At 63.1% G+C, this 230,149-nt stretch carries 207 protein-coding genes and 1 pseudogene (2 of these 208 cut by a window edge); 102 read left to right on the forward strand and 106 right to left on the reverse strand.

Going from position 1 to position 230,149, the window contains the following annotated elements:
- From O0882_RS02595 to O0882_RS02630, 9 genes and pseudogenes are all read right to left on the reverse strand, one after another.
- Window positions 1-332 carry the start of a ligase-associated DNA damage response exonuclease gene (locus O0882_RS02595; RefSeq protein WP_289945111.1) on the reverse strand. It extends 700 nt beyond the left edge of the window, so only the first 332 of its 1,032 coding nucleotides appear in the window; it begins with the start codon at window positions 330-332; the stop codon falls past the left edge of the window.
- A gap of 86 nt (window positions 333-418) precedes the next feature.
- Window positions 419-742, reverse strand: a complete 324-nt coding sequence (locus O0882_RS29060) for a RecQ family zinc-binding domain-containing protein (RefSeq protein WP_354670249.1) — start codon at window positions 740-742, stop codon at window positions 419-421.
- A 339-nt stretch (window positions 743-1,081) separates the two neighbouring features.
- A pseudogene (locus tag O0882_RS29065) lies at window positions 1,082-2,103 on the reverse strand (ATP-dependent DNA helicase RecQ); the annotation flags it as partial.
- A 106-nt stretch (window positions 2,104-2,209) separates the two neighbouring features.
- The gene (locus O0882_RS02605) at window positions 2,210-2,608 is read right to left on the reverse strand and encodes an MAPEG family protein (protein WP_128142308.1); all 399 of its coding nucleotides are present in this window, start codon (window positions 2,606-2,608) and stop codon (window positions 2,210-2,212) included.
- A 48-nt stretch (window positions 2,609-2,656) separates the two neighbouring features.
- Window positions 2,657-6,055, reverse strand: coding sequence for a PAS domain S-box protein (locus tag O0882_RS02610; protein ID WP_289945116.1), 3,399 nt, complete (start codon window positions 6,053-6,055; stop codon window positions 2,657-2,659).
- On the reverse strand, window positions 6,052-7,176 hold the full coding sequence (locus tag O0882_RS02615) for a hybrid sensor histidine kinase/response regulator (protein WP_289945117.1): 1,125 nt from the start codon (window positions 7,174-7,176) through the stop codon (window positions 6,052-6,054). Before O0882_RS02615 ends, O0882_RS02610 begins: the two co-directional genes overlap by 4 nt.
- Window positions 7,177-7,282: 106 nt before the next feature.
- On the reverse strand, window positions 7,283-7,891 hold the full coding sequence (locus O0882_RS02620; protein WP_289945118.1) for a chemotaxis protein CheB: 609 nt from the start codon (window positions 7,889-7,891) through the stop codon (window positions 7,283-7,285).
- 1 nt (window position 7,892) lies between these two features.
- Window positions 7,893-8,738 (reverse strand): CheR family methyltransferase, encoded by an 846-nt coding sequence (locus O0882_RS02625; RefSeq protein ID WP_289945120.1) that lies wholly within the window; start codon window positions 8,736-8,738, stop codon window positions 7,893-7,895.
- Between the two features lie 129 nt (window positions 8,739-8,867).
- Window positions 8,868-9,860, reverse strand: a complete 993-nt coding sequence (locus tag O0882_RS02630; RefSeq protein ID WP_289945122.1) for an aldo/keto reductase — start codon at window positions 9,858-9,860, stop codon at window positions 8,868-8,870.
- An 83-nt stretch (window positions 9,861-9,943) separates the two neighbouring features.
- On the opposite strand from O0882_RS02630, the gene O0882_RS02635 reads away from it, so the two are divergent.
- Both O0882_RS02635 and O0882_RS02640 read left to right on the forward strand, forming a co-directional pair.
- The gene (locus O0882_RS02635) at window positions 9,944-10,834 is read left to right on the forward strand and encodes a LysR family transcriptional regulator (protein WP_289945124.1); all 891 of its coding nucleotides are present in this window, start codon (window positions 9,944-9,946) and stop codon (window positions 10,832-10,834) included.
- Window positions 10,835-10,901: 67 nt separating this feature from the next.
- Window positions 10,902-11,411, forward strand: coding sequence for a GAF domain-containing protein (locus O0882_RS02640; RefSeq protein ID WP_289945125.1), 510 nt, complete (start codon window positions 10,902-10,904; stop codon window positions 11,409-11,411).
- 4 nt (window positions 11,412-11,415) lie between these two features.
- On the opposite strand, the gene O0882_RS02645 is transcribed toward O0882_RS02640, so the two are convergent.
- Window positions 11,416-12,012 carry a class I SAM-dependent methyltransferase gene (locus O0882_RS02645; RefSeq protein WP_289945127.1) on the reverse strand — a complete coding sequence of 199 codons (597 nt, stop codon included), beginning with the start codon at window positions 12,010-12,012 and terminating at the stop codon, window positions 11,416-11,418.
- 37 nt (window positions 12,013-12,049) lie between these two features.
- Window positions 12,050-12,940, reverse strand: a complete 891-nt coding sequence (locus O0882_RS02650) for a DMT family transporter (RefSeq protein WP_116745215.1) — start codon at window positions 12,938-12,940, stop codon at window positions 12,050-12,052.
- 102 nt (window positions 12,941-13,042) lie between these two features.
- Between O0882_RS02650 and O0882_RS02655 the strand changes: the two genes are divergently transcribed.
- Complete coding sequence (locus O0882_RS02655) at window positions 13,043-13,822, forward strand: helix-turn-helix transcriptional regulator (protein WP_289945130.1); 780 nt, start codon at window positions 13,043-13,045, stop codon at window positions 13,820-13,822.
- Window positions 13,823-13,905: 83 nt separating this feature from the next.
- Window positions 13,906-16,368, forward strand: coding sequence for a hypothetical protein (locus tag O0882_RS02660; RefSeq protein WP_289945132.1), 2,463 nt, complete (start codon window positions 13,906-13,908; stop codon window positions 16,366-16,368).
- Between the two features lie 137 nt (window positions 16,369-16,505).
- On the opposite strand, the gene O0882_RS02665 is transcribed toward O0882_RS02660, so the two are convergent.
- Genes O0882_RS02665 through O0882_RS02680 form a run of 4 tightly spaced genes read right to left on the reverse strand, consistent with a single transcriptional unit; the run spans window position 16,506 to window position 19,025 of the window.
- On the reverse strand, window positions 16,506-17,150 hold the full coding sequence (locus O0882_RS02665; RefSeq protein ID WP_289945134.1) for a heme-binding beta-barrel domain-containing protein: 645 nt from the start codon (window positions 17,148-17,150) through the stop codon (window positions 16,506-16,508).
- 56 nt (window positions 17,151-17,206) lie between these two features.
- A complete protein-coding gene (locus O0882_RS02670) occupies window positions 17,207-17,605 on the reverse strand; it encodes a hypothetical protein (RefSeq protein WP_289945136.1) in 399 nt (132 codons plus the stop codon).
- Between the two features lie 2 nt (window positions 17,606-17,607).
- Window positions 17,608-18,411, reverse strand: coding sequence for a type I methionyl aminopeptidase (map, locus tag O0882_RS02675; protein WP_289945138.1), 804 nt, complete (start codon window positions 18,409-18,411; stop codon window positions 17,608-17,610).
- Window positions 18,412-18,425: 14 nt separating this feature from the next.
- On the reverse strand, window positions 18,426-19,025 hold the full coding sequence (locus tag O0882_RS02680; RefSeq protein WP_289945139.1) for a TetR/AcrR family transcriptional regulator: 600 nt from the start codon (window positions 19,023-19,025) through the stop codon (window positions 18,426-18,428).
- A 123-nt stretch (window positions 19,026-19,148) separates the two neighbouring features.
- Between O0882_RS02680 and O0882_RS02685 the strand changes: the two genes are divergently transcribed.
- Window positions 19,149-20,663 (forward strand): AMP nucleosidase, encoded by a 1,515-nt coding sequence (locus O0882_RS02685; protein ID WP_289945141.1) that lies wholly within the window; start codon window positions 19,149-19,151, stop codon window positions 20,661-20,663.
- A gap of 7 nt (window positions 20,664-20,670) precedes the next feature.
- On the opposite strand, the gene O0882_RS02690 is transcribed toward O0882_RS02685, so the two are convergent.
- The 4 genes from O0882_RS02690 to O0882_RS02705 all read right to left on the reverse strand — a co-directional run bounded on the left by O0882_RS02690 (window position 20,671) and on the right by O0882_RS02705 (window position 24,504).
- A complete protein-coding gene (locus O0882_RS02690; RefSeq protein ID WP_289945144.1) occupies window positions 20,671-21,141 on the reverse strand; it encodes an RES family NAD+ phosphorylase in 471 nt (156 codons plus the stop codon).
- On the reverse strand, window positions 21,138-21,614 hold the full coding sequence (locus tag O0882_RS02695; RefSeq protein ID WP_289945145.1) for an antitoxin Xre-like helix-turn-helix domain-containing protein: 477 nt from the start codon (window positions 21,612-21,614) through the stop codon (window positions 21,138-21,140). The genes O0882_RS02690 and O0882_RS02695 overlap by 4 nt, the downstream gene beginning before the upstream one ends.
- Before the next feature lie 134 nt (window positions 21,615-21,748).
- A complete protein-coding gene (locus O0882_RS02700) occupies window positions 21,749-22,219 on the reverse strand; it encodes a DUF1854 domain-containing protein (RefSeq protein ID WP_289945148.1) in 471 nt (156 codons plus the stop codon).
- A gap of 2 nt (window positions 22,220-22,221) precedes the next feature.
- A complete protein-coding gene (locus tag O0882_RS02705; RefSeq protein ID WP_289945150.1) occupies window positions 22,222-24,504 on the reverse strand; it encodes an ABC transporter ATP-binding protein in 2,283 nt (760 codons plus the stop codon).
- A 467-nt stretch (window positions 24,505-24,971) separates the two neighbouring features.
- On the opposite strand from O0882_RS02705, the gene cphA (O0882_RS02710) reads away from it, so the two are divergent.
- From cphA (O0882_RS02710) to O0882_RS02740, 7 genes are all read left to right on the forward strand, one after another.
- The gene (gene cphA, locus O0882_RS02710; RefSeq protein ID WP_289945152.1) at window positions 24,972-27,149 is read left to right on the forward strand and encodes a cyanophycin synthetase; all 2,178 of its coding nucleotides are present in this window, start codon (window positions 24,972-24,974) and stop codon (window positions 27,147-27,149) included.
- A 79-nt stretch (window positions 27,150-27,228) separates the two neighbouring features.
- A complete protein-coding gene (gene cphA / locus O0882_RS02715; RefSeq protein ID WP_289945153.1) occupies window positions 27,229-29,799 on the forward strand; it encodes a cyanophycin synthetase in 2,571 nt (856 codons plus the stop codon).
- A 185-nt stretch (window positions 29,800-29,984) separates the two neighbouring features.
- Window positions 29,985-33,149 carry an EAL domain-containing protein gene (locus tag O0882_RS02720; RefSeq protein WP_289945155.1) on the forward strand — a complete coding sequence of 1,055 codons (3,165 nt, stop codon included), beginning with the start codon at window positions 29,985-29,987 and terminating at the stop codon, window positions 33,147-33,149.
- A gap of 224 nt (window positions 33,150-33,373) precedes the next feature.
- Window positions 33,374-36,043, forward strand: coding sequence for a TonB-dependent receptor (locus O0882_RS02725; RefSeq protein WP_289945157.1), 2,670 nt, complete (start codon window positions 33,374-33,376; stop codon window positions 36,041-36,043).
- 172 nt (window positions 36,044-36,215) lie between these two features.
- Window positions 36,216-36,500 (forward strand): hypothetical protein, encoded by a 285-nt coding sequence (locus O0882_RS02730; protein ID WP_289945159.1) that lies wholly within the window; start codon window positions 36,216-36,218, stop codon window positions 36,498-36,500.
- A 44-nt stretch (window positions 36,501-36,544) separates the two neighbouring features.
- Window positions 36,545-37,438, forward strand: a complete 894-nt coding sequence (locus tag O0882_RS02735) for a MurR/RpiR family transcriptional regulator (RefSeq protein ID WP_289945160.1) — start codon at window positions 36,545-36,547, stop codon at window positions 37,436-37,438.
- Window positions 37,439-37,514: 76 nt separating this feature from the next.
- Window positions 37,515-38,837 carry an aspartate aminotransferase family protein gene (locus O0882_RS02740; protein WP_289945163.1) on the forward strand — a complete coding sequence of 441 codons (1,323 nt, stop codon included), beginning with the start codon at window positions 37,515-37,517 and terminating at the stop codon, window positions 38,835-38,837.
- 157 nt (window positions 38,838-38,994) lie between these two features.
- Here O0882_RS02740 and O0882_RS02745 read toward each other — a convergent pair whose 3' ends face one another.
- The 6 genes from O0882_RS02745 to tssF all read right to left on the reverse strand — a co-directional run bounded on the left by O0882_RS02745 (window position 38,995) and on the right by tssF (window position 48,601).
- Window positions 38,995-39,258 (reverse strand): PAAR domain-containing protein, encoded by a 264-nt coding sequence (locus O0882_RS02745; protein ID WP_099379104.1) that lies wholly within the window; start codon window positions 39,256-39,258, stop codon window positions 38,995-38,997.
- Window positions 39,259-39,286: 28 nt separating this feature from the next.
- On the reverse strand, window positions 39,287-40,489 hold the full coding sequence (locus O0882_RS02750; protein WP_289945166.1) for a hypothetical protein: 1,203 nt from the start codon (window positions 40,487-40,489) through the stop codon (window positions 39,287-39,289).
- 216 nt (window positions 40,490-40,705) lie between these two features.
- Window positions 40,706-42,955 carry a DUF3274 domain-containing protein gene (locus O0882_RS02755; protein ID WP_289945168.1) on the reverse strand — a complete coding sequence of 750 codons (2,250 nt, stop codon included), beginning with the start codon at window positions 42,953-42,955 and terminating at the stop codon, window positions 40,706-40,708.
- Window positions 42,956-42,978: 23 nt separating this feature from the next.
- A complete protein-coding gene (locus O0882_RS02760) occupies window positions 42,979-45,723 on the reverse strand; it encodes a type VI secretion system Vgr family protein (RefSeq protein ID WP_289945170.1) in 2,745 nt (914 codons plus the stop codon).
- 47 nt (window positions 45,724-45,770) lie between these two features.
- Window positions 45,771-46,799 (reverse strand): type VI secretion system baseplate subunit TssG, encoded by a 1,029-nt coding sequence (gene tssG / locus O0882_RS02765; RefSeq protein WP_289945172.1) that lies wholly within the window; start codon window positions 46,797-46,799, stop codon window positions 45,771-45,773.
- A complete protein-coding gene (tssF, locus tag O0882_RS02770) occupies window positions 46,760-48,601 on the reverse strand; it encodes a type VI secretion system baseplate subunit TssF (RefSeq protein ID WP_289945175.1) in 1,842 nt (613 codons plus the stop codon). The genes tssG and tssF overlap by 40 nt, the downstream gene beginning before the upstream one ends.
- A gap of 292 nt (window positions 48,602-48,893) precedes the next feature.
- Here tssF and O0882_RS02775 point away from each other — a divergent pair, with 292 nt between their 5' ends.
- The 4 genes from O0882_RS02775 to O0882_RS02790 all read left to right on the forward strand — a co-directional run bounded on the left by O0882_RS02775 (window position 48,894) and on the right by O0882_RS02790 (window position 55,642).
- Window positions 48,894-51,134 carry a serine/threonine-protein kinase gene (locus tag O0882_RS02775; protein WP_289945176.1) on the forward strand — a complete coding sequence of 747 codons (2,241 nt, stop codon included), beginning with the start codon at window positions 48,894-48,896 and terminating at the stop codon, window positions 51,132-51,134.
- Window positions 51,131-51,691, forward strand: a complete 561-nt coding sequence (locus O0882_RS02780; protein WP_289945177.1) for a hypothetical protein — start codon at window positions 51,131-51,133, stop codon at window positions 51,689-51,691. The genes O0882_RS02775 and O0882_RS02780 overlap by 4 nt, the downstream gene beginning before the upstream one ends.
- A gap of 217 nt (window positions 51,692-51,908) precedes the next feature.
- Window positions 51,909-54,602, forward strand: coding sequence for a DNA mismatch repair protein MutS (gene mutS, locus O0882_RS02785; RefSeq protein ID WP_289945179.1), 2,694 nt, complete (start codon window positions 51,909-51,911; stop codon window positions 54,600-54,602).
- Complete coding sequence (locus O0882_RS02790) at window positions 54,599-55,642, forward strand: hypothetical protein (protein WP_289945181.1); 1,044 nt, start codon at window positions 54,599-54,601, stop codon at window positions 55,640-55,642. The genes mutS and O0882_RS02790 overlap by 4 nt, the downstream gene beginning before the upstream one ends.
- 54 nt (window positions 55,643-55,696) lie before the next feature.
- On the opposite strand, the gene O0882_RS02795 is transcribed toward O0882_RS02790, so the two are convergent.
- On the reverse strand, window positions 55,697-56,248 hold the full coding sequence (locus O0882_RS02795) for a peptidylprolyl isomerase (RefSeq protein ID WP_102123671.1): 552 nt from the start codon (window positions 56,246-56,248) through the stop codon (window positions 55,697-55,699).
- 93 nt (window positions 56,249-56,341) lie between these two features.
- On the opposite strand from O0882_RS02795, the gene O0882_RS02800 reads away from it, so the two are divergent.
- Both O0882_RS02800 and O0882_RS02805 read left to right on the forward strand, forming a co-directional pair.
- Complete coding sequence (locus O0882_RS02800; protein ID WP_289945185.1) at window positions 56,342-57,463, forward strand: cupin domain-containing protein; 1,122 nt, start codon at window positions 56,342-56,344, stop codon at window positions 57,461-57,463.
- 353 nt (window positions 57,464-57,816) lie between these two features.
- Window positions 57,817-58,071, forward strand: coding sequence for a hypothetical protein (locus O0882_RS02805; RefSeq protein WP_100874029.1), 255 nt, complete (start codon window positions 57,817-57,819; stop codon window positions 58,069-58,071).
- A gap of 170 nt (window positions 58,072-58,241) precedes the next feature.
- Here the strand turns inward: O0882_RS02805 and bamC are convergent, their stop codons facing one another.
- The 8 genes from bamC to O0882_RS02845 form a co-directional block, all read right to left on the reverse strand.
- Window positions 58,242-59,435 (reverse strand): outer membrane protein assembly factor BamC, encoded by a 1,194-nt coding sequence (gene bamC, locus O0882_RS02810; protein WP_289945192.1) that lies wholly within the window; start codon window positions 59,433-59,435, stop codon window positions 58,242-58,244.
- 80 nt (window positions 59,436-59,515) lie between these two features.
- Window positions 59,516-60,394 carry a 4-hydroxy-tetrahydrodipicolinate synthase gene (gene dapA / locus O0882_RS02815; RefSeq protein ID WP_289945193.1) on the reverse strand — a complete coding sequence of 293 codons (879 nt, stop codon included), beginning with the start codon at window positions 60,392-60,394 and terminating at the stop codon, window positions 59,516-59,518.
- Between the two features lie 84 nt (window positions 60,395-60,478).
- A complete protein-coding gene (locus O0882_RS02820; RefSeq protein WP_289945195.1) occupies window positions 60,479-61,051 on the reverse strand; it encodes a class I SAM-dependent methyltransferase in 573 nt (190 codons plus the stop codon).
- 51 nt (window positions 61,052-61,102) lie between these two features.
- Complete coding sequence (locus tag O0882_RS02825) at window positions 61,103-61,783, reverse strand: site-2 protease family protein (RefSeq protein WP_289945196.1); 681 nt, start codon at window positions 61,781-61,783, stop codon at window positions 61,103-61,105.
- 94 nt (window positions 61,784-61,877) lie between these two features.
- Entirely contained in the window at window positions 61,878-62,501 is a 624-nt protein-coding gene (locus tag O0882_RS02830) for an L-threonylcarbamoyladenylate synthase (protein WP_096237305.1), read from the reverse strand.
- 36 nt (window positions 62,502-62,537) lie between these two features.
- Window positions 62,538-63,422: a protease HtpX gene (gene htpX, locus O0882_RS02835; RefSeq protein WP_070303511.1), complete on the reverse strand. Its 885-nt coding sequence runs from the start codon at window positions 63,420-63,422 to the stop codon at window positions 62,538-62,540.
- A gap of 92 nt (window positions 63,423-63,514) precedes the next feature.
- A complete protein-coding gene (locus O0882_RS02840) occupies window positions 63,515-64,348 on the reverse strand; it encodes a 3',5'-nucleoside bisphosphate phosphatase (RefSeq protein WP_289945200.1) in 834 nt (277 codons plus the stop codon).
- Window positions 64,349-64,450: 102 nt separating this feature from the next.
- Window positions 64,451-65,329: an alpha/beta hydrolase gene (locus O0882_RS02845; protein WP_289945202.1), complete on the reverse strand. Its 879-nt coding sequence runs from the start codon at window positions 65,327-65,329 to the stop codon at window positions 64,451-64,453.
- A gap of 219 nt (window positions 65,330-65,548) precedes the next feature.
- On the opposite strand from O0882_RS02845, the gene O0882_RS02850 reads away from it, so the two are divergent.
- From O0882_RS02850 to O0882_RS02870, 5 genes are all read left to right on the forward strand, one after another.
- Complete coding sequence (locus O0882_RS02850) at window positions 65,549-66,073, forward strand: gamma carbonic anhydrase family protein (protein ID WP_289945203.1); 525 nt, start codon at window positions 65,549-65,551, stop codon at window positions 66,071-66,073.
- Window positions 66,074-66,077: 4 nt separating this feature from the next.
- Entirely contained in the window at window positions 66,078-67,058 is a 981-nt protein-coding gene (gene hslO, locus O0882_RS02855; protein ID WP_141170363.1) for an Hsp33 family molecular chaperone HslO, read from the forward strand.
- 140 nt (window positions 67,059-67,198) lie between these two features.
- Window positions 67,199-69,601 carry a TonB-dependent receptor gene (locus tag O0882_RS02860; protein ID WP_289945205.1) on the forward strand — a complete coding sequence of 801 codons (2,403 nt, stop codon included), beginning with the start codon at window positions 67,199-67,201 and terminating at the stop codon, window positions 69,599-69,601.
- Window positions 69,601-70,731: a glycerophosphodiester phosphodiesterase gene (locus tag O0882_RS02865; RefSeq protein WP_289945206.1), complete on the forward strand. Its 1,131-nt coding sequence runs from the start codon at window positions 69,601-69,603 to the stop codon at window positions 70,729-70,731. The genes O0882_RS02860 and O0882_RS02865 overlap by 1 nt, the downstream gene beginning before the upstream one ends.
- Window positions 70,732-70,883: 152 nt before the next feature.
- Complete coding sequence (locus tag O0882_RS02870) at window positions 70,884-71,171, forward strand: hypothetical protein (protein WP_289945207.1); 288 nt, start codon at window positions 70,884-70,886, stop codon at window positions 71,169-71,171.
- 290 nt (window positions 71,172-71,461) lie between these two features.
- Here the strand turns inward: O0882_RS02870 and ftsB are convergent, their stop codons facing one another.
- The 3 genes from ftsB to O0882_RS02885 all read right to left on the reverse strand — a co-directional run bounded on the left by ftsB (window position 71,462) and on the right by O0882_RS02885 (window position 74,924).
- Window positions 71,462-71,785, reverse strand: a complete 324-nt coding sequence (gene ftsB / locus O0882_RS02875; protein ID WP_141170366.1) for a cell division protein FtsB — start codon at window positions 71,783-71,785, stop codon at window positions 71,462-71,464.
- Between the two features lie 61 nt (window positions 71,786-71,846).
- A complete protein-coding gene (gene eno, locus O0882_RS02880; RefSeq protein WP_096237317.1) occupies window positions 71,847-73,130 on the reverse strand; it encodes a phosphopyruvate hydratase in 1,284 nt (427 codons plus the stop codon).
- A gap of 141 nt (window positions 73,131-73,271) precedes the next feature.
- Entirely contained in the window at window positions 73,272-74,924 is a 1,653-nt protein-coding gene (locus O0882_RS02885) for a CTP synthase (RefSeq protein WP_071075940.1), read from the reverse strand.
- 246 nt (window positions 74,925-75,170) lie between these two features.
- On the opposite strand from O0882_RS02885, the gene O0882_RS02890 reads away from it, so the two are divergent.
- A complete protein-coding gene (locus O0882_RS02890; protein ID WP_282406852.1) occupies window positions 75,171-75,578 on the forward strand; it encodes a PRC-barrel domain-containing protein in 408 nt (135 codons plus the stop codon).
- Window positions 75,579-75,608: 30 nt separating this feature from the next.
- Here O0882_RS02890 and O0882_RS02895 read toward each other — a convergent pair whose 3' ends face one another.
- The 5 genes from O0882_RS02895 to O0882_RS02915 all read right to left on the reverse strand — a co-directional run bounded on the left by O0882_RS02895 (window position 75,609) and on the right by O0882_RS02915 (window position 80,882).
- On the reverse strand, window positions 75,609-77,864 hold the full coding sequence (locus tag O0882_RS02895; protein ID WP_289945209.1) for a TonB-dependent receptor: 2,256 nt from the start codon (window positions 77,862-77,864) through the stop codon (window positions 75,609-75,611).
- Window positions 77,865-77,904: 40 nt separating this feature from the next.
- A complete protein-coding gene (locus O0882_RS02900; protein WP_289945210.1) occupies window positions 77,905-78,684 on the reverse strand; it encodes a TonB family protein in 780 nt (259 codons plus the stop codon).
- Window positions 78,681-79,109, reverse strand: a complete 429-nt coding sequence (gene exbD / locus O0882_RS02905; protein WP_289945212.1) for a TonB system transport protein ExbD — start codon at window positions 79,107-79,109, stop codon at window positions 78,681-78,683. Before exbD ends, O0882_RS02900 begins: the two co-directional genes overlap by 4 nt.
- Window positions 79,110-79,112: 3 nt before the next feature.
- Window positions 79,113-79,859, reverse strand: a complete 747-nt coding sequence (gene exbB / locus O0882_RS02910; RefSeq protein WP_289945213.1) for a tonB-system energizer ExbB — start codon at window positions 79,857-79,859, stop codon at window positions 79,113-79,115.
- 105 nt (window positions 79,860-79,964) lie between these two features.
- Window positions 79,965-80,882 (reverse strand): ChaN family lipoprotein, encoded by a 918-nt coding sequence (locus tag O0882_RS02915; protein WP_289945215.1) that lies wholly within the window; start codon window positions 80,880-80,882, stop codon window positions 79,965-79,967.
- 282 nt (window positions 80,883-81,164) lie between these two features.
- On the opposite strand from O0882_RS02915, the gene O0882_RS02920 reads away from it, so the two are divergent.
- Window positions 81,165-82,481: an FAD-linked oxidase C-terminal domain-containing protein gene (locus tag O0882_RS02920; protein ID WP_289946793.1), complete on the forward strand. Its 1,317-nt coding sequence runs from the start codon at window positions 81,165-81,167 to the stop codon at window positions 82,479-82,481.
- On the opposite strand, the gene O0882_RS02925 is transcribed toward O0882_RS02920, so the two are convergent.
- Window positions 82,482-82,961 (reverse strand): GNAT family N-acetyltransferase, encoded by a 480-nt coding sequence (locus O0882_RS02925; RefSeq protein WP_289945218.1) that lies wholly within the window; start codon window positions 82,959-82,961, stop codon window positions 82,482-82,484.
- Between the two features lie 39 nt (window positions 82,962-83,000).
- Entirely contained in the window at window positions 83,001-86,132 is a 3,132-nt protein-coding gene (locus tag O0882_RS02930) for an error-prone DNA polymerase (RefSeq protein ID WP_289945221.1), read from the reverse strand.
- A gap of 97 nt (window positions 86,133-86,229) precedes the next feature.
- Between O0882_RS02930 and O0882_RS02935 the strand changes: the two genes are divergently transcribed.
- Both O0882_RS02935 and O0882_RS02940 read left to right on the forward strand, forming a co-directional pair.
- Entirely contained in the window at window positions 86,230-87,015 is a 786-nt protein-coding gene (locus O0882_RS02935; protein WP_289945223.1) for a PhzF family phenazine biosynthesis protein, read from the forward strand.
- A gap of 177 nt (window positions 87,016-87,192) precedes the next feature.
- Entirely contained in the window at window positions 87,193-89,604 is a 2,412-nt protein-coding gene (locus O0882_RS02940) for a TonB-dependent receptor (protein ID WP_289945225.1), read from the forward strand.
- A gap of 78 nt (window positions 89,605-89,682) precedes the next feature.
- Here O0882_RS02940 and O0882_RS02945 read toward each other — a convergent pair whose 3' ends face one another.
- Window positions 89,683-90,072, reverse strand: coding sequence for a GNAT family N-acetyltransferase (locus O0882_RS02945; protein ID WP_289945227.1), 390 nt, complete (start codon window positions 90,070-90,072; stop codon window positions 89,683-89,685).
- A 141-nt stretch (window positions 90,073-90,213) separates the two neighbouring features.
- Window positions 90,214-90,699, reverse strand: coding sequence for a hypothetical protein (locus O0882_RS02950; protein ID WP_354670239.1), 486 nt, complete (start codon window positions 90,697-90,699; stop codon window positions 90,214-90,216).
- 209 nt (window positions 90,700-90,908) lie between these two features.
- On the opposite strand from O0882_RS02950, the gene O0882_RS02955 reads away from it, so the two are divergent.
- Entirely contained in the window at window positions 90,909-93,110 is a 2,202-nt protein-coding gene (locus O0882_RS02955) for an OsmC domain/YcaO domain-containing protein (protein ID WP_289945229.1), read from the forward strand.
- 402 nt (window positions 93,111-93,512) lie between these two features.
- Window positions 93,513-94,496: a DUF4157 domain-containing protein gene (locus O0882_RS02960; protein ID WP_289945233.1), complete on the forward strand. Its 984-nt coding sequence runs from the start codon at window positions 93,513-93,515 to the stop codon at window positions 94,494-94,496.
- A gap of 51 nt (window positions 94,497-94,547) precedes the next feature.
- Here O0882_RS02960 and coaD read toward each other — a convergent pair whose 3' ends face one another.
- From coaD to O0882_RS02990, 6 genes are all read right to left on the reverse strand, one after another.
- Window positions 94,548-95,693 (reverse strand): pantetheine-phosphate adenylyltransferase, encoded by a 1,146-nt coding sequence (gene coaD / locus O0882_RS02965; protein ID WP_289945235.1) that lies wholly within the window; start codon window positions 95,691-95,693, stop codon window positions 94,548-94,550.
- A gap of 95 nt (window positions 95,694-95,788) precedes the next feature.
- The gene (locus tag O0882_RS02970) at window positions 95,789-97,123 is read right to left on the reverse strand and encodes an ATP-binding protein (protein ID WP_099379071.1); all 1,335 of its coding nucleotides are present in this window, start codon (window positions 97,121-97,123) and stop codon (window positions 95,789-95,791) included.
- Between the two features lie 2 nt (window positions 97,124-97,125).
- On the reverse strand, window positions 97,126-97,785 hold the full coding sequence (locus O0882_RS02975) for a response regulator transcription factor (RefSeq protein ID WP_010400558.1): 660 nt from the start codon (window positions 97,783-97,785) through the stop codon (window positions 97,126-97,128).
- Window positions 97,786-97,894: 109 nt separating this feature from the next.
- The gene (locus O0882_RS02980) at window positions 97,895-99,406 is read right to left on the reverse strand and encodes a Do family serine endopeptidase (RefSeq protein WP_289945238.1); all 1,512 of its coding nucleotides are present in this window, start codon (window positions 99,404-99,406) and stop codon (window positions 97,895-97,897) included.
- Between the two features lie 266 nt (window positions 99,407-99,672).
- A complete protein-coding gene (locus O0882_RS02985; protein WP_289945239.1) occupies window positions 99,673-100,131 on the reverse strand; it encodes an Hsp20 family protein in 459 nt (152 codons plus the stop codon).
- A 159-nt stretch (window positions 100,132-100,290) separates the two neighbouring features.
- The gene (locus tag O0882_RS02990; protein ID WP_165829521.1) at window positions 100,291-100,512 is read right to left on the reverse strand and encodes a helix-turn-helix transcriptional regulator; all 222 of its coding nucleotides are present in this window, start codon (window positions 100,510-100,512) and stop codon (window positions 100,291-100,293) included.
- A 287-nt stretch (window positions 100,513-100,799) separates the two neighbouring features.
- Here O0882_RS02990 and O0882_RS02995 point away from each other — a divergent pair, with 287 nt between their 5' ends.
- From O0882_RS02995 to O0882_RS03020, 6 genes are all read left to right on the forward strand, one after another.
- Window positions 100,800-101,417 (forward strand): RNA polymerase sigma factor, encoded by a 618-nt coding sequence (locus O0882_RS02995; protein ID WP_289945245.1) that lies wholly within the window; start codon window positions 100,800-100,802, stop codon window positions 101,415-101,417.
- Window positions 101,410-102,024: a hypothetical protein gene (locus O0882_RS03000; protein WP_289945247.1), complete on the forward strand. Its 615-nt coding sequence runs from the start codon at window positions 101,410-101,412 to the stop codon at window positions 102,022-102,024. The genes O0882_RS02995 and O0882_RS03000 overlap by 8 nt, the downstream gene beginning before the upstream one ends.
- Window positions 102,021-103,700 carry a caspase family protein gene (locus O0882_RS03005; protein ID WP_289945249.1) on the forward strand — a complete coding sequence of 560 codons (1,680 nt, stop codon included), beginning with the start codon at window positions 102,021-102,023 and terminating at the stop codon, window positions 103,698-103,700. Before O0882_RS03000 ends, O0882_RS03005 begins: the two co-directional genes overlap by 4 nt.
- Complete coding sequence (locus tag O0882_RS03010) at window positions 103,697-106,900, forward strand: CHAT domain-containing tetratricopeptide repeat protein (RefSeq protein WP_289945251.1); 3,204 nt, start codon at window positions 103,697-103,699, stop codon at window positions 106,898-106,900. Before O0882_RS03005 ends, O0882_RS03010 begins: the two co-directional genes overlap by 4 nt.
- A gap of 42 nt (window positions 106,901-106,942) precedes the next feature.
- Window positions 106,943-107,293, forward strand: a complete 351-nt coding sequence (locus tag O0882_RS03015) for a hypothetical protein (RefSeq protein ID WP_289945253.1) — start codon at window positions 106,943-106,945, stop codon at window positions 107,291-107,293.
- A gap of 84 nt (window positions 107,294-107,377) precedes the next feature.
- Window positions 107,378-108,172, forward strand: coding sequence for a hypothetical protein (locus O0882_RS03020; protein WP_289945255.1), 795 nt, complete (start codon window positions 107,378-107,380; stop codon window positions 108,170-108,172).
- On the opposite strand, the gene O0882_RS03025 is transcribed toward O0882_RS03020, so the two are convergent.
- From O0882_RS03025 to imuA, 4 genes are all read right to left on the reverse strand, one after another.
- Window positions 108,162-108,935, reverse strand: coding sequence for an alpha/beta fold hydrolase (locus O0882_RS03025; protein ID WP_289945256.1), 774 nt, complete (start codon window positions 108,933-108,935; stop codon window positions 108,162-108,164). The genes O0882_RS03020 and O0882_RS03025 overlap by 11 nt on opposite strands.
- Before the next feature lie 69 nt (window positions 108,936-109,004).
- Window positions 109,005-109,709: a glutathione binding-like protein gene (locus O0882_RS03030; protein ID WP_289945258.1), complete on the reverse strand. Its 705-nt coding sequence runs from the start codon at window positions 109,707-109,709 to the stop codon at window positions 109,005-109,007.
- Window positions 109,710-109,789: 80 nt separating this feature from the next.
- Window positions 109,790-111,277, reverse strand: coding sequence for a DNA polymerase Y family protein (locus tag O0882_RS03035; protein WP_289945259.1), 1,488 nt, complete (start codon window positions 111,275-111,277; stop codon window positions 109,790-109,792).
- A complete protein-coding gene (gene imuA, locus O0882_RS03040; RefSeq protein WP_289945265.1) occupies window positions 111,207-111,917 on the reverse strand; it encodes a translesion DNA synthesis-associated protein ImuA in 711 nt (236 codons plus the stop codon). Before imuA ends, O0882_RS03035 begins: the two co-directional genes overlap by 71 nt.
- Window positions 111,918-112,123: 206 nt before the next feature.
- On the opposite strand from imuA, the gene O0882_RS03045 reads away from it, so the two are divergent.
- Window positions 112,124-113,389 carry a putative Na+/H+ antiporter gene (locus O0882_RS03045; RefSeq protein WP_289945267.1) on the forward strand — a complete coding sequence of 422 codons (1,266 nt, stop codon included), beginning with the start codon at window positions 112,124-112,126 and terminating at the stop codon, window positions 113,387-113,389.
- 34 nt (window positions 113,390-113,423) lie between these two features.
- Here the strand turns inward: O0882_RS03045 and O0882_RS03050 are convergent, their stop codons facing one another.
- The 3 genes from O0882_RS03050 to O0882_RS03060 form a co-directional block, all read right to left on the reverse strand.
- Window positions 113,424-115,457 (reverse strand): GNAT family N-acetyltransferase, encoded by a 2,034-nt coding sequence (locus O0882_RS03050; protein WP_289945268.1) that lies wholly within the window; start codon window positions 115,455-115,457, stop codon window positions 113,424-113,426.
- Window positions 115,458-115,540: 83 nt separating this feature from the next.
- Complete coding sequence (locus O0882_RS03055; RefSeq protein ID WP_289945269.1) at window positions 115,541-116,755, reverse strand: MFS transporter; 1,215 nt, start codon at window positions 116,753-116,755, stop codon at window positions 115,541-115,543.
- A gap of 282 nt (window positions 116,756-117,037) precedes the next feature.
- On the reverse strand, window positions 117,038-118,315 hold the full coding sequence (locus tag O0882_RS03060) for a PHB depolymerase family esterase (protein ID WP_289945271.1): 1,278 nt from the start codon (window positions 118,313-118,315) through the stop codon (window positions 117,038-117,040).
- A 345-nt stretch (window positions 118,316-118,660) separates the two neighbouring features.
- On the opposite strand from O0882_RS03060, the gene O0882_RS03065 reads away from it, so the two are divergent.
- Window positions 118,661-119,251 (forward strand): PRC-barrel domain-containing protein, encoded by a 591-nt coding sequence (locus O0882_RS03065; protein WP_289945273.1) that lies wholly within the window; start codon window positions 118,661-118,663, stop codon window positions 119,249-119,251.
- Window positions 119,252-119,333: 82 nt separating this feature from the next.
- On the opposite strand, the gene hrpA is transcribed toward O0882_RS03065, so the two are convergent.
- Window positions 119,334-123,530, reverse strand: a complete 4,197-nt coding sequence (gene hrpA, locus O0882_RS03070) for an ATP-dependent RNA helicase HrpA (RefSeq protein ID WP_289945274.1) — start codon at window positions 123,528-123,530, stop codon at window positions 119,334-119,336.
- Between the two features lie 57 nt (window positions 123,531-123,587).
- Between hrpA and argA the strand changes: the two genes are divergently transcribed.
- The gene (argA, locus tag O0882_RS03075; RefSeq protein ID WP_046685875.1) at window positions 123,588-124,898 is read left to right on the forward strand and encodes an amino-acid N-acetyltransferase; all 1,311 of its coding nucleotides are present in this window, start codon (window positions 123,588-123,590) and stop codon (window positions 124,896-124,898) included.
- A 47-nt stretch (window positions 124,899-124,945) separates the two neighbouring features.
- On the opposite strand, the gene kdsA is transcribed toward argA, so the two are convergent.
- Entirely contained in the window at window positions 124,946-125,791 is an 846-nt protein-coding gene (kdsA, locus tag O0882_RS03080) for a 3-deoxy-8-phosphooctulonate synthase (protein ID WP_289945275.1), read from the reverse strand.
- 219 nt (window positions 125,792-126,010) lie between these two features.
- On the opposite strand from kdsA, the gene O0882_RS03085 reads away from it, so the two are divergent.
- Window positions 126,011-126,283 carry an oxidative damage protection protein gene (locus O0882_RS03085; RefSeq protein WP_034750797.1) on the forward strand — a complete coding sequence of 91 codons (273 nt, stop codon included), beginning with the start codon at window positions 126,011-126,013 and terminating at the stop codon, window positions 126,281-126,283.
- Window positions 126,284-126,411: 128 nt separating this feature from the next.
- A complete protein-coding gene (locus tag O0882_RS03090) occupies window positions 126,412-126,981 on the forward strand; it encodes a DUF6622 family protein (protein WP_354670250.1) in 570 nt (189 codons plus the stop codon).
- A 36-nt stretch (window positions 126,982-127,017) separates the two neighbouring features.
- Here O0882_RS03090 and rpiA read toward each other — a convergent pair whose 3' ends face one another.
- Window positions 127,018-127,695 (reverse strand): ribose-5-phosphate isomerase RpiA, encoded by a 678-nt coding sequence (rpiA, locus tag O0882_RS03095; protein WP_289945277.1) that lies wholly within the window; start codon window positions 127,693-127,695, stop codon window positions 127,018-127,020.
- A 206-nt stretch (window positions 127,696-127,901) separates the two neighbouring features.
- Here rpiA and O0882_RS03100 point away from each other — a divergent pair, with 206 nt between their 5' ends.
- The 20 genes from O0882_RS03100 (at window position 127,902) to O0882_RS03195 (ending at window position 144,608) form a co-directional block, all read left to right on the forward strand.
- Window positions 127,902-128,270: a response regulator gene (locus tag O0882_RS03100; protein ID WP_219136057.1), complete on the forward strand. Its 369-nt coding sequence runs from the start codon at window positions 127,902-127,904 to the stop codon at window positions 128,268-128,270.
- 2 nt (window positions 128,271-128,272) lie between these two features.
- The gene (locus tag O0882_RS03105; protein WP_289945279.1) at window positions 128,273-128,899 is read left to right on the forward strand and encodes a chemotaxis protein CheC; all 627 of its coding nucleotides are present in this window, start codon (window positions 128,273-128,275) and stop codon (window positions 128,897-128,899) included.
- A 5-nt stretch (window positions 128,900-128,904) separates the two neighbouring features.
- On the forward strand, window positions 128,905-129,876 hold the full coding sequence (locus O0882_RS03110; RefSeq protein ID WP_289945280.1) for a diguanylate cyclase: 972 nt from the start codon (window positions 128,905-128,907) through the stop codon (window positions 129,874-129,876).
- Between the two features lie 67 nt (window positions 129,877-129,943).
- A complete protein-coding gene (locus O0882_RS03115; protein ID WP_289945282.1) occupies window positions 129,944-130,090 on the forward strand; it encodes a hypothetical protein in 147 nt (48 codons plus the stop codon).
- Window positions 130,087-131,754 (forward strand): histidine kinase, encoded by a 1,668-nt coding sequence (locus tag O0882_RS03120; protein ID WP_289945285.1) that lies wholly within the window; start codon window positions 130,087-130,089, stop codon window positions 131,752-131,754. The genes O0882_RS03115 and O0882_RS03120 overlap by 4 nt, the downstream gene beginning before the upstream one ends.
- On the forward strand, window positions 131,751-132,467 hold the full coding sequence (locus O0882_RS03125; RefSeq protein ID WP_354670240.1) for a response regulator transcription factor: 717 nt from the start codon (window positions 131,751-131,753) through the stop codon (window positions 132,465-132,467). Before O0882_RS03120 ends, O0882_RS03125 begins: the two co-directional genes overlap by 4 nt.
- A 243-nt stretch (window positions 132,468-132,710) precedes the next feature.
- Complete coding sequence (locus tag O0882_RS03130; protein ID WP_157751248.1) at window positions 132,711-132,857, forward strand: hypothetical protein; 147 nt, start codon at window positions 132,711-132,713, stop codon at window positions 132,855-132,857.
- Window positions 132,858-132,937: 80 nt separating this feature from the next.
- Window positions 132,938-133,108, forward strand: a complete 171-nt coding sequence (locus O0882_RS03135) for a Flp family type IVb pilin (RefSeq protein ID WP_096237373.1) — start codon at window positions 132,938-132,940, stop codon at window positions 133,106-133,108.
- Between the two features lie 68 nt (window positions 133,109-133,176).
- Window positions 133,177-133,350, forward strand: a complete 174-nt coding sequence (locus tag O0882_RS03140) for a Flp family type IVb pilin (protein ID WP_219136053.1) — start codon at window positions 133,177-133,179, stop codon at window positions 133,348-133,350.
- Window positions 133,347-134,405, forward strand: a complete 1,059-nt coding sequence (locus O0882_RS03145) for a phosphatase PAP2 family protein (RefSeq protein ID WP_289945294.1) — start codon at window positions 133,347-133,349, stop codon at window positions 134,403-134,405. Before O0882_RS03140 ends, O0882_RS03145 begins: the two co-directional genes overlap by 4 nt.
- A complete protein-coding gene (locus O0882_RS03150) occupies window positions 134,402-134,989 on the forward strand; it encodes an A24 family peptidase (protein WP_289945297.1) in 588 nt (195 codons plus the stop codon). Before O0882_RS03145 ends, O0882_RS03150 begins: the two co-directional genes overlap by 4 nt.
- A 41-nt stretch (window positions 134,990-135,030) precedes the next feature.
- Window positions 135,031-135,651, forward strand: a complete 621-nt coding sequence (locus O0882_RS03155) for a methyltransferase (RefSeq protein ID WP_289945298.1) — start codon at window positions 135,031-135,033, stop codon at window positions 135,649-135,651.
- Window positions 135,652-135,687: 36 nt separating this feature from the next.
- On the forward strand, window positions 135,688-137,034 hold the full coding sequence (locus O0882_RS03160; RefSeq protein ID WP_289945299.1) for an ATP-binding protein: 1,347 nt from the start codon (window positions 135,688-135,690) through the stop codon (window positions 137,032-137,034).
- A complete protein-coding gene (gene cpaB / locus O0882_RS03165) occupies window positions 137,031-137,864 on the forward strand; it encodes a Flp pilus assembly protein CpaB (RefSeq protein ID WP_289945300.1) in 834 nt (277 codons plus the stop codon). Before O0882_RS03160 ends, cpaB begins: the two co-directional genes overlap by 4 nt.
- Before the next feature lie 43 nt (window positions 137,865-137,907).
- A complete protein-coding gene (locus tag O0882_RS03170) occupies window positions 137,908-139,749 on the forward strand; it encodes a type II and III secretion system protein family protein (protein ID WP_289945301.1) in 1,842 nt (613 codons plus the stop codon).
- Window positions 139,750-139,758: 9 nt separating this feature from the next.
- A complete protein-coding gene (locus O0882_RS03175; protein WP_289945303.1) occupies window positions 139,759-140,049 on the forward strand; it encodes a hypothetical protein in 291 nt (96 codons plus the stop codon).
- 45 nt (window positions 140,050-140,094) lie between these two features.
- The gene (locus O0882_RS03180) at window positions 140,095-141,285 is read left to right on the forward strand and encodes an AAA family ATPase (protein ID WP_289945304.1); all 1,191 of its coding nucleotides are present in this window, start codon (window positions 140,095-140,097) and stop codon (window positions 141,283-141,285) included.
- Window positions 141,282-142,667, forward strand: a complete 1,386-nt coding sequence (locus O0882_RS03185; RefSeq protein WP_289945306.1) for a CpaF family protein — start codon at window positions 141,282-141,284, stop codon at window positions 142,665-142,667. The genes O0882_RS03180 and O0882_RS03185 overlap by 4 nt, the downstream gene beginning before the upstream one ends.
- 11 nt (window positions 142,668-142,678) lie before the next feature.
- Window positions 142,679-143,656 (forward strand): type II secretion system F family protein, encoded by a 978-nt coding sequence (locus tag O0882_RS03190; RefSeq protein WP_289945308.1) that lies wholly within the window; start codon window positions 142,679-142,681, stop codon window positions 143,654-143,656.
- A 19-nt stretch (window positions 143,657-143,675) separates the two neighbouring features.
- On the forward strand, window positions 143,676-144,608 hold the full coding sequence (locus tag O0882_RS03195; RefSeq protein ID WP_289945310.1) for a type II secretion system F family protein: 933 nt from the start codon (window positions 143,676-143,678) through the stop codon (window positions 144,606-144,608).
- Window positions 144,609-144,923: 315 nt separating this feature from the next.
- On the opposite strand, the gene O0882_RS03200 is transcribed toward O0882_RS03195, so the two are convergent.
- The 6 genes from O0882_RS03200 to edd form a co-directional block, all read right to left on the reverse strand.
- Window positions 144,924-146,324 carry a vWA domain-containing protein gene (locus O0882_RS03200; RefSeq protein WP_289945312.1) on the reverse strand — a complete coding sequence of 467 codons (1,401 nt, stop codon included), beginning with the start codon at window positions 146,322-146,324 and terminating at the stop codon, window positions 144,924-144,926.
- Between the two features lie 36 nt (window positions 146,325-146,360).
- A complete protein-coding gene (locus O0882_RS03205; protein WP_289945313.1) occupies window positions 146,361-146,942 on the reverse strand; it encodes a TadE family protein in 582 nt (193 codons plus the stop codon).
- On the reverse strand, window positions 146,942-147,466 hold the full coding sequence (locus tag O0882_RS03210) for a TadE family protein (RefSeq protein WP_289945315.1): 525 nt from the start codon (window positions 147,464-147,466) through the stop codon (window positions 146,942-146,944). Before O0882_RS03210 ends, O0882_RS03205 begins: the two co-directional genes overlap by 1 nt.
- Window positions 147,467-147,629: 163 nt before the next feature.
- Entirely contained in the window at window positions 147,630-148,142 is a 513-nt protein-coding gene (locus tag O0882_RS03215; RefSeq protein WP_289945316.1) for a Rhs element Vgr protein, read from the reverse strand.
- Between the two features lie 63 nt (window positions 148,143-148,205).
- The gene (eda, locus tag O0882_RS03220; protein ID WP_289945317.1) at window positions 148,206-148,835 is read right to left on the reverse strand and encodes a bifunctional 4-hydroxy-2-oxoglutarate aldolase/2-dehydro-3-deoxy-phosphogluconate aldolase; all 630 of its coding nucleotides are present in this window, start codon (window positions 148,833-148,835) and stop codon (window positions 148,206-148,208) included.
- Window positions 148,836-148,838: 3 nt separating this feature from the next.
- Window positions 148,839-150,752, reverse strand: coding sequence for a phosphogluconate dehydratase (gene edd, locus O0882_RS03225; protein WP_289945318.1), 1,914 nt, complete (start codon window positions 150,750-150,752; stop codon window positions 148,839-148,841).
- A gap of 336 nt (window positions 150,753-151,088) precedes the next feature.
- Between edd and pgi the strand changes: the two genes are divergently transcribed.
- Entirely contained in the window at window positions 151,089-152,753 is a 1,665-nt protein-coding gene (gene pgi / locus O0882_RS03230; protein ID WP_289945320.1) for a glucose-6-phosphate isomerase, read from the forward strand.
- Between the two features lie 10 nt (window positions 152,754-152,763).
- Window positions 152,764-153,660, forward strand: coding sequence for an SMP-30/gluconolactonase/LRE family protein (locus tag O0882_RS03235; RefSeq protein WP_289945322.1), 897 nt, complete (start codon window positions 152,764-152,766; stop codon window positions 153,658-153,660).
- Window positions 153,661-153,754: 94 nt separating this feature from the next.
- Here O0882_RS03235 and O0882_RS03240 read toward each other — a convergent pair whose 3' ends face one another.
- Window positions 153,755-154,708 carry a chemotaxis protein gene (locus O0882_RS03240; protein ID WP_289945323.1) on the reverse strand — a complete coding sequence of 318 codons (954 nt, stop codon included), beginning with the start codon at window positions 154,706-154,708 and terminating at the stop codon, window positions 153,755-153,757.
- A 563-nt stretch (window positions 154,709-155,271) separates the two neighbouring features.
- Here O0882_RS03240 and zwf point away from each other — a divergent pair.
- Window positions 155,272-156,744, forward strand: a complete 1,473-nt coding sequence (zwf, locus tag O0882_RS03245) for a glucose-6-phosphate dehydrogenase (protein ID WP_096237414.1) — start codon at window positions 155,272-155,274, stop codon at window positions 156,742-156,744.
- A gap of 211 nt (window positions 156,745-156,955) precedes the next feature.
- Complete coding sequence (locus O0882_RS03250) at window positions 156,956-157,810, forward strand: SIS domain-containing protein (RefSeq protein ID WP_071075885.1); 855 nt, start codon at window positions 156,956-156,958, stop codon at window positions 157,808-157,810.
- Between the two features lie 51 nt (window positions 157,811-157,861).
- Here the strand turns inward: O0882_RS03250 and O0882_RS03255 are convergent, their stop codons facing one another.
- On the reverse strand, window positions 157,862-158,524 hold the full coding sequence (locus tag O0882_RS03255; protein WP_289945326.1) for a hypothetical protein: 663 nt from the start codon (window positions 158,522-158,524) through the stop codon (window positions 157,862-157,864).
- A 169-nt stretch (window positions 158,525-158,693) separates the two neighbouring features.
- Between O0882_RS03255 and tal the strand changes: the two genes are divergently transcribed.
- The 3 genes from tal to O0882_RS03270 all read left to right on the forward strand — a co-directional run bounded on the left by tal (window position 158,694) and on the right by O0882_RS03270 (window position 162,917).
- Entirely contained in the window at window positions 158,694-159,629 is a 936-nt protein-coding gene (tal, locus tag O0882_RS03260) for a transaldolase (protein WP_289945327.1), read from the forward strand.
- A gap of 232 nt (window positions 159,630-159,861) precedes the next feature.
- Window positions 159,862-161,601, forward strand: a complete 1,740-nt coding sequence (locus O0882_RS03265) for a methyl-accepting chemotaxis protein (protein WP_289945329.1) — start codon at window positions 159,862-159,864, stop codon at window positions 161,599-161,601.
- A gap of 140 nt (window positions 161,602-161,741) precedes the next feature.
- Window positions 161,742-162,917: a tetratricopeptide repeat protein gene (locus O0882_RS03270; RefSeq protein ID WP_289945330.1), complete on the forward strand. Its 1,176-nt coding sequence runs from the start codon at window positions 161,742-161,744 to the stop codon at window positions 162,915-162,917.
- Here O0882_RS03270 and hemW read toward each other — a convergent pair.
- From hemW to rph, 3 genes are all read right to left on the reverse strand, one after another.
- The gene (gene hemW / locus O0882_RS03275; RefSeq protein WP_289945331.1) at window positions 162,914-164,188 is read right to left on the reverse strand and encodes a radical SAM family heme chaperone HemW; all 1,275 of its coding nucleotides are present in this window, start codon (window positions 164,186-164,188) and stop codon (window positions 162,914-162,916) included. The genes O0882_RS03270 and hemW overlap by 4 nt on opposite strands.
- Window positions 164,185-164,778 carry an RdgB/HAM1 family non-canonical purine NTP pyrophosphatase gene (gene rdgB, locus O0882_RS03280; RefSeq protein ID WP_289945332.1) on the reverse strand — a complete coding sequence of 198 codons (594 nt, stop codon included), beginning with the start codon at window positions 164,776-164,778 and terminating at the stop codon, window positions 164,185-164,187. The genes hemW and rdgB overlap by 4 nt, the downstream gene beginning before the upstream one ends.
- A gap of 137 nt (window positions 164,779-164,915) precedes the next feature.
- Complete coding sequence (gene rph / locus O0882_RS03285) at window positions 164,916-165,644, reverse strand: ribonuclease PH (RefSeq protein ID WP_289945333.1); 729 nt, start codon at window positions 165,642-165,644, stop codon at window positions 164,916-164,918.
- 277 nt (window positions 165,645-165,921) lie between these two features.
- Between rph and O0882_RS03290 the strand changes: the two genes are divergently transcribed.
- Complete coding sequence (locus O0882_RS03290) at window positions 165,922-166,812, forward strand: YicC/YloC family endoribonuclease (protein WP_034787070.1); 891 nt, start codon at window positions 165,922-165,924, stop codon at window positions 166,810-166,812.
- Window positions 166,813-166,816: 4 nt separating this feature from the next.
- Here the strand turns inward: O0882_RS03290 and O0882_RS03295 are convergent, their stop codons facing one another.
- Window positions 166,817-167,227, reverse strand: a complete 411-nt coding sequence (locus O0882_RS03295; protein ID WP_289945335.1) for a DoxX family protein — start codon at window positions 167,225-167,227, stop codon at window positions 166,817-166,819.
- A 211-nt stretch (window positions 167,228-167,438) separates the two neighbouring features.
- Between O0882_RS03295 and gmk the strand changes: the two genes are divergently transcribed.
- The 3 genes from gmk (at window position 167,439) to O0882_RS03310 (ending at window position 170,699) form a co-directional block, all read left to right on the forward strand.
- Complete coding sequence (gene gmk / locus O0882_RS03300; RefSeq protein WP_077407781.1) at window positions 167,439-168,077, forward strand: guanylate kinase; 639 nt, start codon at window positions 167,439-167,441, stop codon at window positions 168,075-168,077.
- Window positions 168,078-168,130: 53 nt separating this feature from the next.
- A complete protein-coding gene (rpoZ, locus tag O0882_RS03305) occupies window positions 168,131-168,334 on the forward strand; it encodes a DNA-directed RNA polymerase subunit omega (RefSeq protein ID WP_010400723.1) in 204 nt (67 codons plus the stop codon).
- Window positions 168,335-168,416: 82 nt separating this feature from the next.
- On the forward strand, window positions 168,417-170,699 hold the full coding sequence (locus O0882_RS03310) for a bifunctional (p)ppGpp synthetase/guanosine-3',5'-bis(diphosphate) 3'-pyrophosphohydrolase (protein ID WP_289945337.1): 2,283 nt from the start codon (window positions 168,417-168,419) through the stop codon (window positions 170,697-170,699).
- Window positions 170,700-170,754: 55 nt separating this feature from the next.
- Here O0882_RS03310 and O0882_RS03315 read toward each other — a convergent pair whose 3' ends face one another.
- Together O0882_RS03315 and greB are read right to left on the reverse strand one after the other, a co-directional pair.
- Window positions 170,755-171,396 carry a transposase gene (locus O0882_RS03315; RefSeq protein WP_289945339.1) on the reverse strand — a complete coding sequence of 214 codons (642 nt, stop codon included), beginning with the start codon at window positions 171,394-171,396 and terminating at the stop codon, window positions 170,755-170,757.
- 69 nt (window positions 171,397-171,465) lie between these two features.
- A complete protein-coding gene (gene greB / locus O0882_RS03320) occupies window positions 171,466-172,032 on the reverse strand; it encodes a transcription elongation factor GreB (RefSeq protein ID WP_289945341.1) in 567 nt (188 codons plus the stop codon).
- Between the two features lie 115 nt (window positions 172,033-172,147).
- Between greB and O0882_RS03325 the strand changes: the two genes are divergently transcribed.
- The 12 genes from O0882_RS03325 to O0882_RS03380 all read left to right on the forward strand — a co-directional run bounded on the left by O0882_RS03325 (window position 172,148) and on the right by O0882_RS03380 (window position 185,009).
- Window positions 172,148-172,735: a hypothetical protein gene (locus tag O0882_RS03325; protein WP_141170410.1), complete on the forward strand. Its 588-nt coding sequence runs from the start codon at window positions 172,148-172,150 to the stop codon at window positions 172,733-172,735.
- A 17-nt stretch (window positions 172,736-172,752) separates the two neighbouring features.
- Complete coding sequence (locus tag O0882_RS03330; protein WP_289945344.1) at window positions 172,753-174,255, forward strand: sensor histidine kinase; 1,503 nt, start codon at window positions 172,753-172,755, stop codon at window positions 174,253-174,255.
- 30 nt (window positions 174,256-174,285) lie between these two features.
- The gene (locus O0882_RS03335) at window positions 174,286-174,933 is read left to right on the forward strand and encodes a response regulator transcription factor (protein WP_034753998.1); all 648 of its coding nucleotides are present in this window, start codon (window positions 174,286-174,288) and stop codon (window positions 174,931-174,933) included.
- A gap of 201 nt (window positions 174,934-175,134) precedes the next feature.
- Entirely contained in the window at window positions 175,135-176,706 is a 1,572-nt protein-coding gene (locus tag O0882_RS03340; RefSeq protein WP_289946802.1) for a diguanylate cyclase, read from the forward strand.
- A 340-nt stretch (window positions 176,707-177,046) separates the two neighbouring features.
- Window positions 177,047-178,537 carry a flagellin gene (locus O0882_RS03345; RefSeq protein ID WP_289945346.1) on the forward strand — a complete coding sequence of 497 codons (1,491 nt, stop codon included), beginning with the start codon at window positions 177,047-177,049 and terminating at the stop codon, window positions 178,535-178,537.
- Window positions 178,538-178,621: 84 nt separating this feature from the next.
- Window positions 178,622-178,993, forward strand: coding sequence for a flagellar protein FlaG (locus O0882_RS03350; protein ID WP_289945347.1), 372 nt, complete (start codon window positions 178,622-178,624; stop codon window positions 178,991-178,993).
- 231 nt (window positions 178,994-179,224) lie between these two features.
- Complete coding sequence (gene fliD, locus O0882_RS03355; protein ID WP_289945348.1) at window positions 179,225-181,906, forward strand: flagellar filament capping protein FliD; 2,682 nt, start codon at window positions 179,225-179,227, stop codon at window positions 181,904-181,906.
- A gap of 21 nt (window positions 181,907-181,927) precedes the next feature.
- On the forward strand, window positions 181,928-182,374 hold the full coding sequence (gene fliS / locus O0882_RS03360; RefSeq protein ID WP_289945349.1) for a flagellar export chaperone FliS: 447 nt from the start codon (window positions 181,928-181,930) through the stop codon (window positions 182,372-182,374).
- 3 nt (window positions 182,375-182,377) lie between these two features.
- Window positions 182,378-182,704: a flagellar protein FliT gene (locus tag O0882_RS03365; RefSeq protein WP_289945352.1), complete on the forward strand. Its 327-nt coding sequence runs from the start codon at window positions 182,378-182,380 to the stop codon at window positions 182,702-182,704.
- A 26-nt stretch (window positions 182,705-182,730) separates the two neighbouring features.
- Complete coding sequence (locus O0882_RS03370; RefSeq protein WP_289945353.1) at window positions 182,731-183,918, forward strand: flagellar hook-length control protein FliK; 1,188 nt, start codon at window positions 182,731-182,733, stop codon at window positions 183,916-183,918.
- Window positions 183,911-184,237 carry an EscU/YscU/HrcU family type III secretion system export apparatus switch protein gene (locus O0882_RS03375; protein WP_289946804.1) on the forward strand — a complete coding sequence of 109 codons (327 nt, stop codon included), beginning with the start codon at window positions 183,911-183,913 and terminating at the stop codon, window positions 184,235-184,237. Before O0882_RS03370 ends, O0882_RS03375 begins: the two co-directional genes overlap by 8 nt.
- Window positions 184,238-184,262: 25 nt before the next feature.
- A complete protein-coding gene (locus O0882_RS03380) occupies window positions 184,263-185,009 on the forward strand; it encodes a flagellar brake protein (RefSeq protein WP_289945354.1) in 747 nt (248 codons plus the stop codon).
- Window positions 185,010-185,088: 79 nt separating this feature from the next.
- Here O0882_RS03380 and fliE read toward each other — a convergent pair whose 3' ends face one another.
- A complete protein-coding gene (fliE, locus tag O0882_RS03385) occupies window positions 185,089-185,391 on the reverse strand; it encodes a flagellar hook-basal body complex protein FliE (RefSeq protein WP_243136536.1) in 303 nt (100 codons plus the stop codon).
- Here fliE and O0882_RS03390 point away from each other — a divergent pair.
- From O0882_RS03390 to fliR, 14 genes are all read left to right on the forward strand, one after another.
- The gene (locus O0882_RS03390) at window positions 185,288-185,644 is read left to right on the forward strand and encodes a hypothetical protein (RefSeq protein WP_289946893.1); all 357 of its coding nucleotides are present in this window, start codon (window positions 185,288-185,290) and stop codon (window positions 185,642-185,644) included. The two genes, fliE and O0882_RS03390, sit on opposite strands and share 104 nt — an antisense overlap.
- 85 nt (window positions 185,645-185,729) lie before the next feature.
- The gene (fliF, locus tag O0882_RS03395) at window positions 185,730-187,445 is read left to right on the forward strand and encodes a flagellar basal-body MS-ring/collar protein FliF (protein WP_289945355.1); all 1,716 of its coding nucleotides are present in this window, start codon (window positions 185,730-185,732) and stop codon (window positions 187,443-187,445) included.
- Complete coding sequence (gene fliG / locus O0882_RS03400) at window positions 187,438-188,436, forward strand: flagellar motor switch protein FliG (RefSeq protein WP_071075865.1); 999 nt, start codon at window positions 187,438-187,440, stop codon at window positions 188,434-188,436. The genes fliF and fliG overlap by 8 nt, the downstream gene beginning before the upstream one ends.
- Before the next feature lie 43 nt (window positions 188,437-188,479).
- A complete protein-coding gene (locus O0882_RS03405; RefSeq protein WP_289946808.1) occupies window positions 188,480-189,193 on the forward strand; it encodes a flagellar assembly protein FliH in 714 nt (237 codons plus the stop codon).
- An 89-nt stretch (window positions 189,194-189,282) separates the two neighbouring features.
- Complete coding sequence (gene fliI / locus O0882_RS03410) at window positions 189,283-190,599, forward strand: flagellar protein export ATPase FliI (RefSeq protein WP_243136568.1); 1,317 nt, start codon at window positions 189,283-189,285, stop codon at window positions 190,597-190,599.
- A 32-nt stretch (window positions 190,600-190,631) separates the two neighbouring features.
- Window positions 190,632-191,072: a flagellar export protein FliJ gene (gene fliJ, locus O0882_RS03415; protein ID WP_289945360.1), complete on the forward strand. Its 441-nt coding sequence runs from the start codon at window positions 190,632-190,634 to the stop codon at window positions 191,070-191,072.
- A gap of 19 nt (window positions 191,073-191,091) precedes the next feature.
- A complete protein-coding gene (locus tag O0882_RS03420) occupies window positions 191,092-192,366 on the forward strand; it encodes a flagellar hook-length control protein FliK (protein WP_289945362.1) in 1,275 nt (424 codons plus the stop codon).
- Window positions 192,367-192,552: 186 nt separating this feature from the next.
- On the forward strand, window positions 192,553-193,065 hold the full coding sequence (gene fliL, locus O0882_RS03425) for a flagellar basal body-associated protein FliL (protein ID WP_289945363.1): 513 nt from the start codon (window positions 192,553-192,555) through the stop codon (window positions 193,063-193,065).
- 6 nt (window positions 193,066-193,071) lie between these two features.
- The gene (gene fliM, locus O0882_RS03430) at window positions 193,072-194,058 is read left to right on the forward strand and encodes a flagellar motor switch protein FliM (protein WP_071075860.1); all 987 of its coding nucleotides are present in this window, start codon (window positions 193,072-193,074) and stop codon (window positions 194,056-194,058) included.
- Window positions 194,059-194,109: 51 nt separating this feature from the next.
- Complete coding sequence (fliN, locus tag O0882_RS03435; protein ID WP_034754038.1) at window positions 194,110-194,544, forward strand: flagellar motor switch protein FliN; 435 nt, start codon at window positions 194,110-194,112, stop codon at window positions 194,542-194,544.
- Window positions 194,541-195,128, forward strand: coding sequence for a flagellar biosynthetic protein FliO (gene fliO / locus O0882_RS03440; protein ID WP_289945366.1), 588 nt, complete (start codon window positions 194,541-194,543; stop codon window positions 195,126-195,128). The genes fliN and fliO overlap by 4 nt, the downstream gene beginning before the upstream one ends.
- 82 nt (window positions 195,129-195,210) lie before the next feature.
- Window positions 195,211-195,894, forward strand: coding sequence for a flagellar type III secretion system pore protein FliP (fliP, locus tag O0882_RS03445; protein WP_253192912.1), 684 nt, complete (start codon window positions 195,211-195,213; stop codon window positions 195,892-195,894).
- Window positions 195,895-195,904: 10 nt separating this feature from the next.
- Window positions 195,905-196,174, forward strand: coding sequence for a flagellar biosynthesis protein FliQ (gene fliQ / locus O0882_RS03450; RefSeq protein WP_035821365.1), 270 nt, complete (start codon window positions 195,905-195,907; stop codon window positions 196,172-196,174).
- Window positions 196,175-196,196: 22 nt separating this feature from the next.
- Window positions 196,197-197,051, forward strand: a complete 855-nt coding sequence (gene fliR / locus O0882_RS03455) for a flagellar biosynthetic protein FliR (protein WP_289945368.1) — start codon at window positions 196,197-196,199, stop codon at window positions 197,049-197,051.
- A 9-nt stretch (window positions 197,052-197,060) separates the two neighbouring features.
- Here fliR and O0882_RS03460 read toward each other — a convergent pair whose 3' ends face one another.
- From O0882_RS03460 to flgB, 13 genes are all read right to left on the reverse strand, one after another.
- The gene (locus O0882_RS03460) at window positions 197,061-198,320 is read right to left on the reverse strand and encodes an MFS transporter (RefSeq protein ID WP_289945370.1); all 1,260 of its coding nucleotides are present in this window, start codon (window positions 198,318-198,320) and stop codon (window positions 197,061-197,063) included.
- A gap of 48 nt (window positions 198,321-198,368) precedes the next feature.
- A complete protein-coding gene (locus O0882_RS03465; protein WP_289945371.1) occupies window positions 198,369-198,821 on the reverse strand; it encodes a MarR family transcriptional regulator in 453 nt (150 codons plus the stop codon).
- Between the two features lie 159 nt (window positions 198,822-198,980).
- The gene (gene flgL / locus O0882_RS03470) at window positions 198,981-200,222 is read right to left on the reverse strand and encodes a flagellar hook-associated protein FlgL (protein ID WP_289945372.1); all 1,242 of its coding nucleotides are present in this window, start codon (window positions 200,220-200,222) and stop codon (window positions 198,981-198,983) included.
- Between the two features lie 51 nt (window positions 200,223-200,273).
- Window positions 200,274-202,241 (reverse strand): flagellar hook-associated protein FlgK, encoded by a 1,968-nt coding sequence (gene flgK, locus O0882_RS03475; protein ID WP_289945373.1) that lies wholly within the window; start codon window positions 202,239-202,241, stop codon window positions 200,274-200,276.
- 88 nt (window positions 202,242-202,329) lie between these two features.
- On the reverse strand, window positions 202,330-203,256 hold the full coding sequence (flgJ, locus tag O0882_RS03480; RefSeq protein ID WP_289945374.1) for a flagellar assembly peptidoglycan hydrolase FlgJ: 927 nt from the start codon (window positions 203,254-203,256) through the stop codon (window positions 202,330-202,332).
- Window positions 203,257-203,266: 10 nt separating this feature from the next.
- Window positions 203,267-204,316 (reverse strand): flagellar basal body P-ring protein FlgI, encoded by a 1,050-nt coding sequence (locus O0882_RS03485; RefSeq protein ID WP_289946812.1) that lies wholly within the window; start codon window positions 204,314-204,316, stop codon window positions 203,267-203,269.
- Between the two features lie 68 nt (window positions 204,317-204,384).
- Window positions 204,385-205,035, reverse strand: a complete 651-nt coding sequence (locus O0882_RS03490; protein WP_289945375.1) for a flagellar basal body L-ring protein FlgH — start codon at window positions 205,033-205,035, stop codon at window positions 204,385-204,387.
- A gap of 50 nt (window positions 205,036-205,085) precedes the next feature.
- The gene (flgG, locus tag O0882_RS03495) at window positions 205,086-205,868 is read right to left on the reverse strand and encodes a flagellar basal-body rod protein FlgG (RefSeq protein WP_289945377.1); all 783 of its coding nucleotides are present in this window, start codon (window positions 205,866-205,868) and stop codon (window positions 205,086-205,088) included.
- A 72-nt stretch (window positions 205,869-205,940) separates the two neighbouring features.
- The gene (locus O0882_RS03500) at window positions 205,941-206,684 is read right to left on the reverse strand and encodes a flagellar basal body rod protein FlgF (RefSeq protein ID WP_289945378.1); all 744 of its coding nucleotides are present in this window, start codon (window positions 206,682-206,684) and stop codon (window positions 205,941-205,943) included.
- Between the two features lie 99 nt (window positions 206,685-206,783).
- Entirely contained in the window at window positions 206,784-208,331 is a 1,548-nt protein-coding gene (locus O0882_RS03505) for a flagellar hook protein FlgE (RefSeq protein ID WP_289945379.1), read from the reverse strand.
- A gap of 54 nt (window positions 208,332-208,385) precedes the next feature.
- Window positions 208,386-209,084 carry a flagellar hook assembly protein FlgD gene (locus O0882_RS03510; RefSeq protein ID WP_289945382.1) on the reverse strand — a complete coding sequence of 233 codons (699 nt, stop codon included), beginning with the start codon at window positions 209,082-209,084 and terminating at the stop codon, window positions 208,386-208,388.
- A 15-nt stretch (window positions 209,085-209,099) separates the two neighbouring features.
- On the reverse strand, window positions 209,100-209,501 hold the full coding sequence (flgC, locus tag O0882_RS03515; protein ID WP_289945384.1) for a flagellar basal body rod protein FlgC: 402 nt from the start codon (window positions 209,499-209,501) through the stop codon (window positions 209,100-209,102).
- A gap of 2 nt (window positions 209,502-209,503) precedes the next feature.
- A complete protein-coding gene (gene flgB / locus O0882_RS03520; protein ID WP_289945386.1) occupies window positions 209,504-209,953 on the reverse strand; it encodes a flagellar basal body rod protein FlgB in 450 nt (149 codons plus the stop codon).
- A gap of 191 nt (window positions 209,954-210,144) precedes the next feature.
- On the opposite strand from flgB, the gene flgA reads away from it, so the two are divergent.
- The 3 genes from flgA to O0882_RS03535 all read left to right on the forward strand — a co-directional run bounded on the left by flgA (window position 210,145) and on the right by O0882_RS03535 (window position 211,735).
- Window positions 210,145-210,840: a flagellar basal body P-ring formation chaperone FlgA gene (flgA, locus tag O0882_RS03525; protein ID WP_289945387.1), complete on the forward strand. Its 696-nt coding sequence runs from the start codon at window positions 210,145-210,147 to the stop codon at window positions 210,838-210,840.
- Window positions 210,841-210,950: 110 nt separating this feature from the next.
- A complete protein-coding gene (flgM, locus tag O0882_RS03530; protein WP_034754089.1) occupies window positions 210,951-211,259 on the forward strand; it encodes a flagellar biosynthesis anti-sigma factor FlgM in 309 nt (102 codons plus the stop codon).
- Window positions 211,260-211,267: 8 nt separating this feature from the next.
- Window positions 211,268-211,735, forward strand: coding sequence for a flagellar protein FlgN (locus tag O0882_RS03535; protein WP_289945389.1), 468 nt, complete (start codon window positions 211,268-211,270; stop codon window positions 211,733-211,735).
- 13 nt (window positions 211,736-211,748) lie between these two features.
- On the opposite strand, the gene O0882_RS03540 is transcribed toward O0882_RS03535, so the two are convergent.
- From O0882_RS03540 to O0882_RS03595, 12 genes are all read right to left on the reverse strand, one after another.
- Window positions 211,749-212,240 (reverse strand): CPBP family glutamic-type intramembrane protease, encoded by a 492-nt coding sequence (locus tag O0882_RS03540; protein WP_289945390.1) that lies wholly within the window; start codon window positions 212,238-212,240, stop codon window positions 211,749-211,751.
- A 181-nt stretch (window positions 212,241-212,421) separates the two neighbouring features.
- On the reverse strand, window positions 212,422-213,279 hold the full coding sequence (locus O0882_RS03545; protein WP_289945393.1) for a hypothetical protein: 858 nt from the start codon (window positions 213,277-213,279) through the stop codon (window positions 212,422-212,424).
- Window positions 213,280-213,351: 72 nt separating this feature from the next.
- The gene (locus tag O0882_RS03550; RefSeq protein ID WP_289945395.1) at window positions 213,352-213,714 is read right to left on the reverse strand and encodes a translation initiation factor Sui1; all 363 of its coding nucleotides are present in this window, start codon (window positions 213,712-213,714) and stop codon (window positions 213,352-213,354) included.
- Window positions 213,715-213,764: 50 nt separating this feature from the next.
- Entirely contained in the window at window positions 213,765-214,559 is a 795-nt protein-coding gene (motD, locus tag O0882_RS03555) for a flagellar motor protein MotD (protein ID WP_289946814.1), read from the reverse strand.
- 5 nt (window positions 214,560-214,564) lie between these two features.
- Window positions 214,565-215,311, reverse strand: a complete 747-nt coding sequence (locus tag O0882_RS03560) for a flagellar motor protein (protein ID WP_133989775.1) — start codon at window positions 215,309-215,311, stop codon at window positions 214,565-214,567.
- Window positions 215,293-216,024, reverse strand: a complete 732-nt coding sequence (locus O0882_RS03565; RefSeq protein WP_071075839.1) for an RNA polymerase sigma factor FliA — start codon at window positions 216,022-216,024, stop codon at window positions 215,293-215,295. The genes O0882_RS03560 and O0882_RS03565 overlap by 19 nt, the downstream gene beginning before the upstream one ends.
- Before the next feature lie 44 nt (window positions 216,025-216,068).
- Window positions 216,069-216,932, reverse strand: coding sequence for an antiactivator of flagellar biosynthesis FleN protein (locus O0882_RS03570; RefSeq protein WP_116746093.1), 864 nt, complete (start codon window positions 216,930-216,932; stop codon window positions 216,069-216,071).
- On the reverse strand, window positions 216,925-218,253 hold the full coding sequence (gene flhF / locus O0882_RS03575; protein WP_099762516.1) for a flagellar biosynthesis protein FlhF: 1,329 nt from the start codon (window positions 218,251-218,253) through the stop codon (window positions 216,925-216,927). Before flhF ends, O0882_RS03570 begins: the two co-directional genes overlap by 8 nt.
- A gap of 276 nt (window positions 218,254-218,529) precedes the next feature.
- Window positions 218,530-220,626 (reverse strand): flagellar biosynthesis protein FlhA, encoded by a 2,097-nt coding sequence (gene flhA, locus O0882_RS03580; protein WP_289945402.1) that lies wholly within the window; start codon window positions 220,624-220,626, stop codon window positions 218,530-218,532.
- Window positions 220,623-221,816, reverse strand: coding sequence for a flagellar biosynthesis protein FlhB (gene flhB / locus O0882_RS03585; RefSeq protein ID WP_289945404.1), 1,194 nt, complete (start codon window positions 221,814-221,816; stop codon window positions 220,623-220,625). The genes flhA and flhB overlap by 4 nt, the downstream gene beginning before the upstream one ends.
- A 139-nt stretch (window positions 221,817-221,955) precedes the next feature.
- The gene (locus O0882_RS03590) at window positions 221,956-222,954 is read right to left on the reverse strand and encodes a fumarylacetoacetate hydrolase family protein (RefSeq protein WP_289945407.1); all 999 of its coding nucleotides are present in this window, start codon (window positions 222,952-222,954) and stop codon (window positions 221,956-221,958) included.
- Between the two features lie 87 nt (window positions 222,955-223,041).
- Window positions 223,042-223,752 (reverse strand): 16S rRNA pseudouridine(516) synthase, encoded by a 711-nt coding sequence (locus O0882_RS03595; RefSeq protein WP_289945408.1) that lies wholly within the window; start codon window positions 223,750-223,752, stop codon window positions 223,042-223,044.
- A gap of 257 nt (window positions 223,753-224,009) precedes the next feature.
- On the opposite strand from O0882_RS03595, the gene O0882_RS03600 reads away from it, so the two are divergent.
- Window positions 224,010-224,381, forward strand: a complete 372-nt coding sequence (locus tag O0882_RS03600) for a hypothetical protein (RefSeq protein WP_289945410.1) — start codon at window positions 224,010-224,012, stop codon at window positions 224,379-224,381.
- A gap of 378 nt (window positions 224,382-224,759) precedes the next feature.
- Here O0882_RS03600 and O0882_RS03605 read toward each other — a convergent pair whose 3' ends face one another.
- The 4 genes from O0882_RS03605 to O0882_RS03620 form a co-directional block, all read right to left on the reverse strand.
- Window positions 224,760-225,761: a S49 family peptidase gene (locus O0882_RS03605; RefSeq protein ID WP_289945412.1), complete on the reverse strand. Its 1,002-nt coding sequence runs from the start codon at window positions 225,759-225,761 to the stop codon at window positions 224,760-224,762.
- 41 nt (window positions 225,762-225,802) lie between these two features.
- Window positions 225,803-226,180: a Rieske 2Fe-2S domain-containing protein gene (locus tag O0882_RS03610; RefSeq protein ID WP_289945413.1), complete on the reverse strand. Its 378-nt coding sequence runs from the start codon at window positions 226,178-226,180 to the stop codon at window positions 225,803-225,805.
- Window positions 226,177-226,836, reverse strand: a complete 660-nt coding sequence (locus O0882_RS03615; protein WP_096237515.1) for an HAD-IIIA family hydrolase — start codon at window positions 226,834-226,836, stop codon at window positions 226,177-226,179. Before O0882_RS03615 ends, O0882_RS03610 begins: the two co-directional genes overlap by 4 nt.
- Before the next feature lie 90 nt (window positions 226,837-226,926).
- Complete coding sequence (locus O0882_RS03620; RefSeq protein ID WP_289945414.1) at window positions 226,927-227,922, reverse strand: RluA family pseudouridine synthase; 996 nt, start codon at window positions 227,920-227,922, stop codon at window positions 226,927-226,929.
- A gap of 697 nt (window positions 227,923-228,619) precedes the next feature.
- On the opposite strand from O0882_RS03620, the gene O0882_RS03625 reads away from it, so the two are divergent.
- Window positions 228,620-230,149, forward strand: the start of a protein-coding gene (locus O0882_RS03625; RefSeq protein WP_289945415.1) for an Rne/Rng family ribonuclease. It continues 1,596 nt past the right edge of the window; only the first 1,530 of its 3,126 coding nucleotides appear in the window; the start codon lies at window positions 228,620-228,622; the stop codon falls past the right edge of the window.

Here is a 230,149-nt window from a genome sequence, read left to right on the forward strand (position 1 = left end):
TAGTCGCCCGATGCCACCCACACTGTACCGCCGTGCCGCATGCGCACCTGGGCCGAACCGAGCACGTGGCCGGCCGGATGCAGCGACACTTGCACGCCGTGGTGTTCGATGCTGTCGCCATACGCGAGCGCCTGGATGGAGACGGGGCCCAGGCGCGCGCGCAGCACTTGCTCGCCGGGAGCGGCGCACAGGTAATGCCGGTGTCCGACACGCGCATGGTCGGCATGCGCATGCGTGATGATGGCGCGCTCGACGGGGCGCCACGGGTCGATGTAGAACTGACCCGGCACACAGTACAAGCCTTCCTTGCGCACCACCACCATGTCTGCCATGCCCGACTCCTTACGAAAAACCGCGTTGGAATGGGCTGATTCTAGCGCGCTTGCGCCCGATCACTGTTCGACAGCGCACTATGGGTTCAAGCCGGTGCGACAAACTCGGCCATGAAGGTGCGCGTGGTGTTTTCCGGAAACGCAATCGTGACCTGGTCGCCCGCCACCGACAGCACGGTGCCGATCTGGTAGCGGGGCACGCGCACGCGGCTGCCGACGGCGATCTGCGGCGCTGGCGGCGGAGCTTGCGCGGGCGCGGGCGGCAACTCGTCCAGGGTGATGGGCGCGGCCAGCGCCGGGGGCGACAGGCAATTGTCGCAGGTGCAGCAGCGCGCGAAATCGGCGGTGTCGCCAAAGTAATCGAGCAGCAGTTTCCAGCGGCACAAGCCGCTTTGCGCATACGCCACCATCTGCTCGAGCGCCTGCTTGTCGCGCTCCTGCTTGTCGACGTAGATCTGCGCCAGCTGCGCATACGAAGGCGTGGCAGCCGAGGGCGCTTTCAGGCTGTAGCCCAGCTTGCGGTCCTGGCGCAGCAGCTTGCCGTCTTTCAACAGTTTCAGGCACACCTTCAGGTGGCCGTCGGAAAACTCGGGCAGGCTGGACGCCAGCGCAGCGAAAGTAAACGTGGCCGGCAACGCTTGCGCGACCGCCACGATGGCGGCCAGTTCTTCGGCCGTGGGATAGTGCTTGGCCAGAAAGAATTGCTGCACCCGCTTGTCTTCCTGGAAGTACAGCAAGGTGCAGTCGGCGGGCAAGCCGTCGCGTCCCGCGCGGCCCGATTCCTGGTAGTACGCTTCCAGGTTGGCCGGCACCTGCAAGTGGATGACGAAGCGCGTGTCGGGCTTGTCGATGCCCATGCCAAAGGCATTGGTGGCCACCATGATGCGGCGCTCGCCATTCATGAACAAGTCCTGGTTGTGCTTGCGCGCGCGCGCCGCCAGCTTGCCGTGATAGCAGGTGACGCTCTCGCCCAACGCTTCCAGCCGCGCCGCCAGGTCTTCGACGGCCTTGACGGTGGCCGCGTACACGATGCCCACGCCCGGCGTCTCGCGCAGCAGGCGCTGGACTTCGTCCTGTTTTTCTCCCGCATTGGTGACCTGGATCACGCGGTAGCGCAAATTGGCGCGGTAGATGCCGGTATTGATGACGTTCAGCTTGCGCGCTTCGAGTTGCGTATCGATATCGGCCATGACTTCCCCCGTGGCCGTGGCCGTCAACGCCAGCACGGGCGGGCGGCCCAGCGCGCGCAGGGCGGCCGCGATTTCCAGGTAGGCGGGACGGAAGTCGTGCCCCCACTGGGAAATGCAATGGGCTTCATCGATGACGACCAGGCTGGGCGGCGCGCCGGCCAGCAGGGACAGGAAGGCGGTATTGCTGAGGCGTTCCGGCGTGCAAAAGATGATGAGTCTGCCACCCCGGGCTATGCGGGCGATGGCGTCGTCTTCCTCGGCGCGCGACAGGCTGCTGTTGAGCTGCACGGCCGTGATGCCCAGTTCGTGCAGCTTTTCCAGCTGGTCTTTCATCAGAGAAATCAACGGGGACACCACCACGGTGGCGCACGGCAACAGGCGGCGGGCAGCTGGTAGCACAGCGACTTGCCGCTGCCTGTGGGCATGATGGCCAGGGTGTCGCGCCCGGCCAGCACGCTGTCGATGACGTCCTGCTGGCCCGCGCGCAGCCGCGCCACGCCAAACACGGAGCGCAGCAGGCGCTGGATCTTGCGCTGGCGGGCGCTGCCCGGATCTTTCACTGCAGAAATGGTAGTCGCCATCGTGGTCCGGTCCCTGACATGCCGGCGCCAATTGCCAGCTTGCCGCCACTTTACGGCCGGGTCTGGCGTACGACCATAGGACGGCTGCTACAGCCAGCGTAGGAATTCAGGAAGCAAACAGGATGGCCCAGAACAGCATCAGCAGCCCGGCAATCGACACGCACCACACGAGCGTGCGCACGACGGGCACGCCGAACGCGTACAAGGGCACATACAGTACGCGGGCGGCTAAATACAGGGCGGCGCCGTACAGGGTCAGCGCGCTTTCCTGCGCCGTCACGTGGGCGATCAGCACGGCGGCGGCGAACAGGGGCAGGGTTTCGAACAGGTTCGCCTGGGCCCGCCGCAGGCGGCCCGTGATCTTGCCCACGGGCGGCCCGTCGCCGTCGCGCGCGCTCACGTTATAGGCCGTGCCCGTTTCGCGCGTGCGAAACAGCGCGGGCAGCAGGATTTGCACCAGCGCCAGCACCAAGGTACAGGCCAGCATCGTCAGTTCAGGGGTCATGCCTTACCTCTACGAGTGAGACGGGCGGGCCGAAGCGGCGCGCGTCCGTCAAGGTTGGTCGAGTGCCGCTTGCAACTCCATCAAATCATAGGGCTTGCGCAAGACACTGGCGGAAAAACCCAGCTCATCCATCGATTCCTTGCCATAGCCCGTGGAAAAGATGATGCGCATGGCCGGTTTATCGCGCAGCACCATGCGCGCCAGCGCGATGCCGGACATGCCGGGCAGGCTGACATCCGTAAACAGGATATCGAAGTCTTGCTCGTTGAGCAATTTCCACGCCGCCTCGCCATCGGACACACCGCTGACCGTGTGGCCCAGCATGCCCACCAGCTCGCACACCATCAGCTGGGAATCGAGATTGTCTTCCACCACGAGTATCTTCATCGATGTCGGCATGTCACCCTGCGGTGTTGGCGCATGGCCCGTCAGGTCCAGCCCCGGCGTACCGCTTCCCAGCACGCTGGCCGCCGTGCTGCCGCTTGCCGGAGAGCCGGCCACCGGCGCGCCGGACCGTTCAAACTGGCGCGCGCGCATTTGCTGCTGGCGGTTGGCCAGCACATGGCGCAGCTTGCGCGCCAGCTCTTCGCGCCGGTACGGCTTGCTGAGCAATTCCACCCCCGCGTCGAGCCTGCCCTCGTGCACGATCACATCCTGCGCGTAGCCCGAGGTAAACAGCACGGCGATGTCGGGCTGCAATTCGCGCGCCTGGCGCGCCATCTCCGTGCTGCTGACGGGGCCGGGCATGATCACGTCCGTAAACAGCAAGTCGATCTGCGCGCCGCTATGCAGCACGGCCAGCGCGCTTTCGCCATCTTCGGCTTTCAGCACCGTATAGCCGAGCGCGCCGAGCATGTCGACCACGGTGGTGCGCACACCCACGTCGTCTTCCACCACCAGTACGGTTTCCGTGCCGCCCGTGACGACACCGCTCAATTCCAGTTCCTCGTCCGCTTCGGCCATCAGGGAACGGGGCAAATAGATTTTGACTCCCGTGCCCACGCCAGGTTCACTGTAGATGCGGATATGGCCGCGGCTTTGCGTGACGAAACCATACGCCATCGACAGGCCCAAGCCCGTGCCCGCGCCTTCCGGCTTGGTGGTGAAGAAGGGCTCGAACGCGCGCTGCAGCACGGGGCCGCTCATGCCGCGGCCCGTGTCCGTCACCGACAGCATCACATACTGCCCGGCCGGCACGTCGACCAGCTTGTGCACATACTGTTCGTCGAGCACGACATTGCCCAGTTCGATGGTCAGCTTGCCCGCGCCATCCATGGCGTCGCGCGCATTGATGGCCAGGTTCAGGATGACGTTCTCGATCTGGCTGCGGTCGACCAGGGTATTCCACAGCCCGCCGCCGCCCACCAGCACGATGTCGATCGCTTCGCCCAGGGCGCGCCGCAGCAGCGCATCCATGTTGCGCACCACGCGGGCCAGGTCGGCCACCACGGGTTTCAACGGTTGACGCCGCGCAAACGCCAGCAGGTGCGACGACAGCTTGGCGCCCCGCTCGACGGCGGCAATCGCCGTGTCCAGGCGCTGGCGCATGAGGCCATCCGTGCCCGCCAGATGCTGCAGCAAATGCAAATTGCCGGAGATGATTTGCAGCACGTTGTTGAAGTCGTGCGCGATGCCGCCCGTCAGTTGGCCCACGGCTTCCATCTTTTGCGCCTGGCGCAAGGCGTCTTCCGCCTTGGTGCGCTCACCCACTTCCTGTTCGACACGGTGTTCCAGCGTTTCGTTCAATTCATGCAGCGCCTTTTCCACGCGGCGCCGGTCCGTGATATCGGTCTTGACGGCGATCAGGGAACGTGTCTGGCCATGCTCGTCCAGCAGACGGCTGACATTGCTCGATACCCACACTTGCGAGCCGTCGGGTTTCAAATAGCGTTTTTCCAGCGAGAACGACTCGCCCGTTTCCACCAGGCGCTGGAACAGTACGCTGTTGCCGGGCACATCCGCCGGATGCATGATGTCGTTCATGTTCAGGCTCAGCAGCTCTTCGGCCGAGCGGCCCAGCATGCGGCACAGGGCCCCGTTGACCCTCTGGAAACGGCCATCGAGGCCCAGCTCTGACAAGCCCACGGAAGCCTGGCCGAAAATGGCCGCCATGCGCTCCTGGCTGGCATTCAGTTCATCCTCGATCTGGCGCCGCTCCGTCACGTCGAACGATACGCCCACGTAGCGGCGCTGGCCCGGCACCCGGCCGGCCACCACCTCGCCCTGGCGCGCGATCCAGCGCAGCGCGCCGTCGGCAGGACGGCGGATGCGGTATTCCACATACTCGAGGGGATTTTGCGCCAGATCAAGCTTGCTGGGTCCGATCTTCTGCAAGTCCCGTTCGTCAACCAGGCTCACCAGCAACTGCTGCGTGACCTCTTCCCCGTCGGCAATGCCCCACAGGCGACGGAACATGGGCGACACCAGCATCGCCCCCGTCTCGGGGAACCATTCGAAGGTACCGATGCCGCCCGCCTGCTGGGCCAGGCGCAGCCGCTCCTCGCCTTCCATGCGCTCGGTGACATCGATGCCCTCGACGAGGATGCCCGTCACCACGCCCTCGTCATCCTTGATGGGCTGGTACACGAAATCGATCTGGCGCAGGCCAGTCTGCCCATCCGCCGTCCGCAAATCCACCTTCATCTGGCGCCCTTCGAAGGGCTCGCCCGTGCGGTAGACCTGGTCGAGCAGTTCGATGAAGCCTTGTTCCTTGACTTCAGGCAGGGCCGATTCGACAGTCTTGCCCAGTAAATCGCGGTGGCCCACCAGGCGCAGATAATGCTCATTCGCCAGTTCGAACACATGCCGCGGCCCGCGCAGCAGGGCCATGAAGCTGGGCGCCTGCTGGAACAGGGCGCGCAGCAGCGCGCGCTCCTCGCCCAGGCGGCGGTTGGCCGCGCGCACGGCCTCGCTCTCGGCCTGCAAGGTGGTGTTGAGTTGGCCCAGCTCGGCCGTGGCCAACTTCAGCTGGCGCCCCTCTTCCATGCGCGCCGTCAATTCCAGCGCCGTGCACAGCACGCCGTCCACCTGGCCGTCGGCGCCATGCACGGGCGTGTAAAACAGGTCGAAACAGACATCCGCGCGCTGTCCGCCGCGCAACAGCGGCAGGCTGCATTCGCGGTGCACCTGCATCTCGCCGCGCAGTCCCGCTGCGAGGATGCGCGCGTTCCAGTCCCAGATTTCGGGCCAGACCACGGGCACCGTGCCGCCCAGCGCCGCCGGATGGCGCGCGCCGGCGATCTGAATGTAATCATCGTTGTAAATCATGACGTGCTGCGGGCCCCACATCAGCACCATCGCCATCGGCGAATTGAGCATGATGTCGACGCTGGTGCGCAAATTGGCGGGCCAGCCTTCAAGCGCGCCCAGGCTGGTGGCGGACCAGTCATGCTGGCGCACCAGTTCGCCCATGCCGCCGCCGCCGAGCGGCCAGGCTGGAGCGCTCATGTGGCCAGTCCCGCTTGCACGCGCACCTGGCACTGGCGCGGGATGCGCACCGTCGCCAGCGTGCCCTGCGTGGCCGTCGAACTGATCTCGACCGTGCCGCCGTGGGCCTTGACGAACATGTTCACCGTGTACAGGCCCAGTCCCAGGCCCTGCCCAGTCCGGCGCTTCTCGCCCGCCTGCTGGAACGGCTCGAACAGGGTCGGCAGCAAAGCGGCGGGAATCACACCACGATTGGCGATGCGCAACTCAATGCAGTCGGCGGCGCGCCCGTCGAGGGCCAGTTGCACCGGCGCGCCCGCCTCGCCATGCGTGAGGGCATTGCACAAGAGATTCGAGATGACTTGCGACAGCAAGCCCGCATCGCATTGGCCGTGCAGCTCGCCAACACTGCTGACTTCGACCAGCGGGGCCTGGCCGGCCGTCTCGCATTCCTCGACGATGGCGCGCGCCAGCGCCAGGTAGTCGTGCGTGCTGCTGCGCAACTCCATCGTGCCGGAACGGATGCGCGCCAGGTCCAGCAACTGGTCGACCATGCGCGCCATGCGCTTGGCGCTGCTTTCGATGCGCTGCGCCGTGACGATCACCTTCGGATGATCGCTCATCATCGGCAACAGCATGGCGCCGTTCATCACCACCGACAAGGGCGTGCGCAAGTCGTGGCCCAGCACGGCCGTGAACAGTTCGTTGAGGTGCAGCGCATGCTTGAGTTCATCGAGCTGCGCCGACAGTTCACGCTTTTGCTGGAACAGCTGCACCAGCACCGCCACCTTGCTTTGCAAGGCTTTCACGTCGATGGGCTTGTACAGGAAATCGACGGCGCCCGCCTCGTAGCCACGGAAGCTGTAGCTCGGCTCGCGCGACGCGGCCGTGAGAAAAATCAAGGGGATGCCGCGCGTGCGTTCGCTGCCGCGCATCAGTTCGGCCAATTCGAAACCGTCCATCTGCGGCATTTGCACGTCAATCAGGGCGAGTGCCACTTCATGCGTCAACAGCAATTCCAGCGCTTGCGCGCCCGAACTTGCTTTCAGGATGACAATACCGGGCCGTGCCAGCACGGCTTCGGCGGCGACCAGGTTTTGCGCGATGTCGTCAACGACGAGGATATGGATAGGAGCGGTCACGGAATCATCTTCAGGCATCGCAACGGCAAGATGCCATCGTGTTTCGATATGAACATCAACATTGTTTCAATTTTCACATATATTACACGCACTGTCCCACTCCCACTCACTTGTGTCCGACAGCGCCCAGCAAGGCCAGGCTGGCAGCCATCTGCGGCAAATCGAGCACCCGGTCGGCGCCGGCCCGCTTGAGCGCGGCGGCCGGCATGATGCCACAACTGGCCCGTTGCGGGTCTTGCACCCAGGCACTGCCGCCCAGTTGCCGCACGCGCGCCAGTCCCGCCGCGCCGTCGGCCGAAGCGCCCGTCAGAATGATGGCCAGCATGGCGCGCCGGTAGGCGTAGGCTGCCGTTTCCAGCAGGACATCGATGGACGGGCGCGAAAAATACACGGGCTCTTCCTGCGACAGGGAAAAACAGCCATCGGGTTCAACTTGCAGGTGGTAATCGGGCGGGGCGAAGTAGACGGTGCCGCCTTGCAGCGGTTCCTTGTCCTGCGCTTCGCGCAAGGGCAGCGCGCAGCGCGCCGCATACAGCTGCGGCAACTGGCTGGAACGGCCCGGCGCCAAATGCAGCACCACCACCACGGTGGCGCGGCAGCTGGCGGGCAAGGCGCGCAGCACGGTACCCAGCGCTTCCACGCCGCCGGCCGAGGCGCCGATGGCGATCAGGCGCAGGCCGGCGGGCGGTGGTGCCACGTCGCTGGTCGGCAGCATGTCAGGCACGCTGGAAGATGCGTACAGCCGGGCTCAGCTCGTTGAAGCTGGCAGCGTGGCGGCTGAAATGCAGGCTTTCCTTCATGCCCAGGCCCAGGAAGCCCCGGTTCACCAGCGCTTCGTGGAACAGGCCCAGGCTGCGGTCTTGCAAGTCTTTATTGAAGTAAATCATGACGTTACGGCAGGAAACCATGTGCACCTCCGAAAACACGCTATCCGTCGCCAGGCTATGGTCGGCGAAGACGAACTGACGCCGCAGGCGCCGGTCAAAGATGGCGCCCTTGTAGGCGGCCGTGTAATAGTCGGACAGCGAACGCTTGCCGCCCGCCAGCTGGTAGTTTTCGCTGAACTGGGCGATGCGCTCGACCGAATAGATGCCCGCTTCGGCGGCGGCCAGCGCCTCGACATTGATGTCGGTCGCATAAATCATGCTGCGTTCCAGCAAGCCTTCCTCTTCCAGCAAGATGGCCAGCGACCACACCTCTTCGCCGCTGCTGCAACCGGCCACCCAGATCTTGATGGAAGGATAGGTGTGCAGCATGGGCACGACTTTTTCGCGCAAGGCGCGGAAATATGCGGGATCGCGGAACATCTCGCTCACCTGCACCGTAAAAAATTGCAGCATCTGCGCGAACATGGCCGGTTCGTGCAAGATGCGGTCCTGCAATTGCGACAGGCTGGCGCAGCCAAAGCGCTCCATGGCCTGGCGCATGCGCCGGCGCAGGGACGCCACGGAATAATCGCGGAAATCGTGCTGATAGCGCAGCAGTATTCCCTCAAGTAATAACTTCAGTTCGATATCGAAAATATCATCATCTAGCAATTTGACATCCACCCTTCTATCCATGCGGCATTCCCCGGCCCCGCACCACTTCGCGGGTGCATGGGGCCAGCCGAAATGCTAGCAGATCGCCGGGGATTATCGCGCAGGAAAAACGTCAGTTAGGTACGCTGGCGTACACTAAGCCCAGTTTTTTCAGGCATCCACGCCCTTCATGCCCTCCTCCGTATAACGCGCGCCCGCCGCCATGCCCAGGGGAAAGGCCGCGTTCATCGCCGCCAGTTCCACCCCGTCCAGCTGCACGCCCAGCGCGCCGAGGTTGTCGTGCAAATACGCGATGCGCTTGGTGCCGGGAATGGGGATGATGTCGTCGCCTTGCGCCAGCAGCCAGGCCAGCGCCAGCTGGGCCGGCGTGCAGCCCTTCGCGCGCGCGATGTCCCTGACCTGCGCCACGATGGCCTGGTTGCGCGCCAGGTTGTCGGCGGCGAAACGGGGATTGAACTGGCGAAAATCCCCCGCGTCGAGACTGGCCGCATCGGCAATGGCGCCCGTCAGGAAACCGCGCCCCAGCGGGCTGTAGGCAAAGAAACTGGCACCCACGTCGCGGCAGGCGGCCAGCACGCCCTGCTCCGGCTCGCGCGTCCACAGCGAATATTCGCTCTGCACGGCCGCCACGGGGCAGAGCGCCGCCGCGCGCCGCAAGGTGGCGGCGCTCACTTCGCACAGTCCCACGGCGCGGATCTTGCCCTCCTGCATCAGCTGCGCCAGCGACCCCATCGAGTCTTCCAGCGGGGTATCGAGGTTCAGGCGGTGAAGGTAGAACAGGTCGATGGCGTCCACGCCCAGGCGCGTTAGCGACGCTACACACGCCTGGCGGATATAGGCGGGGGAGTTGTCGACGCGGCGCGCATAACTGCCCGCCTCGCGCGCCAGGCCGCACTTGGTGGCGACCAGGGCCTGGCCGCGATGGCTGGCCAGGAAACGGCCCAGCAATTGCTCGTTGTGGCCGAAGCCGTAGGCGTCGGCCGTGTCGAACAGGGTCACGCCCGCCGCCAGGGCCGCTTCCAGCGTGGCCATCGATTGCGCCTCGTCCGTGGCACCATAAAATTCCGACATGCCCATGCAGCCCAGGCCCAGTGCCGAGCTGCTCAAGCCGCTATGGCCGATGCGTCGTTGTTGCAGTTGCATGTTGATCTCCCTCACGTCAATACGGCCAGTCTAGGCCGCGTCGGCTGGCGGGGGAATGTGCAATTTCGTGATACCTTTCTGGTATGAGAGCCCTCGATACCCATGCCCTAAGCCTGTTTTGCGCCGTCGCCCGCTGCCTGAACTTTCGCCAGGCGGCGGAGCAATTGCACATGACCCAGCCGCCCCTGTCGCGCGCCATCCGGCTGCTGGAAGAACGGCTGGGCACGCGATTGTTCGAGCGCGACACGCGGGGCGTGGCCTTGACGCAGGCGGGCCGCACCCTGCTGCCGCAGGCGCTGCACGTCCTCGATTTGCTGGATCGGGCGCAAACGTCGCTGCGGCAAGACAGCGCGCCCGCGCGCCTGCGCCTGGGCCTGACCAGTTCAGTGGAAGCGGGCCTGTTCCACCCCCTGCTTGCGGCATTGGACAAGCAATTGGGCACCATGCGCCTGGAACTGACGGCGGCCCCCTCGCCGCGCCTGGTGGCTAGCGTGCGCAAGGGCCAGCTCGATGCGGCCCTGCTCGCTTTACCCAGCGCCACGTTCGAACTGGCCGTGCAGCCGCTGGCGCGCCAGCCCATGATGCTGGCCCTGCCCGCAGTGCACCGGCTGGCGAAAAAGCGCAAGCTCAGTCTGAGCGACATCGCGGCAGAACCGATTTACTGGTTCGAACGGGCGCGCCAGCCCGCCTTCTTCGACCATTGCCAGCAAGTGTTTCGCCGGCATGGCTTCGCGCCAACTTTCCTGCGCGAAGCCGTGGATCACCATGTGCTGCTCGGCGACGTGGCGGCCGGCAAGGGCATGGCCCTGCTGGCCGACTCGTTCCGCGCCCTGCGCCTCGCTGGCGTGACCTACCGGCCATTGCTGGAGGGCGAGGAACTGGCGGCTGGCATCGGCCTGGCCTGGCAGGCTGAGCACGGCCATGCGGCCCTGCCCCTGCTGCGCCAGCTGGCGCAAGAACATCTGACAAAGTGAACGCCGCGCGCGGAGGCGCCAGACGCGCTACCATGACGCCTTCCCCATTTCAACCACCACCTCGACCATGACGTTTACCCTCAGCGACGCCGCCTACGGCACCGACACCCCCGCCGCCAAGCAAGCCATGTATGCGGACCTGCGTTCGCAGCTGCAAGGCTTGCTGTCGGGCGAAACTGATTTCATCGCCAATACAGCCAACTTCAGCTCGCTGGTGTTCAATACCATGCCGGGCCTGAACTGGGCCGGTTTTTATTTCCTGAAAGGCGAGGAACTGGTGCTGGGACCGTTCCAGGGCAAGCCGGCCTGCATCCGCATCAAGAAAGGCCGCGGCGTGTGCGGCACCACGGTGGTCGAAGGCAAGTCCATCGTCGTGCAGGATGTGCATGCGTTTCCTGGCCACATCGCCTGCGACGTCAATTCCCGCTCGGAACTGGTGGTGCCCGTGTTTGCGAACGGCCAGATCATCGGCGTGTTCGACCTCGACAGTCCCCTGGTCGGCCGCTTCGACGAGGTCGACGCGCACGGCGTCGAATCGCTGGTGCGCGTGCTGGAAGCGGCCATCGTCGCAGAGTAATGAATCAGTTGCCGGACTTGACGGCGATGAATTCGCCCTTGCCGACAGTCGCCAGGCACGTCGTGTAGCGGCTGTCGGCGCGGATGGCGTCGATAAAGCCTGCCATGTCCGCGTAGTGCGAGCTGGCGTTGTCGACCACCAGCACGCCGCCGGCCGCCAGCGCGCGGTCCAGCTGCGGCCACCATAGGGCATATTGCTGGCGCGCGGAATCGAGGAAGATGAAATCGTAGGCGCCGTCCGCCGCATCGCGCAGCACGTCACCCGCGTCGGCCAGCAGCTGGCCGATCACGCCTTGCAATTGCGCGCGCGCAAAGTTGGCGTGCGCCATGTCGAACTTGTCCTGCGCCTTTTCCACCGTCACCACGCTGCCGCCCAGCGAGCGCGCCGCGCGCGCCAGCCACAGGGTGGAATAGCCGTTCGAGGTGCCGATTTCCAGCACCCGGCGCGCGCCGCGCGCATGCACCAGTACGGCCAGCAATTCGCCCGTATCGCGCGTAATGTTGAGCATGCGGCTGGCGCGCTCGGCGTGTTCAGCATCATTGGCCAGACCGAACGCTTCCAGTTCGTCCAGCAGGGTATCGATGGTATCGGCGCTTGCCATGATGGCTCCTTTGCAAAATGCCAGCATAGCAAAAATACTACGCTTGTGCGCGCCTCAACGGACGTTTCAGGGTTTGCACCATCAGCACGCCCAGCAGGGTCACGCCGCCACCGATCACATCGTAGCTGTGCAAGGTTTCACCGAGGAACAGCATGGCGATAATCACCGTGAACACGGGCAGCAAATTCATCAAGGTCGTCGCGCGGCTGGGGCCCAGCTTGGCCAGGCCGTGCATCCACAAAAATGGCGCGATGATGGAAGCGGGGATGCCGGCAAACAGCACCAGCGGCAAGCCGGCACTGGTGACGGGTGGCGCCGACTGGCTCAGGTAATACACGAACAGCACGGGCACGGCGCACCAGACCTGGATCAGCAAGGAATGCCAGTTATTCATGGGAATCTTCCAACGCTTGAGCAGCACGCCGTAAGCCGCATACGACAGACAAGCGAGCAGCATCAGGGCGTCGCCCACGGCCGCGCCATGGGCGAGCAGCGCGGCCGGGTCGCCATGGCTGAGCAGATAGCCGAGTCCCAGCAACGACACCAGGCCGCCGAACACGCCGCCCACGGTGGGCGCCTCTTTCAACACCAGTACGGACAGGCCCACGGCCAGCAGCGGCATCATCGACGCCAGGATACCCATGTTGGTGGCCGTCGTGGTCTGCGCGGCGATGTAGGCGAGGCACTGGTACATGACCATGCCCAGCATGCCCAACACAAACAGTTTCCCCAGATACGGTTTCACGACGGACCGCTGCTTCCACACGGGGCGGGCAAACACGAGCGCCAGCAGCACGCCGGCCAGCAGCCAGCGGTAGAACGAGATGGCGGCCGGGTCGATCACGCCGACCGCCATCTTGCTGACGATGGTATTGATGGCCCAGATCAGCACGGCAATCACGGGAAACAGATAATGCTTGGCTTTCATGCAAGTAACTCCACTATTCAATGACTGCCATTTTCGCATGGTCTGATTCCATGGATATAATGCATACCGGACAAACGATGCGAAGAACAGGACAAAGACTCCATGGCCAGCAACCAGCATTTCCCCGCCGTTTCCGACGCCCTGCCCTACCCCGTGTACTTTCGCCTCGACGATTACCACGCGCACCAGCAGTTCGATTACCAGAGCCATCCCTGGGGCCAGCTCACGTATTGTTCCACGGGGGTGATGGAAATCATGGTGGCGGGCCAGCGCTATCTGTCACCGCCCCAGTACGCCGTGTGGATACCGCCAGAAACCTTGCATGACGGCTATATCCGCCAGGATGTGGTGTTTCACTCGGCCTATATCGATGCCAGCCTGTGTGCTCAACTGCCGGCGCAGCCGTGCGCGCTGGTGCTGAGTCCCTTACTCAAAGCCATACTCGGCGACTTCGCCGGTCGGGGCGTCACCACGCCCGCCACCGAGGCCGACCAGCGCCTGGCGCAAGTGCTGGTCGACCAGTTGCAGCTGGCGCCGTGCAGCCGCAACTACCTGCCGGGCAGCGACGAGCCCGTCATCGCGGCGCTGCTGTCCGCGCTGCAGGCGGAGCCGGGGAGTAACCGCTCACTGGCCGACTGGGCCGCGCAATTGCATGTCACCGAACGCACGCTGGCGCGCCGCTGCCAGCGCGAACTGGGCATGCCGTTCGGCGAATGGCGCCAGCGCCAGCGCTTCCTGGCCGCCCTGCCGCTGCTGGAACAAGGCGACACCGTGCAGGCCATCGCGCTGGAACTGGGCTATAGCACAGCCTCGGCCTTCATCGCCATGTTTCGCCGCCAGAGCGGCGGCACGCCGGACCAGTTCCGCCGCGGCCTGCGCTGAAAAAGGGGGTCCGCCTTGTCATGGTTTGTCATATTGGGATGCTAAAATCCAAACATCTTTCCAGAGAGCAAAAGGACGCGCGCATGAATTCCAGCACTGAAACGGCCCATGACACCCCAGGCAGCGAGGATGCGCCTCAGGTGACAGAGACGACCGTGACGGCGCCTGTGCCCATCCGCCTGGACAAGGAAGACATACCCACCGTGCTGGGCAAGCTGCGCACGCTGGTGCAGGACAAGACGCGTTTCGAGCCGCAGGACATCACGCCGCTGGGCGAGGAAGATGTGCTGCAGGATTTTTCCCTGCAAGCCAATTACGCGCTCGAAGCGCGCTTCGAACAGCGCGTCATCAATGGCTACTTCACGCCATCGGGCAATGACTGCCGCTGTGGCTCCCATGAGGTGGGAGCGCTCGCTCACGCGCAGGAGAAGGAACGCCTGCGCCGCGCGGCGGCCAAGCTCGACCATGCCTTGCGCCAGGCGGGCCAGGCCTACAATGGCGTCGAGGCGGGCCTCTACCTGCCGCATGCCGTCAAGCACTGGCACCTCGATACCTGCAGCGCCTGTTCCGGCAAAGGCCGCATCGGCTGCCACACCTGCCACGGCTTGACCACGGAAACGTGCTGGAGCTGCCACGGCGGGCGCACCGTCAGCTGTGACGCGTATGGCTGCTACGGCAGCGGCAAGGTGTCGTGCTCGTATTGCAGCGGCAGCGGCTCGGTCGCCGAGCAAGTCACCGATTACGTCACGGTGCAAGTGCCCACGACCACCTACAGCAACGGCAGCTCGCACACCAGCTACCACAGCGAAACGCGCACGCAATACCGCACCGAGCATCGCAATTGCTACCATTGCAGCTACGGCAAGGTCACGTGCAACAGCTGCCACGGCTCCGGCAACATCAATTGCGGCACTTGCCGCGCCAGCGGCAGTGTCACCTGCCGTACCTGCAGCGGCGTGGGTGACTTGCGCTGCAACCCCTGCGACGGTTCCGGCAAGGTGGGCAAGGCGGCCTGGGTCGACGTGCACGTGGCACCCGGCTACAGCGTCAGCCTGCCCAAGCAGGCGCCCGACGACGCGCGCCGCATCCGCGACAAGGAGAGCGTGCACTCACTGGCGGCCATTGCCAGCAGCCTGGCCCTGGCGAAAGTGAGCATTTACAATGAAGACCAGCCACAGGAAGTCGACGCCCTGTACGGGGGCAGGCTGCGCATCGTGCGCCTGGATGCATCGTGCAACGCCGAAAAACACCACCTGGTGGCGTACGGCACCGACTTGCGCTGGCTGACCCTGGACGACATCGTGGAAAAGCTGCTGCGCGGCGACCTCAAGGCGCTCAGCGATGCGCTGGCCGGCAGTGCCGACGACGGCCTGTTCTCTGCCCACGTGCAAGGCTTGTTGACGCCGCTGCGCGACGTGGCCGCCTCGGAACTGAATGCGGACGTGATCGAATCTGTCCTCAGCGGCGACGCCGACCACGCGCACGTCGATGTCGTCTCCGCCGAGTATGCGCAGAATGTGCGCACCTGCGTGCTCGGTGCCTTGCGCCAGATCTACACGCGGCTGGCCAAGCAATTCTGGTGGAAAAGCGCGCTGGCCGCGCTGGCCGCCGCCATCGCCACCTGGTTCTTCGCCGGACGCGGGGCTGCCGCCGTCGCCGGCCTGCTCGTCACGGGCGTCGGCTACTGGCTGTTCAACCGCAAGGTCAAAGCCGTGCTGAGCGAAGCGCTGGGCGGCGCGCAGCAGGCCGAACGCGCCATGCACATCGCCGGCAAGGGCCGCCGCAACCAGCTGGCGCAAGTGCTGGTCCTCGCCCCCGCCAGCCTGGCCGTGCTGGCCGCCAGCTATGGCTTGCCCGTGCGCGTGCGCCCGGTTTCTGCGCCGCCGCAAACGGCCATGGCCTCGGCGCCCGTCGCGCCTCATGCGCCGGCCGTCGTGCCGCAGGATGCGAGCAGCGCCAGGGCCGTCAAGCTGTACGAAAATGGCGACAAGGTGCAGGCGCTGGCCATGCTGGAAAGCCTGGTCGGCAAGGGCGACGCGGGCGCGTATGGCTTATATGGCTGGATGCTGCTGATGGGCGAAGGCAAGCCCGGCCCCGTCACGGCGCCAACGGCGCAGCAGCGCGAAGCGCGCCAGGTGGCCGCCAAGCCCCTGGTCGGCAAGGGCTTGCTGAAAAACGACAGCTATGCACTGACGGCGAAGGGCGTGATGCTGGCCGAAGGCTGGCAAGAGCCGCGCAACATGGCGCGCGGGCTCGACCTGCTGAAACAGGCCGCCAACAAGGGCAATGCCCAAGCCATGCACTTGCTGGGCCTGTACCACGTGCGCGGCTACCAGATCCCCGTCAACCACAAGGAAGCGCGCAAATGGTTCACCCTGGCCGCCGACAAGGGCAGCGCGGGCGATATCTACAACCTGGGCCTGATGGACTGGGAAGGCGCGGGCTTGAAACGCCCGGACCGCGCCAGCGCCATGCAGCGCTGGAAGATCGCCGCCGCCATGGGCGAAGAGCGTGCGATCAAGGCCGTCGCACAGGGACAGCCTTAAGGAGCACCTGAGAAAAAGCCCATGGCGTTGTTGCATTGCCTGGCCGTACGTTCGTACTGCCTGCGGCAACGCGCCTAGCCCTGAGCATTTTTCAGGCGCTCCAACAGAATGGCGGCAAGAACCGCCGCTTCCGATTTTTATGCTGCCGCCAGCGCCTGCAAGGCCATCGGGTTCGGCGTCGGCTCGGCGACTTTTGTCAGCAGGTTGCGGTCCGTGTGGTGGAACGGTTCGTCCTTGCCGCGAATCAGCATGACCGTGTCTTCATCGTAGCCCCAGGTGCCGTCGGCGTGGATATCGACCTTGATGCGGTATTCGACGGTGGTGAACGCGTGTTCGAGGAAAGGGTTCGAGCAGATGCCGTACGCCGTCGAATCACGCCTGGCCACCAGTTCGAAACTGGTGGCGTCCGCCGTCGTCGTGCCCGACGCCATGGCGATCTGGCCGCGCGGGATGGCCAGGGTCTGGATCACGGCGCCCGTGGCCGGCTCCCACAGCCAGTAACCGACCTGCTCATGATACGTTTTGACTTGATCCGGCTTGGTGATGTGGATGTAGTAGCGCAAGCCGTAGAACAGTTGCGGGCCGTTGGTGACGGGGTCGATCGGCTGCAGTTCGATGCGCTCGACAAACGCCTGCTTGCGCGGACCATCGGCCTTGGGCTTGACGTCCAGGCCGCGCGTGCCGGTCCAGATGCCGGCCATGCCCGTCAAAGGGCCCAGGTTGTTCAGTGTGTGCACGTCGGCGGACGGCTCGGTGTAAATATCTTCGGGAAAATCGCTCATGCGGAAGTCTTCAAAATGGGGCAACAGTGCTTGCCGCCATTGTAAGACCCACGCCGCTATCTGGGAAAGAGCGCGATGTGGCGTTCGATGAACAGCAAGGCTGCTGCCGCCAGCGCGGAGCGCTGCGCCTCGAACACGGTCGCGTCGCGCGCCTGCAGCAAGTTGGCCGCCGCCTCGGGCAGCAGCAAGTCATCGGCGATGAACGCCGCCACCGCGTCGATACTGACGTACAAGGCGCTGTCGAAGCCTTCCCAGTCCACATAGGCCAGCCACTCGGCCAGCGTCACCACGCCAGCGACGGGCGGCGCCAGGGCCCCGATGCGCTCCAGGCGCAGCACGCTGTCGCTGCGGATGCCTTCCTGCTGCAAGACCGCCAGCGCCACCTGCTGCAGCGCGTCCTCGGCGTCGTGCCGGTGCTGGTTCAGCAAGCGCTGCGTCAGGCTGGCGCTGTGCATCGTCAGACCAGGGGATCGGTCGAACCGGTCAGGGTGAAGATTTCAAAGCCCGTTTCCGTCACGGCCAGCGAGTGCTCGAACTGTGCCGACAGCGAACGGTCTTTCGTCACCGTCGTCCATTTGTCCGGCAAGACCTTGACCTGGTAGCTGCCCACGTTGAGCATCGGTTCGATCGTGAAAATCATGCCCGGTTCGAGCACGATGCCCGTGCCGGCGCGGCCATAGTGCAGCACTTGCGGCGTGTCGTGGAAGACCTGGCCCACGCCATGGCCGCAGAAATCGCGCACGGAAGAAAAGCCCTGCGCCTTGGCCACCGCCTCGATGGCGGCGCCCACGTCGCCCAGGGTCGCGCCCGGGCGCACCGTATGGATGCCTGCCATCATGGCGTCATACGCCGTGTTGACGAGGCGGTTGGCCAGGATGGAGACGGCGCCCACCTTGAAGGTGCGGCTGGTGTCGCCGAACCAGCCCTGGAACTTCGGCGTCACGTCGATGTTGAGGATGTCGCCCACTTTCAGGATTTTCGTTTCCGACGGGATGCCGTGCGTGACCACGTGATTGACGGAGATACAGCTGGCGTGCTTGTAGCCGTGGTAGTCGATGGTGCCGGGGATGGCGCCGGCGGCGCGCATGAATTCTTCGCACAGGGCGTCGAGCTTGGCCGTCGAAACGCCAGGCTTGACGAAGGGCGTGATGTAATCGAGCGTGTCGGCGGCGATGCGGCCCGCCGCGCGCATGCCGATGAAACCCTCTTCGTCGTGCAGGGGGATTTTCTTGCCGTGTTCAAGCTGGGTGGAATAGCGCATGGATGTCTTCTTGGTTAGTGTGATGTGGTGTGTAAGGCCCAGCCGCGCACGGCGTCGTGCGAGGCGCGCAGCATGGCGTCGACACTGGCCGGTATCGGCCGCTCCTGGGTCAGGTAGGGCTTGACGACGGCCACGGGCGCGTCGATCAGCACGAATTTGAGCAGCATGTGATCGAGGTCCAGCTCCGTGGTGGCGGGCATGGCTTCGGCGCAGCGGACAAAACAGGCATCGAGCGCCGCCTGCTCCTCTTCCACGGCGGCCAGCAATTGCTCGCTGAGGCCACTGCTGAAATCGGGGCTGTCCGCGCATTGCAGGAGAAAGCGCGCATACACGGGCTTGCGCCGGCACCAGTCCAGCAAGCCGTGCACGCCGGCCCAGGTATCGCCGCCGAGCCAGCGGCTGGCCACTTCCTCGCGGAAGTCGCTCTTCACGCGCAGCCAGGCGCGCGCCAGGATGGCGTTGCGCGAATCGAAGCGGTGATACACGGAGCCGATGGGCGCACCGGCCTTGACGGCGATGGCGGCCATCGACACGGCGCCCACGCCGCACTGGGCGGCGACGGCGATCGCGCTGTCGATGAAGTTGTTTTCGTTGAATTTGGCGAGTCTGACCATTCAAATAGAATACAGATTCTATTTGAATCCGTCAAGCGGCCCGGCCAGGCAAGAAACGCGTCCAACGCGAGTTGCCCCGCTGCCTTACAATGGTATGCACGAACCGCTACAAGGAGAATCCGCTTGCTTACGCCCCCCTTCATCGCCTCCTCCCGCTTCGACGATCCACGCCTGGCGTTGGAACAAGTGCAAGCCATTTACCGCAGCAGCATCGAACACTTGCGCGATGCGCTGCAGCGCTTTGTCGCCGGCGAAGACATGCACGAGCGCGTGCGCGCCTGCTACCCCTTCGTGCGCATCCAGACCGACACCGTGGCGCGCGCCGACTCGCCGCTGGCCTACGGCTTTGTCGCCGGCCCCGGCGTATTTGAAACCACGCTGACCCGCCCCGACCTGTTCGGCGACTACTATCTCGACCAGTTCACCCTGCTGCTGAAAAACCATAACGGCGGCCAGAATGTCCACCTGGAAGTGGGCGTGAGCGCCCAGCCCATCCCCGTGCATTTTTCGTTCGCCGAGCATGACCATATCGAAGGCAATATGGATGCGGGCCGCCGCCTGGCCATGCGCGACCTGTTCGACCTGCCCGACCTGTCGGCCATGGACGATGGCATCGCCAACGGCACGCACGAACCGGCGCATGGCGAAGCGCAGCCGCTGGCCCTGTTCACGGGCCCGCGCGTCGATTACTCGCTGCAGCGCCTGCGCCACTACAGCGGCACCTCGCCGCAGCATTTCCAGAACTTCGTCCTGTTTACCAATTACCAGTTCTACATCGACGAATTCATCCGCCTGGGCCACGCCATGATGGACCGCGCGCCCGACGCGCAAGCGCCGTCGGACGACGACGGCTACATCGCCTTTGTCGAACCGGGCAACGTGGTCACGCGCCGCGTGGGACAGACGGTAGAAAGCGACGATGCGCTGGGCGCCGCGCCGCCGCGCCTGCCGCAGATGCCCGCCTACCACCTGCTGCGCGCAGATGGCAGCGGCATCACCATGGTCAATATCGGCGTGGGACCGGCGAACGCCAAGACCATCACCGACCATATCGCCGTGCTGCGCCCGCACGCCTGGCTGATGCTCGGTCATTGCGCGGGCCTGCGCACCACGCAAAGCCTGGGCGACTACGTGCTGGCGCATGCGTATGTGCGCGAAGACCATGTGCTCGACGAAGACTTGCCGCTGTGGGTGCCGATCCCGCCGCTGGCGGAAATCCAGCAGGCGCTGCAAACGGCGGTGGCGGAAATCACCCAACTGACGGGGCATGATTTAAAACACATCATGCGCACGGGAACCGTGGCCAGCACGGACAACCGCAACTGGGAACTGCTGCCGCAGCGCACGCCGGAACGCCGTTTCAGCCAGAGCCGCGCCATCGCGCTGGACATGGAAAGTGCGACGATTGCCGCCAACGGCTTCCGCTTCCGCGTCCCGTACGGCACCCTGCTGTGCGTCAGCGACAAGCCGCTGCACGGCGAAATCAAGCTGCCCGGCATGGCCAACCACTTCTACCGCGAGCGGGTCGACCAGCACCTGCGCATCGGCATCCGCGCCGTGGAACTGCTGCGCCGCCAGGGCGTGGACCGGCTGCACAGCCGCAAATTGCGCAGCTTTGCGGAAGTGGCGTTTCAGTAAGCCTGCATCAAGGGAAAAAGCGGGAATCGTAGCTCCACCGCCGGACGGTGCTGGCGGTGATTGCCGCGGCATCGGCATGCCGGGGGTTGAGCAAGACATTGCATTCGTCGGGCACGATCACGGAAGGCACCAGCAGCAAGGCGGATTTCCCCGCTGCAATCCAGCCATCGCCAGCCCGCTTGCCCGACAAGCCGGCCGGTATGGCGTCCCAGCCACCGGGAAATGGATCGAGGACCTGGCGCGCATTCCACACGCCATCGGGAATGGCGATACGCACCAGGTAACGGTTGAACGGCAAGCCGCCGCCGCGCAGGTAATGCACGGTTTCCAGGGTGGCCAGGGCGATACTCGTCGAGCAATACACGACGGGCGCGCCCTTGCTGTTCCAGCGGCCACCCGTGATCCTCGCGCCGGTGCCGCTCAGGTCACTGGCGGCATACGCTGGCGTCTCGACGGCAATACGCCAGAGCACGTTCATGCATAGGCTCCGCTCTGCGTCATGGACAGCAATTCCGCCACCAGTTTTTGCCCCTCGAAGGTGTCCATGTAGCTGGCTGGCGTGGCCCCCGCCAGCGCAGGCAGTGGCTTGCTCAGCCAATCGGAGACCCAGCGCGCAGCGTCAAAGCCGGCGGGATCGCCCGATTGTTCGACCATCGCCTGCGCCATGCCGATCAGGGTTTCAACACCCAGTACGCGCTCCGATTCATCCTTCGACAGCAAGCTGGCGTCTTTCTCCTTGCGGCTGATGGTGGCGCGCGACAACCCCAGGCTGGACAACAGGAATTCCTTGCTCATGCCCATGCGCGCGGACAAGCGGCTGATCGCCGAAGCTGGAATGCCCCGCCGTATCAGCGCAATGCGCGCATCAGTATCAAAGCCGTACAGCGCCATGCCTTCGTACAGGGCCCTCGCTTGCTGAGCCGGAACGGGAGCATCAATGTGTCGTTGCATAACCATCTCCTTTAAGACGATAGTATAGATCAAATGAGGCAGCCCACAAGGAAAGCACAAGGTCAAAAAAAATGCCGCCCAGCGCAAGCTGAACGGCATGAGCGGCGGCACTGCGCCGTATTCCAGGGCGCTCCTTACAGGAAGCGGTCGAGTATCTTCCGCGTCGTCTTGTCGATATTAAACATGTCGCGGATCAAAAAGTGGATGCCGTGGTTGTCGGCGATCAGCAGCGACGCGGCGCCGATGCGGCGGATGTCTTCCTCGCCCTTCAGCACGAACTGCGTCTCACCCCGGTCCGTATCGACGTGCCAGGTGCACGGCGTGGCGAAGCTGGAAACGCTTTTCACGCGCGCGATTTCCGGCATGAATTCGCGCCCTTCCAGTTCTTCCTGCAGCAGGCTGCGCGCCGGCTCCGGCAAGGTGTCGAGGCGCTCGATCCACGCCACTTCCTTGCCATTGCCCAGCACCAGCGAAATGCCTTCGTCGGGCGACTGGATGGGGAAGGCGCGCACGGGCGCCACGCCTTCAAAGACCTGGCCGTCTTCGGCCGTCATCACCAGCTTGCCGAAGGTGTCGCGGCTTAATGTAAAAGTTGTACTGGCCATGCTTATTCCTTGTCATCCAGGGCGAGTTCGTTGTTGCGCGCCTGTGCTTCGTAGAGGCGGAAATAGGCGCCCTCTTTCGCCATCAGTTCATCGTGACTGCCCACTTCGACGACCTGGCCGCGGTCCAGCACCACCAGGCGGTCGGCCCGGTGCAGGGTCGACAGCCTGTGCGCGATGGCGATCGTCGTGCGGCCCTGCACCAGGTTGTCCAGCGCCTTCTGGATTTCTTTTTCCGTTTCCGAGTCGACCGACGATGTCGCTTCATCCATGATCAGGATGCGCGGGTCGATCAGCAGGGCGCGGGCGATCGAGATACGCTGGCGTTCGCCGCCGGACAAGCCCTGGCCACGCTCACCCACCATCGAATCGTAGCCTTGTGGCAGGCGCAGGATGAATTCGTGGGCATGCGCGGCGCGCGCGGCGGCGATGATCTCCTGGCGCGTCGCGTGCGGCTTGCCGTAGGCGATATTTTCCGCGATGGTGCCGAAGAACAGGAACGGCTCCTGCAGCACCAGACCGATGTTGCGGCGGTAGTCGGACACGGCGAACGAGCGGATGTCGACGCCGTCGAGCAAAATCGCCCCTTCCGACACGTCATAGAAGCGGCAGATCAGGTTGACCAGCGTGCTCTTGCCCGAACCGCTGTGACCCACCAGGCCGATCATCTCGCCGGCCTTGATGTTCAGGGTGATGCCGCGGTTGACGGCCCGGTTGCCGTAGCGGAAACCGACTTCGCGCAAATCGATGCGGCCTTCGATCTTCTCCAGTTTCACGGGGTGCGCCGGTTCCGGCACGCTCGACACGTGGTCGAGGATGTCGAAGATGCGCTTGGCGGCGGACGCCGATTTCTGCGTCACGGAAACGATGCGGCTCATGGAATCGAGGCGGCCGTAGAAGCGCGTGCTGTAGGCGATGAACGCGGTCAGCACGCCGACGGTGATTTCGCCGCGCGACAATTGCCAGATACCGAAGCACCAGATGACCAGCAAACCCATCTCCGTCAGGAACGATACGGTGGGCGAGAACAGCGACCAGACCTTGTTCAACTTGTCGTTGACGGCCAGGTTGTGCGCGTTGGCGTCGCGGAAGCGGGCCGCTTCGCGTTTTTCCTGCGCAAACGCCTTCACCACGCGGATGCCGGGTATCGTATCGGCCAGCACGTTGGTCACTTCGCTCCACACGCGGTCGATCTTTTCAAAGCCCGTGCGCAAGCGGTCGCGCACCAGGTGGATCATCCAGGCGATGAAGGGCAAAGGCGCCAGGGTCATGATGGCCAGCCAGGGGTTCATCGACCACAGAATGACGCCCGTCATGATGATCATCAGCACGTCGGAAGCGAAATCGAGCAAATGCAGCGAGAGGAAGACGCAGATGCGGTCGCTGCCGCTGCCGATGCGCGACATCAGGTCGCCCGTACGCTTGCCGCCAAAGAATTCCAGCGACAGTTTCATCAGGTGTTCATACGTGGCCGAGCGCAAGTCGGCGCCCATGCGTTCGGACACCAGGGCCAGCACATACGTCTTGCCCCAGCCCAGCAGCCAGGCCAGCAGGGCCGAACCGAGCAAGCCGCTCATGTAGTACACCACCAGCCATGGATCGATGTGCTTGCCGTTCTGATACGGGATCAGCACATTGTCCATCAGCGGCGCCGTCAGGTAAGGCGGAATCATGTGCGCGGCAGTGCTCAGCAGCATCAGCATGAAGCCCAGGGCCAGCTGGCCACGGTAGGGATGGGCAAAGCGCCACAGGCGGAACAGGGTCCAGGTGGATGGCGGCGTGTACAGCACCTTGGCGCAGATCGGGCATTCTTCCTGCTCGGGTTCCAGCGGTGCCTTGCAGCTGGGGCACACTTCCTGCTCCGCTGCCAGCACGGGCTGGCCCGTCAGGTGGCTGTCGAGGCGCTCGACGAACTGTTCCAGCACGCGGATGGCGTGCAGGTTCTGTCCCAGGGTGAAGCGCCACGAGGCCAGGCGGCCGTGGTCGTCGAACAGTTCCAGGTGGCCGACACCGGCGTGGTCATGGTGCGTCAGGCGCAGTCCGGGGCGGAAAGACCAGCTTTTCCAGTCGGTATCGCCCGGTGAACGGGCCAGCAAACGCTTCTCGGTGACAACAATTATGCCTTTTGTGAAACGTAATCGCGCATCGAGGTCAACCTCAACGCTACTTAAAACGTTCTCCCCTGGAGAAAGGTTGCTCTCCACCTCCGCCAGCCAGGCTTCTGCGACAGGCGCAGGCAGCGAGTTGAGGGGAATAGTTGTTGCAGGAACACTCAGTTCAGTTGTCATCGTAAAGCATACTCCGGCTCGAGGCCAAGCCCTTCAGGGCGGGATTTGGGGGATGGGGCAGACGCCCGATCAATGTTTGTGTACTGCGCGATGGCGAGGTGGATGCACCAGTGGCAATTTCCTGTATTGTATCGAATGGATGCCTGCCGGTAAGGAATGATGGCAAAACGGCGCAAAAAAATGAGCGGCCATCGACCCGCGACAAGTATACAACAGCCCGCTGTTGCGCAAATGCTCCAGCTTAGTCCGGAGTCGGTATCTTTATAACAAGTAAGGCAACATTTAGTAACAATTAGAATGACAACAGCAGCAGAATACGAGAAGCAAACGCGACAAGAGACCGCTAAAAGTGGCACACTGCGCATACCCGGGATAAAGAACCAAGCACGAGCCTGAAAAGACTCTGTAGAGCCACCATAAAGTATCTGGCGCCCAGACGCCTGGCTTGTTATCAAGAAACCACTTACATGATCAAGAAGAAGAACATCGAATTCGTCCGCGTCACCCACTTGCGCGGCCCCAACATCTGGACGTATCGCCCGGTGATTGAAGCCTGGGTCGACATCGGCGAACTGGAAGACTATCCATCCAATACCCTGCCCGGCCTGTACGAGCGTCTGGTGGCATGGCTGCCCGGCATGATCGAACACCGCTGCGGCGTGGGCGAACGGGGCGGCTTTTTCGAGCGCCTGCGCGAAGGCACGTGGTCGGCCCACATCCTCGAACACGTGGTGCTGGAACTGCAAAACCTGGCGGGCATGCGCACGGGCTTCGGCCAGACGCGCTCGACCAGCCAGCGCGGCGTCTACAAGATGGCTTTCCGCACGCGTGAAGAGCACGTGGGCCGCGCCGCCCTGGCCGCCGCGCGCGAACTGCTGATGGCCGCCATCAACGATGAAGCCTACGACCTGGAAGCGGCCCTGGCGCCCCTGCGCGACATGGTCGATGCGCGCTGCCTGGGCCCGAGCACGGCCAGCATCGTCGATGCGGCCACCGAGCGCGGCATCCCTTCGCTGCGCCTGAACGACGGCAACCTGGTGCAGCTGGGCCACGGCGCCGCGCAGCGCCGCATCTGGACGGCCGAAACGGACCGCACCAGCGCGATTGCCGAAGGCATCGCCAGCGACAAGGACCTGACCAAATTCCTGCTCAAATCGTGCGGCGTGCGCGTCCCTGAAGGCAGCCTGGTGCGCAGCGCCGAAGCGGCCTGGGAAGAAGCGCAAGACATCGGCGTGCCCGTCGTGGTGAAACCGTATGACGGCAACCATGGCCGCGGCGTGTCGCTGAACCTGATGACCGAAAGCGACGTCAAGGCCGCCTATGAGCTGGCCGCACGCAAGGGCGACAGCTCGGCCGTGCTGGTGGAAAGCTTCATCACGGGCGACGAACACCGTCTGCTCGTCGTCGGCAACAAGCTGATCGCGGCCGCCAAGGGCGAATCCTTGTGGGTCGACGGCGACGGCGTCTCGAGCGTGCTGGAACTGGTGAACACGCAGATCAATATCGATCCGCGCCGCGGCGAAGGCGAAGATTTTCCATTGGGCACCGTCAAGCCGCACGAATCGGGCGAAATCGTGCTGGAACTGCAGCGCCAGGGCATGACCGCCCTGTCCGTGCCGCAGGCCGGCCAGAAAGTGCTGATCCAGCCGAACGGCAACGTGGCCATCGACGTCACGGACGACGTGCATCCGTCCGTCGTGCATGCGGCCCTGCTCGCCGCGCGCGTGGTGGGCCTGGATATCGCCGGCATCGACCTGGTCACCACCGACATCACGCGTCCGCTGGAAGAGCAGCGCGGCGCCATCATCGAAGTCAATGCCAGCCCCGGCCTGCTGGCGCACATCAAGCCGGGCGTGGGCCAGAGCCGCCCTGTCGGCGCGGCCATCGTCGACCACCTGTTCGCCGCCGAGGAAACGGGCCGCATTCCGCTGATCGGCGTGACGGGCACGCGCGGCGCCAGCCTGATCGTGCGCATGCTGTGCAAACTGCTCAATCTGTCGGGCCTGCACACGGGCGCCGTCTGCAGCGAAGGCATGTACCTGGACCAGCGCAGAGTCGTCAGCAGCGATTGCGTGAACTGGGACGCGGGCCAGCGCCTGCTGCTCAACCGCACCGTGCAGACGGCCCTGTTCGAGAGCAATCCGCGCATGATCCTGGCCGAAGGCCTGGCCTATGACAAGTGCCAGGTTGGCATCGTCACCGACATGGGCAGTTTGGAGAGCGTCAAGGATTTCGACGTGCTCGACGATGCTGGCCTGTACAAGGCCGTGCGCAGCCAGGTCGACGTGGTGGTGCCGACGGGCGTGGCCGTGCTGAACGCCGCCAACGCGCACGTGCTGGAACTGGCCGAACTGTGCGACGGCACGGTGACCCTGTACGCGCAGGATGGCAGCTTGCCGGCCATCGCGGCGCAACTGGCCGCCGGCCAGCGCGCCGTGTTCGTACGCGGCAACCACATCGTGCTGGCCGAAGGCGGCATCGAAACGGTCTTGCTGTGCCTGGACCTGCTGAAACCGGCCACGGCCGGCAATGTCGACAGCGTGCTGGCCGTCGCGGCCGCCGCCTGGGCCATGAACCTGCCCGTCGATCTGATCTGCGCGGGACTGCGCACCTTCGACGCGGCCCCTGGCTGCATCGGCAACTAATCGGCAACAGGCAAAGCAGCACTCAAGCCCGGCCAGGATGGCCGGGCCCACAAGAACACAACAGGATTACGGTTTAATTATGGAAGTATCTCGCGTACGAGCCTTGCGGGGCCCTAACCTCTGGAGCCACGACACCGCCGTGGAAGCCATTGTTTCCTGCACCACGCAGGAACTCGACATCGCCCAGTTGCCCGGCTTCGAAGCCCGCCTGCGCGCGCGCTTTCCGCAACTGAGCCCGCTGCAACCGCTGGGCAATTACAACGCCGCGCCGATGGCGCAGGTGCTGGAACTGGCGGCGCTGGGCCTGCAGGCGCAAGCCGGCTGCCCCGTCACCTTCAGCCGCACCACGCCGACCCTGGAAACGGGCATCTTCCAGGTCGTCGTCGAATACTCGGAAGAAGCCGTCGGCCGACTGGCCCTGGAACTGGCGCAGCAGCTGTGCCGCGCCGCGCTCGACGATGCGCCATTCGACCTGGCCGGCGCCCTGCACCAGTTGCAGGAACTCGATGAAGACGTGCGCCTGGGGCCTTCGACGGGCGCCATCGTCAACGCCGCCGTGGCGCGCAACATCCCGTTCCGCCGCCTGACCGAAGGCAGCCTGGTGACGTTCGGCTGGGGCAGCAAGCAACGCAAGATCCAGGCCGCCGAAATGGACGGCACCAGCGCGATTGCCGAAGCCATCGCGCAAGACAAGGAACTGACCAAGAAGCTGCTCGATTCGGCCGGCGTGCCGGTGCCGCACGGCCGTGTCGCCATCGACGCGGACGACGCCTGGGCCGCCGCCTGCGAGATCGGCCTGCCCGTCGTCGTGAAACCGAAGGATGGCAACCAGGGCAAGGGCGTCACCGTCAACGTCACCACGCGCGAACAGCTGACGGCCGCCTTCCTCGCGGCGCAGGAATTCCGCGACGACATCCTCGTCGAGCGCTACCTGCCGGGCCACGATTTCCGCTTGCTCGTCATCGGCAACAAGATGGTGGCAGCGGCCCGCCGCGACCCGCCGCAAGTGGTGGGCGACGGCCAGCACACGGTGCGCGAACTGGTCGACCAGGTCAACCTGGACCCGCGCCGCGGCAGCGGCCACGCCACCTCGCTGACGAAAATCCGCTTCGACGACATCGCCCTGGCCAGCCTGGCCAAGCAGGGTTATGTGGCCGAATCCGTACCGCCCGTGGGCCAGCGCGTGATCTTGCGCAATAACGCCAACCTGTCGACGGGCGGCTCGGCCACCGACGTCACCGTCGACGTGCATCCGGAAGTGGCGGCGCGCGCCGTCGCCGCCGCGCACATGGTGGGCCTGGACATCTGCGGCGTGGACGTGGTCTCCGAAAGCATCTTAAAACCGCTGGAAGAGCAGAACGCCGGCATCGTCGAAGTGAACGCCGCGCCGGGTCTGCGCATGCACCTGGCGCCGTCGTTCGGCAAGCCGCGTCCCGTCGGCGAAGCCATCATCGCCGCCATGTTCGCCGAGGGCGACGATGGCCGCATCCCCGTCGTTGCCGTCACCGGCACCAACGGCAAGACCACCACCGTGCGCCTGATCGCCCACCTGCTCACCACCTCCGGCCTGCGCACCGGCATGACCAACACCGATGGCGTGTACATCGAAGGACGCCAGATCGACAGCGGCGACTGCAGCGGTCCGCGCAGCGCGCGCAACGTGCTGCTGCACCCTGACGTGGATGCCGCCGTGTTCGAGACGGCGCGCGGCGGCATGCTGCGCGAAGGCCTGGCTTTTGATCGCTGCCAGGTCGCCGTGGTGACGAATATCGGCGCCGGGGATCACCTGGGCCTGAACTACATCACCACCGTGGAAGACCTGGCGGTGTTGAAGCGCGTGATCGTGCAGAACGTGGCCGACAGCGGCGTGGCCGTGTTGAACGCCACCGACCCTGCCGTGGCGCGCATGGCCAAGAATTGCAGCGGCACCGTGACCTTCTTCGCCGCCGACAAGACGCATCCCGTGATGGCCACGCACCGCGCTCAGGGCAACCGCGTGGTGTACGTGGAAGACGGCAAACTGGTCGCCGCGCAGGGCAAGGAGCGCCACGAAATCGCCCTGTCGCAAGTGCCGATCACGCGCAATGGCGCCATCGGCTTCCAGGTCGACAACGTCATGGCGTCGCTGGCCGCCGCCTGGGCCGTGGGCCTGGACTGGAAAACCATCGCGCTGGGCCTGAAAACCTTTGCCAATGAAGCCGACAATGCGCCGGGCCGCTTCAACGTATTCGACTACAAGGGTGCCACCTTGATCGCCGACTACGGCCACAATCCGGACGCCATCCTGGCGCTGGTGCAGGCCGTGGAAAGCATGCCGGCCAAGCGCCGGTCGGTGGTCATCAGCGGTGCCGGTGACCGCCGCGACGAAGACATCCGCCAGCAGACGGAAATCCTCGGCGCCGCCTTCGACGACGTGCTGCTGTACCAGGACCAGTGCCAGCGCGGCCGCGCCGACGGCGAAGTGGTGGCGCTGCTGCGCCAGGGCTTGAACGGTGCCAAGCGCACCAGCCATATCGATGAAATCAACGGCGAATTCGTCGCCATCGACAAGGCCCTGGCACGCTTGAACGAAGGCGACCTGTGCCTGATCCTGATCGACCAGGTGGAAGAAGCGCTGGCGCACATCGCCAAGCGCGTCGCCGAAGCGTAAGCACCGCATCACTGCGCACGAGGGCGGCCTGCGGGCCGCCCTTTTTCATTGCCACCGCTTTTCCGCACCAGCATGGGGCGCGCACAGCCCAAAACGCCCCGCATCGACCTTATCAGCCTGTAAATTCAGGCATGAAAATTGCTCATAAGAAAACATAAATGAGCTGACGAGAAGGTGGGGCACGCATGGTGGGCAGAATCTCGCGCATGATCGGTAAATTGACGGTGGGGCGCAAACTGGCGCTGATCTATTTGCTCGACCTGTCCGCCGTGATCTTCATTTCCGGCATCCTCATCAACGAAAAATACATCGCCATCGATTTCTCGCGCAAGGAGATGGCGGGCAACGACTACATCGCCGCCATCCGCGATGCCCTGCTGCCACTGACGCGCGGCACGGCGCAAGCGGATGCGCAAGCCGCCGCCATTGAGCAGGCCGAGCGCCAGTTCGGCGCGGGCATGCGCAGCACGCAATTGAGCGGGGAATTCGCCACCCTGCTGCGCCGGGCCGGCGGCATGCCAGCGGCACATGACGGCATGGCACCCGCGCCCGCCTTTGTGGCCGGACGCGAACTGCTCACGCGCGTGGGCAATCAGTCGAACCTGATCCTCGACCCGGACCTGGACAGCTACTACACCATGTCGCTGGTGATCCTGCGCTTTCCCGAACTGCTGGAAGTGATCAACAGCACGCGTGACCTGGCCCTGCAACTGGCGACAGCCGAGGGCGCGCAGCGCCAGCGCCTGCAGACCCAGTTCCTGATCCTCGAAGGCCGCATGGATGCCACCATGGGCGGCATCGGCAGCGACTACACGGAGGCGTTCGCGGCCAGCACGCCGCTGCTGCGCCGGCACCTGGACGGCTCGCGCGCGGCCCTGCAGCAAGCCGTGGCGCAGTTTCGCGCCAGCACCCAGGCGCTGGCCGGCGCCCAAGCCAACCCCGCAGGCAGGCAGAAACTGCTGCGCCGCGATGCGGCGGCGGCCGCAGCCCTGCAGCGGGCCTGGCGCGCGACGGAACACGAATTGCACCGCCTGATCCAACTGCGTGTGGACGGCTTTTTCACGCGCATGTGGCTGCACCTGGGCACGGCCGTGCTGCTGCTGGCGGCGATACTGGGCCTGGTGTTTTTCGTCGCGCGGCAGATCGCCCTGCCCATCCGCCGCCTGGCGCGCGTGGCGCAGGAAGTGCGCGAAACGGGCGACCATAGCCTGCGTGCCATCTGGGACAGCGAGGACGAAACGGGGCGCCTGGTCAGCGCCTTCAATACCATGCTGCAGCAGCTCGACTTCCAGCGCATGGCGCAGCAGGACCTGGTGGCGCGCGCCAGCGCCGCCGATGCGCAGCGCCAGCTGGTCGACGCCATTCCCATCCCGCTGATGGTCACCTCGATCCCGCATCACCAGGTGCTGCACGCGAACCAGGCCGCGCACGCGTGGCAGGGCGGCCTGGAACTGGACCCGTGGGTGAGCGGCATGCATCCGCAAGCCCGTTCGCGCTTCTTCCAGCGCTTGAGCGACCTGGGCGCCGTCGATGAGTTCGAGGTGTGCTGGAGCGGCGGCGGCACGCCCACCTGGGCCTTGATTTCCGCGCGCCTGATCGACTACCAGGGCCAGCGCGCCGTGCTGTCGACCTTCACGCCGATCAACAAGATGAAGCTGATGGAGTCGCGCCTGGAATTGTGGGCCAAGGTCTTCGAGGCATCGGCTGAAAGCCTGATCGTGATGGATGCCGACATGCGCATCATTACCGTCAACCAGGCCTTCCGCCGCCATTCGCTGTACGACATGGTGGAGCTGATCGGCAAGCGCCCGGCCTTCCTGCTCGCGCCCAACAACAATCCCGAGCAGCTCGACAGCCTGCGCCGGACCCTGGCGCGGCGCGGCTACTGGCAGGGAGAAATCTCGGTACAGCGCAAGTCGCTGGAAAGCTATCCCGCCTGGCTGGTGATGAACGCCGTGCGCGACCTCGATGGCGTCACCACGCATTTCATCGCCAGCTCGCTCGATATCAGCGAACGCAAGGCCAGCGAGCGGCAGATCGAGCACATGGCCCACCACGATGCGCTGACGGGCCTGGCGAACCGCCACGTGTCGAAACTGCGCCTGGCGGCCGCCATCGCGCAGGCGCGCCGCAGCGGTGAAAAAGTGGGCGTGCTGTTCGTCGACCTGGACCGCTTCAAGCACGTCAACGACGCGCTGGGCCACCATGTGGGCGACGCGCTGCTGCAATCGGTATCGGCCCGCCTGCTGCAACTGGTACGCGAAGGCGACACCGTCAGCCGCCTGGGCGGCGATGAATTCGTCGTCATCCTCAACGGCATCGGCGACGCGGAGGCCATCGGCGTGCTGCTCGACACGCGATTGATACCGGCCATGCGCCAGCCACACCAGGTGGAAGGCAGCACGCTGTATGTCTCGTGCAGCGTGGGCGTGGCCATCTATCCGGACCACGGCGACGACATGGATACCCTGATGCGCCACGCCGATGCGGCCATGTACCAGGCCAAGAGCGGGGGGCGCGACCATGCGCGCATGTTCACGCCGCAGATGCAGGAGCAGCAATTGCAGCAGCTGCACCTGGAAAGCGACCTGCGCCACGCCATCGAGCGGCAGGAACTGGTGCTGTACTACCAGCCGCGCGTCGATGCGCAGAGCAGCCGCCTGAATGGCGTGGAAAGCCTGATCCGCTGGCAGCACCCGCAGCGCGGCCTGATCGCGCCCGACAGCTTCATTCCCGCCGCCGAGGAATCGGGCCTGATCGTCTCCATCGGCGCATGGGTCATCCGCGAAGCCTGCCGCCAGCAGCTGGCCTGGCGCGAGGCGGGCGCGGGCGACATCGCCGTGTCGATCAACCTGTCGGCCATCCAGCTAAAAAGCGGCACCCTGGTGGCCACCTTGCGCGAGGTGCTGCGCGAGTTTCCCGTCACGCCAGGGCAGATCGAATTCGAACTGACCGAATCGATCCTGATGGACAATGTGGACGACACCATCGCCACCCTGCACGCCATCAAGGCGCTGGGGTTTGCGCTGTCGATCGACGATTTCGGCACCGGCTATTCGAGCCTGAACTACCTGTGCCGCTTCCCGCTCGACAAGCTGAAAATCGACATGAGCTTCGTGCAGGACATCCACGGTTCGCCGCAAAACCTGGCCGTGACGAAAACCATCATCGGCCTGGGCCATACCCTGGGCCTGACGGTCACCGCCGAAGGCGTGGAAAGCGCGGCCGATGCCGACGTGCTGCGCCACGCCGGCTGCGATGAATTGCAGGGCTTTTATTTTGCCCGTCCCATGCCGCAGGCGCACTTCATGGCATGGCTGGCGCACAGCGACGCGCGCTGCGCCGCCTGACACCTCCTGTAGAGCGTCCGCAACGCGCACGCGGATTCGACAACGCGCAGTGCGCCGCCAGGGCGCATGAATGCTGCAGGGATACCGGAATTGGTATTGACATCGCAAAAGAAGTCATTTGTGGGGCAAAGTCATTCCCCCTACCATGTTTCCTGAGCAAGTTTCAGCTCTGGCGGCGACTGCCGCAGCGTTCTCAACATAACTAAAATACAGGTGGAGACAAGATGAAGCAATGGATGGCAACGGGCACCCGCACGCCCAAGCAAAACACACGGTTGATCTTGAAGGCCACGGTGGCCGCGCTGGCCGGCGCAGGCCTGCTGAGCAGCGCTTCCGTCTGGGCCCAACAGGCGCCCGCCGTGGAAACACCGGCGGCAGAAGTGGCAGAAACAGCGCCGGCGGTGGCGCCAGCCGACAATGCCGGCATCGCCGTGGTGGCCGTCACCGGCGTACGCCGCGCCGCACAAAGCGCGCAGACGATCAAGAAGAACAACGACCAGGTGGTCGACTCCATCGTTGCCGATGAAATCGGCAAGTTCCCCGACAAGAACGTGGCCGAAATCCTCGGCCGCGTGACGGGCGTGCAGGTGCGCCGCGAAGGCGGCGAGGCCAGTTCCGTCATCATCCGTGGCTTGCCCGGCGTGGTGACCCTGCTCAACGGCCGCGAAATGTTCACGTCCGTGGGCCGCAGCCTGTACCTGGCCGACATTCCGACGGCCATGCTGCAGCGCGTGGACGTGTATAAATCCCAGGGCGCCGACATGGTCGAAGGCGGCACGGCCGGCGTGGTCGACGTGCGCACCAATCGTCCGTTCGATTTCAAGGGTTTTACCGCATCGGGCAATGTACGCGCCGAGCACCGCGACAAGTCCGGCTCGACGGACCCGAACGTCAGCGGCATGGTCTCGAACCGCTGGAAGACCCAATACGGCGAATTCGGCGCCCTGCTCGGCCTGTCCTACCAGCGCAGCAAATACTATGACGAGACGATCTGGAACGCCGAACCGGTGAAGCGCCCCGAAGCGGGCAATATCACCGGGCCCGATTCCGTCGGCATGATCCCGACCGTGGGCGACCGCAAGCGCTACGCGGCCAATGCCGCCTTCCAGTGGCGCCCGAACTCCCAGGTGGAAGTGTATGCGGAAGGCATGTCGACCCTGATCAAGCACGCCTTCGACAGCCAGTTCTTCGTCGGTTCGCTACCCTGGGGCCAGAATCCGGACATCACCCTGATCCCCGGCACCACCCAGGCGGCCACGGTGGGCAAGATCGATGGCCCATGGTCGCCGTTCACGCTGGGTTCGACCCAGGCGCGGCGCGACCGCTCGATCGGTTCGCAAGGCGCCATCGGCGCGCGCTGGGACATCACGCCGCAGCTGCGCGCCACCACGGAACTGGCGCGCACGGTGAGCAACTTCGAGCGTGAATTTCCCATCCTCGACTTCCTCGCGCATCCGACCAGCATCATCGGCAGCACGAACGTCAACGGCGGCGCGCAGATCAGCTACCCCGGCTACAACATGCTGGACCCGAAGAACTATACGCTGCTCGGCTTCTACGATAACCACAGCCACGACGAAGGCAGCTCGACCGACTGGCGCGCCGACCTCACCTACGACATGGACAGCACGGGCTTCTTCCGCGAATTTTCCGGCGGCGTGCGCATGGCCAAGCGCAAGGCCGAATCGATCCGCGAAAAAAATGGCCAGGGTGGCCTGACGTCGACCATGTACGCGGACGCGATTCCAGGCCTGGCCTGCGCCTCGCACCAGAACACGGGCAATTTCGGCCTGCAAAGCTGGCTCACTCCGTGCCGCGACTTCATGCTCAACAACACGGCCGCGCTGCGCCAGTTATTTACGGGCAGCAGCGAGCGCAGCCCGGACGATCCGATGAGCCACTACAGGGATGTGGAAAAAACCAATGCCGTCTACGGCAAGGCGCGCATCGGCTTTAACCTGGCGCAAGTACCGGTCGATGGCACCCTGGGCGTGCGCGTGGTGCAGACCAAGCAGGACCTGCAAGGCAATTCCTCGCAAAACGCCATCATCACGCCGGTGCGCGTGAAAACGTCGGACACGGACGTGCTGCCCAGCCTGACCCTGAAAGCCATGCTGCGCCAGGACCTGATCGCCCGCCTGACGGCCGGCAAAGCCGTACAGCGCCCGAACTTCGCCGACTTCAATCCCGGCGTGACCCTGGGCCAGAGCCTGGAGATGGTGCGCCCCACGGGCAGCGGCGGCAATCCCGACCTGAAACCCGTGGAAGGCAAGAACCTCGATGCGGCGCTGGAATGGTATTTCGCGCAGACGGGCTCCGTCACGGCCACCGTATTCCGCCACAACTTCAAGAATTACATCCTGTCCGGCTCGGCCAAGGAAACGTATGGCGGCATCGTGTACGACATCACGCGTCCGCGCAACACGTCGAAGGGCCATCTGCAAGGCCTGGAAATGGCTTACCAGCAGTTCTACGACAAGCTGCCCGGCTGGATGAGCGGCCTGGGCCTGCAAGCCAACACCACCTACATGACGGGCGAACTGGCAGAACTCGATGGCAGCGTACATCCATTCACGGGCATGTCGAAGTGGTCGGCCAATCTCGTCGGTCTGTACGAACAGGGAGCGTGGTCGGCGCGCCTGGCGTATAGCTGGCGCGACAAGTACGTCGACGACTACAACTATCGCGGCAAGGGCATCCACCTGACCGTGGCGCCGACGAAAACCCTGGACGCGTCGGTGTCGTACAAGCTCAACCCGCACACCACGGTGACGCTGGACGCCAACAACCTGCTCGACTCGACCTACCGCGACTACCACGACACGCCGGACTACGTGCGCGATGTGCGGCGCTATGACAAGGTCGTCGGTTTATCTGTACGCTGGAGCTACTAGCCAGTCCCCCCACCCTTTCTTCCTTGCGAGGGTTTTCAGCGCCAGCCGGCAACGGTTGGCGCTTTTTTTGCATTGCGGAATCTATCCGACATTGGAGTGATCTGGCGCAAGGTACCGCCGCCGGGGCGCTTTTATGCTGGCAGCTTGACTAGCGAACCCGGCGGGGAACAGCATGCGCAATGCACGGCCCATCGACACACAGTTATTCCAACCCGACATCCCGGTGCGGCTCGACATGCGCACGGCGGCGCTGGTCGAACATGCGCTGGCCTTGCAGGAAATGGCCGGCACGGGCGCCGCCGCACTGTTCCTGCATTGCCACGACGTGCCGCTGCCCACCGCCTTGCGCGTGCTGACGACGGGGCCGCGCCGCAAACCGGCCGGGCCGCACCTGTTTGCCCGCCTGCGTCCGCGCACGGCCGCCCTGGCGCAAGGCTTGCCGCTACCGGCGCGCTGACGAATCCTGTACCATCGCCGCAACCTATCCAATGAGGCACGGCGATGCAGGCAACGACACCCCACGACTCCTATGCGGCACTGATGGACCTGATCAAGGCGCGCCATGCGGAACTGAGCCCGCAATTCCAGGCCGGCGCCCGCTACCTGGCCGATCATCCGGACGAAGTGGCCGTGTCGTCGATGCGCAGCATCGCCGCGCGCGCGCAAGTGCAGTCGGCTGCCCTGGTGCGCCTGGCGCAGCAACTGGGCTTTGCCGGCTGGCCGGAACTCAAAGCCATCTTCGTCGAACGCCTGCGCGCGGGGCCGGCCGGGTATGCTGAAAAAGCCAACGCGCTGGCTGGCAAGGAAGGGAATCTGGTCACCGAAATGTTCGCGGTGCAGCAGCGCAACCTGGCTGCCACGGAGAGCGCCAACCACGCCGCCCTGGATGCGGCCGCCAGCCTGCTGCAGGCGGCACCCCGCGTGCACGTGGCGGGCTTTCGCGCCGCCCACCCCATCGCCTATACCCTGCACTACCTGTACCGGCTGCTGCGCCCCAGCGTGCAGCTGCTGAGCGGCCAGGGCGGCACGCTGGAAATGGATTTGCGCGCCCTGCAGGCCGGGGAGGCCGTCGTCGTCGTCAGCTTCGCGCCGTATTCCAGCGAAGCGCTGCTGGTGGCGCAGGCGGCGCGCCAGGCCGGCTGCCTGGTGGTCGCCATCAGCGACAGCGCCATGTCGCCGCTGGCCCTGCAGGCCGACGCCAGCATCGTCATCGCCGTCGACAGTCCCTCCTTCTTCCCCTCCATCGTGGCCGGCGTGGCGGCAGTGGAAAGCCTGGTGGAATTGCTGGTGGCGCGTGCGGGGCCGGATGCCGTACACGCCATCGGCGCGGCGGAAAAACAATTACGGAGGCTGGGCGCGTACGCAAAAACATCGAATGATGCAAAACAACAATAAATACATCAATCGTTGCATTGCGGCGCAACGCATCCTATACTCGGCCATCTCCTTTGCCGACAAGAAAGCGATGCCCATGAGCCATGTCTTCCACCGCAGCCTGACCGCCAATTACCCTGTCGCCACGGGTGGCGATGGCCCTTACCTGATCGATGCAAACGGGAAACGCTACCTGGACGCCTGCGGCGGCGCGGCCGTCTCGTGCCTGGGCCATGCGGATACGGCCGTCATCGCCGCCGTGCAGCAGCAGATTGCCACGATGGCGTATGCGCACAGCTCCTTCTTTACCAGTGAGCCGATGGAGCAACTGGCCGATTTTCTCGTCGCCCGGGCGCCTGCCGGCATCGACAGCGTGTATTTCGTCTCGGGTGGCTCGGAAGCGGTGGAAAGCGCGTTGAAAATGGCGCGCCAATATTTCGTCGAGCGGGGCCAGCCGCAGCGCCGCCACGTCATCGCGCGCCGCCAGAGCTACCACGGCAATACCCTGGGCGCTCTGGCCACGGGCGGCAATGCCTGGCGCCGCCAGCAGTTCGAGCCCTTGCTGATTGGCGTCACCCATGTGTCTCCCTGCTACGCCTGGCGCGACCAGCCGGCCTATGAAACGGATGGCGACTACGTGGCGCGCCTGGGCCAGGAGCTGGAAGACCATATCGCCGAGCTGGGCGCGGACAACGTCATGGCCTTCATCGCCGAACCCGTCGTCGGCGCCACGGCCGGCGCCCTGCCCGCCGTGGCCGGCTATTTTGCGCGCATGCGCGCCATCTGCCAGCGCCACGGCATCCTGTTGATCCTCGACGAAGTCATGTGCGGCATGGGCCGCACGGGCAGCCTGTTCGCCTGCGAGCAGGAAGCCATCACCGCCGACCTGATCTGCATCGCCAAGGGCTTGGGCGCCGGCTACCAGCCCATCGGCGCCGTGATGGTGTCCAAAAACATCCGCGACACCATCCGCGCCGGCACCGGCTTCTTCCAGCATGGCCACACGTATATCGGCCACGCCACGGCCTGCGCCGCCGCCCTGGCAGTGCAGCGGCAGATCGAGGAACGCGATTTATTGGCCAACGTGCGCGCCATGGGCGGCTTGCTGAAAGAGCGGCTGCAGGCGCGTTTCGGCGAGCACCCGCACGTGGGCGACATCCGTGGCCGCGGCCTGTTCCTGGGGCTGGAACTGGTGCAGGAGCGCTCCAGCAAGCGGCCGTTCGACCCGGCCCGCCGCCTGCACGCGCGCATCAAGGCGCACGCCATGCAGGGCGGGCTGATGTGCTACCCCATGGGCGGCACCATCGACGGCCTGCACGGCGACCACGTCCTGCTGGCGCCGCCCTACATCATCGACACCAGCCACGTCGATGAGCTCGTCGACAAGCTGGGCACGGCCATCGACGCCTGCGTGGGCTAAGAGCCTATCCCAGCAGATGAATGCATCCCCTGCTGGCGCCCCTCAGAAGCGGGGACTGCGTTGATCGTCGTCGCGTGGCTCGCCACGCGTCCTCCTCACGCCTTGTCCGCGCTCCTGATGCGCTGCCAGCAGAAGACGCTCCCTACTGGCATAGGCTCTAACCGCGCCCGCTGTTGCCCACGGTAGACATCAGGCTGGCGCCGCAGCTGGTCTTGTGCCCGTCAAAGGCCACGGGCACGCCGTCGATCAGCACCTGCGGATCGCCCTCGGCGATCACGCAGCGCACGTGCCCCTTGATCGGACACACGCAAGGGTCGCCCTTGCGCGCCACGGCCACGCCCAGCACCGTACTGTTCGGCGCCGCCCCCACCACCTTGCCACCATGGCTGGTGGGGTCGTTCAAGCGGATCACGCCACGCATGTTCTTCTCCCTGGATATATCGAGCGCTTCATTGCGAAAACCCCTGGTAATACTCGCGCGCATCGTGGCGCAAGCCCCACCAGGGCAGATAAGCATGGTTGCCGCTGCGCGCGCGGAACCATGGCTTGCCGGGCTGGATCGGCCGCACGACGGCCGGCGGCGCCACCACCAGCGCCACGGGCGCGGACAGGTCGCTGGTGCCAGCCACCAGCACGGGTTTCCCGAAATGGTGCGCGTAAGCGATGCCCAGCGCCACGTTCGTCAGGGCCGTACCCGCGCCCGTCTCGCCCAGCACGGCGGTCAAATTAAAACTTTGCTTGAGGAAATCGAATTCCGGCAATTGCAGAGTGAGCGTCTGCGCCAGCGCACCGAGCCGTGCGGACGAATCCTGGTGCGTATTGCCGGCGTCGTGGATCAGATAGCCGATCTCAGTATCGCGCCGGTTGGCCTTCGCGGCGGCCTCTTCGATCGCCGCCGTCCACGCCTGCACCAGGCGCGGCGGTTCGCCCTTTTTGGCTTCAAAATCCGCAGCCTGTTTCGTGCTTGGATAGCCGAGCCACGCCAGCGGCGCCCGCTCCGTCTTGTAGTCGGGGCCGGCCAGCACCAGCAGCACCAGGTTCTCGTTGATCTGCCGATCCAGAGGCCGGCTGGGCGCATCCCAGTTCATGGCCCAGACAGTTTCCTTGGGATGGCTTTGCAGGTAGTCGAGCGCGGCGGCCAAGGAGGTAAAGCCGGCGTTGGGGCCGCCCGTGGTGACGCGAACGTCGGGCGGGGTGGAGCGGGTCCAGAGGGTGGGAGAGTGGACGTTGCCGATGCTAAAAGTTCTTGCTACGCGCTGACGAACAAATTCCGTCGTCTCGACTAAATCCAGTTTCCCTTCTGGCAATGCATATTCGATATGGATGCCAGCCAACTCTCGCCAGCGTGACTTGTCCTCGACTAAATGAACATTGTAGAAATATTCTGGATCAGAGTAATACATATCATGGTACAAGTTCATTAATTCATTAATGTATTTTTCATGGTATCCATCGAAAGTTTCGGTGCCTTCATTGCCTATGGCAATGGAGGCAATACTTTGCAACTTAGAGTATTTTTCAGGTTTTTCTTTTACCATGTCATCGTTCGGATTCGGTCGTGCCAGGCCGAGGGTCCAAAGTAGCTGCCACTCAGTTGGATAGTCTCTACGCTGCAAAGGATTTAGCCATTGCAAACCAACGACTTGGGCCATGAATGGCCGCGCTACTGGCATAGGAGTATTTGGGGTTACAGATACCACCTTTGTGCTTGTAGGCGTACGCAAGCGTACACAGGCTGACAGAATCAAGACAATCAGAAACGTACCGAGCGCATAAAAAAGTATAGATCTAACCACGGTATAGCCTCCAAAAAATTGGAACAACTCTGCAATACACTATAAAGTCAATATCCAGCTACGAAATGGGCTTTAGTTAAATGCTCGCTCACCGGAATTGGGATGCGAATCAGGCGCAGGGTTTTCTCTCACGTCAACTATGGATACAGGAAGACTCCATTCCCCACCAGTCTGCTGAGACCATTGAGTGATGGTCAAACCATGCAATTTCCCATCATTAAAATATTCTTCGAACAATTTAGCGGATTCAGTATTATTTAGCGCTCTCAACAACCTCCAATCCGCCGCCACCCTCAACTTGCGCAGCTGGTCAGACTTGATGCGGCACACACCCACCGCCACGTCGTACGCGAGCGCCCGCTCTGAGTGCATGGGGTTGGTCAGGATGGTGGAATGGTCGGTGGCATAGGCGCCCGCCTGGCTGGACATCATTTCCTCTATCCGCGTGCTGCGCCATGCTTGGTATTCGGCGTCGGGCGTGGCGTTGGGCATTTCCTGCTGGACTTTTTGACCTGCGGGACTCTTCCCTTCCCGTACGGCCTGCGCGCGTATCACCGCGCGCTGCTCGAATCGCAGGCGCGCCTCGTCATCGGCCGTGCCCCTGGCGCTGTCCATGCGTTTGGCTTCGTTTTTCCTCGCCTGCGCCTGCAGGCCGCCGGGAGGAATTTCATGATTGGCAAGGAGATCGTCGCCGGGCGCGCGCTGCTTGCCGGTCTGGCGCGATTCGCCGGGGGGCTCGTAGCCTTCGTCGAATTCCTCGCTGGTCTGGCCAAAGCGCAAGGACTGCGGCTTGAAGGGCGGCAGCAAGTCGGGTGCGTTCAGTTCGATTTTCCAGTCTTTGTGGGGCGAGGCATTGCAAGGGCTTTGAGCCAGGCCCGTTGCAACGATAAACACAGGCGCAAACCCGACCGTCAGGATGGTGGAAAAGGCGTCCTCGCTGGCCTCGACGCCCTGCTTGACGGAATACGATGCATATTTCTGCGCCGGAAACCAGAAGTCCTTGCCGCCCGGCGCAGGCTTGCGCCAGTGATCGCTCCAGTAGTGATAGCTGCCCTGCTTGCCCACCTCAAAACCCTGGGCAAACACGCGCTGCACGCACACGCCTGCGGCCCCGGTGGCCGCCAGTTCGCCGCCGTCCTTGCTATCCTTGTCCAGCGAACCCGACAGGCCGCGCCAGCCGATGCCCTCGATGGCCACGGACGACACCACCACGTCGTGCGGATTGCAATAGATAGTCACCCTGCCATACGATGATTTCTTGCCGCCCCGGGCGGCGCCGGCAATCCCGTATTGTTCACGATCTTTGGCGGCGGAAAAACCGTGCTGCACGTTGGCCATGCAGCGGTCAATTTCCTCGTCCGTCTGCGCCTCGCCCAGGCTGGCGCGCTGGCCGATGATGGCAAAGAAGTTTTTCAAGGTGGCGATGCGCGCCTGCACCGTCACCCTGCCCGTGCTGCCGTCCGCCGCACGCAGATTGCTGGCCACCCAGTTCTCGGCGCTATTGCTTTTCGCCAGGCTGTACGGTGAATTGCAAATCACATAGTTGTCGGCCACGCAGGGGAAATTGTCCTTCACCTTGGGCAGCTTTGCGCCCAGAAAGGCGGCCGCCATCGCCACCATCGTGCCCTGGCTGTGGCACACGATGGTGACAGGCACGTCGGCCTGCTGCTGGCGGATGGCTTCGACCAGCCTGGCCAGACGATAGGCGGCCAGCACGAAATACGGGCGCGGCGGGCAGCTGTACACTTGCCGTTCCGGGAAGGGATTCATGTGCTGGATGGTGTTCCACAAGAATAAACCCTCGCTCAGCCCGTCCTTCCACAAGTCGGCCAGCGCACTGCAGCCATTGGCAAACGGCCCGCCGCCCCAGTAATCCTGTTCGTTCAGGTAGATGCCCTTGCCGTATTGCTGCAGTTCCTCGCCCGAAGCCTTGTAGCCCCAGCGAAAGCGGATCACGGGAGAAAAAGTGCCGGCATCACGGATCAAGGTATCGGCCGACATCTCCGGATGGAGAAAGCCTTCGGCCGTGATCTCGGCGCCATAATTGACCGCCTTCAGTTCGCCGCCGTCCACGCCACGGTGCTGCATATGATGGCAGGAACGCTTGAGGCGCTCGTTGAGGCCATTGCACAGTCCCTCTTCCGCTGCCGCGTACCACTCGCCATCGGAATTGACGCCGTGCACGAAGATCACGATGCCGGGCAGCGGCAGTTGCTGCAGCGTGTCCCGGTCGCTGCTCTGGAAATTGGCGCTGCAGGAGAACTGACCGAGGATATCGATTGTGGGGTCGTCGCACAGCGGCGGATGGGGGTCGAACAGCATGGTGTGGTCTCCGATGTCGGGTTTCAGGAACGGCGGCGGAAGAAAAATCCCTTCAGCCGCTGCAGGTGATCGGTTTCCACCTTCGGCCCGCGCCCGTCGGCGCCGCTGACGCCCGTCAAGGGACTGTCGCCTTCGCGCTCGATGTGCACTTCCACGCCTTCGACGGGCAAGCCATCGGTGGGACGCAGCAAGCGCGGCACGCGGCCCAGCTCGCCCTCGCCGAAGGTGGGCAGCTCGCCTTTCATGCTGGCCGGGCCGTTCCAGTGGTGGCCATCGGTCTTCACCGTCAGCGCGCCGGGTCCGCCCAGTTCCACCGCACCGCCGGACAGTTTCAGGTAGGCGCCGCCCGCCGTCACGAAGGTGATCTCGTCCTGCGCCACGCCGACCAGCCGCGTGCCAGCTGTCAGGCGGATCTCCTTGGCGGCGTCCGCCTGCAGAAGATCGTGCTGGCTTTGCAGCAAGAACTTGCCGAAATGGGCCACTTGCACGATGCCATCCTGGTGCGCGAACAGGGAAATACCCTTGCCCGCGTTGACGTTGCAGCGCTGGGCCGCGCTCAGTTGCAAATGCTGCTGGGCCACCAGGTCGATATTCGCGCCCGCGTTGCCGCTGATGGTTTTGGGGGTACTCAGCGCCACGCCCTCGGGCGCCGTGATGCTGACGGCGGGCTGGTCGGCGGCAATCGCCGCTCCCAGCGCCTTGCTGCCGGCCGCGTCCAGCGCCAGCGCCTGGTGCTGGGCGGCAAACTCGCCCAGGGAAGTAAACAATTCAAGACACTCCTGCATCACGGCGGCATGCTCGCTGCCATCGAGCTGCTTGCCGCTGGCGCCCAGCTGTTTCCAGGCCGAAATCAGCAGCGAACGGGCCGTGCGCACGCTGCCGCTGGCGTCGCTGCGCAACTCGAAGCCGTCGCCGCGCTGCCGCCCTGCGCCGTCGCTGCGCGGCTCGGTCAGATAGCCGAGGTTCAATTGCGTGGCCGCCTGGTCGCTGGCCAGTTGCGCGCTGATCTGCGACGGCGTGTCGTCAAAGCACAGCTGGTTGCCGCGCCCGCCCCGTACTTCGCGGCTGCGCATGCCGGACAGGTAACGGTTGCCGGGCAAGGCGCCGCGCGCGCTCAAGCCCGGCGGCACGCCCACGGCGTTGTACAGCTGGCCGACGATGATGGGCCGGTCCGGGTCGCCGCCAAGAAAATCGATCAGCACTTCCGCGCCGATGCGTGGCAAGCTCAAGGTGCCGCATTGCTTGCCGCTGCCCGGGCCATTGCCGGTCCAGCTCGATGCCACGCGCACCCAGGCCGAATCGCGCTCCGTATCGGAAGCGCCAGAACCGTTGGCATGCGCGTGATCTTGCGCGCGCGTCGCAACAAAACGCACATTGACGCGCCCCAGCGCATCGCAATGCACCTCTTCGCCGGCAGGGCCGACGACCAGCGCGCTTTGCAGGCGCACCACCGGCAAGTCGCTGCGCGGGTCGAAGCCGGGCACGATGTCAACGCCGCGCCGCACGCAGGTAAAACGATTGCGATAGCGCAAGATCGACGCGGGCTCGGCAGCGGCAACCTGCGCCAGGCCCGCGTCCGCCTGCCAGCCGCTGTGCGCGAACAAACGCTCTATGCGCGCATCCAGACCTTTCGGCAAGTTGTTGCTGGCCAACACGCTCACGGCCGTGAGCACGAACTGGCGCTCGGCCGCCGGGTGCGTGTCGATCTCCGCATGTCCTTGCAGACTGAACCATTGACCCACACAGAAATCGCGCACGCAGCTTTCGCCCTGAAAACACTTGGTCTCCAGGTCGTGGCGCGCCATCGCCAACTGCCCCAGCTGGCGATGGTCGTCGTTGCTGGCGCCGGCAAGCGGCATTTCCACGATGTAGTCGTCCAGGCTGGCCGCCAGGCGATTGCCATTACCGCCCTGGTCCACGCCGCCGTGCGACTGCGTGGCCATGAATTGCGGGCTGTGCGGGTGGCCATCATCCCAGCTGTAGCGCTCCGATTTTCCGGGCTGCAAGCGACGCACGGCATTCCAGGCCGTGACCGTGTCGCGCTCTTCGGTGGCGTCATCGCGGTGATAGCGCACCGTGCCGGCCGCGTTTTCCGGCAGGCGGCTGGGGTCGTCGAACAGCAGCAGAGTATGCACGGGCACGTGCGGGACGTGCGCGCTGGCGGGCGCTCCCGCCTGGAAACACCAGGCGATGCCGCGGCGCCTGAGCAAGCGGCGGATAAAGGCGGCATCGGATTCATTGTGCTGCATCGTGAATTCGCGCACGGGCAGGCTGCGCGCCGCCAGCGCCGCATCGATGGCGAGATCCAGGCTGGCGGCGAGCACGCTATTGCCCTGCCGCCACTCCTCAAACAGGAGCTGCACGATCTGCAATGCGTGCTTGTTGCGAAACACGCGCGTATTGATGCGTTTTTCCATCAAGGCCAGACCATCGCGCAGCACCAGTTGATAGGTCGCCAGGCCACCATCGCTTTGCCCCGCGCTCGCTTCGGCGACGATGCCGCAGACCCTGCGCAGCTGCCCCTGGTCGGTCACGATCTGCAATTCGGCTGGCACGGCGATGAACTGTTTCAGCGGCAGCTGCGCCTCGGTGGCCACGCACAGGATGCGGTACTCAATCCCGCCGCAGATGGCCTCGCTGCCGCTGATGCGCTGCGGCAGCAAGACATCCTCATTGATGCCCTCCGGGTAAGCGAGGCGCAGCCTCAGAGCGCGGTTGTCGGCGGTCAAGGCCTTGTCCACGGCCAGCCATTGCGCGAAGTCTTCCATGGTTTTCTTCCTTCCAACAGTCAGCGGGGTCCATCAATAAGGCGGTCTCAGGCGGAACCATCGAATCGAATGTCGTAATGCATGTCGTCACGCTCACGGGCCGGCAACTTGTCGGCCAAAAAGGCATCCTCCGCCAGGCAGGCGCCCATGCCCAGCACGCAGGTGCGCACGTCTTCCCGGCGCAGCACCAGGCGTATTTCAAAACTCATGCCAGGCAAGCCAAACAGGCCCAGCATCTGACGCAGGGCCAGCGCACCGGGGCGTCCGGGCAAGAAATCCTCATAGACATGGCGCGCCAGCGGTCCCAGCACGAGGCGCACGCGCAAGTCGGCGCGTCGGCAGCGCTCGCCCAGCATGGCGCCTTGTCCCAGCCGCGCGTTGGCGCTGGCCAGCAAGGTGCGCTCTTGCGGCGCGCGCTGGAACCAGGCGCCCACAAAACGCTGTATGCGCACGGGTACGCCGAAATACTCGGCCAGCAGCGCCTGCATCACGTCGGCCGCCACGGGCCGGTGCCGCAACAAGGCCGCATAATGGGCCAGCACATGCGCTGGCAAGCCATCTTCCTGCCTTGCCACCTCGGCAGGCAAGGCGCCCGCCAGCGCCAGTTGCATGGGCAGGAAATCGCCACCGTCGGCGTCCTGCTGGCATTCGATGCGGTAGCGGGCCCAGGCTTGGTAAAACAAGGCCAGCCCGCGTTGCGAGAGCGTATCGAGCCAGGCACGGGGACCGCCATCGCCCGTTTGCCGCTCGTGGCGGGCGAGCGTTTCCGTGTAATGCAGCGGCAAGCTGCCATGCACGCCTAAAAAACCCAGCATGGCCGCCTGCACATGCACCTGCGTCTCGCCATCTGCTCCCTGCTCCAGCCACAGCTGTTCGATTTCGCCCGGCGCAAACGACAGCGATGCGCTGCCATGCAGGCGCAGGTAATCCTCAAACACCTGCTCCTGCGAAATGCCCTGCTGCATCAGCCAGGCAGACAGCAGGCGCACCGCCTGAAAGAAGTCCGTGCCGGACGGATCGGCCAGCAGGCGCGCGACTACACCAGCGTCTGGTTTCCATTGCGTGGCAGGCAGCACAGCAACTCCTTTCCAGTCTTCTGCGACAAGACGATCAGGCGGGTAAACGAGGCCAGGTGCACATACAGCCCGAGAAAGCGTTCGATCACCTGGGCAAAGGCATGCAAGCCGCTGCCGACAAAGGCTTCTTCATCGACGGACAGCAGGACGTCGATGCCGAAGACCAGGCTGCCGCCCGCCTCGTCCTGCAGCCAGGTACTCGCGGCGCGCTGGCGCAGTCCCGTCACGCCCGCGATCTGGCGCGCGGCGCTGGCCGAACCGGGCAGGTTGTACAGCTCGAGTATTTGCTTAAAGAGCGGCAAGCCCTGTTCAGTCAGCGACTGATGGTTCAGGGACAATTGCGCGATCAGCCGCCAATGCGACGCCGCGCCCGCAGGGAAGCGGCACGGCGCGCCGGGTTTGCGCAGCAGGCGCACCGGCAAGGCGCTGGCCACGCCGTCATGGTGCAAATCACCTGCGGCATTGCCGAACACCAGGCGGCTTGGCAAATCGCGGTTGCTGCAGGTCAGCATGATGGACACCGTTTGCGTCGCGTCGTGCAGCGGCTGCATGGTGCCATCGACAAAGGCGATGCGCATGTCGTAGCCGGGATTGCTCAACGCCATGTCTTCGTCGCGCCGCGTCACCCAGTAGCACCCCTGGCGCCCGCCCGCTTCGCCATGGCGCATCGAATAGAACGGGTGAAACACATCGAGTGCGCCACCGCTCTGCGTTTCACTGAGCACCTGCACGCTATCGACGCTGTAAATATCGTAGCAATGCGCCTGCCGCACCGATGGCAGCAGCACATGCTCGGCGCTCGCGTGCGTCAGGCGAATGGGATTGGCCGCCTGGCGGAACAGGTTGACGACGGGCGTGCATCCCGTCAGCAGATGCCTGGCGGACAGGGGTCGCAAGATGCGCGCGATATCCGCATCGGCCTGCACGTCGGCCAGCAGCAGGTGCACGGTGCAGCGCCGGCAGCCCGGAGGCAACTGCGGGCATAGCGCGGCCAGGTCCAGATCGACGAAATTGAATTTATCCGGAAAGGCAAACCATTCGCCCAGCAAGCGGTAAGCGGGATGCGAGGCGGCCATGGCCGGCATCAAGGCATCCTCGGCGGCAAAGCCGACCGGATGCAAGGGCACTGCGTCCAGCCCATGCCATACGCCATCGACTTCCACATAGGCACAACGCGCACGCAGGAACAGGCTGTCGCGCAAGGTGGCGCAAAAGGAAGGCTCGCCGTCGAGGAACAGGCGTAGCGCCGGCAGCGGCAGCCCGTCCAGCGTGGACATGGCGCCCGTCGCTTCGAGCGTGATGCTGATCGCCGCCCCCAGATCCGGTGGCAGGCGCACTGCGGGCGGCGCCGCCACGATGGACTGGAAACGCACCTCGGACAGGCGCAGCGGCGCCACGGCGACATCGTAGGCGGTGGTGAACTTGCAGGCAACGCCCTGATGCTCCGCTGCATGCATGAGCGTGCCGCGCGGGATCACGGCCAGCTCGCTCACCGCCGCAAGGTCGCTATCGATGCGGGCAATGGCGCAGGCAGGAAACGGGCGCAAATAATGGGGGAAATTGACTTCCAGCAAGGTTTCACTGAAGGTGCCGAAGCCATCGGCCAGCCGCTTGGCCGTGCGCGCATTGAACATGGCAAACGCCTGCAGCATGCGCGCCAGGTGCGGATCGTCGGTGGTGCCCAGGTCACCGCCCACGATGCCCAGCGCGCCAGCGATGGCCGGATAGCGCCGGGCAAACGCCTGATTGTGCGCATGCAAGGTGCCCAGTTCGCGCTCGTAATATTGCAGCAGCTCATCCATGCCCGCTCCCGTCGCCTGATCGGCACATGCCGGTATCACCCCAACTGCATTATTGAGGAAGCGGGAACGAGGAAAGTTGAGTTTGGACAAGATTGCATGCATCAGCAAGGAATGCCACTCCGGCGCTGGCACAGCACTTTTGTTCACTCTTTGCCAATATTAATTGACTTATTCGAAACAATCGTTTTAAATCAGGAAGTTACTCAAAATCAATCATCTTGGGCACTCAAGCATCGCATTGACCCTTTTCGATGTTTGCCGTCCACGCTGATGCACTCTGAAGCCAAGGTATATGGAACTGCTCGACTCCCTGCGTCAGACCCCGTCGCACGACGACACGATCAGCGGGCACTATGAAGTGCGCCGCTTGCTGGGCGAAGGCGGTTTCGGCCATGTATTCGAAGCCTGGGATGCCAAGCTGTGCCGCAGCGTGGCGCTGAAGCGGCTGAAACCGCAAGCCGACGTGCTGCATCCCGAAAAACTCATCAATGAAGCGCGCCTGGCCGCCTCGCTCAAGCATGCGGCCTTCGTGCGCATCTTCGCCATCGAGGGCCAGGGCACGAGCCAGTCCATCGTCATGGAACTGGTCGAAGGCCAGACGCTGGGCCAGTTCATGCACAGCGGCAAGGCTGACCTGCAGGCCGCACTCGACATCGCCTACCAGATCGCCGACGCCATGGACGAGGCGCACGCCATGGACCTCGTGCACGGCGACCTGAAACCGTCGAACCTGATGCTGGAGGCGGATGGCAAGGTGCGCATCCTCGATTTCGGCCTGGCGCGCCACATCGACCCGCAAGCGACGCAAACGACCACCCTGTGCGACTTGCAGGGCACGATCGCCTACATGGCGCCCGAACGCCTGATGGGCCGCCTGCCCGACACACGCGGCGACGTGTATGCCTTGGGCGCCATGCTGTACGAAATGCTGGCCGGCCAGCGCCACTTCGCCCACCTGAACGGCCTGGCCCTGGCCGCCGCCCACATGCAGGCGACGGAACCGTGGCCCGACCTGCCCGACTCGGTGCCGCCCACCATCAACGCCCTCGTGCGCGCGATGACGGCGCACGACCCTGCCGAACGGCCACGCACCATGCGCGACGTGCGCGAGGCGATTGGGGCGCAGCGAGGCGAACCGCTCACCTTGGCCACGCCCCTTGCTGACGAGACGCCTGCAAAGGAAGAACCGCCCGCCAGCGTCTCCATCCGCCTGCCCCTGCCCCGCAAGCGCACGCTGAAATGGGGCGTGGGCGTGGCGCTGCTGGCGGTACTGGCGGGATGGCAGCTGCCCAATATCGTTCCTGCCGTCAAATCGTTCGTCACGGGAGAAAAAGCGCCCGCGCCGTATTCGGAAATGGCCAGCATGGCGGCGGGGATGGAAGCGTTGCGAGTGTTTGATCGCGATACCAGTCAGGCACAAGCCATCGAGCAATTCACCACCGTGTTGACGCATAATCCCGCCAGTGCGGCGGCAGCTGCCGGCCTGTCCCTTGCCTACAGCCTGCGCTATATCGGCGACGGCCGCGACGATACTTGGTTACAACGCGCCGATGCCAGCGCACAGCAGGCGTTGGCATCGGATAATCAATTGGCTCTGGCGCATGTGGCGCAAAGTTGGGTACAGGATCTAAAAGGCAAGCCAGATGCTGCCCTGTTTGCCAGTGCTTCGGCGCTCAACCTAGATCCACAAAATCTACTGGCGCTCGTAGGTAAGATACGGGTACTGATAAACGCGAAGAAATATGAACTGGCGCAGGCAGTCATCGATAGTGCGCAGCGCATGCATCCAGGCGAACGGCTGTTCCCCTTGATGCAGGGCGTTTTGTATTACCGTCAATCCGCCTATCCGCAGGCGGAGCAAGCATTCCGCAAGACAATTGAACTCGACCCCCAGTCGTCCAATGCTTACGCTTACCTGAATGCGGCACTCCTTCGCCTGGACCGTGGTGATGAGGCCTTACGCGTCTTGCAGCAAGGCTTGCAAATCCAGCCTCACTGGGAACTGTATAACAATCTGGGCACGTCGCTGTTTGCCAAAGCCGATTATCTTGGCGCCGTGGAGGCATTCAAGAATGCCGTGTCATCGAGCAAGGGGAGTCCTGGCACCTACCTGTTATGGGCCAACCTGGCCGATGCGCAACGCTGGCTTCCTGCACAAGCGGCCGCATCAAGGGACTCCTACCATCATGCTATTACGCTGCTGACACCGATTTTGCAAAACAGACCAGACAATGCGACCTTCCATTCTCGTATGGCGCTCTACCGCGCATATACGGGCAACAAGCCTGAAGCACTGGCCCGGCTCAAACAGGCACTGGATATCTCAAGCGAAGTAGCGGACGTTCAGTTCCGCGCAGCCCTCACCCACGAACTACTGGGCAACCACGCCGAAGCACTGACGGCACTGCAGCAAGCCGCCAGGCTCGGCTACCCCCTCAACCTGATCGAATCGGCGCCCGATCTGTTGAACCTCAGGCGAGATGCTCGCTATCAGCAATTTATTATCAACCTGAAAAGAGATCGTAAAACATGACGCATGTAAGCCCCTGGATGAAGTTATCCGTACATTTTGATGCAGACCAGACCAGCACCCAGTTGGACTACAAATTTACTTCCTGCGATGGCACGGCGGATCCCCGCCATGGCGAATACATGGGTGGTGTACATTTTCAACAAGGACAGCATGTCTACCTGGATGTCAATTGCTGTGGCTCCAAGAAAAGCGGCTTCACTTCCTTCCAGATCGTCGATTGCTGCATTATCAGCGTCCCCCAGCTGACGCAGATCGGCCCGAATGTGCCTACCGTCTATTCGGCACCCTCGCCATTCCTGCAAGCCATCGGTGCGACCTATCCCCTGCAGCTGGATTTCGAATCACAATTGCTGCCGCCAGACCCTGAACTGCCGGACCTGCGCCGCATTCGGCAAGAATGGAAACATACACTGGACGTGGGCCACACGAAGGGCCGCTGGGAACTGTCCTTCGTCCTCACCGTGCGCATTCTACGTGGCGAAGGCGTGCAGCCGGAACTGCGCGTATTCGCCTTCGATCCGGAAAGCTCGGTCGGCGGTACCGTAGACGTAGGCTAATATCGTCCGATCACCGAGATGCATCCAGGCCGCGCCGACCTCCACCGGCGCGGCTTTTTCACATCCGCACGCAATACGCCGCCCCGCCTGCCGAAAGCGGTAAAATGACGGCCTTGGACTCAAGCAGCGCCTGACAGCGCGGCCTTGAACGCACACAGCACCACCCACAGCCCGGCAGGCACGCCTTTCCTGCCGCCGGACCAACGACAAAGAACACATGACCACCGTCCCAAAAGAAATCAACGCCGCCGCGGCAAAGAAAAATTCGGCTGAAAAGCTCACGCCCATGATGCAGCAATATTTAGGCATCAAGGAAAATCACCCGACGATGCTGGTGTTTTACCGCATGGGCGATTTCTACGAGCTGTTTTTCGAGGATGCGGAGAAAGCCTCGCGCCTGCTGGGCATTACCTTGACGGCGCGCGGCGTGGCCAGTGGCAACCCGATTAAAATGTGCGGCGTGCCGTTTCATTCGCTGGACGGCTATCTGGCCAAGCTGGTCAAGCTGGGCGAGTCGGTGGCCATTTGCGAGCAGATCGGCGACCCGGCCACCAGCAAGGGTCCCGTCGAGCGCAAGGTCATGCGCGTGGTCACGCCCGGCACCCTGACGGATGCGGACTTGCTGCCCGAAAAGGCCGAGCGCCCGCTGCTGGCCATGTGCAGCATCACGCAGCGCAAGACGGTCACCACGGGCCTGGCCTGGCTGTCGCTGGCCAGCGGTGCACTGAAACTGATGGAGTTTTCCGGCGACAGCGGCACCGTGGCGGCGCGATTGCAACAGGAACTGGAGCGCATCGTGCCGGCCGAAATATTGAGCGGCGACAATGGCAACCTGTTCGACGACTACGCGGGCACGCACATCAACCGCGTGCCGGACTGGCATTTCGACGTGGTCGGCGGCCACAAGGCGCTGCTCGACCAGCTGGGCGTGGCGACCCTGACGGGCTTTGGCGCCGATGGCCTCGGCGCCGCGTTCGGCGCGGCCGGCGCGCTGCTGCGCTATGCACAGTCGACGCAGGGTCGCGGCTTGCAGCACGTGCGCTCCCTGACGACGGAAACGGAAAGCGAATTCATCGGCCTGGACGCGGCCACGCGGCGCAACCTGGAGCTGACGGAAACCATCCGCGGCCAGGAGTCGCCTACGCTGTTCTCCCTGCTGGATCATTGCCGCACCGCCATGGGTTCGCGCATGCTGCGCCACTGGCTGCACCATGCGCGGCGCGACCAGCACGTGGCGCGCGCGCGCCATGAAGCCATCGCCGCGCTGGCGCAAAGCGAAGCGGCGGAGCCATTGGCCGCCACCCTGGCGCAAGTGCCCGATATCGAACGCATCACCACGCGCATCGCCCTGCTGTCGGCGCGTCCGCGCGACCTGGCCGCCCTGCGCGACGGTTTATTGCAACTGCCGGCCCTGCGCAGCGACGTCGTGCGCTGCTATGGCCCTGGCCAGGGCGGAGAAACAGGCTTGCTGGCCGCCATCCACGCGGCACTGGCGACGCCAACGGCCTGCCTGGACTTGCTGGTGCGCGCCGTGGCGCAGGAACCGGCTGCCATGGTGCGTGACGGCGGCGTCTTCGCCACGGGTTTTGACGCCGAACTCGATGAACTGCGCGCGCTGTCGGAAAACGCGGGCCAATTCCTGCTCGACCTGGAAACGCGCGAACGCGCACGCACGGGCATCGCCAATCTGCGCGTCGAATACAACAAAGTGCACGGCTTCTATATTGAAGTCACGCACGGCCAGACGGACAAGGTGCCGGACGACTACCGCCGCCGCCAGACCCTGAAAAACGCCGAACGCTACATCACGCCGGAACTGAAAGTGTTCGAAGACAAGGCCCTGTCGGCGCAAGACAAGGCCCTGGTGCGCGAAAAGCTGCTGTACGACCTGCTGCTGGCCGAGCTGGCGCCACACATCGGCACCTTGCAGACGATTTCGCAGGGCCTGGCCCAGCTCGACACCCTGAATGCGCTGACGGAACACGCGCAGCAGCACAACTGGGCCGCGCCGCAACTGGTCGACGAACCGTGCATCAACATCGTCGAAGGGCGCCACCCAGTGGTGGAAAAGCAGATCGAACGCTTCATCGCCAACGATTGCCGCCTCGTCAACGAGCGCCGGCTGCTGCTGATTACCGGCCCGAACATGGGCGGTAAATCGACCTTCATGCGCCAGGTGGCCCTGATTACACTGCTGGCCTACGTCGGCAGCTACGTGCCGGCCGCGTCCGCCACCATCGGCCCCATCGACCGCATCTTTACGCGCATCGGCGCCACCGATGACCTGGCGGGCGGACGCTCGACCTTCATGGTGGAAATGACGGAATCGGCGGCGATTCTGAACGGCGCCACCGAACACTCGCTGGTGCTGATGGATGAAGTGGGTCGCGGCACCTCGACGTTCGACGGCCTGGCTTTGGCATGGGCCATCGCGCGCCATCTGATCGACAGCAGCCGCAGCTTTACCCTGTTTGCCACGCATTATTTTGAGCTGACGCAACTGCCGGACAGCCACCCGAGCGCCGCCAACGTGCATCTGTCCGCCGTCGAGCACAAGGACAGCATCGTCTTCCTGCACGCCGTGCAAGCCGGTCCCGCCTCGCAAAGCTATGGCTTGCAGGTGGCGCAGCTGGCCGGCGTGCCGCAACCCGTGATCAAGGCCGCGCGCAAGCACCTGGCGCGCCTGGAAGCGCAGGCGCTCGATGCCACGCCGCAGCGCGACCTGTTCGCCGCGCCGGCAGCCGATCCGTATGCGCAAGAGGAGGAAGAGGAAGCGGCGGCGCCGCTGGCCGCGCTGAACGCGGCGCAGCAAGCCTTGCTCGACGCCATCGCCGACCTCGATCCCGATGCACTCACGCCGCGCGATGCGCTGGAGCAGTTGTATCAGTTGAAACGGCTGGCCGCCGCATGACCATACGGCGCAGCATCGCCAGCCTGCGCCTGCTGGCTGCCGGCCTGCTGGTCGCCAGCCTGCCATGGCATGCGGCGCTGGCCGCCCCGGGCGACCAGGCCGGCTTCGAGTTTGCCGTGCTGGGCCATTCCTTCAACGCCGGACCGGACGATGGCCCGTTAAAAAAGGCCATCGCCGAAACGAGCGCCTTCAATGCGTCGTTCGTGGTGGCCACCGGCATCAAGGCCGCCAGCGAGTCCTGCAGCGACAAGCTGTACAGCCAGCGCAAGGACGTGCTCGACGCCAGCGGGCCGCCGCTGATCGTCTCGCTGTCGGCCAGCGACTGGGCCAACTGCCGCAATTCGCGCGGCAGGGTCAACGCCATCGAACGCCTGAACCGCTTGCGCGACGTGTATTTTGCCGACGACCAGAGCCTGGGCCAGCGCAAGCTGACCCTGTCGCGGCTGTCATCGACGGCGAAGTTCCGCAGCTATGCGGAAAACGCCCACTGGGAATACGGTGGCGTGCTGTTTGCGACCGTCAACCTGCCTGCGAATAACAACCATTTCCTGCCAGAAGCGGGACGCAACAGCGAATTCGAAGACCGCCTGGTCGCCAACCGCTCCTGGCTGCAGCGCCTGTTCGCCATGGCACAGCGCAAGAAACTCGACGGCATCGTGCTGTTTTCCGATGGCGACGTGGGCATACTGGACGAAGACGACAATTCGCTGCTGCCCAGCTTCAGTTCGAAACAGGATGGCTTTGCCGGACCGCGCAAGCAGATCCGTACCCTGGCGAAGAAATTCAGCGGCAAGGTCTTGTTGGTCGATACGCAGCGCATTGGCGATGCGGACGGCAAGGAGGGGAAAAGTAAAAAGGCCGCGGCCAGGGCTGGCGGGCCGAAAATCAGCTGGAAAGGCAACCTGGGCCACGTCAGCATCGACAACGACTGGTCCGCCATCGCCGTACGGCCAGGCAAGACGCCATTCTTTGAGGTACGTCAACGGGCCACGCGGCCATCGGCGCAAGCGAGGGCCAAGGCGTCGACTGTGCGCCGTTAATAACCGAGGCACAAACAAACAGGCCGGCATAGCGCCGGCCTGGAACAAGCAGTATTAATGAATCGGATGCGTACGGAAGTGGTCGCCCTCTTCGCCGTCGCCTTCATCATCTTCATCGCCATGGTCATGGCCGTGTGCGCCATGCACGTGGCCATGGGCGATTTCTTCGTCGGTGGCTTCGCGCACGTCAGCGACGGTCAGCGAGAAGCGCAGCGCGATGCCGGCCAGTGGATGGTTGCCGTCCAGCACGACTTTGTCGTCGGCGATATCGGTCACCGTGAAGATCATCGCTTCTTCGTCCGGCGAATCGCTTTCCGGCATGCCTTCGAACTGCATGCCCACTTCCAGCGGTTCAGGCAGGCGATTGCGCGGCTCGACCTTCACCAGGGCTGGATCGTATTCACCGAAAGCATCATCCGGTTCGATCTGGATCGTGTTGGAATAGCCAACTTCCTTGCCGTCGAGCTCTTCTTCGATCTTCGGCAGGGTGTTTTCATAATCACCGTGCAGGTAGACCATCGGCTGACGGCCGTCTTCGATCAGATTGTCTTGCGCGTCTGACAGTTTGTAGTTGACAGTCACGACCGTATTTTTGGCAATCTTCATTATGCTTCCTTTCATTGTATAAGCTGGCAAATTATACCTTCACGCCGCCAACGGCAGGCGCATTCCTGCATTTCCGGTTGTTATAATGGGCGCATGAAAAAATTAACTCTCCTCGGCGATATCACGCCGGCGCAATTCCTGCGCGACTACTGGCATAAAAAGCCCTTGTTGATCCGTCAAGCCGTGCCTGGCTTCAAGGCCCTGTTCGATATCAAGGCCCTGGCCGAGCTGGCCACCCTCGACCACGTCGAATCGCGCCTGGTCAGCCATGCGGATGGTCACTGGAACATGCAGCAAGGCCCGCTGACCAGCCTGCCCTCGCTGAAACAGAAGGAATGGACCTTGCTGGTGCAGGGCGCCAACCTGCACAGCGCCAAGGCCGACGCCCTGCTGCGCCAGTTCCGTTTCCTGCCGGACGCGCGCCTGGACGACCTGATGGTCAGCTTCGCCACCGATGGCGGCGGCGTGGGCCCGCATTTCGATTCCTACGACGTGTTCCTGCTGCAAGGCCAGGGCAAGCGCCACTGGCGCATCGGCGCGCAGAAGGATCTGAGCCTGATCGACGGCTTGCCGCTGAAAATCCTCAGCAACTTCACGCCCAACGAAGAATTCACGCTGGAACCGGGCGACATGCTGTACCTGCCGCCCCACTACGCGCACGACGGCGTGGCCATCGGCGACTGCCAGACGTATTCGATCGGCTTCCGCTCGCCCACGTTCCAGGAACTGGGCGAAGCTTTCCTGCAATTCATGGCCGACTCGATCGACTTGCCGGGCATCTACAGCGATCCCGACTTGAAAGCGTCGGGCAAGCCGGCGGAAATCCCCCGTGAAATGCTCAGCACCATCACGGAAGAAATCAACAAGGTACGCTTCACGGAAGAAGACGTGACCATTTTCCTGGGCGAACACCTGTCGGAACCGAAGCACAATGTGTTTTTCACGCCGCTGTCCAAGCCGCTGACGGTGGGCCGTTTCGCGGATGCCGCACAGAAAAAGGGTGTCGTGTTGTCGCGCAAGACGCTGATGCTGTATCGTGGCAAGAATGTCTTCATCAATGGCGAATCGTTTGCCATTGGCAAGGCCGATAAAACGGCCCTGGAAACCCTGGCCAACGAACGCGCGCTCGATGGCGCCGCCGTGGCCCAGGCTTCCGATGACGTGATGGATGCGTTATATACCTGGTATCAGGATGGCTGGATCGAACTGGCCTGAATGATCGTGGCGTAGCAAAGTGGTATTACAACAGGTAAAAAGACAACATCTGCGCTAGCACAATGAAACATATTATTTTTATATCGTTTTGTCGTGCTTTCGCAAAACACTTACACTTGCTTGCAATTTGCTTCGGCAAATATTGCGATATCACAAAATAGTTGCGAATTTGCCTCTTGCTCCTATTGCGACGCACCAAAAATCGCTATAATATTCGGTTAGGAAGTTTCCGTTGTCTGGCAGGCACCACCTGGTACGAAAAGCCTTCGAAGACGACCTAACGAGCGATAATTACCGGTAATTATTCATCGCAACAATATTGATTTATTTTTTGAAATAATTAAGGAAAACAAATGAAAAAATCCCTGCTGATCGCCTCCCTGATGGTTGTTGCTCTGGCTGCTTGCAGCAAAAAAGAAGAAGCTCCTGCACCAGCACCAGTAGTTGAAACCCCAGCAGCTGCACCAGCAGTTGAAGCTGCTCCAGCTGCTGCTGCTGACGCTGCTGCTTCGGCCGCTACCGACGCTGCTGCTGCTGCTTCGGCTGCCGCTTCGGCCGCTACCGACGCTGCTTCGGCTGCTTCGGCTGCTGCATCGGCTGCTAAGTAATTTAGCACCCTGCACTAGGAAAAGCCGGCCCTCGGGTCGGCTTTTTTGCGTCCGCAGTTTTATCCGCAGGATAAAACGCTGACTATCGGCAATAAAAAAGGCTGGCCCGGTTTCCCGGGCCAGCCTTTTTAATGCACGGCAGGTGCTGACACCCGCCGCAAATGTGGCGTTTATTTCAACTGATCGTTCAGCAGACCCAGGATCTTCTCGGCCACTGGCGAGGTATCGGGCTTGCCTTCGTTGCTGAGGACGCTGACCAGGCTGGTCGAGCCATTGCCGGCCTTGACCAGGACGCGGTAACGCTGCGCTTCCTTGTCCTTGTCGGACGACGAGCCCCAGCTGAACAGTTTCGAGAAGAAGCCATCTTTCTTGACCATATCCGGATCGACGTAACGCACGAAATACGTGCCTTGCGTGCGGTCGCGGTCTTCCACGGTAAAGCCGACACGGTCCAAGGCCAGGCCGACACGGCGCCAGGCGCGGTCGAAGCCTTCATCGACTTCGATGGCGCGCGCCGGCGTGGCGGCATCACCCACCAGCTTGGCGTGCAGCGGCTGCACGATGGCGGCGTCGACGGCCGTCTTCGCTTGCGCATCGTCGCTGGCCGCGCCCAGACGCGTCATCAGCTTGGCCAGGAATTGCGCTTCCAGGCCCGGATCGTTCGGACGCGCGGTCCAGGTAGTGGTTTCCTTGTCGCGGCCCGTGACGACCTCTTCCACGCCACGGTGGCTGATGTAGATCTCGGTCGAACCGTCGGCCAGGCGTTCCACGCGGGTGCGGAACTTGTCTTTCTCGCCCGTCGAATACATCGAATCGAAGGCCTTGCCGATGGTGTTGCGAATAAAGTCCTGCGGCAGCTTGGCGCGGTTTTCGTTCCACTCGGTTTCCATGATGCCAGCCGTCGGCTGGTCGATGGCGACGGTAAAGCCCGAATCTTCCCAGAATTGCTTGAGCTGCGGCCACAGCACTTCAGGCGACTGCTTGACGACCAGCCAGCGCTGGTTGCCCGCGCGCTCGACCTTCACGCCACCGGCCGTGACAGGCACGACGCCCACCACGCCGTCGGCGCCCACGATGACAGGCGCACCTGCCGTGGCGTTGCGCTGCGCGTTGTAGCCGGAAGCCGTGGCCACGCCGTTTTTCGCATCCGGCAGGGAGTAGCGGTTGTCCTGCTGCAATTGCGTCAGGTCAGGCGGCACGTCCAGGGTGCCGGCTTTCTTGACCGACTTGTAGTCGACCTTGTCGCCGCCGACTACCGAACTGATCATGCCACAGCCCGCGAGGCTGGCTGCGACGGCGCCGATGACGATGCCGCGGACGGCGATGGTGGCAGGCGCCGGTTTGGTTTTCTTGCAATTAGTCATGTCGTAACTGGATAAGAAGCTAAGTAGCAGCTGGAATCAGGGAAGGTCCGGACTGGTCAAGCCCGGGCTTGAAGTTCGGCTTAAGACAGGATGCCAGCATCGCGCAAGGCCTCGCGCACGGTGGCATGGCAATTTTCAGCCAGCGGCACCAGTGGCAAGCGTATGCCGGCTGGCATCATGCCCATTTCGGCCAGTGCCCATTTGACGGGCACCGGGTTGGGCTCGACAAACAATTTCTGGTGCAGGGGGAAAACTTTGTTATTGATGGCGATCGCCGTGGCGCGCTCGCCCGCCATGGCTGCGTCGCACAGTTCGTGCATGGCGCGCGGCGCCACGTTGGCCGTCACGGAGATGTTGCCGTGGCCGCCGCAGAACATCAGCGCCATGGCGCTCGGATCATCGCCCGAGTACACGGCGAAGTCGTCTGGCACGAGGCGCAGCAGGTCGATACCGCGGCCGATGTTACCGGTCGCATCTTTCACACCGACAATATTCGGGATGGCGGACAGGCGCACGATGGTTTCGTTGCTCATGTCGGCAACGGTGCGGCCAGGCACGTTGTACAGGATGACGGGGATGTCGACGGCTTCGGCGATGGCCTTGAAGTGCTGGTACATGCCTTCCTGGGTAGGACGGTTGTAGTACGGCACCACTTGCAAGACAGCATCGGCGCCCGCTTCTTTCGCATAGCGCGTCAGTTTGATGGCCTCGGCCGTGGAGTTGCCTCCGGCACCGGCGATGATAGGAATGCGTCCCTTGGCATGTTCGACGGTCAACTTGATCAGTTCGCAGTGTTCTTCCACGCTGACTGTTGCCGATTCGCCCGTCGTGCCAACGATGACGATGCTGTCCGTACCCTCGGCGATATGCCAGTCGATCAGCTTGCGCAGACCTGGAAAGTCCAGACTGCCGTCAGCGTGCATCGGGGTGACGATTGCTACAATGCTGCCCTTGATCATAGTAAGTTTATAGCGCCGATAAATAAAACAACGATTGTAGCGGATAGCCCGCGCCTGTGGTGCATTCTGACATAGTATGGCCGCTCAAAACGTCGGCAGCAAGGCCGCCAACCGTGGAAAATCCGGCCGGACGGCACAAATTCGTTGCACCAGAGCAGCTTTTGGCTGCTCCACGCGCCCATCCTCGTACGCTACCACACGCAAGCCGTGCTGCACCGCCCAGGTCAGCATTTCGCCTTCCTTCAGCAGGAATTTCGGATTCGACGGCTTGCCGAACTGCTCGTTACCCTCGGCAAACGTTTCATACAGCAGCACGCCATCGGGCGCCAGGCTGGCCACCATTGCTTCGAGCAAAGGCCGGTGCAGGTAATTGGTGACGACGATGCCGGCAAAGCGGCCGGGGGCGAAGGGCCATACGGCGCCCGGCGCCTCCAGGTCCACCAGCGAGGTGGTGATGCCCGTGCCGGCCGCCTTTTCCAGCATTTCCGGATCATGGTCGAGCGCGATCACGGGGTGGCCAAGGCTGACCAGGTGGCGCGCATGGCGGCCGGTGCCACAGGCCAGGTCCAGCACTTCGCCGCCCGGGATCAGGGGCGCCCAGCGGCGCAGCCAGCCCGAAATCGCTTCAGTTTCTATTGTTGGTTCAGTTACTTGCATCGATACTTCCATCAGTTAATTTTGCATTGCCAATGCCGTACAGCGGCGGCATCAACCCAGCAGCATTCGCAACGGCAGGGTCATCGCATACAGGATCGACGTCGCCTGCTGGAGTACCCCGCTCAATGCCAGACCCAGGTAGCCCTTATAGCTCAGAAAGATCAGCAAGGCGAATACGAAAGGCGTGTAACGGTCGATGCTGGCGTACTTCCGGGATAACGCATCGGGTAGCATGCCGGTGACGATACGTCCGCCATCGAGCGGCGGCACGGGAATCAGGTTAAAGACAAACATCACCACGTTGACGGAGACCCCGGCCAGGCTCACTGCGATCAGGTATTTGCTCATGGTAAACGCCGGCGCCATTGTGCTGAGCAGGATATAGGCCACCATCCAGCCGAAGGCCATGGCGAAGTTGGCGGCGGGGCCGGCAAACGCCACCCACGCCATCTGCTTCTTCGGATTGCGCAGGCGGCCAAAGTCGACGGGCACCGGTTTCGCATAGCCAAAAGGCACGCCGATGCTCCAATACAGGAACAGCGGCAACAGGACGGTCCCGAAAGGATCGATATGCCGGATGGGATTGAGACTCAGCCTGCCCTCGTTCGAGGCCGTGGGATCGCCGAAATAGCGGGCGGCGTAGCCGTGCGCCGCCTCATGCAGGGAAATGGCAAACAGCACCGGCACCAGGTACACCGCAACGGTCTGGACTATCGTATTGAAATCGCTCATGACCGCGATTCTACCAGAGCCGATCCAGGCCCTTTCTTACGTTGTCATTAAGAACAGATGAAGAGCGGCGCCGCAACAGCTGCGCGATACCTCTCTACAAGCCCAGCACGGCCGGGTCGCCGCGTCCCACGCGCACCACTTCCGGCTCCGCTCCCGTCAGGTCGATCACGGTGCTGGGGCCATGCGCGCACACGCCACCATCAATGATCAGGTCGACCAGCTTTTCCAGCCGTTCGCGGATGGTGTCGGCATCCGTCAGGCTGTCTTCGTCGCCAGGCAGGGTCAGGGTCGCACCCAGCAAAGGCTGGCCCAGTTCTTCCAGCAGGCTTTGCACGATGCGATGCTGCGGCACGCGCAGGCCGATAGTCTTGCGCGAAGGATGGCTGAGGCGGCGCGGCACTTCCTTGGTCGCCTCCAGGATGAAGGTATAGGCGCCCGGCGTGCCCGCCTTGAGCAGCCGGAACTGGCGGTTGTCCACGCGGGCATACAAGCCCAGTTCGCTCAAGTCGCGGCACAGCAGGGTCAGATGATGCTTTTCATCCACGCCACGGATGCGGCGCAGGCGCTCGACGGCGCCCTTGTCGTCGAGCTGGCACACCAGCGCGTAGCAGGAATCCGTGGGCAAGGCCACCACGCCGCCGGACTGGATGATCTGCGCCGCCTGTTTGATCAGGCGCAATTGCGGATTCTCGGGGTGAATCTGGAAAAATTGACTCATGGTCTACGTATTCTTAGTTATTGGCATTAGTTATCATTATTGCACGCCGCGCAGGGCGGCGATGCGTTGCTCGATCGGTGGATGGGTGGCGAACAGCGCGCCCCAGCCGCCATTGCCGCCGCTGATGCCCAGCGCCTGCATCGATTGGGGCAGTTCGCCCGGCGGCACGCCGCCCAGGCGGGCCAGCGCATGCATCATCGGTGTGGGGCTGCCCAGCAGCTTGGCCGAACCGGCATCGGCGCGAAATTCGCGCTGGCGCGAGAACCAGGCCACGATGATGGAAGCGAGCAAGCCGAAGATGACTTCGCACACCATCACGGTAACAAAGTAACCGATGCCCCGTCCGCCGCCTTCGCGGTTGTTATTTTTCAACAATACATTATCGACAAAGAAACCCACCACTCTGGCCATGAAGACGACAAAGGTATTCACCACGCCCTGGATCAGGGTGAGCGTCACCATGTCGCCATTGGCGACGTGGGCGATTTCATGGCCCAGCACGGCTTCGACTTCATCGCGGTTCATGCTTTGCAGCAAGCCCGTGGAGACGGCCACCAGCGCCGAATTCTTGAAGGCGCCCGTGGCAAACGCATTCGCGTCGCCTTCGTACACGGCCACCTCCGGCATGCCGATGCCGGCCCGCTCGGACAGTGCGCGCACGGTATTGACCAGCCACAATTCGGTCGACGAGGTGGGGTTATCGATGACGCGCGCGCCCGTGCTCCACTTGGCCATCGGTTTGCTGATCAGCAGCGAAAAGATCGACCCTGTAAAACCCACCACCAGCGAAAACACCAGCAGGCTGCCCAGGTTGAGGGTGCTGCCGCGCGCCGGATTGCCCACGCCCAACAAGCTGAGGACGAGCGACAGCACCAGCATCACGGCCAGGTTGGTTGCAATAAAAAGGACGATACGTTTCATGGGCGATGGCTCCGGAAAACAATAATAACTAAAAGATAAGTATGCGGTCGCGACTTTTCAAGCCCGCGCGGCAGGCGCAGGCCGGCCGTGCCCTAGAACCAGTCGTGCCAGATGGGCGTGACGTTGGTGGGCAGCGGCGGCAGCATGGCAAAATCCACGCGCGACTCGCCCGGCGCATGGAAATCCGTGCCGCGCGAGGCGAGGAAGCCGTAGGCATTGGCCAGCTGCGCGTATTCCGGATACTGGTCCGGACTGTGGCTGCCCGTGACGACTTCGATGGCCACGCCACCGAGTTGCTTGAACTCATCGAACAACACGCCTTGCGCCATGTCGCTGAAGCGGTAGCGGCCCGGATGGGCGATGACGGCCACGCCGCCCGCGCCGCGTATCCAGCCCACGGCCTCGGCCAGGGTGGCCCAGCGGTGCTCGACGTAGCCCGGCTTGCCTTCCGACAGGTATTTCTTGAACACGTCGGGGATGTTCGCGCATTTCCCCGTTTCCACGATGTAGCGGGCAAAGTGCGTGCGCGACATCAGATCCGGGTTGCCGACGAATTTCAAGGCCCCTTCATAAGCGTCGGGGATGCCGGCCAGGTCCAGCTGGCGGGCGATTTCGCGGCCGCGCGCATCGCGTCCCGAGCGCGTCTGGTGCAGGCCCTGTACCAGACCCGGATTGTTTTCATCGACTTGCAAGCCCACGATGTGCACGGTCTGGCCGGCCCAGGTGATGGAAATTTCCACGCCGGCCACGAAGCGCATGCCCAGGTCCAGCGCGGCCGCGCGCGCGGCGGCGACGCCGGACACTTCATCGTGGTCCGTCAGCGCCCATACATCGACGCCCGCCTTGCGTGCGTGCGCGGCCACGGCGGCGGGAGACAGCACGCCGTCGGAGATATTCGAATGACAATGCAGGTCGACTTTAAGCATGTGAAAACAATACCCTGCACGGGCTCAGCATGGAAGAAGTTTTCATTGTACGCTGCTTGCCCGATAAGGAAGTCGCGTTAGCGACACAGTGGTGCCAGCGCATTATTGCGCCAGGAAAGTTTCCACCAGGCGCGCCAGCTCCGCCGGCTGGTCATGGTGCAGCATGTGGCCCGCGTCCGCCAACATCTCGCAGCGCACATCCTTGATGCAGGCCAAACGCCGGTCGATTTCAATGCGCGCCTCTTCCTTTGGCCCCATCCATTGCCACATATTCGTCTCAATAGCTTCCACCCACAGCACGGGCGCCGTGATGCGACGCCAGCACGCCATCACTTCTTCCACCTGGTACAGGATGGGATTGACCCGCTTGTGCTGCGGGTCGCCCAGGATGTCCCACTCGCCCGCCTCGTTCTGCGCCGACCAGTGCTCGGCCAGGAAGGCGGCGCGCGCGTCCGGCAGGCGCGGATTGGTCTTTTGCAGGCGCTCGGCCACGGCCTGTTGGCTCGGATAGCTGCGCATGGCGGGCGGTTCGCGCAACTCGTCCAGCCACTTGACGTAGCGGCCCGGCGCCTGCTCCGGCTTGGTTGCCATCATGCCGAAGCCTTCCAGGTTGATGAAGCGGCTGATGCGCTCGGGCCGTACGCCCGCGTACAGGCCGGCCACGTTGGCGCCCATGCTGTGACCGAGCAGGTTGACGGGCGCATCCGGCGAATAGTGCAGCAGCATGGCGTCCAGGTCGGCCAGGTAGTCGGGGAACCAGTAAGTGTCCGATTGCGTGTAATCGCTCAGGCCAAAGCCGCGCCAGTCGGGCGCGATCACATGCCAGTCGCCCTGCAACTCGTCGACGACGAACTGGAACGAGGCGGCCACGTCCATCCAGCCGTGCACCATGAACAGGATGGGCGCGCCTTCGCGGCCCCAGTGGCGCACATGCGTGCGGGCGCCGCGGATGTTGATGAATTCGGAACGGGAAAGTTTCATGGGTTTCATCTGATTGCCTGCCTTGAAAGTGGCGCGGATGGCGCCACATGCTGTGTCTGTAGATAGGGCGCACATAAAAGTACGACCGTTCGATTATTATACCGGATTAGCGCCGGGCGCCAGGACTTGTCCTGCAACAGCGTAAAATAGCGTACACAACACAGTAAAACTTCAGCGTCCGGCCCAGCCCGGCGCTTCCACCACCGCCACAGGCTAACGATGACACTCTACCAATTGGGCGCCGATGCGCCGCAGATTGACGCTTCCGCTTTTGTTGCCGACACGGCCAATGTGATCGGCAAGGTGACGCTGGAAGCGAACACGTCCGTATGGTTCGGCGCCACGCTTCGCGGCGACAATGAACGCATCACCGTGGGCGCCAACAGCAATGTGCAGGAAGGCGCCGTACTGCACACGGACCCGGGCTACCCGCTGGACATCGGCCAGAACGTGACCATTGGCCACCAGGCGATGTTGCATGGATGCACGATTGGCGATGGCGCCCTGATCGGCATCCAGGCCGTGATCCTGAACGGCGCGAAGATCGGCAAAGGGTGCCTGGTCGGCGCGGGCGCCCTGGTCACGGAAGGCAAGGAATTTCCCGACAATATGCTGATCATCGGCTCGCCGGCAAAAGCCGTGCGGCCCCTGACGGCAGACGATATCACCAGGCTACAAGGCAACGCCGTGAACTATGTGCAACGCGGCCAGCTATTTAATACGCAACTCAAGAAGATTGGATAAGAGAATGACGACTGAAACCACAGGCGCGGTCAGCGCAGCCGTTAGCGGCCAGGATACCCTGCAAAAATTTATTTTCGACAACGCCGCCGTGCGCGGCCAGTTCATCGACGTTTCCCACACCTGGCAAGAAGTGGTATCGCGCCACGCCTATCCGACGGCCGTGAAAAAAGTACTGGGCGAAATGGTGGCCGCCGCCGCCCTGCTGTCGGCCAACCTGAAATTCAACGGCTCCATCATCATGCAAATCCACGGTGACGGTCCCGTGCGCCTGATGGTCGTCGAGTGCGATTCCGACCTGCGCCTGCGCGCCACGGCCAAGCTGGACCCGGACGCCACCATTCCCGACGTGGCCACCGTACCGCAATTGCTCAACGCCACGGGCAAGGGCCGCTTCATCATCACCCTGGACCCGGCCGACAAGGTGCCGGGCCAGCAACCGTACCAGGGCATCGTGCCGCTGGACGGCGACGACATGGCGACCGTGATCGAAAACTACATGTTGCGCTCGGAACAGCTCGATACGCGTCTGTGGCTGGCCACGGACGACAGCGTCTCGCGCGGCCTGCTGCTGCAAAAGCTGCCCCACCATGGCGGCAAGGCCGAAGCGACGCCTGTCTCGGAAGAAGTTGCGCTGGACACATGGCACCGCGCCGTGATGCTGGCGTCGACCCTGAAAGAGGAAGAAATCCTCGCCACCGACATCGAGACCCTGATGCAGCGCTTGTTCTGGGAAGAAACCATCCGCGTCTTCGAGCCGCTGCACCCAAGCTTCCATTGCAGCTGCACGCGTGAAAAAGTCGGCAATATGCTCAAGATGCTGGGCGAGGAAGAAGTCAACGGCACCCTCGACGAAGTGGGGCAAGTGGGCGTGAATTGCGATTTCTGCGGCCAGCACTATACCTTCGACAAGGTCGATTGCGCGCAGCTGTTCATCACGGATGCGCCCGCCGAAGTACTGATTCCGCCAGCCGCCAGCATTAACTAATTGTAATATTCCCCGCGCCGCCCCTCAGGCGGCGCAATTGTTTCCACTGTCATCGTTCCGTCATCAGTCCGTCATCAGCCCGTCACGCGCCGCCGTTACGCTGCGCAGCTTGTATTACCCACACTACTTTCCACAGGCTGATGATGACCACCCACTTGACGCTGGCCCTGCGCCGCCATTCCTTCCATGTTTTGCTGGGCGCTTGCGCCGCAGGCCTCTCCCTGCCGGCCCTGGCGCAAACAGCCGTCGCCATCGCCGTGGCGTCCGCCACCACCGAGATGGCAGCGCCCGTTGATGACAACGCACCGATGGCCACCGTGGAGATTTCCTCGCGCAAGACGCGTTCTTCGGTCGCCCTGAGCAAGAATGAAATCCAGAAAATCCTGCCCGGCACGAATCCCCTGAAAGCCTTGCAAACCTTGCCTGGCGTCAGCTTCCAGACGGCCGATCCATGGGGCAACAACGAACAAAACCTGTCGCTGTTCGTGCATGGCTTTTCCGGCCAGCAACTCGGCTACACCATGGATGGCGTGCCGCTCGGTGACCAGCAGTACGGCAACTACAACGGCCTGTCGCCGCAGCGCGCCGTGATCAGCGAAAACGTGCGCAGCGTCGTGCTGTCCTCGGGCGCGGGCGACCTGGCGACGGCCTCGACCAGCAACCTGGGCGGCACCATCGAAACCTATTCCAGCGACCCGCTGGCCACGCAAGGCGCCAGCGTGCAGCAGACCGTGGGCAGCCACCGCACCTCGCGCACGTTCGCCCGCTACGACACGGGCGCCTTCGGCGACGGCAGCAGCGCCTACTTTTCCATCCTGCATCACGAAGCGCGCGCCTGGGACTTCGATGCGCGCCAGGGCGGCGACCAGTTCAACGCCAAATACGTCAACCGCAGCGAGGCGGGCAAGCTGACCCTGTTCTTCAATTACTCGGACAAGATCGAACCGAACGAAGACAGCACCGTGCACGTGGCCGGGGAGACGAGCGCGCCGTACACGCGCCCCTTCCTGTACCCGGACTTCAAGGCGGCCCTCAATTACCTGTCGCCGACGGGCGCCACGCCAGCCGCCGACGGCAACAATTACCGCAATTACTACAGCGATGCGCAGCGCACCGATTACCTGGCCTACGCCAAGTTCGACGCCAACTTGTCCGAAGGCATGACGTGGGCTAACCAGGTGTATTACCACAAGGATGACGGCGCGGGCGTGGTAGCCGGCCCCATCGGCGTGGCCGGCTTGCCTGGCCTGTTCAGCGTGTACTACCCGAAACAGAACCTGAAACAGGTGTTCGGCAACTCGGGCTACGCCGTGCGCACGACGGAATACGACATCAAGCGCGGTGGATTCCTTTCCACGCTGCGCAAGGAAATCGGCAATCACCAGCTGGAAGCGGGCCTGTGGCTGGAACAGAACCGCTCGTCCGCCTACCGCCGCTGGTATGCGCTGGACGTCAACAACCCGACCTCGCCGTATGATCGCCCCAGCAATCCCTTGATCACGCAGTACGGCAGCGAGATCGACAACAAGGTGGTGCAGCTGCACTTGCAGGATGAATGGCGCATCCGCCCCGATATCGCCCTGCAGGCGGGCTTCAAGTCCAGCCTGCAATTCGCCGATGGCCAATTCCCCGTGCAACCGGCCAAGGGCGCCATTTCCGGCGGCTCGACGGCCTTGCCGGTCGGCACCATCAACACGAAAAAATGGTTCCTGCCGCAAGTGGGCGCGCGCTGGGACTTCACGCCGCAAGACCAGCTGTACTTCAATATCCAGAAAAACATGCGCCAGTTCGTCACCTACGGCGGCGGCGGCGCCTCGCCATGGAGCTTGTCGAGCCAGGCCGCCTTCGACCTGTTCAAGCGCGACGCCAAGCCGGAAACGGCCCTCACCTATGAAGTGGGCGTGCGCGGCAGCCATCCATTGCGCTTGGGCGCCATCACGGCCATCGATGGCCAGGTCAATGTGTACCACGTCGATTTCAGCAACCGTTTGCTGCAGATCAGCCCGACGCCCGTGATTTCCTCCATCATCGGTGGCAATCCCGTGCTGGCCAACGTGGGCAGCGTGCGCACGGACGGCATCGACATCGCCGGCACTGTACACTTCGGCAACAATTTCTCGTTCTACAATGCCCTCTCGTACAACCGCTCGCAGTACGCGGACAATTACAACAATGGCGCCGCGCTGGTGCTGACGGCGGGCAAGAACGTGCCCGGCTCGCCGGAATGGCTGAACAAGTTCGTGGCCTCGGCTACGTTGGGCGATATCGAAGTGCAGCTGACGGGAGACTATGTGGGCAAGCGCTACGCGACGTACACCAACGATTTATCGGTCCCCAGCTATTTCCTGATGGGCCTGGGCGTGTCGGGCAAGCTGCCGGCCATGGCCAGCTGGCTGAAAAACCCGCGCTGGCGCTTGAACGTCAGCAACCTGGCCAACCGCGAAGGTTCGCTGAACGTGGTGGTGGGCGCGGCCGACAAGACGTATAACACCTTCCCGATCGCCCCGCGCCAGGGCTTTTTGACCCTGACGGCGGACTTCTGATGCGCGAGCCTATCCTCCCGCAACGGCACTTTTCACGCCGCAACTTCGTCCAGGCGGCCGTGGGCGGCCTGGCGCTGGCCGCCGCGCCCGGCTTTGCCGCCGGCCTGCTGGCCCCGCCTCCCGCCCGTCCGCTGGTGTTCGCCCACCGGGGTGCCAGCGCCCTGCGCCCCGAGCATACGCTGGCGTCGTACGCCAAGGCCATCCTCGACGGCGCCGACTACGTGGAGCCCGACCTGGTCGCCACGCGCGACGGCATCCTGGTGGCGCGCCATGAAAGCAACCTGATCGACACCACCGACGTGGCGCGGCGGCCTGAATTTGCCAGCCGGCGCGGCAAGAAACTGGTCGACGGCGAATGGCACGAAGGCTGGTTCGTCGACGACTTCACCCTGGCGGAATTGAAAACCCTGCGCGCCATCGAACGGCTGCCGAAAGTACGCACCGGCAACACCTTGTACGATGGCCAATTCCAGATCCCCACGTGGGAAGAAATCATCGATTTTGTTGCAGCGCAATCTGCCGCCAGCGGACGCATCATCGGCCTCGTGCCGGAGCTGAAAAGTTCCACCTACTTCGGCGATGCGGGCCTGGCGCTGGAAGACCGTTTCCTGTCGACCATGCTGGCGCACGAATACACGCGCCGCGCGCCGATCGAAATCCAGTCCTTCGAAGTGGCCAATTTGAAGTACCTGCGCGAGAAGCTGGGACGGCGCGCCAACGTGCGCCTGATGCAACTGGTGGTGGGCGGCGATATTCGCCCGATGGACGTGGCCAAGGCGGGCGGCAAGCTGACCTTCGGGCAGATGATCACGCCGGCGGGCTTGCGCGACATCGCCGCCTACGCGGACGTGGTGGCGCCGCCCACGCGAGGCGTCATCCCGTTAGGCGCCGACCAGCGCCTGGCCAAGCCCACCGCCATCGTCGATGATGCGCACCAGGCAGGCTTGCTGTTGCACACGTGGACCTTCCGCCCGGAAAACCGTTTCTTGGCGGCCGACTTCCGCGATGGCAATGGAGAGAACGCGCGCAACGAAGCGGGATCCGTGGCGGAAATGCGGCGTTATATCGCAACGGGACTGGACGGCTTTTTCAGCGACGATCCGGGCCTGGGACGCATCGCCGCCGGATAAACATTTCGTAACAATTTTAATTTCAGGGCGTGGCCGGCAGCTACGCCCTTATTATGCGTTTCTTGAATTTCTGAAATTGGAATTTGAAATTGGACGCATATCGCAAACTCCATTATTGTGCAATGCAACAACAGACCATTCATGGAGGGCATATGTCCACTTTTACCAACACCTACAGCAACGACAACGACAACGACAACTACTTCAGCAACCTGGGCCGCGCCACGCGCGCCTTCCTGGGCGCCCTGCTCGCTACCAAGCCGTACAGCGAACTGGCACAGAAGGAAGTCATCGCCACGAACACCAGCAGCGCCGAAGAACAGCGCTATGTGCGCCCAAGCAAGCGCGACATCGCCCTGCTGAACTCGGAAGCGGCCCGTTATGAAAACCTGATGCCGAATCTGGCCTCGGAACTGCGTTTCCTGGCGTCGCGCGGATAAAAAACGCCCAGGGCGGCGTTGCCTGCGCCTCGCCGTACGTTCGTACTGTCTTCGGCTGGTCGCCTGGCCCTGAACGTTTTTTAAGCTAACTAAATTAGAAGGATTTTTATATGATGATTCTCGAAACCGCACTGATCGCCGTCGCCGTCGTCGTTACCGGCATCCATTTCTATCTGATCTCGACCGGCAAAGCCCGTTTCTGATCAGCAAGCAGCAAGGTAGTAGCAGTCATAAAGTGATAGGTCAGCCTGGCAATCGGTCCAGGCTGGCAAGCGGGAAGTAGTTAGTACTCAGTGTGGCGCAGCAGCGTCCACCGGTGTCTCCAGCAGTGGCGGGGTCTGGCCCTTGCGCACGATCTGCACGAAAATCTCATTCTGTTTGACCATGCCCAGCTCATAGCGGGCACGCTCTTCGACGGCGCCCGTCCCATCTTTCAGGTCGCGCACTTCGGATTCGAGCTTGGCGTTGCGCGCCTTCAATTCCATATTCTTCTTGTTGGCCAGCGCCACTTGGGCTTCCATGTCGGCAACACGCAGCCAGCCGCCTTTACCCAGCCAGAGGGGAAATTGGATCAGCAGCAGCAGGGCTGCCAGGGCGAGCGTAATCAGGCGCATGGGGCATTCAGTTAACAAACCGGCCGGATATCTCCGGCCGGCCAGTGGGTTTTACATCAGCTTACTTCAGATTATAGAACGCATCACGGCCAGGGTAGCTGGCGATGTCGCCCAGGTCTTCCTCGATACGCAGCAACTGGTTGTACTTGGCCATGCGGTCCGAACGCGACATCGAGCCGGTTTTGATCTGCAGGGCGTTGGTGGCAACGGCGATATCGGCGATGGTCGAGTCTTCCGTTTCGCCCGAGCGGTGCGAAATGACGGCCGTGTAACCGGCGCGCTTGGCCATTTCGATGGCGGCGAAGGTTTCCGTCAGGGTGCCGATCTGGTTGATCTTGATCAGGATCGAATTGGCGATGCCCTTCTGGATGCCTTCTTTCAGGATCTTGGTGTTGGTGACATACAGGTCGTCGCCGACCAGTTGCACTTTCTTGCCCAGTTCTGCCGTCAGGATCGCCCAGCCGTCCCAGTCGCCTTCGTGCATCGCGTCTTCGATCGAGATGATCGGGTACTTGTCGCACCAGGTCGCCAGCAGGTTGGTGAACTCGGTAGCGGTCAGGCTCAGGCCTTCGCCTGCCATTTCGTACTTGCCGTTCTTGTAGAACTCGGACGCGGCGCAATCGAGGCCGATGGCGATCTGCGTGCCTGGCTCGTAGCCCGCTTCTTCGATGGCCTGGATGATCAGCTTGATGGCTTCTTCATGGTTGGCCAAGGATGGCGCGAAACCGCCTTCGTCGCCCACGTTGGTGTTCAGGCCCTTCTTGTGCAGGATCTTTTTCAGCGTGTGGAACACTTCCGCGCCGTAGCGGACGGCTTCCTTGAACGACGGGGCGCCCACGGGAATGATCATGAATTCCTGGATGTCCAGGTTGTTGTCGGCGTGCGCGCCGCCGTTGATGACGTTCATCATCGGCACTGGCATCTGCATGGCGCCCGAACCGCCGAAATAGCGGTACAGCGGCAAGCCCGCTTCTTCGGCGGCAGCCTTGGCGACGGCCATGGAAACGGCCAGGATGGCGTTGGCGCCCAGGCGCGATTTGTTTTCCGTGCCGTCCAGGTCGATCAGGGTACGGTCCAGGAACGCCTGTTCATTGGCGTCCAGACCCATGATGGCTTCGGAGATTTCGGTGTTGATGTTTTCGCATGCTTGCAGCACGCCCTTGCCGAAGTAGCGCTTGGCATCGCCATCGCGCAATTCCACGGCTTCGCGCGAACCGGTCGAGGCACCCGACGGTACGGCCGCACGGCCCATCACGCCCGATTCCAGCAACACATCGCATTCGACGGTCGGGTTACCGCGCGAGTCCAGGATTTCGCGACCGATAATATCAACAATAGCACTCATGTCATTCTCCAAAGTTAAGCGTAACAGGGGCTGCACACTGCGTTCTGATGCGCAATTGCACAAAGGGGGCAAAGAAACTCCCGGCGGTAACCATCTGGCCGGGAGCTGTCTTACGGGTAATACTGTCGCAATCGACCCGCGTTATTCCGCGGCGGCGTTGGCTTCTTTGTGCGCCAGCGCTGCCTTGATGAACGAGGTAAACAACGGATGGCCGGTGCGTGGCGTCGACTTGAACTCGGGATGGTATTGCACGCCCATATACCATGGGTGGGAATTCTCACCCGTGCGTGGCAATTCCATGATTTCGCACAAATCTTCGCTCGGCGTGCGGGCCGAGACGATCATGCCAGCCGCTTCGACACGGGCCAGGTAATGATTGTTGGCTTCGTAGCGGTGACGGTGACGCTCGGTCACCACGCTGCCATAGATCTCGGCAGCCAGGGTGCCCGGATTGACGGCGCAGGTCTGCGCGCCCAGGCGCATGGTACCGCCCAGGTCCGAGTTTTCATCGCGCAACTCGACTTTACCATCGTGGTTTTGCCACTCATTGATCAGTGCAACGACAGGTTGATCCGTATCAAGGTCGAACTCGGTCGAATTCGCGTTCGGCATGCCTGCCTTGTTGCGCGCGTATTCGATCAGGGCCACTTGCATGCCCAGGCAGATGCCCAGGTAAGGGATCTTGTGCTCACGGGCGAACTGGGCCGCCTTGATCTTGCCTTCCACGCCGCGCTTGCCGAAGCCGCCCGGTACCAGAATGGCATCGTACTTGGCCAGGTTCTCGCAACCGGTCGTTTCGATTTCTTCCGAATCGATGTACTCGATGTTGACGCGGCTTTCCGTGTGGATGCCGGCGTGGCGCAACGCTTCGATCAGCGACTTGTAGGACTCGGTCAGCTCGACATACTTGCCGACCATGCCGACGGTCACTTCCGCCTTCGGGTGCTCCATCGTGTAGATCAGCTTGCTCCAGATCGACAGGTCGGCCGGTGCCGGATCGAGATCCAGCGCTTCGCAGATGATCTTGTCGAGGCCCTGGTCGTGCAGCATTTGCGGCACTTTGTAGATGGTGTCGACGTCCCACACGGAAATGACGGCATGCTCTTCGATATTCGAGAACAGCGAGATTTTCGCGCGCTCGTCTTCCGGGATGGCGCGGTCGGCGCGGCACAGCAGCGCGTTCGGCATGATGCCGATTTCACGCAGTTTTTGCACCGAGTGCTGGGTCGGCTTGGTTTTCAGTTCACCGGCCGAGGCGATGTAAGGCACCAGGGTCAGGTGGACGAAGGCCGTGTTCTTGCGGCCGGCGCGCAGGCTCAGCTGACGCGCCGCTTCCAGGAAGGGCAACGATTCGATATCGCCGACGGTGCCGCCGATTTCGCACAGGGCCACGTCGTAGCCTTCGGCGCCACGGCGGATGTAATCCTGGATTTCATTGGTGATATGCGGAATCACCTGCACGGTCTTGCCCAGATATTCGCCCCGGCGTTCCTTGCGGATCACCGATTCATAGATCTGGCCAGTGGTGAAGTTATTCACCTTTTTCATGCGGGTGGAGATGAAGCGCTCGTAGTGACCGAGGTCGAGGTCGGTTTCGGCCCCGTCATCGGTGACAAATACTTCACCGTGTTGCATAGGGCTCATCGTGCCAGGATCGACGTTGATATACGGGTCGAGCTTGAGCATGGTGACTTTAAGGCCGCGCGATTCGAGGATCGCGGCGAGGGAGGCGGCGGCAATCCCTTTTCCAAGGGAAGACACAACGCCACCAGTGACGAAGACAAATTTGGTCATTGCAGATGGTGCCGAACGGCACGTGCGGGAAATTGAAATTATACACTAAAGCCCGCCTGCGGCGCTCTCCACGCGTGGAAATTTGCGCCAAATGTCGACGATCGCCCCCGCTCCTGCGGTCTACGCACAACAAAATTACTCAATAGCAATAATTGAAATATTTTCAATTCCTTAATTTGTGTGGGCGATCGAACAGACCCTGCCGCGCCCTGGCGGCAGACTGGAATTTTTCAACGGAGGTCCATCATGAGCTACGAAGAACGCGACGCCTACGGCATGTATGTCAACCGCGGCCACAAAGGTCCCGGCCCTGAACTGATGGGTGCCGACACCCTGATCGGCGACCATGTGCACAACGCCAAGGACGAACACCTGGGCGAAATCAAGGAAATCATGCTCGACATGCGCAGTGGCAAGATCGCCTACGCCGTCATGTCGCACGGCGGCGTCTTCACCATCGGCGAAAAACTGTTCGCCGTGCCGTGGGAAGCGCTGCTGCTCGACACCGTCAACAAGCGCTTCACGCTCAACGTCGACAAGGAACGCATCGAAAACGCCCCCGGCTTCGATACGGACAACTGGCCGAACATGGCCGATACCACGTGGGCCCAGTCCATCCATAGTTACTACGGAACGACACCACGCGAGTATTAATCAAGCCAAAGCGCGGGGCTGGGGTCTGCTTTAAAAGCGGTACTCCAGCCCAGCCACATACGTCCTCCCCCGCGCCGTGCTCAGCGGCGTATTCTCTTGCGACTGCGACGGCATCGAGTTCAGGCGGTTCAACGCTTCCGAGAAATCCTTGTTCATGGCGTTCTGCACCGACAGGCGCAGGAACAGGTTCTTGCTGACTTGGTAACTCGCATACAGGTCGATCACGGCCGGGATCTTCGGATTCTCGGCCTTGAGCACCTCGCCCGTCGCTTCATCGGCTTCATTGTCCGGCGACAGGCGGCGGTTCGAGCCCGTGTGCTTGAGGATGGCGCCCACTTCCAGCTTGTTGTCCAGCAGGCGCGTGCCCACGTCGAGGTTGTAGTACACGCTGGGCAGCTCGCTGATGTCGGCCGCGCCGAACCAGGCGCTGGCGATCGAGGTGGGCTGGCGCGTCGTTTCGCGCGTGTACGACAGGCGCGCATAGGCCGGCCCCAGCTGATATTGCGCTTCCAGTTCCCATCCGCGCGAGTACACGGGCGTGGCCGAGTTGATGTAGATATACATATTGGTCACGTACTCATCCACATTCTTCCAGTCATTGGCGAGCACTTCCGCGATATTGCACTTGCGGCCGCTGTCGCACACAAGGAAGGACTGGCTGGTGATATAGCCGTCGATCTTGCTCTTGAAATACAGGGCCTTGAAGTTCAGCACGTCATTCTTGCTCAGCAAGCCATGCAGACTGGAATTGAAGCCCAACTGATAAGTGCTGGCCCGCTCGCCCTTCAGGAAGGGGTTCATCGAGGCGCCGCCGTCGTTGGAAAAGAATACTTCCTGCGGATTCGGCCCGCGCATGGTGCGCTCGGCACTGGCAAACGGCTGGAACCACGGCGTGACCTGGGCTGACAGCATCAGCGAAGGATTCACGCCGTGTTCTTTCAGCGCAATGCGCGACGCCCCTTGCGGGAAGCACTGCACGCGCAGGTCGCAGGCGGGCTTGTGGCCAGTCAAATCAAAGTGCGTGGTGTTCAGGCCTGCATTGACCTGAACAATGCCGCGGTTGTACTGCAGGCCCGCATACAGGCTGTTGATCTTTTGCACGCCTTCGGGGCCGAACGTGTTGTTCTCAATCGATTGTAAGTTGGCGTCCGGGTTGTCGGGATCGTCGACCAGGCTTTCCACGTGTTTGCTGTATCTGTTACGCATCAGCTTGCCGCCCACTGTCACCAGGGCATCGCCGCCGGCCAGCCTGAAGCTGCTGGTGTTATTGATATCGAAGGCATCGGCACGGTTGGCCGCATTCGTGTTGATGAAATTGGTCAGCGCCTCGGGCATGTATTTCTGGTTGCCACGGCTGCTGCTGGCCACCACATTGAGGTCGATCAACTCCGAAAACGGTGTGTAGTGATATTTGACGTAGTAGTCATCGCTGTGGATATCGCGGCGCGTAAACGTGCTGCGGTAATCGCGCGCCGACAGTTCCAGCGCGTGGAAGTCGCTCAATTTGAGGTCCAGCTTGAGCAATTGCGACTTGGGCTTTTGCTTGTAATAGCGGTTGTAGCCGAAACCGAATTCCTCGCTGTTGACACCCTTGGCATTCTTGTAGTTGTTGCCGATCACACTCGCGCTGGTGGCCGCCATGAAGCCTACGCTGCCGCCATCGAAGGCAGGGTTTTTCATGGCCACGGCCAGCATGGCGCTGCGTCCCACGCCATTATTTCCGCTCCACATCTTCGTGCGCGCCCCCGTTTTTTCACCGGCGAAGACCACGTCATCGACGCCGATGGTGCGGAAGTTGGCGCTGCCGGCCAGCGCATTGACGCCGTCGCCACCGACGACATTGCCGCGCGACACGTCCACGCCGATGATGAAATTCGGGTCGATCAAGGCGCCGAACTGGCTGCTGGGCACACCGCCATGCGACACGGACGATGGCGCGCTGCCATAGTAATTCTGGCTCACGCCATCGACCATCATGTTGACGCGGCCCAGGCCCGACAAGCCGCGAATATTGACGCTGACGGCGCCCTGCGCCGGATCGATCTGGGTAAACGTGCCCGGCATGCTACGCACGATCTGGTCCACCGGCTGCAAGCGCGTGTCCGCGCCGCGCGCGCTGACGGCACCCGGTTTTTCCAGCGCCTGATGTTCCGCAGGGACCGCCTCGCCCGACACATTCAGCGGCGAAAACGCGACCTTGCCGTCGGTACTCTCTTGCGCCCATGCCTGCTGCGCCAGCAACGCCATGCAAACGCCCACGGCTCGCGTCATTGTCTTGATATGCATACACCCTCGATTTGTTATGTGATTGAAAAAATGCGAAAAATCAGCTGGCGCCGTGGCCGCCGTCGGCATCGAGCCGGAACGACACGGGCAAGGTCACCGTCACTGTGCCCTGGCGCAATACGCTGGCGGGCGGCGCCGGCAACGGTTGCGCGCGCTCAAGCACTTGCAAGGCCTCGCGGTCGAGCAGCACCGTGCCCGATGAAGTGATCAATTCGCTGGCCAGCAGCTTGCCATCGCGGTCCACCTGGAAGCGCACCCATGCGGCGCCGGCCCGCTTGCGCTGGCGCGCATCACCGGGATAGCGCTTGAAATGGGCCAGATGGCCGAGCACCCGGCTTTGCCAGCTGGCCGGCGCCGCGCTGGCGGGCGGCGTGTCGCTGTCGAACGGCGCCGCCTGCGGACCGCGCACGGGGCTTGGCGCCGGTGTGGCGCTGCTGCTGGCCTGCGCAGGCAAGGACGCTTCCTTGGCGGCATCCTTGCCGGGATCTGGCGACGGACCGGTTTCTGCCTTCGCCTCTTTTTCCGCCGCAACGATCTGCGGCGCGGCGGCACGCGCCAGCACGGGCAGCGCCTCGTGCCGGGTCGTGCTCTTCGGTGGCCGGGCGGCGCTGGAGGCGGCCGACTGGCGCGCCCCTGCTGCAGTCACCTGTTGTGTCTCCGGCGACATCGCTTGCGTGGCAAACACCAGCATCACGCTGGCGACCGGATTAGCGGGCGCGACGGTGAAAGGTTGCCAGGCCGCCCACAGCAGCAGGGCCAACGCGGCGGCCGCCACCAGCGACGTGGCGATGCCCCAGCTCAATATCGGACGCGGATTCACCCGCCCCCCTCGCGGCCCACCAGGCCCACTTTCAGGTAGCCGGCCTGGCGCAGGGCATCCATCACGCCCAGCACGTCTTCATACGCGGCTTGCTTGTCGGCCTGAAAAAACAGCGTGCGCTGGCGGTCGCCGCCCGTCTGCGCGTCGAGCAGGCGGCCCAGTTGCTCGCGCGCCACGGGCGATTCCCCCAGATACAGGCTGTGATCGGCTTTCAGGGAAACGAACAGGGGCTTGTCGGGACGCGGCTCGGGCTTGGCCGTGGCGGCCGGCAAGTCGATTTTCAGGTCGACGGTGGCCAGCGGCGAGACCACCATGAAGATGATCAACAGCACCAGCATCACGTCGATGAAGGGCGTGACATTGATCTCGCTCAATTCCGGCATGTCGGCCGTGTCGTCGTCCGTGGAAGGAAAGAGGCTGGCCATGGCTCAGGCCTGCTGGCGCGTGTCGAGGTCGCGGCTCAGCATCAGCAGCACTTGCGCGGAAGCGGCGCGCAGCTGCGCCTTGTACTGATTGATGCCACGGCTCAAGACGTTATAGATGACGACAGCGGGTATCGCCGCCACCAGGCCCAGCGCCGTCGCCAGCAAAGCTTCCGCGATGCCGGGCGCGACGGTGGCCAGGTTCGTGCTCTGGCTGACGGCGATGCCGATAAAACTGTTCATGATGCCCCACACGGTGCCGAACAGACCAACGAAGGGCGCCACGGCGCCGATGCTGGCGAGTAATCCTATGCCTTGCGTCATGGCGCGCACCTGGTGGGCGATTAACTGTTCCTGGCGAAAACCGGCCCGCTCTTTCAAGGCCGCCGCCGGTGCGCTGACATGCGACAGATTCAGTTCCTGCTGCACCTCGTCGAGCAGCCGCTGCGCCAGCAAGGACGCCCCGCTCTTGACTGCCGCGTCCGGCAAGGAAGCCGCCGATTTCAGCACGGCGACGGCTTGCGCCGCCGCGCGCCGGGCTTGCAGCAGACTGGCGCCCTTCACCAGCAAGACCACCCAGGTGGCCAGCGCGGCGACCAGCAAGCCGATGAGCACGCTTTTCACCACTTGGTCGGCGGCGAAAAACATGCCCAGCGGCGACATATCGTGCGGCAAGGCGGACGCTTGTGCGCCGGAATGAAAGATGAAAAGAAACACGCCGCCGGCAGCGGCTTTGATACAGGAAATACGCATGGAAGCTTCAACAGGTAAAAAAAAATCGGACGGATTACCTGGCTGCTATGGAGGAGCTTGCTGGGGGAGAGTGCCGGGCTGAACGCCCGACGGAGATGCAATGAATTATTTGGCGCTGGCAACGGCAGGCATTGCCGGCGTGAACCAGACGAAGTCCGCCTGCGGCGCCAGCACCGTGGCGCCGCGCTGGGCCAGCACCAGCACCAGCGGCGCGGGGCCGCCCGTCAAGTCCTGCACGTGCAGCGGCACGCCCAGGTCCTTGTGCGCATGGTAGGCGCCGGCGATCAGCACGGCCGGCGCGGGCGCGGCCAGCAGGCGCTCGGCCATGCGGCGGTCGCGCTGCTGCTGCACCGACAGCATGGCGGCCAGGCGCGGCGCGTCGATCTGGTTGTCGTGCATGACGCGGATGATGTCTTTCAGTTTGTCATGCACCTTGCCATCGTTGGCCAGGTTCGAATGCTTGCCCTGCACGGCCGGCTGGTCGATAAACAGTTGCTTGATTTCGCTGCGGTCCAGGTTGGCCGACCAGACAGGGTATGGCGCGCGCATCACTGTCATGACCAGGTCGCCATATTGCGCCCACTTCCAGCTCGGTTGCCAGGCCAGCAGTTCGGCCACGTGTTCGGGACGCACCACGGGGTCCGTCTGCAGCCACGGCTTGACCTTGTCCACCTTGGCTTGCTGGTCCGGATTCAGCATTTCCAGCAGCACGCTGCCTTGCGGACGCTGGCCTTGCAATTGCTGCAGCAGCCATTGCTCGATCTGGTGATGGCTGAGCTGGTCATGCTGTTCGCCGACGATCACGCGCGGGGCGGCGGCCAGCTGGGCCAGCAATTGCTCGGCAGTCACGCGCTGGCCGCTGCGCAGGTCGACGATCTCGCCCAGCTGGCGCACGTCTTGCGTAGAAGCGGGCGCGGCGGCCGTGGTGGCGGCCGTGCCAGTGGCGGGTGCGACGCTGCTGCAGGCGCTCAGCGCCAGCACGCAGGCGGGCAGGACGACGGCGAGGGACAGGGGGAATTTCATGGCAGGGCCTTTCGGGTCTGAGCACGCATTGCAAAATAACTACTGGCGGGCATTCTAATAGAAATGATTCTCATTTACAACATGTGCACGGCAAACCCTGCGAATTTTTTTACAACTGGCAAAAAATCAACAGGGTGCTTCGGTGAAATCCCCGGGCGCGGAGTAGAATAAAAAAAACGGAGGACTCGCGTGAATCAAACTGACCAGTTGGCGGTACTGAAAAAACCGCTGCCAGACTCTCTTGCTGCCGTACTTTCCCTGATCTTTGCCGACCGCTTTTCCATGACGCAAGCCATGCGCGCACACCATGGCCGCGACGAGTCGAGCTATCCGCCCATGCTACCCGATGCCGTCATCTTCGCCCATTCCACCGAGGAAGTGGCGGCCGCCGTCAAGCTGTGCAGCGCACACGACGTGCCCATCATCGCCTATGGCAGCGGCACTTCGCTCGAAGGCCATGTGCTGGCCCTGCATGGTGGCGTGACGATTGATCTGTCGCAAATGAATCAGATGGTAGCCGTGCATGCTGAAGACTTGACGGCCACCGTGCAGGCGGGCGTGACGCGCAAGCAACTCAACGAAGAAATCCGCGACACGGGCCTGTTCTTCCCCATCGACCCGGGCGCCAATGCGTCGCTGGGCGGCATGGCGGCCACGCGCGCCTCGGGCACGAATGCCGTGCGCTACGGCACCATGCGTGAAAACGTGCTGGCCCTGACGGTGGTAACGGCCGATGGCCGCATCATCAAGACGGGGACCAGGGCAAAAAAATCCTCGGCCGGCTACGACCTGACGCGTTTATTTGTCGGTAGCGAGGGCACCCTGGGCATCATCACGGAAGTGACGGTGAAACTGTATCCGCTGCCGGAAGCGATCTCGGCGGCCGTCTGTTCGTTCCCCGGCACGGGAGAAGCCGTCAGCGCCGTGATCCAGACCATCCAGATGGGTATTCCCGTGGCACGGGTCGAGTTTCTCGATGAAAACGGCGTCAAAGCCATCAATGCCTACGACAAGATGGCGCTGCCAGAGAAACCGCTGCTGCTGTTTGAATTCCACGGCACGCCGGCCAGCGTGGCCGAGCAGGCACAGCTGGTGCAAGCCATCACGGCGGAACACGGCGCCAGCGATTTCGAATGGGCCAGCCGCCCCGAAGACCGCTCGCGCCTGTGGGCCGCGCGCCACAACGCGTATTTCGCCCTGCTGCAGATGCGCCCCGGCAGCCGCGCCATTTCCACCGATTGCTGCGTGCCCATTTCGCGCCTGGCCGAATGCATCCTCGCCACCAAGGCCGATTGCGAGGCACAGGGCCTGATCTACGCCATCATCGGCCACGTCGGCGACGGCAACTTCCACGTGCAGATGCTGGTCGATCCCGATGATCCCGCCGACATCGCCCGCGCGGAAAAGGTCAACAGCGACATGGTCACGCGCGCCATCGGCATGGACGGCACCTGCACGGGGGAACATGGCGTGGGCATGCACAAGATGGCTTTCCTGGTGGAAGAACATGGTGTAGGCGCCATCGACACCATGCGCGCCGTGAAACACGCGCTGGATCCGAAGAACATCATGAATCCGGGCAAGATCGTGCGCTGGTAATCAGGCCGGCCATTCCATGCGCATCGGCACAAACGCGATGCCGCCCGTCTCCACCTTCGGTCCCGTGGCGACAAAGCCCAGGCTTTCATACAGGGGCAAAGCGTAGACCGAGGAGTTGACGGTAAATGCCGTCACGCCGCCCCTGGCCAGCGACGCATCGCGGGCAGCCTGCCACAAACGGCGCGCCATGCCGCGCCGGTGCAGGGTGCGCGGCACGAACATATGGAACAGATGCGTGTTGTCGCGCATGGCCACCACGCCGGCCAGTTCGCCGTCGATATGCGCGAGCTGGTAGGCGTAGTTGGGCAGCGACAGATAGTTTTCGATCGACGGCTGGCGGCAGTGTTCGATGAACTTTTCCGCCCCCGCGCCATCGGGGTGCAGGGTCAGAAAAGGCATGAGGTCGTCGATCAGCGCAACGATGGCGGGCGCGTCGGCGACCAGGGCGGGACGCAGTGTCGGTTCGGGCAAGGTTGTCATATTCAAATAATGCCATGCCCTCCTCCCCGCCGGCAACTCTCAACAGAAATCGCGGCTGCTGGTCCGCAACCGCCCCAGCAAATGCGACATGTCGACCAGGCGCTTGGCCACCAGATTGCGCACGACGCCCTCCCTTTGCCACACGCCATACACGCCCAGCAGCGGCGCGCTCAGCACTTCGCGCCGCTGGCTTTCCACCAGGTCCGGCCAGACGATGACGTTGACCGTGCCCGTCTCGTCTTCCAGTGTCATGAAGATCACGCCCTTGGCCGTGCCCGGCCGCTGGCGCACGGTGACGATGCCGCAGGCGCGCGCCAGCTGGCCATGCGTGTAGCTGGCCAGCGTCGCGGCGGGCAGAAAGCGTTCCTCCAGCAACTGTGCGCGCAGCAGCGCCAGCGGGTGCCGGCCCAGGGTCAGGCCTTGCGAACGATAATCGCTGACGATGCCCTCGCCTTCCGAGGGTGCGGCCAGCACGGGCAAGTCTTCCTCTTGCGTGGTGATGCGCAACAAATCCTTGTCGGGCACGGCGCCGGCCGCCTGCCATAGCGCTTCGCGCCGGTGGCCAGCCAGCGCGTGCAGCGCATTGCCGGCGGCCAGCACCTGCAAATCATGACGGTCCAGGCCGCCACGCCGCGCCAGGTCGGCCACGTCGACGAAGGAGGCGATGGCGCGCGCATCCTCGATGCGCCGGGCGGCCTCGGCGCGCATGCCGAACAGGCTGTTCAAGCCCAGGCGCACGGCCGGTGCATCGCCCTCCAGTCCCGCCTCCCAGCCGCTGACGGCCACGTCGACGGGCAACACTTGCACGCCATGCCGGCGACCATCCTGCACCAGTTGCGAGGGACTGTAAAAGCCCATGGGCTGGCTATTGAGCAAGGCGCATAGAAAGGCGGCCGGTTCATGGCATTTCAGCCAGGAACTGGCATACGTCAGCAGGGCGAAACTGGCCGCGTGCGACTCGGGAAAGCCATATTCGCCAAAGCCCTCGATCTGGCTGAAGATGGCTTCCGCAAACTCCCGCTCATACTCATTTTTGACCATCGTTTCGACGATACGTTCCTTGTAATTGTTCATGCCGCCCTTGCGTTTCCAGGCAGCCATGGCGCGCCGCAACTGATCCGCTTCGCCGGGCGTGAAATCGGCGGCGATGATGGCCACCTGCATCACTTGCTCCTGGAAAATCGGGATGCCGAGGGTGCGCCCCAGCGCCTTTTCCAGGCCCTTCGGATACTCGACTGGTTCTTTCTGCTGGCGCCGCTGCAAATACGGATGCACCATGCCGCCCTGGATGGGGCCGGGGCGCACCAGCGCCACTTCGATGACGAGGTCATAAAATTCACGCGGACGCAGGCGCGGCAGCATGCTCATCTGCGCGCGCGACTCGATCTGGAATACGCCGATGGTGTCCGCCTGGCACATCATGTCGTAGGTGGCGGGGTCTTCGGCCGGAATATCCTGCAAACGAAATTCCTCGCCGCGCCGCGCACTCACCAGTTCCAGGGCGCGGCGCAGGGCCGACAGCATGCCCAGCGCCAGCACGTCGACTTTCATCAAGCCCAGTTCCTCGAGGTCATTCTTGTCCCACTCGATGACGCTGCGCTCGGCCATGCTGGCGTTTTCAATCGGCACCAGGCGCGATAACTTTCCCTGAGCGATGACAAAGCCGCCCGGATGCTGCGACAAATGGCGGGGAAAGCCCAGCAACTGCTGCGCCAGGCCGGCCCACTGCTGCGACAATGCCGCCTCCGGGTCGAGCCCGCACTCGGCCAGGCGCTCCAGCAGATCGCGCTTGCCGTCGAACCAGCGATGCGCCTTGGCCACCTTTTCCACGATGGCCAGGTCGATCCCCAGCGCCCGGCCGCTGTCGCGCAATGCGCTTTTTGGCCGGTAGCTGATCACCACGGCGGCCAGCGCGGCCCGCTCGCGGCCATATTTGCTATAGATATATTGGATGACCTCTTCGCGCCGCTGGTGCTCAAAATCAACGTCGATGTCGGGCGGCTCGTTGCGCTCGCGCGACATGAAGCGCCCGACCAGACAATTGCCGCGCGCGGGGTCCACTTCCGTGATGTGCAGGCAATAGCAGACGGCCGAATTGGCGGCCGAGCCCCGCCCCTGGCACAGGATGTTTTGCGAGCGCGCAAAGCGCACGATATCGTAGACGGTCAAAAAATACGCTTCGTAGGAAAGATCCCGGATCAGCTCCAGCTCCTGCTCGATCTGCTGCTGCACATTGGCCGGAATACCCAATGGAAAGCGGATGCGCGCGCCCGCATAGGTTTCCTCGCGCAAATAGGTCGCCGGCGTGTGGCCGTCCGGCACCAACTCGTCGGGATAGTCATAGCACAGGCTATCGAGAGAGAACGTGCACAGGCCCGCGATGCGCACGGTTTCCGCCAGCGCTTGCGGCGGATACACATTGGCCAGGCGCAAGCGCGCGCGCAGATGCTGCTCCGCATTTTGCGCCAGCGCATAGCCGCACTCGCCCACGGGTTTACCCACGCGGATGGCGCACAGGGTGTCGAGCAAGGGCTTGCGCGAACGCACGTGCATGCACACATGGCCGACGGCCACCACGGGCAAGCCCAGCGCCTGCGCGGCGTCCTGCACACCGCTGCGGTGCGCGTCATCCTGCGCCCGCTGCAGCAAATTCAGGCCAATCCAGCTGCGCTCGCTGCCAAAGGTGGACGCCATCCACGCACCCTGCGCGCGCACGGTTTCCGGCTGGGCCGGATAGCTGGGCAGCAAGACCATCAAACAGCCGGGCAGCCCCCGCAAATGGGCAAACTCCGCCGATGGCGCGCTGAAATCATCGGGGGTCAGCAGATAACGTCCCTTGGCCGCCCGCGTGCGCGCCATGGTGATCAGTTCCGACAAGTTGCCATAGCCATCGATATCGCGCACCAGCGCCAGCAGGGACAAGGCCGCGCCGCCGTCGGCCCGCGTCAAGTGAAAATGCGCGCCGATGATCAAGGGAAAGCCGGCGCGCTTGGCCACCGCATGGGCGCGCACGACGCCGGCCAGCGAACACTCGTCGGTGATGGCCAGCGCCTTGTAACCGAGCTGGACTGCGCGCGTCACCAGCTCTTCCGCATGCGAGGCGCCATGCAGGAAGCTGAAGTTACTCAGGCAATACAACTCAGCATACTCGGGTAAGACTGCGCCCCACATGATCCACCTCAATACTGTATATAAACACAGTCTATTATACTTATCTGGAATCGGGCTTATCGTTTATGCTGGTGTTTTACCTTTCGCATCGACCGCCATGATCGTCCACTTATTAAAATGTTTCGGCGCCGCACCCGGTGGCGGCAATGCGGCGCTGGTCGTGGAAAACGACCACGGCAGCGAAACGGCGCGCCAGCAATTCGCCCGCGAACGGCAAGTGAGCGCCTGCGTCTTCATCGACCGGCAAGCGGACGGCGGCATCATGCTTGACTATTTTTATCCGCACACGCGCAGCCCCCTGTGCCTGCACGCCACCCTGGCGGCCGCGCATGTGCTGCTGACGGCGCCGGGTGCCCCGGCAACCCTGACGGTGAGTACCGCCATGCGCGGGCAAGCCTTGCAACTGGTGCGCCGCGCAGCCGATCTGTTCATCGGTCTGGCGCCGCAGCCGGCGCCGGCCGTCATGCTGGAAAAATATGTGCCGTCCGAACTCATGGGCCAGCATATGCACTTGCTGTCGCCGCCCGTGATCGCCTCCGTCGGCAGCCCGAAGCTGCTGCTGGAAGTGGCCGACCGTACCACCCTGCGCGCGTTGAGGCCGAACCTGGAGCTGATCGCCGACTGGAGCGCCTTGCATCAGGTCAATGGCTGCTATGCGTATTGCCGCACGGGCGAAAGCGAGTTTGAAGGGCGCAACTTCAACCACCTCGACCCGGCGCTGGAAGATAGCGCCACGGGCGTGGCGGCGGGCGCGCTGGCAGCGCACCGACAACAGTCGCTGAGCCTGTCGCAGGGCCACGTGACGGGGCAAGCCTGCTTGATCCAGGCACAGTACGGCGAGGGAATAATCTGGGTCGGCGGCATGGTGCAGGCAGGCACCTGAACGGGGCATCATGCACCAGCAGCATGCAAGAAAACAAGGGGGATCGCCGTAGCCAACAAGGAAACAACAGTTACCTATAATTTGTAACAATAAAGCAAATTAACACTGGTGGACGATGAAATGATGGCACTAGAATCGAGTGACGAATCTAACCCATCAGCCACTTGGAGATACTGCGTGCCGACCCTCACCACCTTGCGTAAAGCCGTCCTCATCAGCCTCTACGGCAGCGCCGCCCTGGCCGTCTTCGCCCCGGCCGCCATGGCGCAAACCACGGACACGGGCGGCAGCGCCGCCGATGCCGGCGCCGTGCAAACGGTCAGCGTGGTCGGCTCGCGCCGCGTCGCCAGTTCCGCCACCGACACCATGGTGCCGGTCGATATCATCCCGATTTCCAGGGTCGCCGAGCAAGGTGGGCAATTCGACCTGGCGCAATCGCTGCAATACATCTCGCCCTCGTTCAACTCCACGCGCCAGTCGGGCGCCGACGGGGCCGACCTGGTCGATTCAGCCGCCTTGCGCGGCCTCGGTTCCGACCAGACGCTGGTGCTGGTGAATGGCAAGCGACGCCACACGACGGCCCTGGTCAACCTGTTCGGCGCGCGCAACCGCGGCAATACGGGCACCGACATGAATGCGATTCCTTTGCTGGCGATCAAGAACGTGCAAGTGCTGCGCGATGGCGCCGCCGCCCAGTACGGCTCGGACGCCATTGCCGGCGTGATCGACATCGAACTGAAGAAAAGCCTGGGCTGCGAAGCGGTGGCCGGCTATAGCCAGTATTCGGCCGGCGACGGCAAGAATTACATGACCTCCGCCTACTGCGGCATCGCACTGGGCGACAAGGGAGTCATCGCCATCACGGGCGAATACCTGGACCGGGGGCGTTCGAACCGGGCCGACGCGGACAGCATGCGCATCATCGGTGACACCAAGGCCAAGAACAAGACCCTGTACGTGAATGGCGACTACGCCACCAGCGGCACGGGCAAGCTGTACTTCACGGCCGGCGCGCAGACGCGCGATGCATCGAGCGCCGCGTTTGGCCGCGGCGGCATCGGCAGCGTTGACGTTCCTGCGCGCAATTCGGCCGCCATGTACCCGGACGGTTTCGTACCATTTATTAATGGCAAGATCGACGACCAGTACGCCATCGTCGGCCACCGCAGCCAGATCGGCGAATGGCATGCGGACTTTTCGCAAACCTATGGCTACAACAAGATGCGCTACGACATCAGCCATACCCTGAACGCGTCGATCGCCAATCTCGACCTGATGAACGGCGGCAAGGGCATCAGCCCCAGCAGCTTTGACGCGGGCGGCTTTTCGTTCCAGCAACTGACCAGCAACGCCGATTTCAGCCGCTATTACGACACGGTGATGCGCGGTATGAACGTGGCCTTCGGCGCCGAATACCGCAGCGAGGAATACAAGATCATGGCCGGCGAACCGGGCTCCTACAGCGACGTCGACGGCGTCGGCGTGGGCGGCAATGGCCGCAGCCAGGGCTTCCCCGGCTTCCAGCCCGGCGACGTGACCAAGGCCAAACGCCACAGCATCGCCGCGTATGGCGACGTGGAACTGGACTGGACGGATCGCCTGAAAACCCAGGCGGCTTTGCGCTATGAAAAATTCAGCGACTTCGGCTCCACCGTGACGGGCAAGCTGGCCGCCAGCTACAAGGTGGCACCCGACGTGCTGCTGCGCGGGTCGGCCAGCACGGGCTTCCGCGCGCCGTCGTTGCAGCAAGTGTATTTCTCGTCCACCTTCACCGACTTCGTCAGCGGCGTCGCCACCGACGTGGTGCTGGCACCCAATGGCGGCACCGTCGCCAATGCGGCCGGCATCCCCAAGCTGAAGGAAGAAAAATCCACCAGCTTTACGTTCGGTACCACCTGGACGCCGACGCAAGCCATTTCCGTGACGGCCGACTTGTACAACATCAAGATCAAGGACCGCATCGTGCTGTCGGGCCGCTTCAATGCCGGCAACTACCCGGACCTGGCGGCGTGCCTGGCCCTTCTGGGCGTGACGGAAGCGCAATTTTTCGTCAATTCCGTCGACACGCGCACGCGGGGACTGGACCTGACGGCCTCGCACAAGGGTGAACTGGCCGGCAACCGCCTGAACACCTTCCTGGCCTTGAATTTGAGTAAAACGGAAGTGACGAAAGTCAAGACGCCCGCCTCGCTGACGGGCTTCGAAGATGTCTTGCTGTCCGAGCGCGAGCGCCTGTTCATCGAACAGGGCGGCCCGCGCGCAAAAGCCACCCTGGGCTTCGACTACATCACGGGCAAGCTGGAATCGGACTTGCGCATCATTTATTTTGGCCCGCAAACCCTGGGTACCTTCAGCGGCACGGCCAACGGCGTGCCCAACGCCCACTACGCGGCCAAGACGTCCGCCGACCTGAGCTTCACCTACAGCATCAACAAGAACACCAAGCTGACCTTTGGCGGCAACAACATCTTCAACGTCAAGCCCACCACGCAAAACGCGGACGAGACGGACAACGGCTTCAAGTATGACAGCGTGCAGTTCGGCCTGAACGGCGCATCCTACTTTGGCCGCTTGTGGGTGAAGTTCTGATCTGAACTGACTCTTCGCATAAAAAACAGCGGCGGCGCCAGCATGGGCAGCCGCTGTTTTTTATGTCGGCATCACCATTTAATGCTCATCGCCTGCATAGATCCACATGGGCTCTGTTTTCCCTGCGCGCACGAAGCCCACGGATTCGTAGAACGCGATGGCCTTGCCGTCCGCTGTCAGCATTTGTTGGTGAAACCCCGCGTATTTTTCCAGCATGGCCGCCATCATCCTCCTGCCGACGCCCTGGCCTTGCGCCATCGGATCGACGAGCATATGCGGAAAATAGACAACCAGATATCCATCGGAAATGGCATTGCCGATGCCAATCAATTTGCCATCTGCGCGGGCCGTCACCAGGCTGTGGGAATTGCGCAATGCGGCCATCAGTTCTTTGGGTTTTTCTGCGGACGACCAGTGATTGGCCTTGTAGATGGCTATCACTTCTTGCTCAGTGATCACATCATTCATGGAAATTTGCATCGGCACGGCCTTCTTTATGGATGACACTGACCTTCGCAATGGGAAGGTCCAAGCGTTTCGACAACATCAACATCTATTGTATCGATCCACGCCCCCACCCGTTTCACAGCTCAGTTTCACAGCCCATTTTCACAGCTCATACACGCCCATGCTCCAGTACCGGCTGCCTTGCCTGTTGCGGGCAAGCCAGCCCAATGCCTGCAACTCCTTGCCGATCAGGCGATTCATGATGCCATGTCCGACCAGCAGCACAGGCCCCTTGGCTGCCAGCGCCACAAGCCGCTCGGCGGCAGCCCTGGCGCGCCGCCGGCTTAGCGTCAGCGAATCGGCTCCGCGCGCATAACCGAACAACCAGAGCAGGCGAAAAATCACTGCCCAGGCGGCAGGCGGCAGCCAAGGTGCTCTCCAGAGCGCAAAAGGCAGCCCGGCCTCGGTGAAAATAGCCTCTTGCATGAACGGCAAGTCACCGAGTGCCCTGGCCGATGAGCATGCTCTCGGTGCCGTGCTGGCCACGATGGTCGACGCCGATAGCGCTGCCATGGCGCACTCTGCAGGCATGCCATTGTCCTTGATGAGCGATTGGTTGTAGAGATCAATCCACTCTCCCATTTGCATGGGCGCTATCCAGCCCCCCTTGGCGAGGCTAGGCTCGCCGTGACGCATCAGTGTTATTCGCATGTAGTCAGATCGCCTCGCACCTTTATCAGTCTGTTTCATTGCCCCAGCGGCTCCCAGCCAGCACGGCCGCAGTGAACAATCTTTGCCCTGCGGCGGAAAGCACGGATAATAGCGGCTAACTCATAAGCACAGTATTGGATTACCTCATGGAAATTAAAGTCAACTTTCTCGACAAGCTGCGTCTCGAAGCCAAGTTCGACGATTTTACCGTCATCGCCGACCAGCCCATCCGCTACAAGGGCGACGGTTCGGCGCCTGGCCCGTTCGATTACTTTTTGGCATCATCGGCACTCTGCGCGGCGTATTTCGTGAAGTTGTATTGCGATACGCGCAATATTTCCACCGAGAATATCCGCCTGTCGCAAAACAATATCGTCGATCCGGAAAACCGTTACCAGCAGATTTTCAAGATCCAGGTCGAGTTGCCGGCCGATATCTCGGCCAAGGACCGCCAGGGCATCCTGCGCTCGATCGACCGTTGCACAGTGAAAAAAGTGGTGCAAGCGGGGCCAGAATTCGTCATTGAAGAAGTCGCGAACCTGGACGCCGATGCGCAATCCTTGCTGATGCTCAATCCGACCGGCGAAGCCAGCACCTATATCGTGGGCAAGGACTTGCCGCTGGAACAGACCATCGCCAATATGTCGGGCTTGCTGGCGGGCCTGGGCATCAAGATTGAAATCGCCTCATGGCGCAACATCATTCCCAACGTGTGGTCGCTGCATATCCGCGACGCGCATTCGCCCATGTGCTTTACCAACGGCAAGGGCGCGACCAAGGAAAGCGCGCTGGCGTCGGCCTTGGGCGAGTATATCGAACGCCTCAGCAACAACCATTTCTACGCCGGATCGTTCTGGGGCGAGGACATCGCCAACGCGGATTTTGTCCATTACCCGAACGAGCGCTGGTTCAAGCCGGGCCGCAAGGATGCGCTGCCGAAGGAAATCCTCGATGCGTACAGCCTGGAGATCTACAACCCCGATGGCGAGCTGCGCGGCTCGCACCTGGTCGACACCAACTCCGGCAATGCGGAACGCGGCATCTGCTCGCTGCCGTATGTGCGCCATTCCGATGGCAAGGTCGTGTATTTCCCATCGAACCTGATCGAAAACCTGTACGTCAGCAATGGCATGAGCGCCGGCAATACCCTGGTCGAAGCGCAGGTGCAATGTCTGTCGGAAATTTTTGAGCGGGCCGTCAAGCGCGAAATCCTCGAAGGCGAAATCGCCCTGCCCGACGTGCCGCAGGACGTGCTGGCGAAATACCCGGGTATCCTGGCCGGCATCCGGGGCCTGGAAGAGCAAGGCTTTCCCGTGCTGGTCAAAGATGCGTCGCTGGGCGGCGTGTACCCGGTGATGTGCGTCACCCTGATGAACCCGCGCACGGGCGGCGTGTTTGCCTCGTTCGGCGCGCACCCGAGCCTGGAAGTGGCGCTCGAGCGCAGCCTGACGGAATTGCTGCAAGGCCGCAGCTTCGAAGGCTTGAACGACTTGCCGCAGCCGACGTTTACCAGCGAAGCCGTCACCGAGCCGAATAACTTCGTCGAACACTTCATCGATTCGAGCGGCATCGTCTCGTGGCGCTTCTTCAGCGCCAGGGCCGATTACGATTTTGTCGAATGGGATTTTTCCGGCCACGGCGAAAACTCGAATGCCGAGGAAGCGGCGACCCTGTTCGGCATCCTCGCAGAAATGGGCAAGGAAGTCTACACGGCCGAGTACGACCAGCTGGGCGCCACCGCCTGCCGCATCCTCGTACCCGGTTATTCCGAGGTGTATCCGGTCGAGGATTTAATCTGGGACAACACCAACAAGGCGCTGCTGTTCCGCGCCGACATCCTGAACCTGCATCAGCTGGACGATGCCAGCCTGGAAGACTTGCTCGATCGCCTGGAAAACAGCGAGCTCGACGAGTACGGCGACATCGCTACCCTGATCGGCATCGAATTTGACGAAAACACGGTATGGGGCCAGCTGACGACGCTGGAATTGAAGCTGCTGATTCATCTGGTACTGCAGCAATTCGAGGAAGCAAAAGAGCTGGTGGAAACCTTCCTGCAGTACAACGACAACACGCTTGAACGCAAACTGTTCTATCAAGCCTTGAACGTGGTGCTGGAAGTGGAACTCGACGACGAGCTGGAGCTGGACGATTACGTCGTCAATTTCCGCCGCATGTTTGGCGACGCCCGCATGGACGCGGTGCTGGGCTCGGTGGACGGCAGCGTGCGCTTCTTCGGCCTGACCCCGACCAGCATGCAACTGGAAGGCCTGGACAGGCACCAGCGCCTGATCGACAGCTTCAAGAAATTGCACGCGGCGCGCGCCAAGGCGGCCACAGCCAGCTAAGGCGACGGGCCAGCGCTCATGCGCAGGACTAAGGCCTGGAACGCCTGTCAAAACCTACTGCGCGTCGTTTTGGCCATGCGTTGCTGGTCCGGACACAGGTTCGTCCCGGCACGATACCTGTGCCCGGGCGCGGCAGTTGCCGGATGATCGCCTGGTACGCGCTGGATGCGCTTCAACATGCCGCGCAAATACGTATCGCTTATGTTTGCCGCATGAGCACGCTGCCCATGCGCTTCAAGCTGAACGTTCCTGAGTGAATAGTCTGAATTGATCTAGCGCAAAGCCTTCCTTGTTTCAGACGAAATAGCCTGCCGCGCACAGGAATCCGGCGTATCGTCATCGCTGTTGCCACCACCAAGACATGCCAAAAACAGAGGGGCAACCTGCATCGGGGGAGATCTCATGGCTACGCTATCGCGCACAACCGCCGGCTTGCTGGTGCTGGCAGGCATAGTATTCCATGGTACGGCCGCCACGGCCGGTTGCCCCGACTGTCAATACGAAGCATGCGCGCCACTTGTCGGATGTGTCTGTCTTCCTAAAAGTGGCTGCATTCTCCCTCCCGTCATCGATCCAGGCAAGGTGACTGAACGTGGCAAGACAGATCCCATCGGCACCATTCTGAATCCGCTTGCCCCGCTCAATCCCACCGGTATCCCGACAACAGGCGACATCACCGAATTTGTCGTAAAGAATCCCGACACGGCAATACAGTTGATACAGAATCCAGGCCAGATTCCCTACACACCGGTGGCAGCGGCGATGGTATCGGCCCGCAACGCCGTCGTCACCGGCGGCAATGCCAACAGCATGGCCCCGGAAATCAAGGCTTTCCTGCTGCGCTGGCATACCCCCGACCTGCTCGATTCGGTCCGCTGGACCAGCGAGTGGAGCGCTTTGCAAAACACGCTGCAGGCGGCGCAAATGCAATTTAACAGCAACACGCGCGCGATTACGGTCTTGAATGCCGTCATTTTTCGCAGCGATGATGATGCGCGCGATCCGGCACTATGGGCGCATGAAATGCTGCATGTCCAACAATACAAGAATTGGGGCGTAACGGGCTTTGCCAAGCAATGGGTGGATAACTCGTCCGATGGCGGTCCTGTCGAAGCACCCGCCTATGCCCGGGAAAACGAGGCCAGACTGCTGCAGTCGTCGCATGCCGGCAACCGCTCATTGGGCGTCTCTGCATTTGACCCGCCCATACCGCAGAAACTGCCTTCAGGATGGATGCTGACAACATGCCAATGTTGGGGATCGGTGAGTCCAACAGCCCAGACCGGCGCACCCGTCTGCCAATCCGGCATCGCCATTCCCCGCGCCTGCGGACCTGCTGGCATCTGCGGCGACGGTGGCGCTCCCTGGCAAACCAGTTGTTTGTGATACCCAGATCAAGGCCTCCGGCAAGCCAGCGGCGCGGCATCATGCACGCAATCAACCGGCCAGCGCCGCGATCTCCTTCTGCATGTTTTCAATCGCCCGCGCGTTGTACTGATCGGCGAAATACGCATCGCCAAACAGCTGGCCCGCCTGCGCCTTGCCGCATAAATGCTGCAGCGCCAGGCCCCGCTGCTCGTTGAAGCGCACGGGGTCCACATGCGCATATTCAAGGCCGATGGCTTGCGTGTAGGCGTGATATACCTCTTCATCCTGCCCCAGGATGGCCAGGTCGGCGCTGAGCATGGCGTCCTTCAGCGCGTGGCTGATACCGGGCCCCTGGAAATGGTCGGTGGCGCGTATCAATTGCGCCACATCGAGGTTGTCGCCCGCATCGAGGCCACTGGCCAGCCACAGCTGGGCGCTCGCCTCTTCGCTCGAATACAGGGCCTCGTCGTCGTGGCTGTAGACGGCATCGTGGAACCAGAAGGCCTTCTTGACCAGCGCGCTGTCGCGTTTGGGCGCATAGGTATTGTCGGCCCATACGCGGATTTCCGACAGCCCGTGCACCAGGTGGTCGAGGTTGTGATAGTGGCGCTCCGCGCCGCCGTACGCCTGCGGTCCCGTCAGGTAGGTGAACCAGTGATCCGCCAGCGCGATGTCGGCGTCGGACGCGGTAGGGTAGTTCCACAGCGCTTCCCACTCCTTGCGCAGGCAGTCGAGTATCCACGCCTGGTAGGCCGGGCCGGGGACGAATTTCTTCATGGTCCAGTTCCAGCCCACCGGGCCTTCCAGCGCCTTGACGAAGCTGGAGCTGACGGAGCCCAGGTCGCGCGGCGGCATGACGAAGATGGTCTTGGCGCCCTGCAGCACGTCCACATTGGTTTGCTGGATCAGGTTTTCATAGTCGAAATCGGCCGTCGTGCGGATGCCGCGGATCAGGTAGTCGCAGCCATGCTTTTTCGCCGCGCGCGCCGTGTAGTCGCCCTTGACGATGACCACCTGCACATTGTCCCAGCCGCACTCGCGCGCGCTCTGCTCGATGATGCGCTTGCGGTCTTCGGCCGGGAACTGCGGCTTCTTGGCGGGGTTTTGCGACAGGAAGACGATCACCTCGTCGGCGAGCGAACGCGCTTCGCCGATCACCCACATGTGGCCGTTGGTGATGGGGTCGAGGGTTCCTGAAAATCCGATCTTCTGCATGCTGCGCTCCGTGGTCTGGTTCTGCTTGTTTCGCAGACAATATAGGGCCACGGCGCGCGCGTCAATGCAACATGCCAAAGATCATGATCAAAACGCTATTTCTTCACGGCTTGCGGGAATTCCACGCGCACGCACAGGCCGCCCAGGCGCTCGGACTTGTCCAGCACCAGGCGCGCGCCATGGCGCTCGGCGATGGCCTTGATGATGGCCAGCCCCAGGCCGCTGCCGTTGGCGTCCGTGCCGGGCACGCGGTAGAAGCGGCTGAAGACGCGCTCGCGCTCCTCGGGCGGGATGCCGGGGCCGCTGTCTTCCACCGACAAGGTCACGCCGACGGGGCTGGCGCGCAGGTCGATGTCCACCGTGCCGCCCTGCGGCGTGTACTTGATGGCGTTGTCGACCAGGTTACGCAGCATGATGTTGAGCGCATCGGCCTGCCCCGCCACCTTGGCCGGGTCCATGTGGTGCAGGCCCAGGTCGATCTTGCGCGCCTGCGCGATGCCGGCCATGTCGCCCAGCGCGCGCTTGACGACGTCGTTCAAGTCCACCGCCTGCAGCTGGTCGCCGCTGGCGGCGCTCGCTTCCTGGCGCGCCAGCACCAGCAGCTGCTCGACCAGGCGCGTGGCCCGCTCGATGCCGGCGCTGACGCGCGAGATCGCCAGGCTGCGCTTTTCTTCCGATTCGGCCCGTTCCAGGCTCAAGACCTGCAGTTTCAGGGCCGCCAGCGGCGTGCGCAATTCATGCGCGGCGTCGGCAACGAAATGCTGCTGCGCGTCGAACGCCGTTTTGACGCGGCCGAACAAGAGATTGAGTTCATGGACCAGGGGGCGCACCTCGTCGGGCAAGCCCGCTTCCGAGACGGGAGATAAATCATCGGCCTGGCGCGCCGCCACCTGCTTGCGCACGCGCGAGACGGGCGCCAGCGAACCGCTGACGACCCACCAGACGACCAGCATCAAAATCGGCGCCATCAGCGCGATGGGGCCCACCGTGCGCAGCGCCAGGCTGCCGGCCATGCGCTTGCGCACGGCCATGTCCTGCGCGATCTGCACGGTCTGGGAACTGGTTTGCACGGAGAAGATGCGGTAAGTGGTGCCATTGGCCTTCACATTCGAAAAGCCCAGCACGGCGCGCTGCGGCAATTCCGCGCGCGTGATCGAGCGGAACACCTGCACGCCGTCCGGCGTCCACACCTGCACCACCATGTCGTTGTTGACGGGGTCGGCCGGCAAGGCTTGCGCATGGTTGGCCAGCGGCGCGCCGGAGCGCAGCGACAGGGCCATCTGCTGCATGTGATAGTCGAAGATCTGGTCGGCATCGTACAGCGCGCTGCGGTAGGCGATCGACGCCTGCGCCAGGGCCGCCATGATGATGGCCGCCAGCAAAAACCACAGCAGGCGGCCGCGCAGCGAGTGCGTCACCGTGACCTTCATCCTCATGCCTTGGGCACCATGTAGCCGAGGCCGCGCACGTTCTGGATCAAGTCGCTGCCGAGCTTCTTGCGCAAGCCGTGGATATACACTTCGACGGCATTGCTGTTGACTTCATCCTTCCAGCTGTACAGTTTTTCTTCCAGCTGCGCGCGCGACAGCACGATGCCGGGGCGCGCGATCAACGCTTCCAGCACGGCCCATTCGCGCGCCGACAGGTTGACGGGATGGCCCTCGGCGATCACTTCGCGCGTCAGCGGATTGATGGACACGCCCTGATGCTCGAAGATCGGTTCCGGACGGCCCGAGGCGCGCCGCAGCAGGGCACGTATGCGCGCCAGCAGTTCGTCGAGGTCATATGGCTTCAGGACGTAATCGTCGGCGCCCGCGTCGAGACCCGCGATGCGCTGCTCGACGGCGTCGCGCGCCGTGGCCACCAGCACGGGCGTGTCGAGCTTGCGCAAACGCATCGATCGCAGCACGTCGAGGCCATCCTTGCGCGGCAAGCCCAAGTCCAGCAGCACCAGGTCATAGGTCTGCGTCTGCAGGGCCGTGTCGGCCATGTCGCCGTCCTTGACCCAGTCCACCGCATAGTGCTCGGCGCGCAGCAAATCGAGCACCACCTCGCCGATCATCGTGTCGTCTTCTACCAGCAATAAGCGCATGGCTTGCCTCTCTATCTTGTTATGCTTGCTTTCACCCAAAAAGATGAAAAGCTGGGGTCGGACCCTCAGGGTCCGACCCCGGTATTTGCCCGTGGGTTGGGCTTGCGGCTTACCCCAAACGCACCGGAATAAAAATCTTGTCGGGGCCGCGCTGGATCAGCAAGGCCACCGACTTGGCGGATTTTTCCACCACGTCGCGCACCTGCTCGACCGTGTTGACGGGACGGCCATTCACCGACAATAGCACGTCGCCCGGCTGCACTCCGGCATTCGCGGCGGCACCGCCCGCGTCTTCCACCAGCAGGCCGGCGCTGATGCCCGCCTCGCGTTTTTCATCCGATTGTAACGGACGCAGGGCCAGGCCCAGTTGTACCTTGCCGGCCGCGCTGTCGCTTTTCGCCACTTCGGCCACCTTGTCGGCCGCATTGCCCAGCGTCGCCGTCAGGCTGACGATCTTGCCGTCACGCCAGACATCGAGGCTGATCTTGTCGCCTGGCAAGGACGTGCCCACCAGGGCTGGCAAGTCGGCCGAGGCAACGATGCGCTGGCCATTCACCTTGCGCACCACGTCGCCCGACTTCAGGCCCGCCTTGTCGGCCGGGCTGCCCCGCTCCACGTTGGCCACCAGCGCGCCTTCCGGCGTGGCCAGCTTGAACGAGTCGGCAAAGCCCTGGTTGACTTCCTGCACCGTCACGCCCAGCTTGGCGTGACTGGCCTTGCCCGTGGCGACGATCTGGTCCTTGATGCGGCCGGCCAGGTCGATCGGGATGGCGAACGACAAGCCCTGGAAGCCGCCCGTCTGGCTGTAGATCTGCGAATTGATGCCGACCACTTCGCCCCGTGTATTGAACAGCGGGCCACCCGAGTTGCCGGGGTTCACCGCCACGTCCGTCTGGATGAACGGCACATTGCTGTCGTCGGGCAGGGAGCGGCCCTTGGCGCTGACCACGCCGGCCGTCACCGTGCTGTCGAAGCCATAAGGCGAACCGATGGCCAGCACCCACTCGCCCACTTTCAAGTCGCTCGAATGGCCGAGCGGCACGATGGGCAGGTTGTTGGCGTCGATCTTCAGCACGGCAATATCCGTCTTCGGATCCGTGCCCAGCACCTTGGCGCGGAATTCGCGGCGGTCGTTCAGCTTGACGGTCACTTCGCGCGCATCACGCACCACGTGGGCGTTCGTCATGATGATGCCGTCCGGGCTGACGATGAAGCCGGAACCGAGGCCGTGCGTGGGCACGTCGCGGCCACCGCGCTGCCCGCCTTGCGGACCCTGGAAGCGGCGGAAGAATTCGAAGAACGGATCGTTGCCGAAGTCGTCGTTGCCGGCCTGGGCCGATGGGTCGTAGGCCACCTTGGTGCTGCCCGTGACGCTGATGTTGACGACGGCCGGGCTGTTGCGCGCGGCGATCTGGCTGAAGTCGGGCAAGGCCACCAGCGGCGCGCTGGCGGCAGGCGCGACGGCGGCAGCCACGGGGGCGGCGGCGGCCGCTGCGGCATTCGCGCCGGCATTGTTCTGATGCATGACCATGGCGCCACCGGCGCCCAGCACACCGATCGCGGCCAGCGCGGCTACGGTGCGTTTGATTTTCAGCGATGCGGTATTCGTTTGCTGTTCCATGAATTGCTCCTCATTCAATGAGATTTTGATGTATGCAATAGTGGGCCACGAGTCTTAGGCGGTGCTTAACATTTTTCCATTTGGAAACAGGCGTTGGCGCCTTTAAGCATCGCTTAATCTGGCGTTCCGCATGGCGGGCTATGGAGGGGCATACAGGGCCTGGACGTGACACTGGCCGGATCAACCGGCCAGTATTTTACTGCATGGGAGGGTAGCCTCCTGGCTGCCCGGGCGCCAGAGGGGCGCCGGGGTCAGCTCAGCTCAGATCAGGCTGCCTGGCGCTGTTCCAGCACGTTAACAGTGTCGCTGCCGCTGCCGATCTCGATCTTGCGCGGTTTCAGCGCTTCCGGCACTTCACGCACCAGGTCGATGGTCAGCATGCCGTTTTCAAACGTGGCGCCCGTGACCTTCACATGGTTGGCCAGCTGGAAACGCTGTTCGAAATCGCGGGCAGCGATGCCGCGGTGCAAGAACGTGCGCTCGACGCCATCTTTCTGCTTGCGGCCCGTGACATGCAGCGAGTCGCGTTCGGTGATGATGTCGATCTCTTCGCGCGAAAAGCCGGCCAATGCCATCACGATGCGGTATTTATCTTCCGATACCAGTTCGATGTTGTAGGGCGGATAGCTGGGCTGTGCATCGGCGCGCTGTTCGTTGAGCAACTGTGCCAGGCGGTCAAAGCCAATGGCGGAACGGTACAGGGGAGCAAGGTCAAAAGTACGCATGATAAATATCCTTTTCAAATGAAGCGATAAGAGGGGCGGACCTCACCGTGAGCATCCGCTTGCTACCAATCTAAGGACGATCAAGCGGCCTTCAAGGCCTTGAAAAAGACGATTTTTGCCCCAGTGCCGAAAATATTTGGAGGCTTGCCGCGCGGCGGACTAGTCGTCGGTGCGCAAGGCGCAGGACAGCGCCGTCCGGTTGCTCACGCCGAGCTTGCGGTAAATCATATGCAGCTGGTTGCGCACGGTGGCTGGCGACTTGTCGAGCGCGCGGGCGATGGATTTGTAGGGCGTGCCGCGCATGGCCATGGCCGCCACCAGCCGCTCGGCCGGCGTCAGGCGCTGCATGGCGACGTTGCCGGAGAGCATATTTTCATGCATGGGCTGGCTCCCCGCCCCTGCTGGCATCGCGCAAGGTCTTGCCGCGTTTTCTCATGATGGGACTGTCCTTTTCGGTTTGGCGGACCAGCTGCAATGCGGCCCTTCATGCTCTTGTTCGCAGCGCATCGCCATCCGGTTCAATCTTTTTGCAATGAGATTGCGCCAGTCCCTGCGCCCACGCCTTTGCTGGCCTCCCTCTTACCAATACTGCACTATTTCCCCGATGCTATAATTGCCACGACGTAAATGCCTGCCGCTCCCATTCAACCTGCCCCTGCCCCGCTACCATGAGCGCATTGCCTGTCAATCCCGCCGAACTGCTCGCTGCCATGGCGTCAGGCGACCAGCGCGCGCTGGACGCCCTGTACCGCGCCTGGTCGCCGCGCGTGCGCGTGTTTGCGCGCCTGCAGCTATCGGGCTCGGGGCTCGATGTGCACGCGGTCGCCGACGAAGTCACGGTGGACGTGTTCCACGCTATCTGGCGCGCGCCCATGCGCTACGACGGCCGGGTGGCGTTCGGTACCTGGCTGCTGACCCTGGCACGCAACAAGGCCATCGACCAGATCCGCCGCCATGGCAAGCGCCTGGCACGCGAAGTGCCGCTCGACAGCGATAGCGAGGAGCAGGCGCAGCAGGAGCAGGCGGAACACGATCCGGGACCACAGGTGGCGCGGGAAAGTCTGCAGCGGCGCCATGCCGTGCTGAAATGCCTGCTGCGTCTGCGCAACCCGATGCAGCGCGAAAGCCTGACCCTGTGGGCGATCGACGATCTGTCGGTGGCCGATATTGCCCATATTCAACAAGCGCCGGAAGGCACCGTCAAGACGCGCTTGTTTCATGGCCGCATCAACTTACGCCAGTGCATACAGCGCTGGTTTGCCCAGGAAGGCGGCCACCATGGCTGAGTCCATCGATCCTCAGGAACAGGCGCTGCGCGAGATGCTGCCCGACTACCTGAATGGCCATGCCCCCGCAGACGTGGCCAGCCGCATCGCCGCCAGGCTGGAAGACGATCCGCACTGGGCCGCCGATGCCGACTGGCTGCGCGAAATCCGCGCCGCCATCGAGGCCGAAGCGGCCAGCATGGATCCCGCCGCAGGCCTGGCGCAACTGCATCGCCGCCTCGAACGCCCCGCCTTCTGGCGCCGCTGCTGCCAGCGCCTGGCGCTACCTGCACTGGCGCCAATGGCCATCACGGCACTGGCCAGCCTGTGCATAGTCCAGGCGTGGCTGCTGTGGCAGCAACCACCCCCGACGGATCAACTGCGCTGGCGCAGCGTGCCAGGTGCAGTGGCGCCGCCGGCCAGCCTGCGCGTGCAATTCCTGCCAACCGCCAGCATGCCCCAGGTCGCGGCAGCGCTGGAGCAGGCACAGGCAGGCATCGTCGCCGGCCCCCTGCCTGACCACGGCTATCTGCTCGATGCGGCCGATCCACCCGCAGCCCTGCAAAGCCTGCGGGCCAGCGGCGTGGTGGCTGCGGCATCGCTCACCAGCACGCCAGGGGCGCCATGAAAAACAAGCGGCGCTGGGGGCGCGCACTACTGCTGAGTTACCTGCTGAGCGGCGCGGTGCTGGCCGGCGAACGCCACGCGCTGCTGATCGGCGTGGGCGCCTTGCCCGCCATGCCGCGCGGCAGCTGGCTGGCCGGTCCCACGGCCGACGTAAACGCCATGCGCGCGGCGTTGCGGCAACAGGGTTTCGCCGATGAACATATCTACCGACTGGCCGATGATGCGGGCGCCAGCCAGGCGCCCACGCGCCAGGCCATCCTGGCGCGCCTGGCGCAGCTGGAAAAGACGCTGGGCAAAGACGATGTCCTGCTGCTGTACTGGTCGGGCCACAGCGTGCTGCTGCCCGTCTATCCGGGCCAGGCAGCCGCGCCGCAAGGACGGCGCACGCGCTTGCTGACGCGCGACAGCCAGGTCAGCCACCAGGGGCGGCAGCTCGATGGCGGCGTCGGCAGCAGCGAACTGGGGCGCGCCATCGATGCGTTTGCCGCGCGGCAGACACAGGTCGTGGCCATATTCGATACCTGCCATGCGGCGGCCGGCACGCGCAGCGGCGACGGTCTCGCGTGGCGGGGGCTGGCGGCGAGCGACATCGGCTGGCGCCCGCCCCCTGGCAAGGGCACGCCACCCGACGAACCGCGGGCGCGGCCCCGTTATGTCGCCTTTTTCGCCGCCGAAGCCCAGCAGCGCACGCCGGAAGCCGCTGCGGCAGCCACGCCGGGCCAGGCTGCCGGTCTGTTTACGCAGGCCGTCATCGCCGCCTTGCAGCGCCAGCCACAAACCTATGCCATGTGGGCCGGCGCCGCCACGCAGCAGTACAGGAGCGCATTGCAGGCTTACCAGCTGCCCCGCTCCGCCTGGCCTTCGCCCGTGTATGCGGGCGCGCTCGACGCACCGCTGTGGCAGGGCGACGATGCTGCCATACCGGCGCCGCTCTGGCCCGTGCGGCGCGATGCGCAAGGCTGGCTGGTGCCGTTCGGCCTGCTCGACGGCATGCGCGAGGGCGACCTGTTCCGGCAGGCCGGCGCGCGCTGGCGCGCCAGCAAGACTGGCTGGGGAGAAACGCGGCTGACGCTGCTACCGGGCAGTGCAGGCGCCGCAGCGGGCTGGGCCAGCCGCACGCCTGCGCCGCTGCCTGCGGGATCGATACGCCAGGGCCGTCTCGCCGCCCTGCTGGCGCTGCCCGCCACGCCGGGCCCGCCCCTGCTCGACGCGCGCATCGAACTGACCCTGCCGGGCAAGGCGCCGCGCCAGCAGGCATTCGCCGATGGCGACCTCGGCGTGCTGCCGGCCGGCACGCGCATCCGCCTCAGCGTGGAAAACCGCAGCGCCGCTTCCGTCGACCTGGGCCTGGCGCACTTGCCGCTGGACGGCCCCGCCACGCGCATCTATCCGGCCCTCGACGGCGACAGCAACCGCATGCCGCCCGCCATCGGTGCCGGCATCAGCCGCTTCGAACGCAGCTTCGTCGTCAGCGGCCCCCACTATGGCGTGGAATGGCTGGCGCTGGTGGCGGCACCGGCGGCAAATGGCACCCTGCCGCGCCGCTTCGCCATCCTCGAAGCGTTGCCGGCCCTGCCAGCCACGCGCGGCGCGGCCAACGTTGCGGTCCCCGTGGCGGAAGCGGGCAACCCAGACCAGGCCCAGGTGGCCCGGCTGTCCTGGCGCTCCGTCCAATGAGGCGCCTCGTCCTGGGCCTGCTGCTGGCCGTATCGGCCTTGCCGCAAACGGCATCGGCCGGCACCTGCCAGGCCGTCATCGCGCCATGGCTGGCGCAGGCGAACGACGCCAACGAGAAGGAACAGCCGGCCGTCTCGCTGCCCCTGTTCCAGCGCAGCGTGGCCGCCTGCCGCGCGGCGGACGACCGGGCCGGCATCGCCACCGGCCTGCTGGGCGTGGGCCAGAGCCTGCACATGCTCAACCGCTACGCCGAGAGCGAACAGGCCTTGCTGGAAGGCTGGGCCATCCGCCAGGCGCTGGACGACGGCGATCCCGGACGCGAAAGCATGTACTACCCGAGTGAACTGATGTACCTGTACCGCCAGTGGAGCCGCTTCGACCTGGCCTGGCAATGGGGCGACATCGCGCTGGCGGCGAAAGCCCGCCTGATCGGCAAGGACACGGTATCGTATGGCACCAGCCTGTCCAACCTGTCCGGCGTGGCGCTGCAGACCAAGGAATATGCGCGCGGCCTGCCGTATGCGCGTCAAGCCATGGAAACGTGGGCCCGCACCTCGGGCGAGGACAGCACCGACCATGCGTGGGGCATGCGCGACGTGGGCGTGCTGCTGCTGCGCATGGGCCGCATGGAAGAAGCCTATGGCTACCTGGAGCGCGCCTACCGGATACGCCTGGCGGCCTTCGGCGAAAACCGCACCGAGACGCAAACGAGCGTGACCGACATGGCCAACTGGTACACCCTGAGCGGCAACGACCGCCAGGCGCTGGCGTTCGCCCAGCGCGCGCTGGCCATGGCGGTGCAGCGCTCGGGGGCCGACTCGATGCAGGCCAGCGTGGCCTTGAACCGCCTGAGCGGCATCCACCTGCGCCTGGGCGAAAGCGGCAAGGCATGGCAGGAGGCGGAGGACGGCCTGCGTATCCGCCGCGCCCTGTTCGGCGACCGCCATGCCAACACCGTCAGCGCCTGGCAGGACGTGGCGCTGACGGCGCTGGCGGACAATCAGCTGGGCCGCGCGGAAGTGGCCGCCGCCGCCGCGCTAGAACATTGCCGCGCCGTGTATGGCGAGGCCGCCGCCACCTGCGCCGCGCACCAGCTCGCGCATGGCAGCGCGCGCATGGCATTGGGGCAGTACCAGCAGGCGCTGGAAGCGGCGCAGGCGGCGGCGCGGCTGGCCATGTCCGGCGGCCAGACGCTGCCGGCCGACGAAGCCGATGCGCTGCTGCTGGCGGCGCAGGCACAGGCCGCGCTGGGACTCCAGGACGCGGCGGAAACGGCACTGGCTGGCCTGGAGGCGCGGCTGCAGCAAACGCATCCCGCCACGGCCGGCATGCTCGACACGGTGCGCCAGGCGCGCCTGCTGGCGCGCGCGGAGCACGCCGGCATCGGCGCGGCCGAACTGCAGGCGCTGGCGCGCGAGGCGGGCGCCATGGCGCGGCAGCTGGCCGCCACGCGCGGCGCGGCCCATCCCGCCCATGCACAGGCCTTGCTGGACGCGGCCGGACTCAATGCGCGCGCGGGCGATACCGCCACGGCGCGCTCCCAGGCGGCACGCGCACTGGCCATCGGCATGGCGCATGAACAGAGCATGCTCGAAGCGCGGGCGGCGGCGCAGCTGGGAGCGCTGGAACCCGACGCGGCTGGCATTTTCCTCGGCAAGCAGGCGGTCAATGCGCTGCAAGCCACGCGCGCCGGCACGGCTAGCCTGCCGGTGCCGCTGCGGCAGGGCTTTGTGCGGCAAAAACGCGCCGCCTACGGCCGGCTGGCGGACCGCCTGCTCGACCAGCGCCGCATCCACGAAGCGGAAACCGTGCTGGCCATGGTGCGCGAGGACGAATTCCACAGCCTGGTGCGCAGCGCGCCAGATCCGCGCGCCACGCGTCTCGGCTACACGGGCGCGGAGGGCGAATGGCAGCGCCAGTTCGAAGCACGCGCCGCCGCCCTGCGCGCGGGCGCCCAGGCGCTGGCCGCGGCGCGCGAACGCCAGGCGCAGGGCGTGGCGCAAGCCGACGATGCATGGCGGCGGGCGAACGACGCCATGGCGCTGCTGCTCGATGGCGCCACCGAGGCGCTGACGGCGCTGCCGGCCGGCAGCGTGGCCACGCCCGCGCCGGCAGGCAAGGCTGGCATGGCGCGGGCCGAACCGCTCAAGCGGGGCGTGCTGCACCTGACTTATCTGGTTACCGACACGCGCCTGCGCATCGTCTCGCAGCGCGGCGGACGGAGCGGCAGCACCATCCACGACGTGGCCATCGACGAGCGCACGCTGGCGCAGCGCATCGCCCGCCTGCGCCGCAGCGCGCAAGATCCGGCACAGGACGCGCGCGCCGATGCGCAAGCGCTGTATGCGCTGCTGCTGGCGCCCGCCAGCCGGGAACTGGACGGCGCCACCTCGCTGTCGCTGTCGCTGGGCGGCGTCTTGCGCTACCTGCCGTTCGCCATGCTGCATGACGGGCGCCGCTGGCTGGTCGAACGGCTGCCCGTCTCGCTGCATGGTGAACAGGCCGGCGCACAAGAAGCGCCGCGCCGCGCGCCATCGCTTGCCCTGTTCGGCCAGACCCGCGCCAGCGGCGAACTGCCGGCCCTGCCCTTCGTGCAGCGCGAACTGCGCGCCGTGCAGGCGATCGGACACGCGGCGCGCATCCCCAGCCAGATCTACCTCGATGGCGACTTCACCGGCGCGGCGCTGCAGCGCGCACTGCCCGCCAACAGCAGCGTGCATATCGCCAGCCATTTCGTGCTGCGCTCGGGCGTGGGCGCGGACTCCTACCTGCTGCTGGGCGATGGCGGCAAACTCAGTCTGGCGGAACTGGCGCAGGATGGCTACCGCTTCGCCGGCCTGGACTTGCTCACCCTGTCGGCCTGCGAAACGGCCGTGCCGGCCGGCACCGATGCCACGGGACGCGAACTGGAAGGCCTGGCCTGGCTGGCCCGCCAGCGCGGCGCGCGCAATGTGCTGGCCAGCCTGTGGCGCGTGTCGGACCAGTCGACGGCCACCCTGATGGGCGATTTTTATGCGGCGCTGGCGCAAGGCAAGGGCAAGCCGCAAGCCTTGCGCCAGGCGCAGTTGCGGCAGATCCGCGCCGCCCGGCACGCCGTCACGGCGACGCGGGGCCTGACGCCGCTCGACGCCGCCGGCGGCAGCGGCGAGACGCGCGGCCATCCCTTCTACTGGGCCGGTTTCATCCTGCTCGGCTCCTGAGCGCCGCACGACGGAAGGCCGTTTTTGGTGTATGCTGGCGGCATGAACAATGACACCGACATCCAGCTCAGCGGCCCCTTCAAGGCCACCGACGGCTCCGGCCGTGCCCACGACATCAGGGCCATCCGCATCTTCGACGAAGGCTACGGCATCATCGACGTCTACGTCGATTTCGCCGCTCCGCTCGAAGCGGGCGCCTGCAAGGACAAGACCCTGGTCGGCCACATCCTGGCCCGCCTGCGCAGCCTCGGCTACGTGGGCCCCGACTTCGGCCACGGCGACCTGGGCTTGCAAGACAAGAAACTGATCGTCCTGGAAGCGCCCGAGGAATTTTCCGCCTTTGCCATCAGTAAAGGCTGGAAGGATCTTTCGGCCGAGTTTGACGAAGACTGAGCCTTCGCCACCTGAACACCATCATGCGCCGCGCCTGCCCAGCAGGGGCGGCGTTTTTCATCGTCCCATTGCCGTCCTCTGCCCATGTTCCTGCTCTTTCTGCGCGCCTGCGCCTTGCCCGCCCTGTTCTGCATGCTGGCCGGATGCCAGCAATCCGACCTGATCAAGGACTTCGAACAGAAGGTGCCGCTGCAAGACCAGCAGTTGGCGCGGCATTACAGCGACCTGCTGCGTGAAAAACAGCTGGACTATGTGCGCATGGCTACCGAGCCGGGCAATAACGGCGATCAGATCCGCCAGGCGCTGTCCACCTTGAGTGCCGCCTTCCCCGCTGGCGAGCCCCGGTCCGTCAAGGTGGTGGGCTACCAGCGCATTGAGCAGCGCGATGCGCCTCAATTGCTGAGTGTCAGCTTCGAATATGCCTATCCTGAAAAATGGATCGTCAGCACCATCGTGCTGAGAAAATATGGCACTGACGCCACCATCATGGGCTTGAGCGTGGCGCCGCAGACCGCATCGCTGGAACAGCAGGCGACCTTCACGCTACGCGGCAAATCGCTGCTCCACTACGTGGTGCTCGGCGCTGCCATCCTCTCCCCCTTGCTGATCCTGTCTGCCCTGGTGTTATGCCTGCGCAGCAAACTAACCGTCAGGAAATGGCCCTGGTTGCTGTTCATCAGCATCGGTTTCGGCCAGTTGTCGCTCAACTGGGCGACGGGCCAGTACCTGTTCCTGCCCATCGCCATCCAGCTGTTTGGCGTTGCCGCCGGCACCAGCGCCTACCAGCCCTGGACATTCACCGTCTCCCTGCCGCTGGGTGCCATCGTGTTTCTGCTTGTCAGGCAAAAACTGGCTGCGCCTGCAGGCCTCATGGCGTAGGTGCACCCTGCAGGTAGCGCGCGCTCCAGGCGGCAATCACATTGGCGACATACGCGGCGTCATCGCGCCCCGTCAACAGATGGTCGGCATCGTCGAGCGAAACAAAACTTTTCGGGTGCTTCGCGGCCGTGAAAATATCCATCGCGTTCGACAGGCTCACCGTCGTGTCGTTCGGCGCGTGCATCACCAGCAGGGCGCGGCGCAGGCCGGCGATGTGAGCCTTCAGGCTGTGGCTGCCCGCGTCGTCGACGAATTGCTGGCGGATGCGGAAGGGCCGCCCTTCCAGCTGCACCAGCGCCTCGCCTTCGGCGGCGATCTGCTCCAGGTGCGCGCTGAACATGCGCGTCACGTAAGCGGGCGTGCTGGGGGCGGCCAGGGTCACCACGGCGGTCGCTTCCGGCACTTGCGCGGCAGCGGCCAGCACGGCGGCGCCGCCCAGGCTGTGGCCGATCAGCAATTGCGGCGCAGAGTGTCTGGCCCGCAGGAAATCGGCGGCGGCCAGCAGGTCGTCGACATTCGACGAGAAATTCGTGGCGGCAAACTCGCCCTCGCTGGCGCCCAGTCCCGTGAAGTCGAAGCGCAGCACGGCGATGCCGTGTTCCGTCAAGCCTTGCGCGATGCGCCGCGCGGCCAGCACATCCTTGCCGCAGGTAAAACAGTGGGCGAACAGCGCATAGGCGCGGATGGCGCCGTCGGGCGCATCGAGGCGCGCCGCCAGCACATGGCCGTGTGCGCCGGGAAAATCTTGCCGGGTGGATTTCATTGTCTCAGATCAAAGCTGCCGCGCAGCGCGGCCGATGGCGCATTGTAGCGCCGCCCGGCCACGGCTGTTTTAACCACGCGAGGGTATGTCGACGCCCTTGATGACGGCAGGCCGGGCCAGGAAAGCATCCAGCGCGCGCTGCAGGTTCGGAAAATTGTCGAAGCCGACGAGCTCGCCTGCGCCATAAAAGCCCACGAGGCAGCGCACCCACGGGAAGATGGCGATGTCGGCAATCGTGTACTGGCTACCCATGATCCAGTCGCGGCCCTGCAGGCGCTGCTCGAGTACGCCCAGCAAACGCCGGGCCTCGCCCAGATAGCGTTCCAGCGGACGCTTGTCTGCGTAGTCCTTGCCGGCGAATTTGTGGAAGAAGCCCACCTGGCCGAACATGGGGCCGACGCCGCCCATCTGGAACATCAGCCACTGGATGGCTTCATAGCGCAGGCCCGCGTCCTGCGGCAGGAACTTGCCCGTCTTTTCCGCCAGGTACAGCAGGATGGCACCCGACTCGAACAGCGCCAGCGGCTGGCCACCGGGACCGTCCGGGTCGAGGATGGCGGGAATCTTGTTGTTGGGATTGAGCGACAGGAAGGCGGGCGACAACTGGTCGTTCTGCTCGAAACTGACCAGGTGCGGCTCGTACGCCAAGCCCAGCTCTTCCAGCAGGATGGAAACCTTGATGCCGTTCGGCGTGGGCAGCGAATACAGCTGCAGGCGCTCGGGATGCCGGGCGGGCCATTTCTCGGTGATGGGAAAGTCGGAAAGTTGGGACATGGGAATCCTTATTGAAGTGGTTGACGCAGCGCAAGCAAGCAAGTATAGCCAAGCATTGCAGTTTCAGCAGGACGGCGCATTCAGCCAAACAAGCCATGCAAAAACCAGCGCGGCGCGGCGTCTTCTGCGCTGCCGGCGATGCGTTCGCGGTAGACCCAGTAATGGGCGTGATCGCGTCCTTCGGCAATAAAATAATCGCGCGCCTGCGACTGGCCCCACCAGCCCGCCTCGATGCGTTCGGCGACAGACACCATTTTCAGGGGCGAGCCATAGAAGGGCCGGTGCTCGCGCATCAACAGGGCGATGGGTTGGGCCAGCAGCCAGCCGGGACGGGGCATGCCGGGCAAACCGGGCGGCAAGTCCGGTAGCGCGCTTCTTGAAACGGGCTTGGCCGGCAGCGGCAGCCACTGGTTGGCCGCTTCGGGACGGTAATCGGCGCGCGGGGATGCCTGCAAGACATTCTCGGCGCCCAGGCGCGCCACCAGCAATTCCAGCAAACGCTGGCGCTCCTGCGGCGTGCCGCCCGGCTCGGGAAACAGGCTCTCGCTGGGCGGCGCCATCGGCTGCACCTGCAGCGCTTCCAGGGTCAGGCTAATCACGGGGGCATCCAGCACCAGCTGCGCCAGGCGCTCCTTGAGCAAACGCACCAGATGCTCGTCGCGCCAGACGGCCTCGCCCAGCGCCAGGTCGATGACGGTGGGCGGGCGCGCCAGCCTGCCCCGCTCGTGCGCCAGCAGCAGCTGTATGCGCTCGACGGCGAATTGCCGCGCGCACAGCCATCCCGTCATCTGCTGCAGCAGGCGGCGCGCGCCGAACAGCAAGGCGTCCGCGTGCTCCACGCGGTCGAACAATTCCAGGCTGGCGCGGAACGTGGGCGGTGCTTCGAGCCAGATGAACAATTCCGTGCTGTGGCCATGCGCGTCGTCGAGCATCTCCAGCACGGCGGCGCCGCAGCGGCGCTGCAAGCCGGGCCGGGGCAACTGGCGCAGCTGCCCCAGAGTGCGGCAGCCTATGCCCCCCAGCCAGTCGAGCCAGGGGCGCGCGGGTGGCAGCAGGGCGCATGGCAGGCGATCGAGGCGGCGCACCAGGCTGGCCATGCTCAAGGTCCGCCCCCGGCGCGTAGGGGCGCGCGCCAGCAGCCATGCGCCGCGCGCCGTGGGCGCGCACGACAGCTGGGCCGTGTAGCCCAGCGCGCGCAAGCTGGCCGCGATCTGCCGGCACAGAGCGCGCACGCCGCCGAACAGGCGCAGGCTGGCGCCCGCGTCGACCAGCAGGGTCGCTTCTTCGCCCTGCGCCACCAGCGGCGAGTATTGCAGCAGCGCCAGCGCCACCGCTTGCAAGGCCTGCGCTTCCAGCTCGGGCGAGCGTTCGTGCAGGCGCGCCTGCGGCGCCAGCATCAGCACGCCGCCACGGCGCATGCCCGGCCGGATGCCGGCCTCCCGCGCCAGCGGCGACAGGGCCATCACTTGCTCCTGCTCCAGCACCACGCCCAGCTGGTCAGCCGACCAGCGCGGGCAAAACACTTCGAGCGGAAGCCGGGGCAGGCACAGGCCGATCCAGAGTCGCATGGCGTCGCAATAATGAAGGAGGTTGCAGGGGCAGGAACAGGGGCGCGTCGCGCTGCGGTCCCCGGCGCTTGATGAAGCCGATCTCGATGCCGCCAGCGGCCGGGCGCACGGACAGGCGCAGCGGCGCGGGCGACGCATCCTGCGCGCCGTGCAAGGGGCGCAGCATGCAAAACAGGGTGTTGCCGCCTTGCGCGGCCAGGTGCAGGCGGCGCAGGCTGTCGGCGCGCACGTGCGACTGCCAGAACAGCAAGGCGCCGCAACTGCCGCTGCGCAAGATGTTTTCCGCCGCCCATAGGGCATCCTTGCTGCCGGCGCTTTTGAGCCACAGCAGTTGCGACGGCGCCAGCCCCTGCGCGGCCAGGGCCAGCGCCTGCGGCGGATGGGGCGGCTGCAGCAGCACGATGGGCAAGCCCGGCAGCTGCGCCAGCGCGGGTGCCAGCAGCCGCAATTCGCCGCTGCCCGGCTGCTGCACCAGCAGATCGATGAGGCTGCCGCTGGGCCAGCCACCGCCGGGCAGTTGCGCGGACAAGGCGGCAAAACCCGTGTCCAGGCAGCGCGTGGCGCCCTGCCCCAGCTGCGATGCGCGCCATAAAGACGGGTGCAAGGCTTCCGGCGAGGTCATCAATTCGGAATGTTGCATAATTAAATATGAAGATGAGTACTGTATGCATGTACAGTACTATCCAGCCCTGCTTTTGGCAAGGCTTATCTGTCAGATAGCGCGCCCGGGGCCGCTCCGCCATGTCCGAAAAACCCCGTTTCTGGCATCGATTGCTGTACCATAAGCACTCTCCTTACCGCCTGGCAAAGTACCAGTCGGCTTCCTCCGTCCATAAGGAAACGCATTTGACCACCATCCAACTCATCAGCGCCATCGTCTTCGGCCTTGCGCTCATCCACACCTTTGCCGCCAAGTCATTTGAAACCCTGGCACAGCGCCATCCCCGCCATGGGGGCCTGCTGCACTTGCTGGGCGAAGTGGAAGTCGTGTTCGGCTTCTGGGCTTTCATCCTGATCATCATCATGGCCTTTGTCTCGGGCGGCGAGGCGGCCATCGAGTACGCCGAATCGCGCCAGTACACGGAGCCGTTGTTCGTCTTTGTCGTCATGGTGGTAGCCGCCTCGCGCCCCGTGCTCGACGCCGTGCAGCGCCTGCTCAAGGGCGTGGCGCGCGTGATGCCGCTGCGCACGGAACTGGCCCTCGTCTGGCTGGGACTGGCGCTCGTGCCCCTGACGGGCTCGATGATCACGGAACCGGCCGCCATGACCCTGGCCGCGCTGATGCTGGCGCCACAAATCTTCCGTCCGGGCATCCCCGAATGGCTGAAATATGGCGCGCTGGGTGTGCTGTTCGTCAACGTGTCCATCGGCGGCACCCTCACTTCGTACGCGGCGCCGCCCGTGCTGATGGTGGCCACCACGTGGAACTGGGACAGCGCCTACATGGCCAGCCATTTCGGCTGGAAAGCCGCCATCGCCGTGCTGGTCAACGCCACGGGCGTGAGCATATTGCTGCGCAAATACCTGCACAGCAACACCTCCGATATCAAGCCGAAAGCCGGCGAGGTGGAAGCGCCGAAAGTACCGCTGGCCGTCAGCCTCGTGCACATGATCGTGCTGGGTGGCGTGGTGGCCCTGGCGCACCATCCCGTGCTGTTCTTCGGCCTGTTCCTGTTCTTCCTCGGCTTCGTGCAGGCGTATGAGCGTTATCAAAGCCCGCTGATCCTCAAGGAAGGCTTGCTGGTCGGCTTCTTCCTCGGCGGCCTGGTGGTGCTGGGCGGCATGCAGCAATGGTGGCTGCAACCCATCGTCTCCAGCCTGAAACCGCTGGCCCTGTTCTTCGGCGCCCTGGGCTTGACGGCGATTACCGACAATGCGGCCCTGACTTACCTCGGTTCGCTGATCGTCGGCATGACGGACGAAGCGAAATACATGCTGGTGGCTGGCGCCGTGGCCGGTGGCGGCCTGACCGTCATCGCCAATGCACCGAACCCGGCCGGCGTATCCCTGCTGCGCCGCGGCTTCAAGGATGAATCGATCGGCGCCGTCGGCCTGCTGGCCGGCGCCCTGCTGCCGACGGCCGTGGCGGCCCTGGCCTTCCTGGCTTTGTAATCACCGCAGTGCGGCGGCCACCCTGGCCGCCGCTTTAATCGCCTTCGTACACGAGGAAGTGCAGCCGGTCATAGAACAGGCTGTAGGCATAGTCGAACGTGCCCACGCTGCGAAACCCCTTGTGCAGATACACCTGCAGCGCTTCGCTCTTTTCCCACACCGTCAGGGTGATGCGCGCACAGCCCTTGCGGCTGGCCAGGTCGCGGATTTCATGGAACATTTGCCTGAATAAGCCCTGGCCCCGGTATTTCTCGTCGATGGCCAGGCTGCTGACGAAACAGTCGTCGGCGCGCGCATGCGCGAGCACGAATGCGTCATACGCATCGTCGAGCGCCTTCATATCGTCGCGGTAATACGAAACGGCGCCGCAAGCCTGGAATTCATCCATCGTGGCCGCCGTAAAAAAGCCGATGAAACGCCCGTCTTCGTCATGCAAGCCGTGGATGTGCGCCAGATACGGGTCGATGTTTTGCCGCCGCTGCAATTCGACGAATTGCAGATTGAGTTTATTGCCGAACGAGCAGTATTCGAGGTAGCTGGTGGCAAACAGCAGTTTCGCCATACGGTTCTTCGTCTCGTCACCCAGCAGTTCGCCCGCCACCAGTTTGAGCGGCGCATGCGACAGCAGGCCCGCCTGCGCCTCGTCACTTGGCGGGGCCGCATCGCCGATGGCCGGCATGCGGCTGCCGTGGCGGCCCACGGTGGGGCGCCAGAAGTTGCCAACGGCAATATGCTGTGAACGGTGGGCCAGCAGGTAGCGGCAAAAGACGGCATTCACGCGGTCCAGCTGCGGGTCGTCCGACAGCACCGAGTAATAGTGGAAGTGATCGATGTCGGCCCGCAGCTGGGCCGCATACGCCATGCGCGGCACTTCCTCGATATCGAACACGTCGACGATGTCGGGCAGGCGCAAAGGATCGTCGAGTTGCCAGTCGAGTTCATCGAGCCGCGCCACGCAGCGCGCATACGCGCGCCGCTCCTCGTCGCTCAAGGGGATGTGCATCTCGGTAATGATATCGTCCAGCAAGCGCATGCCGCGGATGCCGCCCGCCACCGCTTCCCGCGCGCCGTCATACAGCACGCAATAGCGCTGGTAAAACTCGGCATGGCTGAGCAGGGTCACCCCCAGGTTTTTCTTCCATTCGGCATAGAACTGGCCGAACAGCTGCGCTTCGAATTGCGGGCAGGAATGGGGAATTTCCCCATCGATGCGCGCATAAGCGAGGTTCACATTGCGCTGGATCACACGCAGCGCGGCATCGTTCTTCTTGGCGATCAGCATGCCCGTTTCATCGAGAAACAGATTCATCCAGCTGACATGCCGGCGCTCTTGGCTGTCATCAGCGTTGCGCTGGAAATAATCGGGCACTTCCGGCTTCATCAGGAAAATCGTCGCCGGATTGTGCGGGATCGTGTCGACATCCATATACATGCCGCCGTATTCGCACATGATGAGGATGCGGAAATAATCGGACAAGGTGGCGAAGTAGCGCTGCGCATGCAGGGTATCGAGGATGTCGAAGCGGGCCGGCGCAAAGTCCAGCGCCAGCGCGCGCAGCGAGTTGATGTGCAGCGTCGTGCCGCCGATGGCGTAGCGGCCTATCGTGTAGCGCCCGGCGCCGCCCGTGGGGCTGAAGCGCGCGTCATTGCGCAATTGCTCCGCATCCCATACCCACAGGATGGAGACATACGGCGCGCCGCCGTTGTGCCGCACCTCGTCCAGCGCCGCGCCCCACTGCCTGATCGCTTCACAGGCGATGGCTGGCAGCGGCCCGCCCATCCAGATGCGGTGCAGGTAGCGCTCGTCATCGCCCAGCGCGCGCGTGGGGATGCAGCTCAGCGAGGAACAGCTTGCCGCATTGAAATACGTAAAATTGCCGGCGACAAAGCTGCGCAGGGCCGCGATGCCCGCCTGGTGCTCCGCGGCCAGTTGTTCCAGATCGCTGCCGGCCGGCCGGACATCGGCCAGGGTGATGTAATCGAGTTTCAGCCGGTGGATGCGGAACTCGTATTCCAGGCTGAAAATCTTTGCTTGATCGTGTTTTGAGGCCAGGTCATCTATTTTCATGGGCGCACCATTTTCCACAGGAGAGTGTCAATCAACGTCGCAGGAAGTAAAACAAGGTCGGGAACATGCGCAGCGTGGCGCCATCAGTGCCGGGCCAGCCGCACCTCGCTTTCCCGGCGCCCCGCCATGCCCCGCGTAAACAGCAGCAGGCAGGCGGCGATGACCACGATGACGGGGATATTGAGCAGCGCATACGTTTCCAGCGCATAGCCGAAGCGCTGGCACAGCACGTTGTACAGCTGCAGCCAGGCGGACAGATAAATGCAATAAAGCAGGCTCATGGCGGCCGTCGTCAATGTCATCGATTCCTTGCTGGCCGTAATCGCGCTGCGGAGCAAGGCGCCGTTGAACAGGCCGAAGCCGATGGAATAGACAAACATGCAGGCGGCAAACACATCGACGTGGTGGCGACCCGCGCCGGCGCCCAGCATGCCGGCGGCCGCGATCAGTCCGCCCAGGCGCAGCAGATGCACGAGCGGGAAATCCTGCCGCAGGCGCTGGATGGCGATGCTGCTGAGGACAAAGCCGGACAGAATCACGCATTGCAGCGCGATATACGTGGCGTAGGACGCGCCCATCTCCCGCAGCACGAAGATGGGCGAAAAGCCGATCCAGGCAGTCAGGGGCACGGTGGCCAGCCCGGCCGTGAACATGCCGAACATGAAGCGCCCGTTGCTGAAAATGGCGACATAGCTGCGCACGATGGCGCGGCCATCCAGGCGCGGCTGTGTCGGCGCCGCGCGCGGCATGCTCTTGAACAGGCCCAGCAAGGACAGCAGCGCCAGCAGGCCGGAAAGGAAAAACACGTAGCGCCAGTCCAGCCGGCTGATGATGGCGCTGCCGAGGATGGGACCGGCCAGGGGCGCGAGGATGGTGGTGCTCGACAAAATACTGCTGAGCTTGACGGCGGCCATGTCGTCGAACAGTTCATGGATCATGGCATAGCCGATAAAGATGAAGCAGCAGCCCATGCCCTGGATGAAACGCAGGGCGAGAAATTGCTCGATGGAAGTAGCAAACGGCACCGCCAAGGTGGCCAGCAAGAACAAGGTATTACCAGTCAGCACCAGCTTGCGCTTGCCGATGGTGTCGGCCAGGGGTCCCAGGAAAATCTGCAGCGAACTGCCGCCCAGCAGATACAGGCTGAGGGACAGCGGGACAAATTTTGCCTCCGCCTGGAACTCGTCGACGATGCCCAGCATGGCCGGCATGATCATGTCGTTCGACAGATAGATATTCAACTCAAAAACGAGGAAAAACGCAAAAAACCACAGCAATTGCCTGGACTGGATGGACATGGCGCATTCCGTAACGTGGGTGGCTGCCGTCAGTGCGTATCTGCCGTCGGGGCATGGGACGGCGGATACGGATCACACTGAAAACGTGTACCAATTGTATACCAGTTAGGACTTTTATCGCCTTTTTTTGTGATTTTTAAATACCGTAGCAATACCACTTTAAAATCGAGGGCAGCACGGCAGGCGCTGCCGGGGCTGAGGAGGGCACGGCCGGCGATGGGGGAAGGCAGAAGCGATGCATACCAGTGCCTGCCGCGCCGTTGCGGCGCGCGGCAGGCTGGCTTAGCGGCGGCGGTGGCTGGCGAAGAAATCGAGCAGCATCTTGCTGGCGTCGGGTTTGGCCTTGTCGTTGAACGGCAGGCTGGCGTCGCCGCCGCTCCACGCGTGTTCAAGGTGCTCTACCTGCGCCACGCGCAGCAGCACCTCCTGGCCCACCTGATAATCGTGCAGTGCATACGCATGGGCCGGATTGCGCCCGCCCGCCGCGCCGCCCGGCAGGCGCTGCGCCGTCACCAAGGTATCGGCTGGCAGGCGGTTCACGCGCACGCTCTGGCGCACCAGCTGCGTCTGGTTGATGGGCCGCACCACCTTGTCGGCCAGCCCTTGCAGCAGGATAGTGGGCAGGCGGGGAAACGCGGGCTGGCGCGCCAGCACTTCATCGATGGCCGCGTCGGCACGGGCGGCGGCGCCATGCTGCATCACGCCCAGCGCGCCGATCAGGTTATGCCCGGCGCCAAACACGGGCCCCGAATGCAGGCCCAGTGCGGCAAACAGATGGGGATGGTTCAGGGCCACGATATGCGCCATGCCGGCGCCGGCGGAAATGCCGCAGATATAGATGCGCGCGCGGTCGATCGCGTAGCGGGCCGCCACTTGCTCGATGGCGCCGACGATCAGGCGCACATCGCCGCCCCCCTCCTGCGTCAGCTTGTCATACCACTTCCAGCAGCGGCGCGCATGCGAACGCAACGATTGCTGCGGATACAGCACGGCATAGCCCTTGCGTTCGGCCAGGCGGTTCATGCGCGTGCCTTCGGCAAACTGCGTGGCGCTCTGTTCGCAGCCGTGCAGCATCACCAGCAGCGGCCGGCCCCGGCTGCGCATGGCGACGCTCGGCGCTTTTTCGGGCAGGTACAGGAAATACGGCAGGCGCCGGCCCGGCAACTGCCCCAGCTCCGGCAACGGCGCATAGTGGGCCGCCAGCCACTTGCCCGGCGGGGGCGCCGTTCGCTTGCGCACGCGCGGGGGCGACAGGGGCGTGGCAAACGGCGCCAGTGCGGGCACGGCGTCGCTGGCGGGCCTGGCGCGCGGCGTCGGCCTGGGCTTGGACTTGGGCTTGGGCTTGGGCTTGGGCTTGGATACGGTCTTGCCGCGGGGTTTAGGTTTAGGCGTGGGCTTGGCCGGCACGGGCCCGAACAGCACCTTGGCCAGTTTGCTCGCCGTGCGCTGTTGCGCCTTGCCGGCGCGCAATAGCCCGCGCAGCCACTTGGTGGCGGGCTTCACCATGGAAAATCGCGCGCGTGTCGTGGTGGAGCGTAGCGCCAGTTCATCCCTGTGCATCGTTGCATCGTCAGCATGTGCGGCCTCCTCCGTAGAACGTATAGAGTACCGCAATTGGCTGACAACACCGTACGTTTGCGCACCGACAAAAGTGCCGCTAAGTAATCCTCAGGAAATTATTGTGAATTTATGACGAACAGAACCGGATGCTATGCAAGGCGCCCACTGCGACGCAGTGCGAGCACTGCTAGCAGCGGGCAACGCCGCAGAGCGCCGGTTATGGAAGTCAGAAATCATAATAATTTATTGGGGGTTACTTAACACCATTGAGGCAGATCAAACGCAAACAGGTCCGTATGCTTAATCTGGATGTTCGATCAGCACTTCACACGAGGAGAAAACACCATGAGCTATCTGGACCGCGACATCCTGGGCATGTACCGCAACAACGACGGCCCGGGGCCGGCCCTGATGGGGGCCGACACCCTGCTCGGCGACGATGTCTACAATCACAGCGACGAGGAACTGGGCGACATCAAGGAAATCATGCTCGACATGCGCACGGGCCAGATCGCCTATGCCGTGCTGTCCTTCGGCGGCATCCTGGGCATGGGCGACAAGCTGTTTGCCGTGCCCTGGGAACGCCTGACCCTGGACCCCGTCAACAAGCGCTTCCTGCTGAACGTGGAAAAAAACCAGCTGAAAGACGCACCCGGTTTCGACAAGAACAACTGGCCCGACATGGGCAGCGATGCCTGGAACCAGCAGATGGAAGCGTTCTATGGCAGCGGCACGCGCTACGGCAGCGGTGTCATGGCAGCAGGACGCATGCCATCGGGCAGCGACTTGCGCGGTGGCGCCAGCCTGCAATCGGGCAGCGACAGCAGCATGTCCGGCACCTCCATGAGCGGCAGCCGCGCCGGCACGGGCAGCAGCCAGGGCGACCTGGGCTCGCGTTCGGCGCTCGGCGATGATGGGCGCGACGAGCGTAGTTAAGGGACCACGCAGACAAACCCGACAGGCAAGGGCCGGGGTCGTACCCTGAGGGTACGACCCCAGTCTTTGCTTGGGGATGAACCTACCGCTGCATCGATTCCCATACTTTCTGCAAGCGCTTGGCAGAAACCGGCATCGGCGTGCGCAATTCCTGCGCAAACAGCGACACGCGCAGCTCTTCCAGCATCCAGCGGAAATCGACCAGTTTCGGGTCCGTGTTCTTGCCGGCCTGGCGGTCCTTGGCTTGGCGCAGGTAGGGTGTGGCCGCCGATTGCCATTCGGCCATCAACTTGGTGTCGCGCGCGGGGTCGGCGCGCAGTTTTTCCAGGCGCACATTGATCGCCTTCAAATAGCGGGGGAAGTGCGCCAGCTGCGTGTACTCGTTTTCCGTCAGGAAGCGTTTATGCACGAGTCCCTGCAGCTGCGACTGGATATCGGCCGCCGCCGCTGCCGGGATATTCTGCAGGCGCTTGGGCAAGCCGTGAAATTCCGTCAGCACTTGCGACAGCAGGCGGGCGATTTCATTGACCAGCAGAACCAGGCGCGACTTGCCTTCCGCCTGGCGCTTGGCGAACGAGGCGGCGTCCAGCGGCAGCGGATCTTGCAGGCAAGCGATGTCGAGCGCCTTGTTGATGATTTGCTCGCGCAACTCTTCCTGCGACCCGAGGGCCATGAACTGCATGCCCATCTGTTGCAGGCCAGGGATGCTTTTCTCGACGTACTTGATCTGCTCCTTCATTTGCAGCGCGAACAGGCGGCGCAAACCGATCTTGTGCGTGCGCGCGGCCACGGTCGGGTCGTCAAACACTTCCAGGTCGCAATGCGTGCCCTTGTCAACCAGCGCGGGGAAGCCGATCAGGGTCAGCTTGCCCTGCACAATTTCAAGCAGCTCCGGCAATTCACCAAAGGTCCAGGCCGTCAAACCCATGTGCTGCGAGACGGTGGCATTCGGCGATGCCGGTGCGGTAGCGGCGGACGCGCCCTTGCCTGCCGCGACCGTGGCGTTCTGTGCCTGCAGCCGCGACGCCACTTGCGCGCCCGCCACCTTGGCACCTGGCGTGGCCGTGCCCGACACGCCTGACACTTCGGCCAGCTTCTGGAAACTCTGGCGCGCCTGGCCGCCGAATTCCGCCTGCAGCGTGGCCAGGTTGCGGCCCATGTCCAGCTGGCGGCCATGTTCGTCGATCACCTTGAAATTCATGAAGTGATGGGCAGGCAGGGTCTCCGGCTTGAAATCCGTCGTCAGCACATTGATCGTGATCTGCGTGCGGATGTCGAGGATGATGGCGTCGATCAAATCGCCGCGGCCAAACACGCCAGCTTCATGCACACGCTCGCAGAATTTCGCCGCATAGTCAGGCAGCGGCACGCAGTGGCGGCGCAGCTTTTGCGGCAAGGATTTCAATAGCAGATGCACTTTTTCCTTCAGCATGCCCGGCACCAGCCATTCGCAGCGCTCGCGCGGCAACTGGTTCAGCGCATACAGCGGCACGGATAAGGTTACGCCATCGCGCACGCTGCCCGGCTCGAAGTGATACGTCAGGCCCATTTCCAGGCCCGTCACGGACATGGTTTTCGGGAACAGATCGGTGGTCACGCCGGCCGCCTCGTGGCGCATCAACTCTTCGCGGTTCAGATACAGCAGCTTGGGGTTCTCGCGCGTGGCTTCCTTGTGCCATTTTTCGAAACCGGCGCCATTGCACACGTCCGCCGGCAGCAGCTTGTCGTAGAAGGCGGCGATCAGTTCATCGTCGACCAGCACGTCCAGGCGGCGCGATTTGTGTTCGAGGTTTTCAATGTCCTTGATCAGCTTGTGGTTGTGCGCAAAGAATGGCGCGCGCGTGTCGAAGTCACCGCCGACGAGGGCGTCGCGAATAAAAATTTCGCGCGCTTCCGGCAAGTTGAAATTGCCGTAATTGATGCGGCGCTGGCTGTACACCACCAGCCCATACAAGGTCGCCCGTTCGGACGCCGTCACTTGCGCCGAACGTTTTTCCCAGCGCGGCTCGCCCCACGATTTCTTCAGCAAATGTTCGCCGACTTTTTCCAGCCATTCGGGCTGGATCTGCGCCACGCAGCGCGCATACAATCGCGTGGTGTCGACCAGTTCGGCCGCCATGATCCACTTGCCCGGCTTTTTCAGCAGCGAGGAACCGGGCCAGATATGGAACTTGATGCCGCGCGCGCCCAGATACCCGGCGCCCGGCTCGTCCTCGCCCTTGAAGCCGATATTGCCCAGCAAGCCAGTCAACAAGGCCATGTGCAGATTGTCATAGGTGGCCGGTGCCTCATTCAATCGCCAGCCCTGCTCCTTGACGATGGTCAGCAACTGCGAGTGCACGTCACGCCATTCGCGCAAGCGCATCTGCGACAGGAAATTCGTGCGGCAATTGTCCTGCAGCTGGCGGTTGGTTTTCTTGTGCTCGATGGCGGACTCGAACCAGCGCCAGATTTTCAGGTAGCTCAAGAATTCCGACTTTTCATCGGCGAACTTCTTGTGCGCCTCGTCGGCCGCCTGCTGATGCTCCATCGGGCGGTCGCGCGGGTCTTGCACGGACAAGGCCGAGGCGACGATCAGCACTTCCGTCAGACACGCGTTATCGAGCGCGGCCAGGATCATGCGGCCCACGCGCGGGTCCAGCGGCAGCTTGGCCAGCTTGTTGCCCAGCGGCGTGAGCTGGTTCACCTCGTCAACGGCGCCCAGCTCCTGCAGCAACTGGTAGCCGTCGGCCACCGCGCGCGCCAGCGGCGGCTCGATGAAGGGGAATGTTTCCACGTCCGTCAGGTGCAAGGATTTCATGCGCAGGATGACGGCCGCCAGCGAAGAGCGCAGGATTTCCGGCTCCGTGAATTTGGGCCGCAGCAAATAATCCTGCTCTTCGTACAAACGGATACACACGCCATCGGCCACGCGGCCGCAACGGCCGGCGCGCTGGTTGGCGGCCGACTGGGCGATCGGCTCGACCTGCAATTGTTCGACTTTATTGCGATAGCTGTAGCGTTTCACGCGCGCCAGGCCCGCGTCGACCACGTAGCGGATGCCGGGCACGGTCAGCGAGGTTTCCGCCACGTTGGTGGCCAGCACGATGCGGCGCGCATTGCTGGTCTTGAAGACCCGTTCCTGCTCTTCGGCGGACAAACGGGCGAACAGCGGCAAGATTTCCACGTGCGGCGGATGGTGCTTGCGCAGCGCTTCTGCGCAGTCGCGAATTTCGCGCTCGCCGGGCAAGAACACCAGCACATCGCCTGAGCCGATGCGGCACAGTTCTTCCACGCCATCGACGACGGCATCCATCAGGTCGCGCTTTTCGCGCGCGGCGGCGGTGCGCTGGCCCGGCTTGTCAGGGTTGGCGGCACCCGGCATGGCCACCTGCTCGCGCTCCACGGGACGGTAGCGCACTTCCACCTGGTACAGACGGCCCGACACTTCGATCACGGGCGCGGGTTTTCCCGGCGTGCCGAAATGGCGCGAAAAGCGTTCCGCATCGATGGTGGCCGAGGTGATGATGATTTTCAAATCGGGCCGGCGCGGCAGCAGCTGTTTCAGGTAGCCGAGCAGGAAATCGATGTTCAGGCTGCGTTCGTGCGCTTCATCGATGATGATGGTGTCGTAATTTTTCAACAACGGGTCGGTCTGCGTCTCAGCCAGCAGAATACCGTCCGTCATCAGCTTGACGGAAGCGCCACGACTCAGGGTGTCGGTAAAGCGCACCTTGAAACCCACGGTTTCACCCAGCGGCGTGCCCAACTCCTGCGCGATGCGCTTGGCCGTCGAGGAAGCGGCGATACGCCGCGGCTGCGTATGGCCAATCATGCCCTTCTGTCCCCGTCCCAGCTCCAGGCAAATCTTCGGCAACTGCGTCGTCTTGCCGGAACCCGTCTCGCCCGAGACGATGATGACCTGATTTTCCATCAGGGCCTTGGCGATTTCCGCGCGCCGGCCCGAGACGGGCAAGTCTTCCGGATACGTAATCGGTGGCAGCGGATTGCGGAAAGCCTTTTCCGCCTCGCGCGCGGCGCGGGCCGCGTCGCGGCTCTCGCGCTCTGCGCGGCTGGCCTGCTCATTGCGTGGCGCCTGCCCCTCGCGCGGCGGACGCGGGGCGCGCTGCTGCTGTTGCTGATTCTGCTGTTCCGTGCGCGGCGGCTGCGGCCTTTGCTGGCTCACGGGTGGGCGCTGGCGGCCCTGCGCGGGCACGGCGGCAGGCGTGGCAATATCCGCGCTGGCGGGCACATTTGCAACGGTGGAAGGAGGGGAAGACTTATTGCTGGCTGAAGACATTGTTTTTTTACAGGTATTTTAAGCGCGCACATCGCGCAGCGAATTATAATGCGCTTAATGGAAAACCCTACCCAATTCGTCCAATGGCTGCGCTCCGTCGCGCCCTACATCCACGCCTTTCGCGGCAAGACCTTCGTGGTCGCCTTCCCCGGTGAACTCGTCAGCGCCGGGGCGCTGCAGGTGCTGGCCCATGATTTGTCCCTGCTGCATGCGCTGGACATCAATGTCACCGTTGTCTACGGCTCGCGGCCGCAGGTGGCGGAACAACTGGCCTTGCGTAACGTCGAAGGCCGCTTCCACAACGGCGTGCGCATCACGGACATCGCCGCGCTGGAATGCGCAAAGGAAGCTGCCGGCGAGCTGCGCCTCGATATCGAGGCCGCGTTCAGCCAGGGCTTGCCGAACACGCCCATGTCGCATGCGGCCATCCGTATCATTTCAGGCAACTTCATCACGGCGCGCCCGCTGGGCGTGATCGATGGCGTGGACCTGGAATTGACGGGCATCACGCGCAAGGTCGACGCCGAAACCATCCATTCCATCCTCGGTTCGGACGGCCTGGTGCTGCTCTCGCCGCTGGGCTTCTCGCCGACCGGCGAAGCGTTCAATCTGACCATGGAAGACGTGGCGTGCAGCGCCGCCATCGCCCTGCACGCGGACAAGCTGATTTTTATTACCGAAACGCCGATGATGGAAGACGCCACGGGCGTGGAAATCCGCGAACTGTCGTCGCACCAGGCCGAAGCCGTGCTGATGGCCGGTTTCTTGCCGGACGCTACGGCGTTCTACCTGAAACATTGCGTCAAGGCATGCCACAACGGCGTCGAGCGCTCGCACATCGTGCCGTTCTCGATGGACGGTTCCGCCCTGCTGGAATTGTTCACCCATGACGGCGTGGGCACCATGATCAGCCATGAAAACCTGGAAAGCCTGCGCCAGGCCACCATCGAAGACGTGGGCGGCATCATCAAGCTGATCGAACCGCTGGAAGCGGACGGCACGTTGGTGAAGCGGGGCCGCGAGCTGATCGAACGCGAAATCGATTATTTCTCCGTCATCGAGCATGACGGCGTGATCTTCGGCTGCGCCGCCCTGTACCCGTTCCCCGCACAGAAGATGGCGGAAATGGCATGTTTGACGGTCAACCCGGAAGTGCAAGCCCAGGGCGATGGCGAGCGCATCCTGAAACACATGGAAAACCGCGCGCGCGCGGCCGGCCTGAACAAACTCTTCGTGCTGACCACGCGCACCTCGCACTGGTTCAAGAAACGCGGTTTCGTGCCGGCCACCGTCGACGATTTGCCGAAGGACCGCCAGCATATGTATAACTGGCAGCGCAAATCCCAAGTCCTCATCAAGACACTGTAAAACTGGAAAAGCCCGGCATGCCGGGCTTTTTCTTTACTGAAACACCATTACTTGATGTTCAGCGGGGCAAACGACTTCACCAGGTCGTCGAGCGCCTTCAATTGCGCCAGGAATGGCTCCAGTTGGTCCAGCGGCAAGGCGCTGGGGCCGTCGCAGCGGGCGTTGTCCGGATCGGGATGGGCTTCCAGGAACAGGCCGGCGATGCCGACGGCCAGGCCAGCGCGGGCCAGGTCCGCCACCTGCTGGCGGCGGCCGCCCGAAGCGGCGCCACCGGGGTCGCGCTGCTGCAGCGCGTGCGTGACGTCGAAGATGATCGGCAGGTCGTCACAGGTTTTCTTCATGACGCCAAAGCCCAGCATGTCGACCACCAGGTTGTCGTAACCCAGGCACGTGCCGCGGTCGCACAGGATCAATTGATCGTTGCCCGCTTCCTTGAATTTTTCGACGATATTGGCCATCTGGCCAGGGCTCAAAAATTGCGGCTTCTTGATGTTGATGACTTTACCCGTTTTCGCCAGGGCCACGACGAGGTCCGTCTGGCGCGCCAGGAAGGCGGGCAGTTGCAGCACGTCGACCACCTCGGCCACCTGCTGCGCCTGCCATGGCTCATGCACGTCGGTGATCACGGGCACGCCGAACGCCGCCTTCACATCCTGGAAGATGCGCATGCCTTCCTCCAGGCCCGGGCCACGGTAGGAGTGGATCGATGAACGGTTGGCCTTGTCGAAACTGGCCTTGAAGACATAGGGAATGCCCAGTTTTTGCGTCACGTGCACATATTCTTCGCAGGCGCGCATGGCGAGATCGCGCGATTCGAGCACGTTGATGCCGCCAAACAGCACGAAGCTGCCGGTATTGCTGACGTCGATGCCATGGACTTTCACTGAGGTCATACGGATTCCATATTGGTTAATTGCTACTACTTGCTTGGACGAGGCGCAGCCAGCGGCTGGCGTGATAAGGCATCTTACTAGCTAGGGCGGCACAGATCAAATTTGATCCAGCGCAAGGGTGCGGCAAACGGCGCGTGGCCGGGCCGCGACGGCCCCGCGAGGGCAGGCGCAAAGTGCCTTATAATCACGCTTTATCTCTACACTGATTCAGGAGCACAGATGGCCCGCACGATCCACTGCATCAAACTCAACAAGGAAGCCGAAGGACTGGATTTCCCACCGTACCCGGGCGAACTGGGCAAAAAGATTTACGAATCGGTATCGAAAGAAGCATGGGCCGCCTGGCTCAAGCACCAGACCATGCTGGTCAATGAAAACCGTTTGAACCTGGCCGATGCACGCGCCCGCAAATACCTGGCCACGCAAATGGAAAAGCATTTCTTCGGCGACGGCGCCGATGCGGCCATGGGTTACGTACCCCCTACCGAGTAAGTTTCAAGCATTCCCGCCCGTGGCCGCCGCGTCACGGGCAGTTTCACCTGCGTTTCACGCCCTGCCCCGCCGTTTCACGGCACCTCCTCCCCGTTTCGTCGCACACCGCTCGCCGCCCACGCCGCACGCTGGCACAGTACGTCCATCGACAACCTCACACCAAGGCGGACACCATGTTGCAGCACATCTTCAGCCACACTCCTTTGTACGTCTGGGCCATCCTGGGCTTTCTCGTGTACCGGGGCGTGCTGGCCAGCCGCGCACGCGAAGTGAGCTTGCGCAAGCTGTGCATCATTCCCCTGGTCATGCTGGCCCTGTCCCTGAGCGGCGTATACGGCAGCTTCGGCTTGGCCGGCAGCGCGCCATTCGCCTGGGGCGCCGGCGCCCTGGCCGGTGCGGCGCTGGCCTGGACGCTGGCCGATCCGCGCAAGATAGTCGCCATTCCCCAGCGGAGCAGCGTGCAGCGTCCCGGCAGCTGGGTGCCCTTGATCCTGATGATGAGTATTTTTTGCATGAAATATGCGATCGCCGTGACCCTGTCCATCGCACCGGCCTACGCCCATGCGACCGGCTTCAGCGTGCCCGTCTGCCTCGCCTACGGTGGCTTCAGCGGCATCTTCCTCGGAGGCTTGCTGCGCACCGTGGCCGTGTACCGCCAGGCGCACATGACAAGCGGCCCGCAAGGGGCCGCCGTGTAAGACAGATGACAACGCCGGCGAACGCCGGCTATCACCTTAGTAGGCCAGCGTACGCACGCCTTCCGGCATGCCCAGCAGGCAAACATTCGCGCCGCGCACGGCGAACAGGCCGACGGCGATGACGCCGACGATCTGGTTGATCTGCTGTTCCAGCGCCACCGGGTCGGCGATCTGCAAGCCCAGCACGTCGATGATTTCGCCGCCGTTGTCGGTAATAAAAGCTTCCGTGCTGCCCGCTTTCAGGCGCAAGCGGGGTGTGCCGCCCAGCGCGGCCAACTGGCGCGAGACGGCGGCACGCGCCATCGGCACCACTTCCACCGGCAGCGGGAAGGCGCCCAGCGTATCGACCAGCTTGGAGCCGTCGGCGATACAGACGAATTGTTTCGCTACGGAAGCAACAATTTTTTCACGCGTCAATGCCGCGCCGCCGCCCTTGATCATGGCGCCGCTGGCCGTGATTTCATCGGCACCGTCGATGTAGACGGCGATCGACTCGACGTCGTTGAGGTCAAAGACGGCAATGCCATGGCCTGCCAGGCGCGCGGCCGTCGCTTCGGACGACGCGACCGTGCCTTTGATACGGTGCTTGATCTTGGCCAGTTCATCGATGAAAAAATTGGCGGTAGAACCGGTGCCGACACCGATGATTTCACCGTCGACCACATAATCAATGGCGGCGATTGCTACGGCTTGCTTCAATTCGTCTTGGGTCATGACATTCAGGCTAAAGTGGGGAATGGCGCTATTTTAACGGATTGCCAGCCCGGCTAGCCGGCCATGATGACCGACCATGCCATGAGATACAACAGCTAAGCGGGAAAACATTGCCGTAGGGCAATTCCCCATTCAATTACTCTCTATGGCCTTTAAAATATGCGAAAATGGAATGATCGACCGATATGACGTTTCAGGAATAGCACATGAATCACAGTAAACAGGTACTTGTTGTCGATGACAGCCGGGTTTCACGTTTGATGTCGCATCAGTTCATCCTCAGCAAACATGCCGACTGGCAAGTGATTGAGGCGGCGACAGGTGAAGAAGCCCTGGAAAAAGTCAAGACAGTCAACCCTGTCCTGATATTACTGGATGTCAACATGCCCGGCATGGGCGGCGTGGCGGCAGCGGAACAATTGCGCGTGCTGTGTCCGCAAACGCACATCATTCTCGTCACGGCGAATGTGCAAAACGCCATCCGCAACCGTGCCAGCGAGCTCGGCGTCGGCTTCATGGAAAAACCGATCACGGAAACCCGCATCCATCAGCTGATCGAATCACTGGGACTGTGAGCATGATCAATCTCTCCGAACTCGAAAACGATGCCCTGGTAGAGATATTCAACATCGGGGTGGGCCATGCGGCCGCCGCGATGAGCGAGATCGTCAATGAAGAAGTGACCATGTCGGTGCCGTCGATCACGTTCCTGAACCGTGCCGACGCGGCTGCACTGCTGGGCAGCAAGAAGGATGGCGAACGCATCTGCGGCGTCAGCCAGCATTACGATGGCGCCTTCGCCACCGAAGCCATCCTGATGTTCCCGGAAGACAAGAGCCTGGAAATCGTGCGCCTGATGGTGGGCGATGCCATGCCGCTGCAGGAACTGACGGAAATGGAACAGGAGGCGATGAGCGAAATCGGCAACATCATCCTCAACTCCTGCGTGGGCACCCTGGCCAACCTGTTCAACAGCGAACTGCATGGTTCGCTGCCCCTGTACCACGTGGGCACCAGCGCGGAAATCCTGTCCTCGTTCGGTGGCCGCGATGACGAGGCTGTCGTGCTGATGCTGCATATCGACTTCGTGCTGTCCAAGCACCAGATCCACGGCTATGTCGCCTTCGTGCTCGACCTGTCCGCCTTGCACGACCTGAAACAGCAGGTCAGCCACTATCTGGCCAAGGTCCTGGGACAGGCGTGACGATCATGCCGGATGCCTTACACCGACTCGCCCTGCTCGAAAGCATACTTGGTGCCGTCAACCTGGGCGCCATCGTGCTCGACGAGCAGCACCGCATCGTGCTGTGGAACCACTGGATGGCGCGCCACTCGGCATATCGGGCCGACGCCGTGCTGGGGCAGGACTTCTTCGCCGTCTATCCGGAACTGCGGCACAAGCGCATTGATTCAGCCATCACCCAGGCCCTGCGCGACAATTTCCAGTCGCTATTGTCGCAAACCCTGCACAAGGCGCCGTTTGCCCTGTACACGCATGGCGCAAGCGTTGGCGCGGCAGAAGGCCGCGAGCGCATGCAGCAAGCGATCGCCGTCACGCCGATCAATCTACCCGCTTCGCCGCGCCACTGCCTGATCCAGATCAATGATGTCACCATCGCCGTGGGCCGCGAAAAGCTGCTGCGCGAACAGACCATGGTTCTGCGCTCACAAACGTTTTCCGACGGCTTGACGGGCATTGCCAACCGCCGCCACTTCGACGTGGCGATCGAGAAGGAAATGCGGCGCGCCATGCGCACGGGCAGCCCCCTGTCGCTGCTGATGATCGATATTGACCATTTCAAGGATTACAACGACCATTACGGGCACCAGCAGGGCGACGACTGCCTGATCCGCGTGGCAGCCGAACTGGCCGCCATGCTGCAGCGTCCCAGCGACCTGCTGGCACGCTATGGCGGCGAGGAATTTGCCGCCATCTTGCCCGACACGGACGCCGCGCAGGCGCTGCGCATGGCCGAGGCGATCCGCGAACGGGCGGCCGAGCTGCGCATTCCGCATGCCAAGACGGACAATGAGGTCAAGCACGTCACGGTCAGCATCGGCATCGCCACGCAGCACCCGCAGCAGCAAGTGGCCATCTCCGCCCTGATCGGCGCCGCCGACCGCGCCCTGTACCTGGCCAAGGGCGCCGGGCGCAACCGTGTGATGGTGCAGCCATTATAGGAAATGCAACGCCAGGCAAAGGATTCCAGTAGACATCTTTACCGCGTGTGCGTAGACTCGTAACTGATTGCAGCAACAACAACAACAACAACAACAACAACAACAACAACAACAACAACAACAACAACAACAACAACAACAACAAGAATTTGTCTGTGGTATCTGTCCATGCGCATGGCCTGCCCATGCGGGACACGGCCAGGAGCGCTTGTGAATCTCGATCCTCCCTTCAAATCCGGCTTGCCGGGTGCTGGCACGGATACGACCATGGTGAATGGCATGCGCCTGCTGCTGTCGAGCGCTACCTTGCTGACCCTGTTCATCGATCCCGAGAGCGCCGGCAAGCTGAGCAAGATCACCTGGCTGATCTTTTCCGCGTACACCCTGCACAGCCTGCTGCTGTATGTGCTGGCCGTCCTGGGCCTGCGTTTGCCGGAAGATATTCTGCTGTACTGGCTGGACGTGGCCTGGTATGCACTGATCGTATTCTCCAGCAGCAACCACAACAACCTGTTTTTCCTGTTTTTCTTCTTTGCCATCCTGACCGCGTCGTTCCAGCGCGGCTTCGAGGAAGGCGCGCGCATCACCCTGGCCTCGGCCGGCCTGTTCGCAGCCACAGCCCTGTTCGGCGAAACGGATGCGGAACTGTCGCGCCTGCTGCTGCGCGCCACCTTCCTGCTGGCGCTCGGCTACATGATCGCCTACTGGGGCGGCTCGGCCATCACGCAGCGCAGCCACCTGGCACTGCTGCGCGATGTCAGTCAGCTGTCCAATCCGCGCTTCGGTGTCGACCAGACCATTACCTCGGTGCTGGAAAAAACCCGCAGTTATTTTAACGGCCGCAGTTGCCTGCTGGTCATGCAGGACAAGGGCACACGCGTCTGGTCGCTGCGCAGCGTGCTGCATACGGCAACGGGCGTCGTGCACACCAACTCGCTCCTCAGCGATGACGCGGCCAGTCCCCTGCTCGCTTTCGCGCACGATAGAATCGCGCTGTACAACCAGCCCGTCGGCCCCTGGCTGCCGTGGACAGGCGGCGCGCGCATGCTCGATCCCCACAGCGGGCGCTGGCTGCGGCATGACGCCGCGGCAGGCGCCCGTCTGGCCGAACTGCTCGAAGCGCACGCCTTCATCAGCGCGCCACTGCCCTTGCGCAATGGCAAGGGCCGCATCTTTATCGTCTGCGCCACCAGCATGAGCAAGACCGACGCCCTTTTTCTCAGCCATATCGGCGCGCAGGCGTTTCCCGTCATTGAAAACATCGATCTGCTCGACCGCCTGGCATCGCAGGCGGCCTCGCGCGAGCGCGAAAAGATCGCGCGCGACCTGCATGACACGGCCGTGCAGCCATACATCGGCTTGCGCCACGGCCTGGCCGCCCTGCGCAATGAAGCCACGCCGGGCAATCCGCTGCTGCCCGAACTGGAAAAACTGATCCTCATGTCGGGCCAGGTGATCGCCGACCTGCGCAGCTATGCGCGCACCTTCAAGAACGGCCAGGTGCAAAGCGAGCCGGAACTGCTGGTCGCGCTACGCCGCCAGGCGGCACAAATTCACGAATTCTATGGCATCGACATCACCCTGCACATCGAAGGCGACCTGCACATCAACGACCGCCTGGCGGCCGAGGTGTTCCAGATCGTCAACGAGGGCATGAGCAATATTCGCAAGCATACCTCGGCGCGCCACGGCGCCATCAAGCTGACTTGCGTGCAGGGCGCGCTGCACATCAGCATCGACAATGAATGCGCGGCCGCGCACGTGCCCGATTTCCTGCCCGACTCGCTGGCCGAGCGCGCCGCTGCCCTCGGTGGCAGCGCCCGCGTCACCCACAGCCGCCTTGGCCACACTTCCGTGCAGATCGAGATCCCGATATGACCGACATGAATGAACGCCAGCACCTGCCCAACGTCCACACCCACACCAGCATCCGCGTCATGCTGGTCGACGACCACAAGACCATGCTGTGGGGCCTGGAACGGCTGATCGGCGGCGAACACTCAGGCATGCGCGTGGTCGCCACGGCGTCCGACAGCGCAGCAGCGCTGGCACAGGCGCTGGCGCTGGAACCCGATGTCATCGTGCTGGATCTGGACCTGGGCGGCATCAGTTCGCTGGCCATCCTGCCGGCGCTGGTACGGCAAGGCAACACACGCATACTGGTGCTGACGGCCAGCCACGACCAGGCCACGCTGGACCAGGCCATCCTCAAAGGCGCGCGCGGGATCATCAGCAAGGATGCGCCGGCCGAGATGGTGCTCAAGGCCATCGAAAAGGTCTATCACGGCGAACTGTGGCTGGAGCAAGCCATGCTGGGGCGCATGATGACCCAGCTGACGCAGCCGGGCGGCGCATCGGCGCACGCCATCGCCGTGGCCAGCCTGACCTTGAAGGAGAGAAAGATCATCGCCGCGCTGGTGCACGGCAGCGGCACGCCAGCCAAGCTGCTGGCGGACCAGCTGTGCATCTCGGAACACACCTTGCGCAATCACCTGACGTCGATCTACCGCAAGCTGGGCGTGTACAACCGCCTGGAACTGTACGCTTACGCCACCAAGCACCAGCTGGGCGAATTGCCGCCCACCAGCTGATTCCCGTTCCCGCAGCAGCATCCCCTCACAGGGCGCCCGCTTTGCCAGCGTAGCGCCAGGCATGCGTTCGGCCTGCACCTGCGCGTGCCAAGCCCAGCCATGACAATTGTCCCAAAAAAATCGAGCATATCCTCCCTGCCGGAAAGGGAGGTTCTTCTGATGTAGATCAAGCTGCCCACTTCTATATTGGTGTTACCGGAGTGCAAATCACACGCCACGGTCCACCACGACACGGAGCACGGCATGCGCCTAGCCAAGTTTCTTCCTGCATCACTATCCGCCTATTTGCAGGGCAAGGAAAAGGCCGCCTTCTACCGCTATGCCCTGGTCGCCGCACTGCTGGCCGTGATCTGCATCATCGGGCTGCTGGCACTGGGAGTAAGCCCGTAAGGCAGCGTTTCGCGGAAATACCCCTGCAAGACAGCAATGCCGTTTCACCCACCGTAGTTCCTCAACCACCAGGAGTTGTCATGAACCTCATCAAAAACTTTATCCGCGAAGAAGATGGCGTGACCGCCATTGAATATGGCCTGATCGCCGCCTTGATCGCTGTCGTGATCATTGTTGCCGTCAAGCTCATCGGCACAAACCTGAACATCATCTTCAACAAGGTCGCTACTGCCCTGGTTCCCGCCGCGTAACAGACCACAAGCCGGGCTGGCCCTGTGCGGCCCGGCTGTTGGTAATTGTCCAGTTTCCGAGGTACGCCATGAAACGCTTGTTCTCCTGCCTGCATGAAGATTCAGCCGTCACCGCGATCGAATACGCGCTGCTGGCCAGCCTGCTGGCAGTGGCAGTGGTGGCCAGCATCAGCCTGGTCGGCGACCAGGTGCTGCTCATGTACGGCCATATCAAGGACCAGATCATCCTGGCGCTATCATGAACTCCCTGCACAGCCATCGCCCCCTGTACCTGATCGTGCTTGGCTATGCCGCCGCGGTCACATTGCTCCTTGGCCGCCTCTCCACGCTGCGCGACTGCGTGCCGATACTTTCCGGCTTTCTCCTCATTTCGCTGCTGTGCGCCGTGTTTGCGCTATGTGGCTACAGCCTGTATGTGATGCTCATGCTGCGCCCAGATCGCCTGTGCCATTACCTCTATCACGTGCTGCGCCGCTACCTGAGCAGGGAACGCCTGCTGCAGGCGCTACCCGTGTTGCTGCTCATTCCCATCTTTGCCGCCAGCTTCACCGCCTTCAAGGCGGCCATTCCCCACTTGCATCCCTACACCTGGGACAGTCGCCTGTCCGCCTGGGATATCGCCCTGCACGGCGGTACCGCGCCATGGGCATGGCTGCAACCGCTGCTGGGCTATCCATGGATGACGGGCCTGCTGAACGTCAGCTACCACCTGTGGTTCTTCCTGTTCTATGCCACGATCTACTGGCTGGCGCAAGACACGCGCCGGCCGCTGCTGCGCATGCAGTTCCTGCTCAGTTTTGTCCTCTCCTGGATCATCCTGGGCAGCATCGCGGCCATGCTGTTTGCCTCCGTCGGCCCCTGCTACTACGGCCACTTGCACGGCAGCGACCCCTACGCCCCACTGATGGCCTATCTGCACGAAGCCAACCAGCACTTCCCCATCTGGGCCTTGTCGGTGCAAGACATGCTGTGGCAAGACTACCAGAGCAGGGGTGCTTCGAGCGAACTTGGCATCTCGGCCATGCCCAGCATGCATGTCGCCACCGCCGTGCTGATGGCCTTGCTGGGCTGGCGCGTCAACCGCACCGCCGGCCTCGCCCTCAGCGTTTTCGCCATGCTGATCATGCTCGGTTCCGTGCACCTGGGCTGGCACTACGCGCTCGACGGCTATGCCGGTGCGGCCGGCGCGGCACTGGTCTGGCATGCGGTGGGCCGCCTGCTGCGTACCGGCGGCGTCTCCGTCAGCACGGTGGGCGCTGCGGCGCCATGCATGAGCAAGGAAGGGCTGCTGTCATGAGTTCCGCCCTGACTTCGCTGCTGTGCCTCGCCTTGTTGGCCGGCCTGTTGGGTACTGCCCTGTGGCATGACCTGCGCACGCGGCGCATCCCGAATCGCTTGGTGCTGTGGGGCACGGTGGGCGGCGTGCTCCTGAACAGCATGCTGCCGGCCGGCGCCGGCCTGTTCCAGCAGCCGTTTGGCGGCCTGGGCCTGCTGCAGTCGCTGGCCGGCGCCGCAGCCGGACTGGCCCTGATGCTACCCATGTATTTGCTGCGCGCCCTGGGCGCCGGCGACGTCAAGCTGATGGCCATGTGCGGCGCCTTCCTGGGGCCGCTTGCCGTGCTCGAAGCGGTGCTGCTGACCTTGCTCGCTGGCGGCGTGCTGGCCATCGCCGCCGCCCTGCTGGGACGCCGTTTGCGCCAGGTGCTGAAAAACGCCTATCACATGCTGCTCGGCACGCTGCTGCAAAGTCTCGCGGGCGGCCCCGCTACCGTGGCCGAGCCGCCTGCCGTCACCGGCAAGCTGGCTTACGCCTTTGCCATCACCAGCGGCACGGGCCTGCAAATTTTCCTGACGTACAACCACCTGTGGAGCTTGCGCTGAACAGCGCATATCCATGACCGCAACCAGAACGGGACGCCATCATGAACGCCATCAGCACCCTGCGCCACTCTCGGCACGCCAGCCTGCTCGGCAACGCCTTCATGGCGGCCATCTGGGCCGTGTTTGCCTATGCCCACGTGCTCGCTTACCTTCACACCAGTGACTGGAGCTATTTGCTGTTCTGCATGACGGAAACCGTCTCGGCCCTGTTTTTCCTGATCCGCACGGCACCGGACAGCGTCTCGACCGACATGCGCGACTGGCTGCTGGCCATCGGCGCCACCTTCGCGCCTTTCTTCTTCAGTCCTTCCGACATGGCGCTCTGGGCCGATGCACGCTACCTGCTGCTGCCGGGCAGCGCCTTGCTGCTCACGGGCCTGCTGTCACTGAACCGCAGCTTCGGCCTGGTGGCTGCCCAGCGCACCATCAAGACCCGCGGTGTCTACCGTATGGTGCGCCACCCGCTGTACGCCAGCTACCTGATTTCCCTGAGCGGCTACGTGCTGGCCAATACCTCGACAGCGAATCTTCTCATCTACGTCGCGACGATGGTGCTGCTACTGGCGCGCCTGCTGCGCGAAGAGCGCTTCCTGGCTGCCGACGTGCGCTACCGCGCCTACATGCGCCAGGTGAAATACCGCTTGCTGCCTTTCATTTTCTGATCACCAGCCCAGATCGACCCGCAACAAGGAGCCGTCATGCCCGATACCTATCCAGAAGAACCCGCCAACGGCAGCATCACGCCGGCAGCGATGCGCGCGCCGCGCAATGTGGCCGAGACCGGCCTGCCCTTTTTGTTCCTGGTGGAACTGCTGGTGAAAGTCATGTTCCTGCGCGGCCAGATCGGCTTACCGGCCCTATCGGCGCACGTGAAGCTGGGCGCCGGCGTGCTCGAACCGCTGCTGACCTTCATGCGCGCCGAAAAACTGTGCGAGGTGCAGCGCACCGGCTACAGCGGCACCGATGCCGACCAGCAGTATCACCTGGGCGACCAGGGGCGCCTGCGCGCCACCGACTATTTGCGGCGCAATGCCTACAGCGGCCCCGCCCCGGTCACGCTGGCCGACTACAGCGCGCAGGTGCTGGCGCAAAGCGTGGCCCGCATGCAAGTCACGCGCGAAACCGTGTTGCAGCAGTTTCACACCGTGGTGGCCAGCACTGCCGTACTCGACCAGCTGGGCGCGGCCATGAACTCGGGCCGGGCGCTGCTGCTGCACGGTCCCGCCGGCAGCGGCAAGACCTACCTGGCCGAGCGCCTGCATGGCTTGCTCAGCGGCACAATCGCCCTGCCGCATGCGGTCATGGTCGATGGCGAAGTGCTGCCCTTCCTCGACCCCATGCTGCACACACTGGCCAGCGACGCCGCTCCGCCTGCCGACCCGCGCTGGGTGCGCGCCCTGCGCCCCACCGTGCTGACCGGCGGCGAACTGACGCTCGACATGCTCGACCTGCAATTCGATCCGGGCGCCCGCCTGTACCAGGCGCCGCTGCACCTGAAAGCCAACAATGGCATCTTCATCATCGACGACCTGGGCCGCCAGCGCTGCTCGCCCGTGGAACTGATGAACCGCTGGATCGTGCCGATGTCGCGTCGCGTCGATTACCTGTCGCTGCACACGGGGTACAAGTTTCCCGTTCCCTTCGACGTCATCGTGGTGTTTTCCTCGAACCTGGCGCCGCAGCAGCTGGCCGACGACTCCTTCCTGCGCCGCATCGGCTACAAGATCCATATCGGCGAATTGAGCGGCTATCACTACGAAACCGTGTTCCGCCACACCTGCGAACAATTTGGCATGGTCTTCAACCACGCCAGCTACCACTACCTGCTGCAACTGCATGGCCAGCATGCGCGCCCGCTGCTGGCCTGCTATCCACGCGACATCCTGTCCCAGCTGTGCGACGTGGCGTGCTACGAAGGCCGTCCGGCACGCCTGGAAGCCGATGCGCTGCACTGGGCCTGGAACAACTATTTCGGCGCCGCCGACGGCTCCGCCGGCATACAGAACGGATCGGCTTCGATCCTGCATAAAGGAGTATCAAAATGAGAAACGCACGCGCTCTGACGATGATGGCCTTCGCGGTCATCCTGGCGTTCGTGGCGGTCATCGTGGCCGCGCGCTGGATCAATGCCCAGGCTTCGGGCAATACCAACAAGGTAGCCGTTGCGCTACTCGACATCAGCCTGGGCGCGCGCATCTCGCCTGAAATGGTGCGCATGGTCGACTGGCCCGCCAACGCGCTGCCGCCGGGCGCCATCAACGATCCGAAACTGCTCGACGCGCGCGTCACGCGCACCAGCATCCAGCATGGCGAACCGATCATGGAGAGCAAGCTCGCGCCCCCCGGCACCCAGGGCGGCCTGTCGGCCGTGGTCGGCGAAGGCAAGCGCGCCATGACCGTGCGTGTCAATGACGTGGTGGGCGTGGCCGGCTTTGCCCTGCCCGGCAACTATGTCGACATTCTCGTCAACACCCAGGACGAGATGGCCAAGAATGCCAGCGGACGCGACCCCAGCATTTCGAAGATCGTCCTCGAACGCATCCTCGTGCTGGCGATCGCACAGGAATCGAACCGCGACGACACCAAGCCCAAGGTGGTCAATGCCGTGACCCTGGAACTGACGCCGGACCAGGCGGAAAAGCTCGACCTGGCACGCAGCGTCGGCACGCTCTCGCTGGTGCTGCGCAACCAGATCGAAGACAAGCCCGTCAACACTGAAGGCGCCACCAAGACCAGCCTGCTCGACACCAAGGTCGCCGCCCAGGTACCGGCGCCAGCACCACGCCCTGTCGTGCGCCACCGCGTGGTGCAAGGGCCGGCCGGGCCGCAAGTCGATGTCATCAAGGGGCTGGAACGCAGTTCCCAACAATTCTGAACAACGCGGATTACTACCCGATCCGCACCACGAGGAGCATGCCATGAGCACCATGAGCAAACTGAGCACAGCAAACGGGAGCCGCATCCTGCGCATGGCCCTCGCCATCGCCGCCATCGGCGCCCTGATTCCGGCCGCCTATGGCGAAGTGGCCGCCCCGGCGCCACCAGCGGCTTCGCCCGGCCTGTCGCCGACGCCGCCGGGCGCCAAGCCCCAGATGGCTGGCGCCTCTGCGACTGCCACTGCGGCGGCCATGGCGCCGCCGCCAAAAGTGGTGCACCGCGCACCACGCGCCAAGGCCATCGCGCCGCAAGCCATGCCGGACACGGCCGGCGGCCACAGCGACGTCAGCCGGAGCATGGCCCTGGCCGAAGGCAAATCGACCTTGATGCACCTGCCGTTTCCCGTCGCCCGCGTCTCGGTGGGAGATCCGCGCATCGCCGATGTGATCCTGCTCAATACCACCGATGTCTATCTGCTGGGAAAATCCGTTGGCACTACCAACCTGATCATCTGGAACCGCAGCAACGAGGCCAGCATCATCGACCTGTCCGTCAGCATCGACAGCAGCCTGCTGCAGGCGCGCCTGAGCGCATTGCTGCCGAACGAGAAAGACTTGCATGTGACGGTCGCTGGCGACACGCTGATCCTGTCAGGCATGGTCAGCGATACCGTCAAGGCCGACCAGGCGATGTCGCTGGCGAATGCCTATGCCCAGCGCGGTTCGCGTCCTGCCACCGGCACGGCCGCGGCGGCGGGCGCCGGCGCAGCGCCAGCGCCCGCCGCTGGAGGCCCCGCCGACCCCTCGGGCGGACCAGCTCCCTCGCCACGCGTGATCAACCTGATGTCCATCGCCGCGCCGCAGCAAGTGATGCTGGAAGTCAAAGTGGCGGAGGTATCGAAAACCCTGGTCGACCAGCTGGGCGCCAGCCTGGGCATCAACAAGACCATCGGCAGCTGGTCGTATTCGCTGCTGTCCAGCCTGTTGAGCAATAATCCCAGCGGCTTGAGCGGCGCCAGCAAGAACAACTTCTTCAATCTCGACGCGCAGAAACGCGATGGCCTGATCAAGGTGCTGGCCGAGCCGAACATCATGGCCATCAGCGGCCAGGAAGCCAGTTTCCTGGCCGGCGGCAAGATTTTCATTCCCGTCAGCCAGACCAATAACGGCGGCACGCCCACGATCACGCTGGAAGAAAAAGAGTTTGGCGTGGCCGTCAAATTTACCCCCACCGTGCTAGAAGGGGGGCGCATCAACCTGAAAGTGTCGCCAGAAGTATCCGACCTGAACAAGGAAGGCATCGGCATCACCGCTACGGGCATCTCGACGACCGCCATTCTGCCATCGTTTACCACACGGCGCGCCACCACCACGGTGCAACTGTTCGACGGCCAGAGCTTCGCCATCGGCGGCTTGATCAAGAACAATGTCACCAGCAATATCAAGGCCTTGCCGGGCCTGGGTGAAGTCCCCGTACTGGGCGCGCTGTTCCGCAGCACGGATTTCCAGACCGACCGCTCGGAACTGGTCTTCATCATCACGCCGCACCTGGTCAAGCCATTGCCGGCCGACTACAAACTGCCCACCGACGAGTACATACCGCCGACGCGCGGCGACGTCTTCCTGCAGGGAAAAATGGAAGGCCAGGCGCCCGCACCGCAGCCGCAGCCGCAGCCGATACAGCAGCCGGCACCGATGCCCATGCCAGCGCCGCTGCCAGCACCCGCTTCCATGCCGCCCCAGGCAGCCATGCCGGCCCCCGTGCCGCCCGCCATGCCGGTTGCCATGCCGACGCCACCCAGCGACGACCTGCCGCAATACCGCGCCGTGCCCAAGGCCGATGCGGCCACGCCATCAGCCAGCATCATCGATGATCTCAAATAGGAGCGCCCCATGAAAACCTTTACCTTCACACGCACCCTGCCCCGTTGCCTGTTGTGCGCAGCGGCATCGCTGGCTGGCTGTGCCGCCACGACCACTCCCGTGCTCGACAGCCATTTCGGCGAGGCGGTGACCCTGCTCAAGCAACAGCAGATCCTGTATCCCGATGCGGCCAGCAATACCAATCCCGTGCTGGGCCTCGATGGCAGGAGCGCCATCAGCGGCTACAAGCTGTATCAGAAGTCGTTCAGCGCGCCCGAACCGCTGCCCGACGTGCTGACGATCGGCGTCAGCAAACGCTGACACTGCCGCCCCGCCCTTTGATCGCATCCACAGCCGGAGCCCGCCGTGAAAATCTTCATTATCTCCAGTAACGAACAACAACTGGCCGGGATGGCGGCGCTGCTGCGCGAGCGCCATGCCGGCGACGATATCGACAGCGCCGTCGGCAGCCTGGAGCGGCTTGCCGGCACGGCCGAAATGGCGGCGCCCGACGTGCTGCTGCTGGCGCAACCCGTCATCGACGATGCCGACCTGGCGCGTATCGAGCGCCTGGCCAGCCGCCAGCAGGGCATGGCCATCATCCTGCAATGCGAGCACCAGGGCAGCGACTTCCTGCTGAAAGCCATGCGCGCCGGCGTGCGCGAAGTGCTGCCGCAAGCCGACAGCGGCGCGGCCCTGAATGCGGCACTGCAGCGTCTCGAGGACAAGAGCGCGCGGCACGTGCAGCGCAATGGCAAGGTGATCGCCTTTGCCTCGTGCAAGGGCGGCAGCGGCGCCACTTTCATCGCCGCCAACCTGGCCTATGCCCTGTCGCTGGACAATCAGCGCGTGGCACTGTTCGACCTGAACCTGCAGTTCGGCGATGCGGCGCTGTTTGTCTCTGACCAGAAGCCGACAGCGACCCTGTCGCACGTGGCGCAGCAAATCCACCGCCTCGACGCGTCCTTCCTGGCCGCCAGCATGGTGCAGGTGACGCCGAATTTCAGCATCCTGGCCGCGCCCGAAGATCCGGCCCATTCCAGCGACGTGAAACCGGAACACATCGACCAGCTGCTGCACCTGGCGCGCAGCGAGTACGATTTCATCGTGCTGGACCTGGGTCGCGGCCTCGATGCCATCAGCGTGCGCGCGCTGGACCATGCCGACATGATCTGTCCCGTCATGCAGGCAACGCTGCCCTATATCCGCGACGGCAAGCGCCTGCTGCAGGCGTTCCAGTCACTGGAGTATCCGGCAAGCAAGATTCACCTGATCCTGAACCGCTACGCAGGCGACGATGAAATCCGCCTGCGCGACCTGGAGGCGGCGTATGGCCAGCGCATCTTCCATACCATCGCGAATCACTACGCGGCAGCGGCCGCTTCGGTCAACCAGGGCGTGCCGGTGTTGAAGCTGGCGCCGGGCAGCCCGCTGTCCAAGTCGCTGCAGGAGTGTGCCAGCAAGCTGTCGGGCGGGCGCGCGCCCGTCCCGGCAGGCCTGTTTTCACGCCTGTTCCAGCGTAGCCGGCCCATTCACCTTCGAGGGGAAACAGCATGAGTACCGATATCCATGGCGGCCATCCCAGCCTGCGTGAACGCCTCGGCAGCGCCGCCGCGCCGAATGGCTACGCGCCGTTCGGCGCCACCCGCGCTGGCAGCGCCGACAATCCCGCCTACCACGAACTCAAGCAGCATGTGCACCAGGCCCTGCTCGACAGGATCGACCTGGAGGGCATGCAGCGCCTGTCGCAGGAGCAGATACGCGAGGACCTGAAAACCCTCGTCGGACGCCTGCTCGATGAAGACAATGTCGTCATCAACGACATCGAGCGGCGCACGCTGGTGCGCGACATCCAGGATGAAGTGCTGGGCTTCGGCCCGCTCGAACCGCTGCTGGCCGATCCGGAAATTTCCGACATACTCGTCAATACCTACCGCCAGGTGTATGTCGAGCGGCATGGCCAATTGGAACTGAGCAATATTCGCTTCACCGACGATGCCCACCTGCTGAAAATCATCGACAAGATCGTCTCGCGCGTGGGCCGGCGCATCGACGAATCGAGCCCCATGGTCGATGCGCGCCTGCCCGATGGCTCGCGCGTCAACGCCATCATCCCGCCGCTGGCCATCGATGGCCCGGTGATGTCGATACGCCGCTTCTCGGCCCAGCCGCTGCGCCTGGCCGACCTGGTGGAACGGCACAGCCTGACGACGGAAATGGCACAGATACTGCAAGGCCTGGGCAAGGCCAAGGTCAACATTCTGATCTCGGGCGGCACGGGCAGCGGCAAGACCACCATGCTCAACGCGATTTCCGGCTTCATCAGCACGAGCGAGCGCATCGTCACCATCGAAGATGCGGCCGAACTGCAGATGCAGCAACCGCACGTGGTACGCCTGGAAACGCGGCCGGCCAATATCGAGGGCAAGGGCGAGGTGACGCAGCGCGCGCTGGTGCGCAATGCGCTGCGCATGCGGCCCGACCGCATCATCCTGGGCGAGGTGCGCGGCGCCGAAGCGCTCGACATGCTGCAGGCGATGAACACGGGCCACGAAGGCTCCATGGCCACCATTCACGCCAATACCCCGCGCGACGCGCTGACGCGGCTGGAGAACATGATCAGCATGGCGGCCTCGATGTTGCCGGGCAAGGCCATGCGCCAGCAGATCAGCGCCGCCATCGGCGTGGTGGTGCAGGTGGCGCGCCTGACCGATGGCAAGCGCAAGGTGGTGTCGATCCAGGAGATCACCGGCATGGAAGGCGAAATCATCACCATGCAGGAAATTTTCACCTTTCGCCAGACCGGCATTGCCCAGGACGGCACCGTCAGCGGACACTTCCAGGCCAGCGGCGTGCGGCCGCAGTTCCTCGACCGCCTGCGCGCCTTCGGCGTCGTCGTGCCGGAAAGCCTGTTCGATCCCAGCCGCCAATACCACTAAGGAGAAGGGCCATGGACTATAGCTATTACGTCTTCGGCGCGTTGATCTTCCTCGCCGTGGTGCTGTTCATTACGGGCCTGTATCACAGCTGGAACAATGCGCGCGGCCCCGAATCGGAGCGGGTGGCGCATCGGCTGCGGGTGCTGTCGGCCGGCGCCCACGCGGGCGAGCAAAACACCACCATGATCAAGCAGCGCCTGCTCAGTGAAACGCCGGCGCTGCAGAAATTACTGCTGGAGGTGCCGCGCGTGCATGCCCTGGACCGCCTGCTGGAGCAGTCGGGTCTGAAATGGAGCGTGGCGCAGTGGGCCATGCTGGTGCTGCTGACCTTCCTCGTCGCCCTGGTGGCCATCAGCTTCATCAACCTGCCCTGGCTGCTGCGCCTGCTGGTGGCGGCCGCCTGCGCCCTGCTGCCCCTGTACTACATCGAGCGGGCCAAGGCGCGCCGCCTGCTGCGCATCGGCATGCAGCTGCCCGACGCGCTCGACCTGATGAGCCGCGCACTGCGCGCCGGCCATGCCTTTCCCACGGCACTGAAAATGGTCGGCGATGAAATGACCGCGCCGCTGGCCGAGGAATTTCGCATCGCCTTCGACGAAGTCAATTTCGGCATCGCCATGCCGGATGCCCTGATGAACCTGGCCACCCGCGTGCCCAGCACCGACATGCGTTATTTTGTCATTGCCGTACTGATACAGCGCGATACGGGCGGCAACCTGGCAGAACTGCTCGAGAGCATCAGCCACATTATCCGCGACCGCATGAAACTGCTGGGCCAGGTGCGCGTGCTGTCGGCCGAGGCGCGCCTGTCGGCCTGGATACTGTCGCTGCTGCCATTCGCCGCGGCGGCCGTGATCCACCTGAGCAATCCGACTTTCCTGGCCGTGCTGTACGACGATCCCGGTGGACAAAAAATGCTGGCCTGTGCTGCGATGCTGATGCTGATCGGCATCCTCATCATGCGCAAGATCATCCACATCCGGGTGTAGTGTCGAGGGAGAAAACATCATGACTACCGTGCAAATAGGATTTCTGGGCTTGCTCTTCATCGCCGTCTTCGCCGGCGCCATGTTCGTGCTGCTATTGGCCATACCCGACCCGCTACGCCAGCGTCTCGACAGTGTGGGTACCAGCGAACCAGGCGGTGCGCGCCAATGGCTGGCGCACTTCGTCAAGTTCAGCGGACCGCTGGCCCGCCTGTCCTTGCCGGAAGACGGCTGGGAAACGTCCAGGATACGCCTGCGCTTCATGCATGCGGGCCTGCGCCATCCGTCGGCGCCCCTGCTGTACTTCGGCGCCAAGACGGGCTTGGCCATCGGCCTGCCCGTGCTGCTGTTCCTCGGGCTGAGCTTGGCTGGGGTACATAATGACGGCATCGATTTGCTTCTGTGGTTGCTGTTGGCGGCCTGCCTCGGCTACTACCTGCCGAATCTCTGGCTGAACCGGCGCATCCGCCTGCGCCAGCGCGAGATCTTTGAAGCGTTTCCCGACGCACTCGACCTGATGACCGTCTGCGTGGAGGCGGGCCTGGCCATGGATGCGGCACTGGCGCGGGTAGCAGCCGAGATCAGCCTGAAAAGCGTGGTGCTGGCCGAGGAACTGCATTTGCTGACGCTGGAACTGCGCGCCGGCAATTCCAAGGAGCGCGCCTTGCGCAACTTGGGCCTGCGCACGGGCGTCGAGGATGTCGAAGCCCTGGTGTCCATGCTGATCCAGGCCGAACGCTTCGGCACCAGCATCGCCTCCTCGCTGCGCGTACAGTCCGATCAGCTGCGCACCAAACGGCGCCAGCTGGCCGAAGAGCAAGCCGCGAAAATCGCCCTGAAGCTGCTGTTTCCCCTGATCTTCTTCATTTTCCCCTCGCTGCTGGTGGTACTGATGGGCCCAGCGTTCCTGCAAATCTACCGCATCCTGCTGCCAGGCATGGCTGGCGGCAATTAAGACGAGCGTTCCCTACGACTCCCGGCAGCAGCCACTGCCGGGAGCAATGCCTTCCCCCACCAGCATCGCGTCCCTCCCTGCCCTTTCTCGCCGCCTGCCCCTGCCGCAGCACCGCATGCCTGACCAGTGCTCTGCTGGCGAGCCCAAACAACATGTCCGGCTTGGCAGTACGGCGCCAACTACGCGCGCTTGCGTCGCCGGCGCGTGCTTGATGCGGTGAATGCACCTGCCTGCCCCGGCAATCACCAGCGCCATGCACCGGCACAAAAAAAGGCCGGACTGCGTGTCCGGCCCTTTTGTTTGCCTGCCCAGCAACTACATGCTGATGCGCAAGATGGCCGAGGCGAGCTTCTCGAAGCACGGTTTGAGCTCGGTGGCATTGGCCGCGTGGCAATAGATGCCTACAGGCTGCGTCGGCGTGGCGCAACGCGATGGCGCATCGGTCGTGTTGGCCATGCACTTGAGGATACTCTCGCCCGTGTCGCCCGCGACGGGGCCATTGACGGTGGTCAACTGCGTTCCCAGGCCCAGAGTAAATACATACATGCCTTCCGAGCGTGCCTTGGCGGCCATCGCTTCGAGCAGGTTGCGCGAAGCATTGTTGACATTGACCCAGGTCTTGGCATTGGTACTGGTATCGTTGGTCACGGGCCGCAGCGTGGTGCCAGGATAAATGGCGAACTCCTGGTCGGCCAGATTGTGCGCGTTGTACCATTTTGGCAAGGCGGCGGCATCAAGATTTTTGACGATATCGGTTCCCTGGTAGCACTTCCCCGCAGCCGTCGAACTCTGCATGTTGATCAGCCACAAGCCAGCCGGCGTGCCGGTGGCGGCATCATTCGTGATCAGCGAGCCGGGCGTGGTGCAGTCAGAAGGTTTTTTGAAGGTAAACACGGAAGAAAGGGTATTCGGCGTGCCGTCGGAAAAAAACACGATGACGCGCAGGCTGGAACGCTGGGCCAGGGGAATGCTGTTGAGCTGGTTGCGCCCATTCCACATGCCTTCGGCGGAATTGGTCAAGCCGTCAAAAACGTAATTGCCGATGTGGGTATTCATGCCCTTGCCGTCCGCCGAGCCGGTCGGCGCATCCGTATCGTTCAGGGCGAAGCCGCGTGTGCTGGTACGTATTGTATTGTCGAGTACCGCGCCATACGAAAAATGAATCAGGGCCATGCGATCCAGGTCCTTGTTAAATTTGGTCAGGAACAATTTCGCACTGCTGATCACGGTCGGACCCACGGACGCCATCGAACCCGAGGTATCCATCACAAACGCCAGGTCCAGGTCCTTGCGGATGGTTTGCGCCGCTGCGCTGACATTGAGAAAATTGAAGCCCAACACCCGCATCAGGGTCACCGGCACCGATGCCGTGGCCGACGCGTCGACTGTGACCTTGCCCGCGTCAAACGTGATGGTCGGATCGGGAAAGCTGGGCGTGGCACCCAGATAGCCGGTGGGAAAATTGGCGGCAAAGAATTTCCGCGCGGCAGCCTGCGCGCTGGCCCGTTGCGCGGCCTCGCCCACGCCCTGTGTGACGGAACGGGCAGCGGCGATGCTGGCCGCATCGACGGCAGAGTTGAGCTTGGAGCGGACAATGAAACCCAGGCCCGAATCGATGGCCAGGCCCACGGCGCCTATCAGCACGACAAGCGACAATGCCACGACAATCAGAACCTGTCCCTTGGCCTGTTTTCCAGGCGTGTTACGTTTTTTCATGATGCCCTCCAGGTACCGGATGATGGCGTCCGGATGTCAGAAGATGGTTTTGGCGTACAGGTTGCCGCTCAGCTGCGGCGTTTTGGCGCCGAAGCCCAGGTTCATGCCTGCAAACAGAATGGTCGAGCGGTACAGCGTTTCCACGACATAAATTACTTCGCCGTCAGCGAGCTGGTTGCTCATGGCGTCATTGATGGCCGAGCCGGCGCTGGGGATGTTGCTGCACTTGCCGCTGCCATCGGTGGCCCAGCTGTTGCAAGTCCATACCCGGCTCGGCTGCTGCGCCCCCTTCGTCCAGCGGTAGTGTTCCAGTATGACGTTCGACTTGCCAGGGCCATTGCCCATGATCTTGCTGATGTACATGCTGCCATTGGTGGCCATGTCCAGCGGCGGCGTCGTCATGGCCAGCGCCGTCATGATGGTCTGAGGGTCTTGCGAGGAGCGCGATGCCAGGTTGGCGCCTTCGCGGCTCAGATTGGTCAGGATCATGTCGCCTTGCACGATGCGCGCCAGGTCGAACACGGGGACGGCCAGCATCAGCAAGAATGGCAGTACGAGAGCGAATTCCACGGCCGCCACACCCTTCTGGCGCCGGATTGGCAGTTTGCGAACGTTCATCAGAAGGCCTCGTTGCGCATGGTGGCAGCCACGCTGAAAGTGTATTGGCTGCGCGAGCCGGCACTGGTCTGGTGGCTGGGGTTGAGCAGCGCCATCAAGCGCCAGGCGGGCGTGACGACAGGCCAGGTGCAGTTCACCTGCAAGACGACGATGTCGCCGGCGGCGCCAAACATATTGTTGTTGTAAGCCGATGGCGTTTGCGACACGCCATTGACGACGATGACGGGACTGACCATGCCATACAGCCCCAGCGAACTATCCTTGATTCTTTGCAATACCGCTTCGTAACGCTGCTTGTTCGCCGTGGCGGGGTCGAGGTTGCTTTGTCCCGTGATGGAATAGCGCGCCCCTTCGCGCACCGCGTATTGCATTGTCAGGTTGACCCAGAACATGACCCCCAGTTCCATGATCATGGTGATGAGGAAAAAGAGGAGTGGGGCGATCAAGGCAAATTCCACCAAGGCCGCGCCGCGCGGCATTTTTTTCAGGCACAACCTTCCCCTACAGCTGTTTCTAGTCTGCATGATTTACTCGCTTGGACAGGTTGCTCTCGGTCTCGCGCCGAAGTTGCAATAAAGTCAAATAAATTGTTCTTTGTATAATTTAATTTAGGTAATGCTGAGACGAAAGTCAAGGTCTGAATGCGGGCAAATCAGGTGCGCTCGAAAATGAGCAGGGGAAATAAAATCAGCGCGGCAGCAGGCGCCGGTCAGCAGGGTTGATCAGGAAGCCTTGCAGGATGTCCTGCAGTTGCGGCAGCTTCGCCACGTAGGCGGGAATGCCCAGCTGGCGCGCGCCGAAGTAGTGGGCGATGATGTCGCCCTGCTGCTCCATGTTGAAGTCGGACAGGACGCCGCCTGCCTGCGCATCGTAGCGGTAGGCGCGCTGCCCGATGTAGCCGCCGCACAGCGCCAGCAGCACGCCATGCAGCAGCACGCTGTAGCCGAGCTGGTACTGCCACACGTGCACCATTTCATGGATGAAGAACAGCTTGCCGCCGTGGCCTTCGCGGGAAAAATCGTCGCGGTACTGGGCCGGCATGAAATGCAGGCTGCCGCGCGGCGTCATCGCCGTGTTCTGGTCCTGCAAGCCGAATGGTAAAAAGGAGCCGCGCACGACGCGCACGCGCGCGTAGTCGACGGCGCCCTGGAAGACGCTGCGGGCCATGGCGGTTTCGCCGATGGTGAGGGGGCGGCGCAAGACTCGCATAGGAAGAAGAGAAGAAAGCGCGGCAAGCAGGCAAGCCTGCCGCGCCGGTAACGCTTAAGCCAGGCGCAGGCCGCTGGCTGCTTTCGCGATTTCCGTGATGCGGTCCCAGTTGCCGGCCGCGATCGCGTCTTTCGGCGTCAGCCACGAACCGCCCACGCAGGCGACGTTTTTCAGCGCCAGGAACTGCGACGCCGTCTCTTGCGAGATGCCGCCCGTCGGGCAGAAGGTGATGTCCGGCAGCGGGCCGTAGAGGGCGTTGAGCATGCCGATACCGCCGGCCGGCACGGCCGGGAACAGTTTCAGCTGCTGGAAGCCGTTTTCACGCGCCGCCATCACTTCGCCTGGCGTCATCACGCCTGGCAGCAGCGGCAGGCCGCTACTTTTCGCCGCCGCCACCAGGGCCGACGTCAGGCCTGGCGAGACGCCGAAGACGGCGCCCGCATCGCGCGCCTGGGCGAATTCCTCGGGACGGGTGAGCGTACCGACGCCGACGATGGCGCCCGGCACGGCCGACATGGCGCGGATCGCTTCGAGGCCGTGCTTGGTGCGCAGGGTCACTTCCAGCACGCGGATGCCGCCCGCCACCAGCGCGCGCGCCAGCGGTACGGCATGTTCAGGATCGTCGATCGCAATCACGGGGATCACGCTCGAAGTGCGCATAATTTCCAGTAGTGTCATGGTCATCTCTTATTTCCTAGCCAAAAAGTCTTCATCGGAACCCGGTACGGTATCACCGACATTGTCGGCGTCGTGCAAGGCGACGGTGGTGGGAATCGGCGACGGCAGGCCGAAGGTGGTGGCACCCTCTTCCGCCGCGCTGACGGTGGAACGGAACATGGAAAACAGCTCGCGGCCCATGCCGACGTGGTTCGGCGACAGGTCGGCCGTAACCAGCGAACGGGCATGCCAGACGTCGGCCGGCACCAGCGCCTCCAGGACGCCGGTAAACGCGTCGAGACGGATGATGTCGCCGTCGCGCACCAGGCCCAGGGGGCCGCCGGCGAGGATTTCAGGCGAGACGTGGATGGCGGCCGGCACCTTGCCCGACGCGCCCGACATGCGGCCATCGGTGACCAGCGCCACGCGGCGGCCCGCATCCTGCAGGTTGGCCAGCGCGGGGGTCAGCGCATGCAATTCCGGCATGCCGTTGGCGCGCGGGCCCTGGAAGCGCAGCACAGCGACGAAGTCGCGGTCCAGCGTGCCAGCCTTGTAGGCGTTCATGAACTCTTCCTGCGAATTGAATACCAGGGCAGGCGCTTCGACCGTGCGGTGCTGCGGCTTGACGGCCGATACCTTCATCACGGCGCGGCCCAGATTACCTGCGACGAGGACCATGCCGCCATCCGGCGCGAACGGATTCGAGGCGGGGCGCAGCACGTTATCATCGGCGCTGGCGGCCGGTGCGTCTTTCCAGAAGACCTTGCCGTCCTCACCGAGGAAGGGCTCCATGCAGTGCGCGCGCAAGCCGTGACCCAGGATGGTGTTGACGTCCTCGTGCAGCAAGCCCGCATCGAGCAGTTCGCGGATCAGGTAACCGGTGCCGCCGGCCGCGTGGAAATGGTTCACGTCGGCGTCGCCGTTCGGGTAGATGCGCGTGAGCATAGGCACGATGGCCGACAGTTCATTGAAATCGTTCCAGTCGATGACGATGCCGGCCGCCTTGGCGATCGCCACCAGGTGCAAGGTGTGGTTGGTCGAACCGCCCGTGGCCAGCAAGCCCACGACGGCGTTGACGATACATTTCTCGTCGACGATGTGACCGACTGGCAAGTAATTGGCGCTTTGCGCCGTGATGCCGGCGGCGCGCTGGGCGGCGGCTTTGGTGAGCGCATCGCGCAGCGGGGTGTTCGGCGTGATGAAGGCGGCGCCCGGCAAGTGCAGGCCCATCACTTCCATCAGCATCTGGTTGCTGTTCGCGGTGCCGTAGAAGGTACAGGTGCCGGCGCCATGGTAGGCTTTCGATTCGCCTTCGAGCAAGTCTTCGCGCGTGGCCTTGCCTTGTGCATACAGCTGGCGCACCTTGGCTTTTTCCTGGTTCGACAGGCCCGACGTCATCGGACCGGCCGGCACGAACACGGCGGGCAAGTGGCCGAAGTGCAGCGCGCCGATCAACAGGCCCGGCACGATCTTGTCGCACACGCCCAGATACAGGGCCGCATCGAACATATTGTGCGACAGCGCCACGGCCGTCGACATGGCGATGGTGTCGCGCGAAAACAGCGACAATTCCATGCCCGGCTGGCCTTGCGTCACGCCATCACACATGGCGGGCACGCCGCCTGCGAACTGGGCTACAGCGCCCACTTCGCGCACGGCTTGCTTGATGATCTGCGGGAAGCCTTCGAACGGCTGGTGCGCCGACAGCATGTCGTTGTATGAAGAAACGATGGCCACGGACGGCTTCTTGTATTCTTTCAGCGACAATTTGTCGTTGACGGGAAAGGCGGCAAAGCCGTGCGCCAGATTGGTGCACGACAGGGCGCCGCGCTGCACGCCCTGGATGCGGGCCGCATCCAGATGCGCCAGGTAGGCGCCGCGCGATGGCCGGCTGCGCGCGATGATGCGCGCTGTTACGGATTCGACTACTGGATGCAGCGCCATATGGATTTCCTTAAAAATGAGTATTTCGTGAAATTTTACTACAAAATGCTGAAGAAGAAGCACTCTTGCATGGGCCAACAACAGAAATAAGCCACAAATTACGGCGTGCCAAAGCCAAACCAGGCAATATCGCGTATCCGCAGCTGCCGACACATCTCTTATATGTGGCTGCCGCAATCGCTAAAAAAAGCACAACAAAATCCGCTTCACGTCACAAACTGTAGTGAAATTACGTTTTTCTGATGTATTATTCTCATACCAACGCCGGATCCGCTGTTCGCCACGACGAACGCGCCGCGCTCCTTTCAACCGAGACAAGCACCCAAGCCGACCGCCATGCGCCAGCCAGCCCCTACTCCTGCCATCACCGCCACCGCCAGTTTCCAGTCCCTGCAAGCGCATGGCGCCAGCCTGCGCGACGTGCATCTGCGCCAGCTGTTCGCTCTTGACCCCGCGCGTTTCTCGACGATGACGGTCGATGCGGCCGGCCTGCTGCTCGATTACTCGAAGAACCGTGTCGACGCCACCGCCATGCGCCTGCTGATGGACCTGGCACGCGAGCGCGGCGTGGAAGCGCAGCGCGAAGCCATGTTCACTGGCGAGAAAATCAATCTTACCGAACATCGGGCCGTTCTGCATACGGCATTGCGCGCGCCACGCGGCACCAAGCTGGTGGTCGATGGCCAGGATATCGATGCCGACGTGCAAGACGTGCTGCAACGCGTCAAGGCGTTTACGGACAAGGTACGCAATGGCAGCTGGCTCGGCCACACGGGCAAGCCCATCTGCGACATCGTCAACATCGGTATCGGCGGCTCGGACCTGGGCCCGAAAATGGCTTGCCTGGCGCTGCGCTCGTATGCCAACCCGGGCCTGGAAATGCACTTTGTGTCCAACGTCGACGGGCACGACATGGAAGCGACTTTATCGAAAGTCGATCCGGAAACGACCTTGTTCATCGTGGCCTCGAAAACCTTCGTGACGGCCGAAACCATGCTCAACGCCAATACGGCGCGCGCCTGGTTTTTACTGGAAGGCGAAGAAAAGGATCTGGCGCAACACTTCGTGGCCGTCTCGACCAATACGCAAGCCATCGTCGACTTCGGCATTGCGCCGGAAAACATGTTCCCGTTCTGGGACTGGGTCGGTGGCCGCTATTCCGTCTGGTCGTCGATCGGCCTGGCCGTGGCGCTGTCCGTGGGCTTTGAATACTTCAGCGATTTCCTGGCCGGCGCGCATGCAATGGATCAACACTTCCGCCAGGCCCCCCTCGAAGACAACATGCCCGTCGTGCTGGCCATGGTGGGCTTCTGGAACCGCCAGTTCCTCGATTGCGGCTCCGTTTCCATCGCCCCCTACCACCAGGACTTGAGCCGCTTTGCCGCCTATCTGCAACAGCTGGACATGGAAAGCAATGGCAAGCGCGTCACCAAGGATGGCGTGCCCGTCGACGTGCCCACCGGCCCCGTCATCTGGGGCGATTGCGGCACGAATGCGCAGCACGCGTATTTCCAGCTGCTGCACCAGGGCACGGACATCACGCCCATCGATTTCATCGCCGCCCTGCGTGCCACGCACGACTTACCCGGCCACCACGACGCCCTGCTGGCGAACTGCTTCGCCCAGTCGGAAGCCTTCATGACGGGCAAGACGGGCGAGGAAGTACGTCTTGATTTGCAGGCGCAAGGCTTGCCGGAAAGCGAAATCGAGGCGCTGGTGCCGCACAAGACCTTCCCCGGCAACCGTCCCAGCAATACCATCTTGATGGACCAGCTGACCCCGACCACCCTGGGCGCCCTGATCGCGCTGTACGAACACAAGACCTTCGTGCAAGGCGTCTTGTGGAACGTCAACAGTTTTGATCAGTGGGGCGTAGAACTGGGCAAGGTACTGGCCAAGAAAATCCAGGCCGAACTGACGGGCGAAGCCCGTCCCGACCACCACGACAGCTCGACCAATGGCTTGATTGCCCTGGCGAAAGCCGCAAAAGCCGCATATTAAAAAGAGATAGATGAATATTTACGAAATTAAAGTAGTCAGCGACAAGCCCATGCAAGTGGGCGAATGCCCGCTATGGCATGGCAAGGAAGCGGCCCTGTACTGGGTCGATATCGATGGCCGCGCCGTGCACCGTTTGCACCCGGCCAGCGGCAAGCATGAACAGTGGAGCATGCCGACGGAACCGTCGGCGCTGGCCATCAATGCGGGCGGCGGCCTGATCGTGGCCTTGCGCAGTGGCTTTGCCCACCTCGACACGAAGACGGGCAGCCTGGCGGAAATCGCCCCGGCACCGTTCGACATGGCCACCACGCGCTTCAACGACGGCAAGGTCGACCCTGCCGGCCGCTTCTGGGTCGGCACCATTTTCGAGCCACGCAGCGCCGATGCGGCTGAAATGTTCGTGCTGGAAAAGGGACAAGTACGCAAGGTCTGGTCCGGCGGCATGACCGTGTCGAACGGCCTGGGTTTCAGCCCGGACGGGCGCACCATGTACCACGCCGATACCACCACGCACCGCATCGACCGCTTCGACTTCGACGCGGTCACGGGAGCCATTTCCGAGCCGCAACCATTCCAGCGCTTTTCCACGGATAAAAAAGCGGCGGACTACGGCGGACGCCCCGATGGCGCGGCCGTCGACAGCGAAGGCAATTACTGGTCGGCCATGTTTGAAGGCGGCAAGATTTTACGCTTCGCCCCCGATGGCCATTTGCTCGGTGAAATTACCGTGCCCGTGCGCTGCCCCACCATGCTGACGTTTGGCGGCCCCGACCTGCGCACCTTGTACATCACCAGCGCCAGCCACAACCGTTCCGCCGCCGAACTCGCCGACTACCCGTTGACGGGCCACGTGCTGTCCGTGCGCGTGGACGTGGCGGGCCAGCCGGAGACGGCTTACCAGGCGTAATAGTTCCGGGGTCAGACCCTCAATGCCGCTAACTCAGAGGCTTGTGCTGTCGCCCCCGGGGGTCTGACCCCAGCTTTTCGACCTTGGATTGAAATTATCGCGCCAGCACCTTGCGAATGGTATCGGCCAGTTCCGCCGCCACAAACTTGGCCACATAACCATCGGCGCCCACGCCCTTGACGTGGTCTTCGTTGGTCGAGCCCGTCAGAGACGAGTGGATCACCACGGGGATGTTGGAGAAGCGGCCATCGTTCTTGATGTTGCGCGTCAGGGTGAAGCCATCCATTTCCGGCATTTCCAGGTCGGTCAGCACCAGCGCGACCTTGTCTTTCGCCGTCTTGCCTTCGGTCGCCGCCTGGGCGGAGATCGCCTGCAGGCGTTCCCACGCTTCCTTGCCCGTCTTGGTCATGATGAAGGGCACGCCCATCGCTTCGAGGCCCTTCTCGATCAGCGAGCGGGCCAGCGAGGAATCGTCGGCCGCAAGGATCACGGCGCCGGCAGGCAAGCGCACTTGCGGGCCGATGCTGTTCTGGTCCACATCGGGATCGCCCGACGGCAGCACGTTGCGCAGGATTTGCTCCACGTCCAGCACTTGCGCCAGGCGCGTCTTGTCCGTGTCGCCATCGAGGCGGGCGATGCTGGTGACGAGGCCGCCACCGACGCTCGATTCGGCCGACAGCACCTGGTTCCATTCCAGACGCACGATTTCATCGACCTCTTCCACGGCAAACGCCTGTGTCGAGCGGGCGAATTCCGTCACCATCAGGATCTTCAAGCCGCTGCTCTTGCAGCCGACCGCCATCGGCAAGTCGATCACGGGCACAATCTGGCCACGAATATTGACCACACCCAGCATGTGCGGGTGCGACCCGGCCACCGCCGTAATGGCCGGCATTTCCATGATTTCACGGACTTTGAACACATTGATGCCGAACAGTTCGCGGCTAGTCGAGTGATCACTGGTGCCCAGCTTGAACAGGAACAGTTCGAATTTGTTATTGCCTGTCAGGCTGGTGCGTTCATCGACATCTTGCTGCATTGAATTCATTGTGTCCCCTTAAGCCGTCTTGTAAAGTTAAGTCGCCTGCCCCTGATGCTGCGGACAGTGCGGACTGCACGTCGCACAGACGTCGGATGGCGGGTTCGGGGCATGGCCGGCGCTAACGGTGCAGTATGTATCGTACAATTTCTTACAACCAATAGTTGCTATCGATTTCAGCTTGAATTATACGTTTTTTTACTTTCTTCAAAGCTACTTTACGCTGCTAACGGCGATCCTGACAGCATTTCTTGATTTGCTTGTTGCTACAGCGCAAATGATGACGGAGAGAACCGAAAATTTCCCTGACAACCATGGTTGCTTTGAAAAGCCCTGCGCCAAACGTGACGACATACCCGCGCCAGCGAACGGCATATAATGGCCCTGCCAGCGCCGCCTGCCAGCATACGGGGCAAAATGGCGACGCCAGTGCATGGAATGTAGTAAAATTTCTTGCAATTGCCTGTTCTACGTAGTAAATTTACACCACCGAATATAGTAACGACAGACTGGCACTTCCGGTCGGCCTCCTCCCCGCTCCGGCTCTTTTACTTTTGCGACGACACTCACTTATGGCACTTACCGATTTTGACCTGGTCCTGTTTGGCGGCAGCGGCGATTTAGCAATGCGCAAGTTGCTGCCTGCAATGTATGCGCGCGACGTCGCGAACGATTTGCCGCCGACGGCGCGCATCATCTGTGTGGGCCGCCAGGACAGCGGTCAGGATGCTTTCCTGAAGATGGTAGAGACCAACTCGCGTCCCCACATCAAGGCCAGCACCCTGAATGCCGCCACCTGGAGCAAATTCTGCGCGCGCATCGTGTATGTATCGCTCAACGCCAGCGATGCGACAACGTACGCGCCGCTGGTCGAAGCGCTGCGCGGCGATGCCGAGCTGACGCGCGTGTACTACCTGGCCACGCCGCCGCACTTGTTTGCCTTGATCTGCGACAACCTGGAAGACAACGGCCTCGTCACGCCGAATTCGCGCGTGGTGCTGGAAAAACCGCTGGGCCGCGACCTGGCCAGCGCCAAGCAGATCAACGCCGAAGTGGGCAAGGTCTTCCAGGAATCGCAGATCTATCGTATCGACCATTACCTGGGCAAGGAAACCGTGCAGAACTTGCTGGCCCTGCGCTTCGGCAATATCCTGTTCGAACCGCTGTGGCGCCGCGAATGGATTTCCGACGTACAAATCACCATCGCCGAGAAGCTGGGCGTGGGCAACCGCATGGGTTACTACGACACCTCGGGCGCGCTGCGCGACATGCTGCAGAACCACTTGCTGCAACTGCTGTGCATCGTCGCCATGGAACCGCCGACCTCGATCGCGCCGGACGCCGTGCGCGATGAAAAGCTGCAAGTGTTGCGCTCGCTGAAAAAATTCACGCCCACCACCCTGGCGCAAAACATCGTGCGCGGCCAGTACCGCGCCGGCCACGTCGATGGCGCCACCGTGCCGAGCTACCGCGACGAACCGGACGCGCCGGAACATTCGCGCACCGAAACCTTCGTCGCGCTGAAGGCGGAAATCGACACCTGGCGCTGGGCCGGCGTGCCGTTCTACCTGCGCACGGGCAAGCGCATGGCCGACAGCCTGGCCGAAATCGTCGTGCGCTTCAAGCAAATTCCGCACTCGATCTTCAACCAGCCCACGTCCAGCTTCCAGCCGAATTGCCTGGTGATCCGTTTGCAGCCGGACGAAGGCTTGCGCATGAATTTGATGGCGAAAACCCCGGGCGACGGCATGCGATTGAAACCGGCGGAACTGGAACTCGATTTCCGCGAATCGTTCAAGACGCCGCGCATGGACGCCTACGAGCGCCTGCTGCTCGACGTCCTGCGCGGCCAGCTGACCCTGTTCATGCGCGGCGACGAACTGGAAGCGGCCTGGGAATGGGTCGAGCCGATTCTCGACCACTGGGAACAGAACGACAGCGCGCCGATTCCCTACACGGCAGGCACCTGGGGCCCGGCCGCGGCCAGCGCCCTGATCGGCCGCGATGGCTTGCAGTGGCGTGAAGAAGCGCTTCCTGAAGACTAGTTTGGAAGCGCAAGGAGCCTGGCCTTGCAAGGCCAGGCCGTTACGCAGGCGCGGAGCGGTGCTCCACGAAACCCCTGCTCCACCCCTGCCCGAAGACTAGTTTGGCAAGGCAAGGAGCCTGCCCATGCATGGGCAGGCCGTTACGCAGGCGCGGAGCGGTGCTCCGCGAAACCCCTGCTTCACCGCTTCCCGAAAACAGAAGACTAATTTAATGCTGCTTGACTCCATCCGCACCCAGCTCGATTCGCTCTCCAAGTCGGAGAAGAAGGTCGCGCTGGCCGTGCTTGACCAGCCGAACCAGACGGTCAGCCAGAACATCACGGCGCTGGCGAAAAGCGCGCAGGTGTCGGAACCGACCGTGGTGCGCTTTTGCCGCACCCTGGGCTATGACGGCTGGCATGAATTCAAGCTGAAACTGGCGCAGGGCCTGGCCCTGGCCATGCCGGGCGCGAACGAGCAGCCGGCACAGGACGACCTGGCGGCCGACCTGGTCAACAAGATTTGCAGCCGCTCGATCAACACCCTGCTCGACCTGCGCAACAACCTGAACCCGGAAGCGATCCAGCGCGCGCTCGACATCCTGTCGCGCGCCAGCAAGATCGAATTCTATGGCCAGGGCACCTCCGGCATCGTCGCGGCCGACGCGCAGCACAAATTCTTCCGCTCGGGCGTGCCGACGGTGGCCTACAGCGACCCGAACATCCACAGCATCGCGGCAGCCCTGTTGCGCGGCGGCGACTGCCTGGTGGCCATCTCGCAGCGCGGCAACAGTCCCGCCCTGGTACGCTCAGTAAAACTGGCGCGCCGCGGCGGCGCCGACGTCATCGTGCTGGCCCCATCGGGCACGCCGCTGGCCGACCTGGCGACGGTGCTGATCCCGATCGACCTGGTCTTCAACACCGACCCCTACACCCCGATTTCCGCGCGCCTGGCCTACCTGGTGGTGATCGACGTGCTGGCCGTGGGCCTGGCCCTGCAACGCGGGCCTGAATTCCGCAAGAAGATGCAGAATGCACAGAAGGCCTTGCAGGAATTCGACATGCAGTTCGACTCCTTCATCGGTTGATCCCTCACCGGTGCCAGCCGCGCTGAGCGGCGCAGTCGCTTTGCCCATCCGTCATTCCAGATGCGGCTTGCGGGGAATGCCATAGAAAGGATTCTCAATTTCTTGCCGGCAGAACTGCCCCTGGGGAAGGCGCGCGGCATGCGATTTCACCTCTGAGGCAGCAAGCGGCGCATCGGTCTTGAATGTTCCCAGCCGTGCCTGCACCGTGCCATCGGAAAGAAAGTGCAAGAGCACGGTGTCCGGGCGATCTGGACCTGTCGCGGGAAGAATGTCGACCACGGCCTGGCACCAGCGGCTGCCAGGAGAACCTTGTCTGGAAGTGCGCTCATCATAAGACATACTCGATTTTCCATCGTGGTAGCTCGTATCGAATACCACGCTCCACACCACCCGCACTCTCAGCGGTTTGTCGACCGGCCGGTCCCAGCTTAAACAGCAATTGCCACTGCTGACGGCAACTTTTTCACCATTATCCAGTGTCCTCTCGCTTGCGTCGCGAAAAAAAATGGAGCCGCCACTGGGCGCGTCTTCGATATTGAAGGGCAGCGAGATTTCCTTGTACGCAATGGAATACAGATCGTACGGCGTGTAGTTATAGGAAGTGGTCGTGAAAGTTTGCTCACTTAACTCTTTTTGCAATCGATCATCCTGCTCCCTGGCATTGCAGGCGGCCAGCATGGACAGAGACAACAGGATGAGGATAAATTTTTTCATGATCAGAAAAATGTATAAAACAGACAAGTCCGGGCAATTATGCGTGCATTCCCAAAAAAGCAAGATTCAATTAGGCAAGTAGTGCCAGGGGGAAGACAATAGTGGGTCCCACATGCAATGGATTCGGTACAATAGTCCGGCAAGCCCATTCACTCTTTCCCGTGCAGCCATGAACCAACTCGAACAACTGAAGCAATTTACTACCGTGGTGGCCGACACCGGCGACTTCCAATCGATTCAGGCCTACACGCCGCGCGACGCGACGACGAATCCGTCGTTGATCCTGAAAGCCGTGCAGAAGGATGAATACAAGCCGCTGCTGGAAAAGGCCGTGCGCGACCATCCGCACGCCTCCACCGCCGAAATCATCGACCGCCTGCTGATCGCGTTTGGCGTGGAAATCCTGCAAACCATCCCCGGCCGCGTCTCCACCGAAGTCGATGCGCGCCTGTCATTCGACACGGATGGCACGGTGGCCAAGGGCCGCGACCTGATCGCCCTGTATTCGAACGCCGGCATTGCCCGCGAGCGCGTGCTGATCAAGATCGCCTCCACCTGGGAAGGCATCCGCGCCGCCGCCATCCTGGAAAAAGAAGGCATCCGCTGCAACATGACCCTGCTGTTCTCGCTGGCGCAGGCCATCGCCTGCGCCGAAGCGGGCGCGCAGCTGATTTCGCCGTTCGTCGGCCGCATCTACGACTGGTACAAGAAATCGACGGGCATCGATTACATGGGCGCGGAAGACCCGGGCGTGCAGTCGGTCCGGCGCATCTACAATTACTACCGCAAGTTCGGCTACAAGACCGAGGTGATGGGTGCTAGCTTCCGCAACACCTCGCAAATCCTCGAACTGGCCGGCTGCGACCTGCTCACCATCAGCCCCGACCTGCTGCAAAAGCTCGCCGACAGCGATGCCTCCGTGGAGCGCAAGCTGAGCGCCGAAGCGGCGCCATCGACCAACGTCGTGCACATGTCGCTCAACGAAGAAGCCTTCCGTTTCATGATGAATGAAGACGCGATGGCGACGGAGAAGCTGGCCGAAGGCATCCGCGCCTTCTGCGTCGATTCCGGCAAGCTGAAACAGATGATCGCGGCGCTGCGTTAATCGCCTATGCCCCCGCAAAAAGCGGCGTCCGTGCACTGCACGGCGCCGCTTTTTTTCCGTCTCGCCCTCGCCCGCCTTCGTGAAAGGGAGCGCCCGGCGGGCGATCTGTAGCACGGGCGTGGCAGCAACAGTGAGCAAAACAGGCCAATTTTTTGCTTACTTCTTGGTCACTTATCGGTGCATACTATGTCGCACAGGCAATTAAATCCCCTCTGCGACAGGAGTTATGACCATGCATGCCCTCTCCCACCTTCGTATCGGCACCCGCCTGGCGGCAGGCTTCGCGCTGGTACTGTTGCTGTCCGTAATTTCCACTTCGTACGCGCTGTACAGTGCCCGCGTGAATGCCGAAGCGACCCGGGAAATGATGGAAAAACCGCTGGCCAAGGAACGCCTGGTATCGGACTGGTATGTGCTGATTTACTCGGCCATCGCGCGCACCTCGATGATTGCCCGGAGCACGGATGAAACCCTGTCCAGCGTGTTTGCCGACACCATCGCCGACAGCACGAAACAGGGCAGCGAACTGCTGAAGAAAATCGAAACCCTGCTCGTCAGTGAGGAAGAAAAGGCCATCTTCAAGGCCTCCATCGCGGAACGCGTCAAATACCAGGATGCCAAGACCCAGGTGATGAACGCGCGCAGGGGCGGCAATGCGGCCCTGGCGGAAAGTACTTACCGCGACAGCTTCGCGCCCGCCGCCACCAAGTACCAGAACAACGTCAAGGCGCTGCTGGCGCAGCAGCGCCAGGCCATCGACGCGACGGCGCACGCCATCGAGGCAGCCAATGAGCGCAGCATCACCCTGTTGTTGCTGCTGTGCGCGCTGGTGGTGGCCCTGGGCAGCGTCTGTGCCTGGCTGATCACGCGTTCGATCACCGCGCCCCTGCAGGCGGCCGTGAAGGTGGCAGAAACGGTCGCCGCGGGCGACTTGCGCACGCATTTCGGTACGACGGCCAGCGATGAAATCGGCGACCTGATGCGTGCGTTGCACGGCATGAACGAGGCACTGCGCAAGGTGGTGTCGGAAGTGCAGACGGGTACCAACGCGATTGCCACGGCATCGGGCGAAATCGCCGCCGGCAACCAGGATTTGTCGGCGCGCACGGAGCAGCAAGCCAGTTCGCTGGAAGAGACGGCGTCGTCGATGGAAGAATTGACCAGCACCGTGAAGCAGAATGCGGACAATGCGCGCCAGGCCAACCAGATGGCGGTTGCCGCGTCCAGCGTGGCCGAACGGGGCGGCAGCATCGTCAGCCAGGTGGTCGATACCATGGGCGCCATCGACACGGCGTCGACGAAAATCGTCGACATCATCGGCGTCATCGACGGCATCGCCTTCCAGACGAATATCCTGGCCTTGAACGCGGCCGTCGAAGCGGCGCGTGCCGGCGAGCAGGGGCGCGGCTTTGCCGTCGTGGCCACGGAAGTGCGCAGCCTGGCGCAGCGCTCGGCGGCAGCGGCGCGCGAAATCAAGACCCTGATCGGCGACTCGGTGGAACAGGTCAACAACGGCACGCGGCTGGTGCAGCAGGCCGGCAACACCATGGGCGAAGTGGTCGACAGCGTGCGCAGGGTCACCGACATCATGGCCGAGATCACTGCCGCCAGCGCCGAACAAAGCATGGGGATCGACCAGGTCAATCAGGCCATCGCGCAGATGGACCAGGTAACGCAGCAAAATGCGGCTCTGGTGGAGGAAGCGGCGGCGGCGGCCGAGAGCATGCAGGATCAGGCGGCGCGCCTGGCGCAGGTGGCGGCCGGCTTCCAGCTCGAACACGTGACACCGGCAGTGGCGCCGGTACGCGCCGCGCGGCCGGCCAGGACCGCCACCGCCGCCACGCCGCGGCTGGCAACGCAGCGCCAGTCCCAGGCGACGGCCAGCAAGCCGGCCGCACCCAAGGCTGCCGGTGCTGCGGCGCACAAAACGCCATCGCACGTCGCCAGCGAGCAGGACTGGGAAGAGTTTTAAGCCCGCTGTCAGGCACCGTGCAGGCGGCGGCAAGGTGCTTGAAACTATTTGACAGCGGCGCCAGGCGCGCCGATACTGGCTTCAGGTGGGACTGGCGCGCCACCGCGACATGAGACAGCCGGCGCCTCCAGGGAGAGACCATGCGCCCCTATCTTGCTTCCGCCTCTTGCGTCATGCGCCTGCTTGCCGTCCTCCTCTGCGCCGCGCTGGCCGCCTGCGCCGCCGCACCGCCCGTCAGCTTGCCCCCCATCTTCAACGATAGCGATTTTGCGCCGGCCACCGCCATCGATGCCGGCCAGGTCTTTGCCATCGACGAGACCATGCGCCAGTATGTGCGCACGCAAGTGCGGCGCGAGGCGCGCAACAAGAATGACCGCGCGGCCCTGTATGACGCCCTGTACGACAAGAGCAAGCTGAAACTCGAGTACGATGCGGCCATGACGCGCAATGCGCGCGAAACGTTCTCCGCGCGCCAGGGCAACTGCCTGTCGCTGGTGATCATGACGGCGGCGCTGGCGCATGAATTGGGCTTGCAGGTGCGCTACCAGGAGGTGCTGGGCGAAGAAAGCTGGAGCCGCAGCGGCGACATGTATTTTGTCGCCGGCCACGTCAACCTGGTGCTGGGCCAGCGCCTGGGCGACAATCCGAATAACTACGACGCCAAGGGCATGATGGTGATCGACTTCCTGCCGTCCGGCGACGTGGCGGGCTACCGCACGCGCGAAATCAGCGAAGCGACCGTGCTGGCCATGTACATGAACAACCGCGCCGCCGAAACCATGAGCGAGGGCCAGCTGGACCAGGCATACTGGTGGGCCAGGGCGGCCCTCCAGCAGGATCCCTCGTTCAGCGGCGCCTACAACACGCTGGGCGTGATCCAGCTGCGCCATGGCAACCTGGCGCAAGCGCGGCGCACGCTGGCCCATGTGCTGATGCGCGCGCCGGACAACACGGTGCTGCTGTCGAACCTGGCGCAAGCGCTGGAAGCGTCCGGCCTGCCCGATGAAGCGCTGCCGCTGCGCCGGCGCCTGCTGGCGCTGCAGCCGCAGCCACCCTTCCACTACTTCAACCTGGGCAAGGCGGCCATGCAGCAAAACGATTACGTACAGGCGATCCGCCTGTTTTCACGCGAAATCGCGCGCGACCCGTACTACCATGAATTCCACTTCTGGCTGGCGCAGGCGTATGCGCGCCTGGGCCAACTCGCGCAGGCGGACCGGCAGCTGGAACTGGCGATGGACAACAGCACCACGCGCAGCGAGCACGGGCTGTATGCGGCCAAGCTGCAGCGCCTGCGCACCCTCAGCACGCATTAATCTTCCAGGAACATCTGCTGCAGGTCATTCAGGAAGCACAATCCCCGTTCAGTCGGGCGGATGACCTGATGGTCGCGGTACAGCAAGCCTTTCGCTTCGGCCGCATTGAGCGGCTTGTCGATGGCGTTGATGGCCAGGCCCGTGCGCTCGGCGAACAGGTTCGGCGAGAAACCCTGCGTCAGGCGCAGGGTATTGAGCATGAATTCAAAACCCATCTCCTCGCGTGCCAGCTCGCGCTCTTCCTGCACCGGCACGCCGGCCAGTACCGCGTCCATGTAGGCGCGCGGCTGCTTGTAGCGGGCCTGACGCAAGACGCGGTGCGGGAACGAGATTTTCGAGTGCGCGCCCGCGCCGATGCCCAGGTAGTCGCCAAATTCCCAGTAATTGCGGTTGTGCCTGGCCTGGCGGCCCGGCTGCGCATACGCCGACACTTCGTAGCGGCCGTAGCCGGCCTGCGCCGCGCGCTCAGCCACCATGTCGGCGATGTCGGCGCTGGCGTCGTCGTCCGGCAGCGCGGGCGGATACTTGGCGAACAGGGTGTTCGGTTCCAGCGTCAGGTGATACAGCGACAAATGCGGCGGCGCGAACGACAATGCCGTTTCCAGGTCCTGCTGCGCCTCGGCCAGGGTTTGCGTGGGCAGCGCGTACATCAGGTCGAGATTGAAATTGTCGAAGTTCGCGTGCGCGATGTCCACCGCGCGGCGCGCTTCGTTGTCGTCATGGATGCGCCCCAGCGCCTGCAAATGGCGGCCATTGAAGCTCTGGATGCCGATCGACAGGCGGTTGATGCCACTGGCCCGGTAAGACTTGAATTTTTCCGCCTCGAAGGTGCCCGGATTGGCTTCCATGGTGATTTCGCAATCGGGCTCCAGGGGCAGCAGGGTGCGCACGTCCGACATCAGCCGGTCCAGCCCCGCCGCCGACATCAGGCTGGGCGTGCCGCCTCCAATGAAAATCGTGTGGATCTTGCGGCCCCATATCAGCGGCAGCGCCATTTCCAGGTCCAGGCGCAGGGCCGCCAGGTACTCCGCTTCCGGCAAGTCACCACGCACCTCGTGCGAATTGAAATCGCAATACGGGCATTTTTTCACGCACCACGGGAAATGGATGTACAGCGACAGCGGCGGCAGTGCCGTCAGGTTCAGCGCGCCCGGCTGCAGGTACTTCAGGGCCGCTCCGGCCGCGCCGGAAATGCCTTCCTGCGGCGCGGGCGAGGCTCCGGGCTTCGCTGCCGACTTGGCAACGGCGCCCACCAGTTTGATCGGGATCATCGCAGGGTCCGCAGCTTGTCGACCAGCGCGCGCAGGGCCTGGCCACGGTGCGACAACGCGTTCTTTTCATCGGACGTCAGTTCGGCCGCGCACTTGTCCAGCGCGGGAATGAAGAAATGCGGATCGTAGCCGAAGCCGCCGGTGCCGCGCGCAATGGCGATCATTTCGCCATTCCAGCGGCCGTCGGCGATCACCGGCTGCGGGTCGTCCGCATGGCGCACGTACACCAGCACGCAGTAGTAATACGCGGACTTGTCGGCATGCGCCTCCAGGTCGGCGATCAGTTTGGCGCTGTTGGCGGCGTCCGATTTCGGCTCGCCCGCATAGCGGGCCGAATACACGCCGGGCGCGCCGCCGAGCGCATTGACGCACACGCCGGAATCGTCGGCCAGCGCCGGCAAGCCCGTCAGGCGGGACGCGTGGCGCGCCTTTTGCAGGGCGTTTTCAACGAAGGTGTGGAATGGTTCGTCGCTTTCCGGCACGGCGTACTCGCCCTGGGCGTGGACGGAAAAACCGATGGTCGAGAGCAGCTCGTTGAATTCCTTGAGCTTACCGGCGTTGTTGGAGGCGAGAATGAGGCGTTGGGTCATGTCAGTAGTCCGGTTGAAGTGCCGACATTGTAAACCTTTTGCGCCCCCCTCACCTCGCCCCGCCGCCGCGCTCAACGGCGGCAGGTGTGGGATTTTTGCCCGGCGCGATGGCAAAAAGATGTAAATCTATGTAAAGATCAGATCCCTAATGCTTGCTTCTGCAGGGTGATCAGGTCGGCGATGCCGCCCTGCGCCAGATCCAGCAAGCGGTTCATGCCGGCGCGGTCGAACGCGGCGCCTTCGGCCGTGCCCTGTACTTCGATGAAGTGACCCGCTTCTGTCATCACCACGTTCATGTCCGTGTCGCAGCCCGAGTCTTCCACATAGTCCAGGTCCAGCACTGGCATGCCCTGGTAGACGCCTACCGAGATGGCGGCGACAAAGCTTTTCACGGGGATGGCGGTGATCGCACCGCGCGCCTGCAGCTGGGAAAACGCGTCATACGCGGCCACCATGGCGCCCGTGATCGAGGCCGTGCGCGTGCCGCCGTCGGCCTGGATGACGTCGCAATCGAGGTGCAGCGTGCGTTCGCCGAACGCCTGCAGATCGAAGGCGGCGCGCAGCGAGCGGCCGATCAGGCGCTGGATTTCCTGCGTGCGGCCGGACTGCTTGCCGCGCGCCGCTTCGCGGTCCATGCGCGTGTGCGTCGAGCGCGGCAGCATGCCGTACTCGGCTGTTAACCAACCCTGGCCCTTGCCCTTCAGGAAACCCGGCACCTTGTCTTCGATGCTGGCGGTGCAGATGACCTTGGTGTCGCCGCACTCGATCAGCACCGAGCCTTCGGCATGCTTGGTGTACTGGCGGGTGATACGGATGGCGCGCAGCGCGTCGACGGCGCGGCCGCTCGGGCGGGATTCAAATGTCATGGGGTGTCCTGTGTGATTGGGGTTGCGGCCGCGATTTTACCACCGCGTCGCCATGACACAGCGCAGGGCGGCCCGCGCACAAGATCCCTACAATCCTGCCCCACCAAACACAATTTTCTTTACAATGCCGTAAAACGCACACTATTCAGCAATTTTCAGGCCATCGCGCACTTCGGTCCTGTTTTGCAGCGCGGGCGGTATTGCCTGCGCTGGCTGATTAAGTGTATAAGTGACTGTATACAAGACCAAATCGGGGAATCCTTTGAGCATTTCAAGCATGACAGGCTACGCGGTTGCCACCAGCGAAGGTGCTGCAGGCACACTGACAATTGAAATCAAGAGCGTCAACTCGCGCTTTCTCGACCTGCAATTCCGCATCAACGACGATTTGCGGGCGCTGGAGCCTGACTTGCGCGCCGCCGTCATGTCCGCCATCACGCGCGGCAAAGTCGAGGTACGCCTGAGCTTTGGCCGCAAGGCCGCGACGGCCGGCACGCAGGCGCTGAACCTGCCCCTGCTAGCCGAACTGGCGCGCCTGCAAAACGAAGTGGGCCAGCATTTTGTCTCAGCCCCCGTCATGACGGTGGCCGAACTGCTGCGCTGGCCGGGCATCATCGAAGAAGCGCAAGTGGGACAAGAGTCCCTGCAGGCGGACGTGGGCGCGCTGACCAAACGCACCGTGGCGGCCTTCGTCGACAGCCGCAAGCGCGAAGGCGCGGCGCTCGAAGCGGTGCTGGTGTCGCGCATCGAAGCGATGGAAGCCATCGTCAAGCGCATCACGCCCTTGATTCCGCAGGTGGTGGCGGCCTTCCAGCAAAAAGCCATCGAGCGCATGCAGGATGCGCTGGGCCTGGCCAGCCAGGGCTCGAATTCAGCCCTGTCGCGCCAGGACGCCATGGAGCGCATCCGCCAGGAAGTCATTTTGTACGGCATCCGCATCGACGTCTCGGAAGAACTGGCGCGCCTGTCGGCCCACCTGGGCGAAACGCGCCACATCCTCACCAAGGGCGGGCAAGTGGGCAAGCGCCTCGACTTCATGATGCAGGAACTCAATCGCGAAGCCAACACGCTGGGCGCCAAGGCTTCCGTCAAGGAACTGGCGGACGCCTCGATGGACTTGAAGCTGCTGATCGAACAGATGCGCGAACAGGTGCAGAACCTGGAATAATCCTTCAGGCCAGGCGCGTTGCGGCGCGCCCCCTGTCGCTGGCGGCGATGACGACGCAGGCGACAAACAACACGATGCTGTATTCCACGCCGCCGGCGCCATGTTCGCCCACGAACCAGCCCTTGGCCGCATGCACGATGGCGATGCCGCCGACGCAGATCACCATCAGCCCGGCCGCCGCCCAGCGCGTGTATTTGCCGACGATGAGCAAACTGCCGCAAACGATCTCGACCACGGTAATCGCCCACACCACAGCCAGGCCGCAGATAAATCCCTTGTCTTCCAGGAAACCGGCAAAACGAGGAATCGTGCCGTTGGCGATGCGCGTAATGGCGTGCGCCATGAACATCACGGCAATGGCCACGCGCAGCAACAGCATGGCCTGGGCAACACTGAGAAATGGGAAATTTTTCATGCGTGCATCCTGTCGGCAAAATAGTTATCAAGAAAAAACCATTCCAAATTAAATAACTATTCCCTCAAGATAACAAGCAAAATATGTGTAGACGCGGCGGCAAGGCGCATCGGGGGACTGGCTGGTCGCCTTGCCTCTTGGTAAAATACTGAATTGGGCGGCGCGCACGCAAGCGCACACGCCGCCATCACACGCATATGGAAAGATCCGCATGAGCCACCCTACCGCCTTCTCCGGCAGCCTGTTCGTGGTCGCCGCGCCATCGGGCGCCGGCAAATCGACACTGGTCAATGCATTGCTGGCGCAAGAGCCCGGCATCAAATTGTCGATTTCGACCACCACGCGCGCGCCCCGTCCGGGCGAGCAGCACGGCCGCGAGTACTACTTCACGACAGCGGAAGACTTTGTCGCGCGCGCCGACCAGGGCGAGTTCCTGGAATGGGCGGAAGTGCATGGCAATTACTATGGCACCTCGCGCATCATGGTGGAACAGCAAATGCTGGCCGGCACCGACATCCTGCTGGAAATCGACTGGCAGGGCGCGCGCCAGGTGCGCAAGCAATTCCCCCGCGCGGCCGGCATTTTCATCCTGCCGCCATCGATCGATGCGCTGGAAGAGCGCCTGAACAAGCGCGGCCAGGACGAGCCGCACGTGATCACGCGCCGCCTGCTGGCGGCCGGCGGCGAAATCGCACACGCTCCCGAGTTCGAGTATGTTATTATCAATGAAGAGTTTACGGTCGCTTTGTCCGAACTGAGCGCGATCGTGAGAGCGGCCCGTTGCCGGTTTGCGCAACAAGCGGCCCGCAACGCATCGCTATTCGCCCAGCTGGGCCTGCACGCAGAATAATCGTCTCTGCACGCCAGTTCACACAGCGCCACGCACCACTATTAGGAGTTACTATGGCCCGTATCACCATCGAAGATTGCCTGAAACAGATCCCTAACCGCTTTCAGCTGACCCTGGCTGCAACCTACCGCGCACGTCAGTTGTTGCAAGGCCACACCCCAAAAGTGGAAGCCAAGGACAAGCCTACCGTTGTCGCACTGCGTGAAATCGCTGCCGGTAAAGTCGGCATCGAAATGCTGAAAAAGGTCCCGATGTAATTGGGAAGCCGCGTGCCGGAACAGTGCTGACCCCTGGTTCTACCGTATCGTTTATTCACACTGTAAAGCAACGCGACGTTTTATGAGTCTGACTCCAGCCGACACGACTTCTGCAGCACTGCCGCCTCTGGCCCCGCGCCAGGCGGCAAAATCACAGGGCGCTTCCGCGTCCGGTGCTGGCACGTCCGCCGGGACTGCCTCCGCGACACCGCCAGCACCCGCCTTGGGCGTGGCCTCCGTCAGCCACCTGGCCGACAAGCTGGCCGAATACCTGTCCCCCGCCGACCTGAAAAAAGTCAAGGAAGCCTACCGCTTCTCCGACGAAATGCACCTGGGCCAGATGCGCCGCTCGGGCGAGCCGTATATCTCGCATCCGATCGCCGTCGCCGAAATCTGCGCTGACTGGAAACTCGACGCGCAAGCCATCATGGCCGCCCTGCTGCATGACGTCATGGAAGACCAGGACGTCAAGAAGGAAGAATTGATCGAACGCTTCGGCGCACCCGTGGCGCACCTGGTCGACGGCCTGTCGAAGCTGGAAAAGATCGAATTCCAGAGCCAGATCGAAGCGCAGGCGGAAAACTTCCGCAAGATGCTGCTGGCCATGGCGTCCGACGTGCGCGTGATCCTGATCAAACTGGCCGACCGCCTGCACAATATGCGCACGCTGGACTTCATGACGGCGGCAAAAAAACGCCGCATCGCCAGCGAGACCATGGAAGTGTACGTGCCGATCGCGCACCGCCTCGGCCTGAACAATATTTACCACGAGCTGCAGGACCTGTCGTTCTCGCACCTGTACCCGATGCGCTACCGCACCCTGGCGAAAGCCGTCAAGGCGGCGCGCGGCAATCGGCGCGAAGTGGTCAACAAGATCATGGAAGCGGTGAAAAGCACCTTGTCCATGGCCGAACTCGAGGCCGACGTCACGGGCCGCGAAAAGACCCTGTACGACATCTATAAAAAGATGCGCAGCAAGCATTTGTCGTTCTCGCAAGTGCTGGACGTGTACGGCTTCCGCGTGGTGGTGGGCAGCTTTGCCGACTGTTACGTGACCCTGGGCACCCTGCACAGCCTGTACAAGCCCATGCCGGGCAAGTTCAAGGATTACATCGCGATTCGCAAGCTGAACGGTTACCAGTCGCTGCACACGACCGTCATCGGCCCGTACGGCACGCCCGTCGAATTCCAGATCCGCACCCAGGAAATGCACCGCACAGCCGAATCGGGCGTGGCGGCGCACTGGCTGTACAAGAGCGGCGAATCGAACCCGTCCGACCTGCAGCAGCGCACGCATGCGTGGCTGCAATCGCTGCTCGACATCCAGCAGCAGACGGGCGACTCGGCCGAATTCCTCGAACACGTCAAGGTCGACCTGTTTCCCGATTCCGTCTACGTGTTTACGCCCAAGTCGAAGATCATCGCCCTGCCGCGCGGCGCCACGGCCATCGACTTCGCCTATTCGATCCATACGGGCATCGGCGACCAGACCGTGGCCGTCAAGATCAACAACGAAACCTCGCCGCTGCGCACCGAGCTGCACAATGGCGACATCGTCGAGATCATCACCGATTCCTCGTCGCGACCCAGCCCCACCTGGCTGTCGTTCGTACGCACAGGCAAGGCCCGTTCGGCCATCCGCCACCACTTGCGCACGATCAACCTGCCCGAATCGATTGCCCTGGGCCAGCAACTGCTGTCGCAGGCGCTGCACGCCCTGAACATCGACGCCGACCTGCCAGCACCTCTGGTCGAACGCCTGCTCAACGAATCGAGCGCCAATTCCATGGACGAGCTGTACGCGGACATCGGCATCGGCAAGCGCATGGCCACCCTGGTGGCACGCCACATTTTTGGCCTGATTGGCGGCGAAGCGGCCAGCATGCCCGTGGAACACAATAACGGCAGCGAACTCGACCCCGTTACCATCTGCGGCAGCGAAGGCGTCTCGGTGCAGCTGGCGCCTTGCTGTTTGCCGATACCGGGCGACCAGATCATCGGCCAGCTGCGCCGCGACCAGGGGCTGCTCGTGCACACGAGCGACTGCTCGCAAGCGAAGCGCCAGCGCGCCAAGGAACCGGACCGCTGGATCGCCGTGCGCTGGGGAACAGAACTGAACCGCCGCTTCGACTGCCGCATCAAGGTACTGATCAACAGCGAACGGGGCATCCTGGCCCGCGTGGCCGCCGAAATCGGCGAGTCCGACGCCAACATCATCTATGTGGGTATGGACGAAGACAAGGACAACGTCCTCGACCAGCTGCGCTTCACCGTGCAGGTGAAAGACCGCGTCCACCTGGCCGCCCTGCTGCGCAATGTGCGCCGGGTAGCGGGCGTCAACCGCATCCTGCGCGAACGGAATTAAGAACTAACCCAAGAGCAGAGACTGGGGTCGGACCCTCAGGGTCCGACCCCAGCCTTTAAGCTTTGCGGGTTTGATTTTCTTGCACGAAGGCGCTACTTCCGACAACAGCATTGCCACGACTAGCGTCACGCAATGCTTGGAACGCAAGCGCATCTTCTGCCTGGAACAAAGCAGCATACGCCTGCTGTCTGTCACCCGGACTGTTGCCAAGATCAAGATAAAGCGGATGCGGCTCAATCAACGGATCGATTCGCCCTTCAGCATTGCAACGGTAGCTGGACCACTTGTAATTGCCCGGATACCGCACCATGCCGGCGCGAACCGGATTGAGTTCTATATAGCGCTGGCAAACCAGCAGATAAGTCGCATCCTGTACCACACAGGATTTGTAGCGCCCATCCCACAAGGGGCCGGTACGATGACGGCGCCAGTTGATGTAATGCGCATATTCCTGTCCCAACGACTTCATCAACTGAGAAACGGCCTCGACTTTCGCCGCAGACAGCAGCAAATGCACATGATTCGTCATCAGCACATAGGCATGCAGCGCGCAGCCTTGCGTACGCGAGTGTCGTTGTAATTGTTGCAGATACCAGAGAAAATCGGCGGGTTCAAAGAAGCAGATTTGCCTGTCCGCCCCACGTTGCACCACATGCAATGGCATGCCAGGCATAAACAAACGCGGGACGCGTGCCATGGTCGCTCTCCTGCCAAGGAAAGTCCCAGCGTGACAGGCTTGCCAAGACTAACCCTGCGTCACCGCAAACTACCCCTCCCCCGGCGCCGGATACGTCACTTCCAGCAACTCCAGCTCCTGTTCGCCCTGCGGCGTGTTGAGGGTGATGAGGTCGCCCTCGCGCGCCTTGGTGATGGTGCGGGCCATGGGCGAGACCCAGCTGATCTTGCCGTTCAGGGGGTCGAATTCATCGATGCCGACGATGGTGATGGTGTGCGTTTCGCCGTCGCTGGTGCGGTAGCTTACCGTGGCGCCGAAAAATACCTGGTCGTTGCCATGGTGCACGCTGGGGTCGACGATGGCGGCCAGGTCCATGCGCTTGGTGAGGAAGCGGATGCGGCGGTCGATTTCGCGCAGCCGGCGCTTGCCGTAGATATAGTCGCCATTTTCCGAGCGGTCGCCATTCGACGCCGCCCAATGGACGATGCGCACCACTTCCGGACGGTCGACGTCGATCAGCTGCAGCAGCTCTTCCTTGATGCGCTGGTAGCCGGCCGGCGTGATGTAGTTCTTCGCGCCGGCGGGAATGGCCAGCGCCAGCGCGGCCGCTTCTTCATCGTCGTCGTTGTCGGATTCTTTTACAAAGGCTTTATTCATCCGCCTATTGTAGCCCCGCCAGCGAGCCGCAGGCACACGGGATGCGGGGGCAAACGGGCTTTTTTGACGTATCATCGTGGCAATCGCGGCAAACCGGCGCCGCACACGGAGACGGATGAAAAAATTCTACAGAGTCAGGCGCTGGCTGTTTGCGCCGCTGGTCTACCTGGCCGCCATCTGCCTGCTGATCGAGGAATGGCTGTGGGCGACGGGCGCGCGCATCATGCAGGTGGTGGCGCAATTTCCGCCCCTGCATGCGCTCGAAACGTGGATCAAGCGCCTGCCGCCGTACTGGGCGCTGGCCATCTTCGTGCTACCGGCCGTGCTGCTGTTTCCCGTCAAACTGCTGGCCCTGCTGGCGATCGCGCGCGGCCATGCATTTTCCGGCATCGGCGTGATCGTCATCGCCAAGCTGGGCGGCGCGGCCGCCGTCGCGCGCCTGTACAAGCTGACGCGCCCTACCCTGCTCAGTTTGCCGTGGTTTGCGCGCTGGCACGGTTTATTTATGGAAACCAAGGACCGCTGGATCGCCCGCCTGCGCGCCACGCGTCCATGGCGACGGGTCAGCCGCCTGTCGGCCGCGCTGGGCCGCGCCCGCCGCGCCTGGTGGCAGCGCTTGCGCAAGGGCACGCCAGGGCGCCATAATTCGCGCCCAGCCAGAGTGCTGCGCCGCTTCGCCGCTTTTTGGCGCGCCCGCCGCTGATGAAGAAAGGCCATCCCATGCACGATACTCCCCGGCTCGCCCCCGCCCTGCGCGCGGCGGCGCGGGAAATCTACCTGTACGACGCGGTCAGCTTGCAATTGCTGGACGCCAACGATACCGCCTGCGACAACTTGCAGTATGCGCGCAAGCAATTGCTGGCGATGACGCCCTTCACCCTGGCGCCACAGCTCGACGCGCAGCAGCTGGCCGCCGTGCTGGCCCCTCTGGACGACAGCATCGGCGCGCAAGCGCTGCTGCACGTGCAGCAGCGCCGCCGCGATGGCAGCCTGTATTCGCTCAGCCTGCACCTGTCGCGCGCCCGCCGCCAGGGCCGCACCCTGCTGCTGGCCGAGGGCGAAGACTTGCGCACGCCGCAGGCGACGGCCGCCGCCCTGGCGCAGGTCCAGTCGCGCTTCAACGCCATCGTCTCGAATACGCCGGGCCTGGTGTACCAGTTCTGCCTGCACGCGGATGGGCGCGCCGCCTTCCCCTACCTGAGCGATGGCTGCCAGGCCTTGCTGGGCCTGGAGCCGGCACAGCTGCACGCGTGCCCGGAACTGTTCTACCAGCTGATCCTGGCCGACGACCGCGCCTCGTATCTGGAATCGATGCAGGCGTCAAAAAACGCCTTGTGGAGCTGGAACTGGGAAGGCCGCATCTGGATCGATGCCTGGAAGGATGTCAAATGGATCAACCTGCGCTCCACGCCGCGCGCGCTGGCCGACGGCACGGTGCAGTGGGAAGGCATCATGACGAATATCACGGAAAGCCGGCTGGAACAGATCGAAGTGCGCCAGTCGCGCGCCCGCCTGGCCGAGCTGACGGCGCATATCGACAAGGTCAAGGAACATGAACGCACGCGCCTGGCGCGCGAACTGCACGATGACCTGGGCGGCAATTTGACGGCGATCAAGATGGCGCTGGCCATGCTGGCGCGCCGCCTGCCGCCGGACGATACGCTGCTGCAGGAAAAGGCCGATTATGTCGATGACCTGGTCGACCGCAGCATCGACGCCGTGCACCGTATTTCGCTGGACTTGCGCCCTTCCATGCTGGACCTGGGCCTGGTTGCCGCGCTGGACTGGCAGGTGAAGGAATTCGCGCGCCAGGCGGGCATCGAATGCCAGTTCATGTCGAACCGCCAGCATATCGAACTGGAGCTGGACCTGGCGACCAGCCTGTTCCGTATCGCCCAGGAGGCGCTGACGAATATCGCCAAGCATGCGCAGGCCAGCAAGGTCAGCGTGCGCCTGGCCCGGCAGCGCCAGCATATCAGCCTGTCGATCGCCGACAATGGCGTCGGCATGCGCCTGTCCGACCGCGCCAAGCCGCAGTCGTTCGGCATCCGCGGCATGGCCGAACGCGCCGCCGCACTGGGCGGCACCCTGAGCCTGGTGGACGGGCCCGATGGCGGCACCCTCCTGAGCATAAAAATCCGGCTGACCACGCCGCGAGAGGCGATAATAGCGGCTGCAGCCAGTGCGCCCGCGCACAGCGGGCCGCCGCCAGAAGCGGCCTAGTGGGTGAATTAGATAGGAAACAACGCAGTCATGAAAGAAAAAGCCACCATCCGGGTATTCATCGCCGACGATCATGCGATCGTGCGCGAAGGCTTGAAGCAAATCCTCGCCGACACGAAGGACATCATCGTGGCCGGCGAAGCTGAAAATGGCCACGACGCCATCAAACTGTTCCGCGGCTCGAAATGCCAGGTGTTGCTGCTCGACATCTCCCTGCCCGACCGCAGCGGCATCGAGGTACTCAAACAGATCAAGAAGGAAAAGCCGGAACTGGCCGTGCTGATGCTCTCCATGCACCGCGAGGACCAGTACGCCATCCGTTCGCTCAAGGCGGGCGCGGCTGGTTACCTGACGAAACAGAGCGCGCCGCGCGAACTGGTCACGGCCATCCGCCAGGTGGCGCAAGGCTTGAAATACATCAGTGCCTCGCTGGCGCAGGAACTGGCCAACACGGTGGGCGAAGACCACGAAACGGCCTTGCACGACACGCTCTCGGACCGCGAATACCAGACCCTGGTGATGATCGCCTCGGGCAAGGCGGTGGGCGCCATTGCCGAAGAGCTCAAATTGTCCGTGAAAACCGTCAGCGAGTACCGCGCCCGTTTGCTGGTCAAGATGAAACTCAAGAACAGCGCCGAACTGACGCATTACGCCATCCGCAACCAGCTGGTGGATTGACGGCAAAGCGGCATGCCCGCTGGCATCGGACGAATTGACAGGACTTCTCCTTGCTTCTCGCACAATAAGTTCTTTGCCAACTCGCCTATCATGGGGATAATGAGAAATATCTGAAAAGGCTGTGCCTACATGTCCAGTAAATTGCCATCTTCACCAGCAAGCGCTCCCGCTGGCGCCACGCATACCGCCGCCGCCGCGGCGATGAACCCGGCCGATATCGCGCGCGAAGCGTTTCGCCGCCTGGCCACGCGCCGCATCGCCCCCACGCCCAGCGCCTACCGCGATATCTACAATGAAATCGCCGGCATCAGCGAACCGGCCGATACGCCTGCCACCCCGGCTGCCGTGCTGGCCGCCAGCGCTCCCACGGAGAGCGGCGCGGAAAACGTCCTGACGCAGTTCGCTGCCAAGATGAGCGAATCGGCGGGCGAACTGGGTGACTTTGGCCGCCGTTTCCAGCGGGCACTGAAAGCGCGCGACTGGGACAGCTATGCGCGCACCCTGGCGCAGCTGGCGGAAAAACAGGTCAAGAAGGGTGGCGGCATCGAATTGCCGCCCCTGCCGGACGGTGAACAGACGCGCACCCTGCGTGAATTGCTCAGCCGTACCCTGGGCTTTGCCGTCGCCACCTTGCTGACGGGCACGCCCGCGCTGGTGGAAGAAGCCGAATCGCTGGGCGCGGCCATCAAGCTGGCGCACACGGAAGAGGCGCTGAACGACGCGGCGCTGCGCCTGAAGCAGCTGTGCTACCAGATCGAACTCAAAAGCGGCGATACGGCCGAGCAGCAGGAATTGCTGCTGCGCCTGTTCAAATTGCTGCTGGACAACGTCAGCCAATTGCTCGACGACGACAGCTGGCTGCGCGGCCAGGTCGATGCCGTGCAAAACCTGATCGCCGGCCCGCTCGACCAGCGCGCGCTGGAAGACGCCACGCGCAGCCTGAAGGAAGTCATCTACAAGCAAAGCCAGCTCAAGCACAGCTTGTCCGACGTCAAGCTGACGGTCAAGAACATGATGATGACCTTCATCGACCGTCTGGGGCAAGTGGCGGCCAGCACGGGCGACTTCCATGAAAAGATCGGCGGCTATTCGGAAAAGATCAGCCAGGCGGAAAATATCAGCGAATTGAACAGCGTTCTCGACGAAGTCTTGCGAGAAACGCGCATGGTGCAGAACGAAGCCCTGCGCGCACGCGACAAGATGGTGCTGGCGCGCCAGGAAGTGCAGGATGCGGAACAGCGCATCCACACCCTGGAAGCGAAGCTGCAGCATATGAGCGAACTGGTGCGGGAAGACCAGCTGACAGGCAGCCTGAACCGCCGTGGCCTGGACGATGTGTTCGAGCGCGAGACGGCCCGCTCCGACCGGCGCGGCACGCCGCTGTGCATCGCCATGCTGGACCTGGACGATTTCAAGCGCCTGAACGACACCTACGGTCACCTGGCCGGCGATGCCGCGTTGAAACACTTGGTCAAGATCGTCAAGGAAACCCTGCGCTCGATGGACGTCATCGCCCGCTTCGGCGGCGAGGAATTCCTCATCCTGCTGCCGGAAACCACGGTCGAGGCAGCTTCGTCGACGATGACGCGCTTGCAGCGCGAGCTGACCCGGCATTTCTTCCTGCACGATAACGAGAAAGTCTTGATCACCTTTTCCGCCGGCGTGGCCCTGCGCCTGCCCAACGAAGACCAGGCCGAGCTGGTCAAGCGCGCCGACCGCGCCATGTACCAGGCCAAGCAGACGGGCAAGAACCGCGTGGTGGTGGCGGAATAGCTACGGCCCACTGCACGCCATGCCGTCCCGCCACCCGGCCGGACGGCATTTTTTATATCAAAACAACAATAATCACTACCCTTCCTGCGCTTCGCCGGCATGCACGCGATATGAAAATAAAACTATTTTTACCCTCAAGTTTCCTTAAATCATGCCGTCTAGCGCGCGGCCAGCCGCAAACTGAAGGGCTGAAAATTAAAATTTAAAGCGCTTTTCGCCATAAATTTTCCTGCAGAGCAACCGTTACCCTAAATAACAGCGGCTTGATTGTCCCGGAACAGCGGGGCAGGCCAAAGTGACTAGCACATAGCGCAATGTAGTACCTGTCTGGAGAAACATCATGGCTGCAGTAATTAATACCAACATCTCGTCCCTGAATTCGCAACGTAACCTGTCGACCTCGCAGTCGGCCCTGAGCACCTCGCTGCAACGCCTGTCCTCCGGCATGCGCATCAACAGCGCCAAGGATGACGCTGCTGGTCTGGCGATTTCCGACCGTATGACGTCGCAAATCCGCGGCATGACCCAAGCGACCCGCAATGCCAACGACGGCGTTTCGCTGGCGCAAACGGCCGAAGGCGCGTTGTCCACCTCGGGCGACATCCTGCAACGTATCCGCGAACTGGCCGTGCAATCGTCGAACTCGACCAACACCGCCAGCGACCGCCAAGCCTTGCAAACAGAGGTCGGCCAACTCGGTTCGGAACTGAACCGCGTCGCCCAAACCACCCAGTTCAACGGCCAGAATTTGCTTGACGGCAGCATGGGCACGGCCAACTTCCAGGTCGGCGCAAACGCCAACCAATTGATCTCGGCCAGCGGCGCCAACTTCCTGACCAACACCTATGGCGACAACCGCGTAGAAAACGATGCTGTAGCCGTTATCGCTACGACAAACGTGACTGCCGGTTCGGTCAAAGTGGACGGTTCGCTGGGTAGCGCGACAATTACCACGGCGGCCACCGACACGGCGAAATCGATCGCCGCCAACGTCAACAAGGCAACGGCGAGCACCGGCGTCACGGCATCGGCAAAAACCGATATGTCGCTCAAATTGGGTGCCTCGGAATCGTATTCGTTCACGATCGCCTCGGACAATACGGCAGCAAACGCCGTGACCGTCTCGTTCTCCATGGGCGGCGGCACCACGGCTAGCGATTATGCATCGGGCATCAATGCGATCAATGCCCAGACCTCCAAAACGGGTGTTACGGCACAGTATGACGCCACGAATAGCGGCATCAAATTGACCAATGCCTCTGGTAATGACATCAGCCTCACCAATACCAAAGGTGGTGGCAACACAGTCTTCGCTACGGCGACCTATAAAGTCGACACGCCAACAGTGAAAGACGCCCTGACGACCTCGTTCACGGGCTTGACGACAACCGCCACCAGCGCGGTAGCAAACGGCCGCATTACGTTCGACTCGGAAAAAAGCTACCAGGTCACGGACACCACGTCGGGCCTGCTGCCTGCAGGTACAGGTGGTACCAAGGGCGCATCCGTGTTGAAAGACGTGGCATCGCTGGATGTGACGACCTTCGACGGCGCACAACTGGCCCTGAAAATCGCCGACGCCGCCCTGGCTTCGGTGAACAGCCAACGCGCCCAGTACGGTGCTTTGCAATCGCGCTTCAGCTCGGCGATCTCCAACTTGCAATCGACCACGGAAAATCTGTCCGCATCGCGCAGCCGCATCGTCGATACCGACTTCGCTGCGGAAACGGCCAACATGACCCGCGGCCAGATCCTGCAACAAGCTGGTACGGCCATGCTGGCGCAAGCGAACTCGCTGCCAAACGGCGTCCTGAGCCTGCTGCGCGGCTAATCTCCGATTAGTCAGGCAACAGCGCAGGACTCTGATTCCCCTGCCGGATTTTTTCGGCAGGGGAATTTTCACTAGGAGAGCACCATGACTATCGACACGATAGCGGCCGCCTCCGCGGCCAGGATAGACAAGAGTTATGTGTCTGCGGACACGTCGGCAGCGCGCCCGGCAGCGCCACGCACGGCCACGGAAAACGGCACGGTTGCACCACAGCAAGCCGACAAGGAACCGAGCCGGGAACAGTTGACCAAGGCGGTGTCGGCGCTGAACCAGTCGTCGCAAATGAAGACGCAAGGCATTGAATTTTCCATCGACGAAGACAGCCAGCGCACGGTGGTGAAGGTCATCGACCAGGAAACCAAGGAAGTACTGCGCCAGATACCCACCAAAGAAGCCCTGGAATTGGCCAAGACCTTTGACTCGGCCAAAGGCTCGCTGATCAGTCAAAGCGCATAATAATGGCGTTGCACACGGACGGACAGCATCGTGACAGCACGCATCGGCACGACCACGGGGCACGATAGCCTGGCTATCCGGCCCTGTCTTTTTATTGCAAATACAGCAACACCCACCTTTCTCTCGCCCGCTTTTCCGCTCCCGCTGAAAACAGCGCGGTAAATCCCCCTCTCAAGTCTTGATTGATTCTGCCGATAACAGCTTATATTAGCGTTTTCCTAGGAGCATTCAGTGGCCATCACACCTACACTATCATCCGTTGGCATCGGCGCCGGCGCCAGCGGCCTGGACGTGGGCGCCATCATCGACAAGCTGATGACGGCGGAATCGGCACCGCTGGATACCTTTGACAAAAAAACGGCTTCCTACCAGGCCAAGCTCAGCGCCCTGGGCACCCTGAGCGGCGCCGTCAGCACCTTTCAGGGTTCGCTGTCGGCACTGACCAATTCGAACAACTTCCGCGCCGTCAGCGCCATGCCGTCCGACCCGCTGGTGCTGTCGGCCAGTGCCGGCGCCAAGGCCGTGGCGGGCAACTACAACATCAACATTTCCCAACTGGCCCAGGCGCAGACGCTGACGTCGGGCGGCATGGCCAGCAAGCTGTCGACCATCGGCAGTGGCGCCAAGACCACGGTTTCCTTCCAGCTGGGCTCGCTCGCTGGCGGCACCTTTGGTGTAACAGGCACGGCACTGGGCGGCAGTACCCTGCTCACCGGTGTGAGCAACGGCTCGCTGAGCATCAACGGCACGGCCATTCCGACGGATGCCAGCACCAAGAGCGCACGCGCGCTGGCGGACGCCATCAACGCCAAGAGCAGCACCACGGGCGTGACCGCCACGGCCCAGCCAACAGCCAGCACCGCCGGCATGTTCAGCGGTTTCGGCAATATTGCCACCGGCGCGGACGGCACCTATTCGCTGTCGGTTGGCGGCATCGAGATCGTCACGCAGGGCAATGGCGTCGCCGCAGGCGGCGGCATCACTGCCGCCTCGCTCGATACGACGCTGGCAGGCCCGAATGCCGTCTCGAACGCGCTGGCCGCGGCAAATATTACCGTCACCGGCAAGGCGGCCGACGGCACCTTGCAATTTACGCGTGCCGATGGCTCCAACCTCAACATCGAAGAAGTGGTCACAGGCAGTGTCATGGGTGGTATCGGACACGCCGCCAATGCCGTCAACGATGGCTCGAATGTCACGCTTGCCAGCTCGCTCACCCTGGCCTCGGGCAATGCCAGCCCCATCACCGTCGCCGGCAGCAATCCGGCTGCCGCCGGCTTGGCGGCTGGCACGGGCGGCGCTTACATGAATACGGGCTTCACCCAGGATGGCACGCAGGCCACGGGTTCGGTGGTGATCGACGCCACCAACAACAGCTTGCAAGGCATACGCGACGCCATCAATAACGCGGGCCTGGGCGTCACCGCCAGCATCGTATCGGACGGCACGGACAAACCGTATCACCTGGTACTCAGTTCGAGCAAGACGGGCGCCAATTCGGCCATGAAAATTTCGCTCAGCGGCAGCGATGGTCAGCCGGCCGACAGCGCCTTGAACGATCTGCTGTCCTACGATGCTTCCGGCACGCAAAACCTGAAGCAGAACAGCGCGGCGCAAAACACTAAATTCAGCGTCAACGGCATTGCCATCACCAGCAGCTCGAACAGCGTCGATTCGGCGATCGAAGGCGTCACGCTGAGCATTACAAAAATAGGCAATTCCAGTTTGTCGGTGAGCAAAGATACAACAACGGTGAAGACCAGCATCACCGCCTTCGTCAAGGCCTACAACGATCTGAACACGTCGATCGGCAAGATGACGGCCTTCAATCCCGACACCAAGAAGGGTGGCGTCTTGCTGGGCGACTCGACCGTTCAATCGATCCAGAGCCAGTTGCGCCGGCAGCTGGGCGCGCCGATTACCGGTTTAAGCAGTGGCATGAACACCTTGAGCCAGGTGGGTATTTCCTTCCAAAAAGATGGCAGCCTGACGCTGGATTCAAGCAAACTCGACAAGGCGATCAGCGCCAACTTCGGCGATATCGCCGGCCTGTTTTCGGCCATCGGCAAGGCCACCGACAGCAACGTCGCCTTCACCAGCTCGACGGCCGCCACCAAGCCAGGCACCTATGACCTGACCATCACCACCATGGCCAGCCAGGGTTCGCTCACGTCCGATGGCGTGCTGCCGGCCAGCACCACGATTGCCAGCGACACCACCTGGAATATCACCCTCAACGATACGGAGCCATCGGCGGCCAAGAATACGGCCCAGGTGACGATACCGGCAGGCACCTACACGCCGGCGCAGATGGCATCGCTGATGCAATCGTCGATCAACGGCGTGAAGGCTTTTTCAGACAATGGCGCGACGGTCTCCGCGTCGATCGACGGCACCGGCAAACTGGTCCTGGTGTCGAGCCGCTATGGCTCCGTATCGAACCTGGCACTGAGCAACAGCACGGGAACCGGCACGGAAGTCCTGTTTGGCGCGGCCAAGCCCGTCAAGGGGGCCGACGTGGCCGGCACCCTGGGCGGGCAACCTGTGGTCGGCTCCGGCCAGACACTGACGGGCGCGCCCGGCTCGCAAGCGGAAGGCTTGAAAATTGAAGTGACTGGCGGCACCATCGGCTCGCGCGGCACGGTCAGTTTCTCGCAAGGCTATGCCTACCAGTTGAACAACCTGGCCACTTCCTTCCTGGGTACGGGCGGCGTGATCACCGGGCGCACGAGCGGCATCAATGAAACCCTGAAGTCGATAGCGACGCAACGCGACAAGTTCAGCGCGAAGCTGACCGACATCGAAGCGCGCTACCGTGCCCAGTACTCGCGCCTGGACGTGTCCCTGAACAAATTACAGGGCACGCAAACCTATTTGACCCAGCAGCTGGCCGCCATCGCCGCCAACCGCTAAGCGCCATCATCAGGAGAAAACATGTTTGGAACCCAACAACGCGGCGTCAACGCCTACGCCAAGGTCGGCCTGGAAACGGGCATCGTCTCGGCCTCGCCGCACAAGCTGATCGTGATGCTGTACGACGGCGCCCTGGTGGCCGTGCTCAGCGCGCAAGTACACATGAAATCGGGCAATATTCCAGAAAAGGGCAAGTCCATCTCGAAAGCCATCCAGATCATCGACAATGGTTTGCGCGCCAGCCTGGACAAGGAGGCGGGCGGCCAGATCGCCGAAGGCCTCGACGCCCTGTACGAGTATATGAGCGCGCGCCTGCTGACGGCTAACCTGAACAACGATATTACCCTGCTGGAAGAAGTACAGCGCCTGCTGACCGACCTGCGTGAAACCTGGAACGCCATCGGCTCCACGCCCGCCGCCATCCCCGGCGCCGATTTGAAACGTATGCCCAGCCTTGCGAGCGCCTGACCCATGATGACCAATCAAGAAGTCCTGACCACCTATGAAACCATGCAGACCCTGACGGGCCGGATGGTGACCGCCGCCGGCAATGCCGACTGGGATGAACTCGAAGCGCTGGAGCAACAAGTGAGCGCGCACGTGGCAGCGCTGAAGGCGAATGAAGCAAAAGTCGTGCTGGAAAGCGCCGGCCGCCAGCGCAAGGTCGCGCTGATCAAGCAGATCCTGGAAGACGACCGCAAGATCCGCGACCTGACCATGCCGTGGATGGCGCATTTGTCCAAGCTGATCAACAGCACGGGCACCGAACGGCGCCTGGCCAACGCCTACGGCGCCTAAACGCCCAAGGGGCAAGGTCACATATCATGTTGCCGAAGATGGATGCCATCGGCATGACGCCCCTGACCCCGGTCAAGGGCGCGCGCCCGGCCGACGCCGTCGCCGACCCGCGCCAGGCCGAGTTCCAGCGCTCGCTGCAGGGACTGATCGGCAAATCCATGCAGGGCCAGGTGCTGGCGCGCATGGGCGATGGCAGCTACCTGGTGCGCGTGGCCGGTACGCCGGCCCGCATGCAGCTGCCCGCCGGCGCCCAGCTGGGCACCGAGATTCCCCTGACCTTGATCGGCATCAATCCCCGTCCCTCGTTTCAAATCGGCAATAACCGCGACCAGCCCGCCAGCGCCCTGCTGACGTATGCGGACGCGGAAGCCGAACCCGACGCCTTGGAAGCGCGCGGTCCCCAGACCGGCGCCGCCCAGGCGGGCACACGCGCCAGCAGTACGGCCGCCACCCTGCTCAGCCGCGCGCCTCTCACGCCCGCCAATCTGCTGCCCGCCCTGGCAGGCGATACACCGGCGCCGGAACTGAGCACCACCGCGCGCGCCATCAGCAGCGTACTCAGCCAGGCTGAAAGCGTGCCTGGCGCGCCCCTGGCCCTGGTCGGCAAGACGCCGCTGATGGCAGCGCCGGGAGCCGATCCCGCCCAGGTGGCGCAAAAGCTGCGCGACACGGTCGGCAGCAGCGGCTTGTTCTATGAATCGCACGTGGCCGAATGGGCCGAAGGCAAGCGCCCGCTGGCCTCGCTGCTGCTGGAACCGCAAATGCAAAAGGCCGCGCCGGGCGAGACGCCCAGGACGGGCACCGACCTGGCCTCGGCGCAGCTGATCAATTTACAGCTGCATACGCACGAACAGGCACGCGTGCAGTGGCAGGGCGAAGCCTGGCCCGGCCAGAAGATGCAGTGGGATATCAGCCAGGATGCACCGGAAGGACAGCAGCACGCTGGCACGCAGGCCGACGAGGACGCGACGGCCTGGCGCAGCAATGTGCGCTTCCAGTTCCCCCTGCTGGGCGACCTGGCCGCGCACGTGGTCTTGCAGGGCGGCCGGGTGGCCATCCAGCTGCAGGCTGGCAGCGAAGGCAGCGCCGATACCCTGCGCCAGCATGCGGCGGCGCTGGAAGCGTCGCTGGACGCCGCCGGCTGGCCCCTGTCGTCATTGACGATCGCCGGCAAGCCGGAGGCGGCCGAGCCAGCGGAAGCGGATGATGCTTGACGACACCAAGCGCAAGGTGCCGCAGACGGCCGTCGCCCTGGCCTACCAGAGCGGCACGCCGGCGCCCAAGGTGGTGGCCAAGGGCAGCGGCCTGATCGCGGACCGTATCATCAACACGGCGCGCGAACACGGCGTCTTCGTGCATGAATCGAAGGAATTGGTGGCGCTGTTGATGGATGTCGACCTGGACCGCCAGATTCCGCCCGGCCTGTATCGGGCGATTGCGGAACTGCTGGCCTGGTTATATCATATTGAATCTGCGAATGGCGGGCCGATCCCGCCGCCGCCCGACACCAGCGTCAACCTCACCGATACATAGACAGGCATCAATGCAAGCACATATTATGGATTCCGGCCTCGAAAACTGGCATGACTTTGAAGTGGAATCGCGGCGGGAAATCATTGCCTTGCTGCGTAGCATCAGCGAAAAGAACCAGCTGATCCGCATGCTGATCCACGGTGAATCCGATGTGTGCGTCACCTCCATCCTGGAAGTCGATGCCGACCACAATACCGTCATCCTCGACCGTTCCGTGAACACCGACCAGAACCGGCGCATGCTGGCCGCCAAGGGCATCTCGTTTGAAACGTCGCTCGACAAGATCCGCATCCTGTTTGCCAGTGCCCAGGTGCAAGAGTGCAATTACAGCGGCACACCCGCCTTGAAAATTGCCATTCCAGAAACATTGATCCGCCTGCAGCGGCGCGAGTATTACCGCATGACGACGCCCGTGAGCAATCCCGTGCGCGTCTCGATTCCCCTGCCGCCCTCGCTGGGTGGCGCCGACGCCCCGTTTCCGCTGGCCGACATCAGCTGCGGCGGCATCGCCATCCTGGACAATAAACTGATACTGGGCGAGACCATCGGCAGGGACTATCCCGGTTGCCGCATCGACTTGCCTGACGTCGGCATCGTCACCGCCACCTTGCAAATTCGCAATTCGCTGGACATGACCCTGCTGAACAACAAGCTGAACCGCCGCCTGGGCTGCCAGTTCGTCGACCTGCCGCGCAGCATGCTGGCGCATGTGCAGCGCTATATCACGCGGCTGGAGCGCGAGAGGAATGCGCGCATGGCTGGGTTGGGCTGATCATAGGTAACCCGAAACGAAGACTGGGGTCGAACCCTGAGGGTTCGACCCCGGCCCTTGCACTTGGGGTTGTCATGAGTTAAACCTGCATATTCATGATCTCGTGATACGCCGACACGAGCTTGTTCCTCACCTGCACCGTCGCCTGGAATTCGATGCTCGATTTTTGCATCGACACCATCACGTCCGACAGGCTGACCTTTTCGTCGCCCATGGTAAAGCGCTGGCCCATCGCCGACGACGCCTGTTGCGAACTGCTCACGGAGTCCAGCGCACTCTTGAAGGCGTCGGCAAAATTCACCTTCGCTGCCGGCATTTCGGTCTGGATTGCCGGTATTTTCGCCTCCGGCCGCGTGGCCGCCGACTTCAGTTGCGCGATCATCGCCTCGATCCTGCCGCTATCGATACCGCCTGTTTTCACTTTGCCTCCCGATTCTGGTCTGCTTCATATCTGTTCCATGCCTGTTGCACCCAGAGAACAAAACCCTGGCTTGCAAGGCAACGACGGGTACAATAACTTCCGTCACATGTTGCCAGGGTTCCACAATACCAGCGCCAACGCCAGCCGCTCGGCCGAGCAGGCGGCAAAAGCGCCTTCTGTTTGGACGATTGAAGCGCGTGACAGTGGCGGATAATTCTGCATATCGCCCCCTCCTCCCGAGGAAGCGGCCCCCACGCACCACCCAATACCCGTCAAACCACACGCCCTGGAAGGCAATCATGGCTGTAGCCGAAGAAATCGATGTGAACCGCATACCGCCGGAACCGGCGCCTGCCCGCTCGCCCGTGGAGTCCGTGCAAGCGTTCGCCAAGACGCCGATGGGCAAGAATTTCCTGCGCGGCCTGGGCGTGGCGGCACTGATCGCCATCGGCGTGGCCCTGTACATGTGGAACCAGCCGCCCGAGTACAAGGTCCTGTTCTCCAACTACACGGATCGCGACGGCGGCGCCATCACCGCGTCGCTGGACCAGCTGGGCATCAAGCACAAATTTTCCGAAGGAGGCGGCGCCATTCTCGTGCCGTCCGAGCAAGTCCACGACGCGCGCCTGAAACTGGCGGCGCAAGGCTTGCCGAAGGGCGGCAACGTGGGTTTCGAGCTGATGGAAAACCAGAAGCTGGGCGTGTCGCAATTCCTGGAACAGGTCAATTTCCAGCGCGCGCTGGAAGGCGAACTGGCGAAATCGATCGAATCGGTGTCCGCCGTCGACACGGCGCGCGTCCACCTGGCCCTGCCCAAACCGTCCGTCTTCGTGCGCGAACAGCAAAAACCGACCGCTTCCGTGCTGCTGAACCTGCATCCGGGCCGCGGCCTCGACCAATTGCAGGTAAGCGCCATCGTGCACCTGGTGGCGTCCAGCGTGCCAGAGTTGCTGCCGATCAATGTCACCGTGGTCGACCAGGCCGGCACCTTGCTGTCGAACCAGGAAAAGGACAAGGACCGCGCCAATGGCATCAAAAGCCTGGACCCGAACCAGTTAAAGTACGTGCAACAATTGCAGCAAAGCGTGATCAAGCAAGTCGAATCGATCTTGCTGCCCATCGTCGGCGAAGGCAATGTGCGCGCCGAAGCGACGGCCGACGTGGATTTCTCGCAAAGCGAGCAGGCGGCCGAAACCTACAAGCCGAACTCGCCACCGGAAGCGTCCACCATCCGCAGCCAGCAAACGAGCGAATCGACGGGCGCCGGCAATGCCAACCCGTCCGGCGTGCCTGGCGCGCTGTCGAACCAGCCGCCCGGCGTGGCCACGGCGCCGTTGACGGCCGAGGCGCCAGGCGCACCGGGCGGCGCGCCGACGGCGCCCACGCAAAAGGAATCGACGACGAATTACGAAGTTGACAAGACCGTGCGCTACGAGCAGAAATCCATGGGCGGCTTGCGCCGCCTGTCGGTGGCCGTCGTCGTCAACTACCGCCGCAGCTTCGACAAGGATGGCAAGGTCACGGTCAAGCCGATTTCGCCTGCCGAAATGGTGCAGATCAATAACCTGGTCAAGGAAGCGATGGGCTACAACAAGGAGCGCGGCGACAGCTTCAGCGTGGCCAACTCGCCCTTCGACGGCATCGACCGCGCGCCGGAAGGCAAGCTGGAGTGGTGGCGCGACCCGGCCAACTTGCCGCTGGCCAAGGAACTGGCGAAATTCCTCATCACGGCCCTGATCCTGCTGTATATCTTCATCAAGATCGTGCGCCCGATGCTGCGCCCCGTGATGCGCAAGATCGACGATTTTGGCGCCCCGCCGCCCGTCATCGAGCCGGAACTGGCCAAGGATGGCGCAGAAAACGAAGTCCTGCTCAGCGAAGCGGAGCTGGAAGAACTGGAAGAAGATACGGCCCGCGGTTATCGCGAAAACCTGGCGATGGCCCGGAAACTGGCACAGGAAGACCCGCGCGTGGTGGCCAACGTAATCAAAGCATGGATAGGCAATAATGAGTGAGACAACGGGACTGCAAAAAGCATCGATCCTGATGCTGGCACTGGGCGAGAGCGAAGCGGCCGAGGTCATGAAATTCCTCGGCCCGCGCGAAGTGCTGAAACTGGGCGCCGCCATGGCCACCATGAAGGGCATCGCGCACGAACAGGTGGTCGAGGTGCTCGACGACTTCCGCGCACAGACGGAACTCAATTCCACCGTCGGCCTCGATTCGGACGAATACATCCGGCAAGTGCTGACCAAGGCGCTGGGCGACGACAAGGCGTCCGTGCTGCTGTCGCGCATCCTGGGCGGCAAGGATGCGTCCGGCATCGAATCGCTGAAATGGATGGATTCGCAATCGGTGTCCGAACTGATCCGCAACGAGCACCCGCAGATCATCGCCACCATCCTGGTCCACCTGGAACGCGACCAGGCGTGCGAAATCCTCGGCCATTTCACGGACCGCCTGCGCAACGACGTGGTGCTGCGCATCGCCACCCTGGACGGCGTGCAGCCGGCCGCCTTGCGCGAACTCAACGATGTACTGACGAAACTGCTGTCCGGTAACGAAAACATCAAGAAATCGTCGCTGGGGGGCGTGCGCGCGGCGGCCGAGATCCTCAACTTCATGAGCGGCGAGCAAGAAGGCTCCGTCATGGACAATATCAAGAACTACGACAACGACATGGCGCAAAAGATCATGGACGAAATGTTCGTGTTCGACAACGTGATCGACATCGACGACCGCGGCATCCAGCTGCTGCTGCGCGAAGTGCAGTCGGAAATGCTGATCATCGCCCTGAAAGGCGCCTCGCAAGAGCTGCGCGACAAGATCTTCAAGAACATGTCGCAGCGTGCCGGCGAGATGATGCGCGAAGACCTGGAGTCGAAAGGCCCCGTGCGCCTGTCGGAAGTGGAGTCGCAGCAGAAACAGATCCTGCAAATCGTGCGCCGCCTGGCGGACGAAGGGCAGATAGTACTGGGTGGAAAAGGCGAGGATTCGTTTGTCTAATTTAATTCCCAAAGAGCAACAAACCGCTTACCAGCGCTGGGAAATGACCTCGTTTGGCGACGAGCGTCCCAGCGTGGTGGCGGCGCGCAAGCTGCTCGAACCCGATCCTGAACCCGAATTCGACCCGGAAATGGATCCATACGGCGAACTGCCGGAAGAAGAGCAGGCCGCTCCGCTGGAATATCCGACGCAGGAAGAACTCGACGCCATCCGCGAAGAAGCGCGCGCCACGGCCTTCGATGAGGGCCGCGCCGCCGGCTATGCGGAAGGCCACGCGGCCGGACATGCCGATGGCCATGCGCAGTCGTATGCCGAAGGCAAGGCGGCGTCCGGCGTGGAACTGGCGCATCTGCAAACCATCGCCGTCGACTTCGGCACGGCCGTGCACCAGGCCGATGAACTGATCGCCAACGACGTCATGGAACTGGCCTTGCAACTGGCCAAGGCCATGCTGAAGACGGCCTTGCCCGTGCGCCCAGAACTGATGCTGCCGATGGTAAGGGAAGCCATCGAATATCTGCCTGTGCTGCAACAACCGGCCTTGCTGATGCTCAATCCGGAAGATGCGCAAGTGGTGCGCGACGGCATCGGCGATGAGCTCGACAAGGGTGGCTGGCGTGTCATCGAAGACCCGTCCGTGGAACGCGGCGGCTGCAAGATCGACACGGCCAGCAACCAGATCGATGCGCAAAGCTCCACCCGCTGGCAGCGCCTGACGCATGCGCTGGGCAAGGACCTGGACTGGCTGGCGCCGTGAGCGAGTCCGTCAAAGGCCCGCAAGCCCATGCGGCGCGCTGGCGCGCCTACCTGAGCGACTGTACGGCCGTGGTCGGCTTTGTGGAACCGATGCAAATATCGGGCAGGGTCACGCGCGTGGCCGGCCTGGTGATGGAAGCGGTGGGCCTGCGCCTGGCCGTCGGCGCCGCCTGCACCGTGCCACTGCCCAATGGCGGGCGGGTCGAGGCGGAAGTCGTGGGCTTTGAAGGCGAGCGCCTGTTTTTGATGCCGCAAAGCGACGTCGAAGGCATCGTGCCCGGCACGCGCGTGTTTTCCGTCGAACCGGCCATCCCCCGCCCCGGCAGCGTGGCGCATCCGCGTCGCCGCCCCAGCGACCGCGCGCGCCACCTGCCCGTGGGACCGCAACTGCTGGGCCGCGTGCTCGACGGCGCGGGCCGTCCGCTCGACCAGCTGGGGCCCCTGCTCACGACGGACAGCGCCCCCATCAACGTGCGCCCCGCCAATCCCCTGGGCCGCGCGCCCATCGTGACCACGCTGGACGTGGGCGTGCGCTCGATCAATGCCATGCTGACCGTGGGCCGTGGCCAGCGCATGGGCCTGTTCGCCGGTTCCGGCGTGGGCAAGAGCGTGCTGCTGGGCATGATGGCGCGCTACACGGAAGCGGACGTGATCGTCGTCGGTCTGATCGGCGAACGGGGACGCGAAGTCAAGGAATTCATCGAGCAAATCCTGGGCGCCGAAGGCCTGGCCCGCTCCGTCGTCGTGGCGGCGCCGGCCGACACGCCGCCCCTGATGCGCCTGCAGGGCGCCGCGTATGCGACGGCGATTGCCGAGTATTTCCGCGACCAGGGGCAAAACGTGCTGCTGATCATGGATTCGCTGACCCGCTACGCCATGGCGCAGCGCGAAATCGCCCTGGCCATCGGCGAACCGCCTGCCACCAAGGGTTATCCGCCGTCCGTCTTCGCCAAGCTGCCCGTGCTGGTGGAGCGGGCCGGCAATGGCGAGGAAGGGGGCGGCTCGATCACCGCCTTCTACACCGTGCTGACCGAGGGCGACGACCAGCAGGACCCGATCGCCGACTCGGCGCGCGCGATTCTCGATGGCCACATCGTGCTGAACCGGCGCCTGGCCGAGGCGGGCCATTATCCCGCCATTGACATCGAGCAATCGATTTCGCGCGCTGCCCACTCGATCACCACGCATGAACACCAGCAGCAGGCGCGCAAGCTGAAACAGCTGTATTCGCGCTATGAACGCAGCCGCGACCTGATCAGCGTGGGCGCCTACAGCGCCGGCACCGACCCCGTACTGGACCAGGCCATCGCCCTGCATGAAAAGATCGAAGCGTTTTTGCAACAGCAAATCACCGAGCGGGTCAGCATGGACGAGAGCTTGGGGCAACTTACCGCTCTATTCGACTGATTAGGGCTTGCATAGCGGGAATATAATCAAGCATGGCTTCTCCTTCCCAACTTGCAACCCTGATTGACCTTGCCCAGCGCGAAACGGACGATTGCGCCAAACGCCTGGGCGCGGCCCTGAAAGCGCTCGACGATTGCCGCCAGAAGCTCGACATGCTGTCCGGCTACCGCGACGACTATGCCCAGCGCTTCGAGGCGAGCATGAGCAACGGCATCACGCCCATGGCTTACCGCAATTTCCAGGCCTTCATGGTCAAGCTCGACAGCGCCATCCAGGGCCAGCAGCAGGTGGTCGAGCATGCGCAGGCGCGCAGCGAGAATGAAAAGATGCGCTGGCAACTGGCCGAACGCAAGCGCATATCGTACACCACCCTGAATAACCGGGCGCAGGAACAGGCGCTGAAGCTGGAAAACAAGCGCGACCAGAAAGCAATGGATGAGCACGCGGCGCGACAAGCCTATTACAAACGCTAAGCAACACTGAGGCAGCATCATGCAAACCCAGCCAACACCGATTTCCCAGATTATCTCGCCGAATGCCACGCCGGGCGCCGCCAACCGCAGCCAGCCGCCCACCAGCGGCACGGCGGGCGACTTCCAGCGCACCCTGAACCGCCAGATCGAGCAGCGCCAGGCCAGCCGCAATATGGAGCAAGCGCAAGTACAAGCACCTGCCCCCCGCCCCGCCAGCCCTGCCGCCACCCAGGCGCCGGCCAAGGAAACGACGCCAATGCAAGCGGGCACCGAACAGGCCTCCAACAAGGAACAGCCATCCGCGCCGGCCAGCGAGGCGGCTGCGCCCGCCACCAGCGATGGTTCCAGCACCGCGGCCGAGGCCAGCGTGCCCGCCATTCCCGCCGCGACAGTCCCGCCGCCGGCCGATCCGGCCGCCGAAATGCTGGCCCTGGTGGGCAGCATCCAGCTGGCGATCCAGCCGCCGGCAGCCAAGGCCGCGCCGGAACTGCCCGCGCACGCCAGCATCAAGGCCGACGCCAAGGGCCTGGCCACAGGTCCCTTGCTGGCAGCCGGCCAGGGCAGCGGCAAGGCCGCCGCCACCGTCATCGCGCAAGCCGACAGCGGCGACTTTGCCGACAGCCTGGGCCTGGCCCAGGGCAAGGCAGCCGCCACACCAGGCACCAGCGTGCCGAACGGCAAGGCCGAGCCGGGCAAGCTGGCCATCGACGCGCAGCTGGCGGCCACGGCCAGGGCTGGCAGCGCTGTGGCCGAAGCGAGCATCAAGGAAGCACCTGCCGACCTGAGCCGCCTGGCGGCCCAGCTGCAGCCAGGGGCGCTGCAGCAGGCCGCCGCCGCTGTAGCCGTGCCGGCAGACAAGCTGACGGGCCGGGTCGGCACGCCGGCCTGGGATCAGCAACTGGGGCAGAAAGTCGTGTGGATGGCGGCCGGTGGCGACCAGAGCGCCACCCTGACCCTGAATCCGCCCGATCTGGGGCCTGTGCAAGTGGTCCTGACGGTCACCAATGACCAGGCCGATGCCGCCTTCATGTCGGCCCAGCCCGAAGTACGCCAGGCGCTGGAAGCGGCCATGCCGCGCCTGCGCGAGATGATGAGCGAAGCGGGCATCGCCTTCGGCAGCGCCACCGTCTCGGCCGGCACGCCGGAACAGCAAAACAATGGCGAGCGTGCCGCCTCGGGCGAACGCCGCGGCAATGGCCAGGGCGGCGGTGTCTCCGGTGGCGAGATCGCCATCGCGCCGGCGGTGGGCGGACGCAGCAGGCCCAGCCTGAGTGCCGTGGATACCTTTGCCTGAGGCCAATTCATCTGCCGCAAGCCCCAAGCGCGCCCCAGGAAGTAACTTTTCGTATAAAAACAGCGAGTTGAGGGCGCTTCCACCCTCTTTTCACCGCATCCTTCTGCGCAGAATTTGCCGATAATGACATAATGGCGTCGTGATCCACTTCCATGCACTCGTGTACCATTGAAAGCAAATCCAAAAATGAAAGCAGATCCGAAAGCAGATGCAGGCCTGGCCCCCGCCGGTGCCTCGAAAAAGAAGCTTCTGATCATAGTGCTGGCCTCGGTGCTGGTGGCCGGCGGCATCGGTGGCGGTGCAGCCTGGTACTTCCTGCACGGCAAGGCCGATAAAGAAGAAGCGGCGCCCAGCAAGAAAAAACATGCCGCTTCCAAGGCAGGTCCGCCCGTCTTCGTGCCCATCGACTCCTTCACCGTCAACTTGCAGCCGGAAAATGGCGAGCAATACCTGCAGATCGCCTTCACCTTGCAGGCCAGCAGCGCGGAAGAAATGGACTTAATCAAGGTCAACATGCCGAAAGTGCGCAGCCGCTTGCTACTGCTGCTGTCGGGCAAGAAGGCATCCGAACTCAATACCGTGGAAGGCAAGCAGCAGCTGGCGGCCGAAATCATCAATCAGGTGAACCAGCCGTTCGAGGACAAAGGGCCGGAGCAGGACGTGACGGACGTATTATTTACCGCATTCATCATTCAATAAGTAGCCATGGCCGATAATTTCCTCTCCCAGGAAGAAGTCGATGCCCTTCTGAAGGGCGTCAACGGAGACCAGGACGACGCGCAGGCGCCGGAAGATGTCACGGGAGTTCGTACCTACAACCTGGCAACCCAGGAGCGCATCGTGCGCGGCCGGATGCCAACGTTGGAAATTATCAACGAGCGTTTCGCCCGCCTGCTGCGCGTGGGCCTGTTCAACTTCCTGCGCCGCAGCGCCGAAGTGTCGGTGGGCTCCGTGCGCGTGTCGAAGTACAGCGAGTTCATCCGCAACCTGGTGGTGCCGACCAATCTGAACCTGGTCCACATGAAGCCGCTGCGCGGCACGGCCCTGATGGTCTTCGATCCGGGCCTGGTGTTCCTGCTGGTCGACAATCTGTTCGGTGGCGACGGACGTTTTCATACGCGTGTCGAAGGACGCGACTTTACGCAGACGGAGCAGCGCATCATCTTGCGCATCCTCGACATCGTCTTTGAAGCCTATACCAAGTCGTGGGAGCCGGTCTTCCCTGTCGAGTTCGAATATATCCGCTCGGAAATGAACACGCAGTTCGCCAACATCGCCACGCCGAACGAAGTGGTGGTGGCATCCACGTTTACGGTGGAACTGGGCTCCGTTTCCGGACAAATCCACTTCTGCATGCCGTATTCGATGATCGAGCCGATCCGCGATTCGCTGACCTCGAGCCTGCAGGGCGAAGCGCTGGAAGTGGACAAGCGCTGGATCCGCCTGATGACACAGCAGATCCAGATCGCCGAAGTCGAACTGGTGGCGTCGCTGGGCACGGCGCGCGTCTCGTTCGACGAGATTTTGAACATGAAGGTGGGCGACATCATTCCGCTCAATATTCCCGAACTGATCGCCGCCACCGTCGACGGCGTGCCCGTGATGGATTGCACGTATGGAGTGTTGAACGGACAATATGCGCTGAAGGTTGAAAAGTTGTTGGCAAATTCCGATAACATGAACAATCACTAAATCAATACCCGGGTCGCGTTGCGGCCCGTATCTGTACAACAGGAGAAACACATGTCTGACAACCAAGACGACCAAAGCGCGGAAGACGATTGGGGCGCGGCCATTGCCGAGCAGGCCAAGGCGGAAGCCGAAGCGCTGCAAAACCAGGCCGCCAATACGGCCAGCGCGGCCAGCGCCGCCGTGTTCAAGGACTTTTCCAAGCAGGCGTCGAAGTCGGAAACGCACAACGATATCGATTTCATCCTCGATATCCCCGTGCAGCTGACAGTCGAACTGGGCCGCACCAAGATCGCCATCAAGAACCTGCTGCAACTGGCACAGGGTTCCGTGGTCGAGCTCGACGGCCTGGCGGGCGAACCGATGGACGTGCTGGTGAACGGCTGCCTGATCGCCCAGGGCGAAGTGGTGGTGGTGAATGACAAGTTTGGTATCCGCCTGACCGACATCATCACGCCTTCCGAACGCATCCGAAAATTGAATAAATGAAGCCTGGCCTGTTGATTTCCACCGTGCTGCCGCTCATGGCGGCATGCGGCATTGCGCTGGCGGCGCCCGCTTCGGCGCCCGTACCAGCTTCGGCCCCGGCTGAAACGGCGGCGGCCAGCGCAGCTGCCGAAGTTGCATCTGAAAAACCCGCTGCAGCCGCTGCGGCGGCACCCGCGCCTGCCGCCGCCCTGCCCGCCATGCCGGCGGGCGCGCCCATGACGATGGCGCCGACGAGCTCGGCCGGCAGCTTGCTGCAAACCATCTTGGCGCTCGTGTTCGTGCTGGCCCTGCTGATCGGCCTGGCCTGGTTCATGAAGCGCTATGGCCCCAAAGTCATGGGCGGCAACAACAAGATGCGCGTCGTCAGTTCGCTCAACCTGGGCGGACGCGAACGCATCGTCCTCGTCGAAGTGGCCGACCAGTGGATCGTCGTCGGCGCCTCGCCCGGCCGCATCAACGCGCTGGCCACCATGCCGCGCCAGGAAGGCGAGTTGCCGCAACTGGCAACGACGCAAAACGGCCCCGCGGCCGCCAATTTTTCCGAGTGGCTGAAACAGACCATCGAAAAACGCAATGGGAAATAAGCAGCAGATGGCGTGGTCCCACGTAAAGACTCCCCTGACCTGGCTGCTGGCGGCGGCCACCCTGGCCTTGCCGCTATGGGCCATGGCCCAGCCCGGTATCCCGGCCTTCAACAGCACGCCGGCGCCGGGCGGCGGACAGAATTACTCGCTGCCGGTGCAGACGCTCATCCTGATGACGTCGCTCACCTTCCTGCCGGCGGCGCTGCTGATGATGACCTGCTTCACGCGCATCATCATCGTGCTGTCCCTGCTGCGCCAGGCCATCGGCACGCAATCGGCGCCGCCGAACCAGGTGCTGGTGGGACTGGCCCTGTTCCTGACCCTGTTCGTCATGGGCCCCGTGTTCGACAAGATCTATACGGATGCGTACCAGCCGTATCAGGAAAACAAGATCAGCATGCAGCAAGCGATGGACAAGGGTGTCGATCCCCTGAAAACCTTCATGCTCAAGCAGACGCGCCAGGCCGACCTGGCGCTGTTTGCCAAGATGTCGCGCTCGCCCGCCCTGCAAGGCCCGGAAGACGTGCCGCTGCGCATCCTCGTGCCCGCCTTCGTCACCAGCGAACTGAAGACGGCATTCCAGATCGGCTTTGCCATCTTCATCCCGTTCCTGATCATCGACATGGTGGTCGCCAGCGTGCTGATGTCGATGGGCATGATGATGATGTCGCCCGCGACCATCTCGCTGCCGTTCAAGCTGATGCTGTTCGTGCTGGTCGATGGCTGGCAATTGCTGCTGGGCTCCTTGTCTCAGAGTTTTTACTAGGGGAAATACGATGACACCCGAAAGCGTCATGACCCTGGGCCGCCATGCGATGGAAATCACCCTGATGGTGGCCGCGCCCATGCTGCTCGTCGCCCTCATCATCGGCTTGATCGTGAGTATTTTCCAGGCGGCCACGCAGATCAACGAGGCGACCCTGTCCTTCATCCCCAAGCTGGTCGGCATCTTCGTCGCCCTCGTCGTGGCCGGTCCGTGGATGCTGTCCGTCATGCTCGACTACATGCGCCAGGTCTTCACGGGCATCCCGAACCTGGTGGGTTAGTGCAGCCATCGCTGACCCTCCTATGCTGACCCTGTCGAGCATCGAACTGAATACCTGGATCGCAGCACTGCTGTGGCCGCTTAGCCGCATCCTCGGCCTGATTGCGGCCGCCCCCCTGTTCGGCAACGCGGCCGTGCCGGCCACCGTCAAGGTGACCCTGGGCGCGCTGCTGGCTATGATCATCGCCCCCACCGTGCCGGCCTTGCCTGCCGTCAACCCGATGTCCTTGCCCGGCTTGCTGATCCTGACGCAAGAGATGCTGGTGGGCCTGGCCATGGGCTTTTCCATCCGCATCGTGTTTTCCGCCGTCGAAATGGCCGGCGAGCTCAGTAGTCTCACCATGGGCCTGGGCTTCGCCTCGTTCTTCGACCCGCAAACCAAGGGCAGGTCTTCCGCCATCAGCCAGTTCCTCGTCATGCTGGCCACCTTGATGTTTTTGACAGTCAACGGCCACCTGGTCTTGCTGGCGGCGCTGGCGGAAAGTTTTGTCAGCCTGCCCATTTCATCGAGTCCCATCAGCGGCGGCGGCTTCCAGCAATTGGCGGCCTGGGGCGGGGAAATCTTCCGTTCCGGCCTGCAAATTTCGCTGCCCATCATCGGCGCCCTGCTGCTGACCAACGTGGCGCTGGGCATCTTGACGCGGGCCGCGCCACAGCTGAACATTTTCGGTATCGGCTTCCCCGTCACCCTGGGCGTGGGCTTGCTGGTGATCGGCATGGTCTTGCCCTACCTGGCCACACCGTTCCAGAACATGTTCCTGCGCGGCATAGAAACGGCGCGTTTGCTGCCGCGCGGCTTTGCCACGCGCGACCGCCCGCCGCCGCCCGCGCCGCCGAACCCCTTGCGCCCCGAGCCGCCGGCAACACCGGCACGCTAAGACCGGCGATCAATGCTGGTCAGTGCTGAGCGCCAGGCGCCAGCGCCGCAGGTCGACGCTCAGCCGCAACTGGTGATATTTGACCAGGTAGCGCACGCCGACCAGCGCCGCCGCCAGCCCCGACAGGGCGGCGATGCCCAGCGCCCAGCGCGGGCCGAAGGTGTCGGCCACCCAGCCCACGATGGGTGCGCCCAGCGGCGTGCCGCCCGCCGAGATGGCCAGCAGGATGGCCATCACGCGGCCCCGCATGGCGGGCGCCGTCGACAGTTGCACACTGCTGTTGACGCTGGTGGTAAACGTTTGCGCGGCGATGCCGATGACCACCAGCATCATGCCGAACAACCAATAATTGGGCATCACGGCGGCCAGCGCACAGGCCAGGCCGAACAGCGCCGCCGCCCCCAGCAGCAAGGCCAGCGTGGGCTGGCCCCGCCCCGCCGCCAGCAGGGCACCGGCCACGGAACCGCACGCCATCACGGAACTGAGCACGCCATACTGGCCGGCACCCGCATGGAAGGCTGTCACGGACATGGTCGACAGGAAAATCGGGAAGTTCAGGCCGAAGGTGCCGATCAGAAACAGCATCAGCAGGATGGCCATCAGGTCGGGCCGCTGGCGCACGTAGCGGAAACCCTCGCCCAGGCTGGCCCGCGTGGCTTTCAGGCGCGGCGCGCGGCGCAGCAATTCCACGCGCAGCAGCAACAGCGACCCGATCACGGCCGCAAACGAGACGGCGTTGATGATGAAGACCCAGCCGCTGCCGACGCTGCTGATGAGCAAGCCGGCCACCGCCGGGCCCAGCATGCGCGCCGCATTGAACGAGGTGGAATTGAGCGCCACGGCATTGGTCAAATCTTCTTCGCCGACGATTTCGGAAACAAAAGTCTGGCGCACGGGCGAATCGAAGGCCGTCACGCAGCCCAGCAGAAAAGCAAACACATACACATGCCACAGTTGCACAAGGCCGCTGATGCACAACAAACCCAGGCCTAGCGCCAGCAAGCCCATGGCCGCCTGCGTGCACAGCAACAACTTCCTGCGATCCAGCAAGTCGGCCGCCATGCCTGTCAGGGGCAGCAAGAGCAGTTGCGGGCCAAATTGCAAGGCCATGACGATGCCGACGGCGCTGGCATTGTGCTGCGTCAATTCACTCAGCACCAGCCAATCCTGCGCCGTGCGCTGCATCCAGGTGCCGACATTCGACACCAGGGCGCCGCCGGCCCAGATACGGTAATTGGGATTGCGTAGCGAACGGAATGTGTTGTTCATCTGGGCGTGCGGGCTCCTTGCCGGGGTCGTGGTGGAAAATTCAGCGGATCATTGCGCCAAGCGTTTGAGTAATGCCATCGCATGGTTCAGTTCGGTGACTTCGTCCGGCGTGAGCCGGGTTTCAATCGTGCGCGCCAGCCAGTCTTCGCGCGCGGCGCGGCTGGCCGCGATCCAGGCGCGGCAACTGTCCGTCAGGCTCAAGAGCGTCTGCCGGCCATCAAGCGGATCGGGCGAACCCGTCACCATCTGTGCTTCCGTCAAGGCTTGCACGGTGGCGGCCATCGACTGCGGACGCATGCCTTCGGCACGCGCCAGGCTGCTGGCGGTGGCCGGACCGTCGCGTTCGAGGCGGCTCAGCACTGATGCCTGCGACATGCTGACATCGCCCAGATGCGCTTCTTCGCGCAGGCGGCGACGCAGCTTGCCGATCAGGATGCGCAATTCGCTGGCCAGTTGCAGCACGCGCTCGTGATCGTTGTGTTTTTCTTGCGGAGTGGTCATGGCAGCCGTGTGGTGGATCAACGGCCTCCACTATAACAGATAGACAGGTAGACTGCACAGTTTACCTGTCTATCTTACCTGGATAGCCAGATTGCGGACGCAAAAAAGCCGGGGCGGGAGATGCACTCCCTACCCCGGCTTGCTATCGCGACGGATGGCTTAGCTGATGTAATTGAACAGCGACAGGCCCGAGATCGAGGTGAACGTTTTCTGCGCCGCCTGCAGGGTGACTTGCTGCTGGCTGAAGTTGGAAATGGCTTTCACCATGTCCAGGTCTTGCAGGTCCGACAGCGTGGTGGCGTACTGGATGTCGAGGTCGTCGCCGGCGCTGTCGAGATAATCGAGTTCCTTCATGCGCGAACCGACTTCCGCGCGTACGGACAGGACATTGTCGTAGGCCGTGTCGAGAATATTATGCGCGGCGTTCAAGCCGTTCGTCAGGCGCGCCTGCCCCGCATCGCCGCTGCCCGGCTGGCGCAGCACGCCGATCAGGTTTTTCACGGTGGTAAACAGCGATTCCTTGGCGCTCGGCTCCAGCGTAAAGCTGTCCAGGTCGGCCGGCTTGCCCGTGATGTTCACTTGCTGGCCGTCGAAGGTGATGGCGTCGCCCGCCTTGTAGGCGATGGGCACGGCGGGATTCGGCACCGTCTGGCCCAGGGTGGCGTCCGTGACGGTGTACGTGGTGACGGCGGCGGTACCCGTGCCCGTGACCTTGAAATCGATCGAATACTTGTGCCCCGTCAATGCCGACGGGTCCGTCACCGTGCCGCCCGAAACGACGCCCGAGCCGCCGCGCGTAAAGTTGGCGGTGGCTGCCGCCGTGGTGAACTTGCCGTTGCCGGTCAGGTTATTCTCGAACACGGTGGCGCCGGAATCGCTGGTGGCCAGATAGCGCGCCGAACCCACCTGCAGTTCGCGCTGGCCCTGGTCGCCCACATAGGTGGCGCCCGTCGGCGTCTGGCTGAATGGCTGGGTGGTGGATTTATAGCCGGAAAACAGGTAGCCGCCGGCACCGTCGGCCGTGTTGGCGATGCCCATCAAGTCGGTCAGCCGGCCTTCCAGCTCCTTGGCCAGGGTATCGCGGTCGACATCCTGAAGGGCAGGATTACCGGCCTTCAGTACCAGGTCCTTCACGTCGGCGATCAGCGAAGTAGTACTGGCCAATGCCAGCTCTTCCTGCGACAGGAAATTCTTCGCGTTCGAGCGGTTCGTCACGAACTGGGTATTGATCGATTGCGACTGCGTCACTTCCAGCGCGCGCGCCGAGGCGATCGGGTCGTCGGCCGGCGTCAGGTTGCGGCGGTTCGACGACAGCTGCATCTGCGTACGGTTCAGGGCGCCCTGCAGATTATTCAGCTGCGAGCTGCCCTGGTCATAAATCATTCGTGTACTGATGCGCATGATGCTGCCCTTCCAGAAAGCCGCCGCGCACTGCGCCGCGGTAAAAATTGATTAACGTCCCAGGCCGATCACCACGTCGAACAGGGTGCTGGCGATCTGCATGACCTTGCCGCACGCCTGGTAGGACTGCTGGTAGCGCAGCAGGTTGGCCGCCTCTTCGTCGAGGTTGACGCCGGAGACGGCCTGCTGCTGGGTGCTGACCTGCTGCAGCAAGGCCAGGCTGGCCAGGCCGCTGACCTGTACTTCGCGTGTCTTGTTGCCCACGAAGCTGACGGTTTGTGCATACGAACCCTGGAACGTGGCATTGCCGCCATCAAGGATGTTCTTCGTCTGCAAGCCCGCCAGCAGCGCCGCATTGCGGTTGTCGCCCACGCCGCCCGTATTGGGCTTGATCGTGAAGGTATCGCCCTGCGCCGGCGTGCCCGTCATGCTGACGTTGATGCCGCCAAAGCTGAAGTTGTCGCCTTCCGTATACGGGATGTTCGCCGTGCCGGCCGGATAGGTCGTGGTGGCGCCATTCAAGCCCTTGACCGTCACCGCCTGGCTGGCCGGGAAACCCGTCAGCGAGGTGGTCGCCTTGTCGTAGGTCAAGGTCAGGGGCCCCGTCAGGGCATTGCCCGGGCTTAGGTAGGCCTTGTCGACGGAGCCGGCGCCGAGCTTGCCCGTGCCCGTATTGGCCACCGGCGCCGAGGTGGCGATGGGGGCGGCGGCGGCAATCTTGTTGCGGTCGGTGATCAGCACGTTCAGGCCGGCCGCGCCATTCGCCGTCGGCCTGATGACGTAGTTGTCGCCCTGGGCGGCCGTGCCCGAGATCGAGAAATCGACGCCGTCGATGGTTTGCGGCGCCGTTTGCGGATACGGATTGATGATGGTGTGTGCGCCGTCCGATTCGCGCGTCACCACATAGTTGCTGCCGTCGTATTTCAGGCTGTAATCGCTGGCCGTCAGCTTGGTGGGGTCGCTGACCTTGGCCGACAGCACGGTGGTGCTGCTGGCGTTGTTGCCGCGGTCGGCGCCGATCACGGGGTCCGGTATCTTGAAGAAATCGCCGCCCATGGCGCCATTCAAGTCCTGGCCCAGCTTGTGCTGGTCATTGAAGGTGCTGGCCAGCGCGATGGCCACCTTGCCCAGCGAGTTCTGCACATTGTCCAGGGTGCCGCTGCGGAAGTCCAGCAAGCCGCCCAGCGAGCCGCCGGTCAGGGAGCTGTCCGGCAGCACACTGACGGTACTGCCCGTGACATAGCCCACCTCGATGCGGTTCGGGTCCGTCCGCGAAGGCGTGGCCGCCAGCTCAAAGCTGCGGTCCGCCACCACCAGCGGCTGGCCCGCGCCGATGGAAATGGTGACGGTATTGTTGGCAGCGGGTTGCACCGTCGCCTTGACATATTTGTTCAATTCCGTGATCAGCTGGTCGCGCTGGTCCAGCAGATCGTTGGGCTGGTTGCTGACATCGACCGACAGCTGGGAAATCGACTTGTTCAGGTCGGCGAGCTGCTTGGCATAGGTATTAATTACCGTCACATTCGACGTGATCTGCGAATTGACGCCGTCGCCGATCTCCGTCAGGCGCGCGCTCAAGCCCTGGAAACGGGAAGTGAGCGAGCCGGCGCTCGACAGCAACGCCTGGCGCGAGGCGACCGACGAGGGATTGGCGCTGAAATCCTGCACGCCCTTGAAGAAATCCTGCATGGCGGGCGACAAGCCCGCCGTGGGGTCGGCCAGCAAGTTGTCGATCTGGCTGATCTGCGTGTAATAGCTATCGAGCGCGCTGGTGGCGCTTTGTGCGGCATTGACCTGGGTGGCCATGAAGCTGTCGTATTGGCGCTTGATCTGCGACACTTCCGTGCCCGTGCCGACGAAGCCATAGCCGGCAAAGTTCGACTGCGAGGTCTGCTGCAGCACCACCTGGCGGTTGTAGCCAGCCACGTTGGCATTGGTGATGTTATGCCCGGTCGTCGACAGGCCCACCTGCGCTGCAAGCAAACCGCTCTTACCGATGCTGAGTAGATTCGAAGTCATGGTGTCTTATTGGTTACCGTCACATGTATTTACGGCAGCCGCGGCGAAAACTTGAAGCGCGCGGCCTGCACAGGGGCACGGCTGGTGGTTAGCCGACCAGCGAATGCTTGATAATTTTTGTCAATTTAGCAGCGTAATTCGGGTCCGTCGCGTAGCCGGCCTTTTGCAAGCCCTGGGCGAAGGTGCTGGCGTCGCCCGCGCTGGCCAGCACTTTTTCATAGCGTTTGTTGTTGGTAATCAACTGCGCATAATCCTTGAAACTGTCCGCGTAGCTGTCATAGGCGCGGAATTTTTCCACCTTGCGCTGCGCCTTGCCATTCACATACTCCGTGGTGACGGCTTCCGTGACCTTGCCCTTCCAGTCGCTGGATGCCTTGATGCCGAACAGGTTGTGGCTGCTGCTGCCGTCGCGGGCGATGATTTCGCGCTTGCCCCAGCCTGTCTCCAGCGCTGCCTGGCCCAGCATGAACTTGGCCGGGATGCCGGTGGCGCGGCTGGCTTCTTCCGCATGCACGCCCAGCTTTTCCTGGAAGGCGCGCACATGCGGCGCCTGCGTGGCATTGGCCTTGTCGCTCAGGGTCTTGCCGCTGCCGCTGGCACTGCTTGCACCGTCGGTGAGGGCGCCCTGCTGCTGGCGGAACGCGGCCAGCGCCTGCGCCATGCTCGACGAGCGGGGCGACGGCGCTTCGGCGCCATCGGCGGCCAGCGCCTGGTTCGAGGACGACAGCTGGCGGATCAGCACGTCCGCCAGGCCGGTGCCCCGCTTGGCCAGGTTCTGGCTCGTCTGCTGGTCCAGCATCGAGGTATACATCTTGCTTTGCTGGCTATCCATGATGCCATCCTGCGGCGAGGCTTCCCGCATGCTTTTCATCATCATGTTGATGAACATGGCTTCAAATTGCGTGGCCGCCTCTTTCAGGGCGGCGGGGTCCTTCGCCTTGGCGGACTGGCGCAAGCCATCCATGCCCTTGACGTCGTAGGCGGCGGTATTGCTGAGGTCGGTTTGGCTGATCATGGCGTGCCCATCAAATGATTTCAAGTTCGGCGCGCAGCGAACCGGCCGCCTTCATCGCCTGCAGGATGGCCAGCAAGTCTTGCGGCGAGGCGCCGATGGCGTTCAAGGCTTTCACCACGTCGGACAGCGAAGCGCCGCCCTTGACCAGCATGACCTTGCCCGGTTCCTTCTTGATATCGATCTGTGCCGTCTGCGTGACCACCGTGCGTCCGCCCGACAGGGGCGCCGGCTGGCTCACCTGTGGCTCGACATTGATGGTGACGGACAGGTTGCCGTGCGAAATGGCGCATGTTTCCAGGGTCACGGACTGGTTCATCACGACGGAACCGGTGCGCGCATTCATGATGACCTTGGCCGCCAGGCGGGCCGGATTGACTTCGATGCTTTCCAGCTGGCCCAGGAAGGTCACGCGCTGGTCGCTGCCGCCCGGCGACTGCACCTGAATCACGCGCCCGTCCAGCGCGGCGGCCGTGCCGGCGCCGTAGCGGCTGTTGATGGCGTCGACCACGCGGCTGGCGGTGGCGAAATCGGTGGCGTTCAATTCCAGGCGGATGGTGTTATTGGCGCCCAGCACCGAGGGTACAGTGCGCTCGACGGTGGCGCCGCCCGAGATGCGCCCCACGCTCAGGTGATTGATGACGATGGAGCTGCCGGCCGCCTGCGCGCCCACGCCGCCCACCAGGACATTGCCCTGCGCCATGCCGTACACCTGGCCATCGGCGCCCTTCAATGGCGTCATCAATAATGTGCCGCCGCGCAAGCTTTTCGCATTGCCCATCGACGACACGGTCACGTCCAGCATCTGGCCCGGCTGGGCAAACGCGGGCAAGGACGTCGTCACCATGACGGCGGCCACGTTTTTCAGCTGCAAACTGGTGCCTTGCGGCAAGTTGATACCTTGCTGCTGCAGCATCGCCGCCACGCTCTGGATGGTGAACGGCGTTTGCGTGGTCTGGTCGCCGCTGCCGTCGAGGCCGACGACGAGGCCATAGCCCATCAACTGATTCTGGCGCACGCCGGCGATGCTGGCCAGGTCCTTGATGCGCTCGGCTTGCGCCATCGGCGCCAGCAGGGCGCAAGCCAGGCCGGCAATGGCCAAACAGCGGGGGAAGGTAAAAGTGGCCATGATCAGAATGGCAACAGGCTGAGGAAGAAGCGCGAAGCCATCGATGCCATTTCGGCACGGTCGATCTGGCTGTTGGTGCGGTACTCGACGCGCGCATCGGCCACCTGGGTCGAGGGCACGACGTTGCCCGTGCCGATGGTGTCCGGATTGACCATGCCCGAGAAGCGGATGAATTCCGTGCCCTTGTTCATGGCGATCTGTTTTTCGCCGGCGACGATCAAGTTGCCGTTTGGCAATACCTCGATCACCGTCACGCCGATCACGCCGGAAAAGGTGTTGCTGGCGGACTGGTTGTCGCCGTCCGCAAACTTGGTCGCGCCATTCGCCGAGACGGTGCCACCTAAACGGCCCTGGGCAAAACCAGGCGTACTGAAGCCCACGCTGCCCGACTTGTTGCCGGAACTGGCGCCCGCCTTGACGGCGTTCGTGCGCTCGGTGATGGCGATCGTCATGGTGTCGCCTACGTGGCGCGCGCGGCGGTCTTCGAAGGCGGGACGGTAGGTCGACGGCTGGTAGATGGAACCGTTGTTGACGACCACGGGTTCCGGCATCGGCGCGCGCGTGGTTGTCGGGTATTGCACGATGGACGTAGGCGTGATGGCGCAGCCGGACAACAGGACTGCGGACAACAGGGCGATGATGGGGTATTGCATGGCGAACCTCCGCTGCCATCCGGCGGCGGATGGCATGACGACTATGAAAATTAAAGTTGCGACAATTTCTGCAGCATTTGATCGGATGTGGTGATGGCCTTGCTGTTGATTTCGTAGGCGCGCTGCGTCTGGATCATGTTGACCATTTCCTCGGCCACGTTGACGTTCGAGGTCTCGATATAGCCCTGCATCAGCACACCGGCGCCGTTGGTGCCCGGGGTATTCGTCTGTGCCACACCGGAAGCGCCCGTTTCCATGTACAGGTTTTCACCCTTCGATTCCAGGCCGGCCGGATTGACGAAGGTGGTCAGCTGCAGCGAGCCGATCTGCGATGGCGCGACGGTATTGGGCAAGGTCACGGAGACGGTGCCGTCGCGCGCCACGGTCAGGCTCAGCGCATTCGTCGGTACGGTGATGGCGGGCTGGATGACGAAGCCCTCGGAGGTCACCATCTGGCCATTGGCATCCGTCTGGAAGGAGCCGTCGCGCGTGTAGGCGGTGGCGCCATCGGGCAGCAACACCTGGAAGAAACCGGTGCCGTTGACCATCACGTCGCGCGAATTGCCCGACGCCTGGGGATTGCCCTGGGTATGGATGCGTTCGGTAGCCACGGTGCGCACGCCCGTGCCGATCTGCAAGCCCGACGGTAGCTGGGTTTGCTGCGACGATTGCGCACCCGGCTGGCGCACATTTTGATACAGCAAGTCTTCAAACACGGCGCGCGACTTCTTGAAGCCGGTGGTGCTGACGTTGGCCAGGTTATTGGCGATCACGTCCATCTGCGTCTGCTGCGCTTCCAGGCCGGTCTTGGCTATCCAAAGGGAACGAATCATGTTTTTTCTCCAATAACAGCGCTTGCCAGCCCTGTAGACTATTTCTATGTGACCATTATGCGACCGGCTCTATCAATTCAAAGCGAGGATCTGGGTGGCTTTCGCCGCGTTATTCTCGGCATTCTTCAACAAGCTCATTTGTGTTTCGAACTGGCGCGCCAGGGCGATCATGCTGACCATCGAGTCGACGGGGCTGACATTGCTGCCTTCCAGCGCGCCCGTGGTCAATTTGACGGCCTGGTCGGCTTGCGCCACCGTGCCATCCTTCAGGCGGAACAGGCCGTCGTCGCCACGCACCAGCTGCTGCTCGGGCGGGTTGACCAGCTTGATGCGTCCCAGCACCGTGGACGGGCCCGGCGGCACGTCGGTGGAAATCGTGCCCACCGTGCCGTCGCTGGCGATGGCCACCGTCACGCCGGGCGGAATGGCCAGCGGACCCGTATCGCCCTGCACCATCAGGCCCGACTGCGTCTGCAGCATGCCGTTCTCATTCATTTTCAAGGCGCCGTTGCGCGTGTAGGCTTCGGAACCGTCGGCCGACTGCACCGCGATCCAGCCGCCATTTTCCACGGCCACGTCGAGCGCGCGGCCCGTGTGCTGCATGGGTCCTTGCGTGAAATCGGAACCGACCGTCGAATCGACGACAAAGGCGCGCGTCGGCATCATGCCGTCGGCCACCACGGGCACGGCGCGAAACGAGTCGAGCTGGGCACGGAAACCCGTGCTGGTGGCGTTCGCCAGGTTGTTCGCCGTGGTCGCCTGCTTGTCCAGGATGTGCTTGGCGCCCGAGCCGGCGGTGTAGATGAGACGGTCCATGTGTTTCTCCGTGCAAAACAAAAGCTGGGGTCAGACCCGGCGGGGGAATGCGCCGCAATGCGGCACATTCCGGTCACGAAGTGACTGACTCCCTGATTATTAGCGCAAGTTCACCAGGGTTTGCAGAACAGAATCCTGCGTCTTGATGGTCTGCGCATTCGCCTGGTAGGCGCGCTGGGCCGTGATCATGTTGACCAGTTCGGCCGTCAGGTCCACGTTCGACACTTCCACGGACGAGGCGCGCAAGTCGCCCAGGCCGCCCGAGCTCGGCGAACCCGTCATGGGACTGCCCGAGGTCGAGCTTTCCACCCAGGCGTTGTTGCCCAGCGGTTCGAGGCCATTCGGATTGGCAAACTTGGTCAACACCACCTGGCCCAGGTCGCGCGTCTTGCCATTGTTGTACTGGCCCTGGATCACGCCATCGGAACCCACGACGAAACGGTCCAGCTGACCGGCCGCATAGCCATCGGCCACGGTGCGCTTTTCGCTGGTGGATGAACTGAGCTGGGTGGAATTGGTAAAGTCGACCTTGATCGCCAGGTTGGCGTTCGCGCCCGTGGCGGGGAAGACGGGCAGGTTGACCGTCACCGGCAGGGTTTGCGGTGGCGTCAGGCCCAGCATGGCGGCCTTGTCCAGGCTGCCGACGCTATTGAACACCAGCGAGGCCGACCTCACGGCGGGCACCTCGGTCACCGAGGAAATATTGGCGTCGATCTGGTCTGGCGTCAGGCTGGAATTGACGCCGTTGGGCACAGCGCTGCCATAGGTGGCGCTGATGGCATTCAACTGGGCGGTACTGGCACCGGCCAGCACCGCGGCGGCGCGCACGGCGGCGCCGGCCGCATTGCCATAGGCGACAGCGGCGGTCGTGATAGCCGCCGGCACCAGCGGCACGGCCGTGACGGCGGCCTGGTAGGCGGCGCGCGCGGCCACCGAAGCGGCATCGGTTTGCGCCGCGGACGCCACTTTCGCGCTGGTAATTTCCTTGCCGTCAGTCGTTGTGTAAACATCCCAGGTATTGGTGCCCGTCTTGACATAGAAATTGGACATGGTGTGCGCATTGCCCAGAGAATCATAGACGGGCACGGGGAATTGCTGGGTCCACGACTTTTGCTCGCCCACGCTGAACGGCACCACGGTCGGCATGGCCGATTTGGAATCGAGGTTGATCTGGGTATCGACCTTGGTGGTCGCCTTCGGCGCCATGTCGGACGGATCGATCTGCAGCGGTACGGTGGCGCCGGCCAGGATCTTGCCGTTCGCGTCGGCCGGATAACCGGTCAGCTGGGCTTTCTGCGCATTGATGATGAAGCCGCTCTTGTCGACCTGGAACTGGCCGTTGCGCGAATACTGGATGGCGCCGTTCACGCTGGTGCGGAAGAAACCGCCGCCATTGATGGCGATGTCGAGCGGATTCGACGAGCTTTCCAGGTTACCCTGGTTGAACAGTTGCGCCACTTGCGACACGGCCACGCCGATGCCGGGCTGGTTGCCGCCCACGCCATACAGCGAGTTGGCATAGATGTCGGCGAACTGCGCCTGCGATTGCTTGAAACCCACGGTGGCCGAGTTGGCGATGTTGTTGCCGATGACGTCCAGCGATTTGGCGGCGCCGTTCAAGCCGCTCAGGCCTTGTTGGAAAGACATTGTGTTCTCCTGGTAGAAAATAGGGGTAGAGGGTCTACGCTACAAATGAGCGGCTTACAAAATCTGCTTCACATCGGCCATGGTGATGCTGCCCACGCCCGGCACGTTCAATTTCACGCCGCCGGCGCCCGTCGACACGCTGGCGACCGAACCGAACATCAGCGCCGCCGCATCCGTGAGCTTGGCGCCGCCGCGCGTGGCTTCCACCGAAAAGGTGTAGGCGCCGTCGGCCAGCACGACCGGCTTGCCATCCTTGTCGAGCTCGGCCGTGGAGCCGTTCCAGCCCAACGGCAAGGTACCCGCATCCTGCGGGCCCAGGTCGATGGAATGGACTTCCTTGCCCGCACTGTTGTAGATGATGACCTTGACGCTGTCGGCCGGCGTGGCCAGGTCCACGCCCATCAGGGCCGCACTCTTGCTCAGGGTGATATTCTTGCCTGCCGTCAGCACGCCGTGGCCGATGATATTCGCCGCCTGCATGGATTCGGCCTGCTGGTAGCTGGTTTTGAGCGTTTCCAGCGTGGTATTGAGCTTGTTGACGCCCGTCACCGTGGACAGCTGGGCCAGCTGGCTCGTCAGCTGCGCATTGTCCAGCGGGTTCATCGGGTCCTGGTTTTGCAGCTGGGTCACCAGCAGGGTCAGGAATTTGTTCGTTTCTTCCTCGACGCTGCCCTTCGCGGCCGTGGTCTTCTTCGGATTCATCGTCGCCATCAAGTCGGTGACGGTGGCGGTGCTGGTATCGATGGTTGCCATAATGATCAGTCAGCCTTATTGGCCGAGCGTAAGGGTTTTCAGGAGCAGCGACTTGGCCGCGTTCATGGTTTCCACGTTGGTCTGGTACGAACGCGAGGCCGACAGCATGTTGACCATCTCGTCGACCGTATTCACGTTGGGCATGGTGACGTAGCCCTTCTCGTCGGCCAGCGGGTTCTTCGGGTCGTAGACCAGCTTCATCGGCGACGGATCTTCGATCACCTTCTGCACCTTGACGGCCGTGGCGCCGTTGGCCATGGGCACGACTTCGAACACCACCTGCTTGGCGCGGTAGGCTTCGCCGCTGGCGCTGGTGGCGCTGTCGGCATTGGCCAGATTGCTGGCCACCGTGTTCAGGCGCTGCGCCTGGGCGCTCATGGCCGAACCGGAGACATTGAAGATATTAAACAGCGACATGATTATTGTCCTCCCTGGATGGCCGTCAGCATGCCCTTGATCTGCGAGTTGAGGAACGTCACGGCCGCCTCGTAGCGGATGGCGTTGTCGGCAAAGGCGTTGCGTTCAAGATCCATGTCCACCGTATTGCCGTCGACGGCACCCTGGGCCGGCGCGCGGTACAGCAGCGGCGTGCCGTCAGCCAGTGTCTCGACCTTGCCGCCCGTGCTGCCAACGGTGGCGGCGACGCCCTTGCCCGGCATATGCTGCGGCGCCGTACCCTTCAGGGCCGGCGGTACGCCATCCTTGCGCGCCATCGCCCCCTTCAGCGCGCTGGCGAAATCGACATCGCGCGCCTTGTAGTTGGGCGTATCGGCATTCGCGATATTCGAGGCGAGCAATTCCTGGCGCGTCGAGCGCAGGCTCAGCGCCGTCTCGTTGAAGCGCATGTAATCGTCGAGTTTCCCTATCATGTCAGGCTCCGGAAAGATCTGCCACTGGCGCCTGAGATGGCGGAAGGATGGCGGTATAGTGATGACAGGAAACATAGTACGGCGCCCACCGGCAAGGCCATCGCCGGATCAGACCGTACTTTTACCCCTTAATCGGCGCTTCGATCAGGGCGGCGCGCACTATCATGGCAGTATTCCAGAGGCCTATCACCATGAAAACACCGCTTGCTTTCTTCTTCGCTCTTGCCGCCCTGCCACTGCTGGCGCAGGCGCAAAACGCCGGCCGGCAGACCCCGGAAGCGCTGCGCGACAGCGTGGAACAATTCCTGCAAGTGCAAAGCAATGGCTTGCCAGGCAAGGTGACGGTCACCGTCGGCGCCGTCGATCCGCGCCTGAACCTGGCCGCCTGCCCCGCGCCGCAAGCGTTCATGGCGCCAGGCGCGCGCGCCTGGGGCAAGACCACCGTGGGCGTGCGCTGCACGGCCCCAAGCAACTGGACCATTTATTTGCAAGCCAACGTGGCCGTCGTGGGCGACTACGTGGCCAGCGCCGTGCCGCTGGCACAAGGGCAAGCCATCGACGCCAGCCAGCTGGTGACGATGCAGGGCGACCTGGCGGCATTGCCGGCAGGCATCGCCACCGACATGGCCCAGGTGGTGGGTGCCAGCACGAATATTTCCTTGCCACCAGGCACGCCGATGCGCCTCGACACCCTGCGCCGCAAGCCGGTGGTCATGCAAGGCCAGCTGGTGCGCGTCGTTTCAAGTGGCAACGGTTTCCAGGTGGCATCAGAAGGACGCGCCATCGGCAGCGCCGGCGATGGCCAGACGGTGCAGGTACGCACGCAAAGCGGCCAGCAGATCAGCGGCGTGGCGCGCGCGGGTGGCATGGTGGAGGTCGCCTTTTAACGCGAATAGATAGCGATATTGTAGTCTGGCGCACTAAAGTTCCTGGATAAGATGCCGATAAGAAGTCATATCCCGGAGTTTTTTGACTTCGACCAGACGAGGATCACGCTGTGAAAATTACCGATAACACCATTAAAAGCAATCCCGGCCTGCCGGTGGCGCCCGCGAATACCTCCGGCGCCCGGAATGCCGAGAAAGCCCAGGCAACACCGACGACGTCGGACAATGTACGCCTGTCGCCGCAAGGACAGGCATTAGCGGCCAGTGCAACTGCCGGCAGCGGCGCCGTGTTCGACACGAAAAAAGTCGAACGCATCAAGCTGGCGATCGCTGACGGCCAGTTCCAGGTCAACTCTGAAAAAGTGGCGGACGGTCTCCTCGACACAGTCAAGGACTTGCTGCACTCACGAAATAGATAGGTTTCCTCATGCAATCAGTGACTCCGTTTTCCAGCCTGCGCGACGAGCAACAGCTCATGACCACATTGCTGGCATTGATGAAAGAAGAACAGCGGCATCTGGTTGCGGCTGACATCGATGCAATCACGGAGCTCACGGTGCGCAAGACGGCACTCGTCGGACAATTGAGCCAGCTGGCGGCGCAACGCCACCAGGCGCTGGCGGCAGCCGGTTTCACGGCCGCCGAAGCGGGCATGGAAGACTGGCTGATCAGCGCCAGCGAAGCCGAAGCGGCGCCCCTGTGGAAAGCCCTGCTCGACACCACGCGCGAAGCGAAAGAACAGAACCGGCTCAACAGCCTGCTGGTCAACAAGCACATGCTGCACACGCAAGGCGCCCTGAACGCCATGCGCCCCACGGCCCAGAGCGGCAATTTCTACGGCCCCAGCGGCCAACCGATGACCAACACGGCCAGCCGGCGCGTCGTCATTGGCTAAGCGTCTTCCAATTTCATCCCAGCGCGGGGAACAGCAGCGACAGGCACAGCAATAAGCCATTGCTGCTCGCATGCGCCGTGGCCGCCGCCACATAAGCGGGTCCCGGCCCCATGCTGCGCGCAATCAGGTAGCTGGCGGCAAACGTGCATCCCGCAATGAACGTCATGCTACCGTGCAAGATACCGGCGCCATTCATCACATGACCGAAGGAAAATAGCGACGCACTAGCAAGCATGCAGACCATGGCTGGCACCTTGAAGCGGCGCAGCAACTCGATCGGCAGCCAATGCCCTAGCACCGTCTCGAACAGCGGCGCCCAGACGACAGCCATCCAGAACATCATCGACGTGCCGGCCCCCTCCAGGGATGCCGCGGCGGAACCGCCCAGCTGCTGCGGCGTCAACAAGGCCATGGCGGCCAGCGCCAACGGTACACAGATAAGACAATTAATTGCACCCACGCATGATCCCAGCAGCATGGCGCCGCGCATAGGATGTGTTGCCATGCTGGCCCGCAGCGCAGCCAGGTTGACAGCCAGTCGTGGCACCGGCAAGTTCGTCGCTTTCAACATCCGCGTATTGCTCCTCATGGCGCATCCTGCCCACACGGGCAAGTCTACGGCCATCATAGCCCGGCACAGCCATGCGAAACTACGTCAATTGTTGCAGCATACAGATCAGCGCGTGTCAGCCATGCGCGGGTCGCCCCGTATGCTGACGGTACTTCGCCGCGATGGCCTGCGCCCTGGCGCTGGCGGCAGCCTGCTGCTCTGGCGTCAGTTCCGCCTGCAGCCAGTGCCAGTATTCATCCTGATACGGATTGGTGACGCCGGGAGCGAGGATATCGTCGTAGACGAGTCGCAGGGCCAGCAGGTAGCCATACGCTTGCGGCGCATCCTTCCGCACCACCTCGCCATCGCGCAGATACGCCATCATCAGGGTAGCCACGCTGGAGAGTTCCGCCTCGTCCGCCTGCGCCGTCAGCTGGGCGATGGCTTGCCGCTTCCATGCCTGCACCAGCGGATCGTCGGGACGGTTGCGCAGCGCGCTGCGGTCGCCGAACGGGCCTTCCGACAGGAACAGGGTGGCGGCGCCCGGCACGCCCGCCTTCGCGGCGGTGGCCAGGTAAGCCAGGCGATCGTCGCGCTGGCGCTGCGTCAGGCCCGCGCACAGCTGCTGCTGGGCGGCTTTTTCTTCTGCCGTCATCTCGCGTCCCAGCTCGAATTCCAGCCCCGGCAAGCGGCTTTCGCGCTGGAAGACGATGCAATCGTCGAGCAGGTTGTAGGCCGCATACGCGTCTTCCGCCCTGCCGCTGGCGGCCAGGCGTTCGAGCCGCTGCGCCAGAGACACGACAAGAGGCGCTTCAGCAGCAGGGACGGAAGCATCGATATGCAAATACGATTCCAGGCTGCGTCCCGGCGGCGCGCTGGCGGCAGCGACGCCCGCTTCCGGCGCGCCGCCTTCGGGCGCAGGCCAGTACGCCAGCGCCAGCACTGCGGCGATGGCGGCGGCGATGGCAATGCCGGTAAGCTTGATATTCATCATGAGTGGCGCGCGTGGACTGGAAGCGCACGTTACCACAGGTGTGCGGCCGCATGCCGCACGCGGCGCGGGCAATCAGCCGCCGGCTTTTTTCGCCTGGTGGCCCAGCTTGACCAACGCGGCCACGATGGTGTCCACGTGGTCACCCTGCACTTCGATCACGCCATCCTTGACGGTGCCGCCCGAGCCGCACTGCGTGCGCAGCTGCTTGCCCAGCAGGGCCAGCGCGATGGCATCCAGCGCCAGGCCTTTCACCACGGTGACGCTCTTGCCGCCACGGCCCTTGGTCTGGCGCGACACGCGCACCACGCCATCGCCCGCCGGCGCCGCCTTGGCTTGTGCCTTGCACGCGCATTGCGCCAGCGGCTGGCGGCAGGCGGGACACATGCGGCCCGTTTCAGTGGAATACACGAGACCGCCCAGGGAACTGCTTTTCATGATGGAGAGATAAAAAGGGAGAAGGCCGCGATTGTACCAAGCGCCAGGGGTCAGTTGGCCGGTGCCGGCGCAGGTATAGGTGCGACGGGCGCCGTCGGCACTTCCGTCACCGTCTCGGGGATGCCCGACAAAATCGTCACGGCGACCCTGCGGTTGCGCGCCCGCCCTTCCGGCGTGGCGTTCGGCGCCACGGGAATGTTGTCGGCGTGGCCCACGGCCGTCAGGCGCGAGGCTTGCACGCCGCTGGCGATGAACAGGCGCACCACGGCGCTGGCGCGCGCGGCCGACAATTCCCAGTTCGAGGCAAAGGTCGAATTGCTGATCGGCTGGACATCCGTATGCCCTTCCACCTGCACGTCGTGCGTATCATCCTTGAGCAACACGGCCACGGCGCGCAAGGCCTGGTCCGACTCCATCGTCAGCCCTGCGGCGCCCGGGTCGAACAGCACGCTGGCATTGATTTCCACACTCACGCCGCGGCTCGTCTGCGTGACCCGCACCTTGCCTTCCTTGACCAGCGGCGCCAGGGTGGACGTGAGGTCCTGCGCCAGGCGCGTCATGTGCTCACGCTCGCGGCGGATGGCTTCCGTGCGGCGTTTCAGGGCGGGATTCGGCAGCGGGATGGCTTGCGGCGCTTCCATGACGATGGGCGGCGCGCCCTTTTCCAGGCTGAAGGCCTGGCCGATGGCATTCTGGAAGACGCGGTACTTGCCTTCGTTGACTTGCGAAATCGCGTACATGACGACAAAAAAGGCGAACAGCAAGGTGATGAAGTCGGCGTACGAGATCAGCCAGCGGTCCTGGTTGTCCGGTTCCTCGTCATACTTCCTGCGCGCGCGCCGCATCATGCTCAGTGCTCGTGCAGCAGGCTGGCCACGCGCTCTTCGATGATGCGCGTGTGGTCGCCCGTGGCGATGTCGTACAGCACGGCGGCCGTGATTTCATACTGCAGCACGCGGCGCGAGACGATGGCCTTGAGCTTGTTCGCCACCGGCAGGAACAGCAGATTGGCCAGGCCGACGCCATAAATGGTCGAGACAAACGCCACGGCAATGCCGCTGCCCAGTTTGCTCGGGTCGGTGAGGTTTTCCATCACGTGGATCAGGCCCAGCACGGCGCCCAGGATACCGATGGTGGGCGAATAGCCGGCCGCCGACTCCCACACCTTGACGGCCTGGCGCTCGGCCATTTCGTAGGCGGAGATTTCCACGTCGAGCAACTGGCGCAGCTTGTCGGGCGCGATGCCGTCGACGATCATCCTCAACCCCTTGGCATTGAAGCGGTCGGCCGTGTTTTCCATCAGGCGTTCGAGTGCCAGCGGGCCGTCGCGGCGCGCCGTCAAACTCCATTGCCCGATGTCGCGCGCCAGCGCGGCACGCGTGTCGGCTGGCGGCAGGAACACCCAGCGCAGCATTTCCAGGCCGCGCACGAAGGTGCGCAGCCGCGTTTGCAGCAGCACGGCGCCGAAGGTGCCGACGATGACGATGGCGAAGGCGGCCGGCTGCAGCAGGGAGGCCATCTTGCCGCCTTCCAGTGCCTGGCCGACCAGCAGGCCCGCCAGCGCCAGCGCCAGCCCGATTACGCTGGACCAGTCCACGCCAGCTCCCTCAAGGTTGCGCGCAGGCGCGCGACGGCCTGGGTATGCAGCTGCGAGACGCGCGATTCGGACACGCCCATCACCGCGCCGATCTCTTTCAGGTTCAGCTCTTCTTCGTAGTACAGGCCCATGAGCATTTTCTCGCGTGGCGGCAGCGCGTCGATGGCATCGATCACGGATTGCCGGAAATCGGTATCGAGCAGGGACCGCAAGGGGTCGCTGTCCTCGTCCACGCAATGGCGGTCGAGAAAGCTGTCATTGCCGTCCGGGTCATGAAAGTCTTCGTAGTACAGCAACTGGTGGCCGCCGCCGTCGCCCAGCATTTCCTGGTAATCGACGAGCGACATTTTCAGCAATTTTGCCACTTCCGACTCCGTCGGCGGGTGTCCCAGGCGCTGCTGCAAAATGCTCATCGCCTCTTCGATCTTGCGCATGTTCTGGCGCATGCTGCGCGGCAGCCAGTCGCTGGTGCGCAATTCGTCGAGCATGGCGCCGCGGATGCGCAGCACGGCATACGTCTCGAACTGCGCGCCATGCGTCTCTTCATAGCGGCTGATGGCGTCGAGCAGGCCGATCATGCCGGCCTGGATCAGGTCATCGACCTCGACCGAAGGCGGCAATTTCGCCTTCATATGGTGCGCCAGACGCTTCACCAGCGGAATATGCTCCGTCAGCAAATAGTCCTTGTTCGATTTCCCTTTGACCGTGTACATAGGCTGCTTATTGTTTTAACTGCTATCGTGTGCTGATGATGGAATCAGACGCTGAACTGGTGCGGGCTCCCCGTCTGGTACAAGGTGCCACCGAGCACCGGCGCCGCCGAACGGGCCAGCCGCTCGGCCAGTCCGCGAAACGCCACCGAGGCTCCCGCCAGCGGAAAGGCATCGACCACGCTGCGGCCCAGACGCGCCGCGCGGTGCAGATACTCATCGGCAGGCACCGATCCCATCGAGGTCAGTTTCACGGCCAGGTAGCGGCTCGCCGCCTGCGCCATATTATCGTATACCACTTTTGCCTCGGATTCGGAAGCGCCGGTGACGAGAATGCCGAACGGACGGCGTCCCAGTTCCTGGCTCAGGCGCTTGATCAGGCAGTACGCCGCCTTGATCGAAGTGGCGCTGGTCGACACTTGCACCACGATATCGGACGAGGCCATCAGCGGCACGGGGAAGCAATCGCCCTCGTCGGCCATGATGCCGTCGACCAGCACGATGCCGCTCTGGCGCGCCAGCACCTCGAAGGTCTTGCCCAGGCGGCGCAGTTCTTCCGCCCCCGCATAGTCCATGCTGTCCATCAGGTGGTTGCGCGCGCCCAGGCTGGCCACGCCGAAGCCTTGCGGCACCTGGTGAATGACCTGGTTCAGGGCGCACTGCTGGCGCGCCACGTCGCGCAGGCTGGCGCCGTGCGCCAGTCCCAGGCGCGCGGCCACGCCATCGCTGCCGCCGCTGGCGTCGAGCAACAGCACGTCATTGCCGCCGTAGACCAGCGAGGCGCCCAGGTTGACCAGCATGGCACCCTTGTCGTCCTGCGGCGTGGCCGAGAGGAACGTCATGACGCGCGGCTGCGGGCCGGCCAGCATGCGGCGCAAGCCTTCGGCCTGATCGAAATCGAAATTAGCCAAGGCGCACCCCGCGCGCTTCATTGTTGCGGGCGGCAGCTTGCGCCATCAGCAGCGGCAGTTCGGCATCGGAAAACTGCGTCGCCGCCGCATCGCGCTTGAGCTTGAAGGCGCGGTCGATCAGGTAGCCGCGGTCGGCCAGGTACAGGTCTTCCGGCACGCGCTGGCCGTTCGACACATAAAACAGGTTCAGTTTCTGGCGGATCACCACGTCGAGCACATTGCCGATCGAGGCCGCTTCATCGAGCTTGGTCATGATGCAGCCGGCCAGGCCGCTGCCCTGATAGGCGCGCACCACTTCGTTCAAGGTTTCCTGCGTCGCCGTGGAGTTCAGGCACAGCAGACGTTTCACGTCGGCGCCGGCGCCCGACAGCATGGCCACCTGCTCCGTCACCATCTGGTCGCGCTGGCTCACGCCCACCGTATCGATCAGCACCGTATGCTTGTTCTTCAATTCTTTCAGGGCGATGCGCAAGTCCGCTTCATCCTTCACCGAATGCACCATCACGCCGAGGATCTTGCCGTAGATGCGCAGCTGTTCGTGCGCGCCGATACGATAGGCGTCCGTGGTGATCAGGGCCAGCTTTTCCGGGCCGTGGCGCATCACGCAGCGCGCCGCCAGCTTGGCCGTGCTGGTGGTCTTGCCGACACCGGTCGGGCCGACCAGCGCGAACACGCCGCCCTGCTCCAGCATGGCGTCTTCATTGGCGACGGTATTCAGGTTGCGGCTGAGGACGGTTTTGATCCAGCGCATGCTTTGCGCGCCATCGAGGCCGGCGGGCAGCTTGTCGATCAGGTAGCGCGCCAGGCTGGCCGAGAAACCGGCGGCCAGCATTTCGCGCAGCACGACGGCTTTTTGCGGCTCGCGCTGCTGCGTCGAGCCCCACGAGATTTCCGCCAGCTGGGTTTCCATCATGCCGCGCATGGCGCGGATTTCATTCATCATGCCGCTCATCTCGGCGGCGGCGTTCTCTTTGACGTGCGCCAGCGCGCTGGCCATCATCTGCTGCATGCGGGCCATGTCCACTGGCTCGCCGGCTGCCTGGCGCGGCGCGGCAGGACGTGGCGCAGCCGGGCGCTGGGCCGGGGCGGCCGGACGCTGCGGCGTGGCGAACTGGGTCTGCAACTGGGGACGGGGCTGGGACATTTCGGACGCGGCCGGCGGCGACGCCAGCGAAGCGGCATCGTCATTGGCCAGCGCGAGGATTTCCACCACGCCATCGGCCTGGCGGTTCGACAGGATCACGGCATCGGGGCCCAGCGCTTCGCGCACCTTGCGCAGCGCATCGCGCGACGAGGCGCCCGTAAATTTCTTCACATTCATGACCGGCCTCCCAAGGCGGGGGTGGCGCAATATTGGCTGAACTGTGTGACCATCGTCGACTCCTGTTGCTTGAGTGCTGTCTTCCACATGGACACAGATCACCCGGACAGTTTCCATTATTAGCGATGCTTGGAGGAAATGATCGAAGGAACAGGACGGGAAAGTACCCGTTATTCAGTTTGCCAGCAGGAAATTGATGAAAAAATAAGCAAAAATGGTGGAAGCAAGAGCTGGGGTCAGACCCGGCGGGTCTGCCCCCGGTACTAATGCTGTCAACTATTGCGCACCCACCAGCGCGGTGACGCGGATGGTCTTGGTTTCCGGCACTTCCGCATGCGACAGCACTTTCAGCTGCGGCAAGGCGCGGCGCAGGAAACGCGACAACAGGGCCCGCAGCGGCGCCGGCACCAGCAGCACCGGCGTCAGGCCTAGCGCTTCCTGCTGCTGCGCGGCCAGCCCTGCCTGGTGCGCGATGGTATCGGCCAGGCCCGGCTCGATGCCGGCACCATCGCCGCCGTTGCCCATGGCTTGCATCAGCAGGCGCTCCAGGCGGCTGTCGAGGGTCATCACGGACAATTCGGCCGCACCAGGGAACAATTGCTGCACGATGGCGCGGCCCAGCGATACGCGCACCAGCGCCGTCAGTTCGTTCGGGTCTTGCGTATTGACCGTATGCTCGGCCAGGGTTTCGATGATGGTGCGCATGTCGCGGATATGCACGCCCTCTGCCAGCAGGTTCTGCAGCACTTTTTGCAGGGTCGACAGCGACAGCATCTTCGGCACCAGGTCTTCCACCAGGCGCGGCGCATCCTTGCCCAGGTGATCGAGCAGCGATTGCACTTCCGCCCGGCCCAGCAACTCGGAAGCGTGCGAGGTAATCAGGTGGTTCAGGTGCGTGGCCACCACGGTGCCCGCATCGACCACCGTGTAGCCCATCGATTGCGCCTGATCGCGCAAGCTGGCGTCGATCCAGGTGGCGGGCAAGCCGAACGCGGGGTCACTGGTGGCCAGGCCCGGCAAGGTGCCGCTGGCCATGCCGGGATTGATCGCCAGGAACTGCCCGTTGAACGCTTCGCCTACGCCCACTTCCACGCCCTTGAGCGTAATGCGGTAGGCGGACGGTTTGAGCTCCAGGTTGTCGCGGATATGCACGGGCGGCGCCAGAAAGCCCACTTCCTGGGCGAACTTCTTGCGGATGCCCTTGATGCGCTTGAGCAATTCGCCGCCCTGCGTCTTGTCGACCAGGGGAATCAGGCGGTAGCCCACTTCCAGGCCCAGGGTATCGACGGGCATGATGTCTTGCCAGCTGGCCTCTTCCTGCTCGGGCGCCACGGTCGCTTGCGGCACGTCGGCCGGCCTCTCGGCCGCCGCCTTTTCCTGCGTGCGCTTCTTGCTGATCAGATAGGCGGAGCCGGCCAGCAATGACGCCAGCAGGATAAAGACCATGTTCGGCATGCCGGGAATCAAGCCCATGCCGCCGATGATGCCGGCGGTGATATACAGTACTTGCGGTTTCGCAAACAATTGACCGACCAGCTGGGTGCCGATGTCCTGGTCGCTGGCCACGCGCGAGACGACGATACCGGCCGCCGTGGAAATGATCAGCGAAGGAATCTGCGCCACCAGGCCGTCACCGATGGCCAGCAGGGTGTAGTTCTTGAGCGCATCGGCAAAGCCCATGTCATGCTGCAACAAGCCCACCAGCAAGCCGCCGACGATATTGATGACGGTAACCATGATGCCGGCGATGGCGTCGCCGCGCACGTATTTGCTGGCACCGTCCATGGCGCCATAGAATTCCGCTTCCTGCGCCACTTCCGTGCGGCGGCGGCGCGCTTCGTCTTCGCCGATCAGGCCGGCGTTCAGGTCGGCATCGATGGCCATCTGTTTACCAGGCATGGCGTCCAGCGCGAAGCGGGCGCCCACCTCGGCAATACGGCCCGCACCCTTGGTCACGACGGTAAAGTTAATGATCGTCAAAATGATGAACACCACGATACCGACCGTGTAGTTGCCGCCGATCAGGAAGTGACCGAACGCCTCGATCACTTTACCGGCCGCGTCGGCGCCCGTATGGCCTTCCGTCAGCACCACGCGCGTGGACGCCACGTTCAGCGACAGGCGCAGCATGGTCGATACGAGCAGGATGGTCGGGAACGCCATGAAGTCGAGCGGCTTGACCGTGTACAGCGCCGTCAGCAGCACGATGATGGACAGCGCGATATTGAAACTGAAGAAGATGTCGAGGATGAAGGCCGGCAATGGCAGCACCATCATCGCCAGCAGCATGATGATGATGACCGGCGCGGCGATGCCCTTGCTGGCGTTGCTGCTCATTCCGCTGAGCCAGGCTGGCAATCTCAGGCCGTTCATGGTGTACTTCCTTTATTCTTGTCTGCCGCGTCGGCTGCGGCTTTGATCTGCGATGCGGGGTCGAGCGGATCGAGCTCGGGCGGCACGTCGAGTTTTTTCGGCTTGTCGGGCCGCTGGCCATGGCCGCTGCCGTAGCTGCGCAGCTGGAACACATACGCCAGCACTTCGGCCACGGCGCCATACAGCGCCTCGGGGATCTCGTCGCCGATGTCCGTGTGCTTATACAGTGCGCGCGCCAGGGCCGGCGCTTCCAGGATGGCGACCTTGTGTTCGCCCGCCAGTTCGCGGATCTTCGCCGCCACCTCGTCGATGCCCTTGGCCACCACCTGCGGCGCGCCGCGCGAATTCTCGCCATACTTCAGGGCTACCGCGTAGTGGGTAGGATTGGTCACCACCACGTCGGCCGTCGGCACGTCGGCCATCATGCGGCGGCGCGACATTTCATGCTGCATCTGGCGTATCTTCGCCTTGATCTGCGGATTGCCGTCCGACTCCTTCGATTCTTGCTTGACTTCCTGCAAGGACATTTTCATCTTGTTAGCGTAGTGCCACATCTGGTACGGACCGTCGATGGCGGCGATCAGGCCCAGCGCGCCAACGATCAGCAAAAATGCCGTGATCAGCAGGCTGATCAGATGGGCCGAACCGGCGCGCAAGGATTCGACCGACAGGCCCAGCACGGCGTCTTTCTGGTGCTGCATCACCATCCAGGCGACGACGCCGACGACGATGGTCTTGGCAACGGCCTTGAGCAATTCCACCAGCGCATTCTTCGAAAACATATTGCCCAGGCCGCGAATCGGGTTGAGCTTGCCAAAATTGGGCGTGAACGCCTTGGAGCTGAACAGCCAGCCGCCCACCAGCACGGGAGAGGCCAGGGCGACGAGCATGATGGCCGCGGCGTACGGCAGGCAGGTCAGCAAGACGGAGCCCACGTCATAGCCGATGCGCAACATCATCGCGTCGGGATTGAGGATTTGCTCCCGGTCCAGGCTCAGGCCGGACACCATGACGGCCGTCAGCCGGCGCACGATGGCGTCGCCGGCAAACCACAGGCAGCAACCGGACGCCATCAGCACCGTAAACGTGGCCACTTCACGCGATCGCGGAACGTCGCCTTCCTCACGCGCCTGCTCGAGGCGCTTCGGTGACGCGGCTTCGGTCTTTTCTGCGTCGCTGTCTTCCGACATCAATCAACTCCGGTGAAGTCCTGCAGCCTGGTTAGGCGCAATACGGACTGGGCATGGAGCATTATCGAGTCAAGTGCCTGGTTGCCATCGGCGGAACAGGAGGACAAATCCCCTGTATTTCCTTTGCTCCTCAGAAACCTTAGCGGGACTTCCTGGCTTCCGCCTGCTTGACGGTCTGCTCGATGGCGCCAAACAGCGACTTGCCGTCATCGCCCAGCATTTCCAGCCGGACAACATCGCCAAACAGCAAGTATGGCGTGCTGGCGACGCCATCGGCGATCATCTCCTGGTTACGTCGTTCAACGATGCTGGAAAATCCCTTTTTAATTTCCTTGTTGGCGACACCGCCCGCGCTGACCACGCTGCCGGCGCGCGCGTTGCGCGTCTGGCACAGATGGGCGAGCAATTGCGGGTAATTGAACGCCATGTCGGCGCCCGCGTGGGGCTGGCCCGTCAATTTTCCGTTCAGGCTGCAGCGCAGCGCGTAATGCACCTTGCCGCCGCGCCAGGCGTCGCCCAGCTCGTCGGGCGTGATGGCCACCGGCGAGCAGGCCATGGCCGGCTTGGCTTGCAGGTAGCCGTAGCCGCTGGCCTGTTCGTCGGGCGCCAGGCTGCGCAAGGTGATGTCGTTGACCAGCATCAACAGCTTGATGTTCAGGTGCGCCTGGTCCGGCGTCGAGCCCATGGCCACATCGTCCGTGATGGCGGCGATGCCCGCCTCGTAATCGATGCCCCACTGCTCGTGCGCCAGGGTGATGTCGTCGTGGGCGCCGAGGAAATCGTCGCTGGCGCCCTGGTACAGGCGTGGCGCCTCGCGCAGATTGGCGGGCGCGTCTACGCCCGCCGCCTTGCAGGCGCGCTCGATCTGCTGCAGGTACGCGGCGCCAGCCACGCGCAGGCTGCTGCGCGGCAAGGGTGCCATGCAGTTGGCGGGATCGAAGTCGAAGGCGCGATGGCCGCGGCCGCTATTGATGGTCTGGTACAGCAAGTCCAGCTGGGGCGCGATGAAACTCCAGTCGTCGAGCGCCTTTTGCAAGGTCGAGGCGATGCCATCGGCCAGGTGGGCGGTTTTCAGGTCGCGCGAGACGACAGCCAGCTGGCCGTCGCGCGTGCCATCCTTCAGGGTAGCTAATTTCATGTGCGGGAAACTTCGTCAAATGCAGGCAGTGGGGACTAAAGACGCCAAAAAGCCGGGAAATCCCCGGCTTTGACGGTCAGGAGGGATTTACGCCAGCAGCGCGATCTGCTCTGGAGTCAGATAACACCACTCGCCTTCGGCGATGCCCAGCGACTCCAGCGTCAGGCTGCCGATGGCGGAACGGTGCAGCGCGCTGCAATGGTTGCCAGCGGCGGCCAGCATGCGCTTGACCTGGTGGTATTTGCCTTGTTCGAGCACGATTTCCAGCTGGAATTCTCCGCGCTGGACGCAGACGAGGGCCGCCAGCGGGGCCGGTTCGTCGTGCAATTGCACGCCAGCCAAGAGTTGCGCCACCAGCTCATCGGTCACGGGCTCTTGCGTGGTAGCCTGGTAAATCTTGGGAACATGACGCTTCGGCGACGATTGCGCATGGATAAATGGGCCATCGTCGGACATCAGCAGCATGCCGGTCGTATCGTGGTCGAGCCGGCCGACGGGCTGGACTTCGCGCCAGGTGAACTGTTCCGGCAGCAGGGTCAGCACGCCAGGGTGATGGCTGGGCTTGCGCGAGCATTCGAAATTGGCGGGCTTGTTCAGCGCCAGGTACAGGTGCGCGCGGTATACCCACTCTTCTTCGAACACGTGCAGCACCAGGCCTTCGGTCTCGACGATGGTGCGGTAAGTGGTCTGGGTGATGCCATCGATGACGACATCGCCATCTTCGATGAGGGAACGACAATATTTACGGGTGCCAAAACCCTGCGATTGCAGGATGCGGTCTAGGGATAATTTACTCATGGGCGTGACTTTACCAGAAGCGGCTGACAGCGTGAAGCGGCGGGGCGCGCCGCCTGCGCCAGCCGGCGCACCGCGCACCGACATTGCGCAGGCACAGATACGGCGATGCACAAGGTGAGATTTCGATATAAATGGCCCATTCCTTTGAGATATATCAAGCGCTCGGAATATCGCATTGATAGACTGAAACTTCGTTAGGAATCCGCCTAATGTACTTTAGGAATTGTGGCAGTCGCCACCCCTCATAAGGACATCGTATGAAGCATACCGATACCATCGCCTTACAAGGCAGCATCGCCGACATGCGCCAGCGCATCGCCGCGGAACAGGCGGCCATGCACAAGGTCAGACTCGGCGTGGCGCGCTGGCGCACCGCCTCTGCGCCGCAGGATGCGGACGCGCCGCCATCGCCAGCGAGCCAGACGCACTGGCATGCCGAGGCGCAATGCCATTTCATGTGCTGGCTGGAACTGGGTGGTTTTGCCCACGCGGATGCGGATGCGGCAGGCGACAACGTGAGCGCGCCCGCCATGGCGGACACGCCGCCCGACGTCCGCGCCAACTTCGGCACCAGCACAGCAGCGGCGCCGCCCCCCCTGCCCGCGCACTGTAACGGCTGCGTCGCCTGAGCGCGCCGCCATCGAACCCGCCATGCCCTGCCCCCGCATGCCTGCCTTGCCAGCCAGACCAGATCACGCATCGCGCGATGCCAGCCTACCCGACACGGACGACGCACAAAAGGAAACGGCGGCATTGCGCCGCCGTTCCCAAGCCCCATCGGGACTTCAGTGAGGAATGTAAATTCACTCAAAACCACATCTGCGATGCGGCGAGTAGTTCCAAGACCTGCCAATCAAGTTAGTACTGACAACATAGTTGATATATCGCCCCTCCTTGAAAAGAACTACGCTTTCACTATAGCCCAAACAGCCCCTTTTTCAAGCCAAATTACCATCTTATTGAAAATCATTCTCGACTGGCTTGCCTGTCAGCCAAGAGTGATATCTTCAACGCAACGCTGGTTGTGACTGCTGCACGGCCGCCTTCATGGCGCCTGCGCCCATGGCGGCGCCAAATTTCTTCAGCACCCGCTCCGGCAAGCCTTCATGCTGCGTGTAGTCGACGATATCTTCCGCCTTGACGACATCGCGCGCCACGCTGTCGACCGTGCCGAAATCGTCGGCCAGGCCCATTTCCACGGCTTTCGCCCCGGTCCAGTACAGGCCGGAGAAGGTATCCGGTGTTTCTTTCAGGCGCTTGCCCCGTCCCGTGCGCACCACGTCGATGAATTGCTGGTGGATTTCATTGAGCATGCCTTGCGCATACGCCTTGTGCTTTTCCGTCAGGGGACTGAACGGGTCCATGAAGCCCTTGTTCTCGCCCGCCGTCAGCAGCCGGCGCTCGACGCCCACCTTTTCCATCACACCCGTAAAGCCGAAGCCATCCATCAGCACGCCGATGGAACCGACCACGCTGGCCTTGTTGACATAGATGCGGTCGGCGGCGGCGGCGATGTAATAGCCGCCCGAGGCGCACATTTCATCGACCACCACATACAAGGGCTTGTCCGGATAGCCCTTGCGCAGGCGCTGCATCTCGTCGACGATCATGCCGGCCTGCACGGGACTGCCGCCCGGACTATTAATGTGCAGCACCACGGCCACGGAACCGGCATCGGAAAACGCCTTGTCCAGCGCGGGAATGACGACAGCGGCCGAGCCGCTGCCTTCGGACTCGATGCTGCCGCTGATGTCGATCAGGGCCGTGTGGCGGCCCAGGGTCTCACTGTCGTCGGCCGTGTTATAGTCATAAAACACCCACAGGGCGAACAACACGATCAGCAGGCCAAACACCTTGAAAAAGATGCTCCAGCGGCGGTGCGCGCGTTGCTCTTGCAAAGTGGCAAATACCAGCTTTTCCAGCACGTCGCGCTCCCAGTGTCCCGCAGGGGCGCCGTGGCCGGCGGCTGGTGCGCTGCTGTCCAGCTTGTCATTCGTGTCATCGCTCATGGTTCACTTTGTTTAAATTGCAATAATGCCTGTGCCCGGCTTCAGGCCGGCAGCGGCTGGACATACTCATCGGGTTGCCAGTACAACTGGCCATCGCGCTCGCTCACGGGTATCGGGCGCAAGCGTCCGCCCTTGCAGGGGCCGCCCGCGCAATAGCCGCTCTCCGGCACATAGATGGCGCCATGCGTCGAACACATCAGGTATAAGCCGCTGGACTCGAAAAACTCACCCTCGGCCCAGTCCAGTTCGATCGGCACGTGGGCGCAGCGGTTCAGGTAGCCATATGCCTTGCCGCCGTGGCGCACGACAAAGCCCGTGGTCGCCTCGCCACCAGCCGATACGGGAAAGCGCACGCCCTTGCCGCCATCGGCCACCGCGTCGGCGGCACAAATCAACACTTCCGCAACATCGTTCATCATGCGTGCTCGCTCAGCCATTGATGCAGATCGGCCACCGTGGCGGCCGAATACAGCGGGTTGCAAGCCTGCAATTGCTCCACCGGATGCGCTCCATACTCTACGGCAATACCGGCCGCGCCTGCATTGCTTGCCATCAACAAATCATGACTGGTGTCGCCGATCATCACGGTGCGGCGCATATCCTGCCCCAGTTCGCGCGTCAGCTCCTGCAGCATGGCCGGATGGGGCTTGGAAAACGTTTCATCGGCGCAGCGCGTCGCATCGAACAGCGACAGCAGCTTGACGGCATTCAAGGAACGGTTCAGGCCGACACGGCTCTTGCCCGTGGCGACGGCCAGAAAGTACGCTTGCTGCGAGAGTTCCTGCAGCATTTCCTGCACACCGGGAAACAGGGTCAGTTCATGGTCGCGCGACAGATAGTGATAACGATAGCGTTCCGCCATGCGTGCATGGTATTTCGGCTCCACATCGGGCATCACCAGCTGCATCGCTTCCTGCAAGCCCAGGCCGATCACATGCGAGGCCAGCAACTCGGTGGGAATTGGCAAGCCCAGGTCTTTCGCCGACGCCTGGATGCACTTGACGATGGTCGAGGTACTGTCTATCAGGGTACCGTCCCAATCGAAGACGATCAGATCAAATTGCTTTCTTGCCATGTTTCCCGACGACAAAGCCGCCGGCTCCTTGAGAATGAATGATGGCGACTGACTACCTTGTGAGTAGCGTCGCGCGCACGCGCTCGATAGCTATCGTGCAGCAACGGCCAATGGTTTGCCCAAGCTTACCAAGAAACGCTCGCATTCGGCAGCCAGCGGCGCGTTCAGGGTCATCGTCTTGCCCGTCTCCGGATGCGTAAACGTGATCTGGTGCGCGTGCAGGAACATGCGCTTCAGGGCGCCGCGCGTGCTGTCGGCTTTCAACAGGGCACGGTTGAGGGCAAAGTCGCCATATTTATCGTCGCCCGCGATGGGGAAACCGGAGGAAGACAGGTGCACGCGGATCTGGTGCGTGCGTCCCGTCTTCAATTCCGCTTCCAGCAAGGCGAAGTTGTGATATTTATGCAACAGTGAAAACACCGTGTGCGACGCCAGACCATCGGCCTGCACGGCCACCCGGCGCTCGCCTTCGGCCGTCGTATATTTATGCAGCGGCAGTTTGATATGCTGGCGCGCATTCTTCCAGTCACCGGCCACCAGCACCAGGTAGCGCTTGTCCGTGACCCCGTCGCGCATCTGTTCGTGCAAATTCGTCAATGCCGTGCGTTTCTTTGCCAGCAACAGCAAGCCGGACGTGTCGCGGTCCAGGCGGTGCACCAGTTCCAAAAACTTGGCGTCGGGGCGCGAGGCGCGCAATTGCTCGATCACGCCGAACGAGACGCCCGAGCCGCCATGCACGGCCACACCGGCCGGCTTGTCGATGACGAGCAGCTGCGCATCTTCGAAGATGATCTTGAATTCGGCGGCCGGCGCGCCCGTGGGCGCCTTTTCGGCCACGCGCACGGGTGGAATGCGCACCACGTCGCCGGCGACGAGACGGTACAACTGATCGATACGGCCTTTATTAACCCGCACTTCTCCCGATCGCAAGATCCGGTAGATGTGGCTTTTAGGCACTCCCTTGCACACTCTTAATAAGTAGTTGTCGATACGCTGGCCTGCTTCTTCCTCGGCGATCGTTACGAATTGGGCTTGCGGCTGAACCGGGGGTGTTGAAGGGGGAACAACATCTTTTTGACTCTTCATTTACTATGTCTTCCCAGAAATCTCTCTAAGTCCTTCATTTTGAATATATAATTGTTTTTGCTGCGGCCCTGGCTGCTGCGAGTGTAAGAATAAAAGCACATTTTACACAGGGGCGTCTCCACCGGCCTCGCCAAATTGCAAATTCGGTGGAAAAAAATGTATATGCACCATCCCTGCGCGAATCAAGGTTGCACCGTAGTTGTAATCGGATAACGCGTGGAGATGCTGAAGTGAGTGTGGGATTATAAGGATAAGTACCCGTTAGCGCGACTTATCGAGTCGGGCTCGCGGGTTGATGAAGTTGATAACGCTTGCCGTTTTCGCCAAACCCCGTATGTGGCCAAATACTGAGGGTTGTCGATGATAGGCTGAGGCCAAGCCTCGCCATCGCGATCCCTGTAATGAGCCGGCTAACGATTTTGGCTCTGAATTTGCTGACCACTTGCATTCTCTGCCCCCGATGCAGTTCATTCTCATCCGGGCTGTTTCAGATGAGTTGCAAGTGTCCTGTGCACTCGGCATGACGATTGACCTCACCGCGCCTGTTGCGGCCGTAACGCATATCTCGTACGCGTTGTTGCTCCGCACGCCTGGGCATTTCCCCCGCCAACACTCCCGTTCTCGCATATATCCCTGTACTTTCGCCGCTTCCCCGGAAGCGGCTTTGAGATGGCCTACGGGTCGCGGAGTTATAAAAATGAAACGCATGTTGTTTAATGCCACGCAGCAAGAAGAACTGCGCGTAGCGATTGTCGACGGACAGAAACTGATCGACATCGATATCGAGACAGCCGGGCGCGAACAGCGCAAATCCAACATTTACAAGGGCGTGATCACGCGCATCGAGCCATCGCTCGAAGCGTGCTTCGTCAGCTATGGCGAAGACCGCCACGGCTTCCTGCCTTTCAAGGAAGTTGCCCGCACGTATTTCCGCGAAGGCGTCGATGTGCGTAACGCTTCCGTCAAGGAAGCGCTGCGCGAAGGCCAGGAAATCATGGTGCAAGTGGAAAAGGAAGAGCGCGGCAACAAGGGCGCCGCCCTGACCTCGTTCGTTTCGCTGGCCGGCCGTTACCTGGTCTTGATGCCGAACAACCCGCGTGGCGGTGGCGTATCGCGCCGCGTGGAAGGTGAAGAACGCCAGGAATTGCGCGAAACCATGGATAAACTGGACTTGCCAGCTGGCATGTCCGTCATTGCCCGCACCGCCGGCATCGGCCGCAACGTCGATGAACTGCAGTGGGACTTGAATTACCTGATGCAACTGTGGCGCGCCATCGAAGGCGCCGGCAAGTCGGCCAACGGCGCTTTCCTGATCTACCAGGAATCGTCGCTCGTCATCCGCGCCATCCGCGACTACTTCCAGCCCGACATCGGCGAGATCCTGATCGACACCGACGAGATCTACGACCAGGCGCACCAGTTCATGAGCCACGTGATGCCCGACATGGTGCACCGCGTAAAACGCTACAGCGACGACGTGCCGCTGTTCTCGCGCTTCCAGATCGAACATCAGATTGAAACGGCCTACAGCCGCACCGTGCCGCTGCCATCGGGCGGCGCCATCGTCATCGACCACACCGAAGCGCTGGTCTCCGTCGACGTCAACTCGGCGCGCGCCACGCGCGGCTCGGACATCGAGACGACCGCCTTCAACACCAACTGCGAAGCGGCCGAAGAAGTGGCCCGCCAGCTGCGTTTGCGCGATTTGGGCGGCTTGATCGTCATCGACTTCATCGACATGGAAGTGGCGAAAAATCAGCGCGAAGTGGAACAGCGCTTGAAAGATGCGCTGCACCATGACCGTGCCCGTGTACAAATGGGCAAGATTTCCCGCTTCGGCCTGATGGAACTGTCGCGCCAGCGCCTGCGCCCTTCGCTGTCCGAAGGCTCACACGTGACGTGCCCGCGCTGCTCCGGCACCGGCCACATCCGTGACACGGAATCGTCCGCCCTGCAGGTGCTGCGCATCATCCAGGAAGAAGCGATGAAGGAAAACTCGGCCACCATCCACGTGCAAGTGCCCGTGGACGTGGGCGCCTTCCTGCTGAACGAAAAACGCGGCGAAGTGCTGAAGATCGAAAACCGCCACCGCATCGCCGTGATCCTGATCCCGAACAAGCATCTGGAAACGCCGCACTACAAGCTGGAACGCATCAAGCACGACGATCCGCGTCTGGAAGACAGCCAGGCCAGCTACAACCTGGCCGAAAGCGCTGAAACCGACATG

It is taken from the genome of Janthinobacterium sp. SUN073, assembly GCF_030397665.1.
Classification (GTDB): domain Bacteria; phylum Pseudomonadota; class Gammaproteobacteria; order Burkholderiales; family Burkholderiaceae_D; genus Janthinobacterium.

What these genes read in the sequence shown, in the direction of transcription:
- O0882_RS29060 (WP_354670249.1), bottom strand. Translation starts at nt 742, where the DNA reads ATGGTGGCGTATGCGCAAAGCGGCTTGTGCCGCTGGAAACTGCTGCTC.
- O0882_RS02605 (WP_128142308.1), bottom strand. Translation starts at nt 2,608, where the DNA reads ATGACCCCTGAACTGACGATGCTGGCCTGTACCTTGGTGCTGGCGCTG.
- O0882_RS02610 (WP_289945116.1), bottom strand. Translation starts at nt 6,055, where the DNA reads ATGAGCGCTCCAGCCTGGCCGCTCGGCGGCGGCGGCATGGGCGAACTG.
- O0882_RS02620 (WP_289945118.1), bottom strand. Translation starts at nt 7,891, where the DNA reads ATGCTGCCGACCAGCGACGTGGCACCACCGCCCGCCGGCCTGCGCCTG.
- O0882_RS02625 (WP_289945120.1), bottom strand. Translation starts at nt 8,738, where the DNA reads ATGGATAGAAGGGTGGATGTCAAATTGCTAGATGATGATATTTTCGAT.
- O0882_RS02630 (WP_289945122.1), bottom strand. Translation starts at nt 9,860, where the DNA reads ATGCAACTGCAACAACGACGCATCGGCCATAGCGGCTTGAGCAGCTCG.
- O0882_RS02635 (WP_289945124.1), top strand. Translation starts at nt 9,944, where the DNA reads ATGAGAGCCCTCGATACCCATGCCCTAAGCCTGTTTTGCGCCGTCGCC.
- O0882_RS02640 (WP_289945125.1), top strand. Translation starts at nt 10,902, where the DNA reads ATGACGTTTACCCTCAGCGACGCCGCCTACGGCACCGACACCCCCGCC.
- O0882_RS02645 (WP_289945127.1), bottom strand. Translation starts at nt 12,012, where the DNA reads ATGGCAAGCGCCGATACCATCGATACCCTGCTGGACGAACTGGAAGCG.
- O0882_RS02650 (WP_116745215.1), bottom strand. Translation starts at nt 12,940, where the DNA reads ATGAAAGCCAAGCATTATCTGTTTCCCGTGATTGCCGTGCTGATCTGG.
- O0882_RS02655 (WP_289945130.1), top strand. Translation starts at nt 13,043, where the DNA reads ATGGCCAGCAACCAGCATTTCCCCGCCGTTTCCGACGCCCTGCCCTAC.
- O0882_RS02660 (WP_289945132.1), top strand. Translation starts at nt 13,906, where the DNA reads ATGAATTCCAGCACTGAAACGGCCCATGACACCCCAGGCAGCGAGGAT.
- O0882_RS02665 (WP_289945134.1), bottom strand. Translation starts at nt 17,150, where the DNA reads ATGAGCGATTTTCCCGAAGATATTTACACCGAGCCGTCCGCCGACGTG.
- O0882_RS02670 (WP_289945136.1), bottom strand. Translation starts at nt 17,605, where the DNA reads ATGCACAGCGCCAGCCTGACGCAGCGCTTGCTGAACCAGCACCGGCAC.
- map (WP_289945138.1), bottom strand. Translation starts at nt 18,411, where the DNA reads ATGCGCTATTCCACCCAGCTTGAACACGGCAAGAAAATCCCCCTGCAC.
- O0882_RS02680 (WP_289945139.1), bottom strand. Translation starts at nt 19,025, where the DNA reads ATGGTCAGACTCGCCAAATTCAACGAAAACAACTTCATCGACAGCGCG.
- O0882_RS02690 (WP_289945144.1), bottom strand. Translation starts at nt 21,141, where the DNA reads ATGAACGTGCTCTGGCGTATTGCCGTCGAGACGCCAGCGTATGCCGCC.
- O0882_RS02695 (WP_289945145.1), bottom strand. Translation starts at nt 21,614, where the DNA reads ATGCAACGACACATTGATGCTCCCGTTCCGGCTCAGCAAGCGAGGGCC.
- O0882_RS02700 (WP_289945148.1), bottom strand. Translation starts at nt 22,219, where the DNA reads ATGGCCAGTACAACTTTTACATTAAGCCGCGACACCTTCGGCAAGCTG.
- O0882_RS02705 (WP_289945150.1), bottom strand. Translation starts at nt 24,504, where the DNA reads ATGACAACTGAACTGAGTGTTCCTGCAACAACTATTCCCCTCAACTCG.
- cphA (WP_289945152.1), top strand. Translation starts at nt 24,972, where the DNA reads ATGATCAAGAAGAAGAACATCGAATTCGTCCGCGTCACCCACTTGCGC.
- cphA (WP_289945153.1), top strand. Translation starts at nt 27,229, where the DNA reads ATGGAAGTATCTCGCGTACGAGCCTTGCGGGGCCCTAACCTCTGGAGC.
- O0882_RS02720 (WP_289945155.1), top strand. Translation starts at nt 29,985, where the DNA reads ATGGTGGGCAGAATCTCGCGCATGATCGGTAAATTGACGGTGGGGCGC.
- O0882_RS02725 (WP_289945157.1), top strand. Translation starts at nt 33,374, where the DNA reads ATGAAGCAATGGATGGCAACGGGCACCCGCACGCCCAAGCAAAACACA.
- O0882_RS02730 (WP_289945159.1), top strand. Translation starts at nt 36,216, where the DNA reads ATGCGCAATGCACGGCCCATCGACACACAGTTATTCCAACCCGACATC.
- O0882_RS02735 (WP_289945160.1), top strand. Translation starts at nt 36,545, where the DNA reads ATGCAGGCAACGACACCCCACGACTCCTATGCGGCACTGATGGACCTG.
- O0882_RS02740 (WP_289945163.1), top strand. Translation starts at nt 37,515, where the DNA reads ATGAGCCATGTCTTCCACCGCAGCCTGACCGCCAATTACCCTGTCGCC.
- O0882_RS02745 (WP_099379104.1), bottom strand. Translation starts at nt 39,258, where the DNA reads ATGCGTGGCGTGATCCGCTTGAACGACCCCACCAGCCATGGTGGCAAG.
- O0882_RS02750 (WP_289945166.1), bottom strand. Translation starts at nt 40,489, where the DNA reads ATGGCCCAAGTCGTTGGTTTGCAATGGCTAAATCCTTTGCAGCGTAGA.
- O0882_RS02755 (WP_289945168.1), bottom strand. Translation starts at nt 42,955, where the DNA reads ATGCTGTTCGACCCCCATCCGCCGCTGTGCGACGACCCCACAATCGAT.
- O0882_RS02760 (WP_289945170.1), bottom strand. Translation starts at nt 45,723, where the DNA reads ATGGAAGACTTCGCGCAATGGCTGGCCGTGGACAAGGCCTTGACCGCC.
- tssF (WP_289945175.1), bottom strand. Translation starts at nt 48,601, where the DNA reads ATGGATGAGCTGCTGCAATATTACGAGCGCGAACTGGGCACCTTGCAT.
- O0882_RS02775 (WP_289945176.1), top strand. Translation starts at nt 48,894, where the DNA reads ATGGAACTGCTCGACTCCCTGCGTCAGACCCCGTCGCACGACGACACG.
- O0882_RS02780 (WP_289945177.1), top strand. Translation starts at nt 51,131, where the DNA reads ATGACGCATGTAAGCCCCTGGATGAAGTTATCCGTACATTTTGATGCA.
- mutS (WP_289945179.1), top strand. Translation starts at nt 51,909, where the DNA reads ATGACCACCGTCCCAAAAGAAATCAACGCCGCCGCGGCAAAGAAAAAT.
- O0882_RS02790 (WP_289945181.1), top strand. Translation starts at nt 54,599, where the DNA reads ATGACCATACGGCGCAGCATCGCCAGCCTGCGCCTGCTGGCTGCCGGC.
- O0882_RS02795 (WP_102123671.1), bottom strand. Translation starts at nt 56,248, where the DNA reads ATGAAGATTGCCAAAAATACGGTCGTGACTGTCAACTACAAACTGTCA.
- O0882_RS02800 (WP_289945185.1), top strand. Translation starts at nt 56,342, where the DNA reads ATGAAAAAATTAACTCTCCTCGGCGATATCACGCCGGCGCAATTCCTG.
- O0882_RS02805 (WP_100874029.1), top strand. Translation starts at nt 57,817, where the DNA reads ATGAAAAAATCCCTGCTGATCGCCTCCCTGATGGTTGTTGCTCTGGCT.
- bamC (WP_289945192.1), bottom strand. Translation starts at nt 59,435, where the DNA reads ATGACTAATTGCAAGAAAACCAAACCGGCGCCTGCCACCATCGCCGTC.
- dapA (WP_289945193.1), bottom strand. Translation starts at nt 60,394, where the DNA reads ATGATCAAGGGCAGCATTGTAGCAATCGTCACCCCGATGCACGCTGAC.
- O0882_RS02820 (WP_289945195.1), bottom strand. Translation starts at nt 61,051, where the DNA reads ATGCAAGTAACTGAACCAACAATAGAAACTGAAGCGATTTCGGGCTGG.
- O0882_RS02825 (WP_289945196.1), bottom strand. Translation starts at nt 61,783, where the DNA reads ATGAGCGATTTCAATACGATAGTCCAGACCGTTGCGGTGTACCTGGTG.
- O0882_RS02830 (WP_096237305.1), bottom strand. Translation starts at nt 62,501, where the DNA reads ATGAGTCAATTTTTCCAGATTCACCCCGAGAATCCGCAATTGCGCCTG.
- htpX (WP_070303511.1), bottom strand. Translation starts at nt 63,422, where the DNA reads ATGAAACGTATCGTCCTTTTTATTGCAACCAACCTGGCCGTGATGCTG.
- O0882_RS02840 (WP_289945200.1), bottom strand. Translation starts at nt 64,348, where the DNA reads ATGCTTAAAGTCGACCTGCATTGTCATTCGAATATCTCCGACGGCGTG.
- O0882_RS02845 (WP_289945202.1), bottom strand. Translation starts at nt 65,329, where the DNA reads ATGAAACTTTCCCGTTCCGAATTCATCAACATCCGCGGCGCCCGCACG.
- O0882_RS02850 (WP_289945203.1), top strand. Translation starts at nt 65,549, where the DNA reads ATGACACTCTACCAATTGGGCGCCGATGCGCCGCAGATTGACGCTTCC.
- hslO (WP_141170363.1), top strand. Translation starts at nt 66,078, where the DNA reads ATGACGACTGAAACCACAGGCGCGGTCAGCGCAGCCGTTAGCGGCCAG.
- O0882_RS02860 (WP_289945205.1), top strand. Translation starts at nt 67,199, where the DNA reads ATGATGACCACCCACTTGACGCTGGCCCTGCGCCGCCATTCCTTCCAT.
- O0882_RS02865 (WP_289945206.1), top strand. Translation starts at nt 69,601, where the DNA reads ATGCGCGAGCCTATCCTCCCGCAACGGCACTTTTCACGCCGCAACTTC.
- O0882_RS02870 (WP_289945207.1), top strand. Translation starts at nt 70,884, where the DNA reads ATGTCCACTTTTACCAACACCTACAGCAACGACAACGACAACGACAAC.
- ftsB (WP_141170366.1), bottom strand. Translation starts at nt 71,785, where the DNA reads ATGCGCCTGATTACGCTCGCCCTGGCAGCCCTGCTGCTGCTGATCCAA.
- eno (WP_096237317.1), bottom strand. Translation starts at nt 73,130, where the DNA reads ATGAGTGCTATTGTTGATATTATCGGTCGCGAAATCCTGGACTCGCGC.
- O0882_RS02885 (WP_071075940.1), bottom strand. Translation starts at nt 74,924, where the DNA reads ATGACCAAATTTGTCTTCGTCACTGGTGGCGTTGTGTCTTCCCTTGGA.
- O0882_RS02890 (WP_282406852.1), top strand. Translation starts at nt 75,171, where the DNA reads ATGAGCTACGAAGAACGCGACGCCTACGGCATGTATGTCAACCGCGGC.
- O0882_RS02895 (WP_289945209.1), bottom strand. Translation starts at nt 77,864, where the DNA reads ATGCATATCAAGACAATGACGCGAGCCGTGGGCGTTTGCATGGCGTTG.
- exbD (WP_289945212.1), bottom strand. Translation starts at nt 79,109, where the DNA reads ATGGCCAGCCTCTTTCCTTCCACGGACGACGACACGGCCGACATGCCG.
- exbB (WP_289945213.1), bottom strand. Translation starts at nt 79,859, where the DNA reads ATGCGTATTTCCTGTATCAAAGCCGCTGCCGGCGGCGTGTTTCTTTTC.
- O0882_RS02915 (WP_289945215.1), bottom strand. Translation starts at nt 80,882, where the DNA reads ATGAAATTCCCCCTGTCCCTCGCCGTCGTCCTGCCCGCCTGCGTGCTG.
- O0882_RS02920 (WP_289946793.1), top strand. Translation starts at nt 81,165, where the DNA reads ATGACGCAAGCCATGCGCGCACACCATGGCCGCGACGAGTCGAGCTAT.
- O0882_RS02925 (WP_289945218.1), bottom strand. Translation starts at nt 82,961, where the DNA reads ATGACAACCTTGCCCGAACCGACACTGCGTCCCGCCCTGGTCGCCGAC.
- O0882_RS02930 (WP_289945221.1), bottom strand. Translation starts at nt 86,132, where the DNA reads ATGTGGGGCGCAGTCTTACCCGAGTATGCTGAGTTGTATTGCCTGAGT.
- O0882_RS02935 (WP_289945223.1), top strand. Translation starts at nt 86,230, where the DNA reads ATGATCGTCCACTTATTAAAATGTTTCGGCGCCGCACCCGGTGGCGGC.
- O0882_RS02945 (WP_289945227.1), bottom strand. Translation starts at nt 90,072, where the DNA reads ATGAATGATGTGATCACTGAGCAAGAAGTGATAGCCATCTACAAGGCC.
- O0882_RS02950 (WP_354670239.1), bottom strand. Translation starts at nt 90,699, where the DNA reads ATGCAAATGGGAGAGTGGATTGATCTCTACAACCAATCGCTCATCAAG.
- O0882_RS02955 (WP_289945229.1), top strand. Translation starts at nt 90,909, where the DNA reads ATGGAAATTAAAGTCAACTTTCTCGACAAGCTGCGTCTCGAAGCCAAG.
- O0882_RS02960 (WP_289945233.1), top strand. Translation starts at nt 93,513, where the DNA reads ATGGCTACGCTATCGCGCACAACCGCCGGCTTGCTGGTGCTGGCAGGC.
- coaD (WP_289945235.1), bottom strand. Translation starts at nt 95,693, where the DNA reads ATGCAGAAGATCGGATTTTCAGGAACCCTCGACCCCATCACCAACGGC.
- O0882_RS02970 (WP_099379071.1), bottom strand. Translation starts at nt 97,123, where the DNA reads ATGAAGGTCACGGTGACGCACTCGCTGCGCGGCCGCCTGCTGTGGTTT.
- O0882_RS02975 (WP_010400558.1), bottom strand. Translation starts at nt 97,785, where the DNA reads ATGCGCTTATTGCTGGTAGAAGACGACACGATGATCGGCGAGGTGGTG.
- O0882_RS02980 (WP_289945238.1), bottom strand. Translation starts at nt 99,406, where the DNA reads ATGGAACAGCAAACGAATACCGCATCGCTGAAAATCAAACGCACCGTA.
- O0882_RS02985 (WP_289945239.1), bottom strand. Translation starts at nt 100,131, where the DNA reads ATGCGTACTTTTGACCTTGCTCCCCTGTACCGTTCCGCCATTGGCTTT.
- O0882_RS02990 (WP_165829521.1), bottom strand. Translation starts at nt 100,512, where the DNA reads ATGCATGAAAATATGCTCTCCGGCAACGTCGCCATGCAGCGCCTGACG.
- O0882_RS02995 (WP_289945245.1), top strand. Translation starts at nt 100,800, where the DNA reads ATGAGCGCATTGCCTGTCAATCCCGCCGAACTGCTCGCTGCCATGGCG.
- O0882_RS03000 (WP_289945247.1), top strand. Translation starts at nt 101,410, where the DNA reads ATGGCTGAGTCCATCGATCCTCAGGAACAGGCGCTGCGCGAGATGCTG.
- O0882_RS03005 (WP_289945249.1), top strand. Translation starts at nt 102,021, where the DNA reads ATGAAAAACAAGCGGCGCTGGGGGCGCGCACTACTGCTGAGTTACCTG.
- O0882_RS03010 (WP_289945251.1), top strand. Translation starts at nt 103,697, where the DNA reads ATGAGGCGCCTCGTCCTGGGCCTGCTGCTGGCCGTATCGGCCTTGCCG.
- O0882_RS03015 (WP_289945253.1), top strand. Translation starts at nt 106,943, where the DNA reads ATGAACAATGACACCGACATCCAGCTCAGCGGCCCCTTCAAGGCCACC.
- O0882_RS03020 (WP_289945255.1), top strand. Translation starts at nt 107,378, where the DNA reads ATGTTCCTGCTCTTTCTGCGCGCCTGCGCCTTGCCCGCCCTGTTCTGC.
- O0882_RS03025 (WP_289945256.1), bottom strand. Translation starts at nt 108,935, where the DNA reads ATGAAATCCACCCGGCAAGATTTTCCCGGCGCACACGGCCATGTGCTG.
- O0882_RS03030 (WP_289945258.1), bottom strand. Translation starts at nt 109,709, where the DNA reads ATGTCCCAACTTTCCGACTTTCCCATCACCGAGAAATGGCCCGCCCGG.
- O0882_RS03035 (WP_289945259.1), bottom strand. Translation starts at nt 111,277, where the DNA reads ATGCGACTCTGGATCGGCCTGTGCCTGCCCCGGCTTCCGCTCGAAGTG.
- imuA (WP_289945265.1), bottom strand. Translation starts at nt 111,917, where the DNA reads ATGCAACATTCCGAATTGATGACCTCGCCGGAAGCCTTGCACCCGTCT.
- O0882_RS03050 (WP_289945268.1), bottom strand. Translation starts at nt 115,457, where the DNA reads ATGAAAATAGATGACCTGGCCTCAAAACACGATCAAGCAAAGATTTTC.
- O0882_RS03055 (WP_289945269.1), bottom strand. Translation starts at nt 116,755, where the DNA reads ATGTCCATCCAGTCCAGGCAATTGCTGTGGTTTTTTGCGTTTTTCCTC.
- O0882_RS03060 (WP_289945271.1), bottom strand. Translation starts at nt 118,315, where the DNA reads ATGCACAGGGATGAACTGGCGCTACGCTCCACCACGACACGCGCGCGA.
- O0882_RS03065 (WP_289945273.1), top strand. Translation starts at nt 118,661, where the DNA reads ATGAGCTATCTGGACCGCGACATCCTGGGCATGTACCGCAACAACGAC.
- hrpA (WP_289945274.1), bottom strand. Translation starts at nt 123,530, where the DNA reads ATGTCTTCAGCCAGCAATAAGTCTTCCCCTCCTTCCACCGTTGCAAAT.
- argA (WP_046685875.1), top strand. Translation starts at nt 123,588, where the DNA reads ATGGAAAACCCTACCCAATTCGTCCAATGGCTGCGCTCCGTCGCGCCC.
- kdsA (WP_289945275.1), bottom strand. Translation starts at nt 125,791, where the DNA reads ATGACCTCAGTGAAAGTCCATGGCATCGACGTCAGCAATACCGGCAGC.
- O0882_RS03085 (WP_034750797.1), top strand. Translation starts at nt 126,011, where the DNA reads ATGGCCCGCACGATCCACTGCATCAAACTCAACAAGGAAGCCGAAGGA.
- rpiA (WP_289945277.1), bottom strand. Translation starts at nt 127,695, where the DNA reads ATGACCCAAGACGAATTGAAGCAAGCCGTAGCAATCGCCGCCATTGAT.
- O0882_RS03100 (WP_219136057.1), top strand. Translation starts at nt 127,902, where the DNA reads ATGAATCACAGTAAACAGGTACTTGTTGTCGATGACAGCCGGGTTTCA.
- O0882_RS03105 (WP_289945279.1), top strand. Translation starts at nt 128,273, where the DNA reads ATGATCAATCTCTCCGAACTCGAAAACGATGCCCTGGTAGAGATATTC.
- O0882_RS03110 (WP_289945280.1), top strand. Translation starts at nt 128,905, where the DNA reads ATGCCGGATGCCTTACACCGACTCGCCCTGCTCGAAAGCATACTTGGT.
- O0882_RS03125 (WP_354670240.1), top strand. Translation starts at nt 131,751, where the DNA reads ATGACCGACATGAATGAACGCCAGCACCTGCCCAACGTCCACACCCAC.
- O0882_RS03130 (WP_157751248.1), top strand. Translation starts at nt 132,711, where the DNA reads ATGCGCCTAGCCAAGTTTCTTCCTGCATCACTATCCGCCTATTTGCAG.
- O0882_RS03135 (WP_096237373.1), top strand. Translation starts at nt 132,938, where the DNA reads ATGAACCTCATCAAAAACTTTATCCGCGAAGAAGATGGCGTGACCGCC.
- O0882_RS03140 (WP_219136053.1), top strand. Translation starts at nt 133,177, where the DNA reads ATGAAACGCTTGTTCTCCTGCCTGCATGAAGATTCAGCCGTCACCGCG.
- O0882_RS03145 (WP_289945294.1), top strand. Translation starts at nt 133,347, where the DNA reads ATGAACTCCCTGCACAGCCATCGCCCCCTGTACCTGATCGTGCTTGGC.
- O0882_RS03150 (WP_289945297.1), top strand. Translation starts at nt 134,402, where the DNA reads ATGAGTTCCGCCCTGACTTCGCTGCTGTGCCTCGCCTTGTTGGCCGGC.
- O0882_RS03155 (WP_289945298.1), top strand. Translation starts at nt 135,031, where the DNA reads ATGAACGCCATCAGCACCCTGCGCCACTCTCGGCACGCCAGCCTGCTC.
- O0882_RS03160 (WP_289945299.1), top strand. Translation starts at nt 135,688, where the DNA reads ATGCCCGATACCTATCCAGAAGAACCCGCCAACGGCAGCATCACGCCG.
- cpaB (WP_289945300.1), top strand. Translation starts at nt 137,031, where the DNA reads ATGAGAAACGCACGCGCTCTGACGATGATGGCCTTCGCGGTCATCCTG.
- O0882_RS03170 (WP_289945301.1), top strand. Translation starts at nt 137,908, where the DNA reads ATGAGCACCATGAGCAAACTGAGCACAGCAAACGGGAGCCGCATCCTG.
- O0882_RS03175 (WP_289945303.1), top strand. Translation starts at nt 139,759, where the DNA reads ATGAAAACCTTTACCTTCACACGCACCCTGCCCCGTTGCCTGTTGTGC.
- O0882_RS03185 (WP_289945306.1), top strand. Translation starts at nt 141,282, where the DNA reads ATGAGTACCGATATCCATGGCGGCCATCCCAGCCTGCGTGAACGCCTC.
- O0882_RS03190 (WP_289945308.1), top strand. Translation starts at nt 142,679, where the DNA reads ATGGACTATAGCTATTACGTCTTCGGCGCGTTGATCTTCCTCGCCGTG.
- O0882_RS03195 (WP_289945310.1), top strand. Translation starts at nt 143,676, where the DNA reads ATGACTACCGTGCAAATAGGATTTCTGGGCTTGCTCTTCATCGCCGTC.
- O0882_RS03200 (WP_289945312.1), bottom strand. Translation starts at nt 146,324, where the DNA reads ATGAAAAAACGTAACACGCCTGGAAAACAGGCCAAGGGACAGGTTCTG.
- O0882_RS03205 (WP_289945313.1), bottom strand. Translation starts at nt 146,942, where the DNA reads ATGAACGTTCGCAAACTGCCAATCCGGCGCCAGAAGGGTGTGGCGGCC.
- O0882_RS03210 (WP_289945315.1), bottom strand. Translation starts at nt 147,466, where the DNA reads ATGCAGACTAGAAACAGCTGTAGGGGAAGGTTGTGCCTGAAAAAAATG.
- eda (WP_289945317.1), bottom strand. Translation starts at nt 148,835, where the DNA reads ATGACCATGACACTACTGGAAATTATGCGCACTTCGAGCGTGATCCCC.
- edd (WP_289945318.1), bottom strand. Translation starts at nt 150,752, where the DNA reads ATGGCGCTGCATCCAGTAGTCGAATCCGTAACAGCGCGCATCATCGCG.
- pgi (WP_289945320.1), top strand. Translation starts at nt 151,089, where the DNA reads ATGCGCCAGCCAGCCCCTACTCCTGCCATCACCGCCACCGCCAGTTTC.
- O0882_RS03235 (WP_289945322.1), top strand. Translation starts at nt 152,764, where the DNA reads ATGAATATTTACGAAATTAAAGTAGTCAGCGACAAGCCCATGCAAGTG.
- O0882_RS03240 (WP_289945323.1), bottom strand. Translation starts at nt 154,708, where the DNA reads ATGAATTCAATGCAGCAAGATGTCGATGAACGCACCAGCCTGACAGGC.
- zwf (WP_096237414.1), top strand. Translation starts at nt 155,272, where the DNA reads ATGGCACTTACCGATTTTGACCTGGTCCTGTTTGGCGGCAGCGGCGAT.
- O0882_RS03250 (WP_071075885.1), top strand. Translation starts at nt 156,956, where the DNA reads ATGCTGCTTGACTCCATCCGCACCCAGCTCGATTCGCTCTCCAAGTCG.
- O0882_RS03255 (WP_289945326.1), bottom strand. Translation starts at nt 158,524, where the DNA reads ATGAAAAAATTTATCCTCATCCTGTTGTCTCTGTCCATGCTGGCCGCC.
- tal (WP_289945327.1), top strand. Translation starts at nt 158,694, where the DNA reads ATGAACCAACTCGAACAACTGAAGCAATTTACTACCGTGGTGGCCGAC.
- O0882_RS03265 (WP_289945329.1), top strand. Translation starts at nt 159,862, where the DNA reads ATGCATGCCCTCTCCCACCTTCGTATCGGCACCCGCCTGGCGGCAGGC.
- O0882_RS03270 (WP_289945330.1), top strand. Translation starts at nt 161,742, where the DNA reads ATGCGCCCCTATCTTGCTTCCGCCTCTTGCGTCATGCGCCTGCTTGCC.
- hemW (WP_289945331.1), bottom strand. Translation starts at nt 164,188, where the DNA reads ATGATCCCGATCAAACTGGTGGGCGCCGTTGCCAAGTCGGCAGCGAAG.
- rdgB (WP_289945332.1), bottom strand. Translation starts at nt 164,778, where the DNA reads ATGACCCAACGCCTCATTCTCGCCTCCAACAACGCCGGTAAGCTCAAG.
- rph (WP_289945333.1), bottom strand. Translation starts at nt 165,644, where the DNA reads ATGACATTTGAATCCCGCCCGAGCGGCCGCGCCGTCGACGCGCTGCGC.
- O0882_RS03290 (WP_034787070.1), top strand. Translation starts at nt 165,922, where the DNA reads ATGACAGGCTACGCGGTTGCCACCAGCGAAGGTGCTGCAGGCACACTG.
- O0882_RS03295 (WP_289945335.1), bottom strand. Translation starts at nt 167,227, where the DNA reads ATGAAAAATTTCCCATTTCTCAGTGTTGCCCAGGCCATGCTGTTGCTG.
- gmk (WP_077407781.1), top strand. Translation starts at nt 167,439, where the DNA reads ATGAGCCACCCTACCGCCTTCTCCGGCAGCCTGTTCGTGGTCGCCGCG.
- rpoZ (WP_010400723.1), top strand. Translation starts at nt 168,131, where the DNA reads ATGGCCCGTATCACCATCGAAGATTGCCTGAAACAGATCCCTAACCGC.
- O0882_RS03310 (WP_289945337.1), top strand. Translation starts at nt 168,417, where the DNA reads ATGAGTCTGACTCCAGCCGACACGACTTCTGCAGCACTGCCGCCTCTG.
- O0882_RS03315 (WP_289945339.1), bottom strand. Translation starts at nt 171,396, where the DNA reads ATGGCACGCGTCCCGCGTTTGTTTATGCCTGGCATGCCATTGCATGTG.
- greB (WP_289945341.1), bottom strand. Translation starts at nt 172,032, where the DNA reads ATGAATAAAGCCTTTGTAAAAGAATCCGACAACGACGACGATGAAGAA.
- O0882_RS03325 (WP_141170410.1), top strand. Translation starts at nt 172,148, where the DNA reads ATGAAAAAATTCTACAGAGTCAGGCGCTGGCTGTTTGCGCCGCTGGTC.
- O0882_RS03330 (WP_289945344.1), top strand. Translation starts at nt 172,753, where the DNA reads ATGCACGATACTCCCCGGCTCGCCCCCGCCCTGCGCGCGGCGGCGCGG.
- O0882_RS03335 (WP_034753998.1), top strand. Translation starts at nt 174,286, where the DNA reads ATGAAAGAAAAAGCCACCATCCGGGTATTCATCGCCGACGATCATGCG.
- O0882_RS03340 (WP_289946802.1), top strand. Translation starts at nt 175,135, where the DNA reads ATGAACCCGGCCGATATCGCGCGCGAAGCGTTTCGCCGCCTGGCCACG.
- O0882_RS03345 (WP_289945346.1), top strand. Translation starts at nt 177,047, where the DNA reads ATGGCTGCAGTAATTAATACCAACATCTCGTCCCTGAATTCGCAACGT.
- O0882_RS03350 (WP_289945347.1), top strand. Translation starts at nt 178,622, where the DNA reads ATGACTATCGACACGATAGCGGCCGCCTCCGCGGCCAGGATAGACAAG.
- fliS (WP_289945349.1), top strand. Translation starts at nt 181,928, where the DNA reads ATGTTTGGAACCCAACAACGCGGCGTCAACGCCTACGCCAAGGTCGGC.
- O0882_RS03365 (WP_289945352.1), top strand. Translation starts at nt 182,378, where the DNA reads ATGATGACCAATCAAGAAGTCCTGACCACCTATGAAACCATGCAGACC.
- O0882_RS03370 (WP_289945353.1), top strand. Translation starts at nt 182,731, where the DNA reads ATGTTGCCGAAGATGGATGCCATCGGCATGACGCCCCTGACCCCGGTC.
- O0882_RS03375 (WP_289946804.1), top strand. Translation starts at nt 183,911, where the DNA reads ATGCTTGACGACACCAAGCGCAAGGTGCCGCAGACGGCCGTCGCCCTG.
- O0882_RS03380 (WP_289945354.1), top strand. Translation starts at nt 184,263, where the DNA reads ATGGATTCCGGCCTCGAAAACTGGCATGACTTTGAAGTGGAATCGCGG.
- fliE (WP_243136536.1), bottom strand. Translation starts at nt 185,391, where the DNA reads ATGATCGCGCAACTGAAGTCGGCGGCCACGCGGCCGGAGGCGAAAATA.
- fliF (WP_289945355.1), top strand. Translation starts at nt 185,730, where the DNA reads ATGGCTGTAGCCGAAGAAATCGATGTGAACCGCATACCGCCGGAACCG.
- fliG (WP_071075865.1), top strand. Translation starts at nt 187,438, where the DNA reads ATGAGTGAGACAACGGGACTGCAAAAAGCATCGATCCTGATGCTGGCA.
- O0882_RS03405 (WP_289946808.1), top strand. Translation starts at nt 188,480, where the DNA reads ATGACCTCGTTTGGCGACGAGCGTCCCAGCGTGGTGGCGGCGCGCAAG.
- fliI (WP_243136568.1), top strand. Translation starts at nt 189,283, where the DNA reads ATGCAAATATCGGGCAGGGTCACGCGCGTGGCCGGCCTGGTGATGGAA.
- fliJ (WP_289945360.1), top strand. Translation starts at nt 190,632, where the DNA reads ATGGCTTCTCCTTCCCAACTTGCAACCCTGATTGACCTTGCCCAGCGC.
- O0882_RS03420 (WP_289945362.1), top strand. Translation starts at nt 191,092, where the DNA reads ATGCAAACCCAGCCAACACCGATTTCCCAGATTATCTCGCCGAATGCC.
- fliL (WP_289945363.1), top strand. Translation starts at nt 192,553, where the DNA reads ATGAAAGCAGATCCGAAAGCAGATGCAGGCCTGGCCCCCGCCGGTGCC.
- fliM (WP_071075860.1), top strand. Translation starts at nt 193,072, where the DNA reads ATGGCCGATAATTTCCTCTCCCAGGAAGAAGTCGATGCCCTTCTGAAG.
- fliN (WP_034754038.1), top strand. Translation starts at nt 194,110, where the DNA reads ATGTCTGACAACCAAGACGACCAAAGCGCGGAAGACGATTGGGGCGCG.
- fliO (WP_289945366.1), top strand. Translation starts at nt 194,541, where the DNA reads ATGAAGCCTGGCCTGTTGATTTCCACCGTGCTGCCGCTCATGGCGGCA.
- fliP (WP_253192912.1), top strand. Translation starts at nt 195,211, where the DNA reads ATGGCCCAGCCCGGTATCCCGGCCTTCAACAGCACGCCGGCGCCGGGC.
- fliQ (WP_035821365.1), top strand. Translation starts at nt 195,905, where the DNA reads ATGACACCCGAAAGCGTCATGACCCTGGGCCGCCATGCGATGGAAATC.
- fliR (WP_289945368.1), top strand. Translation starts at nt 196,197, where the DNA reads ATGCTGACCCTGTCGAGCATCGAACTGAATACCTGGATCGCAGCACTG.
- O0882_RS03460 (WP_289945370.1), bottom strand. Translation starts at nt 198,320, where the DNA reads ATGAACAACACATTCCGTTCGCTACGCAATCCCAATTACCGTATCTGG.
- O0882_RS03465 (WP_289945371.1), bottom strand. Translation starts at nt 198,821, where the DNA reads ATGACCACTCCGCAAGAAAAACACAACGATCACGAGCGCGTGCTGCAA.
- flgL (WP_289945372.1), bottom strand. Translation starts at nt 200,222, where the DNA reads ATGCGCATCAGTACACGAATGATTTATGACCAGGGCAGCTCGCAGCTG.
- flgK (WP_289945373.1), bottom strand. Translation starts at nt 202,241, where the DNA reads ATGACTTCGAATCTACTCAGCATCGGTAAGAGCGGTTTGCTTGCAGCG.
- flgJ (WP_289945374.1), bottom strand. Translation starts at nt 203,256, where the DNA reads ATGATCAGCCAAACCGACCTCAGCAATACCGCCGCCTACGACGTCAAG.
- O0882_RS03485 (WP_289946812.1), bottom strand. Translation starts at nt 204,316, where the DNA reads ATGGCGCAAGCCGAGCGCATCAAGGACCTGGCCAGCATCGCCGGCGTG.
- O0882_RS03490 (WP_289945375.1), bottom strand. Translation starts at nt 205,035, where the DNA reads ATGCAATACCCCATCATCGCCCTGTTGTCCGCAGTCCTGTTGTCCGGC.
- flgG (WP_289945377.1), bottom strand. Translation starts at nt 205,868, where the DNA reads ATGATTCGTTCCCTTTGGATAGCCAAGACCGGCCTGGAAGCGCAGCAG.
- O0882_RS03500 (WP_289945378.1), bottom strand. Translation starts at nt 206,684, where the DNA reads ATGGACCGTCTCATCTACACCGCCGGCTCGGGCGCCAAGCACATCCTG.
- O0882_RS03505 (WP_289945379.1), bottom strand. Translation starts at nt 208,331, where the DNA reads ATGTCTTTCCAACAAGGCCTGAGCGGCTTGAACGGCGCCGCCAAATCG.
- O0882_RS03510 (WP_289945382.1), bottom strand. Translation starts at nt 209,084, where the DNA reads ATGGCAACCATCGATACCAGCACCGCCACCGTCACCGACTTGATGGCG.
- flgC (WP_289945384.1), bottom strand. Translation starts at nt 209,501, where the DNA reads ATGTCGCTGTTTAATATCTTCAATGTCTCCGGTTCGGCCATGAGCGCC.
- flgB (WP_289945386.1), bottom strand. Translation starts at nt 209,953, where the DNA reads ATGATAGGGAAACTCGACGATTACATGCGCTTCAACGAGACGGCGCTG.
- flgA (WP_289945387.1), top strand. Translation starts at nt 210,145, where the DNA reads ATGAAAACACCGCTTGCTTTCTTCTTCGCTCTTGCCGCCCTGCCACTG.
- O0882_RS03535 (WP_289945389.1), top strand. Translation starts at nt 211,268, where the DNA reads ATGCAATCAGTGACTCCGTTTTCCAGCCTGCGCGACGAGCAACAGCTC.
- O0882_RS03540 (WP_289945390.1), bottom strand. Translation starts at nt 212,240, where the DNA reads ATGGCAACACATCCTATGCGCGGCGCCATGCTGCTGGGATCATGCGTG.
- O0882_RS03545 (WP_289945393.1), bottom strand. Translation starts at nt 213,279, where the DNA reads ATGATGAATATCAAGCTTACCGGCATTGCCATCGCCGCCGCCATCGCC.
- O0882_RS03550 (WP_289945395.1), bottom strand. Translation starts at nt 213,714, where the DNA reads ATGAAAAGCAGTTCCCTGGGCGGTCTCGTGTATTCCACTGAAACGGGC.
- motD (WP_289946814.1), bottom strand. Translation starts at nt 214,559, where the DNA reads ATGCGGCGCGCGCGCAGGAAGTATGACGAGGAACCGGACAACCAGGAC.
- O0882_RS03565 (WP_071075839.1), bottom strand. Translation starts at nt 216,024, where the DNA reads ATGTACACGGTCAAAGGGAAATCGAACAAGGACTATTTGCTGACGGAG.
- flhF (WP_099762516.1), bottom strand. Translation starts at nt 218,253, where the DNA reads ATGAATGTGAAGAAATTTACGGGCGCCTCGTCGCGCGATGCGCTGCGC.
- flhA (WP_289945402.1), bottom strand. Translation starts at nt 220,626, where the DNA reads ATGAACGGCCTGAGATTGCCAGCCTGGCTCAGCGGAATGAGCAGCAAC.
- flhB (WP_289945404.1), bottom strand. Translation starts at nt 221,816, where the DNA reads ATGTCGGAAGACAGCGACGCAGAAAAGACCGAAGCCGCGTCACCGAAG.
- O0882_RS03590 (WP_289945407.1), bottom strand. Translation starts at nt 222,954, where the DNA reads ATGAAATTAGCTACCCTGAAGGATGGCACGCGCGACGGCCAGCTGGCT.
- O0882_RS03595 (WP_289945408.1), bottom strand. Translation starts at nt 223,752, where the DNA reads ATGAGTAAATTATCCCTAGACCGCATCCTGCAATCGCAGGGTTTTGGC.
- O0882_RS03600 (WP_289945410.1), top strand. Translation starts at nt 224,010, where the DNA reads ATGAAGCATACCGATACCATCGCCTTACAAGGCAGCATCGCCGACATG.
- O0882_RS03605 (WP_289945412.1), bottom strand. Translation starts at nt 225,761, where the DNA reads ATGAGCGATGACACGAATGACAAGCTGGACAGCAGCGCACCAGCCGCC.
- O0882_RS03610 (WP_289945413.1), bottom strand. Translation starts at nt 226,180, where the DNA reads ATGATGAACGATGTTGCGGAAGTGTTGATTTGTGCCGCCGACGCGGTG.
- O0882_RS03615 (WP_096237515.1), bottom strand. Translation starts at nt 226,836, where the DNA reads ATGGCAAGAAAGCAATTTGATCTGATCGTCTTCGATTGGGACGGTACC.
- O0882_RS03620 (WP_289945414.1), bottom strand. Translation starts at nt 227,922, where the DNA reads ATGAAGAGTCAAAAAGATGTTGTTCCCCCTTCAACACCCCCGGTTCAG.